The following is a 230,686-nucleotide window of genomic DNA, read 5'->3' as shown; positions in this document are numbered from 1 at the left end:
CGCGAGCGACGGCCGGTACGCACCCAGCACATCACGCGCCACCGCCTGGACGTCGTCCAGGGTCACGGACGCGATCTTCTCCAGCATGTCGTCGACCGACAGGTGGTGGCCGTAGCAGAGCTCGGCCTTGCCGATCCGGTTCATCAGCGAGCCGGTGTCCTCCATGCCGAGCACGGTGGAGCCGGAGATCTGCCCGATCGCCCGGTGCAGCTCCTCCTCGGTGATGCCGCTCTCGACCACCCGCGCGAGCTCCTCGCGGCAGATCTTCAGCACCTCCTCGACCCGCTTGGGCTGGCAGCCCGCGTAGATGCCGAACAGACCGCTGTCGGCGTACGAGGAGGAGTACGAGTAGACCGAGTACGCCAGGCCGCGCTTCTCCCGGATCTCCTGGAAGAGCCGCGAGCTCATTCCGCCGCCGAGGGCCGCGTTGAGCACGCCCATCGCCCAGCGGCGCTCGTCGTGCCGGGGCACGCCGGGCGTGCCGAGGACCAGGTGGGCCTGCTCGGTGGGGCGGTTGAGCACCTCGATGCTGCCGGCCGTACGGAGTGCCTTGACGCCCTTGCGGACCTCGGCCGGGTGCCCGGTGGACTTGGCGAGCACTGGCGCGAAGGCCTGCTCGACGAGCCGTACGACCTTCTTGTGGTCGAGGTTGCCGGCCGCCGCGACGACCAGCTGCTCGGGCTTGTAGCGGCGGTGGAAGAAGCCGGCGATCTGCTCCCGGGTCAGGGCCTTGACCGTCTCCTGGGTGCCCAGGATGGGCCGGCCGAGCGGCGAGGAGCCGTAGATGACCTTGGCGAAGAGGTCGTGGACCACGTCGCCCGGGTCGTCCTCGGCCATCGCCATCTCCTCGAGGATGACGCCGCGCTCGGCCTCCACGTCCTCGGGCCTGATCAGCGAGCCGGTGAGCATGTCGCAGACCACGTCGATGGCCAGCGGCAGGTCGGTGTCGAGCACCCGCGCGTAGTAGCAGGTGTTCTCCTTCGCGGTGAAGGCGTTCATCTCGCCGCCGACCGCGTCCAGGGCGGCCGAGATGTCCAGCGCGCTGCGCCGCTCGGTGCCCTTGAAGAGCAGGTGCTCCAGGTAGTGCGTGGCGCCGTTCAGCACCGGGGTCTCGTCCCGGGAGCCGACGCCGACCCAGATCCCGAAGGTCGCGGAGCGCACGGTCGGCAGGGTCTCGGTGACGACCCTCAGCCCGCCGGGCAGGACGGTGCGGCGCACCGTGCCGGCGCCGTCGACGCCCTTGAGCAGGGTGCGGGTGGTGCCGGGGCGCTGGTTCGCCGCCGAGGCCTGAGCCAAGGGGGTGGTCCTTTCAGAAAAGCAATGACAACAGGGTGCGGCCCGCACGCTCCGCGAGGGAGGGTGCGGGCCGCGACAGCCTAGCGGCGGATCGTCACTCGGACGCCGAGGAGGCCGCCTCGCCGCCCTCTTCGCCCTCGATGACCGGGATCAGCGAGAGCTTGCCGCGCGGGTCGATCTCGGCGATCTCGACCTGGACCTTGGCGCCGACGCCCAGCACGTCCTCGACGTTCTCCACGCGCTTGCCACCGGCGAGCTTGCGGATCTGCGAGATGTGCAGCAGGCCGTCCTTGCCCGGCATGAGCGAGACGAACGCGCCGAACGTCGTGGTCTTCACCACGGTGCCCAGGTAGCGCTCGCCGACCTCCGGCATGGTCGGGTTGGCGATCTGGTTGATCGTCGTACGGGCAGCCTCCGCCGAGGGACCGTCGACCGCACCGATGTAGATGGTGCCGTCGTCCTCGATGGTGATGTCCGCGCCGGTGTCCTCCTGGATCTGGTTGATCATCTTGCCCTTGGGGCCGATGACCTCACCGATCTTGTCCACCGGGATCTTGATGGTGATGATGCGCGGCGCGTTCGGCGACATCTCGTCGGGCGCGTCGATGGCCTCGTTCATCACATCGAGGATGTGCAGACGGGCGTCCTTGGCCTGCTTGAGGGCAGCCGCGAGGACGGAGGCCGGGATGCCGTTCAGCTTGGTGTCGAGCTGGAGGGCGGTGATGAAGTTGCGGGTACCGGCGACCTTGAAGTCCATGTCGCCGTACGCGTCCTCGGCGCCCAGGATGTCGGTCAGCGCGACGTAGTGGGTCTCACCGTCGATCTCCTGCGAGATCAGGCCCATGGCGATGCCGGCGACGGCGGCCTTCAGCGGCACACCGGCGTTCAGCAGCGACATGGTCGAGGCGCAGACCGAGCCCATCGAGGTGGAGCCGTTGGAGCCGAGCGCCTCGGAGACCTGGCGGATGGCGTACGGGAACTCCTCACGGGTCGGCAGCACGGGCAGGATCGCCCGCTCCGCCAGCGCCCCGTGGCCGATCTCGCGGCGCTTGGGCGAGCCCACGCGGCCGGTCTCGCCGACCGAGTACGGCGGGAAGTTGTAGTTGTGCATGTAGCGGCGACGCGTCTCCGGGGAGAGCGTGTCGAGCTGCTGCTCCATGCGGAGCATGTTGAGGGTGGTGACGCCCAGGATCTGGGTCTCGCCACGCTCGAACAGGGCCGAGCCGTGCACCCGCGGGATGGCCTCGACCTCGGCGGCCAGCGTACGGATGTCCGTGACGCCACGGCCGTCGATGCGGACCTTGTCCTTGATGACGCGCTCGCGGACGATCTTCTTGGTCAGCGCGTTGTACGCGGCGCTGATCTCCTTCTCGCGGCCCTCGAACTCCGGCAGGAGCTTCTCGGCGGCGATCGCCTTGACGCGGTCGATCTCGTTCTGGCGCTCCTGCTTGCCGGCGATGGTGAGCGCCTGGGCGAGCTCGTCCTTGACCGCGTTGGTCAGGGCGGCCAGCACGTCGTCCTGGTAGTCCAGGAAGACCGGGAACTCGCCGGTCGGCTTGGCAGCCTGGGCGGCCAGCTGGGACTGCGCGGCGCACAGCACCTTGATGAACGGCTTGGCGGCGTCGAGACCGGCGGCCACGACGTCCTCGGTCGGGGCGTCGGCACCGTCGGCGACCAGCTTGATGGTCTTGTCGGTGGCCTCGGCCTCGACCATCATGATCGCGACGTCGCCGTCCGGCAGGACGCGGCCGGCCACGACCATGTCGAAGACGGCGTCCTCGAGCTCGCTGTGGGTCGGGAAGGCGACCCACTGGCCCTTGATCAGCGCGACGCGGACGCCGCCGATCGGGCCGGAGAACGGCAGACCCGCCAGCTGGGTGGAGGCGGAGGCGGCGTTGATGGCCACCACGTCGTACAGGTGGTCCGGGTTGAGGGCCATGACGGTCACGACGACCTGGACCTCGTTGCGCAGGCCCTTCACGAAGGACGGGCGCAGCGGGCGGTCGATCAGGCGGCAGGTGAGGATCGCGTCCTCGGAGGGCCGGCCCTCACGACGGAAGAACGAGCCGGGGATCCGGCCCGCGGCGTACATCCGCTCCTCGACGTCCACGGTCAGCGGGAAGAAGTCGAAGTGCTCCTTCGGCTGCTTGGACGCGCTGGTGGCCGACAGCACCATGGTGTCGTCGTCCAGGTAGGCCACGGCGGAGCCGCCGGCCTGACGGGCCAGACGCCCGGTCTCGAAGCGGATGGTACGGGTGCCGAAGCTGCCGTTGTCGATGACGGCCTCGGCGTAGAACACGTTCTCTTCCACCTGGAAGATCTCCTCTTTCGTACGTCTCCCAAGGAGCGTCCCTGCGCTTGCCTGCCGGCAGCCCGGGCAATCTGGGCCGGTCTTCGATCGAAGCCTCCGGGCGTCCTCTCGTGGGACTCCCGGCGGCCACTACCGAGGACCGGCGCCTCTCGGCTGCCTGGTCGGCGGTCGCGTGTGGACGCTCCTCCGGATGCGGGCGGCTTCCGTTTGAAGCCTGCAGCCCGCTCGGTGATGTCGGTACTGCCTCGGTTCTGTCGGCGTTGTGCCGACGCCATGACCGGGCATGCCCTTCACCTTACAAATTCACACCCTACAGAGGTCGTCATTACCACGCGTGTGGAAATACTTCTGTGCGGGGGAACGCTTGTGGAACAGCTTTGCGGATAGCAGCGAGGGGCGGCTCCCCTGGGAGGGGAGCCGCCCCTGCACGGCGGTCTTAGCGGGCGCCACCGGCGGCACCGCGGCGGATGCCAAGGCGGTCGACGAGCGTACGGAAGCGCTCGATGTCCTTCTTGGCCAGGTACTGCAGCAGACGACGACGCTGACCGACCAGGATCAGCAGGCCACGACGGGAGTGGTGGTCGTGCTTGTGGAACTTGAGGTGCTCGGTCAGGTCCGAGATACGGCGGGAGAGCATGGCGACCTGGACCTCGGGAGAGCCGGTGTCGCCCTCCTTCTGGCCGAACTCGGCGATGATCTGCTTCTTGACAGCGGCGTCGAGAGCCACAGCAACTCCTTCAAGGATGTTCCGAGCGATCCTGGTCTACGGCACAGGATCTGAGAGGACTCGGTGTCGTACGTGGAGCGCCGCCGTCCGCGGCATCGGAGCCTGGGGCTCCGGGGCAGGACACGGCTGCGCTCAATGGCCAAGCGTACCAGTGCCCGCCGGTCGGCCCCTCGGTGCCCCTCCCGCCACGGTCCGTGGCGGGAGGGACGAGGGCCGGCGGCGGGCACCGGTCGGGCGGGTCAGGGTCAGACGGCGCCCCGGACCAGGCCGTAGATGTCGAGCACGGCCAGCGCCAGCGGAACGAGCGAGATCAGCATGATGCCGTCCACCAGGTCCAGGATGCGACCCCAGAACGGCGAGACGCCCAGGCGCGGCACGACCAGCGCGATGGCGGTCAGCACGGCGGCGCCGAACGCGATCGAGGCGGACAGCCAGATGGTGCGCAGGTCGGTCTGGGTGCTGCTGGTCGCCGTCACGATGAACAGCGGGGTGTGCAGCGACAGGCCCAGGATCAGCAGGCCGAGGCCCACCAGGCCGGCGATGGTGAGGCTGAAGACCTGCGCGGTGTAGCGGAAGAGCCGGGCCCGCAGCATGGTCGAGACGCCGAGGCCGAGGGCCAGCAGCTCGCCGTACATCTTGTCACTGAAGCCGAGCACGGTGCAGGCGCCGACGATGGTGGCGGAGCAGCCGCCGACCAGGCCGACGAGGACCTCGTGGCCGCGGCGGGCCTGGTGCGCGATCCGCTCGTACTGGACGGTCTCGGCGCGGTTGGTCTCCTCGCCGTAGTTGCGGCCGCGGGTGCGGGTCTGGCCGGGGGCGCTGAAGCCGACGGGCAGGCGGGCGAAGCGGGCCGAGAGCGCGGGCAGGAAGCCGATCGCGGCGACGGCGGCGACGCCGGTGACGGCGGCGATGTGGGTGGCCGGGGTGCCCTCGAGCAGCACGGCGGCGAAGGTCGCCAGGGTGCCGGCGGCGGCCAGGAAGGAGGAGGCGACGAAGACCGAGTCCTTCTCCGGCAGCAGGCCGACCAGCAGGACGGAGACCACCAGAACGGCCACACAGCCGACCAGGAACTGCAGACGGCCGGGGCCGTCGCCGGTGTGGGCCACCGCGATGATGCCGCTGCCGGCGATCAGGGTGTGCGGCAGGGCGCCGAGGCCGAGGGCCAGCGCCGCGTCGTGGTCCTCGTAGACGCGGGCGCGGACACCCGCGAAGGTGACCAGCACGACGGCGGTGACGCCGGAGAGGATGCCCGGCAGGCTGTGCATGTCGTGGCGCAGGTCGGAGAACCAGAGCGCGAAGCCGAGCAGCGCGAGCAGCACGCCGGCACCGATCAGGCCGAAGGCCCGCATCAGGTCGGGGCTCCAGAAGCGGCGGTCGGCCTCGACCGCGCTGGCGATGGCGTCCGCCACGTCGTCGTAGACGGCGGGCGGCAGCGACTCGGCGAACGGGCGCAGGCTCAGCAGGTCACCGTCCCGGACCTGCTGGGCCGCCAGCGGCAGTCCGCTGTCGAGCACGGTGCCGTCGCGGCGGACCAGGTGGAAGCCCGTCGGGGCACCGTCCACCTGGGTCTGCCCGGACAGTCGCAGCACCTCGGGGTAGACGTCCGCGAGCGGGACGTCCTCCGGAAGTGCGACGTCGATCCGGCTGTCCGGCGCCACGACGGTGACCCGGCAGAATCCGGTCGTTGCGTTTGCGCTCACCGGCGCTTCCCCCTCGTTGACTGTGTCTGTAAGTCAGCTAGGCGCCGACCCGGCCGGTCCGGAACTGACACGATCCGGCCAAGAGTTGGCGCGGCGTTACCCTACCGCCCGACAAGACGGTGCTGACTACTGGCCCCCTGCTCCGCCGGGAGACGTTCCGCAAGTCTGCACAACCCCTGCACGCTGCGGTGACAGTCCGCCAGGAGAGGTGCGGACCGCGGGAATTACCGACATCCGGTGAGCTGTCGGTGGAGGCGTACACCGGCTCGTCCCGAAAGCTCCTCAACCTGCCTGACCGGTTTGAACCCCTTCTTCCCGATCACCGAACCGCGGCCGTCACGGGCGAACGCCCCCGTGGTCGAACCGCCCGGGCCGACCAGTAGGATCGGCCCCTGCGCAAGGCGTACGGGGGCGGATTCGCGCAACCCCGAGGACGCCTGCGGTCGGCGGAGCGGGGGCGGCGTCATCACACGGGGCGCCCTCACCCGTACGTATCCAGTTGCGTGAGGGCTGATGCCGTTGTGAGTGTGGTAACCGTCAAGCGTCCGGCCCGGGCGTATCCGCCCGCAGTGCCGGACGAGCCGGTGGAGCTGGTGACTCCGCCCGAACTGCCCCGTACGGGCGGCGAGGACTGGATGATGTCCCTGCTGCCCCTGCTCGGCATGGGCGGCTCAGCGGCGTTCTTCTTCTCCCCTGGTGCTCAGGGGCCCATGAAGATGATGGGTGTCCTGATGGTCGCCTCCACCGCCGGTATGGCGGTGGCTCAGGTCATCAAGGCCCGTAAGGGCGGCAGTGCGGGCACCGCGGACGAGCGCCGCGACTACCTGAAGTACCTGCAGCAGATGCGCCGTCAGGTCCGGCGTACCGCCGAGCGCCAGCGCGGCGCGCAGCTGTTCCTGCACCCGGAGCCGGACCAGCTCTGGTCGATCGTGGCCGAGGGCCGTCGCCTCTGGGAGCGGAGGCCCAGCGACCCGGACTTCGCGCAGATCAGGCTGGGCCGGGGCCCACAGCAGTTGTCGACTCCATTGGTGGCGCCGCAGACCGCGCCGCTGGACGAGTTGGAACCGCTGGCCGCCGAGGCCATGAAGAACTTCCTCACCGCCCACGGCACCCTGCAGGACCTGCCGTTGGCCGTCTCGCTGCGCGCCTTCTACCACATCACGGTGTGCGGCGACCCGGACACCGTCTACGGCAACGTCCGGGCGATGATCGCCCAGTTGACGACCCTGCACTCGCCCGACGACCTGATGGTCGGCGTGGCCGCCGCGCCCGGCGCGGTGGACGAGTGGGAGTGGGCCAAGTGGCTCCCGCACACCCAGCACCGCAAGGAGAACGACGGCGCCGGTTCGCGCCGTCTGATCGCCGCGGGTCTGGGCGAGCTGGAGTACCTGCTGGAGAACGAGCTGGCGGGCCGCAAGGGCTTCGCCCGGGACACCGTCCCGTCGCCGGACCAGCCGCACATCATCGTGGTCATGGACGGCGCCTCGGTGCCGCACGACTCGGTGCTGGCAGGGGCCGAGGGCGTCGAGGGCGTCACCATCATCGAGGTCGTCCCGGGTGACCTGGACGAGCCCAGCGGCCACCTGGTCATCACCCTCGGCAAGGACGAGCTGCTGCTGGAGTCCGCCTCCGGTGCCTCGTACTCCGGCAAGCCGGACACGCTGTCCTCCTGGCAGTCCGAGGCGCTGGCCCGCCAGCTCGCCCCGTACCGGATCTCGGCCGGCGGCGACGACGGCGACCCCTCGCTGGTCAGCATGGACTTCACCGAGATGATGGACACCGGTGACCCGGGCGCCTTCGACCCGGCCCGCCACTGGCGGCCCCGGCCGATCCGCGAGAAGTTGCGGGTGCCGCTCGGTGTCGGCTCCAACGGCGAGTACGTCTGGCTGGACATCAAGGAGGCCTCGCTGGAGGGGATGGGGCCGCACGGCATGTGCGTCGGCGCCACCGGTTCCGGCAAGTCCGAGGTGCTGCGCACCCTGGTTCTGGCCCTCGCGGTCACCCACTCCTCGGAGATCCTCAACCTCGTCCTCGCCGACTTCAAGGGTGGTGCGACCTTCGCCGGTATGGCGGAGATGCCCCACACCGCGGCCGTGATCACCAACCTGGAAGGTGAGGCCACCCTCATCGACCGGATGCGTGACTCGATCGAGGGCGAGATGAACCGCCGTCAGGAGCTGCTGCGCTCGGCGGGCAACTACGCGAACATCAACGAGTACGAGCGGGCCCGCGCGGCCGGCGCCGCGCTCGACCCGCTGCCCTCGCTGCTGCTGATCATCGACGAGTTCTCCGAGCTCCTCACCGCCAAGCCGGACTTCATCGACCTGTTCATCCAGATCGGCCGAATCGGCCGTTCGCTCGGTATGCACATGCTGCTCGCCTCGCAGCGTCTCGAAGAGGGCAAGCTGCGCGGTCTGGACACCTTCCTCTCCTACCGCCTGGGTCTGCGCACCTTCTCGGCCGCCGAGTCGCGCGCCGCGATCGGTGTCCCGGACGCCTACCACCTGCCGCCCATCCCCGGTGTCGGCTACCTCAAGTTCGGCTCCGACGTGATGGAGCGGTTCCGGGCGGCGTACGTCTCCGGTGCCTACCGTCCGCCGGGCCAGCAGCGGGCGACCGGTGGCCGGGTGGTCACCGCTCAGCCGGTGCTGTTCACCGCGGCCGAGGTGCCGGTCATCGAGCCGGTGGTCGAGGAGATCATCGAGGAGGTCGAGGAGGTCGACGACTCCCTGCTCGACACCATGCTCGACGTCTTCGTCAGCCGGATGATCGGCCAGGGCCCGCCGGCCCACCAGGTCTGGCTGCCGCCGCTCGAGGCGGCGCCCAGCGTCGACCAGCTGGTTCCGCCGCTCCAGGTCACCCCGGAGCGCGGTCTGACCTCGCCGGAGTTCGGCGCGCTCGGCCGGCTCGTCGTGCCGGTCGGCATCGTGGACAAGCCGCGCGACCAGCGCCGCGACGTGCTGTACCAGGACTACTCGGGTGCGGCCGGTCACGGCCTGATCGTCGGTGGTCCCCGCTCCGGCAAGTCGACGCTGGTGCGCACCATGGTGGGTGGCTTCGCCGTCACCCACACGCCGGGCGAGGTCCAGTTCTACATGCTGGACTTCGGTGGTGGTGGCTTCCAGGGCCTGCAGGGCCTGCCGCACGTCGGCGGGGTCGCGGGGCGTCTGGACGTCGACAAGGTCCGCCGCATGATCAGCGAGGTGCACGGCGTCCTCAACCGCCGTGAGGAGCTGTTCCGCTCGACCGGCATCGACACCGTCGCCACGTACCGCACCAGGCGGGCCAACGGCCAGCTGCCGGACGAGCAGTTCGGCGACGTGTTCCTGATCATCGACGGCTGGCTCACCTTCAAGCAGGAGTTCGAGTCCCTCGAACCGGTCATCTCCGACATCGCCCAGCGCGGTCTCGGTTACGGCGTCCACGTCATCCTGACCGCCGCCCGCTACGCCGAGGTCCGCCCTGCGCTCAAGGACCTGCTGCAGAACCGCACCGAGCTGCGGCTCGGTGACTCGATGGAGTCCGAGATCGACCGCAAGGTCGCGCAGAACGTCCCGGCCGGCCAGCCCGGCCGTGGCATCACGGCGGACAAGCTGCACTTCCTGTGCGGCCTGCCGCGTCTCGACGGCTCCTCGGAGCTGGAGGACCTGGGCGACGGCACCGCCGACATGGTCCAGCAGATCGATGCCGCCTGGACGGGCCCGCGGGCCCCGCAGGTCCGCATGCTGCCGCAGGTGCTGGACGGGAACTCGCTGCCCAAGGGCTTCGAGCACCCCGAGCTCGGTATCGCCTTCGGTGTCGACGAGGTCGAGCTCGCGCCGGTCTTCCTCAACTTCGAGTCCGACCCGCTGTTCATCGTCTTCGGTGAGAGCGAGTCCGGTAAGTCGGCCGTTCTGCGGATGCTCATCAAGCAGATCACCGAGCGGTACACCCCGGACCAGGCCGGCATCGTGATCGGCGACTTCCGCCGCTCGCTGCTCGGTGTGGTGCCGCCGGAGTACCTGGTCGAGTACGCGGCGGCCGCGCCCGCCATGACGTCCATCGTGGAGATGCTGCGCGGGGCCTGCTCGCGCCGCCTGCCGGGACCGGACGTCACGCCGGAGCAGCTGCGCAACCGCAGCTGGTACAGCGGCAAGGACATGTTCGTCATCGTCGACGACTACGAGCTGGTCGCCACCCAGTCGGGCAACCCGCTGGCGCCGCTGGCCGAGTTCCTGCCGTTCGCCCGTGACATCGGCCTGCGCGTGATCATCGCCCGCAGCGCCGGTGGTGCAGGCCGCTCGCTGTTCGAGCCGGTCATGCAGCGGATGCGCGAGCTGGGCGGCCAGGGCCTGATGCTCTCGGGCGACAAGGGCGAGGGCGCGCTGCTCGGTACGGTCAAGCCGCAGCCGCTGCCGCCGGGCCGGGGTGTGCTCGTCACGCGCCGGATCGCGAGCGGTCAGATGGTCCAGACGGGCTGGCTGCCGACGCCGTAACGCCGAGTCACACCAGAAGGGGCCGGGTTCGATCGAACCCGGCCCCTTCTGCATCCCATGTGCTGAAACGTTATCCAGTTTCTTGTATGGCTTTGCTGCGGTTCTCGTTGCCGGGCGGACCCCGTCGGGCCTCTTGGAGGCCCACCTGAGCGAGGCGCGCCCCAAGCGGCCACATGCCTTTGATTTATCGGGCGCAATCTCTTGTTTACCTTGGATTCAAGTGCAATGTGGCAGAGGTAACAAGTCGGACATACTTGACAATTGCCGTTGGTGACCATCGGATCCTGCGTTTATGCATGGCAGAGCTACGGATTCCGAAGCAGATCGGCCGTTGACGCAATCAATACGCACGATGTTCCATGGCGGACCGGGAGCGACAGGACCAGGATCACGCAACAGCCAGCGGAGGCGATACCGCTCCCTCCCCCAGGACCGCACAGAGCCGATCGGAACGTTCATGACCGACACGCTTCGCCCGCCACTCGCCGCAACCCCCGATGCGGCGACCGACAGCCCCTCCGGCGCCCCGAAGAAGCTCAGCCGCTCCATCGGTGTCGTCGGCGGCACGCTGCTCACGCTGTCGTGCGTGACGCCCGCTTCCTCCCTCTTCGTGATCGTGCCGGACCTGTTCAACGCGCTCGGCACGTACACCGCGATGGCCATCGCGATCGGCTCGATCATCTGTATCGCCGTCGCCTTCTGCTACTCCGAGCTCGGCACGCTGATCCCCAGCGCCGGCGGCGAGTACGCGATGGTCGGCACCCTGGCGGGCCGCTTCGCCGGCTGGCTGGTGTTCATCCAGTCCCTGATCGTCGTGATGATCGTGCCCTCGCTGATCGCGATCGGGACCGCCGACTACCTGGCACCGATCGTGAACGTCGACCCCAAGATCGCCGGCGCAGCCGTGATGATCGCGGCCACCGTCGCCGGTCTGCTCGATCTGCGGGCGAACGCCTGGATCACCGGTATATTCCTGGTCCTCGAGGTCATCGCCTGCGCCATGGTCTCCTTCCTCGGCTTCGCGCACAGCGAGCGCGGCCTGGGCAGCCTGCTGCACGGCATCACCGCCGACGACAGCGGCGCGACCAGCGCGGTCGGCATGGGTGCCATCGTCATGGCGATGGGCACCGCGCTCTTCGTCACCCAGGGCTTCTCCACCGCGATCTACCTCTCGGAGGAGCTGGAGAACCCGCGCAAGAACGTCGCCCGCACCGTGCTCTGGACGCTGGCCCTGTCGGTCGTCGTCATCCTCGTCCCGGTCGTCGCGATCACCGTGGGCGCCCCGGATCTGACCAGCCTGACCGCCGGCGACATCTCCGCTCTGGTGTCCGGCTGGGCCGGCTCCGCCGTCGGCACCTTCATCAGCCTCTGCATCGCACTGGCGATCATCAACGCCGGCATCGTCATGGTCATCCAGAACTCCCGGGTGCTCTTCGCCTCCGGCCGTGACAAGGCCTGGCCCGCGTCGGTCAACAAGTCCTTCGGCACCCTCAACAAGTTCAGCGCCCCCTGGGTCTCCACCCTGGCGGTCGGCATCCCCGGCGCGGTGCTCTGCTTCGTCCCGCAGGACACGCTGATCGGCATCACCGGTGTGGCCGTCGCCGCCCTGTACCTGCTGGTCGCCGTCGCCGCGCTGCTCTCCCGTCGCAACCAGCACAAGCACGCCCCGGCGTGGCGTCAGCCGCTGTGGCCGGTCCTGCCGATCGTGCTGATCCTCGCGCTCGTCTGGGTGCTGTTCCACCTGGACCCGAGCGCCCTGGCCTGGACCGGCGGCATCACCGCCGTCGCCTCCCTCTACTGGGTCTTCTACCTCCGTCCCCGCCAGGACACCCGCTGGGTGATCACCGTGCCCGAGGACGAGCAGGTCTGACCCACCGACCCGCTGGTCCACTGGTCCACTGGTCCACTGATCCACGGCAAACGGCCCGGCTCCCCGTAAAAGGGGAGCCGGGCCGTTTCGCGTACTCTCAGCCGTCCTGGCGGCGGCGGAAGTCCCGGACCACGATGGCGCCACCGGCCAGCGCCGCGACCAGCAGGCCGCCCAGGCCGAGGGCGTAGGTGCCGGTACGGCGGTCGCGGTCTGCCTGGGTCTCCTCCAGGCCGAGCGGCTGGGCCACGAGGGGCGCCGAGGCCAGCTTCAGCGTGGCGTCGGGGTGCGGCGAGGCCTCCGCCTTGGCGGTGCTCTTCACGGCCTTCACCGGGTCGACCACGCCCCAGCCGATGAACTTGTTCGGCCCCCGCTCGGTCCGCTGAGCGGTCTGCTCGATCCGGGCCCGGATCTGCGCGGCAGTCCAGTTCTTGTACTTTCCCTTCAGCAGCGCGGCCACGCCCGCCACGTACGGGGCCGAGAAGCTGGTGCCGTTGTCCACGCACTGCCCGCCCTTGGGCACCGTGGAGAGCATCTCGACCCCCGGCGCGGCGACGGAGACGAAGTCGCCGTACTGGGAGAAGGAAGCGCGCTCGTTGTTCCGGTCCGAGGCACCCACCGCCAGCACGGTCTTGAACGCGGCGGGGAATGTCTCCCCCTCCCGCCCGTCGTTGCCGGACGAGGCCACCACCACGATGTCGTTGTCCTCGGCCTTCTTGATCACCGCCTCCAGCTCGGGCTTCTTGGCAAAGCCGCCGTCCGGGTCGGTGGCCCGGACGTCCTGGGAGATGTTGATGACACCGACCTTCTTGTCGATGGCGATCTGGATGGCCTCGATCAGCGAGTTGACGTCGCCGTTGCCCTGGCTGTCGTTCTGCCGGATCGCCAGGATCCTGGCGTCCGGCGCCAGACCGACGAATCCGGTCTTGGCGTACGGCCTGGCCGCGATGATGCCGGCCACCTTGGTGCCGTGACCCACGGTGTCGGTCTTGCTGTTTCCGTCCACCGGCTTGCCGGTCGACTTGTCGACCAACAGCGACTTGCCCTCGTCGACCTTGTTGGCCAACTGCGGGTTCTGGTCGTCCACTCCGGTGTCGATCACCGCGACGGTCACGCCGGCGCCGGTGGTCTTCCCGCCCTCCCACAGCTGGTCGAGCAGCACCCGCTGCAGCGCCCAGGGAGCACTCGGGATGTCCTGCGACGGGAAGGTGCACTCACCTGCGGCGGCTATCCCCAGCGGGGACCAGTGCACCTCCGACGAGGAGGGCGAGGGCGTGGGCGTGGCCGCGTACGCCGGCGTCGCCGCCAGGCCGCCGATCACCCCCAGCGCCACGGACGCGGCAACGGCCCTGCGGTACGTACCCAACGACACCTGTCTTCCCCTCTGATCCACGCGATGTCGTGCGCGTGCCTCCCACGCGCGAGGGCGGGCGCCCGACCGGACGCCCGCCCCACTACTCATGCTGTGCACCGCCGGAGGCGGCAGACGGCTCAGGCCCCCCAGACACCGGCGTTCTTGCGCTCGGTGTCCTGGTAGCTCTGAGCGGCGTTGTCCAGCGAGGTCGCAATCTGGGACAGGGCCTGCTGCAGGTCAGCGGCCTTGGTGTCCCACTCGCGCTGGCGGGCCTGGTAGCCCTCCTGCGCCGAACCCTGCCAGCTGCTGGCGATCCGGGTCACGCCCGCCTTGAGGTCGTCCAGCTGCTGCTGGATGCGCGAGGCGGTCTGCTTCACCTCGGAGCTGGCGTTCGTGATGGTAGAGAAATTAACGAGAATGCCGTCGGCCATGATGTCTCCTTGTCGATGAAATCGTTTCGGTCCCTAGAGCAGGACCGGCGAGTGGCGTCTGCGGTACGAACCCCGCAGGGCTCAGAACGAACCCCTCATCGACGACTGCTGCTCCTGCTCGGTCGCGCTGTACGCCTTGGTGGTGGCCTCGATCGCCTGCTTGATCTCGTCGAGCACCTTGTTCAGCGCCTGCGCGTCCTCGTTGAAGCGGGTCTGCAGCTGCTGGTAGGCGGTGGCCGCCTGACCCTGCCAACCGGCCTTGATCTCGTCGACGAGCGTGTTGAGCCTCTGAATCTCGCCGTGGATCTGCGCGTTCACGTCACCGATACGGTTAGCGAATGCCTGCATTTCCTCAGCGGTCGTCGTGAACTGACCAGCCATGATCCACCGTCCCCCATGAGACAGACTTCCGACGGATAGTCCTGGCACGGCCTACCCGTCGACACCACGGTGTGATGTCCTCCAGCACTTTAGCCTCCGACTGCAAGTCACCCAACACCGGGAGTCGGGTAGTTACCAGACCATGACACTGGGACCACACTTGCGACCTGAGGAAGCGTCAGGCGGTCTGGGCCTGAAGTGCCGTCTTGGTGTTGAGCACCGGACCGGCCGGCACCAGGTCGGCCCACCAGTGCGGCACCAGGGTCGGCTGGACCTTCTCGAAGCCCAGGCGTGACGCCGCCTCGTTCGCCTGCTCCTGCTGCTGTCCCTGCGGCGCCTGCGGGTCCGCCGAAGGCGTCGCCGCACCCTTGCCGTCGTTGTTGCTCGGCACCGAGTAGCGCAGCCCGGTCTCGGTGATGAGGAAGTTGGAGCCCGAGCTGTCCGCGCCACTGCCGTCGACCGAGCGGAACAGCAGCCCGTGGCCCGGCGAGACGTGAGCGGTGGCCGCGCCGCTGGTGACCGGCGCCGGGTAGTCGGTGCTGGCCCAGACCGAGCGCTTGATGCTCTGGCCCTCCATGCCCTCGAAGGTGCTGCAGAGCACCGTGCGGCCCTTGCCGGAGCCGTTGAAGTTCACCGGGTGGTCGGCCGGCTTCTCCTGCGGCATCTTCTTGGGGTCGTCCTTCAGCGTCTTGCTGTCGATCTGGCCCTGCAGCTTCGCGTAGTCACCCGGCGAGAGGTCGGCGAACTTCGGCGTACCGTCGTAGATCGTGCGGAGTTCCGGGTTGTATCGGATCAGTTCGGCCTGGAATGCGGAGATCTCGAAGAGCTTGTTCACGCCGACCACGTAGAAGCTGTTGTTCTGGAACTGCAGCAGCCGGCCGACCTTCCGCTCCTCCTTCGGGGTGAGCCCGACCTTCGAGGCGACCCCCTTGGGCAGGAAGTCCGGAATCTTCGGGAACAGGATCGCGTCCCCGGCGTCCAGCGTGTCCAGCCAGTCCTTGGTGACCTGCTGCGGCTTGGCATCGCTGCCGAACAGGGCGGCCCTGAGGTTCGTGCGGTCGTCGGCGCTGGTCCCCACGTTGCCGACCGCGTGCTTGCGGCCCTGCGGGTCGATCAGGTACTCGCTGCCCGGGTCGTCCTCCGACTCCTTCGGAGCCTGGACGTAGAGCGACTGACCGGTGCTCAGCACCAGGTCGGGGCTGGCCAGCTTCTTCGCCTCGGCGTCGGCGGCCACGAAGACGGCCTGGTTGATGGTCGCCTGGATCTCGCCCTTGCCGGGGCGGTCACAGACCGACCACTTCTTGGCCACACCCGCGTCGTCCGACTTGGGGAGCTTGTCGGGCGCGTACGGGATGCCGATGGTCGCCCCGTGGTTCGGGTAGGCGTCGAGCACGGAGTCGGCGACGGGCACCACCTTGGAACCGGCCGGCAGCACCAGCTTCGCCGAGGACATGTTCAGGACCTGGTGAAGCACCTTCTCGTGGGTCTCGGAGTCGATCAGCACCACGTAGCGGGTGGTCGAGTCCTTGCCCTGGATGATGTTCTTGCCGTCGTCCCAGCCCTTCGGGGCACTGGGCTTGATGACGCCCCACATGCCGAAGCCCGCCACGATGACGGCTGCCACCACGACGCTGGGCAGCACCGCACGCACCGGCTTGGGCGCGTCCTCGTCGTTGCCGCCGCCGCTGGGCTGCAGGAAGGCGCCTACTGTCCGCTTGCGTGCGAATGTGTAAGCGTTCAGCTCATCCCTGCGTGATGCCATGCTCGTCGTCTCCCCTGTTTTGACCGACATCTGTGCGTACGTCAGCACGATTCGTCCATGCGCGAGTCTGCCACCCGCCGGGCGGGAGCCACAGCCAACCCTCTACGATGCGGCAGCAGACGGTGAGTACGGTACGGGTACGGTTTGCCGACCAGCCAACCGGGCCGTGATATCTGATCAGAGAGGGTCACTCGGGGGATGCCAAGCCAGACCGCTCCAGAGCGACGAAGCACATCGCACGGCAGGGGAGCCGGCCACCGCAGCCGGCGGGCGCAGCCCGCTCAGGCCCGCCCCACCTCGCCGGTGGGGCTGAAGATCCACCCCCGGCCGGGTCTCCTCGGCACCCGGCTCCAGCTGCAGCAGGTCGTGCTGCTGGAGGTCGCGGTGGCGCTGGTGGCGGTCGGCTGGACGATCAACAAGGCGATGGCCGGCGCGTTCGCCGTGCCCGCCGTCGTCCTGGTGGTGATCGCACTGCTGCCGATGAACGGACGTAGCGTTCCGGAGGGCCTGCGGGTCCGTTCCGCGCTGAACGCCCGCCGCAAGCAGGCGCAGCTCAACGTGCCGCCGCCGGGCACCGATCCGGCGCTGGCGCCCGCGCTGGAGCTCGAGCCCGCCCTGCGCACCTACACCCACGCGACCGAGGCCGACCTCGGCGGCGGGCGGCCGATCCGCCGCGAGACCGGCATGGTCGGCGACGGTACGTTCCTCACCTCGGTGCTGCTGGTGCAGGCCAAGGACCAGCCACTGCGGCCCAACCGCACCGCACTGCCGCTGCCACTGGACGTGATCTGCTCGGCGCTCCAGGTGGACGACATCGCCCTGGAATCGGTCCAGTTGGTCCAGCACACCCAGCCCGCGCCGGCCCCGCACCTGCCCGACCAGTCGCTGGCCTCCCGGGCGTACCACCAGCTTCCCGGCGGGATCGCCACCCCGGGTCTGCGGCTCACCTGGGTCGCGCTCAAGCTCAACCCCGAGCAGAGCAGCACCGCCGTGCTGGCGCGCGGCGGCGGCGAGGAGGGCGCCCGCAAGGCGCTGCAGCGCGTCACCGACCAGGTGGCCGGCCGGCTGAACGCCGCAGGCTTCACGGCGACGACCCTGGACGAGCGCGAGCTGATCGCCGCACTGGCCATCTCGGTCTGCGCCAACCCGATCGCGGTGGCGGGCCGTCAGGGCACCGGCGGTGGCGGCGGCAACGGCCGCCGTACCCAGGAGAGCCGCAAGTTCTGGCGGATCGACGACCGCTGGCACAGCACGTTCTGGATCTCCAAGTGGCCCCAGCTCAGCCGTCCGGGCGGTGCGCCGGGCCGGATCGCCGCTCCCGACCTGGTCAACCTGGTCACCGGTACGCCGGCCCTCGCCAGCACCTTCAGCCTGACCGCGAGCCGCGGCACGGGCGGTGCGGTCGCGGTCAGCGGACACGTCCGGGTGACCGGCCGCAGCGAGAGCGAGGTCGCCCAGGTCGGGCGGCTGGTGGAGTCCCGTGCGCAGAGCGCCGGAGTGGGCCTGACCAGGCTCGACCTGGAGCAGGCACCCGGCCTGCTCGCCACGCTGCCCCTGGGAGGGACGTCCTGATGGCCTATCAGACCTACCCCGGACATGCGCCCCAGCCGGGCGCCGAGCAGTCCCGTGCCACGCTGCGGATCCGTCCCGGCTTCGGTCTGCGCGGCCCGCGCCGCGAGCGGCACGTGCTCTCCGCCGAGGACATCGGCGCGCTGTCCTTCCCGGTCGGCGACGACGGCGTGGTGATCGGCGTCGACCCGCAGCAACAGCCCGCCGTGCTGGGCCTGTTCCGCCCCAGCTCGTACGAGCTGGTGCTGGTCGGCGGTATGTGGACGGCCCAGGTGATCGCGCTGCGCGCGGCCGCCACCGGCGCCCGGATCGCCGTCGAGACCGGCCGTCCGCAGGCCTGGGCCTCGCTGGCGCAGGCGGCCGGCGGCGGCCAGCCCTGTGTGACGGTGCACCAGGTCGGACGGCTCGGCGCGCAGGGTGCCTCGGTGGCCTCGCCGGTGCTGGTCGTCCGCGACCTCGGTGCCCGTCCGCCGCGCAGCCGGCTCTCGGCCACCCCCTGGCAGACCACGCTCACCCTGCTTCCGTACCTGGGCCCGAACGCGTCCCGGGTGCTGAACGCGGCCGACCTGGTCGGCGTTCAGCGGGTCTCGCCGCAGGAGGCGGAGATCCTCGCCCGGATCCTGTCGCTCGGCGACCAGGACGTGGCCGCACTCCCGACGCTCGGCGACAACATCACGCTCTGGGCGACCAGGATGCGGCGGCAGTTCGTGATGACCAACCCCGGCGAGGCGGAGGCCCAGGTCCTGGGCGGCCCGCGCCGGATGGACTGAGCGGCTTTCCGCTCCGAGCACTGTGCGAGGAGGTCCGTGTCCCGGCGCTCCGGCGGAGCGCGGGCGCGGGCCTCTCGTCCGTGGTTGTGGCCGCGGGCGGGCGACAAGGTGAACACCAGGTGAGGTTCACTCCAAAGACGGTTGTCGTCACCCGGCCGAGGCCCGCCAACCCTGGCGTGAGATGAGGCACCGCCTTCAGGTGACCGCCAATCACGTCCTAGTCTTGTTGCCCGACGGCACCGCGAACAGCGGCGGCGAACACGAGGGAGCCCAAGTGAGCAGCGATCGGGACGGCGTCTACGTCGGCGACAACGCGGCGGAGGACGACGACGACTGGTCGGACGTTCCTGACTACTCCCCCCCGTCCTGGTACACGCAGAGCGAGACCCCGCAGGCTGCGCCGCCGGCCCCGGCCCCGGCTCCTGCGCCCGCGCCTGCCCCGGTACCGCCGCAGGTCCAGGCTGCGCCGCCCGTGCCGGTGCCCGCTCCGCCCGTGGCTCCCCAGCCCGTTGTCGAGCAGCCGCCGGCACCCGTGCCGCCGCAGCCTCCCGTCGAGCAGCCTGCTCCCCCGCAGCCCGTGGTGGCCCAGGCACCCGCGCCGGTCGCCGAGCCGGCTCCGGCTCCCGTAGAGGTCCAGGCGGCCCCCGCGCCCGTACCTGCCCCTGCCCCGGCTCCCGCGCCCGCCCCCGAGCAGCAGGCGCCCCCGCAGGCCTGGCCGCCCGCCGACCAGGCGCCGCCCCAGGTGCCCCAGCAGGCTCAGCCCGCACAGGCTCAGCCTCATCAGGCCCAGCCCCAGCAGGCCCAGCCCGCGCCGCCGCAGCAGCAGGTCCCGCCGCCACCCGGCCCGTGGCCCCAGCAGGCCCAGGCACCCGCCCAGGCCCCGGCTCCCGCACCTGCGCCCGCCCCGGCGGTGGACCCGCGCCAGGGCGGCTGGCCGCAGCCCCCCGCGTACCCTCAGCCACAGCAGCCCGGTTACCCGCAGCAGGCCGTCCCGCAGGCCCCGGCGGCGTTCCAGCAGCCCGGCGGTCAGCAGCAGATGTCGCACGGCGCCGCACTCGGCTACACCGCCGCCGTCGAGCTCTCCTCCGACCGTCTGCTGCGCGGCCAGCCGAAGCAGCAGCGCGAGTCGCGCCTCAAGTTCGGCGGCAAGGCGGCGCAGGCCGACCGGGCCCGCCGGCTGGAGGTCATCCGTACGCCGGTGATGAGCTGCTACCGGATCGCGGTGATCAGCCTCAAGGGCGGCGTCGGCAAGACCACGACCACCACCTCGCTCGGGGCCACCCTGGCCAGCGAGCGCCAGGACAAGGTCATCGCGATCGACGCCAACCCGGACGCCGGCACCCTGGGCCGCCGGGTGAAGCGCCAGACCGGCGCGACGATCCGCGACCTGGTGACGGCCATTCCGCACCTGCGCAGCTACATGGACGTCCGCCAGTTCACCTCGCAGGACCTGCACTCGGGCCTGGAGATCCTGGCGAACGACGTCGACCCGGCCGTCTCGACCACCTTCAACGACTCGGACTACCGCCAGGTCATCCAGGTGCTCGGCCAGCACTACCCGATCATCCTGACCGACTCCGGCACCGGCCTGCTCTACAGCGCCATGCGCGGCGTGCTCGACCTGGCCGACCAGCTGATCATCGTCTCCACGCCCAGCGTGGACGGCGCCAGCAGCGCCAGCACCACGCTGGACTGGCTCTCCGCCCACGGCTACGCCGACCTGGTGCAGCGCAGCATCACGGTGGTGTCGGGGGTCCGCGAGACCAGCAAGATGATCAAGGTCGAGGACATCGTCGCGCACTTCCAGACCCGCTGCCGCGGTGTCGTGGTCGTGCCCTTCGACGAGAGCCTAGCGGCCGGTGCCGAGGTCAACCTGGCGATGATGCGGCCCAAGGTCAGGGACGCGTACTTCGAGCTGGCCACCCTGGTCGGCGAGGACATCGCCCGCGCCCAGCACGCGGCGGGGGGCTGGGCCCAGCCGCAGCAGTACCCGCAGCAGGGCGGCTACCCCCAGCAGCAGCCGTACCCGCCGCAGGGCGGCTACCCGCCGCCGCAGCAGGGCGGTTACCCCGGGCAGCCCGCGCCGGGCGCCCCGTGGGCCCCGCAGCCCGGCCAGGCCCCGCCGCCCGGGTACGGGCAGCCGCCGCAGCAGGCGGCGCCCGGCGCGCAGCCGCTGCCCCAGGAGTGGTCGCAGCAGGGCCAGCAGCCCGGCTACGGCTACCCGCCGCCGCAGCAGGACGGCCAGCAGCCTCCGCCCCCGCCGGGGTACGGCTACCCGCCCCAGCAGTGACAACTGCACTACACCGCTGATGAGTTCGGCCCGTCGGGTGTTCGCACCCGACGGGCCGAGGCGTTTTCGTGGGGCGACACCGAGTTCGACCCGTACCCCGACATCGTCTGCCATGAGCTGCCGGAGTACTGGGCGTACGGCCTCTACTACGGCGACGTGCCGTACTGGGACGAGAACGCGGACCGCTCCCGGTGGCGGCCCCACCCCGGCGCCGCCTGCCGACTCCCCGGCCTGGACGCTGCCTCAGGAGCAGTGAACGCGGACGCCCCGGGCCCCGCCGTTCGGCGGGGCCCGGGGCGTCAGGGGTTCGTCAGACCGCGGCGTCGGTCAGCTCGCGGGCCCGCTTGACGTCGTCGGCCATCCGGTCGAGCAGCGCGTCGATCGAGTCGAACTTCTCCATCCCGCGCAGGTACGCGAGGAACTCGACCGCCACGTGCAGCCCGTACAGGTCCAGGCCGACCCGGTCGATCGCGTAGGCCTCCACGGTGCGGCTGGTGCCGTCGAAGGTCGGGTTGGTGCCCACCGAGATCGCGGCCGGCATCCGTTCGCCGCCCGCCGTCAGCCACCCCGCGTACACCCCGTCCGCCGGGACGGCGCTGTGCGGGACGGTGTCCACGTTGGCGGTCGGGAAGCCCAACTCCCGTCCGCGCTGGGCCCCTCGGACGACGATGCCCTCCACGCGGTGCGGACGGCCGAGCACCTCGGCGGCACCCGTCATGTCCCCCTCGGCCACCAGCCGCCGGGCCAGGGTGGACGAGAACGGGTCCCCGCCGCCCGCCGCGCCGCTCACCTGCAGGTCGACCACGTCGACCTCGAAGTCGGCCGCCCGGCCCAGCTCCGTGAGCAGCGCCACGTTCCCGGCCGCCTTGTGTCCGAAGCGGAAGTTCGGCCCCTCGATGACGACCTGGGCGTGCAGCGCGTCCACCAGCACCTGCTGGACGAAGAACTCCGGCGACTCCCGGGAGAACTCCAGGGTGAACGGCAGCACCAGCACGGCGTCCACGCCCAGCGCCTCGATCAGCTCCGCGCGGCGGGCGTGCGGGGCCAGCAGCGGCGGGTGGCTGCCCGGGCGGACGACCTCGCTGGGGTGCGGGTCGAAGGTCAGCACGACCGACTTGGCGCCCAGCTCACGGGCGCGCCGCACCGCCCGGTTGATGATCAGTTGGTGGCCGCGGTGCACACCGTCGAACGATCCGATGGTGACGACGCTGCGCCCCCAGTCCCCGGGGATCTCCTCCAGGCCACGCCAGCGCTGCACCCTGACCGCTCCTTGTTCCGTACGTCGCGCACTCCACGTGCGCTCAAACGCTCCAACCTGAACCCCTATAGCGTGCCATGCGCCCGTCCCTGCTTCGGCACCGGAAGGCCACCTGAGCGCGGCGGGGGCCGCAGTGCACCGCGTTCCGCCTCGGCCGCCGCGTACTGGGGGTCGCGGCCGGCCGCCACCAGGGCCCGCATCCGGGCCAGCAGCGGGCCCGGGCCGAGCGCCGGCTCGGCGGCGGGCCACTCGGCGAGCAGCCGGGCGAAGTCCGCGGACCGGCCGGCGCAGCGGACCAGGACGGCCTCCTCGCAACCCTCGACGACCCGGCGGAGCAACGCGCGGAGCCGGCCGGGCTCGAACTCCGTACAGCTCTCGGCCAGCCGTTCCAGCACGGCGGCCAGGACGGAGGCGTCGCACTCGGTGGCCAGCAGGGTGTCCAGCAGGCTCGGCGGTCTCCCCGGCGCCGCCAACAGCACCGCGAAGACCCGGCGGACCACGGCAGGCTGGCCGGTGACCACCTCGTCCAGCAGCGGGCCGGGGTCCGCCTCCCGGGCGAGCAGCCGGTCCAGGTACTCGGCGACCTGGGCCGCCCGCTCCGGGCGCTCGCGCAGCAGCTCGGCGGCGAGCTCCATGCCCCGGCGGGCCACGGCCGGGTCGGCTGCCCCGGCCAGCACCCGCAGCCCCTCGGCGACCGCACCGCCGGGCGCCGCCAGCCGCCGTCGGAACGCCGCCAGCACGAGGTCAAGATCGCCGTCCAGCGCCGGGGCGAGGACCTCGGCGGTGACGAACGGGTCGTCCTCCTCGTACGCGGCGAGCGCGGCGGGCAGGTGCTCGGTACGGGTCTGCGGATCGCGCACCAGCAGGGCCAGCGCCGCACCGTGCAGGGCCGGCTCGTCCTCCCGGGCCAGCAGGGTCACGGCGGTGAAGTGCAGCAGCTCCGACCCCGGCCCGGCGGCGTGCGGCGCGGTGCGCAGCGCGTGCACGGCGGCGGCGACGTGCCGCTCCGGCCTGGGGTCGTGGCTCCAGCGGTCGACGGCGCGGCAGAGTGCGGAGGGCTCGTCCTCGGCGAGCAGCGAGAGCAGCGCGTCGGCCCTCGGGTGCGCGGTGTCGACCAGACACTCCGTCAGATCGTCCAGGGCCAGGCGCCGGTGTGCGTGGAGCAGGTCGTGGGCGACGTCGGCGACCGTCGTTCCCGGGCGGGCGAGCAGGCGCCGGCTGTCCTCGAACCACCGGCAGACCAGCGGGATGACGGCCTGCGGGTCCGCGGCGAGCAGTTCCGCGGTGGCGGCCCGGAAGGGCTGCCCGGCGCCGTCCGTACGGACCAGGCGGCGGAGCAGGTCCAGCCGGGCGGCGGGCGCCAGCGGCAGGGCGGCCCAGAAGGCGGGGCCGAAGCCAGGAGGCTGCTCGCGCTCGGCCAGCCGCTCCAGCAGCACCCGGTGGACGGTGAGGTCCGGGCCGGTCACGAGGGCTCCGGCGAGCAGCCGGCCGGCCCACCAGGCGGGCTCGCTGCCCGGTGGGGCGGTCTCCAGGGCCCGCCACAGCCGGTGCAGCCACGGGTCCAGCGCCGTCGCGCCCCAGGTCCGGCCCAGCCGCTCCAGCGCGGCTGCCACCGGCCGTACCCGGTGCCTCGGCACCCCGTGCCCGGTCGTCCCGTCCACCGGCCCGTCGGCGGGCGCCCACGGCCCTGGCACCGCTGTTCCTTCGTCGGCCGGCGGCTGCGTCTCGCCGAGGAGCAGCCGCAGTGCCCCGTCGAGGTCCAGGTGCAGCCCCTGCAGCCACTCGCCGAACTCCTCGTACGCCGGCCGGTACCCGCCGCCCGCCGGGACGAGGAGCCGCTCGCCGAGCACCGCCCGGGCCCAGGCTCCCGGGAACAGCGTGTCGAACGCGGCCGCAGTGAGCCCGCCGTGCCCCGACCCGAGCATCTGCCGGGCCGCCTCGTGCAGCCGCCCGGCCGCCACCGCGGCCAACCTCCGCACCCGCCCCGCGTCGTTCGGCGGTACGGCCTCCGCCGTCGGCCGCGTCCCGCCCCGCCGGTGGGTCCCGGGCCGCCGTACCTGCGTCCCGTCCACCATCCGCTGCCCGATCCGCAGACAGCACAGGTCCAGGTACGCCGCGAACAGCTCGCTGCGCCGGGGCGCCGGCCCGTGCACCCCGGCCGTCCGCAGCTCCCCTGCCAGCCGCAGCGCGAGCGGGTGCCCGGCGTCCGAGGGGGCGAGCCAGGCGGCGGGCAGTCCGTACCGCCGGGCCGCCCGCTCGGCGGCCTCGTCCGGCAGCGGGCCGAGACCGTGCACCTGGGCTCCGTCCGGCCACGGGGCCGGCGACCACTCCTCCGACCGACAGGCCGTCAGCAGCCTGGCCCCGGTGCCGTGCAGCCACTCGGTACTCGCGCGCAGCCAGGCCGCGGAGACCGCCGCCGGGGCCTCCTCCATCGCGTCCAGCACCACCAGCAGGGGTCGCCCCGCCGCCGTGCAGAGCCTCGCCACGGCATCCGGTCCGGGGGCCTCGACGGCCAGCAGATCGGCGGCCCGCGCCAACTCCCGCCCCACGGCACCGGCCAGCGAGGTGTCCGTCACGGCGAGGTCCGCGCCGCGCAGCCACAGCGTGGGCAGCGGGTGGCGACCGCCCGCCCGGCGGACCGTCAGCGCCGCCAGCTCGGTGGTGCGGCCGCTGCCGGGCTCACCGACCAGGACGGTGACGGTCTCCTGCGGCTCCTCCCCGGTCAGCCCGTCCGGGCGGTCCACCCGGTCGGCGGCCAGATCCGCGATCCGGCCGGACCCGGCGCTCGCCGAGCCGAGCTGCACGGAGGCCAGTTGCAGCACTCCGCCCAGGTTGAGCGCCCGCCCGTACGCGGGCACCACGGCGGCGTTGCGCGCCAGTACGGCCGCCAGCGGTCCCCTCGGGACCAGCGGCGCGGCGCTCACCCCGGTCCCGTGGCCGCTGCGCAGCCCGGGGGCGAGCACCCCGATCACGGCTCCGGTCTCGGCGTCCAGCACCGGGGCGCCCGGGGTCGGCACGGCACCGAGCTGGGGCAGGTCGAGCAGGAGCGCCCCCTCGACCAAGTGGAACTCGTCGGCCCACGGGTACATCGCGGTGTCCACGGCCAGCACGCCGCCCTGGGCCGGCACCGGTTCACCCTGGTCCGGGCGCAGCTGCGGGACGGCGACCAGCCTGCTGCCGCCTGCGGGGGCGATCGCCAGCGGCGGGACGGGCAGTCCGCCCACGCCGTCCGTCCACAGCAGGGCGAGGGCGTGGCCGGGGAGCGGTTCGATGCAGTCCGGGCCGAGGACCCGGGTCTGGCCGCCGGGGGTGTGCAGCACCAGCCGGGACAGGCCGGCCACGGTCTCGTGCGCGGTGAGCACGGTGCCGTGCAGGTCGGCCACGAAGCCGAGACCGCGGACCCGTCCGTCCGGGTCGCAGATCCTCAGCAGCGCCTGAGCCGGGTCCGCCGCCACGTCGGCGGCCCCTGCCGCCTCGGATCGCTGACCATCGGCCATCCGCCCCGCCCTCCCAGCCGGGCCGGGCAGACCGCCCCTGCGGGGAGGCCCGTCGCGGCTGCCGTACACGCCGCGGGGAGCCTGCCCTCGGGCGCGGGCATGCCACCGCGCCCGCGCCGTTCACCACACCCCTTCACCTCGCGCGCTCGCCCACCCGAGTGAACCCAGCGGGCAGCCTTCGGGGGCGCGAGGAACCGCGCGAAACGGAAGGCTCCCACCTCAACCGGCCCCCTGGAGCAACCGGGCACCCCGAAATCCCCCTGCGCAACGGGGTGCCACCAACGCTCAGCGCAGCAGCAACGGCGACGGGACCTTCCGTTTCGCGCAGTTCCCCGCGCCCCTGAGAGCTCGCCCTTTCAGCCCCAGTCTGCGCAACGGGTGCCACCAACGCTCAGCGCAGCAGCTGGAAGCTCGCCCTTTCAGTCCCAGAGGCCGGCCTTCAGCCGACGAAGACGGCTACGGGCTTGGCGTGGCCGGCCTTCTCCTCGACCAGGGCGAGGAAGCGGCCGTCCGGGTCGAAGACGGCGATCGGGCCGTCGACACCCAGTCCGGGGGCTGCCAGCTTCATGCCGTTGGAGAGCAGCTTCGCCTGGTCCGCGTCGATGTCCCAGCGCGGGAACGCGGCCCCCGCAGCCTCCGCGATCGGCAGGACGTCGAGCTTCTCCTCCAGCTGCTCCAGGGTGTGCGCCGACTCGATCCCGTACGGGCCGACCTTGGTGCGCCGCAGTGCGGTGAGGTGCCCCCCGACGCCGAGGTCCGCCCCGAGGTCGCGGGCCAGCGCGCGGATGTAGGTGCCGGAGGAGCACTCGACGGTGACGTCCAGGTCGATCACCGGCGTGCCGTCCTCGGCGACCGCGGCCCGCTGCTCGTGCACGGTGAAGGAGTGGACGGTGGTCGGCCGGGCCGGGATGTCGAAGTCCTCGCCCTCCCGCACCCGGTGGTACGAACGCTTCCCGTCGATCTTGATGGCGCTGACCTTGGACGGCACCTGCATGATCTCGCCGGTGAGCTTGGCGATCCCGGTGTCGATCGCCTCCCGCGTCACGGCGGAGGTGTCGGCCGAGGAGGTGACCTCGCCCTCGCGGTCGTCGGTCACGGTGTCCTGCCCGAGCCGGATGGTCGCCTCGTAGGTCTTCGCGGTGAGCATCAGGTGCCCGAGCAGCCTGGTGGCCCGCTCGACGCCGATCACCAGCACCCCGGTCGCCATCGGGTCCAGCGTGCCCGCGTGCCCGACCTTCCGCGTCCCGGCCAGCCACCGCAGCTTGGCGACCACCCCGTGCGAGGTGAGGCCCTCGGGCTTGTCGACAATGACCAGGCCGTTGGGGGCCCCCGCGGCGGAGCCGCTGGTCGATCCTGCCTTGCGCTTCATCAGATCTTTCCGTCAGAGAGACGCGAGCGCCGCCCGGAAGCGGGCGATCGTCGCCGGTACGTCCTCGCGGGCGGAGAACCCCGCCGCGAACTGGTGCCCGCCGCCGCCGAGCTCGGCGCAGACGGCGGCCACGTCGACGGCGCCCTTGGCGCGGCAGGAGCCGCGCAGGGTGCCGTCCGGGTCCTGCTTCAGAACGAGCGCGACCTCCGCCTCGGCGGGTCGCCGCAGCACGTCGATCAGGCCCTCGATCTCCTCGACCGTCACGCCGAAGAGCACCAGGTCCTGGTACGGCACCCAGGTCCAGACGAGCCCCCGGCCGCCGGCCGCCTCGGGCTCGTACACGGCGCGGTCCAGCGCGGCGGCGAGCACCTTGAGGTAGCCGAAGGAGCAGGTCTCCCAGAGCTGCCGGGAGATCAGGTCCTGCCGGATGCCGGTGGCCAGCAGGCGGCCGGCCAGCTCATGGGTGGCCGGCGTGGTGCCCGCGTACTTGAAGGAACCGGTGTCGGTGGCCACCCCGGTGTACAGGCAGGTGGCGAGGTCCTGGTCGAGCGGTACGCGCAGCCGGCGCAGCAGCTCGTCCACCAGGACGGCGGTCGCGGGCGCGCCCGGGTCGATCAGCCGGTGCGTGCCGAAGCCCGGGTTGGAGGCGTGGTGGTCGACCACGACCAGCGTCGGGGCCGCGAAGGCCTTGTCGTGCAGCAGCCCCAGCCGGCTCTCGGCGGCCACGTCGAAGCAGATCACCAGCTCCGGGGTGTCGGGCACGGAAGAGGCCGGGACGATCAGCTCCTGCCCGGGCAGGAAGGAGAGCGACTCGGGGATCACCTGCGGGTCGTCACCGAAGGAGACCCGCACCTCGCGCCCGAGCGAGCGCAGCGCGATGCCGGCCGCGAGGGCGGAGCCGAGCGCGTCGCCGTCCGGGTTGATGTGGCAGATCAGGTCGATCGACGAGGCCTGCCCGATGGCGGCGATCACCCGCTGCCATTCGGATTCGAACCGCCCGGAGCCGCCCGGTGACCCACTGCGAGGCCCTGGAAGCACCGCGAGGGCACCCTCCACCGTGTCGGTGGAAGATGCCCCCTGGCCGGCCTGCGCCGGCTCGGCGGTCATGACTACTCGTCCTCGTCGTCGCGCTCGGCGGCCGGGACCTTGTACGGGTCCGCGTCCCCGGCGAAGGTCGCGCCGGCGGCTGCCGTACGGACGGCCGCGTCGGAGAGCCTCGCCTTGTCGAGCAGATCGTCGATGTTGCGCGCGTTGTCCGGCAGGGCGTCCGCAACGAAGGTCAGCGTCGGGGTGAAGCGCACCCCGATCTTGCCGACCTCGGAGCGGATCACGCCCTTGGCGCTCTCCAGCGCGGCGGCCGAGGCCTCGCGCTCGGCCTCGTCGCCGTAGACGGTGTAGAAGACGGTGGCCTCACGCAGATCACCGGTGACCCGGGTGTCGGTGATGGTCACGTAGCCCAGGCGCGGGTCCTTGATCCGGCGTTGCAGGGTCTCGGCCACGACCACCTGAATGCGGTCGGCGAGCTTGCGCGCCCTTGCGGTGTCGGTCACGTTGCCTCCTCGTGCGGTGAGCAGGGTACCCGGGTCATTGGCTCACCCGTGGGGCCCACGCCCCAACGTACCTGCCCGCGCCCAGCCTTGTGGGCGCTCTCGGTCCTCGTCGGTGTGACGGTGATGACGTTCCACCGCCGCCCCCGCTCTCAATCATCGTCGCCGTGGTAGCGCCTCCTCGCGGAGAGCAACTGCACCTCGGGGCGGCCGGCGACGAGCCGCTCACAGCTGTCCAGGATCTCGGTGACGTACCCGGCCTCGCCGGACACCACCGCCAGGCCGATCTCGGCCCTGCGGTGCAGATCCTGGTTCCCTACTTCCGCTGCGCACACGCTGTACTTGCGCTGCAGCTCGGCCACGATGGGCCGCACGATCGAGCGCTTCTCCTTCAGCGAGTGAACGTCGCCCAGGAGGAGGTCGAAGGTGAGTGTTCCTACGAACATGTGTGACAGGTCAAGCCGACCTGAAGGCCTCGGGAAATCCCCTGACCGGGGTGTACCGGGACCCTACACAGCGAGACCGGGGCCGGTCGACGGGAATTCCCCGCCGACCGGCCCCGGCAGCCGACGCTTACGCGCGCGGCTTCTCGCGCATCTCGTAGGTCTCGATGATGTCGTCGACCTTGATGTCGTTGAACGACCCCAGGGTCACACCGGCCTCGAAGCCCTCGCGGACCTCGGTCGCGTCGTCCTTGAAGCGGCGCAGACCCTCGATGGTGAGGCTCTCCGCCACGACCTTGCCGTCGCGCAGCAGGCGGGCCTTGGCGTTGCGGCGCAGCAGGCCCTCGCGGACCAGGACACCGGCGATGTTGCCGAACTTGGAGGAACGGAACACCTCGCGGATCTCCGCAGAGCCGAGGCGCACCTCCTCGTACTCCGGCTTGAGCATGCCCTTGAGGGCCGACTCGATCTCCTCGATCGCCTGGTAGATGACCGAGTAGTACCGGACGTCCACGCCTTCCTTCTCGGCCGCCGTACGGGCGCGGCCTTCGGCGCGCACGTTGAAGCCGATGATGATGGCGTCCGAGCCCATCGCCAGGTCCACGTCGGACTCGGTGATGGCACCCACACCGCGGTGCAGGACCCGGAGCTCGACCTCCTCGCCCACGTCCAGCTTGACGAGAGCGTCCTCGAGGGCCTCGACCGAACCGGAGACGTCACCCTTGATGATGAGGTTGAGCTGCTCGATGGAGCCCGCTGCGATGGCCTTGTCCAGGTCCTCGAGCGAGATCCGGACCCGACGCTGCGCGAACGCGGCGTTGCGGTCACGGGCCGAGCGCTTCTCGGCGATCTGACGGGCGGTGCGGTCCTCGTCGACGACGATGAAGCTGTCGCCGGCGCGGGGCACGGAGGTCAGACCGAGCAGCAGCACCGGGCGGGACGGGCCGGCCTCTTCGAGGTGGTTGCCGTTCTCGTCCAGCATGGCGCGGACGCGACCGTAGGCGTCGCCGACCACGATCGAGTCACCGACGCGGAGGGTACCGCGCTGGACCAGGACGGTCGCCATGGCGCCGCGGCCCTTGTCGAGGTGGGCCTCGATCGCAATACCCTGCGCGTCCTGCTCCGGGTTGGCCCGGAGGTCGAGCGAGGCATCGGCGGTGAGGACGACGGCCTCGAGCAGCTGGTCGATGTTCAGACCCTGGCGCGCGGAGATGTCGACGAACATGGTGTCGCCGCCGTACTCCTCGGCCACCAGACCGAACTCGGTCAGCTGACCGCGGACCTTGGTCGGGTCGGCGCCCTCGACGTCGATCTTGTTGACCGCGACCACGATCGGCACACCGGCGGCCTTGGCGTGGTTCAACGCCTCGACCGTCTGCGGCATGACACCGTCGTTGGCCGCGACCACCAGGATCGCGATGTCGGTGGACTTGGCACCACGGGCACGCATGGCGGAGAACGCCTCGTGACCCGGGGTGTCGAGGAAGGTGATCGGGCGGGGCTCGCCGTTCACCGTCGCCGCGACCTGGTAGGCACCGATGTGCTGGGTGATGCCACCCGCCTCACCGGCCACCACGTTGGTCTTGCGGATGGCGTCGAGCAGTCGGGTCTTACCGTGGTCGACGTGACCCATGACGGTGACGACCGGCGGGCGCGGGGCCAGCATCTCTTCGTCACCCTCGTTGGCACCGAAGTCGATGTCGAACGACTCCAGCAGCTCACGGTCCTCGTCGTCGCGGCTGACGATCTCCAGGACGAAGCCCATCTCGCCGGCCAGCAGCTCGAGGGTCGCGTCGGAGACCGACTGGGTCGCGGTGACCATCTCACCGAGGTTGAACATCACCGAGACGAGCGCGGCCGGGTTGGCGTTGATCTTCTCCGCGAAGTCCATCAGCGAGGCACCACGCGACAGGCGGACGGTCTGTCCGTTGCCGCGAGGCAGCATCACACCGCCCACGGACGGGGCCTGCATGGCCTCGTACTCCTGGCGACGCTGACGCTTCGACTTGCGGCCACGGGCCGGGCGACCGCCCGGGCCACGACCGAAGGCACCCTGCGTGCCACCACGGGCACCCGGGCCGCCGGGACGGCCGCCGAAGCCACCGGGACGCGGGCCGAAGCCACCGCCGCCACCGGGGGCACCGCCACCGGGACGGGGGCCGCCGAAGCCGCCACCGGCCGGACGCGAGCCCGGACCGGCCGGACGACCGGCGAAGCCCGGACGGGCGCCACCGGCACCCGGACCACCCGGACGGCCACCGGGGCCACCCGGACCACGGCCACCGGGGCCGGGACGGGCACCGGGGCCCGGAGCGGGACGCTGCGGCATCATGCCCGGGTTCGGGCGCGGCATGCCGGACGGGCTCGGGCCACCGGGACGGGGGCCGGCCGGACGGGGCATGCCGTCGGGACGCGGACGGTCACCACCGGGACGCGGAGCGCCACCGGGACCGGCTGCCGGACGCGGACGGTCGCCACCGGGACGCGGGGCGCCACGGTCGGCACCGGGAGCGCCGGCCGGACGCGGACGGTCGCCACCGGGACGCGGGGCGCCACGGTCGGCACCGGGAGCGCCGGCCGGACGCGGACGGTCACCACCCGGACGGGCGGCACCCGCACCGGGAGCACCGGCACCCGGACGCGCGGCACCGGGAGCAGCCGGACGGCGCTCGCCGGGGCGGCCCATGCCGGTCGCACTGCCGGAGGTGAAGGGGTTGTTGCCCGGACGCGGGCCGGCCGGACGCGGGCCCGGACGGGCGCCGGGGGCAGCCGCTGCCGGACGCGGGGCCGGGGAGGCCGGACGCGCCGCCGGAGCGGCGGCATCACCGGCGGGGGCCGGCGAGGAGAACTCGGCCGCCGGAGCAACCGGGGCGGCCGGGGCGGCCGGAGCCGGTGCAGCGGGACGCGCCGCCGGGCGCGGGCCCGGAGCAGCAGCGGCCGGCTTGGCGGCGGGGGCGGCCGGGGCGGCGGGAGCCGCGGCGGCCGGCATGGGACGGGGACCCGGGGTCGCGGCGGGGCGCGGACCCGGGGTGGGGGCACCCGGCTTGGGTGCGGCCGCACCGGCGGCAGCGCCACCGGCGGGCTGGGGCGCCGCGGGCTTCCGCGGGCCAGGCTTGGCAGAGGAACCACCCGTAGGGGCCACTCCCAAAGCGTCAGTCAACTTGCGCACGACCGGCGCCTCGATCGTCGAGGACGCCGAACGGACGAACTCACCCAGCTCGGTGAGCTTGGCCATGACGGCCTTGCTCTCCAAGCCAAGTTCCTTGGCGAGCTCGTATACCCGGACCTTAGCCACTTCACTCCTGCTCTATGAGTCCGGGGCAATCGTCCGCCGGACTGTCGCTACTTCATGGGCGTACTCATCGCGTACTCATCGAGTGCTCATCGCAATCTCGACCTACTTCCAACTCGCGAGGTACCTGACGTGTGCACACTGCGCGCGTCGCATCCGCGCGCTGTGCTTGTTGCGGTGGTTCTCCGCCGTACGTGACGGCACTGCTGCGAGCGCCGCTCCCCTCCAGACGCCCCTGAGAACTCAGGGCGCCGGGGTGCCGCCTGCCCGCTCCTCGACGTACTCACGCAGAGCGTCCGTGTCGAGCGCCCCCTGGAGCCGGAAGGCCCTGGGGAACGCCCGGCGGCGTACCGCGAGGTCGAGGCAGGCCGGATCGGGGTGCACATGTGCGCCCCGGCCCGACAGTGCGCCGCGCGGATCGGGGACACATACGCCCTCGACCGCCACGACACGCAACAGCTCGTGCTTGGCCGCTCGCTTGCGGCAGCCCACGCAGGTGCGTTCGGGGCGTGCTCGGACACGCGTCCGGCCAGACAACCTCAAGTCTACCCCTCCGGAGGGACATGGCGCCGCCCCGCCGATCTCGGCAGGACAGCTACAACGCCTGTTACTCGGCCGAGGATTCCCCGTCGGGAGCCTCGGTGTCCGGGCGGATGTCGATCCGCCACCCCGTCAGGCGGGCGGCCAGGCGGGCGTTCTGGCCTTCCTTGCCGATCGCCAGCGACAGCTGGTAGTCGGGAACGATCACCCGTGCGGAGCGCTGGTTGTAATCCACGATCTCCACCTTCGTCACCCTCGCGGGGGACAGCGCGGCGGCGACCATGTCCGCCGGGTCCTCCGACCAGTCGACGATGTCGATCTTCTCGCCGTGCAGCTCGCCCATGACGTTGCGCACACGGCTGCCCATCGGGCCGATGCAGGCGCCCTTGGCGTTCAGGCCCGACTTGCGGGACCAGACCGCGATCTTGGTGCGGTGACCGGCCTCGCGGGCGATCGCGGCGATCTCGACGCTGCCGTCGGCGATCTCCGGGACCTCCAGGGCGAAGAGCTTCTTCACCAGGTTGGGGTGCGTACGGGAGAGCGTGACGGACGCCCCGCGCACACCGCGGCGGACGGCCACCACGTAGCACTTCAGGCGGGTGCCGTGGCGGTAGTCCTCGCCGGGCACCTGCTCCTGCGGCGGGAGGATGGCCTCCAGCTTGCCGATGTCGACCAGGATGTTCTTCGGGTCGTTGCCCTGCTGGACGACACCGGTGACGATGTCGCCCTCCTTGCCGGCGTACTCACCGAAGGTCTGGTCGTCGGCGGCGTCACGCAGACGCTGCAGGATCACCTGCTTGGCGGTGCTGGCGGCGATCCGGCCGAAGCCGCTCGGGGTGTCGTCGAACTCCTTGGGCTCGACGCCCTCCTCCAGCTCGGCCGGGTCCTCCAGCGCCCACACCGTCACATGACCGGTCTTGCGGTTCAGCTCGACGCGCGCGCGGCGGCGGGAGCCCTCGGTGCGGTGGTAGGCGATGAGGAGGGCCGACTCGATCGACTCGACCAACAGGTCGAACGGGATGTTCTTCTCGGTAACCAGCCCACGCAGGGCGCTCATGTCGATGTCCACGGCTACGCCTCCTCTTCTCTCTTCACGTTCATGGTGCGGCGGATGGATGTGGTGGTCAGTGCTCTGCACCTTCATCGTCGTCCGCAATGTCGTCCACGACGTCGTCCGCGATGTCGTCGGCAACGTCGTCGGCAATGTCTTCGGCGTCGTCGAGGAGCTTGTCGTCCTTACGGCTGAACTCGACCTGCACACGCGCCCTCGCCACCTCGGCGTACGCCAGGCGGCGCTCCTTGGCCTTTCCGCGGCCCTTGACCGGCTGCACCTCGACCAGGGCGCCGTCCTCATCGGTCTCCAGGACCCGGGCGACGATCTCGCCGCCGTCCGCCAGATGGGCCTTGACCAGACGGCCCTCGGCCCGGCGCCAGTGGCGGGGCTCGGTGAGCGGGCGGTCCACGCCGGGCGAGCCGACCTCCAGGACGTACGGGGCGCTGCCCATCACGTCGGACTCGTCGAGCTCCTGGCCGACCCGGCGGCTGAACTCGGCGATCGCATCGAGATCCACTCCGCCGTCGGCGTCCACGTCGATCTGCACCTGGCGGCGGCTGCCGGCCTGGGTGACCTTGACGTCCTCGAGATCGAAACCGGCCTCCGCGGCCAGCGGCTCCAGCAACGCGCGCAGCCGGTCGGTGGGGGTGGTGCTCATCCGGGTGACTCCTCGGCCGCGTCTGCTGTTGTCGGTAGCTGCTAACTCAAGCGGAAGCCTAGCCGGTCAACCCCCGAACCGCCGATTCCGCCCGGCGCACGCGTCGGCCCGGCACACCCCGCCACCTGGCCCGCGCTCACCCCGCTGCGAGCAACGTCACAGTGTCCGTATAGCGTCCCCCAGGGCCCCGGAAGGTGTGGGTTCTGTAATGATGCACGGCAGCGGGGGCTGAACGGCTCCCCCATGATCTCTGCGGGAGCGCGTCGATGCTGTCCCCCACCCGGCGGACCTTCCTGGCCCTCGGTGCGCTCAGCGGCGCCCACCTGCTGTGCGGCTGCTCGGACGACGGCAAGGACGGCGACCACCACAAGCCCGATCCCGACCTTCCGCTGCGGGCTCGGGCTGTGGCCGCCACGGACGCGCTGCTGGCCGCCTACGACGCGGTGATCGCCGGACCCGGGGCCGCGAAGGCGGACACCCTGCAGCCGCTGCGCGCCGACGTGGTCAAGCACCGGGCGGCACTGGCCTCGGGGCAGGCCTCCCCGTCCGCCTCCGCCTCCGCCTCTGCTTCCGGAGCCACGAGCACGGCCGCCGTGTCCTCGGTGGCGGCACTCGCCGCCCTCGAACGGCAGACCGCCGGCGCCCGGCTCGCCGACCTGGACGCCGCCTCGCCCGCCCTCGCCAAGCTGCTGGCCGCGGTCTCGGCCTCGGACGCCCTGCACGCGGCGGCCCTCGGTGACACCGGCCCGATCGCCGCGCCGACGTCGGCCGCATCGCCGGGCACGTCCGCCTCCCCGTCGGCATCCGCCTCCCCCTCCGCCTCAGCGACCACCACCCCGCTGCCCACCGCGGCGGCCGCCGGCCTGCAGGCCGCGCTCGCCGCCGAGCACGCCGCCGTCTACGGGTACGGCGTCGTCGGCGCCCGGCTGCCCAGCGGGGCGAGACGCGGGGACGGCCACGCCTCGTACGCCGCTCACCAGGCCCAGCGGGACGCCTGGCAGCGACTGCTCAGCACCGGCGGCGCGACCCCCACGGCCGCCGCGGCCGGGTACCAGCTCCCGTTCGCGGTCACCAGCGCCGCCTCGGCGGGCGAGCTCGCCGCGCACATCGAGACCCAGCTCACCGCCGTGTACGCCAACCTGGTGGCGGCCTGCACCGGGCCGCTCCGGGCGACCGCCGCCGAGGCTCTGCGGGAGACGGCGCTGCGGGCGGCGCACTGGGGCTCCGACGTTCCCGCGCTGCCCGGCCTGCCGGACTCGGACGGCGCCACGCCGTCCGCCACCGCGAGCGCCTGACCAGCAGTTTCCCTCCCATGGCCGACAATGGGCGGGCAACACCACCCGGGGGAAGTACCGACCGAGAGGCCAGCATGTCGGCAGCATCAGGGCAGATCACCGTCCCCGAGCGCCTGGCGGAGACCGCGCGCGCCATGGAGGGCGAACGGGCCGAGGCGTGGCTGGCCACCCTGCCGGCCACCTTCGCCGAACACCTCACCCGCTGGGGTCTCACCCTTGAGCGGATCTTCGAGCCGGGCGGCCGGATCAGCCTGATCGGGTACGTCCGCCACAGCGACGACCTCACCCCCGCCGTCCTCAAGGCCGGGCTGATCACCCCCGAGACCGCCCAGGAGCACGCGGCACTGACCCACTGGGCCGGCCGCGGCGCCGTCCTGCTGCTGGACTCCGACCCCGCCGCGGGTGTGCTGCTGCTGGAACGGCTGTACGGCGACATCCCGTTGCGCTCGCTCGCGGAGGCCAAGGCCATGCTGGAGGCCACCAGCCTGCTCCAGCGCCTCTGGGTACCGCCGGCTGCCGGCCACCCGTTCACCTCGGTCGCCGACCACGTCGCCACGCTCTCGGCCGGCCTGCGCCGGCGCCGCGCGCTGCCCGGGGCCGCCGAGGCCCTGGCCCTGGTCGACGAGGCCCTGGAGACCGCCGAGGGGCTGCTCGCCGACCGGAGCGAACAGCTGTTGCTGCACGGCGACTTCCACCACGGGAACGTCCTCGCGGCCGACCGCGCGCCCTGGCTGGCGATCGACCCCAAACCGCTGGTCGGCGAACGCGCCTACGACCTGGCCTGGCTGGCCCAGGACCGGATGGACACCCTGGCCGGCTCACCGGGACCACGCGGCGCCGCCCGACGACGGCTGCACCAGCTCGCCGACGCCGTCGAGGTCGACCACGACCGGCTGCGCGGCTGGACGCTGTTCCGCACCGTCGAGGCCGGCCTGTGGAGCCTGGAGGCTGGCGACACCGATGCCGCCGAGCTCTACCTGGAGTTCGCCGACTGGCTCTGAGACCCTCCGGTCCGGCCTGGCAGCAACGGCAGTTGAGCACCCATCACGGCGTACGGCCGGATGGTGTTGGGGAACCGCACCGCCCGCGCCAGGTCGTGGTAACCGAGGGAGCGGTACAGCCGCCGGGCCGGGGTCTCCGCGTCGATCGCCGACAGGATGCTGCGCGGCCGGCCCGAACGCTCGCAGAGCGTCCGGATCAGTGAACTCCCCACACCCCGCCCCTGGAACTCGGGCAGTACGTGCAGCTCGGTGACCGCGAAGACGTCGTCCAGCCAGTCCCCGTACCCGCGCGCCTGCAGGTACGGCTCGATCACCGTGCTCCACCAGTGCTCACGCCGGTTGGGCATGCCGTACCCGAAGCCGACCAGCCGGCCACCGCTCAGCGCTCCCAGCGCAATCACCCCGGGCTGCAGCGCATGACGCCCGACGATCTGCAGCCGGACCGCCACCTCCTCGGGCGTCAGCCCGAAGGCGACCGCCTGGACGTCCAGCGCGTACGGGGCCCACGCCGCCAGGTCGATGGCCTCGATCGTCACCTCGGTCAGCTGCTCCATGACCCCGGACGTTACTACCCCGCCCCGCGCCCCGGGGCGGAGCCCGGCCCACTGCACGTACGGCGGCGGAAAAGCCGAGAGTTCGCCGTCACTTCACCCGGATCGACTGGTCGAACGCCTGTGTAGGATGCGGAACGCTACCCGGACCGGCCGGGGACACAGGGGCGGGAATGAGAAGGCGCACGCTACTGATCGGGGCGGGCGGCCTGCTCGGAGCCTGGGGTATCGCCGAACTGGTGTGGGTCCGCACCTCTTCCGCCGCCCGGAACACCTCGGTCTTCAACGTCCGGGACTACGGCGCCTCGGGGGACGGCTCCCAGGACGACACCGACGCCTTCAAACTGGCCTTCAAGGCGGCCCGGGACGCGGGCGGCGCCGTTCAGGTGCTCATCCCGCCGGGCCACTACCCGGTGTCGACCTCGCTGATCATGTCGGCCGGGATGACCGTCACGGCCTACGGCGCGCGGATCGTCCGGGGCACCGACTCCGGGGCGCTGCTGAAGAACTTCGACGGGAAGTCCAACGCCCCGGGGTACAGCGGCCCCGGCGGACTGGTCGTCCAGGGCGGGACCTGGGACATGGCGGGGGGTCAGTACACCGATCGCTGCGACGCCATGGCCTTCGGCCACGCCGAGGACATCCGGATCGAGGACTGCACGATCCTCGAAGTCCCGTCCGCGCACGCCGTGGAGCTCAACGGGGTGCGCAAGGTCCGCGTCGTGAACTGCGTCTTCGACGGCCTGGACACCACGCACGCGCCCCGCGCGGAGAAGGAGGCGGTACAGATCACCGCCGCCACCAGCAACGCCAACCTGCCGTTCGGGCCCCATGACGACACCCCCTGCGACGACATCGAGCTGACCGGCTGCACGCTGCGCGCCTCGGCCTCCGGCAGCGGTCCGTTCGGCTCGCTCTGCGGCGACCACGGCGGCAGGGAAGGCGTGCTGCACAGCCGCATCCGGGTGATCGGCAACCACGTCGAGGCGGCGGCGGGCAACGGTGTCCGGGTCGCGGACTGGCAGGACTCCACCATCCAGGACAACACCGTCGAGGGGGCGCAGCTGGCCGGCATCGAGATCCACTCGCTCGGCGGAAACGCGATGTCGGACATCCGGGTGGAGCACAACACCATCCGCCGGACCGGACGCGCGGGGATCGCCGCCGCCGGGACCGAGGAGACCCCGGTGACCGGACTGATCGTCACGGGGAACACCGTCGCGCCGCTCACCGGGCAGCCCGGCATCCAGCTCGAGTACGCCCCCCGGGCCGTGGTCTCGGGGAACACCACCAGGACGGGCCTCTCGCCCGGTGTCCAGGTGCAGCACTCCCAGGGCACCCGGCTCACCGCCAACAGCGAGGCGTGAGCGCCGGGCACGCCGCCCGCGCACCGGAGGTCAGAAGAGGACGCTCATGAAAGCGCCGACCTCACGGAAGCCCACCCGCTGGTACGCCGCCCGGGCGCGGACGTTGAAGTCGTTGACGTAGAGGGAGACGACCGGGGCGACCTCGCGCAGGGCGACCTCCATGACGGCGGCCATGCCCGACTCCGAGAGGCGGCGGCCCCGGTGCTCCGGTGCCACCCACACGCCCTGGATCTGGCACGCCCCGGCCGTGACGGCGCCGATCTCCGCTTTGAAGACCACCTCGCCGTCGTCCGAGAAACGGGCGAAGGAGCGTCCGGCTCCGACCAGTTCGGCGATCCGGGCCTGGTAGAGCAGGCCGCCGTCCCCCGCCAGCGGCGAGATGCCGACCTCCTCGGTGAACATCGCGACGCAGGCCGGCATCAGGGCCTCGATCTCGTTCTTGCGGACCCGGCGGACCAGCGGGTCGGGGGCCACCTCGGCGGAGGGCGCGGTGGTGGCCATCAGCGGCTGGTGGCCCCGTACGTCGCGGGCCGGGCCCCAGCTGCGTTCCAGCAGTGCCCAGAGCGCCGCCGTGGGCCCGGCGGGGCCGACGATCGAGGAGCAGCGGCGGCCCTGCCTGCGGGCGCGCTCGGCGAACGCCCGGACGGCCTCCGGGCCCGCGTTGACCAGGACGAGGTTGGCGCCGGCGTAGCAGAGCGACTCCAGCTGCCCGTCCTCGTCGAACCAGCCCCACATCTCGCCGCCGAGGCGCCACGGGTCCAGCCCGACGGCCTCGACCCTGGTGGCGACGAAGGCGTTGGCCACCGGGTCGCGGTGCAGCACCTCCAGGGTGTCCTCGAGATCCGGGGCGTCCAGGACCCGGGTGGTCGCCAGGGCGCGCGCGACCGCGAAGGGACCGGGGAGCATCACACCTCGATCGAGCACAGCCACCTCACCAATCGACTCTTGCCTGTCGGTCGCCTCCGGGCGCTCGACCCTACTCCCCACCCTCACCGGAGAAGACTGCGGGGCCGTCCGTGGACGGACGACCCCGCTTGAGCCAGTTCGTACTACTCGGCGGCGACCACGGTCGGCACACCGGACTCGACGCCCTCGGCCTGCATCTGCTCGGCCAGCTTGAGGGCCTCCTCGATCAGGGTCTCGACGATCTTCGACTCGGGGACGGTCTTGATGACCTCGCCCTTCACGAAGATCTGGCCCTTGCCGTTGCCGGAGGCGACACCGAGGTCGGCCTCGCGGGCCTCGCCCGGGCCGTTGACGACGCAGCCCATGACCGCGACGCGAAGCGGCACCTCCATGCCCTCCAGGCCGGCGGTGACCTCCTCCGCGAGCTTGTAGACGTCCACCTGGGCGCGGCCGCAGGACGGGCAGGAGACGATCTCCAGGCCGCGCTGGCGCAGGTTCAGCGACTCCAGGATCTGGTTGCCGACCTTGACCTCCTCGGCCGGCGGGGCCGACAGGGAGACCCGGATGGTGTCGCCGATGCCCTCGGCCAGCAGCGCACCGAAGGCGACGGCCGACTTGATGGTGCCCTGGAAGGCCGGGCCGGCCTCGGTGACACCGAGGTGCAGCGGGTAGTCGCAGGCGGCCGCGAGCTGGCGGTAGGCGTTGATCATCACGACCGGGTCGTTGTGCTTGACCGAGATCTTGATGTCGCGGAAGTCGTGCTCCTCGAAGAGCGAGCACTCCCAGAGCGCGGACTCGACCAGCGCCTCGGGGGTGGCCCGGCCGTACTTCTCCAGCAGCCGCTTGTCGAGCGAGCCCGCGTTGACGCCGATCCGGATCGGGACGCCGGCGTCCTTGGCCGCCTTGGCGATCTCGCCGACCTTGTCGTCGAACTGCTTGATGTTGCCCGGGTTGACGCGCACCGCCGCGCAGCCGGCCTCGATGGCCGCGAAGACGTACTTGGGCTGGAAGTGGATGTCGGCGATCACCGGGATGCCGGACTTCCTGGCGATGATCGGCAGCGCGTCGGCGTCGTCCTGCGAGGGGACGGCGACGCGGACGATCTGGCAGCCGGAGGCCGTCAGCTGAGCGATCTGCTGCAGCGTGGCGTTGATGTCGGAGGTGACCGTGGTGGTCATCGACTGCACCGAGATCGGGGCGTCACCGCCGACCGGGACGTTGCCGACCATGATCTGCCGGGAGACGCGACGCGTGGCGAGCGGCTTGAGCGGCAGGGACGGAATACCGAGCGAGATCGCGGTCATGTGCGCAGGGTTCCCCAGGTTGAGGTGTGAGAGCCGGCCGGTGGCTCTGGCCGGGCCGGGCGCGCCGACGTACGCACGCCCGGCGTCCAACGGTACGGCACGGGTACGGGCGCGGGCACATCAGCCGTACCCCATCAGGCGCATCCGGGGGGCGCGCCCGGCCGGTCCGTTGCCTCCGAGCGACCGGTCTCAGTTGAGCTTGATCGGGTTGACGACGTCGGCGACCATGACGAGCGCCGTGAAGCAGATGAAGATGCCCGCCACCACGTACGCGACCGGCATCAGCTTCGCCACGTCGAACGGGCCCGGGTCGGGGCGGCGGACGAGCGCCGCGGCCTTGCGGCGCAGCGACTCCCAGAGCGCACCGGCGATGTGCCCGCCGTCCAGCGGCAGCAGCGGCAGCATGTTGAAGAGGAAGAGCGAGAGGTTGATCCCGGCGAGCAGCTGGACCATGAAGGCGAGCTGCTGGGTGGCCGGGAGGTCCATCGCGAAGACGTCCCCGCCGAGGCGGGCGGCGCCGACCATGCCCATCGGGGAGTCCACCGGACGCGGGTCGTCGCCGACGATGGCGTGCCAGAGGCCGGGGATCTTGCCGGGCAGGGCGATCAGCGAGGAGATGCCGTGCTTGGCCATCTCGGTCATCTGGTGGGCGCTCTGGCCGAGGCTCAGGTGGACCACGCCGGTGGCGGGCGAGAAGCCGAGGAAGCCGGCGGTGACCGGATCGCCGTTCACGGGCCGGCCGTCCTGGTCCACCCGGTTGACGGTGTTGCTGGTGATGGTGGCGGTCAGCGTCTGCCGGGCACCGCCGCGCTCGACCACGATCGGCACCGTCTGCCCCGGGGACTTCCGGATGTCGGCCTGCAGCTGCTTGTAGGTGCTGATGCCGTCGCCGTTGAACGACACGATGGTGTCGCCCGGCTTGAGGCCCGCGAGCGCGGCCGGGGACTGCGGCGCGTCCTTCGGACAGGTGTCGGTCGGCTCGCCCACCTTCACCACGCACTGGCTGACGGTGGCCACCGTCGGCACCGACATCTGCAGGCCGATGCCCATGAACCAGCTCAGGTAGAGCGCGACCGAGAGGATCAGGTTCATGAACGGGCCCGCGAACATCACGATGACGCGCTTCCACGGCTTGCGGGTGTAGAAGAGCCGGTGCTCGTCGCCGGGCTGGAGCTCCTCGTAGGAGGCCTCCCTGGCGTCCTCGATCATCGAGCGCCAGGGCGAGCTGCTGCGCTTCGTTATCCGCCCGTCCGCGCCCGGCGGGAACATCCCGATCATCCGGATGTACCCGCCGAGCGGGATCGCCTTGATGCCGTACTCGGTCTCGCCCTTCTTGCGGGACCAGACGGTCCGGCCGAAGCCGACCATGTACTGCGGGACGCGGATGCCGAAGAGCTTGGCCGTGGAGAGGTGGCCCAGCTCGTGCCAGGCGATCGAGAACAGCAACCCGACCACGAACAGCAGGATGCCGAGCACCCACATCACGTTTGTCACTGCTCGTCCTCCGTCATGCCGCTCCGCTCGTGGGTCGTGCTCAGCCTGCTGCCAGCTCCTGCGCGCGCGCCCGGGCCCAGCCCTCCGCGTGGAGGACGTCCTCCACCGTCAGGGAAGTTCCCGCTGCGGGGGTGCCGTGCTCGGCCACCACCTTCGCCACAGTGTCCACGATTCCGGTGAAGGCGAGGCGGCCCTTCAGGAATGCCTCGACACATTCCTCGTTGGCGGCGTTGAACACGGCCGGGGCGGTCCCGCCGAGCGTACCCACCTCGCGTGCCAGCGCCACGGCCGGGAAGGCCTCGTCATCGAGCGGGAAGAACTCCCAGGTGGCGGCCTTGGTCCAGTCGCAGCCGGGGGCCGCGTCGGGGACGCGGTCGGGCCAGCCGAGCCCGAGTGCGATCGGCATCCGCATGTCCGGCGGGCTCGCCTGGGCCAGCGTCGAGCCGTCCGTGAATTCCACCATCGAGTGGACGACCGACTGGGGATGGACGACGACCTCGATCCGGTCGAAGGGCACGTCGTACAGCAGGTGGGCCTCGATCACCTCGAGGCCCTTGTTCACCAGGGTGGCGGAGTTGACGGTGACCACCGGGCCCATCGCCCAGGTCGGGTGGGCGAGCGCGTCCTCGGTGGTGACGCCGGCCAGCTGCTCACGGGTACGGCCCCGGAACGGGCCGCCGCTCGCGGTCACCACGAGCTTGCGGACCTCGGCGCGGGTACCGCCGGCGAGCGCCTGGAAGAGCGCGGCGTGCTCGGAGTCCACCGGCACGATCTGGCCGGGCTTCGCCACCGCCTTGACCAGCGGGCCGCCGACGATCAGCGACTCCTTGTTGGCCAGCACCAGCACCCGGCCCGCGCGCAGCGCCGCCAGGGTGGGGCGCAGGCCGATCGAGCCGGTGATGCCGTTGAGCACCGAGTGGCACTCCATCCCGGCGAGCTCGGTGGCCGCGTCGGGGCCCGCCAGGATCTCCGGCAGCGGGCGCCCCGCGGCCTTCGCGGCCAGCGCCTCGCGCAGCGCGGGGGCGGCGTCCGCGTTGGCGACGGCCACCGTGGGCACGCCCAGTTGGAACGCCTGCTCGGCGAGCAGGTCCACCCGTCCGCCGGCGGCGGAGAGGGCGACCACCTTGAAACGGTCCGGATTGCGCAGCACCACGTCGATGGCCTGGGTGCCGATCGAACCGGTCGAGCCGAGGATGACCAGTTCCCGTGGGCCGGAGGGGTTCTTCACGACGGGAGTGAAGCGCAGCTGCGGGTGGGCGAGCGAGTTCATGGGCTCCATTGTGGCTTGCCCACCCCTGTGCTCACTTCCAGGCCCAGACCTGGCCGCCCACCTTTCCGCTCGGGTCCTGCTGCCACTCGTAGACACCGGCGGCGCTCGCCAGCCCGGCAAAGGCGGAAGAGTCGGACTCGTAGATGATCGAGCCGCGCCAGCTGATCGTGCCGTCCGCGCCGAACGTTCCGACGCCGTGGCCGATCCAGCTCGCGTGGTCGCCGCTCGGGGTCGTCAGGATGCCCGCGCCCTGGCCGTAGAGGCGGCCGTCGGACCGCATCCGGCCGGTGTACGACCCCATGTCGCGGACCTGGACGCCCAGTATTTCGCCGGACGCCTGGTATGTGGTCTCCACCGAGGGCGGCAGGCCGTGCTCGCCGGGGATCACCCGGCGTACGACTATCTGGCCCTCTTCGTGTCCGAGCAGGTCGCCAAGCATGATGCTCTCCCTTCGACACCCCCTCATTCCGGAGTACGCCGGGGTCAGGGTGCTGTCAATTCACGACCACCGTTCACCGGTGGAGGCCGGCACCTCGGCGTCCCGGCTGGTGAGCGCCGCCCAGCAGCCCTGCCGGGCCGTCAGAATTCCTGGCAGTCGACCCTGTTGCGAACAGCAGGAACCCCCGCCTCCGACAAGCGGGGGCGGGGGTTCCGAGGGGCTGTGACTAGAGGTCAAGACCCGTCAGGACCAGGACGCGCTCGTAGGTGAAGTCGTCCATCGCGTACTTGACGCCCTCACGGCCCACGCCGGAGTCCTTGACGCCGCCGTACGGCATCTGGTCGGCGCGGTAGGAGGGCGCGTCGCCGATGACCACGCCGCCGACCTCCAGCACCTGGTGGGCCTTGAACGCGGTCTGCAGGTCGTGGGTGAAGACGCCGGCCTGCAGACCGAACTTGGAGTCGTTGACGGCGGCGAAGGCCTCGTCGGTGGAGTCCACCTTGTGCAGCGACAGGACCGGGCCGAAGGCCTCGGCACCCGCCAGGATCGCGTCGGCGGGCAACTCGGCGAGCACGGTCGGGGCGTACGCGGCGCCCTCTCGGGTGCCACCGGTGAGCACCTTGGCGCCCTTGGCGACGGCGTCCTCGACCCAGGCCTCGACGCGCTTGGCGGCGTTCTCGTCCACCAGCGGGCCGACGTCGGTCGCGTCGTCGGTCGGGTTGCCGGTCACCTGGGCCTCGACCTTGGCGACGACCTTCTCGACCAGCGCGTCGTAGACGGACGCGTCGGCGATCACGCGCTGCACCGAGATGCAGGACTGGCCGCCCTGGTAGTTGGCGAAGGTGGCGATACGGGTGGCCGCCCACTCCAGGTCGGCCTCGGAGGACCAGTCGGCGAGCACGACGGCGGCGGCGTTGCCGCCCAGCTCCAGGGTGACGTGCTTGCGCGGCACCGAGTCCATGATCTGGTAACCGACCTTGTCCGAGCCGGTGAAGGAGATCACCGGCAGGCGGTCGTCCTGGACCAGGGCCGGCATCTTCTCGTTCGGCACCGGGAGCACGCTCCAGGAGCCGGCCGGGAGGTCGGTCTCGGCCAGGATCTCGCCCAGGACCAGCGCGGAGAGCGGGGTGGACGGGGCCGGCTTGAGGATGATCGGGGCGCCGACGGCGATCGCCGGGGCGACCTTGTGGGCGACCAGGTTCAGCGGGAAGTTGAACGGGGCGATGCCGAGCACCACACCGCGCGGGAACTTCCGCACGACCGCGAAGCGGCCCACGCCGCCCGGGTCGGTGTCCAGACGCATGGTCTCGCCGTTGGTACGACGGGCCTCCTCGGCCGCCCAGCGGAAGACGGAGACGGCACGGCCGACCTCGCCACGGGCCCACTTGATCGGCTTGCCGTTCTCGGCGGTGATCAGCTGGGCGATCTCCTCGGTGCGCTCGGCGAGACGCTTGGAGACGTGGTCCAGGGCGCCGGCGCGGACGTGCGCGGGGGTCGCCGCGAAGACCGGGGCGGCGGCGACGGCGGCGTTCAGCGCCTCCTCGACCTGGGCGTCGGTGGGGACGCTGACCTTGCCGACCAGGCTGCCGTCGAACGGGTGGTGGACCTCGAAGGTCGCGTCGCCGCTCGCCCGGCGGCCGGCCAGCCAGAAGTCGTGGGTGGTGGTCACGGTCGTACCGGCCCTCTCCTCGTCGTGTGCACCCCACGGACGTGGAGCCTGCAACCACGGTAGGGGGACTCGCCCACGAACCGGATTGGACACCACGGAGCGGTTACCCGCCGGGGCACTACACGACGGCGGGGTGCCTGCCAGAGCGGGGTTCTTTTCAGGGGCGCGGGGAACTGCGCGAAACGGAAGGCGACGACCCGTGCCCTACCGCCTCGCGCAGTTCCCCGCGCCCCTGGTGGTGCGCCCCACGCGCAGGGTCCGCGCCCTGCTAGTCCTCGCCGGAGCGGAGGGCGAGCCAGAGCTCCATGCGGACGTCGGTGTCGTCCAGCGAGCGGCCGAGCAGTTCCTCGACGCGCCGCATCCGGTACCGCAGCGTGTGCCGGTGCACACCCAGATCCGCGGCAGCCGCGTCCCACTGACCGTGCCGCGAGAGCCAGGCCCGCAGCGAGGCGACCAGGTCACCCCGCGCGGTGCGGTCGTGCTCGCGCAGCGGCCGCAGCAGGCCCTCCGCAAAGGCCGTCACGGCCTCCTCCCCGAGCAGCGGCAGCAGCGAACCCGCGCCGACCTCCTCGTGGTCCACCGAGCGCCGGCCGCCCCGCAGCGCGACCGCCAGGGCCCGCTCGGCCTGGGCGTACGCGGTGCCCGCCTCCTCAAGCCCTGCGGGGGCCGAGACACCCAGCGCCAGCCCCTCGTGCTCCTCTACCGCGCCCAGGCAGGCCCGGTGAGCGGCACCGTTGTCCAGCGCCAGCACCATCAGCCGGGGCCCGTGCGCACCGTCCTCGCGGGAGACCAGCAGCCGCTCGCCGACCCGGCCGCCGGCCTGCTCGGCCCGGTCGCCCAGTTCGCTGAGCGCCTCCGCGCTGTCCACGCCCGGCCCCGCGCCGGCGACCAGCACTCTTATGGTCCCCTCGGGCAGGCCGCCGAAGAGCCCCGCGGCCACCTGACGGGCCGTCGCCACCTCACCCGCCAGCACCATGCCGAGCAGCGCCGCGCCCATCCGCTCCTCGGCCTGCCGCAGCTCGCGCGAGCGCTCCAGGGTGAGGGTCAGCAGGGCCACGGCGGCGTTCAGTACGTACCGCTCGGTGGGCGTGATCCGGTCCTCGGTGCCGACCGCGAGGAAGCCGCGGGCCCGCCGGTCGGCGCCCAGCGACTGGACCACCACGTAGTCCTCGTCCGCGGTGTCGATGCCCGGGGAGCGGCCCTGCAGGGCGGCGCTGGACGGGGCCGGTCTACGGCGGAGCCGGTCCACCTCGGCGGCCAGCCGGCCGGCCCGGCGGGCCGCCCAGTCGGGGGCCACCGCGGAGAGCGCACCGGAGCCGTCGTACAGGGCGGCCCAGCCACCGAGCCGGGCGGCCAGCCGGCGGACCACGGCGGTGGTGCCGTCCTTGCCGAGGGCCGCCCGGGTGAGCTCCTCCTGGGCCTCGAAGCTGGTGGTGACGGCCTCGTACTGCTCGGCGGCGAGGGCGGCCGAGACGGCCTTGCTGATCGCGATGAACGGCGTCGCCTCGGGGACCCGCAGCAGCGGCAGCCCGCGCTGGGCGGCGGCGTCGACCAGAGCCTGGGGGACCTCGGTGTGCGAGAGGCCCACGCCCAGCCCGAGCCCGACCACTCCTGCGTCGGCCAGCCGGTGCACGTACGCCTGCAGTTTCGCGGCGGCCTTGCCCAGCTTGATGCCGGTGGTGAGCAGCAGTTCCCCGCCCTCGAGGAACGGGGTGGGGTCGTCCAGCTCGCTGGTGTGCACCCAACGGACGGGCCGCTCCAGATGGTCCGCACCGGCGAGGACCGTCAGATGGAGCGAGGTGTTGCGGACGACGGAGGCGAGTGTGGGGGGCATGGCACCTTCGGTGGTTCCGACCCGGTCGCGCCATTGCGACCGGCGAGGAGGGGGATCTCCCCCCATTATGTACGCCCCGGACAAGCGAAGAGGCCGAATCCACCGCTGCGGAGTCAGGACCTGAGATCCACCAGCAACGGCGGGACCTGTTCGCCTGCGACCGTGCTCAGCGAGATGACCGCGTGCCCGGTGGGCAGCGCATGGGCGAGCTCGGACGGCGACCAGCGGTGGCGCTCGACGTCCCGTGTGGTGACGCTCTCGGTCTGCGCCGTCGTGCCGGAGAGGGCCTTGCGGCCGACCCGGGCCGCGCGCCTGAGCAGTCCGCCGGAGGTGTCGGGGGCATGGGTGATCGCGGTCTCCTGGACCAGATGGGTGCCCCAGGCCTCGGAGAAGAGCTTGCCGTCCCAGGGCGCGATGCCCGGGAAGGCCATCCGGCAGCCGACCGCACCGAACAGCGGGGCCCGCAGCGCCTCCGGCAGGTCGACGAGGGTGCGCAGCAGCAGTACGGCGCCCGCATTGGCGCCGCGCATCCGCTGCAGGCCACGCACCGTGTGCGCGTCGAGGGCGGCCGAGGCGTCGTCGACCACCAGCCCGGCGAACAGCGCGCGCTCCTCCCGGACGGCGGTGGCCTGGACGAACTGGCCGGTCACCAGCCGGGAGAGCATCCGGGCGGCCTCGGGGTGGCTGCGCTCGGGCAGCTTGACCCGGACCCGCAGCGGGTGGTCGAGGGCACGCATCGCGAAGGCGGGCTTGCCCGGCTCGGCGCCGGGGAAGCAGCCGGCGAAGGCCGGGCGGTCCAGCAGGGCGAGCCGGTCGGCGAGCAGCGCACCGGGGTCGTCGGCGCGGCCGTGCTGGCGTACGCGGTGCTGCAGATCGGGCTGGTACACCTCCAGCAGCTCGGCCTCGCGGAGGGTCTTGCCGAGGGCGACGAAGCTGTCCGGGTCTCCGCCGAGCAGGGCGCGCAGCTCGCGCACGCCCGGGTAGCGCCGGAACGCGGCGTGGAACGGGCCGACGATCTGCTGCAGCGCGGTGCGAGCGCTCTCGGTGCGGGCCGCGAGCTCGTCGGGGAGCAGCGCGTCGGCGAGCCGGGCGGCCGCCTCGTCCACGTCCTTGGCCGCGCCGAAGAGGTCGAGTCCGTACGCCGACTGCGGGTCGCCGGGCGCGATGACCACGTCGTACCACTCGTCGGGGCCGAGGTCGGCGTCGGCGGAGCCGATCACCACGGCGCAGGCGGTTCCGGCCAGGGCCTGGAGGCAGAGCGCCTCGGCGACCGGACGGGCGAGGTGGGCGGTCTTGCCGGTGCCGGCCGGGCCGACGGCGAGCAGCGAGGTGCCGAGCAGGGTGGGGTCGAGGGCGAAGCCCGCGGTCCGGTGGGCGGGCGGGTTCTTGATCACGTCCTGCGCCGTGCCGAGCCGGACCTGACGGGTCAGCAGGTCGTGCCTGGCGCTGCGGCCGGGGAGGTCGCGGGCCTCCGAGGGGTGCGCGCAGGCGGCGGCTCCGCGCTCGGCGATCTGTTCGGTGAAGGCGGGCAGCAGCTCCGGGTCGGCGAGGACGGTCTCCCAGGCGCGCTGGATGCGCACGTAGTCGACGTCGCCGACGTGCTCGGTGTCGAGGTGCCGGGCGGCGAGGTCCGCACCGCCGTACCGCAGCTGGTGCCACGGGTCGGCCGGCCCGGTGGGCTGCGCGGCGTCCTGGAGCTCGTCCGGCTGCTCGTGGGTGACGGTCCGGGCGAGCAGCGGGGCCACGTACCGGCGCCAGACCTCCGGCCAGCGGCCCATCCGGCCGAAGAGTTTGACCACGCCGGCCACCACGGCGGCGTTCACCAGCAGCAGGACGATCACGGCGGCGGTCTGGGACAGGCCGTTCAACAGTCCGAACAGGCCCGCCAGGGCGAAGACGAGGTTGACGCCGTAGATGTAGGCGAACCAGCCGACCAGCAGGTTGAGCGCGGCCCGCAGCAGCAGCGGGCCGGCCGGAACGCCGGCGTCCTTGGTACGGGCCGGGTCGGCCGGGCGGTAGCCGTAGCGGTAGACACCGGGGGCGGCCTCGGGGCGCGGCTCGCCCGCCCAGCCCGCCAGGTCGAAGGGACCGCTGCGCTGCGTGGGGACGGCGGACGCCTTGTACAGCTCGGCGGGCCGGTCCACCCCGATGGCCCGCTGCCCCTGTGTGCCGTCCAGTCCCATCGCGGCCCCGCTCCCTACACGCCCACCCGGCATTGCCCATACCCATGCCGCCGGTCCGGCGACACGCCCGCGCTCAATGTAGTGGAGTGAGGGCACCCGGTAGCCGATCTCCGCGCGCTGGCCGTGCAGGACAAGTCGAACGGCGCACTGCTACCGAGTGGCGCATGCCCGAGCGTCCGGCCCGGCCGTAGCCTGCGAGTTACCGCGCCTTGAGAATTTGGAGAACACCATGAGCGCTGCAACGCCGCTCCCGCAGGAGCGCCGCCTGGTCACCGCGATCCCCGGCCCGAAGTCGCAGGAGCTGCAGGCTCGCAAGCTGGGCGCGGTGGCGGCCGGTGTGGGCACCACGCTGCCCGTGTACGTCTCGCGCGCCGGCGGCGGCGTGCTGGAGGACGTGGACGGCAACTCGCTGATCGACTTCGGCTCCGGCATCGCCGTGACCAACGTCGGCAACAGCGCCGCCGCCGTGGTCGCCAAGGCCACCGAGCAGCTCGCCGCCTTCACCCACACCTGTTTCATGGTGACCCCGTACGAGGGTTACGTGGCCGTGGCGGAGCAGCTCAACGAGCTGACCCCGGGCGACCACGAGAAGCGCACCGCGCTCTTCAACTCGGGCGCCGAGGCCGTCGAGAACGCGGTCAAGATCGCCCGCGCGTACACCAAGCGCACCGCCGTCGTGGTCTTCGACCACGGCTACCACGGCCGCACCAACCTCACCATGGGCCTGACGGCGAAGAACATGCCGTACAAGCAGGGCTTCGGTCCGTTCGCCCCCGAGATCTACCGCGTGCCGGTCGCGTACCCGTACCGCTGGCTGACCGGTGCCGAGAACTGCGCCGCCGAGGCGGCCGCGCAGGCGATCGACATCATCAACAAGCAGATCGGTGCCGACAACGTCGCGGCGATCATCATCGAGCCGATCCAGGGCGAGGGCGGCTTCATCGAGCCGGCCAAGGGCTTCCTCCCGGCCATCGTCGAGTACGCCAAGGCGAACGGCATCGTCTTCGTCGCGGACGAGATCCAGACCGGCTTCTGCCGCACCGGCCAGTGGTTCGCGTGCGAGGACGAGAACATCGTCCCGGACCTGATCACGACCGCCAAGGGCATCGCCGGCGGTCTGCCGCTGGCCGCCGTGACCGGCCGCGCCGAGATCATGGACGCCGCGCACGCGGGCGGCCTGGGCGGCACCTACGGCGGTAACCCGGTGGCCTGCGCCGCCGCGCTGGGCTCGATCGAGACCATGAAGACCGAGGACCTCAACGGCAAGGCCCAGCACATCGGCGAGGTCATGCTCGGCCGTCTGCGTGCCATGGCCGAGAAGTTCGAGATCATCGGCGAGGTCCGTGGCCGCGGCGCGATGATCGCCGTCGAGCTGGTCAAGCCGGGCACCAAGGAGGCCAACCCCGAGGTCACCGCGGCCATCGCGAAGGCCTGCCACGCCGAGGGCCTGGTCGTGCTGACCGCCGGCACCTACGGCAACGTGCTGCGTTTCCTGCCGCCGCTGGTGATCCCGGAGCACCTCCTCGTCGAGGGCCTGGACATCATCGAGAACGCGTTCGCCGCCGTCTGACGCTCTCCCGCGCCCGACGTCTGCGCGCAAGGGGCCCGGTCCACTCTGGACCGGGCCCCTTGCATTCGTGTGCGTGCACGACCGGTTGTGCGCCATCTGGTGAAGATGCTGTGCGAAACCACCGAAGCCGCTCGGCCCCGCACCGCCTTTGACGTACTGTCATGACAGATGGACAGCGAGCCGCAACCCTTAGCGACACCACCCGTAACCCCCTCGGGAGTTACGGGACACGAAGACCGATCGACCGACCGTCCGGCCCACACCCCCCGGGGCGCACGGAACGGCGATCACCGCAGCCGCCCCGGAGCTCTCCCCCCTGCTCCGGGGCGGCTTTCGTATGCTGTCGTGCCCCTGACACTGCTGGCAGTCCTGGCCGCGATCTCCTGGCAGGTCGCCGTGGACGGCCCCCTCCTCCGTCTGGACGTGGCCGTACGGCACGGGGTGCACGACCTTCGCCACTGGCTGCACAGCACCCTGCTCAACCACCTCGGCAAGGCCCTCTCCGACCTGGGCGAATCGACTCTGGCCATCCCCGCCCTGCTCGGCGCCGCCGCCCTGGCCGCCTGGCGGCACCGCCGGACGGGCGGGCCACGCTGGTGGCTGCCGCTGCCGGTGGCCGCGCTGGCCGCGCTCGTCATCCCGCTGCTGGTCGTCCCGGCGAAGGCCGCGTTCGCCCGCCCCGGTCCGTACGGGGTACCGCTCGCGGCCGACCAGTGGGGGTGGTACCCGTCGGGGCACACGGCCACCTCGGCGATCGCGTACGGAACGACGGCGCTGCTGGTCGGGCGCACCCTGACCGGGCCCGCCCGGCGACGGCTCCATGCCGGCACCGCCCTGATCTGCGGCGGCGTCGGGTTCGGCCTGGTCTGGAGCGACTATCACTGGCTGCTGGACGTGCTGGCCAGCTGGTGCCTGGCCGGAGTGGTGCTGTGGGCGCTGGCCCGCGCGGTCACTCGGCGCTAGCGTCCTCGTTGCGCTGGACCAGGCCGCGCTCGCCGTTGTCGCGGTGCCACTCGACGACCAGCTCGTCCCGGGCGCCGAAGCGCACCAGATGACGGCCGACCACGTCCTCCAGGCCCGGCAGGTTCTCCGCCGCGCCCTCGACGGTGAGCAGCAGGGCGTCGGGCTCGGCGACCAGGGTCGCGGTGCCGTGACCGAAGGTCAGCTCGCCGCGGCCGGCCTCCTCGGACCAGGCGGCCTCGATCTTGCGCCCCATGTGGGCGGCGAGCTGCTTGCCGTAGCGGGCAGGGCGGTCGGTGGCGACACGGGCTTCGGAACGGGGCATGGGCACTCCAGAGACAAGGGGGCACTTAGGGTGCCCTCACTTCTCACACGCTAGCCTGGATACTGAGCTTTGCTCAACATGTTATTGGAGCTCTACCTCGAACGGCCCGATAACCTGGCCCCACCTTCCCTCAGCCAGGAGCCTGCCCATGACCACCCCGCCCGCCGACACCGCCGCGGAACTCGCCGACGCGCTGACCCGGGCGATGAGGCGGATCAGGCGGCAGACCATGCACCGGCTGGAGCCCTACGGCATCACCCCCAGCCAGGCCAGGGCGCTGCGCACCCTCGCCCACGGCTGCGACGGCGGCGCGGCGATGCGGCTCAGCGAACTCGCCGAGCGGCTGCACATCGCCCCGCGCTCCGCGACCACCGTGGTGGACGCCCTGGAGGAGGCCGGACTGGTCGAACGGACCCCGGACCCGGCGGACCGACGCGCCGTCAGGGTGGTCCTGACGGCGGCCGGCCACTCGGCGCTGGAGCGGATCGTGCAGGTCCGGCACGAGGTCGCCCAGGACTACTTCGGACCGGTCAGCCGGCCCGATCAGCACTCCATGCTGCAGGCTCTGCGGGTCGCCGAAGAAGCGTTCGAGCCCTCCCGGACAGCGGCTGCGCCGGGAGACGCAGTGCGGTGAGGCCGATCCCGACGATCACCAGCACCGCCGCACACCCCGCGAGCGGGCTGATCCCCTCGCCGAGCAGCAGCCAGGACGAGGACATCCCGAAGACCGGGACGAGCAGCGAGTACGGCGCGACCGCCGAGGCGTCGTAGGTCCTGAGCAGGAAGCTCCAGGCGACGAAGCCGAACAGCGTCGAGACCAGCCCCACGTACGCGATCGCACCGATCCCGCTCGCCGTGATGCCGCCCAGCGCCCGCAGGTCCGCCTCGGGTCCCTCGACCAGCAGCGAGAGCGCGAGCAGCGGCAGCGGCGGGACGGCGCTGACCCAGACCATCCAGCGCAGCGCGTCCGGCGGCGCGGCCCTGCGGGTCAGCACATTGGACAGACCCCAGAAGACCGCCGAGAGGATGACCAGGGCGAAGGCCCCGACCGGCCCGCCCAGCCCCCGGTCCACGGCGGCCAGGACGATCCCGCCGAAGGCGATCGCCAGCCCGGCGATCCGCTGCCCGGTCGGGCGCTCGCGGAGCATCGCGGCGGCGAACAGCGCGGTGAAGATCGCCTGACTCTGCAGCACCAGGGACGAGAGGCCCGGCGGCATCCCGGCGTGCATCCCCAGGAACAGCAGCCCGAACTTCACCACCCCGAGCGTGCAGCCGACCAGGAGGATCCAGCGCCAGGCCACCTTGGGCCGGCCGACGAAGAAGATCGCCGGCACCGCCACCACCGCGAAGCGCAGCGCGCAGAACAGCAGCGGCGGGAAGCTCTCCAGGCCCAGGTGGATGAGCACGAAGTTCAGGCCCCAGACGGCGGCGATCAGGACGGCCAAGGCGATGTGACGAGGGGTCATGGTGGCGCTGGTGGCGGGCATGGACCGAGCATGGCCGAGGCCGACCGTGTAGCACCAGCGATGAATTCTGAAGCCCACGGTTTAGCATTGCTGCATGATGGATCTGGGGCGCCTGCGGGCGCTGCACGCGGTCGCGGTGCACGGCTCGGTCGGCGGGGCGGCGGCCGCGCTGGGCTTCACGCCGTCGGCGGTCTCCCAGCAGATCTCGAAGCTGGAGCGGGAGACCCGCACGGTGCTGCTGGAGCGTCAGGGCCGAGGCGTGGTCCTCACCGACGCCGCCCGCGAACTGGCCGACACCGCGCAGCGCGTCCTGGCACTGGTCGAGCAGGCCGAGGTGACGCTGGAGGAGCAGCGCGGCCAGGCCGTCGGGCGGCTGCTGGTGGCGGCCTTCGCGACCGGAGCGCGCGGTCTGCTGCCCCGGGCGCTGGCCGATCTGCGGGAACGCTGCCCCGAGCTGGACGTACGGCTGCTGGAGACCGACCCGTACCTGGCCGCCGAACTGGTGGCGCGAGGGGAGGTGGACCTGGCACTGGTCCAGGACTGGCCGACGGTGCCGCTCCCCGTGCAGGACGGACTGTCGCGGATGGACCTCGGCTCGGACCCGGTGGACCTGCTGCTACGCGCCGAACACCCGTTGGCGGCGCTGGCGGTGGTGCCGGTGGCCCGGCTGTGCGGGCAGCGCTGGATCAGCGTGCCGCCCGGGAACATCTGCCACGACTGGCTGGTGCGGACCATGCGGGAGGCGGGCGAGGAGCCCGACGTGGTCTACCAGGTGGGCGAGTTCGAGACCCAGATCGCTCTGATCGAGGCCGGGCTCGGGATCGGCCTGGTCCCCCGGCTGGGGCGCGGTCCGCTGCCGCCCGGTGTGGTCGCCCGGCCCGTGGTGCCCGAGCCCGCCCGGCGGGTCTTCACCCTCTGGCGCACCCAGGCCTCACGGCGGCCGGCGATCACGGCGGCGCTGGAGGCGATGCGGGAGCGCTGGCGCGAGCGGTAGCGGCCCATGTCCTCAGTCCGCGAGACCGATCACCAGCCACATGAACCCGACGGCCACCAAGGTGCAGAGCAGCGTCGTGCGGGACGGGTGCGGGCTGTGCGCCTCCGGGAGGATGTCCGAGGTCGCCAGGTAGAGCAGGAAGCCGGCGAAAAAGCCCAGGTACAGCCCGAGCAGGTGCTCCGGGATGGTGAACAGCAGGGTGATCGCGGCACCGGTCACGGGCGCCAGCGCATCGGCGCCGAGCAGGGTCAGCGCACGGCGGCGGTTGTTCCCGTACATCCGGGTGATGGTGTACGTGTTGAAGCCGTCCGCGAAGTCGTGGGCGACCACGGCGATCGCCACCACCGTGCCGACGGTGCCGCCCGCCTGGAAGGCCGCGCCGATCGCGAAGCCGTCCATCAGGCTGTGCCCGACCAGTGCGCAGGCGGCGGCCAGGCCGACGCCCTCCCGCCCGCCGTGGGTGTGCGGGTGTCCGTGGGTGTGGGCGGCGTACTCGCCCTCGTGGCCGCGGTGGATGGCCACGGCCCGCTCCACGATGTGGATCGACAGAAAGCCCGCGGCGAACATCAGCAGGGCCTGCGGCACGCCGTGCAACTCGTCCGGCGCGGCGTGGAGAGCCTCGGGCAGCAGGTCGAAGGCCACCACGCCGAGCATCAGTCCGGCGGCGAAGCCGAGGACCAGGTGCCGCCGGTCTCCGGTGCGCTGGGCGACGAAGCCGCCGATCAGGGTCATCAGGAAGGCGCCTGCGGCGACGAGTATCGCGGTCATTCGAGGCCCTCCCGCGCCGTGAGCGAGGGCCCGGTGCTCATGGCGTCGCGGTGATGGGGCCGGACGGCTGCACGGATCGCTGCCCACGGGCGCAGTCGCCCGGCCCGGGCCCCGGGTCGTACCGGAGCCCTCCGTTCAGCCTGCCGCCGCCGTCCCGCCGCCGCTCACCGGACGGGCCGTCAGGGTGACGCCGCACCGGACCGGCCCGCGCCTCGGCGCCGTCGGCCAGTGGGCTCGGCTCAGCCGTCGGTGGCGGCGAGGTAGGCGAGGGCGAGCTGGGGCGAGCCCTGGTCCGCCCAGGAGTGGCCGATCGCGGTGACGTCCAGTTCCAGGCCGTCCGGCATGACGAGCAGCGGGCGGCCGTGTCCGCCGAGGCGCCAGGCGGCGCCGGCGACGGTCCGGTGGAGCACCGTGCCGAGGTAGAGCCCCGCGTCGTTGCCCAGCCAGTCGGAGACCTCCGGGTCCGCCCGCCAGAGCGGCAGCATCTGGTCGAGCGCGGTGAGTGACTTCACCCCGTCGTCGAGCAGCACGCCCGCCGATTCGGCCAGCTCACGGAGCAGGCCGCACTCGGAGAACAGCTCGGCCATCGCCGCCTCGTCGTTCCCCGGCAAGGGCGGCCCACCACCGGCACCGGACGAGTGCCGGGCCCGCCACCTGTCCATGAATCCGATTCCCATCGCACCAGCCTGCCGCAGGCCGGTCGGTACCGCCGCTCGGCCCTCCCCGACAGTCCGGTCGGTCGCCGCCGGGCGGGTCACCCGCTGCTCGGTCGCAGGCTGCCTAGTCGCCCGCAGCGAGCGGCAGGCCGAGGTGGGTCCGGGTCAGCTCCCGTACCCCGTCACCGTCGATCAGGTGGATCTGGTCGAAGCGGCCGCCGCCCGCCAGGTCGAGGGCGGTCTCGGAGAAGCGCCCGCTGGTCAGCCGCAGGCCACGGTCGGCACCCTCCTCTCGCACGGCCTCGGCCAGCGTCCTGAGCTCCTCCTCACGGACCGGTGACGGCCCCCGGGAGGCCCACACCACCCAGCGGCCGGGCAGCGCACTGCCGCGGGCACCCTCGGCGGTGGCGACCAGACCGGCCGGCCCGCGCAGCCGTACGCTCCACTCGGCCAGGCCGCCCCGGGTGAGCAGCTCGCGGACCAGGTGGGCGAACTCGTTCGGCGAGAGCTCGGCCGCCGACGGCACGGTGGGGCCTGCCGTGCCGCTGGGCTCGACGGCGGCCAGGGCATACGGGTCCGGGGTGACCACGGCGTCCAGCTCGCGCAGCCGTACCAGAGCCTCGTCCTGCTCGGCGTCCGCGTAGACGCCCTCGCCGGGGCCCTGGTGCGGCAGATCGTGCGAGGGGTCGGGCGGGAGCAGGCGGGTGCGGGCCAGTGCATCCCGGTCGGCGTCCACGCTGAGCAGGCAGAGCGGCACGCCGGAGGAGGTCTCCCGCAGCCAGCCGTTGAGGACCACCCCGGTCAGTATTTCCTCGGTGTCCACGGCGTCCGCCGCCTGCAGGGCGCGCAGGGCGAGGCGCGCAGCCAGCCGGAGGTAGTCCGACGCGCGGTCGGCCGGCGGGCGGGGCACCGGCTCGATCTCGCCGTCGGGCGCCAGCCGGTAGCCGGACAGCGAGGGCACCACGGCGAGCGGCGGCAGGTCCAGATCGAGGACGGCGGTACGCGTGAGCGGCCGGAAGACTGCGCGGCACGGCGCCGGGAGGTCCTGGGTGGACCCCTCCGCGGCTGCCAGGGCTCGCTCCAGCAGTGACTCCACCGCGGCAGGCTCGGCCAGCCGGTAGGCCCGGCGGCACTCCTCCAGCGTCTCGTTGTACTCGCGGACGGCCCGGGCCCTCGCCTGCTCGGCCTGCTCGTGCGCCCGGCGGGCGGCGGCCTCACCGGAGTCGGCCGCCTCGGCCCGCCGGGTGCGCCACTCCCGCAGCTCGCGCTGGTGGCGCAGCCGCGCCTGGGCGAGCTCGCGCTGGTAGCCGGAGTCCAGCAGTCGGCGGGAGGGAGCCTCGTCCGGGGCGGTCGCGGCCGGCTCGGGCGGGGCGTAGTCCTCCCAGCGGGGCTCGGCCTCGGTCGTCGGGACCTCACCGGCCGGGTACGGGCGCGGCTCGTAGCTGCGCAGCTGGCTCTCGAAGTCCATGGCGGAGACCGGCAGCGCCGCCCGGCGCAACAGGTCGGCGAGCCGCTCGTGCTCGGCGTGGACAGTCAGCGTCCGATGGTGCGTCAGCGCGGCCGCCCGGCCGTGCGCAGCCACGCCCTCGTCCTGCCGCGTGCCCTGCTCGGGGACCACTGCGGCCGGGTCCGTGCCCGGATCTGCGCCTGCGCCGAGGTCCTCGCCCGCGCCGGGGTCGGCTCCGAGGTCGCGGAAGACCGAGGCCAGGAAGCCGGGTTGGAGGAACGTCGCAGTCGCAGTACCGTCCGGCTGACCCTCGGGTGAGTACTGCATCGGCGGTCGTCCCCCCAAGCTTGTCCGTGTGCTGGTCGGCTTGCTCCTGCGGCAGGCCGAGGCCGCGCGGGAGCGACCCCCTGGACAGCATTGTCCACCGTACGGGCGTGTTGGTCAGCCAAGCTCCTCAGTTGGTACGGGTGTTGGTCAGGTGCAGTCCGATGTAGCCGACGTAGATCCGCCCGCTGCCGGAGCAGTCGTCGAGATAGTGCAACCGGGGGGCGGTGCGGCCGCCGCCGATGCGCAGGTGCGCGCCCATGAAAGCGCGCCGGGAGGAGTCCACGCACTCCGGCACCGGGAGCATCCGCTCCCGCTTCCACTTGGTGTGGCTCTCGACCGTACGGGACTCGCCGCGCACGGCCTTGCGGGGCGGGAAGCGGTGACAGCCGGGCGGGGTGTGCTCGCACCACTGCTTGAAGTCGCCGCCGGCCTCGCCGCGCACGGCGGCGGCCGCGTACTCCTGAAGGGCCGTCAGCCCCTCCCAGGTCAGCCGGGCCCAGCCCGTCCCGGAGCACTGGCCGTCCAGCGCGAGCGCCTCCTTCTGGTCCCCCGTGAACTCGAGCAGCGGGAACTCGCCGAAGCGGCCGACCAGTTCACTGAAGTTGGCGGGCGCGGTGTCCTCGTCCGCGCGGGCCTCGGCGGCCAGGCGCACCAAGTCCACGGCTTCCGGCCCGGCCGCGCTGCAGAGCCGGCCGGTGAGCACCCGGACCTGCGCGCTGACGTGCCGGAGCGCTGCGCACTGCTCGTCGTTCTCCGCCAGCAGGTGCCGCTCTCGACGACGGGAGCGGTAGAGGCTGTGCCGGATCCGCTGCAGCTCATCGGCCCTGGCCTGCTGCTCGGCGGCATCGGGCTGCTGGTCGTGGACCTGCCCTGGGCGCGCGGTGCGCTTGGCCTCCGGCGGCACCTGCAGGACCGGGACGGCGGCGAGCAGGGCCGGCAGCGGGAGTTCGGCGGCCGAGCGGCGGGGCTCCCGGGCGAGCAGGGCCGCGGCCCTGCGGACGTCCTCCTCGATCCGATGGCGGGGCATCACCGGATGCCGGGTGCCGTCGTAGCGCGAGGCCGGGTCGACCTCCGGCAGATATGTCCGCACCGCTCCGCCGTAGACCTTGTGGTACTCCAGCGCGACGTTGAAGACCGGCAGCGCCGCATGATCCAGGACGCACAGGACAGCCAGGCCTGTCAGGTGGCGCACCAGAGGCTGGACGGTGTCGGCGAGCCAGGAGTCGAACGGCGCCGCCGGGGGCACGCTCGCCACGATCGTCGGGAGGCGGCGCTCAGGGTCGCAGAGGTCGTCGATCAGGGCGTCCACCCCGGCGGGCGTGATGAGCCGGGGTGCCGGGCCGACGGCGGCAGGGCCGTCGGTGGCATCGAGCAGCGGGAGGAGGTTGCGGGCCAGCTCGGGCACCGGGACCCGGCCTGCGGTACGGACGCCCGGACCGGCAGCGAGGTGCTCGGCCTCCAGCCGGACCCAGGTCTGCGCGTCGGCCGGACCGCCGTCGGCGGCCGGGGACGCGACGGTGAGGGTGAGCTGGTGGGTGCCGTGCGGGGCCGGGGTGCGTAGGCGGCGGCGGGTGTAGTGGCCCTGGCTCGGGCCGCCCAGCAAGGGGCCGAAGTCCCGGTCGAGCAGGACCCGGTCGCCGAGGCGCAGGCGCTCGGCGGGGAGGGCAGCGCTACCGGCCTCGGGAGCCGTGCTGCCGGCCGGGGGCTCCTCGCAGCCCTCCTGCTTCAGCCAGGCCGCCAGTAGCTGGTCTGCCAGCGAGACCGTGTCCTGGTGCGGCCGAGGAGTGGTGACCGTCATCCGGTAGGGCGTCGACTGGCCGAACCGGCCCAGCGCGTCGGATGGTTGGCCTGTGGACGGGGTGTGCTCCGGAGTCATGCGAGGTACCTCCCGTGGTGCGGCGGTGGGGTCTGGGGTCCTCCATCGATGGGGTCTGGTCGACCGGCTCCGCCCGGCATGGTGCCGGTGGCGGTTCCTTGCTTGGGGAACGCAAGTGCCCGGAGCGGAAGTTCCAACTCCGGGCATGGTTAATTCGTTCGAGTGTCACTCAGGATTTGTGCAACCGATTCCGCAACTCCGCTGCGCAGCGGGCTCGTCCACGCAGAGGGGCCTTTCAGCGGCCGGCGGCTGGGCCAGCGATCAGCAGGACCGACATTCGATGATCGAAGACCCGTCCGATCACCCCCGCCTCACACCGGGACCTCCACGTAGGTCCGCCCGGCGGCCACGGCCTCCGCCGCGCCACCGGTAGCCTCCGCCAGCCAGGTGTGAAAGGCGGTCACCTCCGGCTCCGGCACCCCGACCTCGATCCGCACCCCGGCCGCCTCGTAGGTGAGGTCCCGCACCACGTACCCCGCCGCCCGCAGGTCGTTCTCCAGCCGCCCGGCCCTGGTGTGGTCGGCGGAGACCGCGAGCAGGGCGACCGGGCGGCGCTCCAGCAGCCCGATCGCGTCCACCGCCTCGGAGACCGCGCTCCCGTACGCCCGCACCAGACCGCCGGCGCCCAGCTTGATCCCGCCGAAGTAGCGGGTGACCACGGCGACGGTGTCGGTCAGCCCGCGTCGGCGCAGCACCTCCAGCATCGGCACACCCGCCGTGCCGCCGGGCTCACCGTCGTCGTTGGACCGTTCACGCGGCTGCTCGCCACCGACCACGAAGGCGGTGCAGTTGTGCCGGGCGTCCCAGTACTGCTTGCGGATGCCGGCGATGAAGGCCTGCGCCTCCTCCTCGTCGGCGACCCGGGCGAGGTGGCAGATGAACCGCGACTTCTTGATCTCGATCTCGTGGCTGCCGGAGCGCCGAATGGTCAGATACGGCTTCGGGCTCGGCTCCGACATGGGGCGGTAACTCTCCAAACGAACAGCAAGCTGGCGGGGTCGTGGTCGACCCCGCCAGCCTAACGATTGTCCGCCCGGTGAAGCCCGGCCCTCTGCTGAAGCCCGGCCCTCTGCGGTGCCTGGCCCCGTCGGGGTATTCGGGTCAGCGCCCGGCCAGCGCGTCCAGCTGCTTGCGGTCCAGGCCCGTGAGCTCGGTGACCTCGGCCAGGTCGACCGCTCCGCAGTCGAGGCCGCGGAGCACGTAGCCGCTGAGCGCCTTCGCCGTGGCGGGCTCGTCCATCACGTCGCCGCCGGCCTTGGCCACGTACGCGGCCAGGCGGGCGGAGGCGGCCTGCAGGCCCTCCCGGTAGAACGCGTACACGGCGGCGTACCGGGTCGGCAGGTGCGCCGGGTGCATGTCCCAGCCCTGGTAGTAGGCGCGGGCGAGCGAGCGGCGCACCAGGTCGTGGTGCAGCTTCCAGGCCGCGTGCACCTGCTCGGTGGAGCCGGTCGGGATGACGTTGGTGGAACCGTCCGAGAGCCGCACGCCGGTGCCGGCCGCAGCCACCTGCATCACGGCCTTCGCATGGTCGGCGACCGGGTGGTCCATGCTCTGGTACGCGGCGCTGACGCCGCAGGAGGCGCTGTAGTCGAAGGTGCCGTAGTGCAGACCGGTGGCCCGGCCCTCGGCGGCGTCGATCATCAGGGCCACCGTGGCCCGGCCGTCGGGGCCGAGGATGGCCTGGGTGGTCTCGATCTGGATCTCGAAGCCGATCCGCTTCGCCGGGAGCCCGGCCCGCTGCTCGAAGTCCTCCAGCAGGCGGACCAGCGCGGTGACCTGCTCGGCGTACGTCACCTTGGGGAGCGTGAGCACCAGGCCGTCGGGCAGACCGCCCTCGGCGAGCAGGGTCGAGAGGAAGAGTTCGAGGGTGCGGATGCCACGGTCGCGGACCGCCGCCTCCATGCACTTGATCCGGATGCCGATGTACGGCGGCGCGCTGCCGTCCGCGACGGCGGCCGAGACCAGACGGGCGGCGCGGACGGCGGCGGCGTCCTCCTCGGCGTCGGGGCGCGGGCCGTAGCCGTCCTCGAAGTCGATCCGCAGGTCCTCGATCGGCTCGCGCTCCAGCTTGGCGCGGACCCGGGCGTGCACGTCGGCGAGCAGGTCGTCGGCCGGCAGGCCGAGTGCGGCGGCCAGCTCGGCCGGGGTGCCGGCGTGGGTGTCGAAGGCCTCCCGGGCCTCGCGGCCCCAGGTCTGCACGGTGTCGGCGTCGAAGGCGTCGGCCGGGACGTAGACCGTGTGGACCGGCTGGCGGGTGCCCGAGTCGCCCGGGTAGCGGCGGGCCAGCTCGGCGTCGACCGGCGCGAGCAGCGCCTCCACGGCAGCCCGGGCGGCACTCGAGAACGATGCTCCGCCCTCGGACTTGCTACCGTCCACCTCGACCTGCGACATCCGGACTCCTCCACGCTGCAGCGATTCAACAGTTTGTTGATATGAAGGTGAAGGTAGTGGCGGGGGACGCAGGCCGTCAATGGCCGACCAGGTGGCGGACCTCGTGGCGGACCTCTTCACGGACCGCTTGGAGAACTTGGCACCGGACCCCGGCGGACCTCGTCAGTCGCGGCCGGAAGCGACGTAGCGGTCCTGCAGCCCCGGCCAGATCCGGTTCAGCTCGGCCGGGCCGACCGAACCGTCCGGGCGGGTACCCGTCAGGCCGTACTCCTTGGTGAGGTACTCGGCGAAACGCTGGGGCTCGGGCTGGTGTCCGTACTGGTCGATGTAGTCGATCAGTGCGTCGAAGCACTGGTCCGGGTCCAGCGGCTCGACGGCGAGGCGGCGGTCCTGGTCAGCGCCGCCCTCCTGGCGGTCCGCCCCGTGGAACGCGGCCGACTCGCGGTACGCGCCATTCGTAGTGTGCGCACCGTTGGCGGCCTCATCGCCGATCTCGTCGGTGTCGTCGAACGGCAGCGGCTCGGCCTCGACCCGGGCTGACTGCGCCTCAGAGCGCTGGCCCGTCGACTGCCGCGCGGCCACCGGCTGCCCGTTCGGGCCCGGCTGACGGCCGGCGGACCGGGGGGCGTCCACGGCCTGGGGTGCGAGCTGCTCCAGCCGGACCGGCCGGGGGCCGACCTGCGCAGGCGCGACCCGTACCGGGGCAACCGGCACCGGACCGGCCGCAGTCGGCCGCGAGACCCTCGGCGGCTTGAACCAGGGAGACATCTGCCCGGGCACCCGGGCCGTGTACGCCGCCTCCGCCTGCTGTGCGTGGCTGCGGACCGCGCGCTCGGTCCAGACGTTCAGCTCCGTCTGGGTCGGCGCCTGCGCCTCGTCCCCCTGACCGGGCTCCTGGGCGTCGCGCAGCCGGACGGCCGCCAGCTTCGCCAGGGTCGGAACCGCGACCGCCGCCGACACCGGGGCCGACACCACAGCAGCCGCGGACGTGGATGCGGAAGGCACCGGTTGTCCGTCCTGAGTGACCGCCAGTGGGCCGTCGATCCGGTCCAGGATGCTCGGGTCCAGCGGCACGCCGTACTTGGCCAGCTTCAGCGGCAGCAGAGCCTGGAACGGCGCCGAACGCCGCCAGCCCCGCCCGTACCGGAAGCGCAGCTGTGCGCGGTAGACCAGCCGGTTCTGCTCCAGACGGACCGTTTCGTCGTACGAGCGGAGCTCCCAGAGCTTCATCCGCCGCCAGAGGCGGAACGTCGGCACCGGCGAGAGCAACCAGCGCATCAGGCGCACCGACTCCATGTGCCGGTCGGCGGTGATCGCCGCGATCCGGCCCACCGCGTGCCGGGAGGCCTCGACCACGACGACGAAGAGCACCGGGATGACCGCGTGCATCGCCATTCCGAGCGCGTCACCCCAGGAGGCCGCCGCGTTGAAGGCGATGGTCGCGGCCGTCAGCAGCCAGGCGGTCTGGCGCAGCAGCGGGAAGGGTATCCGCAGCCAGGTCAGCACCAGGTCGAGCGAGAGCAGGACGACGATGCCCGCATCCACGCCGATCGGGAACGCGTACGAGAAGGCACCGAAGCCCTTCTCCATGGCAAGCTCGCGCACGGCGTTGTACGAGCCGGCGAAGCCGATGCCCGAGATCAGGCAGGCACCCGCGGCGACCACGCCGAGCAGCGCCCGGTGAGCGCGGGTGAGGGATGGACGTGACATTCGATGATCAACCCCTGGAACTCGGCTGCTGCCGTAAGCGACCGTTGATGCCGGATCCACCCTCATCGAGGCACAGGATCACCGCACCACCGACCGTCTCGGCCCACCGGATACTACTCGCACACGCGTTTCAGCATCGCCCCCGCCTGGGGTTATCTCGGCTATGCGGGAGTGCCGTTGAGATGCGCCAGCACTGCCAGGACACGGCGATTGGCGTCCTCGGCGGGGGCCAGTTCCAACTTGGTGAAGATATTGGCAATGTGTTTGGCCACCGCGCCGTCGCTGATGGTCAGTCTGGCACTGATGGCCGAGTTGGAGCACCCCTCGGCCATCAGCCCCAGCACCTCGCGCTCCCTGGGCGAGAGGCACTGAAGTGGTTGTGAACGGGCGCGGCTCTCCAGCAACTTGGCGATGACGTCCGGATCCATCGCCGTGCCTCCGGCCGCCACTCGGCGGACCGCGTCGATGAACTGCTCCGCGTTGAACACCCTGTCCTTCAGCAGATAGCCGACCCCGCCCGTCCCGTCCGCGAGAAGCTCCCGGGCGTAGAGCTGCTGAACGTGCTGGGACAGCACCAGCACCGGCAGCGCCGGAATCTGCCGCCGGGCCGCGAGCGCCGCCTGCAGGCCCTCGTCGGTCAGCGTGGGTGGCAACCGGACGTCCACGACCGCGACGTCCGGCCGGTGCTCAAGGAGGGCCTCCAACAGTTCGGGACCGGTCTCGACCGCCGCCGCGATCGTGAAGCCGTGTGCCTCCAGCAGGCGGATCAGGCCTTCTCGGAGGAGATAGAGGTCCTCGGCGAGGACAACACGCACGGCAACTCCATGGTGATGGTGGTCGGGCCGCCCGGCGGACTGCTGAGCGAGAGGGCTCCGTCGAAGGTACCCAACCTCCGTTCGATGCCGCGCAGCCCACTCCCCCGCTCGGGCGCCGCTCCGCCGTGCCCGTCGTCCGTCACCGTGATCCGCAACTGGCCGGCCCGGAACAGGATGTCCACCCAGACCTGCTGAGCCCTCGAGTGCTTGGCAGCGTTGGCGAGGAGCTCGCTGACGCAGAAGTACGCCGCGGCCTCCACCGGAGCCTCCGGACGCGCCGGCAGACTCACCGTCACCTCCGTGTTCTGCGCGCTGTCCAGCGCCAACGCCCTTACCGCGTCGCCGAGTCCTCGCTCCGCCAGGACCGGCGGATGGATGCCGCGGACCAGGTCACGCAGCTCCTGCAGCGCCGTGGCCGAGGACTGGCGGGCGTCGGCGAGCAACTGCCGGGCAGCCGGCGGGTCACTGTCCATCAGATGCTCGATGGTGCCGAGGGTCATGCCGATCGCGACCAGCCGCGCCTGGGCACCGTCGTGGAGATCCCGCTCGATGCGCCTGAGCTCGGCGGCCTGGCTGCCGACGGCATCCGCCCTGGTCGTGGTGAGGTGCTCCACCCGCTTGGTCAGCCGGGCCTTCTCCAGCTTCCCGGAGACCTGCGGGTCGAGCGCCCGGTGCATCCACTCCCCGTAGAGACGCATCGCGGGGGGAGCCACGGCCAGACCGAGTCCGATGATCACCAGGCCGACCACGAACTGGAGAATCTGGTCGAGGCCTTCGGTGGCCAGGTAGAACCCGCGGTTGGAGTAGACCTCCAGCAGTTGGACGGCTGCCGTCACCGCGCCGAACACGAGCAGAGCGAGGCTGGGGATTGCGAGGACCGCTGCCGCCGCGCCATTGCCCACAAGCCACCTGACGTCACGCCAGGTCTCGGGATCGCTGGCCACCTCACGTACGAACAGCACCGACTCGGCCACCCGGCGCTGCCGGTAGTACGAGTGCCCCGTCCACCAGTGCCCCCGCTCGTCCTGCGTGGGGACGGGGATGGTGCGGTGTCGCTGGGCTATGACCACCCCGTACCAGGCGTCCGCCCTCCGCTTCGACACCGCACTGTTGTACCGGCTCACCCAGAACAGACCTGCCGGCCACGCCGCCAGCCCCACCAGGGCGACCAGCGAGATCCTCAAGTCGTCGTTCGGGCCGTCGAGCAGGACGGCGAGAGACGCCACGGCCCAGAAGAAGAGAACGAAGGGGCCGGCCGTCGCCTGGACCGCGACCTGCAAGCACTGACGTTGGGCCAGCAGGCCCGCCGCCGCCCACTCTCGATACCGCCCCGCCCAACCACCGGCGGCCGGCACGCTCGGACTCACCATGTGCACCCCTCTGTTCACACCCCTACGATCCGGGCACCAGTCTGTCCGGACGCGTCGGTCCGCGCAGTAGCCCCTGGACCCGACTTTGGGGTGGACCTAGGACTACCTCCATTCGGAAAAACAAAAAGGCCGTGGCCCCAGCGAATCGCTGGGGCCACGGCCCTGAATGATTGTTCGGCGGCGTCCTACTCTCCCACAGGGTCCCCCCTGCAGTACCATCGGCGCTACGAGGCTTAGCTTCCGGGTTCGGAATGTAACCGGGCGTTTCCCTCACGCTATGACCACCGAAACACTATGAAACTTTTCGCCGCACCACACCGTGACCTGGTGTGGGGTCGTTGTTTCAGAACAACACAGTGGACGCGAGCAACTGAGGACAAGCCCTCGGCCTATTAGTACCGGTCAGCTCCACCCCTTACAGGGCTTCCACATCCGGCCTATCAACCCAGTCGTCTACTGGGAGCCTTACCCTCTCAAGGAGGTGGGAGTGCTCATCTCGAAGCAGGCTTCCCGCTTAGATGCTTTCAGCGGTTATCCCTCCCGAACGTAGCCAACCAGCCATGCCCTTGGCAGGACAACTGGCACACCAGAGGTTCGTCCGTCCCGGTCCTCTCGTACTAGGGACAGCCCTTCTCAACACTCCTACGCGCACAGCGGATAGGGACCGAACTGTCTCACGACGTTCTAAACCCAGCTCGCGTACCGCTTTAATGGGCGAACAGCCCAACCCTTGGGACCTACTCCAGCCCCAGGATGCGACGAGCCGACATCGAGGTGCCAAACCATCCCGTCGATATGGACTCTTGGGGAAGATCAGCCTGTTATCCCCGGGGTACCTTTTATCCGTTGAGCGACGGCGCTTCCACAAGCCACCGCCGGATCACTAGTCCCTGCTTTCGCACCTGCTCGACCCGTCGGTCTCACAGTCAAGCTCCCTTGTGCACTTACACTCAACACCTGATTGCCAACCAGGCTGAGGGAACCTTTGGGCGCCTCCGTTACTCTTTAGGAGGCAACCGCCCCAGTTAAACTACCCACCAGACACTGTCCCTGATCCGGATCACGGACCCAGGTTAGACATCCAGCACGACCAGAGTGGTATTTCAACGACGACTCCACCCAAACTGGCGTTTGGGTTTCAAAGTCTCCCACCTATCCTACACAAGCCGAACCGAACACCAATATCAAGCTATAGTAAAGGTCCCGGGGTCTTTCCGTCCTGCTGCGCGAAACGAGCATCTTTACTCGTAATGCAATTTCACCGGGCCTATGGTTGAGACAGTCGAGAAGTCGTTACGCCATTCGTGCAGGTCGGAACTTACCCGACAAGGAATTTCGCTACCTTAGGATGGTTATAGTTACCACCGCCGTTTACTGGCGCTTAAGTTCTCAGCTTCGCCCGACCGAAATCGGACTAACCGGTCCCCTTAACGTTCCAGCACCGGGCAGGCGTCAGTCCGTATACATCGCCTTACGGCTTCGCACGGACCTGTGTTTTTAGTAAACAGTCGCTTCTCGCTGGTCTCTGCGGCCGGCCCCAGCTCAGGAAGCAAGTTCCCTCACCAGATCCGGCCCCCCTTCTCCCGAAGTTACGGGGGCATTTTGCCGAGTTCCTTAACCATAGTTCACCCGAACGCCTCGGTATTCTCTACCTGACCACCTGAGTCGGTTTGGGGTACGGGCCGCCATGAAACTCGCTAGAGGCTTTTCTCGACAGCATAGGATCATCCACTTCACCACAATCGGCTCGGCATCAGGTCTCAGACTATGTGCAAGGCGGATTTGCCTACCTTGCGTCCTACACCCTTACCCCGGGACAACCACCGCCCGGGCTGGACTACCTTCCTGCGTCACCCCATCGCTCACCTACTGCAGACTTGGTCCGGCGGCTCCACCACGTCCCTTTGTCCGAAGACTCCGGGCCGGCTTCGCGGCCTTAGCATCACCTGGTTCAGCGTTGGCGCTTCAAAGCGGGTACGGGAATATCAACCCGTTGTCCATCGACTACGCCTGTCGGCCTCGCCTTAGGTCCCGACTTACCCTGGGCAGATCAGCTTGACCCAGGAACCCTTGGTCAATCGGCGCAAGAGTTTCCCACTCTTGTATCGCTACTCATGCCTGCATTCTCACTCGTGTACCGTCCACAACTGGTTTCCACCGCTGCTTCACCCGGCACACGACGCTCCCCTACCCATCACAGCCCCCGTTGGGGGTATTGCTGCAATGACACGACTTCGGTGGTGTGCTTGAGCCCCGCTACATTGTCGGCGCGGAATCACTTGACCAGTGAGCTATTACGCACTCTTTCAAGGGTGGCTGCTTCTAAGCCAACCTCCTGGTTGTCTCTGCGACTCCACATCCTTTCCCACTTAGCACACGCTTAGGGACCTTAGTCGGTGTTCTGGGCTGTTTCCCTCTCGACCATGGAGCTTATCCCCCACAGTCTCACTGCCACGCTCTCACTTACCGGCATTCGGAGTTTGGCTAAGGTCAGTAACCCGGTGAGGCCCATCGCCTATCCAGTGCTCTACCTCCGGCAAGAAACACGTGACGCTGCACCTAAATGCATTTCGGGGAGAACCAGCTATCACGGAGTTTGATTGGCCTTTCACCCCTAACCACAGGTCATCCCCCAGGTTTTCAACCCTGGTGGGTTCGGTCCTCCACACGGTCTTACCCGCGCTTCAACCTGCCCATGGCTAGATCACTCCGCTTCGGGTCTTGGGCATGCAACTCAGACGCCCTATTCGGACTCGCTTTCGCTACGGCTACCCCACACGGGTTAACCTCGCTACACACCGCAAACTCGCAGGCTCATTCTTCAAAAGGCACGCAGTCACGAGACACACAGTAAACTGCATGTCCGACGCTCCCACGGCTTGTAGGCACACGGTTTCAGGTACTATTTCACTCCGCTCCCGCGGTACTTTTCACCATTCCCTCACGGTACTATCCGCTATCGGTCACCAGGGAATATTTAGGCTTAGCGGGTGGTCCCGCCAGATTCACACGGGATTTCTCGGGCCCCGTGCTACTTGGGAAATGAGCAAGCAAGCCGCTGATGTTTCGTCTACGGGGGTCTTACCCTCTACGCCGGACCTTTCGCATGTCCTTCGACTACACCAACGGTTTCTGACTCGCCGACCGGCCGGCAGACCGATCAAGCTCACTCCCACGACCCCGAAACGGCAACCCCTGCCGGGTCTCACACCATCTCGGTTTAGCCTCATCCGGTTTCGCTCGCCACTACTCCCGGAATCACGGTTGTTTTCTCTTCCTGCGGGTACTGAGATGTTTCACTTCCCCGCGTTCCCTCCACATACCCTATGTGTTCAGGTATGGGTGACAGCCCATGACGACTGCCGGGTTTCCCCATTCGGAAACCCCCGGATCAAAGCCTGGTTGACGGCTCCCCGGGGACTATCGTGGCCTCCCACGTCCTTCATCGGTTCCTGGTGCCAAGGCATCCACCGTGCGCCCTTAAAAACTTGGCCACAGATGCTCGCGTCCACTGTGCAGTTCTCAAACAACGACCAGTCACCCACCTACGACGCTCACCAGGAGCGCTGTCAGTGGGACCGGCATCTCTGAAGCAACGACCATGACGGCCGTTCCCTCAGGACCCAACAACGTGCCCGACACACCCGACCCATGAACCGTCTTCCACGCACCGAAGTGCAGTACTGGCGGCCATCAACCGAGCGTGCCGAATAGTCAACGTTCCACCCATGAGCAACCAACTCGAGGCGTTCGCTCGAGTCTGGCTATGTGCTCCTTAGAAAGGAGGTGATCCAGCCGCACCTTCCGGTACGGCTACCTTGTTACGACTTCGTCCCAATCGCTGGTCCCACCTTCGACGGCTCCTCCCCTTACGGGTTAGGCCACCGGCTTCGGGTGTTACCGACTTTCGTGACGTGACGGGCGGTGTGTACAAGGCCCGGGAACGTATTCACCGCAGCATGCTGATCTGCGATTACTAGCAACTCCAACTTCATGGGGTCGAGTTGCAGACCCCAATCCGAACTGAGGCCGGCTTTTTGGGATTCGCTCCGCCTCGCGGCATCGCAGCCCTTTGTACCGACCATTGTAGCACGTGTGCAGCCCAAGACATAAGGGGCATGATGATTTGACGTCGTCCCCACCTTCCTCCGAGTTGACCCCGGCAGTCTCCTGTGAGTCCCCATCACCCCGAAAGGCATGCTGGCAACACAGAACAAGGGTTGCGCTCGTTGCGGGACTTAACCCAACATCTCACGACACGAGCTGACGACAACCATGCACCACCTGTATACCGACCACAAGGGGGGCTACATCTCTGCAGCTTTCCGGTATATGTCAAGCCTTGGTAAGGTTCTTCGCGTTGCGTCGAATTAAGCCACATGCTCCGCTGCTTGTGCGGGCCCCCGTCAATTCCTTTGAGTTTTAGCCTTGCGGCCGTACTCCCCAGGCGGGGAACTTAATGCGTTAGCTGCGGCACCGACGACGTGGAATGTCGCCAACACCTAGTTCCCAACGTTTACGGCGTGGACTACCAGGGTATCTAATCCTGTTCGCTCCCCACGCTTTCGCTCCTCAGCGTCAGTAATGGCCCAGAGATCCGCCTTCGCCACCGGTGTTCCTCCTGATATCTGCGCATTTCACCGCTACACCAGGAATTCCGATCTCCCCTACCACACTCCAGCCTGCCCGTATCGAATGCAGACCCGGGGTTAAGCCCCGGGCTTTCACATCCGACGCGACAGGCCGCCTACGAGCTCTTTACGCCCAATAATTCCGGACAACGCTCGCACCCTACGTATTACCGCGGCTGCTGGCACGTAGTTAGCCGGTGCTTCTTCTGCAGGTACCGTCACTTGCGCTTCTTCCCTGCTGAAAGAGGTTTACAACCCGAAGGCCGTCATCCCTCACGCGGCGTCGCTGCATCAGGCTTTCGCCCATTGTGCAATATTCCCCACTGCTGCCTCCCGTAGGAGTCTGGGCCGTGTCTCAGTCCCAGTGTGGCCGGTCGCCCTCTCAGGCCGGCTACCCGTCGTCGCCTTGGTGGGCCGTTACCCCACCAACAAGCTGATAGGCCGCGGGATCATCCTGCACCGCCGGAGCTTTCCACCCACCCCCATGCGGAGGCAGGTCATATCCGGTATTAGACCTCGTTTCCAAGGCTTGTCCCAGAGTGCAGGGCAGATTTCCCACGTGTTACTCACCCGTTCGCCACTAATCCACTCCGAAGAGCTTCATCGTTCGACTTGCATGTGTTAAGCACGCCGCCAGCGTTCGTCCTGAGCCAGGATCAAACTCTCCGTGAATGTTTACCCGTAATCGGGTGAGACACTCGCGTTGAGCGGCACGGCAACCACCGGAATAGGGTGATCCCGCGCACTGCGTCCTCGCTGTGTTTTTACTTCAAAAGGAATCTCCAACCCGGACCGAAGTCCAGGCCGGGGATGTCAACATATCTGGCGTTGACTTTTGGCACGCTGTTGAGTTCTCAAGGAACGGACACTTCCTTCAAAACACTCTCGTGTCTCTCCGGGCGCTTCGTTCTTTCGTGTTTCAAGCTTATCAGATCCGAACTCGCGCTCTTCCCTGACTCGCTTTCATCGGAACCGGCCTGACGGCCTGTCCGACGTTTCAAACCTTAGCCGATCCCCGCCCCGAAAAGCGAATCCAGCCGCAATCCATATAAACGCACACAGCAATTCCCGCCAGAGCGCGACAAGAAGCGACCCGGTTGGGAAGTGAAGTGGTGTTTCAAGGATTGGCCGCCCCGGGACCGTCCGCGCCGATGCGTGTCCGGTGCTCCCTGCCGAGCGACTAGGGAACACTACGCCCATGGAGCGGCCAACGCAAACCGAGCCGACCGGACCTGCGGGTCCGGTCGGCTCGGTCGGTCCAAGTACCGCTGACGGGTCAGCTGTTGGTCGGGAAGCCCAGGTTGATCCCGCCGTGCGACGGGTCCAGCCAACGCTGGGTCACGGCCTTGCCGCGGGTGAAGAACTGGACGCCGTCCGGTCCGTAGGCGTGGGCGTCACCGAACAGCGAGGCCTTCCAGCCGCCGAAGGAGTAGTAGGCGACCGGCACCGGGATCGGCACGTTGATGCCGACCATGCCGACCTCGACCTCGTGCTGGAAGCGCCGCGCGGCGCCACCGTCGTTGGTGAAGATCGCGGTGCCGTTGCCGTACGGGTTGGCGTTGATCAGGGCCAGGCCCTCCTCGTAGGAGGAGACGCGGACCACCGAGAGGACCGGGCCGAAGATCTCGTCGTTGTACACGGACATGCCGGGCTTGACGTGGTCGAAGAGGGTCGGCCCGAGCCAGAAGCCGTCAGCGGTGGGGGTGCCGGAGGCGTCCTCGGCCGCGATCACGTGCTTTCGGCCGTCGACCGCCAGGTCGGCGCCGTCCGCCAGGCCGGACTCGACGTACGAGGTGACCTTGTCGCGGTGCTGGCCGGTGACCAGCGGGCCCATCTCGGAGTCGCCGTTGCAGCCCGGGCCGACCTTCAGGGTGGCCATCCGGTGCTTGATCTTCTCGACCAGCTCGTCGCCGATCGGGTCGACCGCGACGAGCACCGAGACCGCCATGCAGCGCTCGCCGGCGGCGCCGAAGCCGGCGTTGATGGCGGCGTCCGCGCTGAGGTCCAGGTCGGCGTCGGGAAGGACGAGCATGTGGTTCTTGGCTCCGCCGAGAGCCTGCACCCGCTTGCCGTACCGCGTGCCGGTCTCGTAGACGTACCGGGCGATCGGCGTCGAACCGACGAAACTGACCGACTTGATGTCGGGGTGCTCCAGCAGGCGGTCGACGGCGACCTTGTCACCGTGCACGACGTTGAAGACGCCGTCGGGGAGGCCGGCCTCCTTCCACAGCTCCGCCATGAAGTTCGCGGCGGACGGGTCCTTCTCCGAGGGCTTGAGAACGACCGTGTTACCGGCGGCGATCGCGATCGGGAAGAACCACATCGGCACCATGGCCGGGAAGTTGAACGGCGAGATGATCGCGACCGGGCCGAGCGGCTGGCGGATCGAGTAGACGTCGATACCGGTGGAGGCCTGCTCGGTGAAGCCGCCCTTGATCAGCTGCGGGATGCCGCAGGCGTATTCGATGACCTCCTGGCCACGGGCCAGCTCGCCCAGCGCGTCCGAGTGCACCTTGCCGTGCTCGGAGACGATGATCGAGGCCAGCTCGTCCTTCCGGGCGTTGAAGAGCTCGCGGAAGGCGAAGAGCACCTGGGTGCGCTTGGCGATCGACGCGTGCCGCCACTCGGCGAAGGCCGATGAGGCTGCGGCGACGGCCTGGTCGACCTCGGCGATCTCCGCGAAGTCGACCTGCCCGGTCACCTGGCCGGTGGCCGGGTCGAAGATGTCGCCGCGGCGCGGCGCGGAGCCGGCGGTGGCGACGGCGGCGCCGTTGATCCAGTGGATGGTGTGCTTGCTCAAGATCGTCTGCCTCCGAAGTCCCGTACGGCACGCCTGCCGCCGGTCCCTTGTACGGCGCCACCCGACTTCGGCCGGGCGACGGGATCACGGGGCTACCGCGCTCTACTCCAGTCTGCGGACCGGCCGGGCCCACCTCAACGAACAGCATGACGGGGATCGGAGATTCAGCCTTACAGGTCGTCGGGTGCGGCATCTGGGTGATGGCAGCGGCGACGCCCGCCGCCCCCGCGATCACTCCGCCACGTACAGCCGCGCCGCCGCCTCGTGAAGCGCAAGCTCCAGCAGCACCGGGTCGGTCAGCCTCCCGGACCCGTCCGGCGGAGCGAGCCAGCGCACTCCCCGGCTGCGGCCGGCCGGATGCGGGACCACGACCCAGGTGCCGTCGCCCGCTCCCCGTACCCCGGTGCCGACCCATCGGGCGGCCGTGCCCACCGGGACGAGGAAGCCGCAGTGCTCGTCCCCGAAGTCCGCGAACACCGGGCCGGCACCGCCCGGTAGCCGGGCCAGGACGGAGTGCGTGAGCTGCCCGAGGTCGCCGGGCACGAGCAGCACGTCCCAGAGGCGACCGGCGGGGAGCAGCGAAACACCGAGCCCGGTGCGCTCCCATTCCCGGCGGCAGGCCTCCGGGTCGGGGGCGGCTGCGGCCAGCCAGTCCACCGCCCTGTCGCGTGGGGTGTTCTCCATGGCTGGTCCTCCGCTCGTGGCGCCGGCCCGTGGGACGCGGCCGTCACGAGGGAGAGGAGAACCGAGCAGATCTCTTACACGGTTCCGGGCAGGCCAGAGGGGCGCATCCGCTGGAAACCTCCGAGCGGAATGCGCCCCTCGACCACGGACCGGCGTCAGCTGTCGAAGCCCAGCCCGAGCCGGTCCATCGTCCGCAGCCACAGGTTGCGGTGTCCGCCGTTCCGGTCGGAGCGGTCCAGTGACCACTTGGTGAGCTCGATCCCGGCCCAGCGCACCGGCTCCGGCGGGAACGGCAGCGGCTTGCTGCGCACCATCTCCAGCGACGTGCGCTCCGTCGGCTCACCGGCCAGCAGGTCGAGCATGACCTCCGCGCCGTACCTGGTCGCCCCCACGCCGAGGCCGGTGAACCCGGCCGCGTACGCGACCCGCCCCCGGTAGGCGGTGTCGAAGAAGGCGGAGAACCGGGTGCAGGTGTCGATCGCCCCGCCCCACGCGTGGGTGAACCGGAGGCCCTCCAGCTGCGGGAAGGTCCGGAAGAAGTTCCGCGAGAGGGTGTGGAAGGTCTCCGGGCGCTGGTCGTGCTCGGCCCGCATCCTGCCGCCGTAGTGGTAGACGGCGTCGTAGCCGCCCCAGAGGATCCGGTTGTCGGCGGAGAGCCGGAAGTAGTGGAACTTGTTGGCGCTGTCGCCGAGGCCCTGGCGCCCGGCCCAGCCGATGGACGCCATCTGCTCGTCGTTCAGCGGCTCGGTCATCAGCGCGTAGTCGTACACCGGGACGAGGTACGGCCGGACGCGCTTGAGCAGCGAGGGGAAGACGTTCGTCCCGAGCGCGACCTGCCGCGCGAAGACCCTTCCGTACGGGGTGCGGACGGCCAGGCCGCTGCCGTGCTCGGCCAGCGAGAGGGCGCGCGTGCGCTCGAAGATCCGGACGCCCTGGGCGAGGCAGGCGGCCTTGAGGCCCCAGGCCAGCTTGGCCGGGTGCACCATTGCCACCCCGTCCTTGTCCCAGAGGCCGCCCAGGAACGTGGGCGAGTCGACCTGCTTGCGCAGCTGGTCGGCGTCCAGGACGGTCAGGTCGAAGCCGTACTCGGCGGCGGCCTCGGCGACCTCGTGCAGCTCGGCGAGCTGGTGCGGCTGGGTGGCGACGTCGATCTCGCCCGTACGCTCCCACTCGCAGTCGATGTCGTAGCGCTTGAGCGTGTCCTCCATGGCCTGGAGGTTGGCCTTCCCCTGCCGCTCCAGCTCGGCTAGTTCGCCGGGCCAGCGCTGGAGGCCGTTCCCGAATCCGTGGGTGAGGCTGGCGGCGCAGAACCCGCCGTTGCGCCCGGAGGCCGCCCAGCCCACCTCGTGCCCCTCGACCAGGACGACGTCCAGAGAGGGGTCACGCTCCTTGGCGATCAGAGCGGTCCAGAGACCCGAGTAGCCGCCGCCGACCACCAGCAGATCGCATCTGGTGTCACCGACCAGGGCGGACAGGGCCTGCGGCCGCCCCGGGTCCTCCAGCCAGAAGGAGGTGGGCCGGGCATCACTGAGCGCACGGGCGGAGTCCATGCTGTATCAGCTACTTTCTGATCATTGACGGTGATATGAGCCCCACAAGGAAAGAATGGGGCAAGAGACGCTGTCAGGCCCTCGCCTTTCGACGGTTTCCGATCCACTGGCCGCCCACGGTCAGCACCACCGCGGCGATGAACATCGCGGTGCCGATCACGTTGACCTGCACCGGGATGCCGCGCTGCGAGGCGCCCCAGACGAACATCGGGAAGGTGACGGTGGTCGGGCCCGAGTTGAACTGGGTGATGATGAAGTCGTCGAAGGAGAGCGCGAAACTGAGCAGCGCGCCTGCTGCGATGCCGGGGGCGGCGAGCGGCAGGGTGACCCGCAGGAAGGTCTGGGTCGGGGTGGCGTAGAGGTCCTGGGCCGCCTGCTCCAGCCGCGGGTCCATGCTCATCACGCGCGCCTTGACCGCCGTCACCACGAAGCTCAGGCAGAACATGATGTGCGCGATCAGGATGGTCAGGAAGCCGAACTGGATCCGCATGTTGAGGAAGAGCGTGCCCAGCGAGGCGGCCATGACCACCTCGGGCATGGCCATCGGCAGGAAGATCAGCGCGGTGGTCGCCGACCGGCCGCGGAAGCGGTAGCGCGCCAGCGCGAAGGCGACCATGGTGCCGAGCACCGTGGCTCCGAGGGTGGCGAGCAGCGCGATCTGCAGGCTGAGCGAGAGCGAGCCGCACATGTCGGCCACACCGCAGGGGTCGGTCCAGGCGTCGGTGGAGAACTGGGACCACTCGTAGTTGAACTTGCCCGTGGGCTTGTTGAACGAGAAGGCGAGGACCACCAGGTTGGGCAGGATCAGGTACGCGAGGGCGAGGATGCCGGCCAGCACCACCAGGTGCGCGCGCACCCACGTCAGGATTCGAGACATCAGACGAGTTCCTCCGTCCCGGCCTTGCGCATGTAGACCGTCACCATGCCCAGGATCAGGGCCATCAGAATGAAGCTCAGCGCCGCCGCGGTCGGGTAGGCGAGGACGTTGAGGAACTGCTTCTGGATCCCGTTGCCGACCATCTGCTCGCTCGGCGAGCCGAGCAGCTGAGCGTTGATGTAGTCGCCGGAGGCCGGGATGAAGGTGAGCAGCGTGCCCGCGACGACACCCGGCAGCGAGATCGGGAAGGTGACCTTGCGGAAGACGGTGAACGGCCGCGCGTACAGGTCGCCGGCCGCCTCGTGCAGCCTCGGGTCGATCCGCTCCAGCGAGGTGTAGAGCGGCAGGATCATGAACGGCAGGAAGTTGTACGTCAGACCGCAGACCACCGCGAGCGGCGTGGCCAGTACCCGCTGGCCGGAGGTCAGGCCGAGCGCGTCGGTGACGTTCAGGATGTGCAGGGTGTTGAGCGCGCCGACGACCGGGCCACCGTCCGAGAGGATGGTCTTCCAGGCCAGCGTGCGGATCAGGAAGCTGGTGAAGAACGGCGCGATCACCAGGATGAGGATGACGTTGCGCCAGCGCTTGCTCGCCTTGAAGGCGATCGTGTACGCGAGCGGGTAGCCGATGGCCAGGCAGAGCACGGTGGCGATGGCCGCGTAGGAGAACGAGCGGACGAAGTGCCACTTGTACTCGACCAGCGCGTCCCAGTAGGTGGCGAGGTGCCAGGTGAGCTTGAAGCCCTGCTCCAGCGAGCCGGTCTGCAGCGAGGTGGAGGCCTGGTAGACCATCGGCACCGCGAAGAAGATCACCAGCCAGGCGATGCCGGGGAGCAGCAGCCAGTAGGGGGTGAGCTTGCGGCGGCGTTTCGGCTCCTGGAGCGGCACCACCGCGGGTTCGGCGACGGCGGTCATGCGGCTTCCTCCCCGGTGCCGGCGTCGATCGCCTGGGCGGCGTCGAGGCCGAACGAGTGGGCCGGGTTCCAGTGCAGGACAACGGAGGCGCCGGGGGCTATCCGGGTGTCGCGGTCCATGTTCTGCTCGAAGACCGCGATCTCCTGGCCGGCTTCCGAGCGCACCACGTACTGGGTGGAGACGCCGATGAAGCTGGAGTCGATCACGGTGCCGGTGAGCCGGTTGCGGCCCTCGGCTATCTCTGCGCCCGCTGCCGCGAGGGTGATCTTCTCGGGCCGTACGCCCAGGTAGACCTTCTTGGCGTCGGTCGCGCAGCGAGACCTGGGCATCGCCAGGCGTACGCCGGAGGCGGAGACCAGCAGGTCGCCGTCGGAGGTGCCGGTGACCTCGGCGGGGATCAGGTTGGACTGGCCGAGGAAGTTGGCGACGAAGGTGGTGGCCGGGTTCTCGTAGAGGTCGGTGGGGGCGCCCAGCTGCTCGACCCGGCCCGCGTTCATCACCGCGATGGTGTCGGCCATGGTCATGGCCTCCTCCTGGTCGTGGGTGACGTGGACGAAGGTGATGCCGACCTCGGTCTGGATGCGCTTGAGCTCCAGCTGCATCTGGCGGCGCAGCTTGAGGTCGAGGGCGCCGAGCGGCTCGTCCAGCAGCAGCACCTGCGGGTGGTTGATCAGGGCGCGGGCCACGGCGACGCGCTGCTGCTGGCCGCCGGAGAGCTGGTGCGGCTTGCGCCGGGCGTACGGGCCGAGCTCGACGAGGTCGAGCATGTCCTCGACCTGCTTCTTGACGTCCTTCTTGCCCCGGCGGCGCAGGCCGAAGGCGACGTTCTCGTAGATGTCGAGGTGCGGGAAGAGCGCGTAGCTCTGGAAGACGGTGTTCACCGGCCGCTTGTACGGGGGCAGGGCGGTGACGTCCTGACCGCCGATCAGGACGGTGCCGCTGGTGGGCTCCTCCAGACCGGCGATCATGCGGAGCGTGGTGGTCTTACCGCAGCCGGAGGCACCGAGCAGGGCGAAGAACGAGCCTTGGGGCACGGTCAGGTCGAGCGGGTGTACGGCGGCCACTCCGCCGTAGGTCTTGCCGATACCGGTGAGGCGGACGTCTCCGCCGGACGCCGAGGCGTCGCGCTGCTGCTCAGTCATGGTGTCTCTCTGTCAGGTGCTCAGATGCCGTCGTGGGGGTCAGGCGCCGATCAGCTTGGAGAACTTGTCCTCGAACTCCGTCTCCTCGGCCTCGGTCAGGGACCGGAAGACGTGGACCTTGGCGGCCATCTCCGGAGAGGGAATGACCAGCGGGTTGGCCGCCACGTCCGGGGCCAGCTTGGCAAGCTCGTCCTTCACACCGACGACCGGGGAGACGTAGTTGATGCCCGCCGTCAGTTCGGCCGCGGCCTTCGGCTGGTAGTAGAAGTTGATCAGCAGCTCGGCGTTCTTCTTGTGCTGGGCCTTGGCCGGGATCAGCATGTTGTCGGTGGACGCGACGTAGCCCGCCTCGGGGATGACGAACTCGATGTCGGGGTTGTCCGCCTTGAGCTGGATCAGGTCGCCGCCCCAGGCCACGCAGGCCGCGATGTCGCCGGAGGAGAGCTCCTGGCCGTAGTCGTTGCCGGTGAACTTGCGGATCTGCTTGCTGTCGACGGCCTTCTGCAGCCGCGCGATGGCGGCGTTGTAGTCGTCGGCGGTGAACTTCGCCGGGTCCTTGCCCATGTCGAGCAGGGTCATCCCGATGGTGTCGCGCATCTCGGAGAGGAAGGTGACGCGACCCTTCAGCTCGGGGTCGTCGAGCAGCTGGCTGACGCTGGTGACGGCCTTCCCCTTGGTGGCCTTCTTGTTGTACGCGACGACGACCTGGATACCGGCCCACGGGTAGGAGTACTGGCGGCCCGGGTCCCAGTCGGGGGCGCGGAAGCGGCTCTCGAGGTTGGTGATGGCGTTGGTGACGTTGGCGGCGTCCAGCTTCTGTGCCCAGCCGAGCCGGATCAGCCGGCCGGCCATCCAGTCGGTGAGCACCATCAGGTCGCGGCCGGTGTCCTGGCCCGCCGCGAGCTGCGGCTTGACCTTGCCGAAGAACTCGACGTTGTCGTTGATGTCCTCGGTGTACTTGACCTTGATGCCGGTGGCGGCGGCGAACTCGTCGAGGGTGCCGTGCTTCTCCTTGTCCTTCTCGTCCACGTCGATGTAGAGCGGCCAGTTGGAGAAGTTCACCACCTTCTCCGAGTCGGAGAGGTCCTTGGCGGAGTTGGCCGGGGCGTCGTTGCTGCCGGTGGAAGAGCTCTTGGCCGGCGGGATGCCGCAGGCGGCGAGGCTGCCCGCACCGGCCGCGAGGGCCGTGGCCCGCAGCAGCATCCTGCGGGTCATGGCGGCCCGGCCGTTGGTCAGACTGCGTATCCAGGCCTTGCGGACCGGCTCTGACAGGCCGTCGGTGATCTCGTTGAGCTCCATGCGGGGACACCCTCCTGGGGGAAGAGGCTGGGGAGACGACGGGGGTTATCTGTCTCCGAAGATCGTGCGGTGCCAGTCCTTGCGGGCGACCGCCGTGGTGTCGAACATGACGTGCTTGACCTGCGTGTACTCGTCGAGCGAGTACTGCGACATGTCCTTGCCGTAGCCGGAGGACTTGTAGCCGCCGTGCGGCATCTCGCTGATGATCGGGATGTGGTCGTTGACCCAGACGCAGCCGGCCGCGATCTCGCGGGTCGCGCGCAGCGAGCGGTGGATGTCGCGGGTCCAGGCGGAGGCGGCGAGGCCGTACGGGGTGTCGTTGGCCAGCCGCAGGCCTTCGTCGTCGCTGTCGAAGGGCAGCGCGACCAGCACCGGGCCGAAGATCTCGCCCTGCACCACCTCGCTGTCCTGGGCGACGCCGGTGATCAGGGTGGGCCGGTAGTAGGCGCCGAGGCTGAGGTCGGTGCCGTCGTGGCCCTTGGCCGGGGCCTGGCCGCCGGTCACGATCGTGGCGCCGTAGCCGCGGGCGCGCTCGACGAATCCGGCCACCCGGTCCCGGTGGGTGTACGAGACCAGCGGGCCGAGGTCGGTCTGCGGGTTCATCGGGTCGCCGAGGCGGATCGCCGCGTACAGCTCGGCGACCCCGGCCACGAAGGCCTCGTACAGCGGGCGCTGGACGTAGGCGCGGGTGGCCGCGGTGCAGTCCTGCCCGCTGTTGATCAGGGAGGCGGCGACGGCACCGTGGACCGCGGCGTCCAGATCGGCGTCGTCGAAGACCACGAAGGGGGCCTTGCCTCCGAGTTCGAGGTGCGTGCGCTTGACCGTCGCGGTGGCGAGCTCGGCGACCCGCTTGCCGACGGGGGTGGAGCCGGTGAAGGACACCATCGCGACGTCGGGGTGCGAGACCAGGTGCTCGCCCGCGCTGCGGCCCGCGCCGGTGACGACGTTGACCACGCCGTCGGGGATGCCGGCCTCGGTACAGGCGCGGGCGAACATCAGCGAGGTGAGCGGGGTGAGCTCGGCGGGCTTGAGCACGATGGTGTTGCCGGCGGCGATGGCCGGGAGGATCTTCCACGCGGCCATCTGCAGCGGGTAGTTCCACGGGGAGATGGAACCGACCACGCCGATCGCCTCTCGGCGGACGTACGAGGTGTGGTCGCCGGACCACTCACCGGCCGCCTTGCCCTCCAGGTTGCGGGCGGCACCGGCGAAGAACGAGGTGTTGTCGACGGTGCCGGGCACGTCGAACTCGGTGGAGAGCTTGATCGGCTTGCCGGTCTGCGCGGTCTCGACCCGGGCGAACTCCTCGGCGTGGTCGGCGAGGATCCCGGCCAGTCTGAGCAGGGCCTCGGAACGGGCGCCGGGGGTGACACCCGACCACTCGGGCAGGGCGGCCTTTGCGGCGGCGACCGCGGAGTCGACGTCGGCCGTGGCGGCAAGCCTGACCTCCTGGACGACGCTGCCGTCCGCAGGGTTGACGACCTGGAAGGGCTCCGTTCCGGTGCCCTCGGTGAGGCGGCCCGCGATGTACTGCGCGCCTGAGCCGAAGGTGGTCAGGTCCATCAGATTCCTCCATGTGCCGGTGATTCCGCTGCCGAGGTGACTGATCGTCATGCTGCACGCGTCGGTCGGCGTATTGGCGCAACTGCGGCGGTCGTCCCGGGTCGGGTCACAGCCGTGGCAGGCGTCCGGCGGATCACCGGGATCGCGATCCTGACAGCCGCAGATTGACCCCACAAGGGATTCCGCTGTTGCTTTCTGGTTACGCGACGGATTCCGACGGTGATATCCGGTTCTCGCCACTGCTGACCCGCTGACGATGCCTGCTGGCCCGAGAGGGTGACAAGGGTCACTGCGACAGCCGGGGCGGCAGAAGCCTTACAGGGTGGAAGGCTTCGAGGAGGGCAACAGAGCGTCGCCACGATGCATGATTCACCTGACAGCCTGATCCCCCCAGGAGGCCCACCCGTGCTCCCCACCGTCGCCCGCGTGCTCGACCTGGACGTGATGCGGCGCGGCCTGCCCCAGGTGGTGGCCGGCGCCGACCACCTGGAACGCCCGGTGCGCTGGGTCCACGTTAGCGAGCTGCCGGACGTCGCCGGGGTCCTGCAGGGCGGCGAGCTGGTGCTGACCACCGGAATCGCCCTGCCGGAGGACCGCGAGGGGCTGGCCCGGTACGTCCGGGAGCTGGACGAGGTCGGCGTCGCCGGGCTGGTGATCGAGTTCGGGCGCCGCTACTTCGACACCCTGCCACGCGCGCTGGTGCACGCCGCCGAGCAGCGCGGACTGCCGCTGATCGTGCTCCGTCGCGAGCTGCGCTTCGTCGCCGTCACCGAGGCCGTGCACGCCCTGGTGGTCAACGCCCAGCTGGAGCTGCTGCGCACCTCGGAGGCGGTGCACCAGGTCTTCAACGAGCTGGCGGTCGAGGGCGCCGAGCCCGGCGAGGTGGTCCGCCAGGTGGCCCAGATGGCCGGAGCGCCGGTGGTGCTGGAGAACCTGGCGCACCAGGTCCTCGCCCACGACACCGCGGGCCGCCCGGAGTCGGAGCTGCTGGAGAGCTGGGAACGCCGCTCGCGAGGGGTGCGCCCGCCCGGCCGTACGGGGTACGACCCGCGCAGCGGCTGGCTGGTCACCACGGTCGGGGCTCGCGGCCAGGACTGGGGGCGGCTGGTGCTGGTGGACGAGCCCGGCCCACTGCCCACCGACACTCCGCACCGGTACGCGATGCTGCTGGAGCGCGGCGCCGCGACGCTGGCGCTCAACCGCCTGGTGGTCCGCGACCGCGAGAGCCTGGAGCGGCAGACCCACCGCACGCTGCTCTCCGGCATCCTGACCCACGCCCTGACGGTGTCGGAGGTCGCGCTGCGGGCTCAGGCCCTGGGCGTACCGCTGGAGAGCCGACGCCTGGTCGGCGTGATGCTGCGCCAGCGCCGAGGGCCCATCCCGGCCGCGCTGGAGGCCCAGGCCCGGCTGCGCGACTTCACCGAGCTGGCCGCCACCGCGATCCGGACCTGCCGGCTCTCCGCACTGGTCGGCGCGCTGGACGACGAGGGCGTCGGCCTGCTGATCGCGCTCGGCTCCCAGCAGGACGAGCACGCCGCGCTGGAGGCCTTCGCCGCCGCGCTGCGCAAGCTGGTCGCCGACAGTGCCCGTGACGCCGCATCACCCGCACCCGAGCCCGTGATCGCCGTCGGCTCCTCCGTCGGCTCGGTACGGGACGCCCGGCGCACCCTGCTGGAGGCCACCCAGGTCGCCGACGCCGCGCTGCACGACGCACCGGGCGGACGGGCGGCCGCGTACTACCGGCTGCCGGACGTCCGGCTGCGCGGTCTGCTGCACCTGCTCCGGGACGACGCCCGGCTGCAGACGTACGTCGAGCGCGAACTCGGCCCGCTGCTGGCGTACGACGCGGAGCACGGCAGCCAGCTGGTGCAGATGCTGCGGATCTACCTGGAGCAGGGCCGCAACAAGTCGGCAGCCGCCGACGCCGCGCACCTGTCCCGGCCGTCGTTCTACGACCGGCTGCACAAGGTGGAGCGGATCCTGGCGGTCGACCTGGACCAGGTGGAGTCCTGCCTGTCCCTGCACGTCGCGCTGCTCGCGCTGGACGCCGTGCGCCGCTGAGTCGGGCTAGACGCCGGCCACCTGTCCCCACACCTGGTGGAACTCCGGCCGCTCGGCGGCCGTGACGTCCCGCATGGTGTGGAGGCGGGTGCGGATCTCGTCGGTGGGAAAGATCAGGGGCTCGTCGGCGAGGGCGGCGGTCTCCGGGTCCTTGGCGAGGATCTCGCGGGCGGCCGGCACCGGGCAGATGTACTGGACGAAGGCGGCGAGTTCGGCGGCCACCTCGGGCTGGTAGTAGTGGTCGATCAGCAGCTCGGCGTTGCGCTTGTGCTCGGCCCGGTCCGGGACCAGAAGGCTCTCGGCCCAGAGCTCGGCCCCCTCCTCCGGCACCACGAACTCGATGTCGGGGTTCTGCGCCTTCAGCTGGATCGCGTCGCCGGAGTACGCCTGGCAGGCGATCGCCGCGCCGGAGGCCAGGTCGCTGGTGTAGTCGTTGCCGGTGAAGCGGCGGATGTGCTTGCCGTCGACCAGCTTCTGGACCTGGTCCATGGCCCGGTGTGCGTCGTCGGCCGTGAAGGCGGAGATGTCCGCGCCCTGAGCCAGCATCAGCAACCCCAGTGCCTCGTCCATCCCGGCGAAGAGCGTGACCCGCCCCTTGAGGTCCGGGGCCCACAGCTCGGCGGTGCTCCGGATCTCCCGGCCGAGCGCCTTCCTGTTGTACGCGATCCCGGTGATCCCGGACTGCCAGGGCACGCTGTGGGTGCGCTCGGGGTCGAAGGCGGGGTGGCTGAGCTGCGGGTCCAGGTGCTCGGTCACGTTGGGCAGGTTCGCCTTGTCGAGCTTCTGCACCCACCCGAGCGCCACGTAGCGCCCGGCCATCCAGTCGCTGACCACCATCAGGTCGCGTCCCGGGTCGCCGCCCTGGGCGAGCACCGGGCTGATCTTGCCGAAGAACTCGTCGTTGTCGTTGATGTCCTCGGTGTAGGTGACGTCGATGCCGGTGCGCTGGCGGAACTCCTCCAGGGTGGGCCGCTTGCCGGTCTTCTCGTCGACGTCGATGTACTGCGTCCAGTTGGAGAAGTTGAGCGCCCTGTCCCGTTCCGAACGGTCGGCGACGGAGCGCCGGTCGTCCGGCACGTAGGCGGCGGGTATGCCGCAGGCGGACAGGCCGAGCAGGCCCGCGGCGCTCAGGACGCTACGACGGGTGAAGGTCATGAATGTTCTCCGAACACAGGGCGGCCCCGGGCAGCACTGCCCGGGGCCGCGACGGCTGGTCGTCAGACGGTGTGCGCGTCCGTGAGCGTCAGTGCCTCGTCGAGGATCGCCAGACCGGTCTTGGCCTCCTCCTCGGTGACGGTGCACGGCGGCACCACGTGGAAGCGGTTCATGTTGACGAAGGGCCAGAGGCCGCGCTGCTTGCAGGCGGCGGCCAGCTCGGCCATCGGCGCGTTGGCGGCACCGGACGCGTTGTACGGCACCATCGGCTCGCGGGTCTCACGGTTCTTCACCAGGTCGAGCGCCCAGAAGACGCCGAGGCCGCGCACCTCGCCGATCGACGGGTGACGCTCCGCCAGCTCGCGCAGGCCGGGGCCGAGCACGTTCTCGCCGATGTGCTTGGCGTGCTCGACGATGCCCTCCTCGGCCATCGCGTTGATGGTCGCCACGGCGGAGGCGCAGGCCAGCGGGTGACCCGAGTAGGTCAGGCCGCCGGGGAACGGCCGCTCGGCGAAGGTTGCGGCGATCTCCGCGCTGATCGCCACGCCGCCCAGCGGCACATAGCCGGAGTTGACGCCCTTCGCGAAGGTCAGCAGGTCGGGGGTGACGCCCCAGTGGTCGGCGGCGAACCACTCACCGGTGCGGCCGAAGCCGGCCATGACCTCATCCAGGATGAAGACGATCCCGTAGCGGTCGCAGATCGCCCGGACGCCCGCCAGGTACCCGGCCGGCGGGATCAGGATGCCTGCGGTGCCGACCACGGTCTCCAGGATGATCGCTGCGACGGTGTGCGGGCCCTCGAAGGCGATCGTCTCCTCGAGGTGCGCCAGCGCGCGCTCGCACTCCTGCGCCTCGTTCTCCGAGTGGAACGGCGAGCGGTAGGCGTACGGGCCCCAGAAGTGGACGATGCCGGAGACGCCGGTCTCGTTGGCCCAGCGGCGCGGGTCGCCGGTCAGGGCGATCGCGTTGGCGGTGGCGCCGTGGTACGAGCGGTAGGTCGACATGACCTTCTGCCGGCCGGTGTGCAGCCGGGCCATCCGGATGGCGTTCTCGACGGCCTCGGCCCCGCCGTTGGTGAAGAAGATCTTGTCGAGGTCACCGGGGGTGCGCTCGGCGATCAGCCGGGCGGCCTCGCTGCGCGACTCCACCGCGAAGCCGGGCGCGAGAGTGCAGAGCTTCGCGGCCTGCTCCTGGATCGCGGCGACCACCTTCGGGTGCTGGTGCCCGATGTTGGTGTTCACCAGCTGCGAGGAGAAGTCGAGGTAGCGGTTGCCCTCGTAGTCCCAGAAGTACGAGCCCTCGGCACCGGCCACCGCGAGGGGGTCGATCAGTGCCTGGGCGGACCACGAGTGGAAGACGTGCGCGCGGTCGGCGGCCTTCACGGCCTGCCCGGCGGCTGAGTCAGCGGTGGGGATGCTCATGCGGCAAGCCTAGGGAACCGGCCGTCTGACATGCAGTTGCATCTTGTCACGTGGTCAACGCGTCGCCGTGACACCCTGACAAGATCGGTGAACAAGCAGGGGCGCGGGGAACTGCGCGATCAACCGTGCACGGACGTCGTGCCTCGGTCGCGCAGTTCCCCGCGCCCCTGGAGGAACCCGGTTGCGTACGGTCCTTAGATCGCGGTCATGACGTGCTTGACGCGGGTGTAGTCCTCGAAGCCGTACGAGGAGAGGTCCTTGCCGTAGCCGGACTTCTTGAAGCCACCGTGCGGCATCTCGGCGACCAGCGGGATGTGGGTGTTGATCCAGACGCAGCCGAAGTCCAGCCGGCGGGACATCCGCATGGCCCGGGCGTGGTCCTTCGTCCAGACGGAGGAGGCCAGGGCGAACTCCACCCCGTTGGCGTACTCGACGGCCTGCTCCTCGTCGGAGAACTTCTGCACGGTGATGACCGGGCCGAAGACCTCGTTCTGGATGATCTCGTCGTCCTGCTTCAGGCCGGACACGACGGTCGGGGCGTAGAAGTAGCCGACCTCGCCGACCTGGTGGCCACCGGCCTCGATCTTGGCGTGGGAGGGGAGGCGGTCGATGAAGCCGGCCACCTGCTTGAGCTGGTTGGCGTTGTTCAGCGGGCCGTAGAGCACGTCCTCGTCGTCGATGCCACCGGTCTTGGTGTCGGCCGCGGCCTTGGCGAGGGCCTCCACGAACGCGTCGTGGATCGACTCGTGCACCAGCACGCGGGTCGCCGCGGTGCAGTCCTGGCCGGCGTTGAAGAAGCCGGCGACCGAGATGCCCTCGACGGCCTCGGCGATGTCGGCGTCCTCGAAGACCACGACCGGGGCCTTGCCGCCCAGCTCGAGGTGCACGCGCTTGACGTCCTTGGAGGCGGACTCGGCGACCTGGATACCGGCGCGCACCGAACCGGTGATGGAGGCCATCGCGGGGGTGCGGTGCTCGACCATCAGGCGGCCGGTCTCGCGGTCACCGGTGACGACGTTGAAGATGCCGGCGGGCAGCTCCAGGTCCTTGAGGATGCCGCCGATGATCTCGGCGAGCAGGACGGTGGAGGCCGGGGTGGTGTCCGAGGGCTTGAGGACCACGGTGTTGCCCGCGGCGATGGCCGGGGCGAACTTCCAGACGGCCATCATCATCGGGTAGTTCCACGGCGCGACCTGGGCGCAGACGCCCACCGGCTCGCGGCGGATGATCGAGGTCATCCCGTCCATGTACTCACCGGCGGCCTTGCCCTCGAGCAGGCGGGCGGCGCCGGCGAAGAAGCGGAGCTGGTCGACCATCGGGCCGATCTCCTCCGAAAGGGTCAGGCCGCGCGGCTTGCCGGTGTTGCGACACTCGGCGTCCACGATCTCCTCGGCGCGCGCCTCGACCGCGTCCGCGATCTTCAGCAGCAGCTTCTGCCGGGTGCTCGGGGTGGCGTCCCGCCAGGCCGGGAACGCCACGGCGGCCGACGCCATCGCCGCGTCCACATCGGCCGGACCGGACAGCGGCGAGGTGGCGTACACCTGGCCGGTGGTCGGGTCGATCACGTCCAGCGTGCGGCCGTCCGCCGCATCGACGAACTCACCGTTGATGTAGTTGCGCAGCGTACGAAGCTCGCTCACGGGTCTCTCCTCGGTCTGGGCCTGCGACGTTGCAAGACCGGCGCCAGGGTACCGGGCGCCGAGTGGCCGGGCCCGGCGAGCCGCGGTCCACTGGTGGTTGTGCACGCCTGCGCGTGTACCTGACCAGGGTACCCCTGGTGCTGCGGTTATCGACAGGCCTCGACCGAGAATGCGACGTAATCCGTATGCAATTTTGGAAATGGCAACGAAATCAGCAGTGCACTGGCTTGCGCGGAGCAAGTGGATCAGGCACAGTGGCGTCGTGGCCAACCGCGACCGGAACGCGAGCGTTCCCCTCGATGCCGCCTCCAAGGCGATCATCGAGCAGCTCCAGGAGGACGGGCGCCGCCCGTACGCCGCCATCGGCAAGGCCGTAGGCCTTTCGGAGGCAGCCGTACGCCAGCGGGTTCAGAAGCTGCTCGACCAAGGCGTGATGCAGATCGTCGCCGTCACCGATCCCCTCACCGTCGGGTTCACCCGCCAGGCGATGGTGGGGATCAAGATCGAGGGCGATGTCGAACCCGTCGCCGACGCGCTGGCCGCCCTCGACGAGGTCGACTACGTGGTCTGCACCGCAGGCTCGTTCGACCTGCTGGCCGAGCTGGTCTGCGAGGACGACGAGCACCTGCTCGAAATGATCAACAAGCGCATCCGCGCGCTTCCCGGCGTGCGGAGCACCGAGAGCTTCGTTTACCTGAAGCTCCGGAAACAGACCTACACCTGGGGCACCCGATGACAGCCGACCCGGCGCAGAAGGACCTTTCCAAGACCGCCTACGACCACCTGTGGATGCACTTCACCCGCATGTCGTCGTACGAGAACTCCCCCGTGCCGACGATCGTCAAGGGCGAAGGCACCTACGTCTGGGACGACAAGGGCAAGAAGTACCTCGACGGCCTCGCCGGCCTGTTCGTGGTCCAGGCGGGCCACGGCCGCGAGGAGCTGGCCGAGGCCGCTGCCAAGCAGGCCAAGGAGCTCGCCTTCTTCCCGGTGTGGAGCTACGCCCACCCGAAGGCCGTCGAGCTGGCCGAGCGCCTGGCCCACTACGCGCCCGGCGACCTGAACAAGGTCTTCTTCTCCACCGGTGGCGGCGAGGCCGTCGAGACCGCGTGGAAGCTGGCCAAGCAGTACTTCAAGCTGACCGGCAAGCCGACCAAGTACAAGGTCATCTCGCGCGCCGTCGCCTACCACGGCACCCCGCAGGGCGCCCTCTCCATCACCGGCCTGCCGGGCCTGAAGGCCCCGTTCGAGCCGCTGGTGCCGGGCACCCACAAGGCGCCGAACACCAACATCTACCGCGCCCCCGCCTTCCTGGCCGGTCCCGACGGCACGGTCGACCCCGAGGCGTACGGCCGCTGGTGCGCCGACGAGATCGAGGTCGCGATCCTCAACGAGGGTGCCGACACCGTCGCCGCCGTCTTCGTCGAGCCGGTGCAGAACGCCGGTGGCTGCTTCCCGCCGCCGCCCGGGTACTTCCAGCGCCTGCGCGAGATCTGCGACCGCCACGACGTGCTGCTGGTCTCGGACGAGGTCATCTGCGCCTTCGGCCGCCTGGGCACCATGTTCGGCGCCGACAAGTTCGGCTACCAGCCCGACATGATCACCTGCGCCAAGGGCATGACCTCGGGCTACTCCCCGATCGGTGCCACGATCATCTCGGACCGCCTGGCGGAGCCGTTCTACAAGGGTGACAACACCTTCCTGCACGGCTACACCTTCGGTGGCCACCCGGTCTCCTCCGCGGTGGCGCTGGCCAACCTCGACATCTTCGAGCGCGAGGGCCTCAACCAGCACGTCCTCGACAACGAGGCCGCGTTCCTGGGCACCCTGAACAAGCTGCGCGACCTGCCGATCGTCGGCGACGTCCGCGGCAACGGGTTCTTCTACGGCATCGAGCTCGTGAAGGACAAGGTCACCAAGGAGTCGTTCAACGACGACGAGGTCGAGCGCGTGCTCTACGGCTTCCTGTCGAAGGCGCTCTTCGACAACGGCCTGTACTGCCGCGCCGACGACCGTGGCGACCCGGTCGTCCAGCTGGCCCCGCCGCTGATCTCGAACCAGTCGACCTTCGACGAGATCGAGCAGATCCTGCGGACCAGCCTCACCGACGCGTGGGCGAAGCTCTGACGTTCCGTCCCACCCTCCGCCGCAGGGCGGTCCCGGCCCCTCACAGGGGAGTTCCGGGACCGCCCTGCGGTGTTTTTCTGCTCCCAACACGCCGGATTCGCGGGATTTTGCCCCCGGATGGGCCAGTGTGCCGCAACCTCGATACGGCCCTGTCGTTCTAATCTGACGACTGTCATATCCCCGTACGCACCAGGATGGAACTCATGTCGGCCCCGCCTGACAACGACGTGCTGTGGGCCCGAGGGATCGTCAAGTCCCACCACGGCACTCCCGCCCTGCGCGGCGTCTCCCTCGGTGTACGGGACGGCGAGGTGCTCGCCATCACCGGCCCGCGCGGCTCCGGCAAGAGCACCCTGCTCGGCTGTCTCTCCGCACTGCTGCCGGTGGACGAGGGAGAGGTCTGGTTCAACAGCTCGCCCGTGCACACCCTGAGCCGGGCCGGACGCGAGCGGCTGCGCCGGGACCGCTTCGGCTTCGTCGGCTCCGAGCCGCACCTGGTACCGGAACTGACGGCCCGGGAGAACGTCGCCCTCCCCCTCCTGCTGGCCGGAGCCGGGCACAAGGCCGCCTACTCCGCCGCCGCCGAGTGGCTGGAGCGCCTCGACGTGTCCGAGTGCGCCACCCGCCGGCCCGCCGAACTGGTCCAGAGTCAGCGGCAGCGGATCGCGGTGGCCCGCGCGCTCGCGCCGCTGCCGCCCGTGGTCTTCGCCGACGACCCGACCGCTCCCCTTCACCGGGAGGCCCAGGACCAGGTGCTGCGGATACTGGCCAGCGCCGCCCGCTCGCACCAGCTCACCCTGGTGCTGGCGACCCACGACCCGGAACTCGCCCGCTACGCGGACCGCACGGTGTCCCTGGTCGACGGGAGGCTCGTCGGCCCGATCGCACCGGTTCTGCACGGCACCGCCGCTACGGCCGTCAACGCCGTCGCCGGCCGCTGAGAGGGAGATCGGTGCTCTATCTCCGTCTGGCCAGGGGCTACCGGGTCGCCGACCTCGGCCGCTGGCTGCTCACCGCGACCGCCGCCGCCGTGGTCGCCGGATTCCTGCTCCGCGCACTCGGACGGGCGCTCACCGAACCGGCCGGGGCCTCGCTGATCCGGCTGCTCTGGTGTCTGCCGCCGCTCGCCGCCGTCGCCTGGCTCTCCGCCGTCGCCGCCCGGGCGGTACCCGCGGCACACCCCGAGCGGATCACCGGACTCACCGCCGCCGGGGCCGGTCCGACCAGGATCAGGGCTCTGATCGCCGGGGAGATCGCGCTCGCCTGCATCGTCGGCAGTGCGCTGACCCTGCTGCTCTTCCTGGTGCTGCGCAACAACATCGCCGACGCCTCGCTCGCCCCCGAGCTCGGCATGGGAGTCCCGCTGCCGGCTGCCGCCCCCGTCACGCTGTTGACCCTGGTGCCGCTGGTGGCCGGGCTCTCGGCCGGCGCCGCCGTCCCGGTCTCCGAGGCGCTGCCCGGCCGTGCCGGCCAGCCCCCGCGCGCCGGATTCGGCCCCCTGCGGCTCGCCGTGCCCACCGGACTCGTCCTCGTCGGCATCGCCCTGGAGCTGTACGGGCTGCGCCCCGGTGCGGCCCAGGACGGCCGGCCCGTCGACCTGCCGGCCCGGCTCGGGGCCACCAGCACCGCAGCGCTGACCGGCTGGACCTTCGCCGCACTCGGGCTGGCATTCCTTACCGCACCACTGCTGGCCTGGACCGGCCGGCTGCTCGCCCTCGGGCGGCCCGCCCCGCTGCGGTTGCTGGCCGGACGCGGCCTGACGGCCGAGGCCGGACGGCTCGGCACACCGCTGGCCGTTCTGGCGCTGACCCTGGCGGCGGTGCTCACAGCCGTGCGCTACTGGGCCGACAAGCCGGGAACGGCCGAGGCACTGCCGGCCGTCGAGGGTGCGCTGATCATCGGCTGCGCGATCGCCGCCACGATCACCCGGGCGGCCGAGGTCCGCAGCTCCCGGCGGGGCGTCACCGCCGCGCTGCTACAGCTCGGAGCCGCACCGCGGCTGCTGTTCGGGGCCGCCCTGCTGCGGACCGGCGCGGCCGGCACCGTCCTGCTGGTGACCGGCGGCCTGACGGCCGCCCTGGGCGCGGGCGCGATGCGGTAACCCTTGCGGGAACCGCTTCAGGGGCGCGGGGAACTGCGCGATCAACCATGCACGTGCGTCGTGCCGAGGTCGCGCACGCAGTTGATCAAGCAGGGCCCCGCGCCCCTGATGGGTTGCCTGGCTGTGCGGTGCCTAGCCCGCTGCCGCGAGCTGGCCGCAGGCGCCGTCGATCTCCTGGCCGCGGGTGTCGCGGACGGTGGTCGGCACGCCGTGGGCCTGCAGGCGGCGGACGAACTCCCGCTCGTCCTCCGGGCGGGAGGCCGTCCACTTGGAGCCCGGGGTCGGGTTCAGCGGGATCAGATTGACGTGCACCCGGTGGTTCTTGATCAGGCGGCCGAGCAGGTCGGCGCGCCAGGCCTGGTCGTTGATGTCCTTGATCAGCGCGTACTCGATGGAGATCCGGCGGCCGGACTTCTCCGCGTAGTTCCACGCCGCGTCGAGGACCTCGGCGACCTTCCAGCGGGTGTTCACCGGGACGAGCTCGTCGCGCAGCTCGTCGTCGGGAGCGTGCAGGGAGAGCGCCAGGCGGACGCTCAGCTCCTCGTCGGCCAGACGGTTCATCGCCGGGACCAGGCCGACGGTGGAGACGGTGATGCCGCGCTGCGACATGCCGAAGCCGTCCGGGGCCGGGTCGGTGAGGCGGCGGATCGCGGCCAGCACCCGGTTGAAGTTGGCGAGCGGCTCGCCCATGCCCATGAAGACGACGTTGGACAGCCGCGCCTCGCCGCCGGGGATCTCCCCCGACCGCAGCGCGCGCATCCCCGCACCGATCTGCTCGACGATCTCGGCGGTGGAGAGGTTACGGGTGAGCCCCGCCTGGCCGGTGGCGCAGAACGGGCAGTTCATGCCGCAGCCCGCCTGCGAACTGATGCACATGGTGACCCGGTCCGGATAACGCATCAGCACGGACTCGACCAGCGTGCCGTCGAAGAGCTTCCAGAGCGTCTTGCGGGTCGTGTCGTCGTCGCACGAGACGTGCCGGACCACCGACATCAGCTCGGGCAGCAGCGCCTCGGTCAGCTTCTCGCGGCTGGCGGCCGGGATGTCCGTCCACTGGCTCGGGTCGTTCGACATCCGGCCGAAGTAGTGGTTCGACAGCTGCTTGGCGCGGAACGGCTGCTCGCCCAGCTCGGCGACGGCCTCCTTGCGCTCGGCGGGGCTGAGGTCGGCAAGGTGTCGCGGGGGCTTGGCGCCGCGCGGCGCGACAAAGGTCAGTTCTCCGGGTGCAGGCATGGTTGTTCCAGTGTCGCAGATGGCGGAAGCGTCCTGACGCGGAAGCCCCGGGCGTCGAACGCCCGGGGGCCTGCGGTGGAACGGGGCTGCTCAGCTGCCGACGAAGGCCGTCAGCAGCAGCCAGACCACGGGGGCGGTCGGCAGGAGCGAGTCCAGCCGGTCCATGATGCCGCCGTGGCCGGGCAGCAGCGTCCCCATGTCCTTGATGCCGAGATCGCGCTTGATCATCGACTCGGCGAGATCCCCGAGAGTCGCGGTGACGGCCGCGCAACCGCCCAGGATCAGGCCCTGCCACCAGGTGCCGTCATCGATGACGTACTCCATGAGGAGCGCACCCGCCAGCATCGACAGCCCGATGCCGCCGGCCAGGCCCTCGCGGGTCTTGCCAGGGCTGATCGTCGGGGCCAGCTTGTTCTTCCCGAACTTGTAGCCGACGGCGTACGCGCCGGTGTCACTGCAGATGGTGACGATCAGGAAGAGCAGGATCCGCCGCGGACCGTCGTCCGCCGCCAGCATCAGTGCCACGAAGGTGGCCAGGAACGGCACGTAGAACGCGGTGAAGATACCGGCCGTTATGTCACGCAGGTAGTTCTCCGGCGGCTCCCCCATCCGCCAGACCATCACCGCGAGCCCGGTCAGGGCCAGCGCCGCGGCGGCCCACTGCGGACCGGCCCAGTAGCCGGACGCGAGCATGGCCAGGCCGCCGGCGACCAGCGGGACCAGCGGAAACCTGATCTCCTTGCGCTCGGTCAGCCGGCTGCCGAGCTCCCAGACGCCGACCGACACGGCCGCCGCCACCACGACCAGGAACAGGACCTTCACCACGAACAGCGAGGCGACGATCACCGCTCCGAGGCCTACGCCGACCCCTATCGCGGCCTGCAGGTTGCGGCCGCCGCGTTGCTTGCGGGGCTGCTGGTCGGGCTGGGCCACGGGTGTCTCCTGCCCTGAGGCGGACGGCGTTGCGGGGTACTGCCCGTGCTGGTCGGGCGGGGTGTCCTGGGCAGCCGGCATGATCTGAGTCTGTGCCGTGGTGCCCCCTCGGTACACCGGTGGCTGCTGCGAGTGACCCGTTCGGTGCCGGCTCGTGCGGAGTCCGGGGTCACCCGCAGCAGCAGGCGCCGAGGTGTCGTGCTGGGTGCTGTTCTGCTGAGTGGTGCTGTGCTGAATGGTGCTGTGCTGCGTGGTGCTGTGCTGCGTGGTGCTGTGCTGCGTGGTGCTGTGCTGCGTGGTGCTGTGCTGAGCTCTGCCCCGGAGGCCAGGGGCGTCAGGGGCGTCGTTCATCAGACCTCGAGCAGCTCGGCTTCCTTGTGCTTCAGCAGCTCGTCGATCTGGGCCACGTACCGGGCCGTGGTGTCGTCGAGCTCCTTCTCGCCGCGGCGGCCGTCGTCCTCGCCGATCTCCTTGTCCTTCACCAGCTTGTCGATGGCGTCCTTGGCCTTACGACGGATCGAGCGGATCGAGACCTTGGCGTCCTCGCCCTTGCCGCGGGCCTGCTTGATGTACTCGCGGCGACGCTCCTCGGTCAGCTGAGGAAGCACCACTCGGATGACGGAGCCGTCGTTCGACGGGTTGACGCCCAGGTCCGAGTCGCGGATCGCGGTCTCGATGTTCTTCAGGGCGGTCTTGTCGAACGGGGTGACGAGCGCCATGCGCGGCTCCGGCACCGAGAACGAGGCGAGCTGGTTGATCGGCGTCAGGGCGCCGTAGTAGTCCGCGACGATCTTGGCGAACATCGCCGGGTGCGCGCGGCCGGTGCGGATGGCGGCGAAGTCGTCCTTGGCGACCGCGACGGCCTTCTCCATCTTCTCCTCGGCCTCGAGGAGAGTCTCTTCGATCACTGTGTGCTCCCTGTCCGGTTCATCTGCTGTAGTCCCGTACCGGTGCCCCGGACGGCTGATTGCTGCACGGCTGACTTCTGCCACGGCTCTGACTTCTGTCACGCCTTACTGCTGCCATGGCTGACTGCTGCTCAGGCCCGGGCGGAATCCTGGCTGATGAGTGTGCCGATCTTCTCACTCTTCACCGCGCGGGCGATATTGCCCTCGGCCAGCAGCTCGAAGACCAGGATCGGCAGGCCGTTGTCCTTGCACAGCGTGATCGCGGTCAGGTCGGCCACCTTGAGATCGCGCGAGATGACCTCGGTGTAGTCGAGCGAGTCGAACTTGACCGCCTCGGGGTTGGTCCGGGGGTCCGAGTCGTACACCCCGTCCACGCCGTTCTTGCCCATCAGCAGCACCTCGGCGTGGATCTCCAGGGCGCGCTGAACCGCGGTGGTGTCGGTGGAGAAGTACGGCATGCCCATACCTGCACCGAAGATGACCACGCGGCCCTTCTCCAGGTGCCGGACGGCACGCAGCGGCAGGTACGGCTCGGCGACCTGGCCCATGGTGATGGCGGTCTGGACCCGGGTCTCGATGCCTTCCTTGATCAGGAAGTCCTGCAGCGCCAGACAGTTCATGACCGTGCCGAGCATGCCCATGTAGTCGGAGCGGGCTCGGTCCATGCCGCGCACCTGGAGCTCGGCGCCGCGGAAGAAGTTGCCACCGCCGATGACCACCGCGACCTCGGTGCCCTCACGGACCACCGTGGCGATCTCACGGGCGATCTTGTGCACGACGTCCGGGTCGACGCCGAGGCCACCGCCACCGGCGAACGCCTCACCGGACAGCTTGAGCAGAACGCGACGGCGTGTGCCGTCCTGCGCGGTCTCCTGCGTCTCCTTCATGGACTTCTCCTTCTCCACCTACTGGTTCACAGGGCCGGCTCCCGGCCGAGTGTGCCGGGGACCCAGTCCTGCGCGTACACGCGAGGAGGCCACTGCCGCGGGAACCGGTACGGTGTCCTGCACGGCAATGGCCTCCTCGTCGTTCATGGTGCCGACGTGGCCCGCCCTTTGACAGAGTGGCGCTGGATGAGCCCGATCGGCGCGTTCCTGGCCGCCCTGGTGGGGGGCCTGGCGATTCCTACCTTAGGCGGGAAGCGCGGTGGAACGATGCTCAGGCGCCGACGCGGAAGCGGGCGAAGCGCTTGAGGGCGACGCCGTTCTCCTCGAGCACCTTGGCGACGGTCTTCTTGTTGTCCTTCGCGAAGGCCTGCTCCAGAACGGAGTTCTCCTTGACGAAGCCGGTGACGCGACCCTCGACGATCTTCGGCAGGGCAGCCTCGGGCTTGCCCTCCTCGCGAGCGGTGGCCTCGGCGACGCGGCGCTCGTTCTCGAGGTCCTCGGCCGGGATGTCCTCGCGGGACAGGTACTTCGGCGCGAAGGCGGCGATGTGCTGCGCGACGTCCTTGGCAACCTCAGCGTTGGCCTTGTCCAGCTCGACCAGAACACCGATGGTCGGCGGGAGGTCCGGGTCGGACTTGTGCATGTAGACGCCGACGAAGCCGTCGTTGTCGAACTGGGCGAAGCGACGGAAGACGATCTTCTCGCCCAGGGTCGCGTTGGCCTCGTCCACGAACTGCTGGACGGTCTGGCCGGCGGCGATCTCGGAGGCCAGCGCGGCCTCGAGGTCGGCCGGGGAGGTGGCGGCGACGTGGGCGGCGATCGCGTTGGCGACCTCGACGAACTTGCCACCCTTGGCGACGAAGTCGGTCTCGCAGTTCAGCTCGACCAGGACGCCGGACTTGCCGTCCTCGGCGATGAGCGAGGCAACGGCGCCGTTGGAGGCGTCACGGCCCTCGCGCTTGGCAACGCCCTTCTGGCCCTTGATGCGGAGCAGCTCGACGGCCTTCTGGACGTCGCCCTCGGCCTCGTCAAGCGCCTTCTTGCAGTCCATCATGCCGGCGCCGGTGAGCTCACGGAGCTTCTTGACGTCCGCGGCGGTGAAGTTCGCCATGGTGTGAATCTCTTCTCGCGTCTCGCGTGTCTGCGTGGGGTTGTGCCGCGGGCTGCTGGTTCAGCCCTGGCACGGGAGAGAGGGGCACCTACCGGTGTCGTACCGGCGGGTGCCCCTCGCCCTAGGTACGTCAGGCCTGCTCGGCCTCGGCGGCCGGCGCCTCGACAGCAGCCTCGGCCTCGGCGGCGGGAGCCTCGGCAGCAGCCTCGGCGGCCGGGGCCTCCTCGGCCTTCTTCTCGCCCTCGAGGATGTCCTTCTCCCAGTCGGCCAGCGGCTGGTCGGCACCCGGCTCGGCCTTGGCGTCGCCCTTGGCGACACCGGCGCGGGCCTTGAGGCCCTCGGCGACGGCGTCGGCGATCACGCGGGTCAGCAGCGTGACGGAGCGGATCGCGTCGTCGTTGCCCGGGATCTTGTAGTCGACCTCGTCGGGGTCGCAGTTGGTGTCGAGGATGGCGACGACCGGGATGTTGAGCTTCCGGGCCTCACCGACCGCGATGTGCTCCTTCTTGGTGTCCACGATCCAGACAGCGCTGGGCACGCGCTGCATGTCGCGGATACCGCCGAGGGTCTTCTCCAGCTTGTCGTGCTCGCGCTGGAGGACCAGGAGCTCCTTCTTGGTGAGGCCGGAACCGGCGACATCCGTGAAGTCGAGCTCGCCCAGCTCCTTGAGGCGCTGCAGACGCTTGTAGACGGTCGAGAAGTTGGTCAGCATGCCGCCGAGCCAGCGCTGGTTCACGTAGGGCATGCCCACGCGGGTGGCCTGCTCGGCGATGGCCTCCTGGGCCTGCTTCTTGGTGCCGACGAAGAGGACGCTGCCGCCGTGGGCAACGGTCTCCTTGACGAACTCGAAGGCGCGGTCGATGTAGTTCAGCGACTGCAGGAGGTCGATGATGTAGATGCCGTTGCGCTCCGTGAAGATGAAGCGCTTCATCTTCGGGTTCCAACGACGGGTCTGGTGACCGAAGTGGACGCCGCTCTCCAGCAGCTCCCGCATCGTGACGACGGCCATAGCCGTGCTCCTCAGGTATTGCGCCTGGCCGCTGCGTTTCGGCTGCTGCCAGGTCAGGCTCGGTTTTGTCCGTGCCGGTCGGGGTGACCGCCACGCCTGACGCCCCGAACGTGCCGAGCCACCTCGGCCTGGGCGGTCGGAACCGCGGCAGGCTCGGTGGACCGAGCGGCACTCGCACCGGGCGGGGGTGGTTCGGAGCCGTTTCCGGCCTCGGCCTTCCCACCGGTGGCGGGGCGTGCGAAGTCGACCCGGCAGACCGGGTCGCGTGTGAAGTGTACGGGAAGCGCCGAGCGCCGAGCGACTTCGGCTCGTCGGGGGCGCCTGCGGGTGCGCCCGGCGGGGCTGGGGCGGGGCTGGGGCGAGGCTTTGGCGGGGTGGGGGTCGGCCCGGGTTCACTCGTGTGAGGGAGGCGGGTTTTCCACAGGCCGGGGTTGTCCACAGAAATCATGGGGGGCCTGGCCGCGTCGGCGGCGTACCGGGACCCTGCTCGGCATGCCGACTCAGCTGACTCTGCTGTCCAATCCCTCGCTCTGCTCGCGCGCGGGGATGCCGCCGCCTGCGCCCGACCAACGACGTAAGGCCTTGCTGCTCGCGCTGCTGCTGGCCGTGGTGTTGCTGATCGGCCTGCCTCAGCCGTTCGCTCATGCAGCACGGGGTGCCGGCGGTGGAGCTGTTGGGCTTGGGGCCGGGGCCGGGCGGGCCTGGCCGGCGGGCGGGCGATCGGGGCTTCTGGATCGGTTCGACGCACCGGCCGTCCGCTGGGCTGCCGGGCATCGCGGAGTGGACCTTGCAGCCTCGGAGGGCATGGCCGTACGGGCCGCCGCGCCGGGGGTGGTGTCCTTCTCGGGCATGGTCGCCGGCCGTCCCGTGGTGACGGTGACTCACCCGGGCTCGGGGAACCCGCCGCTGCGGACGACCTATCTCCCGGTGTCGGGGAAGCTCCCTACCGGTACCTCGGTGGCAGCCGGGGAGCAGATCGGCGAGGTCACCACCGGATCCGGGCACTGCACGACCGGCTGTCTGCACTGGGGGCTGCTGCGTGGGCAGCGGTATCTCGACCCGCTGGCACTGCTGGGTGTCGGACAGGCCCGGCTACTGCCGCTGAACGGCAACGGTCAGGCGGTGGCCCGGACCTCGCCGGGCCGAGGGCCGGGCCCTTGGCCGAGCCGGGCGGGCGGTCAGGCGGGCGGTCAGGCCGGGCCGTCGGCTCCGAGCCCGTGCAGGGCGAGTGCGACGGCTGCGTCCGCCACGACCCTGGCCTCGTCGGCCGTGCCGTGCTCGGTCTGGCGGACGGCCGCCTCCACGACGCCCTGCAGCAGTGCGGCCGCCAACCGGGGCCGCTCGTGCCCGAGTTCCCGCAACGCCTGCACCACGATGGTGACGAGCGCAGTGTGCGCGGAGCGAATCCGCTCCCGCGCCGGCTGGTCGAGCTCCAGTACCGAGACGGCCGCGACGGCACGGTGCCGAGGATCACCGGCCAGCACGAGCTGGCCTCGTACGTAGGCCTCCACCTGTGCCTGTGGGCTGTCGCAGGCAGCCATGCCAGCCTCGATCTCCGCCGCCCAGAGCGGAAAGTCCACGGCGCACAGCTCTTCGACCACAGCGGCACGTGAGCGGAAGTACTCGTACACCGAGGAGCGCGCGAGGCCGGTCCTTGCCGCGAGGGCGGGGAACGTCAGGGCCTCTATACCGCCCTCGGTGAGCAGGCCGCGGGCAGCATCCAGGAGCGCTGCGCGCTGCAGCTGACGATGCTCGGCCACCGTGGCCGCTCTGATCTTCGGCACCCTCCTACTGTACGGAGCGCGCCGGAGTCCCGGCCGGAGTCCTCAGCGAATGTCGGAGAGCTTGGCCCGGAGTTGAAGGACCGACTTGGTGTGGATCTGGCTGACCCTGCTCTCGGTGACACCGAGAACCTGCCCGATCTCGGCGAGCGTGAGGCCCTCGTAGTAGTAGAGGGTCACCACGGTCTTCTCCCGCTCTGGCAGAGTGTTGACGGCCGTGGCCAGCAGCCGACGCAGTTCCCGGTCCTCGGCGATCTCGACCGGGTTGTCGGCGCCGGTGTCCTCCAGAGTGTCCATCAGGCTCAACCGGTCGCCGCTCTCCCCCACCGGGTGCAGCAGTTCGTCGAGTGCCACCACGTTGGCGAGCGAGAGCTGGCTGAAGATGGCGTGCAGATCCTCGATCGCGATGCCCATCTCCGCCGCCACCTCGGGCTCGTGCGGCGTGCGGCGCAGCCGGGCCTCCAGGGTGGCGTACGTGCGCTCGACCGCCTTGGCCTTCTGCCGGACCGATCGTGGGATCCAGTCGAGGGCGCGGAGCTCGTCGATGATCGCGCCGCGGATCCGGCTGATGGCGTAGGTCTCGAACTTGATGGCGCGGTCGATGTCGAACTTCTCGATCGCATCGATCAGGCCGAAGATCCCGGATGAGACGAAATCTGCCTGTTCCACGTTGGCGGGGAGCCCTACTCCCACCCGTCCGGCCACGTATTTGACCAGTGGCGAGTAGTGCAGGATCAGTTGATCGCGCAATCGGGCGTCCCCGGTCTCCTTGTAGGAGCGCCAGAGGGATTCCAGGGCGGATCGCTCAGCGGACACAGGAGTGTCGGCGGCGGGCACCCGGCCGTCAGCGGCGGGTGTCGCCGCGGCCGCCTCCCGCCGCGCCGCAGGCGGGCGGGCGCCGACCGGGGCCGGACCGTCCTCCTTGCCGCCGAGGGCTGCAGACCGGCCGCCCTGCCGTGCCAGTCCCCTCACCCCTGGCGCCTTCGGCTGGAGATCGGCGGCGGGCCGCGCCTCGGCCCCTGGCCCTCCCGAGGACCGGACGCCACCGGTCACTCTGTGTCCGGGAATGTGTGTGGGCATACGTTGGTCTGCGCCGTTCTGCCGAGTCATGTGCTGATAGGGAAGCCACTGCGAGCGTAGCGTGACCGACTCGCTGCAGTGCGCTACCGCCACTCGGGCGTCCCTCGATCCGGTGGCGTACCCGGCGCGTCGAGCCGGGCACGCCACCCGCGGCGGGTGTCAGGCTCCCCGTACCAGCCGCCAATGCGCCCCGCACCTCTCGACGAAGCCGAGCGAGCCCAACTCGTAGAGCCGCTGGAGGACTTCGTCCGGCGGCAGCCCGGACCGTCGCACCAGGCGTTCGATGGGTGCCCCGTCGGCGGTCGCCGGCACCGCCTCAAGCACCCGGGCGATCGCCGGCTCCAGCAAGTCCCTGGGCAGCACGGGACCTGAGCGGCGTGGCGCCAGGTCGTCCCCGATGGCACCGATCAGCTCCCCGATCTCTGCGGCGTCGGTGACCAGCGTCGCCCCGCCGCTGCGGATCAGGGCGTGCACACCTGCGGAGAGCTCCGACGTCACCGGGCCCGCCACCCCCATCGTGTGCCGGTTGAGATCCCGGGCGCGGCGTGCGGTGCTGAGCGCCCCGCTGCGCAGCGCCGCCTCGACCACGACCGTGCCCCGGGTGAGCGCTGCGATGACACGGTTGCGGAGCACGAAGCGGAAGCGGTTGGGGTGCTCCCCCGGCGGCAACTCGCTGAGCAGCAGGCCCTGCTCGGCGATGCGGGAGATCAGCTCGGAGTTGCCCTGCGGGTAGGCCACGTCCACCCCGCACGCGAGTACGCCGAGAGTGGTGCCGCCGACCGCGAGCGCGCCCCGGTGAGCGGCCGCGTCGATCCCGTACGCCGCCCCGGAGACGACCACCCACCCCCGTTCGGCCAGCTGCGCGGCGAGTTCGCCGGCGACGTGTGCGCCATAGGCGGTACAGGCGCGGGCGCCCACCACGGCGACCGAGCGCAGCGCCAGCAGACGCAGCGAGCCGGTGCCTCGGACCCATAGTCCGATCGGCCGACCGTCACCGAGGTCGTCGAGCTGAGACGGCCACTCGGTATCGCCCGGAATGATGAACCGGCCACCACGGCTACGTACCCGTTCCAGGTCGACGTCGGGGTTGGCGTCGGGAAGCCTGGCCCGGTAGCCGGCGAGCCTGGCGTCGTCCAGGTCGAGGTAGCCGGGCACCGTGCGCTCGCGGATGGCCTCGATCAGGGTGGCGGCGCTCACCCGGGTGAGCCATCGCCCGATCACCGCGTCGCCGGGCTCGACCAGGCGGGTGAGGGCCGCCCGGGCGCGCCGTTCGGGCTCGGCGGATGTGGGCTCTGCGGTGTCGGCAGCGTGGCTGTCGGGTGCGGCGGTCTGGGAGCGGTTCACCTGTTCCTCTTCCTCCATGGGCGACGGCAGATCGGCTGCAGGGCAGGGGTCAGGACTCGCCACCGAGGTCGGCGTCCGGGTCTTCGTACGGGTGACTCATCAGGTCCGCCGTGGGAAGGCCGCGCTGACGCCCGTGCGCAGGACCAGCGCTGTCCGGACGTCGAGCCTGGTGGGGTGGGCGCGGTCGGCGAGGTCGGCGACCGTCCATGCGACCCTGAGCACCCGGTCGAGCCCTCTCGCGGTGAGCAGGCCGCGCTCCAGCTCGCGCTCGGCGTCGGTCAGCGCTCCGGGCGCCAGCCGCCAACGGGTACGCAGGGAGTGACCCGGGACCTCCGCGTTGGTCCGCCACGGGGTGTCGGCCAGCCGGGCTGCCGCCCGCTCGCGGGCCGCGCGCACCCTGGCGGCCACCGTCTCGGTGCTCTCGGTCGAGCTGTCGCGCTCCATCAGTTCGGCCCGGGTCACCGGTGCCACCTGGACCCGCAGGTCGACGCGGTCCAGCAGCGGGCCCGACAGCCTCGCCTGGTAGCGGTTCACCATCGCGGGTGTGCACTCGCAGCCCTCCCCTCTCACGGAGTGGCGGCCGCACGGGCACGGATTCGCCGCGAGACAGAGTTGGAAGCGGGCCGGAAGCCGAAGGGAGCCTGCCGAGCGCGCGATCGTCACCTCGCCCGACTCGAGGGGCTGACGCAGCGCGTCGAGGACGCGGACGGGAAACTCCGGGGCCTCGTCCAGGAACAGCACACCTCGGTGGGCCAGCGACACCACGCCGGGCCTGGGCAGGCCGCTGCCACCGCCGACGATCGCGGGCATGGTGGTCGAGTGGTGCGGCGCGTAGTAGGGCGGGCTGTCGATCAGCGGTCGGTCGGTGGGTAGCAGCCCGGCGACCGAGTGGACGGCCGTGACCTCCAGCGCCTCGGCCTGGGTCAGCGGCGGCAGCAGTGCGGGGAGCCGCTCGGCCAGCATGGTCTTGCCGGCGCCCGGTGGACCCTTCAGATAGAGGTGGTGTCCGCCCGCGGCCGCGATCTCCAGGGCGCGCCGGGCCTCGTACTGACCCGCGACGTCCGCCAGGTCGAGCTGGGCGGCCTTCTCCCCCGAGAGCCCCCGGACTGCTGCCCCGGGCAGCATCAGCCCCGCCATCGAGGGATCTCGGCGCCCGGCCATCGGCTCGGGCGCCTCGTCCGGCACTGGCGCCCCGGTGAGTACCGCGATCAGCTGGCGCAGGCTGCGGATGCCGAGCACGGAGACCCCGGGGACGAGGGCGGCCTCGGCAGCGGTCTGTTCGGCGACGACGATCTGCCGGTATCCCGCGTCCGCGGCCGCGAGGACGGACGGCAGCACCCCGCGTACCGGCCGGACCCGGCCGTCCAGGCCCAGCTCGCCGATGATCAGCAGCTCCGCGATGGACGCCGGCTCGAGCCGCTCTGCCGCGGCCAGCACCGCACAGGCGACCGCCAGGTCGAAACCGCTGCCGCTCTTGGGCACCGAGGCCGGGCTGAGACCGACGGTCAGCTTCCGCTGCGGCCAGCTCTCCCCGCTGTTCACCACGGCCGCGCGAACGCGGTCGCGGGCTTCGGAGAGCGCCTTGTCGGGGAGGCCGACCAGGGCGAAGGCCGCCACACCGGGTTCGAGGTCGGCCTGGACCTCGACCACCACACCGTCCACGCCGATCAGGGCGACGGAACACGTTCGGGCGAAGGCCATCTCAGACCGCCCCTCGGAGATGTTCCACCTGAGCGGCGCCCTTGATGCGGTTGACCACCGCGACCAGGTCGATCCGTACGCCACCGGGTGGCGTCGGCGGTGGCGGCAAGGTCTTCGGCACGCCCTCGCGGGTTGGGGCGGCTTCGTTGTCCTCACCGCACGGCCCGGACTCGGCCGCCTGGGCGAGCCTCGCGAAGTGGACTGGCCATCGCTCGCCCAGCCAGCGCTCGGCAAGATGCCGTAGCCGCGCGGCCTTGGTCCGGTCGATGCCCTCACTGGGCTGCTGGAACCCGCGTTCGGAGCGGGTCTTCACCTCACAGACGGCGAGCGTGTCGCCGTCCAGTGCGACGATGTCGAGCTCTCCCTCCGCGCAACGCCAGTTGCGCTCCAGGATCCTCAGCCCGCCCGCGGCAAGCCACCGGGCAGCCACCTCTTCGCCGTAGCGGCCCAGGCCGTTGTTGGAACTCTGCACGGCAATCACCTCCGTGCCGGGAGGCTGCCGCATGGGCCCATATCGGGCCAGAGAGTTCTGAATTCCTGTGGATAACCAGGGGGTGTGGATAACTTTCCTCACCCACAGGGGTGAGAATCGGGCCCGGCTCTGGACATTGCGCCGAGCGTCGGACCACTGTCAGGTGCCGAAGGGCGCCGTCAGCTACCGAAGGACGCGTCGTCGGACGGCAGCTCCAGATCGCTCTTCGCGAGCTCTTCGATATTGACGTCCTTGAAGGTCAGAACCCGCACCTTGCGGACGAACCGGGCCGGCCGGTACATGTCCCAGACCCAGGCATCCGCCATCGACACCTCGAAGAAGACCTCCCCCTGGACCGAGTGCACCTGCAACTCGTAGTCATTCGTGAGATAGAAGCGTCGTTCGGTCTCGATCACGTACTTGAACAGGCCGACGACGTCCCGGTACTCCCGATAGAGCTTGAGCTCCATCTCGGTCTCGTACTTCTCGAGGTCTTCGGCACTCATTCAGGCGTCCCCTCAACTCGTCACGTCCAACCCATTGTGGACCACAGCGCCCGCCCGGAGAGCCTTACCGCCGGGACTGGCGGGCCGTCCGCCAGCAAGCGCTCCACCAACTCCGCCAGGCCGATCGGGTACACCGTCTCCTCGGTGGCCCGCAGTTCCGCCACCGTCCACCAGCGAGCGGTAAGCAGCTGAGCGTGTTCCTCGCCGGCACACCCCGAGACGTCCGGCTCGGTCTCGCGGGTGCGGGCCTGAAGAAACCACTGGTCCTGCTCGTACCGCTGCCCCCGAAAGGAGAAGGACACCGTGTCGTATGCCACCACCGGGCCCAGCTCGACCTCTGCCAGCCCGGTCTCCTCGGCCAGCTCCCGCAGCGCGGCGTCGCGCGCCTCCTCGCCGGGTTCGAGCCCGCCGCCGGGGGTGATCCACCAGGTCACCCCCGGTACCGCCGGGTCCACACCCCGGAAGAGGAGCAACCGGTCCTCCGAGTCCAGGAGGAGGACACGAGCCGCCCGCCGCCGCTCGACCGCCATGCCCGTCACCTCCGCGTGGCCCGTCCGGTCCAGCCGTCCGGCCTGCTCAGCCGCTCCGCCGCCTGGCCCGCCGGCCGAGCGAGACCACACCGCCGGCCGCCGACGCCAGCACGATCAGCGCTGCGCCGCCCACCATGACGTACGCCGCGGGCTCAAGGAGGCCTGGTCGGGACGCCACCGCCCCGCCGAGCCTGTCGAAGGCCACCGTACGCTCGCTCGCACTCATCCGGTCGAACGGCCAGACCGTGCCTTCGACTCGCCCCGTCACGTCCGAGGCCGCGATGGTGCCACTCGCGACGTCGAGGTGGGACCGGGAGTCCAGCGAGTTGTCCCGGAAGTCACCGAGCAGGAACAACCGCCCGGCCGGCACTGTCGTGGTGAAGCCCGCTCCCGACGTCATCTGCTGCGGCAGGTACGGCTCGTCTATCGGCGTGCCGTTCACCAGCAGGCGATGCTGGGCGTCGCAGCAGGCCACGGTGTCCCCGCCGACCGCGACGACCCGCTTGACCATCACCGCACCGCCCCAGAGCGGCTCGCGGAAGACCACGATGTCGCCGCGGCCGACGGAGCCGCCGTCCACCTTGCGCGCCAGCACGGTGTCCCCCGACTCCAGCGTCGGGGACATCGAGGCGGTCGGGATCAGGAACGGCCGGTAGCCGGTCGCGATCACCCCGAACCCACCGACGAGCATCACGAAGCCGAGCGCGATCGCCACGCCCTGCACGATCGACGCCATGCTTCGGCGGGCCTTCGCCGCACTCGGCGCAGGAGCCGTCCGCTCCACTACACCGCTCATCGGCACCGTCCCTTCCTGGTCGACCCGCGCTCCGCACGGGTACGCCGCGGCAGGATCGGAAAGGCCGACGGGCCGTGGCACGTGCGAGCAGATTACTCGCCGGTACCACGGCCCGCGCAAGACCCGACAGCAGACCAGGGCGCTGTCAGCGGCGATACCGCCGGAGCCACCACACCGCCGGCACCGCGGCCGCCGCCCCGGCAGCCGGCGCGAACGGCAGCACGGCCGAGGCCAGGCCCTTCTGGTCGAAGGTGCTGGGCACGGGCAGAGTCGCCCAGTTGCTGATCGGCCACGCGACGACGAAGGCCCGGCCGATCACGTTGTCGACCGGCACCGTGCCGCCACCCGGCTGGTCTTGGTGGAAGCGGGAGTCCAGCGAGTCGTTTCGGTGGTCGCCCATCACCCAGATCCGACCGTCCGGCACCTTCACCGGGCCGAAGGGCTTGTCCCCGCAGGGAACGGCGCCGGGGAAGATGTACGGCTCGTTCAGCGCGACGCCGTTCACCTTGACCGGCCCGCTGCCCTGGCACTCGACGGTGTCGCCGCCGACCGCGATGACGCGCTTGATCAGGTCTTTCTCATTGGCCGACGGCATCAGCCCGATGAAGCTGAGGACGTTCTGCAGGCCCCGGACGAAGGAGTTGTTGCTCTGCTGGGTCGGCTCGTCGTTCAGCCAGCCTCCGGGGTCGTGGAAGACCACGACCTCGCCGCGCTCAGGCTCCGCGCCGAACCACGGCGTGAGCTTGTCCACCAGCACCCGGTCGCCGATCTGCAGAGTGTTCTGCATCGACCCCGACGGAATGGAGAACGCCTGGACGAAGAAGGTCTTGATCACCAGAGCCAGGATCAGCGCAATGCCGATCAGGATCGGCAGTTCCTTCCAGAACGAACGCTGCTTCGGCGCCCTGCTGGAACTTCCTCCCGTTCCCTCCGACGCCTCGTCCGCGGACTGGTCCGTCGAGCCGTCCATGCCGTCAGAACCGCCCAGTCGACCGGGCCCGCCATCAGAACCGCCGGCCGCCTGGGCAGCCGTCCCGTCGTCGACAGGCTCCAACGGCTGTGCGGACTCGGTGGACCGGATCATGCGGCTGCCGACGCCCTCGGGCTCAGGACCTCCTGAGCGGGCGCCGATCACCAGATCCCCCACAACATCTCCTCCCTGCTGTGCGGACGCCTGCGCGTCCGCGCTCACCAGTGCCGCACAGCGGGCACCACGCTCTGTGACCGACCGTCAACCCGCCTCAGGCCTGCCCGTCACGGGCACTCCTGACACCAGCACAGCCTCCGGAGGCAAGCGGACCGTACACCGAGCACTCCAGCACTTCTCTATCACTCCCGGGCGTCACGCCCGTGCTCCCACACTGCACACCAGGCGATCAACCGGCGGGCGGTTCGCGCCGAGCCATCGACCGCCTCGACCGCACAATGCGCGGAATGACGCCCAACACACCCATAACGAGTGGAGGTTCCGTGGGATCCGGGTTCGACCCGATCGATTCAGGCACACCTTCGACGGCGCGCGCTCGTACGCCGCCCGCTCCGGTGGCCGCCGCCTGGGCAGGCGGCGACAGGACGGGCAGCGAGGAGAGGGAGGAAGGGACGTCGAGTTGACTCACCCGCTGCATCGGCCACGCGATCACGAACGCGCGCCCGACCACGTTCTCCATGGGAATGGTGCCTCCGCCCGGATTCCCCATGTGGTAGCGGGAGTCCGCGGAGACCTCGCGGTGGTCCCCCATCACCCAGAGGCGCCCGGCGGGCACCGTGACCTTGAAGGGCTGCTTCGAAGGCGCGTTGCCCGGCGCGAGATAGGGCTCGTCCAGGGCGGTGCCGTTGACATGCAGCCGCCCCTGGGCGTCGCAGCACTCGACCGTGTCCCCGGGAACGCCGATCACCCGCTTGATCAGATCCTGCTCGTTCTCCGAGGGCAGCAGCCCGACGTACGAGAAGACCTGCTTCACCCCGTGCAGCACCGGCCCGTCCGAGGAGGGCTTGTGGTCCGCTTCCAACCATCCCCCGGGGTCCTTGAAGACCACCACCTCACCGCGGGCCGGCTCGCTCCCGAACCACGGGGTGAGCTTGTCGACCAGGACCCGGTCGCCGATCTCGATGGTCTGTTCCATCGAGCCGGAAGGGATGACGAAGACCTGCACCATGAACGTCTTCAACAGCAGAGCGATCAGGAGCGCGACCACGGCGATCAGCGGCAGTTCACGAACCAGGGAGCGCCGCCGACGACGCGCGGCACGTCGTGCCGTCCTCCGCCGCTCGGCGCGTCCCCTGGCGACGGTAGGTGTCGACAGGGCGGGATCCGCGCCGATGGGCTCGGCCGACCGACCCCTACCTCTGGTCCCCATGACCACCAGTCCCCCCTAGCGCGGCGAAGCCTGCGGGGCGGTCCAACGACGTCCACCGTCCGAACGGGAAGACCACCCAGTCCGCACGACCGATCACCTTGGACTCGGGCACGAAGCCGCCGCCCGGCTGCCCGAGGTGATCCCGCGAGTCCCGGGAGTCGCTCCGGTGGTCCCCCATCACCCACAGCTTCCCGGCCGGCACCACGACATCGAAGGGCACCTGGGAGGGAGCGTCACCCGGGGAGAGGTAGTCCGACTCCTCCAGCGGCACGCCGTTGACCTTGATCCGCCCGTCCGAGCCGCAGCAGGTCACCCGGTCGCCGCCGATCCCGATCACGCGCTTCACATAGACCGTGTCACCGCTCGAGGCCAGTCCGAGGCCGGCCACGAAACGCTGCGCGCCGGAGGACTCGGAGGCATACGGGAGGAAGGAGCCCGTCCCGTCGAAGACCACCACGTCCCCGCGCTCGGCGTGTCCGCCGAAGTCGTACGCGAGCTGGTTCACCACCAGCCGGTCCCCCGGGCGCAGGGTGTTCTCCATCGAGGCGGACGGTACGGCGAAAGGTCTGGCGACGAAGGCGTTCACCAGCAGCAGCGCCAGGAGGCACACGCCCGCGACCAGAAGGAGGTCCCGTGAGAACCAGCCCGAACGTTCCTGCGCAGGCACGGCAGGCGCGGCAGGCACAGCAGGCGCGGCAGAGGCTTCGGGAGCGGCAGAGGCCGCAGACACGACCGCGGACCGCGACGGCGAGTCCGCACCCGAAGGTGCAGGACTCTCGTCGCGGTCCGCGAGTGGCTCGTGCGTGCTCATTGGGGCTGAGCTTATCCCGAAGGCGCCCAGCCCGGTCCGAGCGTACTGAACCCCCGACAGCGCCGGGGGTCAGTGGATCAGCGGTCGCGCTTCTCCTTGATCTTCGCGGCCTTGCCACGAAGGTCACGCAGGTAGTACAGCTTGGCGCGGCGGACCGCACCGCGGGTGACGACCTCGATCTTCTCGACGACCGGGGTGTGCACCGGGAAGGTGCGCTCCACGCCGACGTTGAAGCTGACCTTGCGGACGGTGAAGGTCTCACCGATGCCGGCGCCGTGGCGACGGATGACGACGCCCTGGAAGACCTGGACACGGGAGCGGTTGCCCTCGATGACCCGGACGTGAACCTTCAGGGTGTCACCGGCGCGGAAGGCCGGAACGTCGGTGCGCAGCGAAGCCGCGTCGACAGCAGCGAGCTTGTTGCTCATGATGCTCTCCATCGCAGGCGCCACGGGCCGCCCACGGAAGTTCGTCACAATGGGGTGTGCTGCGGGCCGCTTCGGTTGGCGGTGATCCCCCCGTGGCGGGGGCACCGGTCCACTGACTTCTACGGGAGGAGCCCAGCGGCAGACAACAGTCGCCTATTCTTCCACAGCATCGGCCGGACGCCGAAATCGGCCGAGCTCCTCGTCCCACATCAGGCCGAGGATGCTGAGGGCCTCTCGGTCCTTCTTGTCGAAGGCTCCGATCTGCCAGCGTTCGACCAGATCGGGGCGGTTCGCCAGAGTGCGGGCGAAGGCCTGCTCGCGCCGCCAGCGGGCGATCTTGCCGTGATGGCCGCTGAGCAGCACCTCCGGCACCTCCCGCCCACGCCACTCGGCCGGCTTGGTGTAGACGGGGCCCTCCAGCAGATCGGCCATGGCCCCGGGGGCGAAGGAGTCGTCTCGGTGGGACTCGGCGTTGCCGAGCACGCCCGGGAGCAGTCGCGCGATCGCCTCGACCATCACCAGCACGGCGACCTCACCGCCGGCCAGGACGTAGTCGCCGATGGAAGCCTCGACCACGGGCATCCGGGTTGCCGCCTCCTCGATCACCCGCCGGTCGATGCCCTCGTACCGCGCGGGGGCGAAGGCCAGCCAGGGCTGCTCGGCCAGTTCCTGCGCGAGTTCCTGGGTGAAAGGGCGGCCGCTCGGGGTGGGGACGACCAGCGTCGGCACCGAGCCCTCCGGCCCCTGGGCGAGCACGGCGTCCAGCGCGGCCCCCCACGGCTCCGGCTTCATCACCATGCCGGGGCCGCCACCGTACGGGGTGTCGTCGACCGTACGGTGCACATCGGTCGTCCAGCTGCGCAGGTCGTGCAGGTGGACGTCGAGCTGGCCGCGAGCCCGGGCCTTGCCCACCAGGGAGACGTTCAGCGGCTCCAGGTACTCGGGGAAGATCGTGACGACGTCGATCCGCATCTCACTCACGCGTCGGCCTCGCCGTCCGAAGCCCGCTCGCCCGTAGCCGCACCGCCGGAAGCCTCGCCACCCGAAGTCGCACCGTCCGAAGTCGCACCGTCCGAAGACTCGTCGTCCGAGGACTCGTCGGCCGAGGACTCGTCGTCGTCGCTGCGCACCACCACAGCCTGCTCGGGGTCGATCAGCCCGGGCGGCGGGTCGATGACGGCGCGCTGGTTCTCCAGGTCGATGGTCGGCACGATCCGCTCGACGAAGGGCACCAGCACCTCAGTACCGTCGGCCCGCCTGACGTTCAGCAGGTCCTGGTACGGCAGGTGGACGACCTCGGCCAGCTCGCCGACCGGAGTGCCGTCGAGCAGCACCACGTCCAGGCCGATCAGCTGGTGGTCGTAGTACTCGTCCGGATCGTCCGGCCGCTCCTCCGGGTCGACCTCGGCGATCAGGATCGTCCCGCGCAGGGCCTCGGCCCCGTTACGGTCCTTGACCCCGGCGAAGCGCAGCAGCAGTCGGCCGCTGTGCACCTTGCCCGACTCGACGGTCAACGGTCCGGCCGAGGCCGGGTCGGTGAACAGCACCGCCCCCGGGCCGAGCCGGAGCTCCGGCTCGTCGGTGCGGACCTCGACGCTGACGTCCCCCTTGATGCCGTGGGCGCGGCCGATTTTGCCGACGACGAGCTGCACGGTGATCGCTCTCCTGAAGTCTGGTGCTGTACCGGAACGAGAAAAAGGCCGGTCGGGACGACAAACGTCCCGACCGGCCCCAAGCCTGACGACTGTGCGTCAGCGAATGCTGTCCACATCGACCAGGTCGACCCGGACGTTGCGACCGCCGAGCGCGCCGACCACGGTGCGCAGAGCGCGCGCGGTCCGGCCGCCCCGGCCGATCACCTTGCCGAGGTCATCGGGGTGCACCCGCACCTCGATGGTGTTACCCCGTCGCAGGTTGCGCGAGCGCACCTGCACCTCGTCGGGGTGCTCGACGATGCCCTTCACCAGGTGGTCGAGGGCTTCCTCGATCATGATCAGGCCTCGGTGGAAGCGGCCTCGGCGTCAGCCTCGGCCTTGTCCGACTTCTTGGCCTTCGGGGTGATGGCAACACCGGTGGTGCTGTCCTCGAAGCCGGCGACGGCCTTGGCGAAGAGGTGGCTGAAGTCGGTGACCTTCGGCTCGGCGACCTTCAGCGGCTCCGGAGCCGGCAGGCCCTTGAACTTCTGCCAGTCACCGGTCAGCTTGAGGATGGCGAGGACCGGCTCGGTCGGCTGGGCGCCGACGGACAGCCAGTACTGGGCGCGGTCGGTGTCGACCTCGATCTTCGAGGGGTTGTAGGTCGGCTGGTAGATGCCGATCTCCTCGATGGCGCGACCGTCACGCTTGGTGCGCGAGTCGGCAACGACGATGCGGTAGTGCGGGGAGCGAATCTTGCCGAGACGCTTGAGCTTGATCTTGACTGCCACGGGAGTGGATTCTCCTGGTGTTGACGTGGGTGAGCGGCCGCTGCCACCGCGTGGGGTTGCGGGGTCGGCCGTTCAAGGGACACGCCAGCCGTAGGAGAGAGGGGTCCTGCTCGGCTGCCGAGTACTCAGCTGTCCATTCTGCCACACCTCGGCAGGACGCCCGGACCGAGGCCGCCGGGAGCGCACCGGGGATGCGCCGGGGATGCACCGGGCGGCATGGTGCCGGTCGGCCCGACCGAGGGCCCCCGCCCTCGGTTGAGCCGAGCTACAGCTGAGCCGGACAACCGCCTGGCGACGAACCAGGCAATCCGGCCGATCAGACGATCAGGCGATCCAGCAGGTCAGGCGGACCACCGGGTGTGGTGGACCCGCCAGGTCAGGCAATCCAGCAGGTCAGGCAATCCTGAACGGCTGCTGGCAGGCGCCGCAGACGATCGACGCCTGAGCGAGCACCGAAGGCACCACCCGGACGTTGCGACCGCAGCCGCACACTGCCTTGACCCGGACACCGCCCCCGGAGGAACCGTGCCGGGCGGCCGGCCCGCGGAAGGCACGGTGCGCGCCCTCGCCGGCGACGGCCAGCTGGTGCGCACCGAGTGCGCGGTCCAGCCTCTCGATGGTGATGGCGTACCGCTCCTGCGTCTCCGTGAGCATGGTCACCTGGGAGAAGCCGCTACTTGCATGCGGCTCGACCGGGTGGGCCAGCCCGATCTCGGAGGCGAGCAGCAGGAAGCGCCTGTTGTGGTAGCGCCCGGCCCGCGAGGTGTCCCGGATGTCTCGCGCGGCGGCCAGGCCGTGGGCGGCCTCGTGCAGCAGCCGCTCGAAACCGAGCCGCGTGCCACAGGCCGAGGAGGACTCACCGATCAGTGCCTCGGGCGAGGCAAGGTCGGGGAGATCCTGGTGATGGGCCTGGATGTCGCTCCAGGCGGCGGCCAGTTCGGCCGCGAGGACGAGGGGCTGTGTCGTGCTCACGCTATGCCAACGATGGAGTGAGAGCCGATGTTCCGCGAGTTCCCGTTTGCCGGGAATTCCCAGCGAACTCTCAGGAATGCACTACCGTGCGCGAATTGCGCTGTTCGGATCTGACGCAAGACCAACCCCCTGCAACTCTGGACCCAGCGGATCTCGCCGGGGCTCTCGGCTATGTCCCCGGGACTCGGTGCCGCCCCAAGGCGAACGGCCCGCGACCGCGTCAGAAATTGACAGGGCCACGGGCCGTATACCGTACCGCTAGTTCAGCAGGACCGGCAGTTGACTGGTCAGTAGTCTCACCAGACAGTCGGCAACCAGTAGAACAATCGGCCTAAAAACGCTCAGTAGAGCGACTCGGGCGGCCGATCTCAGTACGTCCGATCTCGGCAGGTCCGATCTCGGGGCGGATCCCGGGTCGGATCTCGGGTCCGATCTCAGTACGCCCGGGCGACGATTGCGATATTGCCTTCCTGATCATCCGTCAGCGGCACCGAACCGTCCGCCGCGACGATGCAGCGGACCGACACGCCCTGCTCGGCCAGCTTGGCCTCGCCCTCCGCGCCGAGGTCGGCCCAGGAGATCCGGCCCCATCCGGTCGCGGCGGCCTCGACTGCCTCGTCGATGTTCTTGACGTCGACCGTGCGGGCCTCGCGGCGCTCGCGGGACTGGCGGAGCAGCAGTGCCTGGTCCTCCTCCAGGATCCCGGGCAGCAGCGCGGCCAGTCCGTCGATCGCCACCGGCTCCTTGCCACCGGGGATCCGGCGGGCCAGCATCGCGGTGCCGTTCTCCAGGTCGCGCGGACCGACCTCGATGCGCAGCGGTACGCCCTTGAGCTCCCAGTCGACCGCGCGGCGGCCGAACGGGGTGTCGGTGCGGTCGTCCACCACGACCCTGACACCGGCGGCCTCCAGCTGCGCGCCGATCTCGCGGACCTTGGCGATCACCGCGTCATCACCCTTGATGGCGAGAACCACGGCCTGCACGGCGGCCAGCCGCGGCGGGACCCGCAGACCGTTGTCGTCACCGTGCGACATGATCAGGCCGCCGACCATACGGGTCGAGACACCCCAGGAGGTCTGCCAGACGTACTCGCGCTCGGCGCCCTGCAGCTGGTAGGTGGTGTTGAACGCCTTGGCGAAGTTCTGGCCCAGCTCGTGGCTGGTGCCCATCTGCAGCGCCTTGCCGTCGCCCATCATCGCCTCGAGCGTGAGGGTGTTGATGGCGCCGGCGAAGCGCTCCTTGGCGGTCTTGCGGCCGAGCACCACGTCGATGCCCAGGATGTTGGTCATGAAGTCGCCGTAGACGTCCGTGTGGATCATCGAGGCGTAGTCACGAGCGTCCTCGTACGTGGCGTGGGCGGTGTGGCCCTCCTGCCAGAGGAACTCGGTGGTGCGCAGGAAGACGCGCGGGCGCAGCTCCCAGCGGACCACGTTGGCCCACTGGTTGATCAGCAGGGGCAGGTCGCGGTGGCTCTGCACCCACTTGGAGAAGTACTCGTTGATGATCGTCTCGGAGGTCGGCCGGACCACGACCGGCTCCTCGAGCTCCTTGCCGCCGCCGTGCGTGACCACCGCGAGCTCGGGGGCGAAGCCCTCCACGTGCTCGGCTTCCTTGGTCAGGTACGACTGCGGGATGAACATCGGGAAGTACGCGTTCTGGGCGCCGGTCCGCTTGATCCGGGCGTCCATCTCCTGCTGCATCCGCTCCCACAGGCCGTAGCCGTACGGTCGGATGACCATGGTGCCGCGCACCGGACCGTTGTCGGCCAGCTCGGCCTTGTTGATGAGGTCCTGGTACCAGCGCGGGAAGTCGTCCGCCTGGGGAGTGAGCACGGGTGCCTTAGCCATGGGGCAGATGGTACGGGGAGTCGAGCCCGGACTGTGAATCCGTTTCGCGGCGCGGGCACGAGGCGCGGGCACGGGGGCGCACGCCCGCCGCGCGCGGATACCACCGTGCACCCCTCTGGACGCCGGGGCTCAGCCGCTGTTCGCTGGAAGCGGGGCGGGACTTCGGGGGGAGGCACAGGCAGCGATCCAGAGAACCGGATGGGAGGCCGCGATGGCTTCAGCGCAGGTGACCGGCACGACCGCGCAGCGACCACGCGCCCACGGCGGCGCGGGTGCGCGCGGCCGGGCGCGCGACTGGGCGGAGATCCAGGAACGGATGCTCGTACCGCTCTACGAGGCCGTGTACGAGCGCCTGGAGGTCGGCCCGGCGACGAGTCTGCTCGGCCTCGGCTGCCGGTCGGGGCTGGCCCTGCTGCTCGCCGCGGAGCGCGGCGCGGAGGTGGCCGGACTCGAGCCGGAGACCGAGCTCCGGGAGCTGGCGCAGGGGCGGCGGCTGCGCGTCGGAGGTGACGGCCACCGGGAGCGGTCGGCCGCCGCCGTCCCTCGCACGGCCCATTCGCTGGTCACGGTTTTCGAGCAGCTGCAGTGCACCGCCGATCCGGCCCGGCTGGTCGCGGACGCGGCCCGGATGACCCTGCAGGGCGGGCACGTGGTGCTGGCCACCTGGGGCCCGCCGGAGCGCTGCGACAGTGCCTCCGTACTGGATGTGGCGCGCCGCCGCGCGGCCCGGACGCCCAGGTACGACCCCTTCGCACTGAGCGCGCCGGGTGCGCTGGAGGCGCTGCTGACCGGCGCCGGCCTGCGACCGGCGGGCAGCGGACGGGTGAACTGCCCGTTCGCCTACGCCGATCTGGAGAGCGCGGTGCGCGGGATGCTCTCCACCGGGCTGTACGAGGCGGCGATCGAGGACTCCGGGCCCGCTCTGGTGGCCAAGGAGTTGGAGGAGGCACTGCACCCGTACGTCCGGCCGGACGCCTCGGTGCGGATGGTCAACCTGTTCCGCTACGTGGTGGCCGAGCAGCCGCGCTGATCCCGCCGAGCGACGGACATGGCGGGGGGCGCAGATCGGATGACTGCGCCCCCTGCCCGCCCGTCACGCCGGGTCGTGCCCCCGTCGAGGGATCCCCGCCGCTCGGCGTCACGGCGGCGCCGGTCATGCCGCACGGCTAAGAGCATCTGCCCACCTACAGGCGGAGCCTCTACCTCCCGGTTGGCGGCCACTCCTCGGCGGTGAGGGCGAAGCGCTCGTGGTCCCGCCAGGCCCCGTCCAGGAAGAGCATCCGCGGGGTGAACCCCTCGTGCCGGAAGCCGAGGCGCCTGGCCAGGGCGATCGAGCGCTCGTTGTCCGGCTGCACGTTGATCTCAAGCCGGTGCAGGCCCAGACCGCCCTTCTCCTGCGGCGCGAAGCAGCGCTCCACCACCAGCCGCATGCCCTCCGTCATCCGCCCGGTCCCGGCGAAGGGCAGGTACGAGTCGTAGCCGAGCGCACCGTTGCAGAACCGGCCCATCACGATGTTGGCCACATTGCACTTGCCGACCAGGCCGCCGGTCGCCGCGTCAACGATCAGGAAGGTGCGCAGCCCCGGCCCCTGACGGTCCAGCAGGTCCTGCAGACCGTCCGGCTCGACGGGGTTCCACCGGCCGATGTGCTCGGCGGACCGCCGCACCGCCTCGGCGTACGGGACCGCGTCTGAGGGCCTCGGTGCCCTGATCGTCACTCGCATCCGTCCATCATCGGCCATCTCCGGGGACGCAGTCGATCAGCTACGGAAAGGGGCGCGTGGGGGCACCTCCCGGCCGAAGGCTGGGGGAGAACTGCGCGAGATCGGAAGGCAACGACCTGTGCCCTACCGCTTCGCGCAGTTCCCCGCGCCCCCGTGGTCAACCGGTCCCGATCGGTTGCCCGCCGGGCAACCTCAGAGCAGGTCCTTGAACTCCTTGGGGAGCTCGAAGTCGGCCGGGCCCTTGCCCGCGCCGATGCCGAAGGCGCCGCCCTGGGCCGGCGGCTGCGCCGCGGCCGGGCCGAGCGCCTTGCGGGCCGCCGCCGCCTGCTCCTCCTGAGCCCGCTTCAGCGGGTTGCCGCTCTTCCGCTTGCCCTTGGCGGCCGGGGCCTTCTTGGCGGACTTCTTGCCGCCACCGCCCATGCCCGGGATCCCCGGCATGCCGGGAATGCCCTTGCCGGAGGCCATCGCGGACATCATCTTGCGGGCCTCGAAGAACCGCTCGACCAGGTTGTTGACCTCGCCGACGCCCACGCCGGAACCCTTGGCGATACGCAGGCGGCGCGAGCCGTTGATGATCTTCGGGTCGGTCCGCTCGGCCGGGGTCATCGACTTGATGATGGCGCCGACACGGTCGACGTCCCTGTCGTCGATGCTGTTGATCTGCTCGCGGATCTGGCCCATGCCGGGCAGCATCCCCAGCAGCTTGGAGATCGAGCCCATCTTGCGGACCTGCTCCAGCTGCGCCAGGAAGTCGTCGAGCGTGAAGTCCTTGCCGCCGCCCTGGAGCTTGGCGGCCATCTTCTCGGCCTCGGCCTGCGAGAAGGTCTGCTCGGCCTTCTCGATCAGGCTGAGCATGTCGCCCATGCCGAGGATGCGCGAGGCCATCCGGTCGGGGTGGAAGGCGTCGAAGTCGTCGACCTTCTCGCCGTTCGAGGCGAACATGATCTGGCGGCCGGTGACGTGCGCGACCGACAGCGCCGCACCACCGCGGGCGTCGCCGTCCAGCTTGGACAGCACCACGCCGGTGAAGTCGACACCGTCGAGGAAGGCCTGCGCGGTGGTGACCGCGTCCTGGCCGACCATGGCGTCGACGACGAAGAGGACCTCGTCCGGGTTGATCTCGGCCCGGATGTCGGCGGCCTGCTGCATCATCTCGGCGTCGATGCCGAGGCGGCCGGCGGTGTCGACGATGACGATGTCGTACTGCTTCTGCTTGGCGTACTCGATCGAGTCGCGCGCGACCTTGACCGGGTCGCCGGAGCCGTTGCCCCGCTCGGGGGCGTAGATCGCGACGCCCGCCCGCTCGGCGACCACCTCGAGCTGGTTGACGGCGTTGGGGCGCTGGAGGTCGCACGCGACCAGCAGCGGGGTGTGCTTCTGCGCCTTCAGCCAGTGGCCGAGCTTGCCCGCGAGGGTGGTCTTACCGGCACCCTGGAGACCCGCGAGCATGATCACCGTCGGGCCGGTCTTGGCAAACCGCACCCGGCGGGTCTCGCCACCGAGGATGTTGATGAGCTCCTCGTTGACGATCTTGATGATCTGCTGCGCCGGGTTCAGCGCGCCGGAGACCTCGGCGGTCAGCGCCCGGTCCTTGACCTGCTTGATGAAGGCCCGCACCACCGGCAGCGCGACATCCGCTTCGAGCAGGGCGATCCGGATCTCGCGAGTGGTGGCGTCGATGTCCGCCTCACTGAGGCGGCCCTTGCCCCGGAGGTTCTTGAACGTCGCTGCGAGGCGATCGGAAAGAGTGTCGAACACGTCGTCGCGGGTCCCTTGCGGCATCGGTATGAGTACGGTCGTCGCCCCCAGGGTATCCGGCCGCCCCAGGTACGGTCTCCACCCGGGCTCACCCAAGTGCCGTCTGCACCGCCGTCGCCACGTCCCGGGCGTGCTCGGCACCGAGCGGCCGCCCGGCCGCGTCGGTGACGTAGAAGGCGTCGACCGCGTCCGCGCCGAGCGTGCTGACGTGCGCGGTACGGACCCGGACACCCGCCGCGTCCAGTGCGCGGCCGATCCGGTGGAGCAGACCGGGGGCGTCGTGGGCACGCACTTCCAGGATGGTGGCGCTGGAGGACGCGCCCTGGGCCACCGTGACCACCGGCGGCGGTGTGGCGATGCCCCGGCGGCGCGGCGCGGCGGCATCCCGCTCCGCGAGCTTGCGCGCCACGTCCAGCGAACCGTCCAGGGCGCGGCGCAGGTCGGCCCGGAGTCTGGCCGCCTCGGGCAGCTCGCCGTACTCGGCGGCGACCGTCCAGGAGAGCAGCAGTACGGGCCCGGCCCCGACCGGGTCGAGTTCCCGCAGGCTCGCCATCCGGACCGTCAGCCGGTGCAGGGCGAGCACCCCGGCCACGGTGCCGAGCAGACCCGGCTGGTCCGGGACGGCCAGGGTGAGTTCGACGCCCATCGGCTCGGTGCTGAACGCGTCCTGGTGCGACTGGGCCAGCAGGGAGAGCGCCGGGCCCCCGGTACGGGCGGCCTCCACCGCCAGCCGCTCCTCCTCCGCGGTCGGGTCGGCGTCCGCCGGGAAGGAGCTTCCGCCCGCGAGCTGCGCGGCCACCCGGGCGGCCAGCCCGTCCACCAGCGAGGCCCGCCAGCTGCTCCAGGCCGCGGGGCCGGTCGCGGTGGCGTCGGCCTCGGTGAGGGCGTGCAGCAGCTCCAGGTGGGGCAGGGTGCCGACCACCTTGGTGATCAGATCGACGGTCGCCGGGTCGTCCGGGTCACGGCGGGTCGCGGTGTCGACGAGGGTCAGGTGGTGGCGTACCAGCAGGGCCAGGGTCTCGGTGTCGGTCTTGTCGAAGCCCATCCGGACGGCCACGTCCCGGACGATCACCTCGCCCGCCTCCGAGTGGTCCCCGGGCCAGCCCTTTCCGAGGTCGTGCAGCAGCGCGGCGACCAGCAGCAGGTCGGGCCGGGCCACCCGGCGGGTCATGGCCGCCGCCTTGACCGCCGTCTCGACCAGGTGCCGGTCGACCGTCCAGGTGTGCACGGCGTTGCGCTGCGGGCGGCAGCGGACCCGCTCCCAGTCGGGCAGCAGGCGGGTGATCAGGCCCTCGGCCTCCAGCGCCTCCCAGACCGGGATGCAGGCCTCCCCCGCGCCCAGCAGGGTGATCAGCTGTTCGCGCGCCTCGTCCGGCCACGGCACCGGCAGCGCCTTGGTCTCGGCGGCCAGCCGACGCACGGTGGCGTACGAGACGGTGAGGCCCGCCTGCGCCGCCGCGGCGGCGGCCCGCAGCGGCAGCACCGGGTCCTGCGCGGGGCGGGCGCCCTGGGCGAGGACGGCCTCGCCGTCCTGCTCGACCACGCCCTCGGCGAGCGGCCGGCGCTCCACGGCACCGCGCGCCACCGCCCCCGCGCCGCGCCCGACACCGCTGAACGGGAAAGCGAGGCGCGAGACCCGCCGGCCGCGGTTGCTCCGGGAGGCGAGGACGCGTTCGACGGCCCGCCAGGTCACGTCACCGGCGTAGCTGATGGTGCGGGCGGCCTCGTACACCTGGCGCAGCAGGGTGTCGGCGTCCAGCACTCCGAGGTGGGCGGCGACCTGGTCCTGGTCGTGCAGGCCGAGCCGTTCGGTGGCCCGGCCGGTGGTGAGGTGCAGCGCGTCGCGGACGTCGCTGAGGCGCGCGGCGGCGGCGTCCAGGCCGTCCCGGGGGGCGTCGGCGAGCCAGGTCGCGGCGATCGCGTTGAGCGCGACCACGTCGCGCAGCCCGCCCCTGGCCTCCTTCAGGTCCGGCTCCAGCAGGAAGGACAACTCGCCGTGCCGCTCGGCGCGTTCGAGGCAGAGCTGGTGGAGCTCCGGCAGCCGCTTGGTCGCGGTGGCCCGCCAGTCGGCGAGTACCGCGGAGCGGAGCGAGGCGGTCAGCGCCGGGTCCCCGGCGATGTGGCGGGCGTCGAGCAGGCCGAGCTGGGCCTTGAGGTCCTCGGCGGCCACCGCCCGGGCCTCGGAGAGGGTGCGTACGGAGTGGTCCAGGGCGACACCGCCGTCCCAGACGGGGTACCAGATCCGTTCGGGCAGCTCACCGTCGATCGGGCCCTCGTGCAGCAGCACCACGTCGAGGTCACTGCGCGGTGAGAGCTCGCCGCGTCCGAAGCCGCCGACCGCGACCAGGGCCGTCCCGGGCGGTGCGCCGGCCGTGGTGAACAGCTCGGTGAGCCAGCCGTCCGCCAGCCTGGCCAGGGCCGCTCGGCGCTGGGCACCGCCTCGGCCGGGTTCGGCGAGCAGCCGGGCTCTGGCAGCGGAGTAGTCGGAGGGGTTGGCGGTGGTTGTCACTTCTGATTCCCCGTCCGTCGTACGAGTCCTACGAGTGCTCCGGATACGCGTCCGGCGGACCTGCGACCGGAAGCCGGTCGCAGGTCCGCCATTGGACGGTTGTGCTGAATGCTAGAGCGCGTCGGGCCCGCGCTCGCCGGTCCTCACCCGGACGGCGGTCTCGACCGGGACGCTCCAGACCTTGCCGTCGCCGATCTTGCCGGTCCGGGCGGCCTTCACCAGGACGTCGATGAGGTCATCGGCGTCGTCGTCCTCGACCAGTATTTCGATCCGGACCTTCGGCACCAGGTCGACGGTGTACTCCGCGCCCCGGTAGACCTCGGTGTGGCCGCGCTGACGGCCGTAGCCGCTGGCCTCGGTGACGGTCAGGCCGTGGACGCCGAAGGCCTGCAGAGCGGTCTTCACGTCGTCCAGGCGGTGCGGCTTGATGACCGCGGTGATGAGCTTCATCAGGCGTCGACCTCAGTCTTCTTGGCGGGCACGGTGACAGGAGCGGAGGGGGACGCTGCGCGGGCCAGGCTGGCGCCCACCGCGCTGAAGTCGTACGCCGACTCGGCGTGCTCGGCCTGGTCGATGCCGGCCACCTCGACGTCCTCGGAGACCCGGAAGCCGATGGTCTTGTTGATCGCCTGGCCGAGCAGCCAGGAGAGCACGAAGGAGTAGACGGCGACCACGCCGACACCCATCGCCTGCTTGCCGAGCTGGTCGAAGCCGCCGCCGTAGAAGAGGCCCTGGGCGGTCTGGCCCACGTGGCCGGTGGCGAAGAAGCCGATCAGCAGGGAGCCGATCGCACCGCCGACCGCGTGCACGCCGACCACGTCGAGCGAGTCGTCGAAGCCGAAGCGGTACTTGAGGCTGATCGCCGCGGCGCAGGCGGCACCGGCGATGATGCCGATGGCGATCGCGCCGAGCAGGCTGACGGAGCCACAGGCCGGGGTGATGGCGACCAGACCGGCCACCGCACCCGAGGCCGCGCCCAGCGTGGTGAACGCGCCGTGCCGGATCTTCTCGTAGGCGAGCCAGCCGAGGACGGCTGCGGCCGTGGCGACCTGGGTGTTCATGAAGGCCATGCCCGCGACACCGTTGGCGGCCAGCGCGGAGCCGGCGTTGAAGCCGAACCAGCCGAACCAGAGCAGACCGGAGCCGAGCATCACCAGCGGGAGGCTGTGCGGGCGCATCGGGTCCTTCTTGAAGCCGACCCGCTTGCCGAGCACCAGGGCCAGGGCGAGGCCCGCCACACCGGCGTTGATGTGCACCGCGGTACCGCCGGCGAAGTCGATGACGCCGTTGCGGTCACCGAGCCAGCCGCCGTTGCCGCCGTCGAAGAAGAACACCCAGTGCGCGACCGGGAAGTAGACGATGGTCACCCAGAGCGCCACGAAGAGGCCCCAGGCCGCGAACTTGGCGCGGTCCGCGATGGCACCGCTGATCAGGGCCGGGGTGATGATCGCGAACATCAGCTGGAAGGCGGAGAACGCGGTCACCGGGATGGTGCCGGTGATGTCGTTCAGCCCGATGCCGCGCATCCCCAGGAAGTCCAGGTTGCCGATCAGGCCGGCGCCGGCGTCGGGGCCGAAAGCGAGGGTGTAGCCGTAGAGGACCCAGAGCACGCTGACGATCGCGAGCGAAATGAAGCTCATGACCAGCATGTTGAGAGTGCTCTTGACCCTGACCATGCCTCCGTAGAAGAAGGCCAGACCCGGGGTCATCAACATGACCAGGGCCGCACAGATGAACACAAAGGCGGTATCGCCCGCGCTGAAGCCGTCCGGCATCGGCGTCTCCTCGTGAATGAAAGCCGCTCCACCCGCAGGATCCCTGTCCCGTGCCACCTGGGGTGTCGGCGATGTAGAGGAGAGTGCCGAAGGCTGATTTCGGCCGATGCGGCTCGATGTTTCGCCGCCGTGACAGGGTTGACGGAGTCGTTACGACGACGTGAACTCCGGCCGCGCCATGACAGGGATGGGTTACCGTACGGCCGCACAGTACGAGGAGTGCGCGGACGATCACCGACCGTGGAGCCCCACCGGGTTGCGGGGCCGGGGGAGCCCGAAGGATGCAAGCCTTGGCGGGGCTCCACGGTCGGAGCAGGGGTCGGCGATGGCCGAAATTCAGCGCGGAATCACCCCGTAGGGGCGAACTCCGGAATGTCCTGCACCACTCGTTCGGCGAGCCGGCTGACCTCGGCCACGTCCTTGAAGCTGCGCGAGGCCGCCGCCGAGGTCTTCCGCACCCGGGTGTTCAGCCGCTCCGAGCGCACCTTGGTGGCGATGTCCACGGCCTGCTCGGCCATCACCGCGGCCTGCTCCGGCTCGTTCTGCAGCAGGTGGACGCTGGCCATGCCGATCAGGTTGAAGGCGTAGGAGCGGACATGGTCCGAGTCCTGCCGGAACAGGTCGACCGCGCGTTCCATCACCGGCGCCGCCATCGAGGCGTACAGCGGGCTGCGGCTGGAGTGGTACGCGAGATCGCGGTACGAGTGCGCGTTCTCGGCATTGAGCTCGGCCTCGGAGAAGAACTTCAGCCAGTCCGGGTCGTTGTCGCCGGGACGGCAGTCGCTGAAGGTGTCCTCGGCCAGCCTGGCCGCCCGGGCGCAGCGGTTGACCTCGCCGATGGTGGAGTACGCGCGCGCCTCCATCGCGTACAGCAGGGCCTGCTGGCGCGGGGTGGCGGTGTCCCGGGCGCCGTACTGGGCGAGGTGGATCAGCTCCAGGGCGTCCTCGCCGCGGTTGAGGTGGATCATCTGGCGGCTCATGTCGGTGAGGATCAGCGCGCCGAACGGCCGGTCCCCCGCTTCCTTGGCGGCGTGCAGCGCGAGCACGTAGTACTTCTGCGCGCTGGGGTGCATGCCGACGTCGTACGACATCCAGCCCGCCAGGTGGGCGAGTTCGGCGGTGAGCCGGAAGAGCCGCTTGGTGGTGTGCTCGGGGTAGGTCTCCTGGAGCAGGTCGGTGACCTCGTGCAGCTGGCCGACGACGGCCTTGCGGCGCAGGCCGCCGCCGTTCTGCGCGTCCCACTGACGGAACATCACCGTGGTCTGCTCCAGCAGTTGGAGCTCGGGCTCGGAGAGCCGGCCGGTGAAGGGCTCCCCGCCGTTGGCGGCGGTGAGGATCGGGGTGGGCGTGCCGTTCGGGCCGGGGCTGAGCCAGCGCTGCATCGGCTCGATCAGCGCGGCACCGGCCGTCAGGGCGAGTGAAGTGCCCAGGAAGCCACGGCGGTTGAGCATCAGGTCGCTGCGCGAGTACTCGCTGATCAGCTGGACGGTCTGCGGGGCGCTCCAGGGCAGGTCCACCCCGCCGCCGACGGTGCTCACCGGGACGATCGTGCGCAGACCCAGATCCTCGATCGAGACCACGGAACCGAATCTCTCGGAGAACAGCTCCGACATGATCTTCGGGATCGGCTCGCGCGGCTGTTCGCCGTCCAGCCAGCGGCGCACCCGCGAGGTGTCGGTGCTGACATGGTGGGCGCCGATCTGGCGGGCCCGACGGTTCACCTGGCGGGCCAGCTCGCCCTTGGACCAGCCGCTGCGGCCGAACCAGGACGTCAGCTTCTCATTGGGTTGCTTCTCTGCCATGGGAACGTCCCCATCCCGCCCGGCCCCGCCCACGAGGCCCCGCTTGTAATGACTCGATACCGCTCGTCATGCCCGAAGGCACAGGGCTCCTACCGAACGTGCCCTGTGGTGAATGCCCATTGTGCTTCCGTCCAATTGCGGACGGTGTGCTGCGCTCCGTGTGCCGAACGTAACGCCCTTTCCGCCATCCGGGGGAGCATCACCGGGGAAACGCCACCTTTCGCCACCCCTACGAGTGAACTCATCGGCCTTCACCCGCGCTTCACTGGTAGTCGGCCCAGCTCGGACGAGGCACCGGGCCGTCGGCCCGGACCTCACTGCCCAACGCCCAATTCGCTTCGAAGGCACGGGCCTTGCCGGCCCCGAAGGAGACGGAGGCACCCAGTGCAGCACCGACGATCCGGCATCCGAGGCGCCGGTGCAAGGCGACTCCTGGCCCGCGCCACCCGAATCGGAGTGCGCCACCCACTGCGCGCCGCCAACGCACACCGTGCTCCTCGTCGGACAATCGACGCACTGTCACAGTCCCGTAACCACCGGCAATCCGAACCTGTTGGGGGAGGCATGGACAACCTCTTCGGCGATCTCCGCTTCGGTGCGCGACGCCGTACCCGCGGCACCGCGTTCCAGGCGGCCGCTGAGTACACCGGCCGCTGGGGCTGGTCGGTGGCCGCCGGCTCCGGCCGCACCCCTGCGGACGGGCTGTGCGACTGCGCGGCGGTGCACTGCGCCGCCCCCGGTCTGCACACCGAGGTCGGACCGGAGTCCGGCGTCGGCACCTCTGCTCCCCAGCTGCGTGAGCACTGGGCCGCGGATGCTCCGGTACTGCTGCCGACCGGCCGCGCCTTCGACGTGCTGGACGTCCCGGCGCAGCCCGGCCTGCAGGCACTGGTCCGGCTGGAGCGGATGGGCACCCAGGTCGGCCCGGTGATGGCCCTGCCGACCGGACGGCTGCTCTTCTTCGTGGCGGCCGGAACGGCGCAGCGGCTGCCCGAGCTGCTCTACCGGATGGGCTGGGACGACGCCGCGCTCGACCTGGCCTGCCACGGCGAGGGCAGCTATGTGGCGGCTCCGCCCACGGTGCTCGGCGGTCTGGGGCCGGTCCGCTGGTTGCGGCGCCCCTGCCGGGAGAGCGCGGGCTGCCCGCCGGAGGCCCGGCTGCTGCTGGGCACCCTGGCGTACGCCTGCCACCGCAGCCGCGAGCGCAGCGCGGAGCTGGCGTCCTGACCGGGCTGCCCAACAAGTAGGGGCAACCACAGAAGGGGCGCGGGGAAATGCGCGCGCAACCGTGCACCTACGTCGTGCCCTGGTCGCGCAGTTCCCCGCGCCCCTCTTGGGTTGCCCGTGTCTGTCGGGTTGCCCTTTGGGTTGCCCCGGTCAGTCGCCGATCAGCGCGTCCACGAACGCGCCCGGCTCGAACGGCGCCAGGTCGTCCGCGCCCTCGCCGAGCCCGATCAGCTTGACCGGAACCCCCAGCTCGCGCTGCACGGCGACCACGATGCCGCCCTTGGCAGTGCCGTCCAGCTTGGTCAGCACGATGCCGGTGATGTCGACCACCTCGGCGAAGACCCGCGCCTGAACCAGGCCGTTCTGGCCGGTGGTGGCGTCCAGCACGAGCAGCACCTCGTCGACCGGTCCGTGCTTCTCGACGACCCGCTTGACCTTGCCGAGCTCGTCCATCAGACCGGTCTTGGTGTGCAGCCGGCCCGCGGTGTCGATCAGTACGGTGTCGACGCCCTCGGCGATGCCCTCCTTGACCGCGTCGAACGCGACCGAGGCCGGGTCGCCGGCCTCGGGCCCGCGGACGGTGTGCGCACCGACCCGCTCGCCCCAGGTCTGCAGCTGGTCGGCGGCGGCGGCCCGGAAGGTGTCGGCCGCGCCGAGCACCACCCGGCGGCCGTCGGCGACCAGGACCCGGGCCAGCTTGCCGGTGGTCGTGGTCTTGCCCACGCCGTTCACGCCGACCACCAGGACGACCGCGGGGCCCTCCTCGTGCTTGGTGGCGTGCAGCGTACGGTCCGCGTCCGCGCCGATCAGGGCGATCAGTTCCTCGCGCAGCAGGCCGCGCAGCTCCTCCGGGGTGCGGGTGCCGAGCACCTTCACCCGGGTGCGCAGGTTCTCGACCAGCTCCTGGGTGGGCGCCACGCCGACGTCGGCGGTGAGCAGGATCTCCTCGATCTCCTCCCAGGTGTCCTCGTCGAGCCGCTCGCGCGAGAGCAGCGTGAGCAGCCCCTTGCCGAGCGAGTTCTGCGAGCGGGAGAGCCGGGAGCGCAGGCGGACCAGCCGGCCTGCGGTGGGCTCGGGTACCTCGAGGGCCGGGGCCTCCTCCGCGACGGTGGGAAGCTCCACCTCCTCGATGGTCTGGACGGGCTCCTCGGTCGGCTCGGCGGCTTCCTCGCCGACCTGGGGCTCGCGCGGGGTCGGCGGCGCGATGACGGCGCCGGGCGACTTCGGGGGCAGTGTCTTACGTCGTCTGCCGGTGACGACGAGGCTCGCGATCGCGCCGATGGCGACCACGGCGATGACTACGGCAAGGATCACGTATTCCATAACCCGTCCAGTATCCGTGACCCGGCCGCCATCCGGGGTCAGCCGGGCTGGACCGCTTTTCGCTGCTGCCTCGGCAACAGGTTGTCCTCGCGCAGCCGCTGGCTGATCACCTGGGAGATGCCGTCGCCCTTCATGGTGACGCCGTACAGCGCGTCGGCCGACTCCATGGTCAGCTTCTGGTGGGTGATCACGATCAGCTGGGAGCTCTCCCGCAGCTCCTCCATGATGCCGATCAGCCGGCGCAGGTTGGTCTCGTCCAGCGCCGCCTCGACCTCGTCCATCACATAGAACGGGCTCGGCCGGGCCTTGAAGATCGAGACCAGCAGCGCCACCGCCGTGAGCGAGCGCTCGCCGCCGGACAGCAGCGAGAGCCGCTTGACCTTCTTGCCCGGCGGCCTGGCCTCCACCTCGACCCCGGTGGTCAGCATGTTCTCCGGGTCGGTCAGGACCAGCCGCCCCTCCCCGCCCGGGAAGAGCCGCGAGAACACTCCCTCGAACTGCGCCGCCGTGTCGTGGTACGCCGAGGTGAACAGCTGCTCGACCCGGGTGTCCACATCGCGAACGATCTCCATCAGGTCGCGCCGGCTCTTCTTGAGGTCGTCGAGCTGCTCCCCCAGGAACTGGTGCCGCTCCTCCAGCGCCGCGAACTCCTCCAGCGCCAGCGGGTTCACCTTGCCGAGCTGCTGGTACGCCTTCTCGGCAGCCCGCAGCCGCTTCTCCTGCTCGGCCCGGACGTAGGGCGTGGCCTCACCCGGCTCCTGTCCTTCCTCGGGCACCCCGGGCGGGACGAGCTGGTCGGGTCCGTACGAGGCGAGCAGTTCCTCGCCCTCGATGCCGAACTCCTCCAGCGCCTTGGCCTCCAGCTGCTCGATCCGCAGCCGCTTCTCCGCCCGCAGCACCTCGTCGCGATGGCCCGCGTCGACCAGCCTGTCCAGCTCGGCCTTGAGTTCGCGGCCGTGCTCGCGGCCGGCCCGCAGCTCGGTCTCGCGTTCGGCGCGGGTCTGCTCGGCCTCGGTGCGCTCGGCGTCCGCGCGGGCGAGCGAGATCTCCAGGCAGGACAGCAGCTGCCGGGCCCCGCCGGCGACCGCGGTCGCCACCTCGGCGTCGTGCCGGGCTCGCTCCCGGCGCTCCGCCGCCCGGGCCCGGGCCTCGCGCTCGGCCCGCGCGGCGCGGTCGAGCTGGTCCGCCCGCCCGGCCAGGCCGCGGACCCGCTCCTCGTGCGTACGCACCGAGAGCCTGGCCTCCATCTCGGCCTGCCTGGCCTGGGCCGAGGCGGCGGCCAGCTGGTCACGCCGCTCACCGTCCGGCTCGTCCTCGCCCGACTCGGCCAGCTCCTCTGCCACGGCCAGCCGCTCCGCCAACTCCTCTGCCGCCTGGAGGGCTTGGGCCAGCCCGTCCTCCGCCTTGGCGGCCGCCGCCGTGAGCCGCTCGGCCTCGCCCGCCGCCGCCCTGGCCTGGCCCCCGAGGCGGCCGAGCGCACCGGCGGTCTGCGCGCGCTCCTTCTCGGCCTGCCGCCGGCGCACCGCCAGCTGCTCGACCCCGGCGGCCAGCTCGCGCCGGCGTGCCGTCACCGACTCCAGCTCCTGCGCCAACTGTTCGCAGCGCCCGTCCAGTTGCTCGATCCCGGCGGCCGCCTCGGCCACCGCCGCCTGGGTCTCCAGCAGGCTCGGCGCCCCCGCCGAGCCGCCCTGTGCGAACCCGCTGCCGAGCAGGTCGCCCTCGGCCGTCACGGCCACCAACTCAGGCCGCTGGGCAAGCAGTTGCTGCGCCTCGTCGAGTCCGGCGACCACCACGGTCCGGGCCAGCAGCGCGCCCACGGCCGGCATCAGCTCGGCCGGCCCGTCCACCAGAGCGGCCGCCCAGAGCAGCCCGTCCCCCCGGTCGGCGGGCGGAGCGGCCGCGCCCGCGATCAGCAAGGCCGCGCGCCCGGCGTCCTCCTTACGGAGCATCCGCAGGGCCTGCGCGGCGGTGTCCACACCGTCCACGGCGACGGCGTCCGCAGCCGCGCCCAATGCCGCGGCCAACGCCACCTCGTGCCCCGGCGTGACTCGCAGCAGCTGCGCCGCCGGGCCGAGCAGCCCGGCGAGGCGGTCGCCCGCCGCGAGCAGCGCGCCGCTGCCGTCCTTACGACGCAGCCCGAGCGCCAGTGCCTCATGACGGGCGGTCAGCCCGGCCCGCTCCCGCTCGGCCGCGCCCAGCGTGTCGCGAACGGCGGCCAGCGAACGCTCCGCCTCGGCGAGCGCCGCACGGGCCTGCTCGTGGGCCGCGTCCACCTCCTCGTCACCGGCTTCCAGGCCGTCCACCTGGTCCTGGAGCTGCTGGTACTCCTGCTGTGCGGCCTCGGCCCGCAGCAGCGCCTCGTCCCGGGCCTCGGCCAGCCGCCCGATCTCGGCCTGGGCGCTCGACGTCCTGGACCTGGCCGCGGCGGCCTGCCCCTGCAGCCGGGCCAGGCCCTCGCGCCGGTCCGCGATGGCCCGGGCCGCCGCCTTGAGCCGCCCCTCTTCCTGGGTCAGCTCCCGCTCCAGCTCGGCCCGCTGCTCGACGGCCTCGGCCAGCGCGTACTGCGCCTCCTCCAGTGCCTCGGCCAGCGCGGCCTCCTCCTCGCGGACCCGCTCCGCCTCCCGCTCCAGCTCCTCGGGGTCGCGCCCGCGGCGCTCGTCCCCCTGCAGACCACCGAGCGCGTGCCGCACCCTCGCCTCGGCGAGGCCGATCGTGCCCCTGGTCCGCTCGACAAGGGCCGACAGCTGGTACCAGGTCTGCCGTACCGCCTCCAGCCGTGGCCCGAGCTGCTGCACCTGGGCCTCCAGTACGGCCTCGCGCTGCTGGGCCTTGGCCAGCTCCTGCTCGACGGTGGAGCGGCGCAGCCGTAGCGCGAGCTCGTCGGCGACCTCGGCCTCGACGGCCCGGCGCAGGGTGAGCAGGTCGTCGGCGAGCAGCCGCAGCCGGGCGTCGCGCAGGTCGGCCTGGATGCCGGCGGCCCGGCGGGCGATCTTGGCCTGGCGGCCGAGCGGGCCGAGCTGGCGGCGGAGTTCGGCCACCAGGTCCTGGACGCGGTTGAGGTTGGCCTGCATCGCGTCCAGCTTCCGCAGCGCCTTCTCCTTGCGCTTGCGGTGCTTGAGGACGCCCGCAGCCTCCTCGATGAAGGCACGCCGCCCCATCGGGTCGGCCTGCAGCACCGAGTCGAGCTGCCCCTGGCCGACGATCACGTGCATCTCGCGGCCGATGCCGGAGTCGGAGAGCAGCTCCTGGATGTCGAGCAGCCGGCAGGTGTCCCCGTTGAGGGCGTACTCGCTGCCGCCGTTGCGGAACATCGTCCGGGTGATGGTCACCTCGGCGTAGTCGATGGGCAGCGCGCCGTCGGAGTTGTCGATGGTGAGGCTGACCTCGGCCCGGCCGAGCGGCGCGCGGCCGCTCGTCCCGGCGAAGATGACGTCCTCCATCTTGCCGCCGCGCAGCGACTTGGCACCCTGCTCCCCCATCACCCAGGAGAGCGCGTCGACGACGTTGGACTTGCCGGAGCCGTTCGGCCCGACCACGCAGGTGATGCCCGGCTCGAAGCGCAGGGTGGTGGCGGAGGCGAAGGACTTGAACCCGCGCAGCGTCAGACTCTTCAGATGCACGCGCCCGTCCTCCTGGCCTCGGCGTCTCCCGTCGGCCGACTCTAACCGGCCACGCGTACAAGGAGCCGTCAGGCGGCGGTTTGACCACGCCGGAGGAAGGGCAGCCTCAACTGCAAAGGGTCTCGGACACGACGAAGGGACGCCACGCTGGGCGTCCCTCGGAAGCTGCGACCCTACGGAAAGCTTCAGTGCGCAGCAGCGTCGATCTACGAGGATCGGGTCCGGATCAGGTGAGTGCGGGCTCCCGCTGATCCATCTCGATGCTGCTGAGCAGCGAGTGCTCGTCAGCGACAGCGGTGAGAGCGTCGTTCTCGGCCTGCATCCGGCTGAGCTCGGACTCCAGGTCCTGGACGCGCTGCTGAAGCCGTCGCATCTCGGAAAGCATTCGCGGGTCGGGGCCGCCGACGTACCCGAGAAGCGCCTTTGCCATGATGAATGGTCCTCCACGCTGAGTGACCGAACCGGTGCGGTATGGGTCTAGGGGGAAGGGGTGTACGCACCCGTCGACGGGCCGGAAGTGCCGACTGGGCACTACGGGACAGCCGTTGTGAGCTGGGCCCACGACGACATGACCCTGCCGGGAGAACGCAGATTGGTGCGCGGGCTTTCAGCGTCTCACCAAAGACGGTACGGGTCAACACGATCACCGCACGCTACCGCGCGCCTGTCACCTGCATGGCGGGATGGACACACCATGGGCCGGGCGGGCCGTCGAGTCAGATGGATCACTGCTCGCTGCGGAGTCAACCACGAGTCTGCCCAGAAGGCAACCGTACGACACCGGCAGTTGCCCGAGGCCTGTCAGGCCCAGCCGATCAGCGGATCGCGAAGCTCTCGTAGCCGTCGCCGGTGGCGCTCCAGATCTCGGTGACACCGGTGACGACGCCGGGAGTGCCCGGGCCGCGCAGCAGGGCGAGCAGCTGTTCGCAGTCGGCGTGCAGGCCCTCGGCGACCACCTGGACCCGGCCGTCGCCGAGGTTGCTCGTATAGCCGGTCAGACCTATCTCCAGCGCGCGGGCCCGCGTCCACCAGCGGAAACCCACCTCCTGGACGCGGCCGCGGACCCAGGCGGTGACGCGTACGGGTTGGGTGCTGTCGTGACCGTGCATGGGTCGACGATAGTGGGCGCTCCTCGACGCTTTCCCTACTGGCCCGGTGCGATTGCCGTACAGTCCTTGCGCAACAGCACCAGGCGGGCTCGGGCTCGGAGGGGGCGCGGTAGCGATGGGTCGACACGCGGCGAGGCAGCGGGCGGGCTCTGTACGGCGCCGGACGGGCGGTGCGCTGGCCCTGTGCTGCACGGCGCTGGCCGCCGGAGCGGGCGGGGTGGTGCTGAAGGCGCTCCCCTTATCGCCGACGTCCTCGCAGCCCACGGTGATCGCGGACGGACCGCTCCCCCAGCTCTCACCGGCCACCGCGGCCGACACCACCTCGGCCCCGCAGCCCGTACGCCGCGAGACCTCCTCCCCGGCGGCTTCGCCCACGCCGGTACGCACCGCGCCCTCGCCGGTGGCGGCCGACCGGGGCGAGACCCGCAGCCCGCTGGCGACGGCCACGCCGTCGGCCGTCGCCTCCACCGTCGCGACGGTACGGCCCGCCGTCCGCAAGGCGACGCAGGCGGCGGCCGTGCTGGCCCTCGTCAATCAGGAGCGCGCGAAAGCCGGCTGCGCGCCCCTCGCCGCGGACCCGCGCCTGGACACACTGGCCACCGCGTTCAGCGACGACATGGCGGCGCGTGACTTCTTCAGCCACACCGACCCCGACGGCCGCACCCCCTGGGACCGCGCCAAGACCGCATCCATCGGCTACCTGGGCGGCGAGAACATCGCCCGCGGCCAGCGCACCCCCGAGGAGGTCATGGCCGCCTGGATGAACAGCCCCGGCCACCGGGCCAACATCCTCAACTGCCACTACACCAAGCTCGGCGTCGGCGTGCACGAGGGCACGGGCGGGCCGTGGTGGACGCAGGACTTCGGCTTCTGAGGACGTCCGCCGGGCAGGTGAGGCAGCCGGCCGACCACAGAGGCGATCATGATCGATCGGCCGCCTCCTGGGCAGAGCTTCCAAGGCGTCTACGACCCGTTCAATCGGCGGTCGGGCCCTGGCGGTCCCATCCCGGGGCGTTGATCTGCAGGGAGAGCTCGCGGGTGGCGGCCTCCTGACCGCAGGTGCGGCAGGTCCAGGCGGCGTCGAGCGGATGCGGCTCATGGCCGGTGGGGGCGTGGTTCACGGTGACCGGGTGGTCGGGGAGCAGCCAGCGGTCCCCCCAGGCGAGCAACGCCTGGGTGACGGGCGCCAGATCCCGGCCGGCCTCGGTGAGGTGGTACTCGTAGCGCAGCGGACGCTCGCTGTACGGCCGGCGCTCGACCACGCCCGCCTCTTCCAGTGCGCGCAGCCGCGCGGTGAGGCGATCACGAGGCGCGCCGGTGTTCTGGACGATCCGCTCGAAGCGGTGGTTGCCGTAGAAGAGCTCCCGCACCGCGAGCAGGGCCCATTTCTCGCCGAGGATCTGCAGCGCGGCGGCGATCGAGCATGGGCGGCCGGGGATGCCGACGGTGGCGTGCGAGGTCACGGCACCAGCCTGCCATAGAGGGTTGCGAAATCAAACTGACCCGCACTACCGTGCTGCGGCATGAAGACAGTTGGAAATCCAAACTCACTGACCGAGCAGGCCGACCCCCCTCGCCTCCCCCGCGCGGTCCTCCTGGTGGTGGCCGCCGCGGTCTTCGTCTCCAACCTCGACCTGTTCATCGTGAACGTCGCGCTGCCCGCCATGGGTGAGCACTACGCGGGCAGCAGCCTCGCCTCGCTCTCCTGGGTGCTCAACGGCTACGCGATCGTCTTCGCCGCGCTGCTGGTGGCCGCCGGACGGCTGGCCGACCGGGTGGGCCACCGGGGCGGATTCCTGACCGGGCTCGCGGTATTCACCCTCGCGTCCGTGCTCTGCGCACTCGCCCCGGGCGTCGGCTGGCTGGTCGCCGCTCGCGTGCTCCAGGCAACGGGCGCGGCCCTGCTGATGCCCACCTCGCTGGCACTGCTGCTGGACGCCACCGCGCCCGCCCGACGCCCCGGCGCCGTCCGGGCCTGGGCCTCGATCGGCGGGATCGCCGCCGGGCTCGGGCCGGTGCTCGGCGGGCTGCTGGTCGAGGCGGACTGGCGGTGGGTCTTCCTGGCCAACGTCCCGGTCGGCGTCGCCGCCTTCGCCGCCGGGCTCCGTGTCCTGCCGCGCCCGCGCACCGTGGAGGCCGGCCCGCTGCCGGACCTGCTCGGCGCCGCACTGCTCACCGCGGCGGTCGCGGCCCTGGCCGTCGGGCTGGTCAAGGCCGACGCCTGGGGCTGGGGATCGGGCCGGGTGGCCGGAAGCCTACTGGCCTCGGCCGTGCTGACCGGCTGCTTCCTGTACCGCTCCGCCCGCCACCCCGCGCCGATCGTCGAGCTGCCGCTGCTACGGGTGCCTACCTTCGCCGCCGCCAACGCCGCCGCACTGCTCTTCACCGTGGCGTTCGCCGGGATGCTGCTGACCTCGGTGCTCTGGTGCCAGCAGATCTGGGGCTACTCGGCGCTGCGCACCGGTCTCGCGATCGCACCCGGCCCCCTGCTGGTGCCGCCGATCACGATGGCGAGCGGTCGGCTCGTCCAGCGGCTCGGCGCCGGCCGCACCGCCGCCCTCGGCACCCTCTGCTTCGCCGCCGGGATCGGGTGCTGGGCCGCCACCATCGGCACCACGCCCGCGTACGCCGCCGAACTCCTGCCCGGGATGCTGCTCACCGGCGCGGGCGTCGGCCTCACGCTGCCCACCCTGATCGGCGCGGCGGCCGCCGCTCTGCCGCCCACCCGTTTCGCCACCGGCTCGGCCGTGACCACCATGAGCCGCCAGATCGGGGCGGTGATCGGGGTGGCCGTGGTGGTCAGCGTCCTCGGGACCCCGCGGACGGCCGGCGCAGCGCTCGACGCCTTCCGGCACGGCTGGGCGGTGGTGATCGCCGCGACCCTGCTGGCCACCGGGGCGGGGTTGGTGCTGGCTCGCGCGCAGCGCGGCGGCGGCCTGCGCTGAGGGCAACCCACTGCTTAGAGGCTCCGCCAGTAGGCACAGCGCCAGCCAGAACAGGGGCGCGGGGAACTGCGCGAGACGGAAGAGCCTTCCGAATTCGCGCAGTTCCCCGCGCCCCTGGTGGTCGGCCCGACTCGTACAGGTCGGTCAGAAGCCGCCGAAGTCTCCGCCGCCGCCACCGAAGTCGCCGCCACCGCCACCGTCGAATCCGCCGAAGTCGGAGGAGTTGAAGTCCCCTCCGGAGACGTCGCCGCCCTCGTAGCCGTTGTCGTAACTCCCCGAGTCGGCCGCGTAGGCCGAGCCGGGCGAGGCGATGACCGAGCCGAGCATGGTGCCCACCAGCAGGCCGGGCAGCAGGCTCGAACCGAAGTAGCCGCCGGCCCACGGGCTGTACGCCGGCCCCGCGTTCCAGTAAGGCTGCTGACCGTGCTCGGTCTGGACGGTGCGGATGTCCGGCTCCTGGCCGCTCGCCAGCCGGACGGCGTCCGCCGCGCAGACCGGGACGGTGCGCTGGGCGCCGCCCGCCGGGGCCCAGTCGGCGTCCTGGGTGGACGGACCGTGGCGCGGGTCGAAGAAGCACGGCGGGCGCCGGTCCGGCAGTGGCTGCTTCTCGCGGCGGGCCGCCAGGGTGGCCAGTGCGAACCGGCCGTCGGCCAGCGCCTCGGTGACCGCCGTGACGTCCGCGGGCTGCTTCGCCGCCTCGATGGTCTGCTTGGCCCGCTCGTAGGAGTCCAACGCGTGGGTGTAGTCGGCCCGCTGGGCGTCGTCCGCATCGGCAGCGCCGGGGCTGAAGTCGAGCCGGTCCAACTCCTCGCCGAAGGCGGTGATGTCCTCGTCGACCACCGTACGCAGCTGCGCGAGCTCGACGCGGCGCTGCTCCTCCTTGCGCTTCTTCGCCCGGCGGAACAGCAGGAACACACCGCCGCCCGCCAGCGCCAGCAGGGCGAGCGGGACGATGATCGCGGCTGCGCCGACCCCGCCCCCGCTCCCGCCGTCGGAGGACACGCCGTGGCCCTTGACCTGCCCGGCCGCCTGGCCGACGAAGTCGTTGACCGTCCCGTTGATGTCGCCCGGGTGCGAGCGCGCGGCCGCGCCCGCGAGGTTGGACGCGGCGGAGACCGGGAGGGCGGCCCGGTCCGAGAAGGCCCTGAACTCCTCACCGCGCCAGATCGCGTAGACGCCGACCACGCCGACCCTGGTCCGGATGTCCCGCGCGACGGTGGCGGCCGGGTACTGCTCGCTGCTCGGGACCACCGCAACGAAGATCGGCTTGTCGGCCTTCTTGATCTTGTCGGCCAGGTCGGCCGCCTGGGCCTGCGAGAACCGGCCGGTCATCGCCGGGTCGACGTACACCTGCCCCTGCTTCAGGGCCGCCGAGGCCTCGTCGACACCACCCGCGGCCGAGGCGGCGGGCGCCAGCAGGAGCAGCAGTCCCAGCAGCGCCGCCAGCAGGGCAGCGAGCGCGGTCGCCGGGGAGCGGCGAAGAACAGTTCTCATGGGACAGACGCTACCTGGCCCGCTCCCCGAACGGACCATCCCCCGGGCGGGACGGTCCCCGCCGATCGGAATCCCCTCACCTCCTCCCGACGGGTGACTCTCCCCCGTACCGCCGAGGCATAGGCTTGCCGGACCTGTACCGCAAGATCCGATCGGAGCACTTGGTGATCATCGGCCTCGTCACCGCCGTCGCGGCGTCCGCCTGCTACGGCACCGGCTCGGTTCTGCAGGCCGTCGGCTCCCGCCGCTCGGCCCGCGAGGAGGCGGCGGCCCGGGGCAGTGCGGCAGGTGTCACCGAGCACGGCGGCCCGAGCCTCTCGTCCACCGCCAAGGCGGCTGTGACCTGGGAGTTCATCCTCGGTACGGTGCTCGATCTGATCGGCTTCGGGCTGGGCGCGCTGGCCGCGCGACTGCTGCCGCTCTTCCTCTCCCAGACCATCATCAGCGCCAACCTGGTGATCACCGCCGTGCTCAGCATCAAGCTGCTCGGCATCCGTCTCAAGCGGCCGGAGTGGGCCTCGATCGCCGTGCTGTGCGCGGCGCTGATCATGCTCGCCGTGGCCGCGGGGCCCGAGGGCGGGCACCATGTCGCGATGGCGGTGCACTGGTGGCTGCTGGGCATCTCGGTCGTGCTGATCGCTGGCGGCAGCCTGATCGTCCGACGGCTGGGTGCGAGCGGGGCGATCGTGGCCGGTCTGCTCTCCGGTCTCGGCTTCGGCGCGCTGGGCGTCGGCGTCCGGATCCTTAACGGGCTCGACCCCTTCTCGCTCGGGCAGTTGCTCGGCGACCCGGCGCTCTACGCGATCCTGGTCGGCGGCCTCGGTGGGATGTACCTGCACACCGTCGCCCTGCAGATCGGCTCGGTGAACGGCGCGACGGCCGCGCTGGTGGTCGGCGAGACGGTCGTGCCGGGTGCGGTGGGCGTGCTGTGGCTCGGCGACTCCTCGCGGCCCGGGCTGGGCTGGCTGGCGGCGATCGGCTTCGTGCTCGCGGTGGTCAGCGCGGTCGGTGTGGCCTACTTCGGCTCCGAGGAGATCGAGGAGCACGGCGCCCAGCCCAAGGTCCCCGAACCGGCCCACCGGTAGCCCCATCCGGGCGCTCGCCCAGCCATGCACGAGCCAAGCGGCCGGCCGACTCTCGGGTATCAGGCCGGCCATGCACTACCCCAGGGGCGCGTGGGGGCACCTCCCGGCCGAAGGCTGGGGGAGAACTGCGCGAAACGGAAGAGTGCGGCGCCGACTCTCCCGGACTCGCGCAGTTCCCCGCGCCTCTAAAAAGGCTGGCCGACTGCCTGCGGAGGGCTAGCGGATGCGGGGCGCGCGCTGGCAGCGGGGGCAGAAGTAGCTGGAGCGGTTCATCCAGGCGACCCGGCGGATCGGGGTGCCGCAGCGGCGGCAGGGTTCGCCCTCGCGGCCGTAGGCGTCCAGGTCGCGGGAGAAGTAGCCGCTCTCGCCGTTCACGTTGACGTAGAGGCTGTCGAAGCTGGTGCCGCCGACGGCGAGCGCGGCGCTCATCACCTCGCGGGCGTGCTGCAGCAGCAGCGCGGCCTGCGGACGGGTCAGCGTCGCGGTGGGCCGCTCGTGGTGGAGCTTGGCACGCCAGAGCGATTCGTCGGCGTAGATGTTGCCGACGCCGCTGATCAGGGTCTGGTCGAGGAGCGCCCGCTTGACGGTGGTCCGCTTGGCCCGCAGCGAGGATATGAAGGCCGCGTCGTCGAAGCGCGGGTCCAGCGGGTCGCGGGCGATGTGCGCGATGGAGACCGGGGTGGCCTCGGGGTCCTCGGGCTCGGCCTCCTCGACGGCCAGGCCGCCGAAGGTCCGCTGGTCGACGAAGCGGAGCTCACCCGCGCCGTCGGTGAAACGGAGCCGGACCCGCAGATGGGTCTCGTCGGGCACCGAAGGGTCCTGGACGAGCAGCTGCCCGCTCATCCCGAGGTGGCCGACCATCGAGAAGCCGGAGTCGAGCGGGACCCAGAGGTACTTGCCGCGCCGCTGGGCCTCGCCGAGGGTCCTGCCGGTCAGCCGGGCGGCGAAGTCCGCCGCGCCTCCGGGCTGGCGGCGAACCGCGCGGGGGTGCAGCACCTGCACCTCGGCGACGGTCCGGCCGGCGACCCAGCGGGCCAGGCCGCGCCGGACCACCTCTACCTCGGGAAGCTCCGGCACGTCGGGCCTCAGCCGGCCGAGCCGGGCAGGTTGTCGGCGTACTTGGCCTTGATCGCCCGCCAGGCGCTCTCCGCGGCCTTCTGCTCGGCTTCCTTCTTCGAGCGGCCACTGCCGTGCCCGAAGTCCTCGCCGGCCACCCGGGCCGCGGCGTTGAAGGTCTTCTCGTGGTCGGGGCCGGACTCGGCGACCACGTACTCCGGCACTCCGATGCCCACCGAGGCGGTGAGCTCCTGGAGGCTGGTCTTCCAGTCCAGACCGGCGCCCAGCTGCGAGGACTCCTCGATCAGCGGGTCGAACAGGCGGTGGACGAACTCGGTGGCGGCGTCCAGCCCCTGGTCCAGGTAGATGGCGCCGATCACGGCCTCGACGGTGTCGGCGAGGATCGACGACTTGTCGCGGCCACCGGTCCCCTCCTCACCCTTGCCGAGCCGGATGAAGGTGCCGAGCTCAAGGCCTCGGCCGACCTCGGCGAGCGCGCGGGAGTTCACCACCGCGGCGCGCAGCTTGGCGAGCGTGCCCTCGGCGACATCCGGGTGGATGCGGTAGAGGGTGTCGGTCACCACCAGACCCAGCACCGAGTCGCCGAGGAACTCCAGGCGCTCATTGGTGGGCAGCCCGCCGTTCTCGTAGGCGTAGCTGCGGTGGGTCAGAGCACGCACCAGAAGGGCGCGCTCGAGTACGTACCCGAGGCGCCCTTCCAGGACGTCGTATTCGGTCGAAGCCGGCCCGCCGGCCTTGGCCCCGTTGGCTGGAGCCGACTTGCGGGAAGAGTTGCTCTCCGACATCGATCCGTACACCCTGCCGATCAGACCGAGAGGACCTGGCGACGGTTGTACGTGCCGCAGCTCGGGCACGCGATGTGACCCAGCTTCGGCTCGTGGCAGCGGTCGCACGCCACGAGGGCCGGAACGACGGCCTTCCAGTTGGAACGGCGGTGGCGCGTGTTGCTGCGCGACATCTTCCGCTTCGGAACAGCCACGGCTACTTCTCCTGGTTCTCGGCGAGACCCTCACGGGTACCGCTGTTCTTGATTCCGTCACCCTCGTCGCCGGGGGCGGCGGAGAGTCCCTGCAGAGCCGCCCACCTGGGGTCAGCGGCGTCGTGGTGGTGCGTCGGGTCGTCGCTCAGGCGCGCTCCGCACTCGGAGCACAGGCCCAGGCAGTCTTCCTGGCACACCGGCTGCAGCGGAAGTGCGAGCACCACCGCGTCACGCAGCACCGGCTGGAGGTCGAAGAAATCGCCCTCCAGGCGGTAAGTCTCTTCCTCGGAGTCCTCGTCGAGGTCCTCGGCCCCGGCCGTCCGGCCGCGGTGACGCTCGTCGGACTCCGGGTAGTAGTACAGCTCCTGGAAGTCCACCTCGAGGTCGTCCTCGACGGGCTCCAGGCAGCGTACGCACTCGCCCTCGACGTGGACCTCGGCGGTGCCCGTCACGAGCACGCCCTCGACCACGGACTCCAGGCGGAGCTCCAGCTCGATCTCGCTCTTCTCCGGCACGCCGATCACGTCGATGATCCCGAGGTCCGCGGGGGCCTCCAGGGTCCTGGACACCTTTCGCATCGAACCGGGGCGACGGCCGAGCTCATGCGTGTCGAACACGAGCGGGTCGCGGTGGTCGAGGCGGTTCAAGGTGTCCTGACTTCCTGATGGCGGCACGCATCCCTGCGTGGCGCGAAATGGTTCGTACGATGTGCGGCACCGCGCCGTTGGCTGTCGAGCGGGCAGCCGGACAGCCCCAGCGCTGAACAGGCCGGAGTGGTCAGACTACCGGAGAGTCCAGCCAGGCCCAACTTCAGCCGCCCTCAGCGCCCGCCGAGCTCCCGCAGGCGGGTCATGTCGATCATGCTGGTGTCGAAGAAGCTTGTCTCGTCCAGACCGGCCTGCTGCGGCACGTGCGGCTGCTGCGGCTGCTGCGGGTAGCCGTAGGCGTCGTACTGCTGCTCCTGGTAGGGCTGCTGCTGGGCGTACTGCTGCGGGACCCCGTACGGGTCGTGCAGCGGGGCCTCCTGGCCCTGGTACGCCTGCTGGTAGCCGTACTGGTTGCCGTACGGGTCGGTCTGCGGCTGCCCGGCCGGGTCGTAGCCGCCCGCGTACACCTCGGCGTACTGCTCGGGCTGCTGTCCCTGGTACTGGGCGGCGGCCGCGTAGGGGTCCTCGCCCGGGGCCTGCCAGCCGGCCGCGACCGGGGTCTGCTCGGGCCAGCTCTGCTGCTGCGGCACCTCGGCCCGGTACCAGGGCTGCTCCTCGCCCTCGTCGGCGAAACCGGCGGCGACGGCCTCGGCGCGGTCCTTGAGCTGCTGAGCCTCGTCGGCCGCGGCCAGGTAGGCACCCAGGTCGTCGATCGGGGCCTTGCCCAGGAGCTTGTCGCGGCCCTTGCCGACGGCCTCAAGGGTCTTGCTGAGCACCGTCTCCAGGGTGGCGAGCTTCACATCGACGTACTCGTCGACCTCGGGGCTCGGGGTGCTGCGCGGCTGGAACTCCTCGCCGTCGGCGAGGCCGTCCTGGTCCTGCTCGAAGACGCTCGCGTCGCCGCGCAGCTTGTGCCGGCCGCGGCCGACCGCTCCGAGGGTCTTGGTGAGCACGACCTCGAAGTTGGCCAGCTTGCTGTCGACGTAGTCGTCGGCCTCGGCGCGCTTGGTCTGCACCTCGGTGCGGGCCTCGGCGAGGATCCGGTCGGCCTCCGCCTGGGCGCGGCGGACGACCTCGGTGTCAGAGATCAGGGAACCGCGCTCGCTGTGCGCGCCCTGGATGATCTGCTCGGCCTGGGCCTGGGCGTCGGCGACCACCTGCTCGTGATCGGCCATCACCGACTGGGCCTGGGCGAGTTCAGCGGGCAGGGCGTCGCGGAGATCCTGGAGGAGGCCGACCAGCTCGGCCCGGTTCACCACGCAGGACGCCGACATGGGCATCGAGCGGGCGTTCTCCACCGCCGCGACGATCGCGTCGAGTCTGTTCTGCACGTCCACGGGCGCTTCAGTCTTTCCGTGTGCCGCCGAGGTGCGGCGGAGGCAGTCCCGGCGGCGCGGCATCGCCGTCGGGCAGGACTACAGACTGTACGGCCACTGCGGCCACAGCTCACAACGCCCGAGGCCGTCCGGCCATCCGAGAGGGGTACAGGATGTGACAGTTCGACAGGAAGTGTCCGTTTACGCCCCGCGCTCGGCGATCCGCTCCACCAGCCGCTGGTTCACCAGCTCGGGCAGCAGGTGGGAGACATCTCCGCCGTACGAGGCGACCTCCTTGACCAGACTGGAGGAGAGGAAACTGTACGTCGGCGAGGTCGGCACGAAAAGCGTCTCGACACCGGTGAGTCCGTGGTTCATCTGGGCCATCTGGAGCTCGTAGTCGAAGTCGCTGACCGCGCGCAGGCCCTTGATGATCGCCGGGATGCCGCGGTCCCGGCAGAAGTCCACCAGCAGGCCGGCGTGCGACTCGACCTCGATGTTGCCGTACTGGGCGGTGGTCTCCTCGATGAGCCGGATGCGCTCCTCGATGGTGAACATGCCCTGCTTGTTCTTGTTGATCAGCACCGCGACATGGACGACGTCGTACAGCTTCGACGCACGCCCGATGATGTCGAGGTGGCCGTTGGTGATGGGGTCGAAGGACCCCGGACAGACGGCGCGGCGCATGGCGTGGACTCCCTTGTGGGGTGTGCGGTGCTACGGCGGTGCTACGAGTGTTGATCAACCTCGGTGGCGGCGCGACCGTACCAGAGGGTGCCCTCGCCGTACCGGCGTGAGCGCAGCACTTCGAAGCCCTCGGGCCAGCCGAACTCGCCGCCTCGAGTGCTGCGTTCCACGGTGACGAGTGCGTCGTCCGTGATCCAGCCCCCGGCCAGGAGTGTGATCAGCATCTCCCGCACCTCGTCGTCCGTCACGGCGTACGGCGGGTCGAGAAACACCAGGTCGTACGGGGTTTCGGGGGCTCGCCCGGCGATCACCCGCTCGGCCCGCTCGGCCCGGACCTCGACGCCCGGCAGGTTCACCGTGCGGACGTTCTCGCGGATGGTGCGGGCCGCACTCGCGTCCGACTCGACCAGCAGGACGTGTGCGGCGCCCCGGGAGAGCGCCTCGAGGCCCACGGCGCCGGAGCCGCCGAAGAGGTCGAGCATCCGGGCCCCGTGGATCGTCCCGCGGAGGGCTTCCAGCGTGGAGAACATCGCCTCCCGCGCCTTGTCGGAGGTCGGGCGGGTGGTCCGGCCTGGCGGCACGGCCAGGCGGCGGCCGCCGGCCGCCCCGGCGATCACGCGGGTCATGCGGGGGTTTCCTTTCGTGGGGCGCCCACCAAGCTATCCCTGCAGTAAGGGCGAACCAAACAGGGGCTCGGGGAACTGCGCGAGGCGGAAGGTGACCGGCCGGAGCCTTCCGCTGCGCGCAGTTCCCCGCGCCCCTGTGGTTACCCGAGTGCGCATGCCCCCCGAGCCCTGCGGGAGCTGCCCCTGCGATTTCGGCGAGCCAGGCAGGGGCGCGGGGAACTGCGCGACCAACCCTCTACGGAGGTGCATGGTCGGCAGCGCAGTTCCCCGCGCCCCTTTCAGTGGTTATCCCTTACTCGGTGGGGCTTGCCCCCAGGAGGGCCGGGGAGGCGTAGCGGGACCAGGAGAGGCAGCCGTCGGGCGGGCAGTACTCCGGGCGGCGCGGGTCGTGGCCCAGCTCGCGGAGCTTGGTGCGGACGGAGTCGGGCGTACGGCCGAAGCGGGCGGCGATCCGGGCGACGGTCTCGTTCTCGTGGAAGCGCCGGACCAGCTCCTCCTCGTGCTGCGGCACCCAGGGGGCGCCGTGTCCGGGGTAGAGCTCGCGCAGCACGTCGCGGTCGGGAATGGGCTCGGAGACGTCGGCGACGATCGCCAGCGCCCGCAGCGCGCGGTTGAGCGCGATCCGCAGCGAGGCGACGTCCTCCACCGGCAGCCGCAGCTTGCCGGACGCGAGCGGGCTGGCGGCCGCACCCTCGCGCCAGCCGGTCAGGGTGAGGGTGATTTCGCGGTCGTCCTCGCTGGCGAGCTCGATCCGGAAGATCTTGTCGCCGAGCGGGAGCTCGTTGAGATGACGAAATGCCATGGCAGGACCCCCAAGTGTCGCGCCAGGAACGCACCTTGGGGGTGCGCCCTGAACACCTTCATTCTCTCGTGGGGCACTGACAATTAACGGATCGTCAGCCCTTCTCCAAGTACTCCGCGCGGTCCTCGTCGAGCAGGCTGTCGAGGGCGGTCTTGAGCTCCGGGTGCCGGGCGAGGTCCGGGTCCTCGGCGACCAGCTGGGCGGCCTCCTCGCGGGCGGTCGCGATCACCTCCTCGTCGTCCAGGACGGAGAGCACCTTGAGCGAGGACTTCACGCCCGACTGCGCCTGGCCGAGCACGTCGCCCTCGCGGCGCTGTTCGAGGTCGATCCGGGAGAGCTCGAAGCCGTCCAATGTCCCGGCGACGGCGTCCAGCCGGGCGCGGGCCGAGCTGCCGGCCGGCATGTCGCTGACCAGCAGGCAGAGTCCGGGCGCGCTGCCCCGGCCGACCCGGCCGCGCAGCTGGTGCAACTGGGAGACGCCGAAGCGGTCCGCGTCCATGATGACCATCACGGTGGAGTTGGGGACGTTGACGCCGACCTCGATCACGGTGGTGGCGACCAGCACGTCCACCTCCCCCGCCGCGAAGCGCTTCATCACGTCGTCCTTGGCGTCGGGCGTGAGCCGCCCGTGCAGGATCTCCACCCGAAGCCCGGCCAGCGGGCCCTTGGTGAGCATCTCGGCGGTCTCCACGACGGCCAGCGGGGGCCGTCTGTCGTCACTCGACGCGCCCAGGTCCTCGGGGTCGTCGGGCATCGCCTTGCGCTTCTTCTTCCCTTCCTCCGGTTCGTCGCCGATCCGGGGGCAGACCACGTACGCCTGGTGGCCCTTGCCGACCTCCTCGCGGACCCGTTCCCAGGCGCGGGCAAGGAAGTTGGGCTTCTCCACGGCGGGCACCACATGGCTGGAGATCGGCGAGCGGCCCGCCGGGAGCTGGTCGAGGACCGAGGTCTCCAGGTCACCGAAGACGGTCATCGCGACGGTCCGCGGGATCGGCGTCGCGGTCATCACCAGGAGGTGCGGCGGCTGCTCGCCCTTGGCCCGGAGCGCGTCGCGCTGCTCGACGCCGAAGCGGTGCTGCTCGTCCACCACCACCAGTCCGAGGTCCTGGAACTGCACCTTGTCCTCGATCAGGGCATGGGTGCCGATGGCGATGCCCGCGTCGCCGCAGGCCATGTCGAGCAGCGCCTGGCGCCGGACCGGGACGCCCATCGAACCGGTGAGCAGCACGACCTTCGTCCCGATGTCCGAGCCGCCGAGCATGCCGCCCTCGGCCAAGTCCCCCATCATCTCGACGATCGAGCGGTGGTGCTGCTGGGCCAGCACCTCGGTGGGCGCGAGCAGGACGGCCTGCCCGCCCGCGTCGACGACCGTTAGCATCGCCCGCAGGGCGACCAGCGTCTTTCCGCTGCCGACCTCGCCCTGGAGGAGTCGGTGCATCGGGTGGGCGGTCGCCAGGTCGGCGAAGATCTCGGCGGAGACGGACCGTTGCCCCTCCGTCAGGGTGAACGGCAGCCGGGCGTCGAAGGCTTCGAGCAGACCGCCGGGGCGGGACGGGCGGGGAACCGCGGGCAGGGCGGAGTCGGCGGCGCGGCGCTGTGCGAGGGCGACCTGGAGGACGAAGGCCTCGTCCCAGCGCAGCCGGCTCTGGGCCAGTTCGCGGTCGGCCTGGCTGCGCGGGCGGTGGATCAGTTCGAGGGCCTCGGGCAGCGGGATCAGCCGGTGCTTCTCGCGCAGCTCCTCGGGGAGCGGCTCGCCGACGTCGCCGAGGTGCTTGGTGAGCGCCGTCTCGATGCAGATCGACAGCTTCCAGCTGGGCATCTGGGCGCTGGCCGGGTAGACCGGGATGAGCCGGCCCGCGAACTGCTGGGCGGCCCCCGAATCGGCCTCCTCGTCCAGCAGTTGGTAGTCCGGCGAGGCCAGCTGGCGGGTGCGGTTGAAGAGACCGACCTTGCCCGCGAAGAGCCCCTGGGCGCCCGGCCGGAGGTCCTTCTGCCGCCAGCCCTGGTTGAAGAAGACCAGGCTGAGCCGGCCCCGGCCGTCGGTGACCACGACCTCCAGACGGTCGCCCTTGCGCGCCTTGAAGGGGATCAGCGTGACCTTCTCGATCCGCGCGAGCACCGTGACGTGCTCGTCGACCTCGAGGTCGTCGAGGCTGGTGAGCTGGCCGCGTTCGACGTACCGGCGGGGGTAGTGGTGCAGCAGGTCGCCGACCGTACGCAGCTTGAGGCTGTCGGCCAGCACCTTCGCGGTGCGGTCGCCGACGAGCTTGGTCAGTGGTTCATCGAGAGCGCCCATCGGAACCTATTGGACACCACCCGGGTGACAAATCACTCGACCCCGATGAGCAGCGGTGCCGCTTCCTGGCCGCCCTGGAAGACCACCGTGTCGACCTCCGGGCGCTGCTTGCGGGCGTGCGCGACCAACTGCTCGGCCAGCCGGGCGGGTACGCCCTCGCCCAGGACCAGGGTGACCAGCTCGCCGCCGGCCGCGAGCATCCGGGACAGGACGACGGCACCGGTCTCGGCGAGGTCGGCGCCGATCACGGCCACGTCGCCGTCGATCAGGCCGAGGACGTCCCCGGCCTGGCAGACCCCGGCCATGGTCCAGGACTCCCCCTCGGCGACGGCGAGTTCGGCGTAGCGGGTGGCCCCGGCGGCGGAGGTCATGGCGACCACGTCCTCGTCGAAGCGGCGCGAGCCCTCGTGCACGGCCAGCGCCGCGAGGCCCTGGATGGGCGAACGGGTGGGCAGTACGGCGATGCGTACGCCCTCCTCGCGGAGCTGGTCGGCGGCGGCGCCCGCGGCGGCCCGCAGTTCGGGGTCGTTGAGCAGCAGGATCACCTCGTGGGCGGCGCAGCGCCGGACGGCCTCGGCGAGTTCGGCGCTGGCCGGGGGCCGGTCCGGGTCGGCGAGCAGAACGGCGGCGCCGGCCTGCTCGCAGAGTTCGGCGAGCCCGGTGCCGGAGACGACGCTGAGCACGGCCCTGCCCTCCCGTGCCTCCTGCGCGGGCTCCCCGGCGCGGGCGGCCGCCTCGGCGAAGTGGGTGATCCGGATCTGGTAGGGCCGCCCGGCCTCGACCCCGGCCTCGACGGCGGCTCCGGCGTCGTCCACATGGACGTGGACGTTCCACAGGCCGTCGCCGCCGCCGACCACCAGGGAGTCGCCGAGGAGGGCGAGCTTGCCCCTCAGCTTCGGCAGGGCGTCGTCGGGGGCGTCCAGCAGGTAGATCACCTCGAAGGCCGGGTGGCCGGGGCCCGGCGGCCGCTCGTGGCCCTCGCAGCTCTGGAAGGCGCCGAGGTCCGGCAGGCCGAGTTCCTGGCGCAGGGCGACCGGACCCATCGGGGACTGCCCGGAGACCGCGTCCGCGAGCGCGCCGAGGATGGCGACCAGACCTCGCCCGCCGGCGTCCACCACCCCGGCCTCGGCCAGCACGTCGAGCTGCTCGGGGGTGTGCTGCAGTGCCCGCAGGGCGGCCCGGTACGCGGTGTCGGCAGCCTCGGCGAGGCCTCCCGTGCCCTGGGCGGCGGCCTTGGCGGCCTCGGCGGCGACGGTCAGCAGAGTCCCCTCGACGGGCTCGGCGACGGCCTGGTAGGCGGATTCCGCGGCCCTCAGCAGCGCCTTGCGGAAGGTGGCGGGCTCACCTCCCTGGGCGAGTACCTCGGCCATGCCGCGGAGCAGCTGGGCCAGGATCACGCCCGAGTTGCCCCGGGCGCCGATCAGCGCTCCCCTGGCCATCGCGGTCATCGCGGCGGCAAGGTCGGTTCCCGGGTCCTCGGTGAAGCAGCGCTCGAGGGCGACGGCCGCGGACTCCACGGTCAGGTAGAGGTTGGTGCCGGTGTCGCCGTCCGGTACGGGGTACACGTTGAGCGCGTCGATCTCCTCGCGGGCCTGGCCGAGGGCGGTCAGGGCCAGCCTGCACCAGGTGCGGACGGTCGGAGCGTCGAACGTGTCCAGCACCAGGTCTCCTCCGGATGAACGCCACAGGAACGCAACTGAACGCGGTGGCAAGGGGCGATGCTGGCAGGTTATCGGGGCGGGATGGGGATCGCCGCTGGCAGGAGGCCTGCTCGAAGTGATCAATGGCCCGGGCATGGTAGTTTCGTTGAACGGGAGTCGGCGTTGTATGCTCTCCCGGTTGCTTGGAACAGTCCAGGCTCACCCCTTGATCCGGTCCGGCCCACGCGAGTGGTTCGTTGGTTCAGCCGGGGTTTTCGAACGTAAATGATCTGAAGTCTTGGAGTGACTCCTGTGGCTGCCAACTGCGACGTCTGCGGCAAGGGGCCGGGCTTCGGCAACAGCATCTCCCACTCGCACCGCCGTACCCCCCGTCGTTGGAACCCCAACATTCAGACGGTACGCGCTGTGATCGGGCGGACGCCGAAGCGGCTCAACGTCTGCACCTCGTGCATCAAGGCCGGTAAGGTCTCGCGCTGACGCGCAGACCGGTACGCCGGTCCTCCAGTTAGCCGATTCACCCTCGGGTGGATCGGCTTTCTGTCTTTCCACCGTCGTGGGGCGGGGCTGTGAGCGGGCGAGTCACAGCCCCGCCCCACGACGGTTTTCGGCTTTTCAGCGCCAGCGCCAGGCGTGGTCCACCGGGCCGATGCCCGCGCCGAGCGCGAAGCCGGCCTGGATGGCGCCGGTGATGTACTCCTTCGCCGCGGCCACCGCGTCCGGCATCTCGCGCCCCTTGGCGAGCTCGGCGGCGATCGAGCTGGCCAGGGTGCAGCCGGTGCCGTGGGTGTGCCGGTTGTCGTACCGGGGCGCGCGGTACCAGTGCTCCTCGCCGTCCGCGCCGTACAGCAGGTCGGCGGCCTCGCCCTCCAGGTGGCCGCCCTTGATCAGCACCCAGCGCGGGCCGAGGGCCAGCAGCGCCTCGGCGGCGCCGCGCATCTCGCGCTCCTCGGTGACGGTGATGCCGGTGAGCTGGGTCACCTCGTGCAGATTGGGCGTGGCCAGGGTCGCGACGGGGAGCAGGCGCTCCCGTACGGTGGCGACGGCCTCGGCGGCGAGCAGCGCATCGCCGTGCTTGGAGACGCCGACCGGGTCCACCACCACCGGCGCGTCGACGCCCGCGAGCAGGTCGGAGACCGTCTCGACCAGCTCGATCGAGGCGAGCATGCCGGTCTTGACGGCCTGGACGCCGATGTCGTCGACCACGCTGCGGAACTGGGCGCGGACGGCCTCGGCCGGCAGCTCCCAGTAGCCCTGGACGCCGAGCGAGTTCTGTGCGGTGACGGCGGTGATCACGCTCATGCCGTGCACGCCGAGGGCGAGCATGGCCTTGAGGTCGGCCTGGATGCCGGCGCCGCCGCCGGAGTCGCTGCCGGCGATGGTGAGCACGCGGGGTGGGGCTGTCGAAACCATGGGGCCAAAACTACCGGGCGCGGCTCACAGCACGGCTTCCGATTCCACCCAGCGGTCCTGCGGGACGGTCTTCAGCCGGGTGACGGCGTCCGCGACGGGCACCAGCAGGATCTCGGTGCCGCGCAGCGCGGTGAAGTGGCCGAAGGCGCCCTTGTGGACGGCCTCCACGGCGTGCCAGCCGAAGCGGGTGGCGAGCACCCGGTCCCGGGCCGTGGGGGTGCCGCCGCGCTGGGTGTGGCCGAGGATGACCGGACGGGCCTCGGTGCCGAGCAGGTTCTCGAGCTCGTGGGCGAGCCGGTTGCCGATGCCGCCGAAGATCTGGTGGCCGTACTGGTCGACCGTGCCGTGGTCGAAGCGAAGGGTGCCCGGGGCCGGGGTGGCGCCCTCGGCGACGGCGATGATGGCGAACTTCTTGCCGCGCCGGAAGCGCTCCTCGATCATCCGGGCGACCGCCTCGATGTCGAAGGGCTTCTCCGGGATCAGGATCCCGTGCGCGCCGCCGGCCATCCCGGCGGTCAGGGTGATCCAGCCGGTGTGGCGGCCCATCAGCTCGACCACCATCACCCGCTGGTGGGACTCGGCGGTGGTCTTCAGCCGGTCGATCGCCTCGGTGGCGACGTGGACGGCGGTGTCGAAGCCGAAGGTGACGTCGGTCGCCTCGATGTCGTTGTCGATGGTCTTCGGGACGCCGACCACGGGCAGGCCGGCGTCGCTGAACATCTTGGCGGCGGCGAGCGTGCCCTCGCCGCCGATCGCGATCAGGGCGTCGATGCCGATGTTCTCGGCCAGCGTCGGGGCATGGTCCACCGCCCAGTTGATCCGCTCGCGCTGGACCCGGGTCGAGCCGAGGATGGTGCCGCCGAGGGTGAGCAGACCGGTGACGTCGTCGTGCGAGACCGGGCGGGAGCGGCCTTCGATCAGGCCGAGGAAGCCGTCCTCGATGCCGATGATCTCGTCGCCGTGGACGTCGGTGCCGCGGTGCACGACCGAGCGGATCACCGCGTTGAGGCCCGGGCAGTCTCCGCCGCTCGTCAGGACGCCGATACGCATGGTGGCTGTGCTCTCCCGCTCCGTGGGCGGGCGACCGCCCCCGAGTAGATGGATCCGTACCAGCCGGACAGACCGGACAAACCGGCCCGGACCGACAGCGCAAGACTACGCGCCGTCACCCTCGCAAGCCCCATTCCCGCGCCCCTGCAAGGTCACTCGGACGCGAAGTGGTCCCAGCCTCCGACCCGGTCCCAGGGGGCTCCGTCCACGGTGACCTGACCGCCTCGCGCCGCGCTCGCGGTACGCACGACCTCGCCGACCACGCGCCAGCGGGCGGGGAGCTGGACGGTGCTGGGGAAGGTCGCCGCGATCGCGTGGTCCTCCCCGCCGGACAGGACCCAGACGAGCGGGTCGACGCCGACGGCCTGGCCGATGTCGGCCATCTGCGCGGGGACGTCGAAGTCGGCCGCGCGCAGGTCGATGTCGACCCCGCTGGCCTTGGCGACGTGGCCGAGGTCGGCCACCAGGCCGTCGCTCACGTCGACCATCGAGGTGGCGCCCAGGTCGGCTCCCGCGGGGCCCGCGTGGTACGGCGGCTCGGGACGGCGGTGCGCCTCGACGAAGGCGCGCGGCGAGCGGAACCCCCGGGACAGCACGGTGAGTCCGGCGGCCGACCAGCCGAGCCAGCCGGTCACCGCGACCACGTCGCCGACCTGCGCGCCGGAGCGCACCACCGGGGCACGCCCCTGCAGATCGCCGAGCGCCGTGATCGCCAGTGTGATGGTGTCGCCGCGCACCACGTCGCCGCCGACCACGGTGGCCCCGGCGACCTGGCACTCGTCGCGCAGCCCGTCCATCAGTTCGGTGGCCCAGGTGGTGGGCAGGTCGGCCGGGGCGACCAGGCCGAGCAGTATGGCGGTCGGCACGGCGCCCATGGCTGCGACGTCGGCGAGGTTCTGGGCGGCGGACTTGCGGCCGACGTCGTAGGCGGTGGACCAGTCCCGGCGGAAGTGCCGGCCCTCGATCAGCACGTCGGTGGTGGCCACCACCCGGCCGTCGGGGGCCTTGACCACGGCGGCGTCGTCACCGGGGCCGAGTTCGACGGCCGGGGTGAGTGGCAGCCTGGCGGTCAGCTCCCTGATGAGTCCGAACTCGCCGAGCTCGCCCACGGTCCCCTGCATGTGCCGTCCTCTCCATCAAGTCCATCAGGTGAAATCACGGGCGTGCCTGCGCGCCCCCGCGCGCAGCGTACGCCTTCGGGCCCTGCAGAGGTCTCCCCTCCCGGCCCTGCCGCGCGGTAGCGTGGTGATCAGACTGCCGGTCAGCCCACCCCCACCACTCCCCCATGGGCCGTCCCGGCGGCGATCTCCGAACCCAGCCGCCTGGAGGTCCCCGTGGTACAGGCATACATCCTGATCCAGACCGAGGTGGGCAAGGCCACGGCAGTGGCCCAGTCCATCGCGAAGATCGAAGGCGTCCTGCAGGCCGAGGACGTCACCGGGCCGTACGACGTGATCGTGCGCGCGGAGGCCGAGACCGTGGACGATCTCGGCCGCCTGGTCGTGGCTCAGGTCCAGCAGGTCGAGGGCATCACCCGGACTCTGACCTGTCCGGTGGTGCACCTGTAAGGCCCGTTACCATCGGCGGGTGTCCGCATTCCGCAAGCTGAGTTCCCTGCCCGCCCCGGTGCGGTGGGCCGCGCCGCCGGTCGCCCTGCTGGGCGGCGTGGCGCTGCTGCTCGGCGCCTGGAGTGTTCCCGGGGATGTCGCCCCGCCGCAGCCGAAGGCGGCCGAGGCAGGCTACTGCGAGGCGCTCGACAAGGCGCTGCCCGACGCCGTCCTGGGACACCGCCGCACGGACCCGTCACCGGCCTCGCCGTACACCGCGGCCTGGGGCAGCTCGCCCCGTACCGTGCTGCGCTGCGGCATCGCCCGGCCCGGCTACCTGGACGACGACCCGTTCTCGCGGGCGCCCGAGGTCAACGACGTTCAGTGGGGCATGAGTTCGGACGGCGCGGGTGGGTACCGCTTCGTCACCACGCTGCGTAAGGCGTACGTCGAGGTGACGGTGCCCAAGGGCGCGTACCCCAACTACGCGGACCCGCTCAGCGAGCTCACCGACGCCATCAAGGCCACCATCCCTACGGGACTGTAGGCAACCGGGCAACCACCGGGGGCGCGGGGAACTGCGCGATCAGCCCTCTACGGAGGTGCACGGTCGGCAGCGCAGTTCTCCCCCAGCCTTCGGCCGGGAGGTGCCCCCACGCGCCCCTGGTGGTTCGCCCTCAGCGGTCGGTCGGCCTCAGCGGAGGCCGGTGGAGCGGCGGAGGGCGGCCTGGAGCAGACGGTCGATCAGCTCGGTGTACGGCAGGCCGGTGGCCTCCCACATCTTCGGGTAGGCGGAGATGGGGGTGAAGCCGGGCATGGTGTTGATCTCGTTGACGACCCAGCGGCCGTCGGTGAGCAGGAAGAAGTCGACCCGGGCCAGGCCCTCGCAGCCGAGTGCCTCGAAGGCGGCCACGGCCTGGCGGCGGATCTCCGCGGTCTCACCGTCCGTCAGCTCGGCCGGGATCCGGACCTCGGAGGAGTCGATGTACTTGGCCTCGAAGTCGTAGAACTCGTAGCCGCCGCCGACCAGGATCTCGGCCGGCACGCTGGCGCGCGGACCGTCCTCGAAGTCCAGCACGGCGCACTCGATCTCGCGCCCCTCGAGACCGGCCTCGACGATCACCTTGGGGTCGTGCCGACGCGCCTCGTCGATCGCGCCGTCCAGGTCGGCGACATCCTTGACCTTGCTGATGCCGATGCTGGAACCGGCCCGGCACGGCTTGACGAACACCGGCAGGCCGAGCCCGGCGATCCGCTCGCGGGCCGCGGCGCGACCGGCCTCGGTCTCCCACTCGCGCGGCTTGATCACGGTGTACGAGCCGACGCCGATGCCGTGCGACTCGAGGATCCGCTTGGTGAACTCCTTGTCCATGCCGACCGCACTGGCCAGCACGCCGGAGCCGACGTACGGGACGCCGGAGAGCTCCAGCAGGCCCTGAATCGTGCCGTCCTCGCCCCAGGGGCCGTGCAGCAGCGGCAGGACGACGTCGACCTCGCCGAGCACCTTGGGCGCGGCGCCGGGCTCGTTCCAGACGACCTCGCGGTTGCCGGGGCTGCCGGGGAGGGCGACCTGGCCCTCGGTGGACTCGGCGATCTGCGCCACGTCCGGCAGCTTGCCGTCGGTGATGCCCATCCGGGCGGGCTCGTCGCTGACCAGCGCCCAGCGGCCCTCGTGGGTGATGCCGATCGGCAGCACGTCGTACTTGCTGCGGTCGATGGCCTTGAGCACGCTGCCGGCCGTGGAGACCGAGATGGCGTGCTCGGAGCTGCGACCGCCGAAGACGATCGCGACGCGCGGCTTGGCGGCGCCCGAAGCGCCCGGGTTCGGGGAGGTCTGTTCGATGCTCATATCGCGTTCGAGACTACCGTGCGGGTGTTTCGAGGGAAGTCACCCGTGCTCCGACTTCTCACCTGCGCTCCGACTTCGCGGACCGCGCCATCAGACCGGCCAGGACCTCCTGGGTGGGCCGGCCGTTGTGCACCACGTCCACCACGGCCTCGACGATCGGCATCTCGACGCCGTTGCGCCGGGCCAGATCCAGCACCGACTCGCAGGACTTGACGCCCTCGGCGGTCTGCTTGGTGGCGGCGATGGTCTCCGCCAGCGACATGCCGCGCCCGAGGTTGGTGCCGAAGGTGTGGTTGCGGGAGAGCGGCGAGGAGCAGGTCGCGACCAGGTCGCCCATCCCGGCGAGCCCGGCGAAGGTGTACGGGTCGGCGCCGAGGGCGAGGCCGAGCCGGGTGGTCTCGGCGAGCCCGCGGGTGATCAGGGTGGCCTTGGTGTTGTCGCCGAGGCCCATGCCGTCGGCCATGCCGACCGCCAGGCCGATCACGTTCTTGACCGCGCCGCCGAGTTCGCAGCCGACCACGTCGGTGTTGGTGTACGGGCGGAAGTACGGGGTGTGGCAGGCCTTCTGGAGCCGCTTGGCGACCAGCTCGTCCGTGCAGGCGACCACGCTGGCGGCGGGCTGGCGGTTGGCGATCTCGGGGGCCAGGTTGGGCCCGCTGACCACGGCCACGCGCTCCGGGCCGACTCCGGCGACCTCCTGGATGACCTCGCTCATCCGCTTGGCGGTCCCGAGTTCGATGCCCTTCATCAGGCTCACCAGCACCGTCTCGGGGCCGATCAGCGGCGCCCAGGCGGCGAGGTTCTCCCGCAGCGTCTGGGAGGGCACGGCCAGCACGGCGAAGTCCGCGCCCGCCAGGGCGGTGGCGGCGTCGGTGGTGGCGGTGACGCTGTCGGGCAGCGTCACGTGCGGCATGTAGTCGGGGTTGACGTGGGTCTCGGCGATCGCGTCCACCAGCTCCTTGCGGCGGCCCCAGAGGGTCACCTCGCAGCCGGCGTCGGCGAGGATCATCGCAAAGGCGGTGCCCCAGGAACCTGTCCCGAAGACGGCGCAGCGGGTCACTTGGAGGTCTCCTCGGAGGTGGTGCCTGCGTTCTTACCGGCCGCTCGCTCGCCCTTGGCGGCGGCTGCCTCGGCGCGCTGCCGTGCGGCCTTGCGCATGTCGTAGCGCTCGGCCGGCGGCTGCTCGCCGCGGATCTCCGCGAGCACCGCGGTGATCGCGGTCATGATGTCCTCGGTGGCGTCCCTGAGGACCTGGGCGGTCAGTTCCTGGCCCTGGTACTTGCTGAGGTCCACCGGCGGGCCCGCCGCCACGGTCACCTTGTGCCGGGGGAAGAGGTTGAACTTGCCCTTCCCGCCGCGCCCGTACGGCGGAATGATCTCGTGCGCACCCCAGTGGGCGACCGGGATCACCGGCGCGCCGGTCATCAGCGCGACCCGGGCGGCCCCGCTCTTGCCGGTCATCGGCCACAGGTCCGGGTCCCGGGTGAGCGTGCCCTCCGGGTAGAACTGCACGCACTCGCCCTTGTTGACCGCCTCGATCGCGGCCCGGAAGGCGTGCGCGGCGTCGGTCGACTCGCGGAACACCGGGATCTGGCCGGTCTTGCGCAGCATGAAGCCGATGAACGGCACCGAGAACAGCTGGGACTTGCCGAGTATCCGCGGCGGCCGTCCGCTGTTGTACTGCCAGTGCGCGTAGACCACCGGGTCGATGAGCGAGTTGTGGTTGACCACCGCCAGGAAGCCGCCCTCCTTGGGCAGGTGCTCCCAGCCGCGCCAGTCGGGCTTCACCAGGGCCGTGGTCACCGGCTTCACGAGTACGGCCGCGAAGCGGTACCAGATCCCGTAGTCGGCGTTGCCGAACCTGGCGTACGAGCGGCGGGCCACCCCAGCTCCTCTTTCATCAGGTGCGGCACCGCTTGGTACCGCAGGTCAGTCGTCGCCTCCCGGTCTCCCCGGGCCGCCTTGCCCGGCTCGTCCGGGCGCGGAACAGTCTCGCCCGTGGCCTCGCCGGCTGTCGAGGCGCCTTCCCCGACGGCCGAGCGCAAGTGACCAATCGCACGCCGAGCCGCACGGCGCGACCTGGCGAGGGGTCCGGCGTCGGCGCCACAATGGCGCCGATGACCCAGGACACCGTACGCCTCGCCGAGCCCGTCGCGCCTGCTCCCCACTCCGGCTGGTCGCTGGTGTTGCCGGTGAAGCCGCTGGCACTGGCGAAGAGCCGGCTCGGCGCCTTCGCCGGGGACCGGCGGGCCGAGCTCGCGTTGGCCTTCGCCCTGGACACGGTGGCCGCCGCGCTGGCCTGTCCCCCGGTGGCCCGGGTCCTCGTGGTGACCCAGGACGCCGTGGCGGGCGCGCAGTTGGCCCGGCTGGGGGCGGTGGTGGTCGACGGCGAACCGGGCGGCGGCCTCAATCCGGCGCTCGCGCACGGCGCGGCGTACGCGCAGCGGCTCGCCCCGGCCGCGCCGCTGGCGGTGCTCTCCGCGGACCTGCCCGCGCTGCGGCCGGACGAACTGGCCCGGGTGCTCGCGGCGGTACCGGCGTCCGGCCGGGCCTTCCTGGCCGACGCCCCGGGCCTCGGCACGACCCTGCTGGCCTGCTCCCCCGGCGCCGTCCTCCGGCCCGACTTCGGCGGCGGCTCCCGGGACCGGCACGCGGCCGGCGGCGCGTACGAGATCGCGCTGGCCGACGTCCCGTCGGTGCGCCGCGACGTGGACACCGGCGCGGACCTGGCCGAGGCGCTGGCCCTCGGCGTGGGCGGGCACACCGCGGCCGTGGCGGCCGTCCTCGTCTGAGCCGGCTCGATATGCTGCTCGCATGCAGGCCACCGCGTTCACCTTCGACCCCGCCACCCACGAGGGCTCCGTGCTGCTCGACGACGGCACGCCCGTCCCGTTCGACGCGGCCGCCTTCGACGCCGGCGGTCTGCGGCTGCTCCGCCCCGGCCAGCGGGTACGGATCCGCACCGAGGGCAGCGGCGAGGCCCGCAGGGTGGTCTTCGTGACCCTGCAGACCTTCCCCGACCCCGCGGCGGGCTAAGACGCTCCGCCGGTGGGCGGGCAATCGATCAGGATTGGGCTTCCCAGGGGCGCGGGGAACTGCGCGAAGCGGAAGGCTGCGGGCCGTTGCCTTCCGATTTCGCGCAGTTCCCCGCGCCCCTGGGTAGTGCAACTGGATCCGGTGCTTGTTTACTCGGGGACGACACGGACCGCGTGGGAGCGCCCCGCCATGCTGAAGCTGAGGATCAACTGGCCGTCGCGCTCCAGGAATGCCTCCACCCGCTCCACCGCGCCCGGCCCGAAGAAGTACCGGTACGCCTCGTACTGGGTCCAGCCGAGCGGCAGCACCCGCAGGGCCTCCCACAGGGCGGCCAGGGCATCCGGGAGCTGACTGAACGTCGCCGGTGCCGTGATGTCCTCGATGGACACCGTGACGGACCGGCCGGCCTTCGCACTGGTCACTCCTGGAACTCCCGCTCCTCGTCGAATTCGGCCCAGACCCCCTGGGCCGTGTCGCTGTACTGGTGCCCGTACCGGTCCGCCGCGGCGAGGACTGCGAGGATCGCCAGCTGTGCCTCGTCGGTGAGTCCGCCGGGCAGCGCCGCCTCCACCCGGTAGCCTCCCTCGGGCCGTCGGCGGATGCGTGCCCGCGTCCCCGTGGCCGTGGCCAGCCGGTTCGCGACGTCAAACACCCTGGTGGTTCGCACGCAACGCCTCTCCCCGCGAGCGGCCAATCACGGAACGTGAATCTAAGTAATTAGATTCCACCTGATGCATTAGATTGTCAACGCTGCGTCACCCGCCCTGCCGTACGGGAGAACCAGATCGGGAGAGCCAGATGTCATCGGATGAGCACCCGTACCTGCGGATCGCCGACGAGCTGCGCCGCCGCATCGCCGAGGGTGAGTGGCAGATCGGCGACCGGCTGCCCTCGCGGGCTCAGCTCGCGGAGTTCTACGGGGTCGGCCCCAACGTGCTGCAGCGGGCCCAGGAGCGGCTGATCACCGAGGGTCTGCTGGAGGGCCGCGCCGGTTCCGGCACCTACGTCCGCGTCCCCGCCGAGCGGCGCCGCATGCTCCGCTCGCGCCACCTCGGACTGCACGGCGCGGCGCCTTTCCGCCCCGACATAGGCGAGTCCGGCCCGAGCGGCACCTGGGAGTCCCAGAGCTACGCCCGTACGCCGGCGTCGGCGGAGATCGCCACCCGCCTGGGCATCGAGCCGGGCGAGTCGACGGTGCGGACCTGCTACGAGTTCCTGATCGACGGTCAGCCCGTCCAGCTCGCGGAGAGTTGGGAGCCGATGGCCGTCACGGACGGCTCCCCGGTGCTGCTGCCCGAACTCGGGCCGCTGGCGGGCAAGGGCGTGGTCGAGCGGATGGCGGCGATCGGCGTCACGGTGGACTTCGCCGTGGAGAGCCCCCGCCCGGCCCGGGCCACCCAGCAGCAGGCACACCTGCTCGGCATCTCGGCCGGGGATCTGGTGACGCTGGTCGAGCGGACCTATTTCGACCTGGACGGCCGCGCGGTCGAGACGGCCGACATCGTGATTCCGGATTCGCGCTGGGAGATCAGTTACGAACTCCCGGTCGAACGCCCGTAGCCCGAGCGCAGAAGAGCCGTGGCGGCTCGCACCGGGGCTTTCCTGGAGTCCCGAGGTGCGAGCCGCCACGGCTCACGGCTTTTGACCAGCCGTCGGCTGAAGAACCGCCAGAACTTACTTGGCGGTGGACTTGCGCGTGGTGGTCTTGCGCGTGGTGGTCTTCTTCGCCGGAGCGGTCTTCTTGGCCGCCGTCGCCTTCTTGGCGGCGGTGGTCTTCTTGGCCGCCGGGGCGGCGGCAGTGGTCTTCTTGACCGCGGTCGCCTTCTTGGCGGCGGTGGTCTTGGTGGCGGCGGCCTTGGTGGTGGTCGCCTTCTTGACCGCCGTCGCCTTCTTGGCGGCGGTGGTCTTCTTGGCAGCGGTTGCGGTGGTCTTCTTCGCAGCAGCCTTCTTGGCCGGGGCGGCGGCCGCGGCCGTGGCGGCGCGCTTGGTGGCGGCGCGCTTGACGGCGGCGGTGGTGCCGGCCTTGCCCGGGGTGAGGGAGCCCTTGGGGGCCTTCTTCACCGAGGGGCCCTCCTTCGGCAGCTTCTTGCTGCCGCTGACCAGGTCCTTGAAGCCCTGGCCGGGGCGGAAGCGAGGAACCGAGGTCTTCTTGACCTTGACCTTCTCGCCGGTCTGCGGGTTGCGGGCGAAGCGCGCAGAGCGCTCCACCTTCTCGAAGGTGCCGAAGCCGGTGACCGACACCCGGTCACCTGCCACAACGGCACGCACCATGGTGTCGAGCACTGCGTCGACGGCCTCTGCGGCAGCCTTGCGACCGCCCAGCTGCTCGGCCACCGCTTCGACAAGCTGAGCCTTGTTCACGTCTTCCCCTTCGGAAACGGGCGCCGGATGATTCCATCCGTTCATTTCGCACGTTAGGTATGTATCTGCGGACTTTCAATTACCAAACGCGCGAATCACCCTAGTGTCGCAATGGATTTGCGCGTCTGCGACCTCAGTGGACGGGCGGACGCCCCTCGTCGAGGTCTCGCACAAAGCGAGCCAACCGCCGTGCCGCCTCGGGGAGATCACGCTTGGCGGTCTCCGTGACGATCAGCAGTTGACGGGTGAGAGCGGTCTTTGCCTCCGCTGACACGTTCAGCGCATGAACGCGTGCATGAGCTTGCTTCAACCGCTCGGCCACAAGCGCGTAGAGCGCTGCGACTTCCGAGTCGTCCGGCTCCTCAGCAGGTGAGGTGGCATCGTCCGGCCGATCGTCAATTCGACTCTCGGCGGCCCCGGCCGTCCCCTCCGACGACTCGGGTTCGCCGCCCGCGTACGGAGGTTCAAGGTGCCGGTGCATGCAACGATTGTGCCATCTGTGCAGAGTTGCGCTGCACAGAGGTTTATCCCGCGCAGAGGCCGGCTCCTAACTCGGGCCCGGAACAGCGGATGGCCCGCCCCCCCGAGGGGAGCGGGCCATCCGGCGGACCGTCAGAAAGAGAGCTCTCAGGCGATCGGCAGCGTACGAGGCTTGAAGGCCGGGCGAGTCGCCTCGAAGGCGGCGATGTCGGGCTCGTTCTGGAGCGTGATGCTGATGTCGTCCAGGCCGTTCAGCAGACGCCAGCGGACGTTGTCGTCCAACTCGAAGGAGGCCGTGACACCCTCGGCGCGGACCTCGCGGGCCTCCAGGTCGACGGTGATCTCGGCGGTCGGGTCGGCCTCGGTCAACGCCCAGAGCCGCTCGACGGTCTCCTGCGGCAGGAGCACCGTCAGCAGGCCGTTCTTCAGCGAGTTGCCGCGGAAGATGTCGGCGAAGCGGGAGGAGATGACCGCCTGGAAGCCGTAGTTCTGCAGCGCCCAGACGGCGTGCTCACGGGAGGAGCCGGTGCCGAACTCGGGGCCGGCGACCAGGACGGTGGCGCCCTGGCGCTCGGGCTGGTTGAGGACGAAGGTCTCGTCCTTGCGCCAGGCCTCGAAGAGCCCGTCCTCGAAGCCGGTACGGGTGACCTTCTTCAGCCAGTGGGCCGGGATGATCTGGTCGGTGTCGACGTTGCTGCGGCGCAGCGGGACGGCCCGGCCGGTGTGCGTGGTGAACTTCTCCATGGCTGCTCAGACCTCCACAGCGACGTCGGACGACAGATCGGCGGGAGCCGCCAGGCGGCCCAGCACGGCGGTCGCGGCGGCGACCTGGGGCGAGACCAGGTGGGTGCGTCCGCCCTTGCCCTGCCGGCCCTCGAAGTTGCGGTTGGAGGTGGAGGCGCAGCGCTCGCCCGGGGCCAGCTGGTCCGGGTTCATGCCCAGGCACATCGAGCAGCCCGCGTGGCGCCACTCGGCACCGGCGGCGGTGAAGACCTTGTCCAGGCCCTCCTCGATCGCCTGCAGGGCGACCCGGACGGAGCCGGGCACGACCAGCATCCGTACCCCGTCGGCGACCTTGCGGCCCTCGACGATGGCGGCGGCGGCGCGCAGGTCCTCGATCCGGCCGTTGGTGCAGGAGCCGACGAAGACGGCGTCGACCTTGACCTCGCGCAGCGGCGTACCGGCCTCCAGGCCCATGTACTTGAGCGCGTTCTCGGCGGCGGTCCGCTCCGACGGGTCGTCGAACGAGGCCGGGTCCGGCACGTTGGCGCCCAGCGGGGCGCCCTGGCCCGGGTTGGTGCCCCAGGTGACGAACGGGGTCAGCTCGGTCGCGTCGATGAAGATCTCGTGGTCGAAGACCGCGTCCTCGTCGGTGGCCAGGGTCTTCCAGTACTCGACCGCGGCGTCCCAGTCCTCGCCCTTGGGGGCGTGCGGACGGCCCTCGAGGTAGTCGAAGGTGGTCTGGTCCGGGGCGATCATGCCGGCCCGGGCGCCCGCCTCGATGGACATGTTGCAGATGGTCATCCGGGCCTCCATGGAGAGGCTGCGGATGGCCGAGCCGCGGTACTCCAGGACATAGCCCTGGCCGCCGCCGGTGCCGATCTTCGTGATGACGGCCAGGATCAGGTCCTTGGCGGTGACACCGTCGGGCAGCTCGCCCTCGACGGTGATCGCCATGGTCCTGAAGGGGGCCAGCGGCAGCGTCTGGGTGGCCAGCACGTGCTCGACCTGGCTGGTGCCGATGCCGAACGCCAGCGCGCCGAAGGCGCCGTGGGTGGAGGTGTGAGAGTCGCCACAGACCACGGTGGTGCCGGGCTGGGTCAGGCCCAGCTGCGGGCCGACCACGTGGACGACGCCCTGCTCGACGTCGCCCAGCGAGTGAATGCGGACGCCGAACTCGGCCGCGTTCTTGCGCAGCGTCTCCAGCTGGACCCGGGAGACCGGGTCGGCGATGGGCTTGTCGATGTCGAGGGTGGGGGTGTTGTGGTCCTCGGTCGCGATCGTGAGATCGGTCCGGCGGACCTGGCGCCCGGCCAGCCGGAGACCGTCGAAGGCCTGGGGGCTGGTCACCTCGTGCAGCAGGTGCAGATCGATGTAGAGCAGGTCGGGCTCGCCCTCGGCGCGCCGGACGACGTGGTCGTCCCAGACCTTCTCTGCGAGTGTCCGTCCCATCGCTTTCCCTCCAGCCGGCCGCTCTGCCGGCCTTCTCGTGTACGTCGAGGTCGCTTCTCGTGCCGCCCTGGTGAGGCTCGCGCTCAGCGACCTGCACGCCGGATCGTGTCCAGGATGCGGACACTCTGTTGAGGCCGGATCCTGGGTGTCTCCCGGGCTGCTGTATCCAGAGTGGCGCTTTTCTCGGAAGATTGAACTTGCGTCTCGCGGACTGAGACTGCAGTATCAGGGCATGGACAACTCTAGCGGCGTCGGCGTTCTCGACAAGGCCGCTCTGGTGCTGAGCGCACTGGAGTCGGGCCCCGCCACGTTGGCGGGGCTGGTCGCCGCCACCGGCTTGGCGCGGCCCACCGCCCACCGACTCGCCGTCGCACTCGAACATCACCGCCTGGTCACCAGGGACATGCAGGGCCGGTTCATCCTCGGCCCCCGACTTGCCGAACTCTCCGCCGCGGCGGGCGAGGACCGGCTGCTCGCCACCGCGGGCCCGGTCCTGACCCACCTGCGGGACGTCACCGGGGAGAGCGCCCAGCTCTACCGCCGCCAAGGCGAGATGCGTATCTGCGTCGCCGCCGCCGAGCGGCTCTCCGGCCTGCGGGACACCGTCCCGGTCGGCAGCACCCTGCCGATGAAGGCCGGCTCCGCCGCCCAGGTCCTGCTGGCCTGGGAGGAGCCCGAGCGCCTCCACCGCGGCCTTCAGGGCGCCCGGTTCACCGCGACCGCGCTGAGCGGCGTCCGGCGGCGCGGCTGGGCCCAGTCGATCGGCGAGCGGGAGCCGGGCGTGGCGTCCGTCTCCGCGCCCGTACGGGGCCCCTCCAACCGCGTGGTGGCCGCCGTCTCGGTCTCCGGCCCGATCGAGCGTCTGACCCGCCACCCGGGCCGCCTGCACGCCCAGGCCATCATCGAGGCCGCCAACCGCCTGACCGAGGCCCTGCGCCGCGGCTGATCCGAACCGAAAAAGGGCCCGCTCCGGAAAATCCGGAGCGGGCCCTTTCCCATATCTCCGGGCACACAAAAAAGCCCCGGATATCCGGGGCTTCGAACGCTTTTGGAATGTCACAGCTGGCTGGGGTACCAGGACTCGAACCTAGACTAAATGAACCAGAATCACTCGTGCTGCCAATTACACCATACCCCAACAAAGCAGCTGGCCGACGAGGATTCCACCCCACCGGCCTTACCGCCTTGGTACCCCCGACCGGATTCGAACCGGCGCTACTGCCGTGAGAGGGCAGCGTGCTAGGCCGCTACACAACGGGGGCATGTACTTCAGGTGCTGCGTACCCCCGACCGGATTCGAACCGGCGCTACTGCCGTGAGAGGGCAGCGTGCTAGGCCGCTACACAACGGGGGCTTGTTCCTATGCAATTGTCTTGCGTACCCCCGACCGGATTCGAACCGGCGCTACTGCCGTGAGAGGGCAGCGTGCTAGGCCGCTACACAACGGGGGCTTGTACTTCAGTTACTGCGCTGGGGTACCAGGACTCGAACCTAGACTAAATGAACCAGAATCACTCGTGCTGCCAATTACACCATACCCCACCAGAGTTCAACCCCCTGCGGGGTCTTGCTCGGTGCTGCGCCTGCTGGTTGATCGTGACGAGGTTTCTGGTCCCTCGCCGTTCCCTCCCGGGCGGCGCAGAAAGAACATTACCCGACGCCCGGCCCCGCTCCAAAATCGATAACCGCAGGCAGGCTCCCGGGCGGCTGCGACGCTGGTCAGCAGCCGCCCGGGGCCCCGGGCGATCAGGAGGCCGGGACGAGCTCCAGAGCGGCCGTCAGGCGGCGCAGCGTCTCGGCGCGGCCGAGCAGCTCCATCGACTCGAACAGCGGCGGGGAGACCCGGCGGCCGGTGACGGCCACCCGCAGCGGGGTGAAGGCGAACTTGGGCTTGATGCCCAGCCCGTCCACCAGGGCCTCGCGCAGCGCGGCCTGGATCGGCTCGGGAGTGAAGTCCGCCAGCTCCTCCAGCGCCTTGATGCTGGCCTCCAGCACCGGACGGGCGTCTGCCGTGAGCACCTTGGCCGCGTCCTCGGGGTCGACCGTGAAGTCGGCCGGGGCGACGAAGAGGAAGCCCGCCATGTTGACGATCTCGCTCAGCACGACCATCCGCTCCTGGGTGAGCGGCGCCACCTTGGCGAGCAGGTCGAGCTGCTCGGCCGTCGGCTCCGCCGGCAGCAGGCCGGGGGCCTGCAGGTACGGCACCAGGCGGCGGACGAAGTCGTCCGGGGCGAGCTCACGCAGGTGGTGGGCGTTGATCGCCTCGCACTTCTTCAGGTCGAAGCGCGCCGGGTTGGCGTTCACCTTGGAGATGTCGAAGTTGGCGACCAGCTCGTCCATCGAGAAGAGATCGCGGTCCTCGGCGAGCGACCAGCCCAGCAGCGAGAGGTAGTTGAGCAGGCCCTCGGGCAGGAAGCCGCGCTCGCGGTAGAGGTTGAGCGAGGCCTGCGGGTCGCGCTTGGAGAGCTTCTTGTTGCCCTCGCCCATCACGTACGGCAGGTGGCCGAAGCGCGGGGTGGTGCCGTTGCCGACACCGATCCGGGCCAGCGCGGCGTACAGGGCGATCTGACGCGGCGTGGACGAGAGCAGGTCCTCGCCGCGCAGCACGTGGGTGATGCCCATCAGGGCGTCGTCCACGGGGTTGACCAGGGTGTACAGCGGCGCGCCGTTGGCCCGGACGATGCCGTAGTCCGGCACGTTCTCCGGCTCGAAGCTGAGCTTCCCGCGGACCAGGTCGTCGAAGACGATGGTCTGCTCGGGCATCCGGAAGCGCAGGATCGGCTGCCGGCCGTCCAGCCGGTACACCTCGATCTGGTCCGCCGTCAGCTCGCGGCAGTGCCCGTCGTAGCCGGAGGGCTTGCCTGCGGCGCGGGCAGCCTCGCGGCGGGCGTCCAGCTCCTCGGTGTTGCAGTAGCAGTGGTACGCGAACCCGCCCTCGTGCAACTTCCGGGCGACGTCCGCGTAGATGTCCATCCGCTGCGACTGGCGGTACGGCTCGTGCGGACCGCCGACCTCCGGGCCCTCGTCCCAGTCGAAGCCGAGCCAGCGCATGGCGTCCAGCAGCTGGTTGTACGAGTCCTCGGAGTCGCGGGCCGCGTCGGTGTCCTCGATCCGGAAGACCAGCGTGCCGCCGTGGTGGCGGGCGAAGGCCCAGTTGAAGAGGGCGGTGCGGACCAGGCCGACATGCGGGTTCCCGGTCGGGGAGGGACAGAAGCGAACCCGCACGGACGGGTCAGTGTTAGCCACGCTTGATCACCCTGTTGGTGAGAGTGCCGATGCCTTCGATGGAGACGGCGACCTCGTCGCCGACGTTGAGGGGGCCGACACCCGCGGGGGTGCCGGTGAGGATGACGTCGCCCGGGAGCAGGGTCATCGCTTCGGAGATGTGCACGATCAGCTCCGCGATCGAACGGACCATCAGGGAGGTCCGGCCGGTCTGCTTGAGCTCGCCGTTGACGGTGCAGGTGATCGCCAGATCGCTCGGGTCGAGCTCCGTCTCGACCCACGGGCCGAGGGGGCAGGAGGTGTCGAAGCCCTTGGCACGGGCCCACTGGCCCTCACGCTGCTGCACGTCGCGGGCGGTCACGTCGTTGGCGCAGGTGTAGCCGAAGATGATCTCCTCCACCCGCTCCAGCGGGACCTCGCGGCCCATCCGGCCGATCACCACGGCCAGCTCCGCCTCGTGCTGGACGTCCGAGGAGAAGGGCGGGTAGGCGATGGCCTCGGTCGGGCCGATGACCGCGGTGGAGGGCTTGAAGAAGGTCAGCGGGACGTCGGGGACCTCGTTGCCGAGCTCGGCTGCGTGCGCCGCGTAGTTCCGGCCAACTGCGACGATCTTGTTCGGCAGGATCGGGGCCAGCAGCCGGATGTCCTGCAGCCGGTAGCTCTCGCCGGTCAGCTGCATCGAGACGATCGGGTGCCCGGCCAGGGCGTGGACGACCAGAGACTCGGGCTGGGAGGGGTCGCCCTCGACCACGCCGAAGGAGACGCTGCCTGCGGCAGGACTCCCTTCCCGGACGGAGAACCTGGCAATGCGCACGGTTGGGAGCCTCTCGGTCAGTCGGGCTCCGGCCTTGCCGGGCCCTGCTCGAACGCTCCCAATCTATCGCGTGGGCCGTCCCCGGCCCGCCCGATAAAACCAGAGCCGCAGGGGCGCCGGTGCCGAAAGCGACGAGCGACGTGGGCCCCTCCTGCCCGATGCCGGGCAAGGAGGGAGACCGACGAAGGTAGGGAGTGCCGGAGCGAGGAGCGTCGGCGCCGGGTCAGAGCCCCCGGAGGCGGCCAAAAAACAGCAGCGCCGGACCGCGCTTGCGGTCCGGCGCTGCTGCGAAGGTCCGGGTCAGTCCTGCGGCGTGCGCGGGGCCGGGGCGACCATCAGGATCGTGCGCCGCGGGTTGGCGGTGCTGCCGGGCAGCTCGGTGGCGTACTCGACCGGCTTCTGCGGTGCGCTCGCGCCCGGCAGCTGGCTGAAGTCCTCGATGGAGGCCAGGGTCGTGCGACGCGGGTTCGCCGTGGGTCGGGCGGTGAGCGTCGACTGGGTGGCCTTCTTCGCCGGCTGGGACATTGCGTCACACCTTGAGGTTGGGCCGACTCGCAGGAGTCGGCAGCACTGTTTCTGGGCATGGTGATGGAGCCCTGCCCGGTAAGCCAGGGTAAGGATCTCTTTCCACAGCGGCCGTGACCAAGGCTATACATTCCGCTGTGATTTTGCTCACAAATTGACGATCAATTGCGGCATGCCGGACATTTCCGCCCGTCAGATCTTCCCGACAATTGCCGTATCTCGGACATTCGGGAAGGTCTGCGACTCTTGTTGATCTGTGGTCCACTTGGCATGTATCCGGCAGGTGTCCGAAAAGGGCCGTATTCCGGCGGGGTTACCGCACAGTCCGTGAGGCGCCGCGAGCTCTGGGTAGCTCAGGACACCTACTGGTAACGCCCCTTGTTGGACTTCTCAGGCTGTGCTGGAATGCGACGGAAAAACTCGACACCGTCCCCTCCGCGTCAGTGGAGAGGGGCGCCCGGTCCAGAGGTTGCGACGCCAGTGCAGGGACGTTTCAAGAGGGGCAGCGGCGCCGCGGGTGACCCGGAGTCGCGTGAGCCCGTGGCAGGCCCCCACCAGGCAGCGCCGATCACGGGCCCCGGCGAACACGCAGTCGGCGGCAGCGCCGAGCCCGACCAGAGAAGTGCCGAAGGCGCTGAGCAGGCCGAGAAGCGCAGCGGCCGCTCACGCCTGCGCGGAACGCTGAACCGCCGCCGGGCCACCGGTCTGAGCCGGTTCGCGATGCGCAACTGGCGCATCCGTACCCGCCTGATCGCGCTGCTGCTGCTCCCCGTGGTCGTCGCCCTGGTCCTCGGTGGCCTGCGCGTGGAGTCCTCGCTGCAGAACTCCAAGCAGCTGGCCCAGATGACCGACCTCGCGGATCTGGCCAAGAAGGCCACGGCCCTGGCCAACGCCCTGCAGACCGAGCGCGACATCAGCGCCGGTCCGCTGACCGCGGGCGGCGCCAAGCAGGACGACGAGGTGGTCAACTCCCGCAAGGTCACCGACGACCTGAGCAAGGCCTTCGCGGCCAGCGCCGACAACTTCGACGAGCTCGACCTGGCCGGTGGCAAGGCCCTGCTGCTGCAGGTCCGCAAGGACCTCAACCAGCTCTCCGAGGCCCGCAGCAACGCCTACACCAACGTCAACAACATCCAGGCCACGATCACGAACTACGACGTGATCATCAAGGACCTGCTGGGCATCACCCAGGACATCGCGATCGCCTCGAACAGCACCGAGCTGGTCAAGGTCACCCGCGCCCTGCACCAGTTCTCGCTGGCCAAGGAGAACACCTCGATGCAGCGCGCGCTGATCAGCGCCGCTCTGGCCCGTCCCGACGGCCCCGACCTCAGCGCCTCCGACGAGACCTTCGGCATCCGGCTGCAGACCTCCGAGGACAACGCGCTCACCAACTTCACCGCCATCTACGGCGACAACGAGGCCAAGGCGCTCCGCTCCAACCTCAGCTTCAACCAGGTGATCGCGGACGCGGACCGCTACACCAAGGCCGTCCTCAACCCGAACGGCATCAAGCAGGCCGAGAACCGCAGCTACAAGGACTGGTACGACAGCGCCACCTCGAAGATCACTGCCGAGCAGAAGATCGAGAACAGCCTGCTCGAAGTCCTCGACGGCAAGGCCGGCCAGCTGCAGTCCGACGCCGACACCCAGGCCCTGGTCAACGGCGCGCTGATCGCCCTCGTCCTCATCGTCGCCATCGCCGGCGCCGCCCTGGTGGCCCGCTCGATGGTGCGCTCGCTGACCCGTCTGCAGACCGCCGCCGAGGACGTCGCCGAGCGGCGGCTGCCCGAGCTGGTCAAGACGCTCTCCGAGAGCGACCCGCACGAGGTCGACGTCACCGTCGCGCCGGTCGGTGTCGACTCGGCGGACGAGATCGGCCATGTGGCCCACGCCTTCGACATGGTGCACCGCGAGGCCGTCCGCCTCGCCGCCGAGCAGGCGCTGCTGCGAGGCAACATCAACTCGATGTTCACCAACCTCTCGCGCCGCAGCCAGGGCCTCATCCAGCGCCAGCTGTCGCTGATCTCCGAGCTGGAGAGCCGCGAGGCGGACCCGGACCAGCTGGCCAGCCTCTTCAAGCTGGACCACCTCGCGACCCGTATGCGCCGTAACGGCGAAAACCTCCTCGTCCTCGCGGGCGAGGACCCGGGCCGCCGTTGGACCCGTCCCGTCCCGCTGGTCGACGTGCTCCGTGCCGCCGCCTCTGAGGTGGAGCAGTACGAACGCATCGAGCTGGCCGCCGTGCCGTCGGCCGAGGTCGCCGGCCGCGTCGTCAACGACCTCGTCCACCTGCTCGCCGAGCTGCTCGAGAACGCCACCTCGTTCTCCAGCCCGCAGACCCGCGTCCGGGTCACCGGCCACGCGCTGCCGGACGGCCGCGTGCTGGTCGAGATCCACGACACCGGCATCGGGCTCTCCCCCGACGACCTCGCGGACATCAACGAGCGCCTGGCCAACCCGCCGGTCGTGGACGTCTCCGTCTCCCGCCGCATGGGCCTCTTCGTGGTCGGCCGCCTGTCCCTGCGACACGGCATCCGGATCCAGCTCCGCCCGAGCGACTCGGGCGGCACCACCGCGCTCGTCATGCTCCCGGTCGACGTCACCAACTCGGCCGACCGCCGCAGCAACGCCCGTCCCGGCTCCGCGCCGGGCAAGCCGCAGCGCGGGGTCGGTCCGACGCCGCGCCAGCAGGGCCGCCCGAGTGCGGCCGACGCACTGGCGGGCCGCAGCGCGGCCGCGCTCGGCCAGGGTGGGGCGGGTGCGCCGACCGGCCGTCCGCAGCTCCCGCAGAGTCCTCAGGGCGGTGCCCCGCAGGGCGGCCGTCCCGGCGCCCCGGCTCCGGCCGGTGCCCCGACCGGCTCGCTGCCGACCCGCGAGGTCGGCCAGGCGCTCCGTGAGACCCCGCCCGGCCAGCCCCCGCGGCGTACGCCCGGCGCCTCCGGCGCTCCGGGTGGTCCGGGTGCCCCGCTCGGCCCCGGTGGCGGTCTGCCGCGCCGCGGTCAGCAGGAGCAGGGGCTGCCGGCCGGCGGTCGTCGCCCGGCGCAGGAGCGTCCGCGTCCCGGTGGCGAGCTGCCCGAGGGCGGCGGCGACCGGTTCGCCGAGCGCCCGCAGCACGGCTGGGCCGGCCAGCCCACCGGCGGTCAGCCGGGCCAGGGCCAGCAGGGCCAGGGTCAGCCGGGCCGGCGTCCGCAGGACGGGCCGCCGCAGCGTCAGCAGTACGCCCAGGGTCGTCCGCAGGCGCCCGAGGCCCCGCAGCAGGCCCCGGCTCCGCTCGAGGCCGCTCCGGTCGAGAGCACCGTGCAGTTCGCCCGGCCCCGCTTCGAGGCCAGCGAGATCGACCCGCGTGACCCGCTGGGCCTCGGCCTGGTGGAGCCCGTGCTTCCGAGCGTGCCCAACCCGGCGGCCCAGCCGCCGCAGCAGGCATACCCGCAGCAGCAGGCGACCCAGCAGCGTCCGGCCGAGCGTCAGCAGCCGATGGCTCTGCCGACCGGCCCGGGCGGCGAGGACGCCCAGTGGTACCGCAACGACGCCCAGCAGGGTCAGCAGGCCCCGCAGGGCCGGCCGGGTGAGGGCGATGCCCGTACCCGTCCGTACCAGCCGCAGCGCCCCGGCACCACGGCGCCCGGGGCCGACAGTCGGCAGGCATCTCAGCAGCGCCCGCAGCAGGAGCGCCAGCGTCCGAACGGACCGGCCGACGCCCCGTGGCGCCCGTCGGCCAACGACGAGCGCTGGCGGCGGGCCGAGCAGGTTCGCGAGCCCTCGACCAGCGGAGTGACGATGTCCGGTCTTCCCCGGCGTACGCCTCAGGCCAACCTGGTCTCCGGTACCGCCGAGGCGGCGCCGCTGACCGGTCCTCAGGTCTCCCGGGCTCCCGAGGAGGTGCGCGGCCGGCTGACCAACCTGCGCCGCGGTATCCAGCAGGGACGTCAGGCGGGCGTGGACGCTTCGCAGACCGGCCGGCAGGGGCAGCCGCAGCAGCGTTTCGACGGCTTCGGCGGCGCGCGTGGCAACGGGGGTAACGGGGTCAACGGGGGCAACGGCGAGTTCGGCCCAGATCACCAGGAGCGTTGAGTTGAGTCAGATGAGCCAGGCCGCACAGAACCTGAACTGGCTGATCACCAATTTCGTGGACAACACCCCCGGGGTGTCCCACACAGTGGTGGTCTCCGCCGACGGTCTCCTGCTCGCGATGTCCGAAGGCTTCCCCCGGGACCGCGCCGACCAGCTCGCCGCAGTCGCCTCCGGCCTCACCTCGCTGACCTCGGGCGCGTCCCGGATCTTCGAGGGCGGCGACGTCAACCAGACCGTCGTCGAAATGGAGCGCGGCTTCCTCTTCCTCATGGCGGTCAGCGACGGCTCCTCCCTCGCCGTCCTCGCCGCCCCCGACTCCGACATCGGCCTCGTCGGCTACGAAATGGCACTCCTCGTCGACCGCGCCGGCGCCGTCCTCACCCCCGCTCTTCGCGCAGAACTTCAGGGCAGCCTGCTGCACTGACCAAACGACCCCCCGATGCGCCGGGCTGACCGACCAGGTCCGGCGCCCCGTCTCCAGCCGCCCTCCGGGGCGGCTGACACCGCCTCAGCTGGCACTCACCCAGCTGGAACCTGCTGCGGACGGCTGCAGCACAAGGAGGACTCATGACCCCGCCCCCGACACCCGCCGGCTACGGCAGCGGGTACGGCAGTGGCTATGGCGGCCAGCAGGCCGGTGGTGGCTACGGCGGCCAGCAGTCCGACGGCTACGAGCAGCAGCCGCTGGTTCGCCCGTACGCGATGACCGGTGGCCGCACCCGGCCGCGCTACCAGCTGGCGATCGAGGCGCTGATCTCGACCACCGGTTCGGCGGAGCGCACCGGCGGCCTGCTGCCGGAGCACGCGCGGATCGTGAACCTCTGCCGCGACGTCAAGTCCGTGGCGGAGATCTCCGCACTGGCCGGTGTACCGCTCGGGGTCGCCCGCATTCTCGTCGCCGACCTGGCCGAGGCCGGTCTCGTCGCCATCCACCAGCCCGCCGCCGGAGGCGAATCCGGCAACCAGCCCGACGTCACGCTGCTCGAAAGGGTCCTCAGTGGACTTCGCAAGCTCTAACGCGGCGCCCAGCCGCGCCACCACCTCCGCGAAGATCGTCGTCGCAGGCGGCTTCGGCGTCGGCAAGACCACCCTCGTCGGTGCCGTCTCCGAGATCAACCCGCTGCGGACCGAAGCCGTCATGACCTCTGCCTCGGCAGGCATCGACGACCTCACCCACACCGCGGGCAAGACGACGACCACCGTCGCCATGGACTTCGGCCGAATCACCCTCGACGAAGACCTGATCCTCTACCTCTTCGGCACCCCCGGCCAGGACCGCTTCTGGTTCATGTGGGACGACCTCGTCCGCGGCGCCATCGGCGCCGTCGTCCTGGTCGACACCCGCCGCCTCGCCGACTGCTTCCCGGCACTCGACTACTTCGAGAACAGCGGACTGCCGTTCGTCGTCGCCCTCAACGGCTTCGACGGCCACCAGCCCCACACCGCCGACGAGGTCCGCGAAGCCCTCCAGCTCGGCCCCGACACCCCGGTCATCGCGCTCGACGCCCGCCGTCGGGACAGCGCCAAGAGCGCCCTCATCACCCTCGTCGAACACGCGCTGCTGGCCCGCCTGCGCTAAGGGCGAACCCGAGGGGGCGCGGGGAACTGCGCGATCAGCGCACGACGTAGTGCACGGTTGATCGCGCAGTTCTCCGCGCCCCCGTTGGGTTGCCCGCTTGCGTCAGCTGCTCGGGTCGAGGCCCGCGCGGAGCAGCCCGTAGGTGTAGGCGTCCTCAAGTGCCAGCCAGGAGGCGGCGATCACGTTGTCCGCGACGCCGACGGTGGACCAGGTGGCGGTGGAGTCGGTGCTCTCGATCAGCACGCGGGTCTTGGAGCCGGTGCCGTGCTGGCCCTCCAGGATGCGGACCTTGTAGTCCACCAGCTCCATCTTGGCCAGCTGCGGGTAGATGTGTTCCAGCGCGGCACGCAGAGCCCTGTCGAGCGCGTCGACCGGGCCGTTGCCCTCGCCGGTGGCGATCCTGCGCTCACCCTTGGCCCAGAGCTTGACGGTCGCCTCGTTCCCCGCCAGACCGTCCGGCTGCTGCTCGCTGATGGTGCGCCAGGACTCCAGGGTGAAGAAGCGCTCGCGGGTGCCCCGCACCTCGTCGCGGAGCAGCAGCTCGAAGGAGGCGTCGGCGGCCTCGTAGGTGAAGCCCAGGTTCTCCTGCTCCTTGACCTTGGCGACCACCCGGCCGACCAGGTCGCGGTCGGCGGAGAGGTCGTAGCCGAGCTCCTTGCCCTTGAGCTCGATGGAGGCCCGGCCGGCCATGTCGGAGACCAGCATCCGCATGGTGTTGCCGACCAGCTCCGGGGCGATGTGCTGGTACAGGTCCGGGTCGACCTTGATGGCCGAGGCGTGCAGGCCCGCCTTGTGGGCGAAGGCGGAGAAGCCGACGTACGGCTGGTGGGTGGACGGCGCGAGGTTGACCACCTCGGCGATCGCGTGCGAGATCCGGGTCATCTCGGCGAGCCTGCCCTCCGGGAGGACCTGCTTGCCGTACTTGAGCTCCAGGGCCCCGACCACCGGGAATAGGTTGGCGTTGCCGACCCGCTCGCCGTAGCCGTTGGCGGTGCACTGGACGTGGGTGGCACCGGCGTCCACGGCGGCCAGGGTGTTGGCGACGGCGCAGCCGGTGTCGTCCTGGGCGTGGATGCCGAGCCGGGCGCCGGTCTGCCGGAGCACGTCGGCGACGATGTCGCGGACGCCGGCCGGGAGCATGCCGCCGTTGGTGTCGCAGAGCACGACCACGTCGGCACCGGCCTGGTGGGCGGTACGGACCACCGAGAGGGCGTACTCGCGGTTGGCCTTGTACCCGTCGAAGAAGTGCTCGCAGTCGATGAAGACCCGGCGGCCCTGGGAGCGCAGGTACTCGACGCTGTCCCGGACCATCTCCAGGTTCTCGTCCAGGGTGGTGCGCAGGGCCAGTTCGACGTGGCGGTCGTGCGACTTGGCCACCAGGGTGACGACGGGTGCGCCCGAGTTGACCAGGGCGGCGAGCTGGGCGTCCTCGGCGGCCTTGCCGCCGGCCCGGCGGGTGGCTCCGAAGGCGACCAGCTGGGCGGTCTGGAGGTCGAGTTCGGCGGCCGCGCGGGCGAAGAACTCGGTGTCACGCGGGTTGGCGCCAGGCCAGCCGCCCTCGATGAAGCCGACGCCGAACTCGTCCAGGTGCCGGGCGATGGTCAGCTTGTCGGCGACGGTGAGGTTGATGCCCTCGCGCTGCGCGCCGTCGCGCAGGGTGGTGTCGAAGACGTGGAAGCTGTCGTCGGGGTGACTCATGGCCCTGGGTTCTCCGTTCGGGGAGTTACTGCTGCTGCCGGGTCGAATCCGGCTCCACTGTCCAGCATCCCGCGCGCTCCCGATGTCCCCGGGCCCCTTGTGGGGGCTCCGGCCGGTCCGGGGAAAACAAAAGACCCCTCGCGGATGCGAGAGGTCTGCGCGCGGGTCTGGACACTGTGGTCACTCCGCATTCGGGTCGTGCGGAGTGGTCACTGCGGACCGGCGCGCCTGCTGCCAATAATGAGCGCGAGCGAGGACACACTCGGAGTCTGGCACACCATCCGGAATCCGGCCCGCACGTTCCGCATCGCGAGACGCGGGGCCTGCTGCGGCGAAGGGCCGACCACCGTCAGGGGCGCGGGGAACTGCGCGAGTCGGAAGGTGACCGCCCGAGCCTTCCGTTTCGCGCAGTTCCCCGCGCCCCTTGTGGTTGGCCGCACTGGCCGGGGTTGGCCGTACTGGCCGGGGTTGGCCCGTCAGACGATGGTGTGGAGCCAGCCGTGGGTGTCCGGGGACTGGCCGCCCTGGACGGCGAGGAGGGTCTTGCGGAGCTCCATGGTGATCGGGCCCGGGTTGCCGTCGGCGACGGTCCAGTCCGCGCGGGCGGACTTGACCGAGCCGACGGGGGTGATGACGGCGGCGGTGCCGCAGGCGAAGACCTCGGTGAGGGTGCCGTCGACGTTGCCCTGCTTCCACTCGTCGGTGGAGATACGGCGCTCCTCGACGGCGTAGCCGAGGTCCGCGGCCATCGTCAGCAGCGAGTCACGGGTGATGCCGGGGAGCAGCGCGCCGGAGAGCTCGGGCGTGACGATGCGGGCGTCCTTGCCCTCGCCGAAGACGAAGTACAGGTTCATGCCCCCCATCTCCTCGATCCACCGGTGCTCGGCGGCGTCGAGCCAGACGACCTGGTCGCAGCCCTTCTCCGCGGCCTGGGCCTGGGCGACCAGCGAGGCGGCGTAGTTGCCGGCGCACTTGGCGGTGCCGGTGCCACCGGGAGCCGCGCGGACGTACTCCTCGGAGAGCCAGACCGAGACCGGCTTGACCCCGCCGGGGAAGTAGGCGCCGGCCGGGGAGGCAATGATCATGAAGAGGTACTCGTTGGCCGGGCGGACACCCAGGCCGACCTCGGTGGCGAACATGAACGGCCGCAGGTAGAGGCTCTGCTCGGGCTCGCTGGGGACCCACGCCTGGTCCTGCTGGACGAGCAGCTCGACGGCCTCGACGAAGGCCTCGGTGGGCAGCTCGGGCATGGCGAGGCGGCGGGCGGAGGCCTGGAAGCGCTCGGCGTTGGCGGTGGGCCGGAAGGTCGCGATGGAGCCGTCGGCCTGGCGGTAGGCCTTGAGGCCCTCGAAGATCGCCTGGCCGTAGTGCAGCGTCATGTTGGCCGGGTCGATCTCGAGCGGCGCGTACGGCGTCAGCTGGGCGTCGTGCCAGCCGCGGCCCTCCGTGTAGCGGATGGTGACCATGTGGTCGGTGAAGACCCGGCCGAAACCGGGATTGGCCAGCCGGGCCTCGCGCTCCGCATCGGACAGCGGGTGAGCGGAGGGCTTGAGGTCGAACGTGATGGGCGCCTGGGTGGGCGTACTCATGACTGTCTGTCCTTCACCGTGGGGTTGGTCCGGGCCTCGCCCACCGGTGATCGAACACACGAAGGCACGGCCCACTGTTGATAGTCGCATCTAGAGGGCCGTGCCGAACAGCTGGCGTCGCAGCTGTGAAGGTGTTGCCGGCCCGTCAGCCGGATACTCGGGCGGCGAGCGCGTCGCCGACCTGCGAGGTGGAACGGGTGCCGGAGCGCTCGGCGAGGTCGGCGGCCACGGCGGCCTCGACCTTGGCCGCCTCGGCGGTGAAGCCGAGGTGCTCCAGCAGCATGGCGACGGACAGCACGGTGGCCGTCGGGTCGGCCTTGCCCTGGCCGGCGATGTCGGGGGCCGAGCCGTGGACCGGCTCGAACATCGACGGGAAGTCGCCGCTGGGGTTGATGTTGCCGGAGGCCGCCAGGCCGATGCCGCCGGTGACGGCCGCGGCGAGGTCGGTCAGGATGTCGCCGAAGAGGTTGTCGGTGACGATCACGTCGAAGCGCTCGGGCTGGGTGACGAAGAAGATCGTCGCGGCGTCGACGTGCAGGTAGTCGGTGGTGACCTCGGGGAACTCCCGGCCGACCTGCTCGAAGATCCGGGTCCACAGGTGGCCGGCGTGGACCAGCACGTTGTTCTTGTGGACCAGCGTCAGCTTCTTGCGCGGACGGGCGGCCGCACGGCGGTACGCGTCGCGGACGACCCGCTCGATGCCGAAGGCGGTGTTGAGGCTGACCTCGGTGGCCACCTCCTGCGGCGTCCCGGTGCGCAGGGTGCCGCCGTTGCCGACGTACGGGCCCTCGGTGCCCTCGCGGACGACCACGAAGTCGATCTTCGGGTCGCCGGCCAGCGGGGACTTCACGCCGGGGAAGAGCTTGCCCGGGCGGAGGTTGATGTGGTGGTCGAAGGCGAAGCGCAGCTTGAGCAGCAGCCCGCGCTCCAGCACACCGGACGGGACGCTCGGGTCGCCGATGGCGCCGAGCAGGATCGCGTCCTGGTTCTTCAGCTCCTCCAGCACACTGTCCGGCAGGGTCTCGCCGGTGCGGTGGTAGAGCCGGGCACCGAGGTCGTACTCGGTGGTCTCGACCTTGACGTCGGCGGGGAGGGCGGCGGCGAGCACCTTGAGGCCCTCGGCCACGACTTCCTGGCCGATGCCGTCACCGGGGATCACTGCGAGACGAAGGCTTCGAGACATGCGGTCGACAGTACTCCGCGTCCCAGAGGCTGACACCTCCATGTCCACTATTCGGACGAACGCGACCGGACCGACGTTCGAGCGAAGCAGGACCATTCGGTAATATCCGACGGGAATTCATGCTTTCTTCACGGGGGATCAAGAAATGGGCAATCCGATCGGCAGACGCCGCGCGCTCTGGCTGACCGGTGGACTACTGGCGGCACCCGCGGCGGGCTACGGCCTCTGGGAGGCCCTCCGCAGCGACGCTTCGCCGTCCGAGCCGGCCCAGGACGCGGTGACGGGGACCGGGCTGGCCCGGGGTACCGGCAGCCTCGGCTTCGTCCATGTGATCGCCCACCCCGACGACAACCTGTACTTCATGAATCCCGACCTCGACCAGTCGGTCGCCTCCGGCGCCGCCTGCGTCACGGTCTGCCTCACCGGCGGCGAGTCCGACGGCCGCAACGTGCTGCACGCCGAGCCGGGCCACGACCGCGTCCGGCCCGACCGCCCCGCCTACACCCGGGCCCGGATCAACGGCCTGGCCGCCGCGTACGCGCTGATGGCCACCGGGGACGAGAACAGCCCGTGGGACGTCCAGCTGGTCAGCTACCTCGACGGCCTGCAGGTCGAGCAGCACACCCTGCGGGCGGCGCCGCAGGTGCAGCTGATCTTCCCGGCGCTGGTCGAGGCCCGGGCGGTGAGCGTGCACCGGCCCGAGAGCCTGCGCGGGCTCTGGCTCGGCGAGACCGGGCGGCTCGCCACCCTGCCGCCCGCGCACAGCGGCCTGCCGGCCGGCGGCGGCTACACCCGCGACCAGCTGATCGGGACGCTGACCGGGATCCTGGACCACGTACGCCCGACGGTGGTCCGCACGCTCGACCCCAACCCGGAGCACTCCCAGCAGCCACCCAAGGGCCACCCCGGCCCGCTCTATCTTGACCACCAGGACCACACCTACTCGGCGTACTTCACCCAGGCGGCCCTCGCCCGGCACTGGGGCGGCGGCAAGGCCCGCGCCGGCTCCGTCGAGAGCTACCTCGGCTACGTGAACGCCGGGCTGCCGCACAACCTGGACCGGGCCGCCGTGGACCGCAAGGTGCGACTGCTGGACGCGTACGGCTGGACGGACAACCGCAACTGCGGCGACCCGGCCGGCTGCGGGGACCGCAAGGTCGGCGGCGGCGCGCTGCGCAACGGCTGGGCGCAGAGCACCCGCCACCGCGCCCCCGGCAGCGGCGACTGGCTGCAGCCGATGGCGGACGGGCGGCTGGCGGCCTTCACCCTGCTGAACGGCTCGGTCGCCTACTGGGTCGAGTCCGGCTCCGGCTGGAGCGGGCCGCACCGGATCGAGGGCGGCGGCCTGGAGGGCCAGCTGCAGGTGCTGCGCCAGGCCGACGGGCGGCTGCGGCTGCTCACGGTCCGTACCGATCCGGCCTTCGAGGAGGCCAGGCACCGGCGCGAGATCGTCACGTGCGTCCAGGTCTCCGCCAGTGACCGGGCCTTCGGCGCCTGGCAGAGCCTGGGCACACCGGACGGCGACGACCCGGTGAAGTCGATGGAGGCCGGGTACCCGCTGGGCCTCGCCCTGCCGGACGGCACCGTGCAGGTCATCGCCCGCACCTGGTCGGGCTCGGTCGGCATACGCACCCTGGACGGTCCCTGGACGGCCCTGACGCTCCCCGCCGAGGCCGGCCAGACCGTCCAGGACGGCCTCGGCGCCGTGGTCGACGCCGACGGCCGCACCCACGTCCTCGCGGCGGGGAAGACCGTCGTGCACTGGGCCTCGGACACCCCTGGAGGCCCGCTCAGACCGGACCGGCCGACCGGCCTGCCGGTGCCCTCCGGCCCGGTCACCGCGCTGCTCGCCGCCGACGGCACGCTTCGGCTCCACTACCGCGAGCCCAAGTCCGCGAAGGTCCTCACCGCCGAGCGCCGGCCCGGCTCGGAGGCCTGGAGGATCACCGGCGAGTCCACACCCCCCGGCGGCTTCGGCCGGGTGGCCGCCACCCCGGGCGCCCTGGCGGTCCGGGACGCCAAGGGCAGGGTCGCCCTCGGACACGGCGGCGACTGGCACCACGGCGGGCCCCTGCTGGCCCACACGCCGACGGTCGGCACCGACGGGCACGGCCGCGCGGTCGCCGCCGCCCTGGGCTGCGACGGCCTGCTGTACGTCGCCCGGCAGGCGGCCAAGGACGGCCCGTTCGGAGCGTGGGCCCAGGTGGCCTGACATCCTGGTGCCCGATCCACCGCAGTGCCCCGATCCACTGCTGTGCCCGATCCACCGACATACCCGCAAGGCAGGAGCCCCGCGCAGTGAGCCAGACCCAGTGAGCCGGACCATCGAAGCCGGCCGGACCGTCGCGACCGGCCCACGCAGGCTCCGCCGTCGCGAGTACGGGGCCGCCGGGCTGGCCGCGGCGCTGTCGACGGGGGCGTACTGCCTGGCGATGGCGGTCCACGGGACGTACCCGTTCGGCTCGCGCTCGCGGGCCGTGAACGACCTCGGCAACCAGTTCGTGCCGTTCCACGCCCACCTCTGGGACCTGATGCACGGCGACAGCACGGGCGACCTGCTGTTCAACTGGAACAGCGGGTACGGCTCCCCCTTCCTCGGGGACTTCGTCACCTACCTGATGAACCCGTTCTCCTGGCTGGTCGGCCTCTTCCCGCGCGACGCCGTGAACTTCCCCGTCTTCCTGGTCACGCTGCTCAGCATCGGGCTCGGCTCCGCCGTGATGACGGTCTTCCTGGGCCGGCTGCACCGGGGCTCACCCTGGCTGCGGGCGCTGCTGGCGGTCGGCTACGGGCTCTGCGCCTGGGTGCTCAACGACGGCTCGCCGGACCCGATGTGGATGTGGGGCCTGGTCTCGCTGCCGCTGGTCAGCCTGGCCTGCGACTGGTGTCTCCGCGAGCGGCGGTGGGTGCTGGGCACCCTCTTCGTGGCGGTGGCCTGGGCCGGAAACTTCTACACCGGCGCGATGGCCACCATCGGCGCCGGCCTGGTGCTGCTGGTGCGGGTGGCGCTGACGCGGCGCCCGCTCCGGGCCCGGCTGCGGGTGCTGGGCCGGGCGGCAGGCATGGTGGTGGTCGGTGTCCTGCTGACCGCCCCCGTGATGTTCGTCAGCCTCAAGGCCAGCAAGGCCTCCCAGCCCGCCCCCCTGGCCCGCTACGACGGCCCGCCCGGCCTGACCGACTACCTGGCGCAGCTGCTGCCCGGCGGCCGCTCGGACCACTCGGTGCCGAACGTCTTCGTCGGCATCCTCGGCCTGGTCCTGGTCGCCTCCCTGCCGTTCAACCGCAAGGTGCGCGCCCGCGAACGGACCCTCTGGTACGTGCTGCTGGTGCTGGTCGGGGCGAGCTTCGTCTGGGAGCCAACCATCCTGCTCTGGCACGGCCTGGCGATCCCCAACGGCAGCTCGTACCGGGCCTCGTTCGTGCTGAGCGGGCTGCTGGTGATGGCCGCCTGGGTCTCGCTCTCGCGCCGCCCCGACCTGTTCGCACTGCTCGGCGGGGCCGGTCTGGTGGCGCTGATCGTGCTGCTCGGGCACGGGCAGAGCTCGGTGCACACCGCCACCTGGGTCCTGGTCACGGCGGGCGGCGCCCTGATGCTCGGCGCGCTGTGGGCACTGGACCGATGGCACGCCGACCGGCGGGCCCAGCGGCTCACCGGCGCGGTCCTGGCGCTGGGCGTACTGGCCGGGGCCACCTACTCGACGTACTCCGTCACCGCGATCCGGGACCGGCTCACCTTCTACCAGCCGAAGACCACGATCAGCTCGCAGTCCCTGGCCGCGTACGACGCGATCCGGCGGGCGGACGACTGGCCGAGGACCCGGACGGACCCGGGCCCGCACGAGTTCGCCAACAACGATCCGCTGCTGCTCGGCGGGGAGGGCGGCTCGTACTACAGCAGCTACCTGCCCGCCGTCACCGCCCAGCTGCTGCACGACCTGGGCGCCGGCTGGTACATCCAGGGCCGCCACACGCTCAGCCCGGCCGACCCGGTCGGACGGGCGCTGCTCGGCGTCACCACCTACCTGGACAGCAGCTCGGCGCCCGAAGGCTTCACCGCCAAGCAGGCCCAGGCCGCCCCGCTGGTCACCGTGCACCCGGGGATCAAGCCGGACACCTCGTCCGTCTGGGCCCGCCAGCAGTCGCTGCTCGGCGCCAAGGTGTACGACATCCCGGAGCTGACCCCGACGGCCGGGCCCAGGCCGACCCTGCACGGCACCAGCGGCTGGTCGATCCCGGCGACGCCCAAGGGCGGCACCTGGACCACCTTCGGCGGGGTCTGCACGCCGGGCAGCACAGCGTTCTTCTACGGGCCGTGGTTCAACGGCACGGTGATGGGCCTGGGCACCAAGTACACGAGCTACGGCAAGCAGCCGATGACGGCGATGCCGATCCGGCTGCTCGGCACGGTGCCCGCCGACGGCAGGGTCCAGGTGCAGCTGCAGGCCGGGGCGGCCGCCCAGGTGCCCGCGCAGCCGGTCGGCTGCCTGGACCAGGGCGCGCTGACCACCGCGCTGGGGCAGCTCAAGGGCGCCACCTCGGTCAGCGCAGGCGGGCACGGCTTCACCGCCGAGCTGCCGGCCGGCTCGACCGGCACCGCCCTGCTCGCCGTCCCTGCCGTCCAGGGCTGGCAGTGCTCGGTGGACGGCGGCGCCCGGAGCGAGGCGCAGTCCGTCCTGGGCATGATCGGGGTGCCGCTCGGCAGCGGCGCCTCCCGGGTCTCCTGCACCTACCGCACCCCCGGGCTGACGGCCGGGCTCGCGGTGAGCGCGGGGGCGCTGGCCGTCCTGGGCGGTGTCGCGCTGGTCACGTCGCTGCGGCGGCGGAGCGTGCCGAAGGGCAGCGCCGCACCGGTACCATCGTGATGATTATCGGGAGTTACGTGGTAGAGCGACCAGCCGCCGTCTGCGTCCAGTGCCGGAGGTGAGCTGGTGCGTCTGTCCATCGTGGTGCCGTGCTTCAACGAAGAGGCCGTGATCGAACTCTTCGACGAGGAGATCCGGCGCAGTCTCGACGACCTGCCCATCGACTACGAGCTCTGCTACGTCGACGACGGCAGTTCCGACGACACCCTGGAGCACCTGCGCAAGCTGGCCGCCCAGCACCCCGGCACCACCCGCTACGTCTCCTTCAGCCGCAACTTCGGCAAGGAGGCCGGCATGCTGGCCGGCCTGCGCGAGGCCACCGGCGACGCCGTCGTCCTGATGGACGCCGACCTGCAGCACCCGCCGGAGCTGATCGAGCGGATGCTGGAGCTCTACGACCGCGGCCACGACCAGGTCATCGCCCGCCGCACCCGCGAGGGCGACAAGGCCGTCCGCAGCGCCGTCAGCCGGCTCTACTACCGCGCGGTCAACAAGTGGGTGGACGTCGAACTCAAGGACGGCGTTGGCGACTTCCGGCTGCTCTCGCGGCAGGCCGTGGACGCGCTGCTCTCGCTGCCGGAGTACAACCGCTTCTCCAAGGGCCTGTTCTCCTGGATCGGCTTCGACACCGTCACCTTCGACTACGAGAACGTGGCCCGTGGCGCCGGCGAGACCAAGTGGCGGTTCGGCGCACTGCTGAACTACGGCATGGACGGGCTGATCTCCTTCAACAACCGCCCGCTGCGGATCGCCATCTACCTGGGCCTGGCCCTGGTCGGGGTGGCCGCGCTGTACGCGGCCTGGATCACCGGCGTGGCGATCGTCGACGGCATCGACTCCCCCGGGTACGTCACCCTCATCGTGGCCATCGTGGGCCTGGGCGGCCTCCAGATGGTGATGCTCGGTCTGATCGGCGAGTACATCGGCCGGATCTACTACGAGACCAAGCGGCGGCCGCACTTCCTGGTGAAGGAGACCAACGCGCCGCGTGCTACCTTCCGGGCCGAGGGCTACCGGCAGGCGGAGGATGAGCGGTGAAGCCGCAGATATGGCAGATCGTCAGGTTCGGCCTGGTGGGCGTGGTCAACACGGCGACCTTCTACGTGCTGTACCTGGCACTGCACCCGTTCCTGCCGTACTTCGCCGCGTTCACGGTCGCGTTCCTGCTGAGCATGGTCGGGTCGTTCTTCATGAACACCTACTTCACCTACCGGACCAAGCCGACCTGGCGTAAGTTCCTGCTCTTCCCGCTGCCCAACATCACCAACTACCTGGTGCAGAGCGGCGGCGTGGTCGCGCTCGTGCAGTGGCTCAAGGTGAACGACCGGATCGCGCCGCTGCTGGCTGCAGCGGTCGCGATCCCGATCACGTTCGTGCTGTCGAAGCTCGTGCTGACCGGCCGCCCCTCAGCGGAGGGTGAGGACCTGCGCCCGGCGCCCGTCCGGGTTGAGATGGTGGACCAGTAGCAGGCGGGTGGTGTCGCCCTGCTTGCGGCGCACCTCCAGGACGGCGCCCGGCTGCTCCGGGGCGAGGATCGCGGCCGGGCCTGCGGCGCCGTTGCGGATGTCCAGCGCCGGGTTCAGCACGTCGATGGCCAGTGTGGGCCGCTCGCCCTGCAGGCCGATCGAGGAGAGGGCGTCCTTGGCACTGGGCGTTCCGCCGAGGTCGAAGCTCGTCCAGAGGCCGTAGCGGATCTTCGCGGTGCTCTGCTTGAGCCCGGGCAGCGCGGCCAGCCGGACCGGGAGGACGACGGTGTCGCCGTCCAGCAGCCCGGTGTCGGTGTCGCCCCAGCGGGCGTTGAGCGGCTGGACGTCCAGCTCCTGGCCGGTCCTGGCGTCCAGGGTCCGGGCCACCAGGACGTCGCTGCCGCGCAGCCGGTCGGCCGTCACGATCACATCGGTCTTGTTGTCCCCGTCGGTGTCCAGCGAGGCCCGGACGGCGAAGCTGCCCACCGGGGTGGCCACCGGGGCCCAGAAGGTCGCGGCGAGGTAGAGGATGCCCTTGTCCAGCGGCTCACCGGTGACGGCCGGGGCGTCGGTCGCGGCGCCGGCCGCCTTGAGGTTGGCGGCACGGTCGCCGGCGCGGGTGACGCACAGGTCGGGGGCCTTGTCGCCGTCCCGGGCGCCCACGGGGCAGTCGGGCCAGCGCGCGCCCTCGCCGCCGAGGGCGAAGGCGCTGACCAGCGCGCCGTCCGCGGCCGGTGCGCCGGTGCCGGTGAGGCTGACCAGGGTGCTGCTCGCCGAGGCACGGGCCTGGGCGCCCGCCGCCAGCTCGGAGGCCGGGCGCGGGGCGGCGAAGAGCGGCACCCGCAGGGCCGGGGCGTCGGTGCCGACCGGCGTCAGCAGCAGCCGCCCGGAGAGCTCGCCCCGGTAGCTGCGGGCCCGGCCGGCCTGGGTGAGGTCGATGGTCGGATCGGGCGCCCGGTCGAGCTGCCCGGGAACGTTCAGGGTGACCTTGACCCGGGCCGTCCCGCCCGCCGGCACGGTCACCTGATCCGGCGACAGCTCGAAGCTCGCACCCCGGAGTTCGGTGGCCGGCAGGTAGCCGGTGGTGTACTCGACCGGCTCGGCCGAGAAGTTCCGGATCTCGACCTCGCGGCTGAGCACCGTCGACCGGGTCACCTGGACCGGGCCGAAGGAGACGCCCACCGCGCCGTCGACCGCGCCCGCCCCCGCCGCGTACGCCACGGCGGGCGTACGGACGGCGATGTCCACCCTGGCACGCCCGGCACCCGTACGCTCCGGTCCGTAGACCGGGCCTGAGTGGTCGTCACCGCGCCAGGTGTCACCGGAGGTGTTCATCAGCGCGGCCTTGACCTCGGCCACCGACCAGCCCGGGTGGGCGGCCCTGACCAGGGCGGCCAGACCGGCGACGTGCGGGGTGGCCATCGAGGTGCCGTCCTCGCGCATGCCACCGCCGCCACTGCCCGCCTTGGCCGACCAGATGGTCTCGCCCGGGGCCGCGACGTCCGGCTTGACGATGCCGGGCAGGCCGAGGCCGCGCGAGGTGAAGACGGCCAGCGTGTCGCTGCGCTGCGGCTGGTCCTGGGCGACCGCGCCGTGCAGCGGGTTGCCCGGGGCAGCCAGCTGGACGCGTACGGCACCCTCGGCCGCCGCCTTGGTGAGCCGCTCACCGTCGGCGCGGGCCAGGATGGCGGCCGGGATGCGGTCGTTGCCCGCGATCTCGCCCAGGTGGTCGCCGTCGGCGGCGAACAGGGTGCCGACCGCGCCGACGTCGGCGGCGTGATCGGCACGGGCGGCGGAGCCGCAGGCCCGGTCGGAGTCCTTGGTCCGCCAGGCGAGGACGGCGACCTTGCCCTTGAGCCGCAGGCCGTCGGCGGCGCTGAAGGCGGTGCAGCCGTCCGACTGGTCGGCGGGCAGCGCGAGCTCGCCGCTGACGTCCTTGGTGGACCAGCCCTGGTACTTGGCGCTCCAGTGGGCCGGGACGAGCCCGGCGAGGGGCTCGGGGGCGAGCACCCGGATGCCGTCGGCGTCGCCGTGCGCGTCCACCGAGGCGGCGACGGCGATGGCGCGCGGAGCCGTCCCGGGGCTGCCGCCGATGCCGTAGACGTCGCCCTCGTTGCCGGCCGCCGCGACCACCACGGTGCCCAGCTCGGCCAGATGGTCGGCGGCGATGGCGTCGGCGTCGTCGGGGTTGCCGAAGCGGCTGCCGAGGGAGAGGTTCACCACGTCGAGACGGTCCGTCAGATCACCGTTGCCGTCGGGGTCCGCGGCCACGTCCAGGGCCTGGGCGAGCTGGTCGGTGGACCCGTCGCAGCCGAAGACCCGGATGGCGTACAGCTTGGCACCGGGGGCGGCGCCCGGGCCTACCTTGAAGCCCGCCGGGTCCAGGCCCGGCCGGTACGGGCCGGTGTAGGGCTTGCCGGCCGAGGTGACGCCGAGGCCGGCCGCGGTGCCCGCGACATGGGTGCCGTGGCCGTTCAGCGCGCAGTCGATCGGGTTGGCATCCGGGTGCGGCACGGGCTGGTAGTGCTCGGCGGAGGGGTCGGGGTTGTAGTCGTCGCCCACCAGGTCCCGGCCGCCGATCACCTTGGCGTTCGGGAAGAGGGCGGCGGGGGCCGGCTTGGCGCCGTCGACGGAGGTGAAGGCCTGCTCGGTGCCCGGGCCGCCGAAATCGGCGTGGGTGTAGTCGATGCCCGAGTCGATGATGCCGATCCTGATGCCCTCGCCGGTGTTTCCGGGGGTGCCGGACCAGACCGCGGGGGCGCCGGTGAGCGGGACGGAGTAGGAGTTGTCCCGCTCCTTGCGGGTGATCACGTGCACCGCCCGGACACCGGGCAGGGTACGCAGCGCGGCCAGCTGCCCGGTCCGGGCGGTCACGGCGAGGCCGGTGAGCAGGGTCCGGGTGCGATAGAGCTCCTGCGCCCCCGGCACGGCGTTGCGGACCGCGCCCGCCAGCTGGTCGAGCGCCCGGCCCGCCCGGCGGTGCTGCTCGGCCCCGGCCTCGGCGGCCGCCCTGTGGACGGCCTCCGGGGAGCGTTGGGCGCGCCGCGCGTCGGCGGCGGCCCGGCGCCAGACGGGAGCGGCGGCCTCGGTGTCCAGTTCGAGCAGGACGCTCCGTGGAGCGTCCGCCCGCCCCTCGGCCTCACCGGGCTCGGCGGAGGCGCCGGTGGGCGGTAGGGCGGCGAGCGCGGCGGAGCCGGCGATCACGGCGAGGGTAATACCGATCCGGGTAGCAGCATGGATGCGCACACGGCCCAAATTAAGATCATCGCGCCGGACGACGCGAGCAGAGTCCCCCTTTAGGGGGCGGTATGCACCCCTGTGGGTGACTGCTCGTCAGGCGTTCGGCGCAGGGGCCCCGACTCAGGCGTCGTGGCCGGTCACGCCGCCGTTGTCGCGGCGGTCCAGGGCGCGCTGGAGCGCGGCGGCGGCGTGCGGGTTGGGCTCGGTGCGCCGGCGGCGGCGGGGGGCCTGGGCGGCGGAGGCGGGGGTGGCGTGACGGTCTGCGGTGGGGGGCATACCGGACTCCTTGGATTCATTGCACACACGGGTGCTGAGGGTGGGGAGGTCAAGAGGTGTCGCGCGAAGCGCGCCGCAAAAAGGGTGGCGGCGGGTGACGGGTGGGCACGCCGGCAGGGGTCGCCTGCCATGCTGCGTACGGCACACACGGGCCACGCGCCCCCCGCTGGGAGGGGTGGCTCACCGTATGGCTCTTTCAAGGTACGACGCCCGGCGGGCGCTGTCTGCACGAATAGTTGGATTTCCTAGTATCTGAGACGAGAGTCACCCGGTACGCGTAGAGCCCGGGCCGCCGAAGCGGTCCGGGCTCTACGGGACTGGTCTGACTGCAGGTCAGCCGAGGTTCACCGAGCGGGCGAACTTGGCGCCGATCGCGGCGGCGATCTCGGCCAGGACCTCCTGGGAGACCTCGGTGTCCACGGTGATCGAGGCCAGCGCGCCCTCGCCGTCACGGGCGACCTGCATGCCCGCGATGTTGATGCCCGCGTCGCCCAGGATGCGGCCGAGGGTGCCGACCACGCCGGGGCGGTCCTCGTACTTGAAGAAGGCCATGTGGTCGGTGAGGGCCACGTCCACGTCGAAGGCGTCCACGCCGACGATCTTCTGGGTCTGCTTCGGGCCGGAGAGCGTGCCGGAGATGGCGATCTCGCCGCCGTCGGCCAGCGTGCCGCGCACGGTGATCACGTTGCGGTGCTCGGGGCTCTCGCTGCTGGTCGTCAGGCGGACCTCGACGCCGCGCTCCTGCGCGAACAGCGGGGCGTTGACGTACGACACCGTCTCGGCCACGACGTCCTCGAACACGCCCTTGAGGGCGGAGAGCTCGAGCACCTTCACGTCGTGCTGGGTGATCTCGCCGCGGACCTCGACGTCCAGGCGGACGGCGACCTCGCCGGCCAGCGCGGTGAAGATCCGGCCGAGCTTCTCGGCCAGCGGGAGACCGGGACGCACGTCCTCGGCGATGACGCCGCCCTGGACGTTCACGGCGTCCGGTACGAGCTCACCGGCCAGCGCGAGGCGGACGGACTTGGCGACGGCGATGCCGGCCTTCTCCTGGGCCTCGTCGGTGGAGGCGCCCAGGTGCGGGGTGGCGACCACGTTGTCGAAGCCGAACAGCGGGGAGTCGGTGCACGGCTCCTTGGCGTACACGTCCAGGCCCGCGCCGGCCACCCGGCCGTCACGCAGGGCACTGGCGAGCGCGGCCTCGTCCACGATGCCGCCGCGGGCGGCGTTGACGATGCGCACGGTCGGCTTGACCTTGTGCAGCGCCTCGTCGCCGATCAGGCCGATCGTCTCGGGGGTCTTCGGGAGGTGGACGGTGATGAAGTCCGAGACCTCGAGCAGCTCCTCCAGGGAGACCAGCTTGACGCCCATCTGGGCGGCGCGGGCGGCCTGGATGTAGGGGTCGTACGCGACGATCTTCATGCCGAAGGCGGACATCCGCTGGGCGACCAGCACGCCGATCCGGCCGAGGCCGACGACGCCGAGGACCTTCTCGGAGAGCTCGACGCCGGTGTACTTGTTGCGCTTCCACTCGCCCTGCTTGAGCGCCGCGTTGGCGGGCGCGATGTGCCGGGCGCTGGCGATCAGCAGACCGCAGGCGAGCTCGGCGGCGGTGACGATGTTGGAGGTCGGCGCGTTGACGACCATCACGCCGGCCTTGGTGGCGGCGGAGACGTCGACGTTGTCGAGGCCGACGCCGGCGCGGGCGACGACCTTGAGCTTCTTGGCGGCGGCCAGCGCCTCCGCGTCCACCTTGGTGGCGCTGCGGATCAGGATGGCGTCCACGTCCGCGATGGCGGTCAGCAGCTCCGTGCGGTCCGCCCCGTTGCAGTGGCGGATCTCGAAGTCGGGGCCCAGCGCGTCTACGGTGGCGGGCGACAGCTCTTCGGCGATGAGTACTACGGATTTGCTCACGACAGTGTGTCCTTAACTGTCCGGTTCTCCCCGGTCCATGGGCACGGTAGGTGGCGTGACCAGCGGGGGAAGGTGGCATGCCGCGTAGCTAGACGCACGACGCTGTGGGCCTGACGCGCACTCGGAAGTGTATCGACGGGCAGCGGGCCGGGCTGCTCCCGTCCGGCGAAATCACTCGGACGGGATCAGCCTAGCCGGATAAATCGAAGAGAACTGGAGTGTGAGTGGAGCAGGCCCGGGCACGGACCTGCTCCACCAAGGCAGTTACGCCTCCTCGTCGACCCAGCTCATCAGCTTGCGGAGCTTCTTGCCGGTGGTCTCCAGCAGGTGCTCCGAGTCGGCGGTCTTGTACTCGTTGTACTTCGGCAGGCCCGCCTTGTACTCGGCGATCCAGGTGTTGGCGAAGGTGCCGTCCTGGATCTCGGCGAGGACCTTCTTCATCTCGGCCTTGGTGTCGGCGGTGATGATGCGCGGGCCGGTGACGTAGTCGCCCCACTCGGCGGTCTCCGAGATGGACCAGCGCATCTTCTCCAGGCCGCCCTCGTACATCAGGTCGACGATGAGCTTCAGCTCGTGCAGGCACTCGAAGTAGGCGATCTCCGGCTGGTAGCCGGCCTCGACCAGGGTCTCGAAACCGGCCTTGACCAGGGCGGCGGTGCCACCGCAGAGGACGGCCTGCTCACCGAACAGGTCGGTCTCGGTCTCCTCGGTGAAGGTGGTCTTGATGACGCCGGCCTTGGTCGCGCCGATGCCCTTGGCGTACGAGAGCGCCAGGTCGAAGGCCTTGCCGGTGGCGTCCTGCTCGACGGCGACGATCGCGGGGACACCGCGACCCTCCTCGTACTGGCGGCGGACCAGGTGGCCCGGGCCCTTCGGGGCGACCATGCAGACGTCGACGTCGGCCGGCGGGGTGATGAAGCCGAAGCGGATGTTCAGGCCGTGGCCGAAGAACAGGGCGTCGCCCGCCTTCAGGTTCGGGGCGATGGACTCCGTGTAGACGTCGGCCTGGATCGGGTCCGGCACCAGGATCATGATGACGTCGGCCTCGGCCGCGGCCGTGGACGGGTCGGTCACGCGCAGGCCGGCCTCCTCCGCCTTGGCACGGGACTTGGAGCCCTCCAGGAGACCGACGCGGACGTCCACGCCCGAGTCGCGCAGCGACAGCGCGTGGGCGTGGCCCTGGCTGCCGTAGCCGATGACCGCGACCTTGCGGCCCTGGATGATGGACAGGTCGGCGTCGTCTTCGTAGAACAGCTCGGCCACGGGGGCACATCTCCTTGCGTGGTGGTGTTGCCGGTGCGTACCTACGGTACGTGGACCCGGCTGGGTGTGGGGCGTTGCTTCAGGGGGTGAGACAGCTGTGTCGGGGCGCAGTGCCTACGCGCTGCGGTCGAGGGCCCGCAGCGACCGGTCGGTGATCGAACGGGCGCCGCGCCCGATCGCCACCAGGCCGGACTGGACGAGCTCCTTGATGCCGTACGGCTCCAGCATCCGGAGCATCGCCTCCAGCTTGTCGGAGCTGCCGGTGGCCTCGATGGTCACGGCGTCCGGCGACACGTCAACTGTCTTGGCGCGGAACAGCGACACGATCTCGACGATCTGCGAGCGGGTCTCGGCGTCGGCGCGGACCTTGACCAGGACCAGCTCCCGCTGGATCGCAGCGGACTGGTCGAGCTCGACGATCTTTATCACGTTGACCAGCTTGTTCAGCTGCTTGGTGACCTGCTCGAGCGGGAGGTCCTCGACGTTGACGACGATCGTCATCCGGGAGATGTCCGGGTGCTCGGTCGGGCCGACGGCGAGGGAGTCGATGTTGAAACCCCGACGGGAGAACAGGGCGGCGATGCGGGCGAGCACGCCGGGCTTGTTCTCGACCAGGACGGAGAGGGTGTGCTTGGACATGGTGGTCATGACTCTCTATCGGATGGTCGGGGCTCTTAGTCGAGGTCGTCGCCGAAGTCCGGGCGCACGTCCCGGGCGGCGAGGATCTCGTCGTTGCTGGTGCCGGCCGCGACCATCGGCCAGACCATGGCGTCCTGGTGAACGATGAAGTCGATGACCACCGGGCGGTCGTTGATCGCCATCGCCTGCTCGATCACCGCGTCCAGGTCCTCCGGACGCTCGCAGCGCAGACCGACGCAGCCCATCGCCTCCGACAGCAGCACGAAGTCCGGGATCCGGGTGCCCTGGGCCGGCGGCTCCTTGCCGTCGTGCTCGGGGCCCGCGTGCAGCACGGTGTTGGAGTAGCGCTGGTTGTAGAAGAGGGTCTGCCACTGGCGGACCATGCCCAGCGAGCCGTTGTTGATGACGGCGACCTTGATCGGGATGTTGTTCAGCGCGCAGGTGACCAGCTCCTGGTTGGTCATCTGGAAGCAGCCGTCACCGTCGATCGCCCAGACCACGGCCTCCGGCTTGCCCGCCTTGGCGCCCATCGCCGCCGGGACGGCGTAGCCCATGGTGCCCGCGCCGCCGGAGTTCAGCCAGGTGGCGGGCTTCTCGTAGTTGATGAACTGCGAGGCCCACATCTGGTGCTGGCCGACGCCCGCCGCGTAGATCGCGTCCGAGCCGACGATCTGGCCGATCCGCTCGATCACCTGCTGCGGGGAGAGCTCGCCCTCGGGGGCGGGCTCGTAGCCGAGCGGGTAGGTCTTCTTCCACTCGTTGAGCTTGACCCACCAGTCGCCGTAGTCGGCCTTGTGACCGGCGTCGAACTCGGCCTGGACGGCGACGATCAGGTCGGCGATCACCTCGCGGGCGTCACCGACGATCGGCACGTCCGCCGGACGGTTCTTGCCGATCTCCGCCGGGTCGATGTCGGCGTGGACGACCTTGGCGTACGGGGCGAAGCTGTCCAGCTTGCCGGTGACGCGGTCGTCGAAGCGCGCGCCGAGGGTGAAGAGCAGGTCGGCCTTCTGCAGCGCGGTGACGGCCGGGACGGAGCCGTGCATGCCCGGCATGCCCAGGTGCTGCGGGTGGCTGTCCGGGAAGACGCCGAGCGCCATCAGGGTGGTGACGACCGGGGCGCCGGTCAGCTCGGCGAGGATCCGCAGCTCGGCCGAGGCGTGGGCCTTGAGCACACCGCCGCCGACGTACAGCACCGGCTTCTTCGCGCTGACCAGCATCTTCGCGGCCTCGCGGATCTGCTTGGCGTGCGGCTTGGTGACCGGGCGGTAGCCGGGCAGCGAGGTCTCCACCGGCCAGCGGAAGGTGGTGGTGGCCTGCAGCGCGTCCTTGGCGATGTCGACCAGGACCGGGCCCGGGCGGCCGGTGGCGGCGATGTGGAAGGCCTCGGCGATCACGCGGGGGATCTCGGCCGGGTCGGTGACCAGGAAGTTGTGCTTGGTGATCGGCATCGTGATGCCGCAGATGTCCGCCTCCTGGAAGGCGTCGGTGCCGATCGCCTTGGAGGCGACCTGGCCGGTGATCGCGACCATCGGGACGGAGTCCATGTAGGCGTCGGCGATCGGCGTCACCAGGTTGGTCGCGCCCGGGCCCGAGGTGGCCATACAGACACCGACCCGGCCGGTGGCCTGGGCGTAACCGGTGGCGGCGTGGCCCGCGCCCTGCTCGTGGCGGACCAGGATGTGGCGCACCTTCTGCGAGTCCATCAGCGGGTCGTACGCGGGAAGGATGGCCCCGCCCGGGATGCCGAAGACGGTGTCCGCGCCTACGGCCTCCAGCGAGCGGATGAGCGACTGCGCGCCGGTCATCGTCTCGACGATGGTCTGGGGACCCGGAGCGTGGGCGGCCGGGTTGTCCCCGCGGCGGGGGGTAGCGGCGTGCTCAGTCATCTGCCTGTCTCTTCTCGGGTTCTGCCGGCCCTGGCGGTGAGGGTTCCCGGGCCGGTATCCGGCTCTGCCTCAATCGTCCGCCCAAAACTGACAAATGGGAGGGGCCGGACGGTCAAGGCCAGTGGTCTTGCGGTTTTTAAGCAGTTCCAGTGCAACAAAAAACCCCTCGTGCCCAGGGCATGCGAGGGGTGGCGCGTCGGTCTGCTTCAGCCGACGCGCCCGCCAAGTACGAGAATTCGGGTGCGCATGGCACCGACCTTCCTCCCCGGCGGTATCGAGTGTCAAGCGGGTGGGACGGAGGTCTCACCATGCGGACCGGTGAACGGACCGGTCACCGCACGCCGTTCGGGCAGGTCGGAGGCCCCGTGATGGTGTACGACCCGCCCCGGACCGGGCTCCGGACGGCCACCCGAACGGGTGTCTGCCGACAGGTACGCGCGGCGCGCCGAGAGCGTCCCCATCGGCCTCGGCAGCGGGTACACCCGGCGGGCCAGGGCGCGGCGCAGCCGGTGCTCGTCCAGCGGCTGGGCGAAGGCCAGCCCCTGGCCCTGGCGGCACCCCAGCTCCTGCAGGGTGGCCACCTGCCGGGGCTGGTCGACGCCCTCCGCCACGGTCACCAGGCCCAGGTCCCGGCCGAGCCGCAGCGCGTGCCCGGCCAGCGCCCTGGTCAGGGCGGAGTCGGCGACGTCCTGGACCAGGCTGCGGTCCAGTTTCAGAGCGTCGAACGGGAGCCTGGCGAGTGCCCCGAGCGAGCCGCTGCCGGCGCCGAAGCCCGCGACGGCGGTGGACACCCCGTGCCGCCGCAGCGCGGCCAGCCGGCGGCCGAGCTCGTCCGCGGCGGCGTCCGGACCGGTCCGGGCCAGCTCGATCACCAGGTGCTCGGCGGGCAGCCCGGTCTCCCGGAGGATGGTCACGATGGTCTCGTACATGCCGGGCGCGCAGAGCCGCTCGGCGGTCAGCCGGACCGAGACGGGGACGGGGACGGACCGGGGCCTGGCCAGCGCGTTGCGGCGGGCGGCGGCCGTGGTGACCGCCTCCTGGAGCATCCAGCGGGCGAAGCGTGTCGCCGCGTCGCCCTGCTCGGCGGTACGCAGGAACTCGGCCGGGGTGAGCAGCAGCCCCTGGGCGGAGCGCCAGCGGGCCTGCGCCTCGACGGAGGTCACCGCACCGGTGGTGAGGTCGACCACCGGCTGGTGGAGCAGGGTGAAGCTGCCCTCCCGGACGGCGAGGCGCAGCCGCTCCTCCAGCTCGGTACGGCGGTCCAGCTCGGCCCGCATGGCCGGGGTGTAGAGCACCACCCGGCCCTTGCCCTGGGACTTGGCCCGGTACATCGCGAGGTCGGCGTTGCGCATCAGCTCGTCGGTCGCGGCCTTCGGGTCGGCGTCCGGTGCGTGGTCGCGCGGGCCGAAGGCGATGCCGATGCTGGCCGCGACGCCCAGCTCGGCGCCGCCGATCCAGTACGGCTGGGAGAGCGCGGAGCGCAGCCGCTCGGCGAGTTCGTGGACCTGGGAGCGGCCGAGCCGCCCGCAGACCAGCGCGGCGAACTCGTCCCCGCCGAACCGGGCGACGGTGTCCCCGGACCGTACGGCGCCCTGGAGCCGGCGGGCGGCCTGGACCAGGAGCTCGTCCCCCACCTGGTGACCGGCGGTGTCGTTGACGGCCTTGAAGCCGTCCAGGTCGAGGAAGAGCACGGCCACCGTGGCGTCGTCGCCGCCGGGGTGCGGGCGGGCGCCGTCGGTGCCGCCGAGCGCGGCCCGCACCCGCTGGGTGAACAGCGCGCGGTTCGGCAGGTCGGTGAGCGGGTCGTGGAAGGCGTTGTGCTGCAGCTGGGCCTGCAGTATGACGCGCTCGGTGACGTCGCGGCTGTTGAGGATCAGGCCGTCCCGGTAGCGGTTGACGGTGGACTCCACGTGCAGCCACTCGCCGCCGCCGGAGCGGACCCGGCACTCGACCCGGGCCGAGGGCTCGCTGCCGCCGTCGGCGCCCCGACGGCCGTGGTTCTTCGCCAGCAGGCGCCGGACCTCCATCAGCACCCGGTCCACGTCGTCGGGGTGGACGAGGTTGAGCAGGTTGCCGCCGACCAGTTCCTCGGGATCCCGGCCGTAGACGCCCAGGGCGGCCGGGCTGACGTACGAGAGGACGCCGTTGGCGCCCGCGATCATGATGACGTCGCTGGAACCCTGCACCAGGGAGCGGAAGTGCGCCTCCTTGTGGGCCAGCTCCTGGGCGAGCGAGAGGTTGTCCAGCAGCATCACGCCCTGGCGCAGGATCAGCGCCAGGCCCACGGTGCACGCCGCCGCGATCACCACCCGGTCCAGCGGGCGGCCGCCCAGGGCGTTGTAGAGGATGCCGGCGGTGCAGACGGCCGCCGCGGCGTAGGGGGTGAGGGCGCTGAAGGTCGAGGCGACCCGGCGGCGCGGGGCACCGCCGGCCGAGGGGTGCTCGCGGCTCGGGCGGCGGCGCCGTCGCGGCGACCAGGGGGCCCAGGCGAGCAGCACGCTGCCGGCGAACCAGCCCGCGTCCAGCAGCTCGCCCGAGTGGTAGCTGCTGCGCAGCTCGGGCGAGGTGAAGAGGGCGTCGCAGACCACCGTGACGGCGAGCCCGACCATGGCGGTGTGGACGGCCGCGCGGTTGCCGTCCCGGCTGCGGAAGCGCAGCCCGACGACCAGGCTGACCAGCAGGATGTCCAGCACCGGGTAGGCCAGTCCGAGGGCCAGCCGCAGCGGGTCGTCGCCCTCCCCGGCGGCCACCCGGCCCAGCGCCAGGCTCCAGCTGAGGGTGAAGAGCGAGCCGGCCACCAGCCAGCCGTCCAGCAGCAGGCAGAGCCAGCCGGCCGCGGTGCGGGGGCGCTGGGCGAGCACCATCAGGCCGGTGATGGCGAGCGGGGCGAAGAGCAGGAAGGCGTACTCGGCCGGCGAGTCCTCGGGCAGCGGGGTGCGGAGCACCACCTCGTACCAGCCCCAGGTGCCGTTGCCGAAGGCCACCATGGACGAGGAGAGGCCGAACAGCAGCCAGGCGGGTCGGGTCGGGCCGCCGACCGTGCAGCCGTACAGCAGGCAGGAGAGCGCGGCGGCGAGGGCGGCCCCCGCCAGGCCGAAGTCACCCATGAAGAGGGCGAGGCCGGGTGAGCCCCAGCCGAGTGCGGCGCCCAGCGCGAAGCCGAGGCAGAGGAGCGCGACGAGTGCGCCGGGGAGCCTGCCGCTGCGGGCGAAGCCGCCTGCCCAGGTCCCGGGCGGGGGCGGGGCTGCCAGCACCGCATCGGTGGAGTTCACTCGACATCTCCCCCTCCAGCCCGGGGCCTGTTCGCGACCCGGGCCTCGGCTGTGCCGCCGCGCGAAGTGACCTGACGTCACGTCATTGCAGCATCCCCGTTGGCTGGTTCCGGCACCCACGGGGCCGGCGAACGGAGTGGATCCGTCGCGCCGTACCGGTGTTCCCACCCGGGACACTACACCACTTTGGTCACTCAATGACACGCACACTCAACTTAGAGTAATGGTGCGACCGTAGGGATTTGCACCCGCTTCTGCCGGATCGGCCCGGTTGGGCGGAGCGCACGCGGGGGAGCGCGCGGGCGTAGAGCCTCCGGCAATCGGGGGGTGGGTGACGATGGGCCCCTCCTGGCCGAAGGCGGGCAAGGAGGGAGGGTCCAGAGCCGAGTCCGGCAAGGCGGAGGTGGGGGCACCTCCCGGCCGAAGGCTGGGGGCGGAGTAGCAGCGGAGCTGCGGCGACCGACGACAACGCAGTCCAGGCGAGAGCTATCGGCCCGCGACGCCGCCCCCCGACTGCCGGCGGCTCTTGGAGCAGAGCGCCGTACGGAGGAGCCGGGCCCGTCAGGCTCCGGTCGGCGCCAACTCCCCCTCCGGGAACAGCCGCAGGCGATGCGCCAGGGCCGCCGCCTCGCCCCGGCCGCCGACCTCCAGCTTGGCGAGGATGTTCGACACGTGCACGCTTGCGGTCTTGGGCGAGATGTACAGCTCCTCGGCGATCTGACGGTTGGTCCGGCCGAGCGCGAGCAGCCGGAGCACGTCCCGCTCACGAGGGGTCAGCCCGAGGGTCTCGGCCGGTTCGGGCGCCGCCGGCCGCTCGGCCGGGCGGGCGTCCAGAACGAGACCGACCCGCTCCGCCAACCGGGCGATCTCGCGCTGCAGATGCCGGTCCGCGCGGGCCGCCGCCAGCTCGCGGGCCTCCCGCAGCAGCCCGGCCGCCGCCTCCCGCTGCCCGGCGGAGGCGGCTGCCCCGGCGCCCCGGTACAGGGCCAGCACCAGTGGGTACCCCAGGCCGCTCGCCCGCAGTGCCTCGACCGCGGCCGACCAGTGCGCCGGGGTGTCTGCGCCCTGTGCCCGGGCCAACTCCCCCTCCAGCATCCGCGCCCAGCCGATGTGCAGCGGGACCTTCGGATCGAGCCCGGCCGCGGCCTCCTCGATCCGGCGCAGCACCACGGGCCGGCCGAGGTCGGCGGCCGGCAGGCCTCGGGTGTCGGCCTCGATCGCGGCGCCCTCCGCCAGCACCGGCAGCAGCCACCCCGAACCGCCGTCCGCCAACTGCCCGGACGAGGCCGCGTGCCGCTCCACCCGGGCGTCCAGCGCGGCGAGCAGCTCGGCCCGGGCGTCCAGCGGCCGGCCGTCGCGGTCGGCGATCCGCATCGCCAGCCAGACCCGGGGCAGTTCGTGCTGGGGCTGCTGCGCGATCCGCCCGGCCTCCCTGGCCCGGCCGAGGAAGGCCGCGGCCGCCGTCACATCGCCCTGGTCCAGCGCGAGTTCGGCCCGGAGCCGGTCGAGGAACTCGTGGAACGCGCCCTCCCCCGGGCCGCCGACCCAGTCGGCCAGCACCTCGGCCGCCTCGGTGGGGCGGCCCAGGGCGATCAGTGCCTCCGCGAGGTTGCCGGTCAGGATCGCACCGGTGTTGGCGAGCAGCCCGGTGCTGCCCGCCGCCTCCAGCCCCCGCCGGGCCAGCGTCTCGGCCTCCGCCGCCCGCCCGAGGCCCAGCAGCAGACTGGCCAGGTTGTTGAGACCCCGGCAGTACACGTCCGCCGCGCCCAGCGGTCCGCACTTCTCGACCGCGTCCGCCAGCAGGGCGACCCCGGCCTCCGGGTCCCCGAAGTGGGCGTACAGCGAGCCGAGGGTCATCCTGGCGTGCTGCTCCACCCCGGCGGCGCCGACCTCGCGGGCGATCTCGACGGCCCGTTCGGCCCGGGCGACGTCGGCGGCGGTCGGGTGGCCGAGCATCGCGTGGGCGGCGGCCAGCGCGAACACCTCGGCCTGCACCGCCGAGGGGCCCAGCCCGGCCACCAGCCGCAGCGCGTGCGCGATCTCCTCGTCACCGCCCGAGCGGTGGAGGTGGCCGAGCATCCGCGAGCGGTGCATCCGGAACCAGGCCGCGCGCTCCGGGTTCTCCTGCTCGTCCACCTGCTTCAGCGCGCGCTTGGCCAGGCTCAGACCGCGCTCGCGGTCCCCGCTGCGGCGGGCTGCGACCACCGCCTCGGCCAGCACGTCGACCAGGCACAGCTGGTAGCAGGAGTCGTCGTGGGTGCCGGGGTCGCAGCTGCACGGCGGGTAGGTCTCGGCCCAGTCGTACGGGCGCAGGGTGTCCTGCTGCACCTCCGGGGGCACCCCGTCCCACAGCTCGAGCGCGCGCTCCAGCATCCGCAGCTGCTCGGCGAAGGCGTTGCGGCGGCGGGCCTCTCTGGCGGCGTCGAGGGCGGTCGGCAGGGCCCGTGCGGGGTCGTGCGCGTGGTACCAGTAGTTGGCCAGCCGGGCCGGGCGGGTGTCGGCGCAGACGAGTGCGGAGTTCTCCTCCAGCACCGTGGCGTACCGCCGGTTGATCCGGTACCGCTCCCCGGGCAGCAGGTCGTCGGAGACCGCCTCGCGGACCAGGGCGTGGCGGAAGCGGTACCCCTCGCCGTCGGTGTCCGGCCGCAGCACGTTGGACCCGACGGCGTTGCGCAGCGCCTCGATCAGGGGCTCCTCGCCCTCGTCCAGCACGGCGGCCAGCAGGGCGTGCTCGACGTAGGAGCCGCCCTCGGCGGCGATTCTGAGGACCCGTTGGGTCTCGTCGGGCAGCGTCTCGACGCGCACCAGCAGGATGTCGCGGAGCGAGTCGGTCATCCCGGCCACACAGCCGTCCTGGTGCGCGGTGGCGAGCTCCTCGACGAAGAACGGGTTGCCCTCGGAGCGGCGGTGGATGCGGTCGACCAGCTCGCGGTCGGGCGTCGCGGTGCCCAGGATGCCGGCCAGCTGCTCGGCGACCTCGCCGCGGCCGAACCGGGCCAGCTCAAGGCGCTGGACGGTACGCAGCCGGTCCAGCTCGGCCAGGAAGGGTCTGAGCGGGTGCCGGCGGTGCAGGTCGTCGGAGCGGTAGGTGGCGACGATCATGACGCGTGAGCGGTGCAGCGTCCGGATCAGATAGGCGAGCAGCTCGCGGGTGGAGCGGTCGGACCAGTGCAGGTCCTCGACGGCCAGGACCAGCGTCCGCTCGGCGCTGAGGCGCTCGAAGAGCCGGGCGGTGTGCTCGAACAGGCGGGCCCGGCTGAACTCGTCGTTGGGCTCGGCGTCGGTCGCGCCGAAGTCCGGCAGCAGCCGGGCGAGATGGCCCTCCATCCCCTCGGCGGCCCGCTCCAGTTCGGCGCCGAGCCGGCGGTGCAGACGGCGCAGAGCGGTGGCCAGCGGCGCGTACGGGAGGCCCTCGGCCCCGACCTCCAGGCAGCCGCCGAGCGTGGTGACGACGGTCGGCGCGCAGGCCGAGTCGAGGAACTCCTCGATCAGGCGGGTCTTCCCGACGCCCGCCTCTCCCCCGATCAGGACGGCCTGCGGCCGGCCCTCCCCGGCCCGCCGGAGGGCCGCGGTGAGTGCGGTGGTCTCGGTGCCGCGACCGACGAAGACAGGACTGACCGATATCTGCTCCATACCGGCGAGCATGCCATAGCTCCCGGACAGCAGAGGAAGGGTTATCTCGGGGTTCGGACGCCCGGAAGGGGAGGCGCCGTCGGCGTCCTCCCCTTCCGTTCCCGGCTTCGCACCCGGGATGTGCCGCTCTGTCAGCATTCGCTCAGACGCGCCGGGCGCGCGGTGTTGAGGCGCACTCCCTTGGCAAGCCGCCGGAGCAGGCCGGGCCGGCTGTCGGCGCCCCGGCGAGCCTCGCGGACCAGGCGGTCGTTCAGGGCCGCCCGCTGGAGTTCGGCATTGCGCTGCTGGATGAGCTCGTACTCGATCATCTGTGGTCCCCTCGTAGTCCCGATACGTAGAGACTCCTCTCCCAGGGGGGTGCACCACATCGGCAGCATGCCGCATCTTCGGGGGCGTCAGGGCCTTAGAAACACCGGTGCCCGCCCCTGAGGAGGGACGGGCACCGGGTGGCGGTACTAAGGAGCCTTAGGCCTGGACGCCGAGCTTCTCCAGGATCAGATCCTTGACGCGGGCGGCGTCGGCCTGGCCGCGGGTGGCCTTCATGACCGCGCCGACCAGGGCGCCGACAGCGGCCACCTTGCCGTCGCGGATCTTGTCGGCGATGGCGGCGTTCTCGGCGATGGCCTGGTCGACGGCCGCGCCGAGCGCGGAGTCGTCCGAGACGACGGCCAGGCCGCGCTTGGCGACGACCTCGTCCGGCTCGCCCTCGCCGGCCAGCACGGCCTCGATGACCTGGCGGGCCAGCTTGTCGTTGAGCTTGCCCTCGGCGACCAGTGCGGTGACCCGGGCGACCTGCGCCGGGGTGATCGGCTGCTCGGCCAGGTCGGTGCCGGTCTCGTTGGCGCGGCGCGCCAGCTCGCCCATCCACCACTTACGGGCCTGGTCGGCGGGGGCGCCGGCCGCGATGGTCTCCAGGATCGGCTCGACCGCACCGGCGTTCAGCACCGACTGCATGTCCAGGTCGGACAGGCCCCACTCGGCCTGCAGCCGGGCCCGGCGGACCCGCGGCAGCTCGGGCAGCGCGGCCCGGAGCTCCTCGACCCACTCGCGCGAGGGCGCGATCGGGACGAGGTCCGGCTCGGGGAAGTAGCGGTAGTCCTCGGCGTTGTCCTTGATCCGGCCCGAGGTGGTGCTGCCGTCGTCCTCGTGGAAGTGCCGGGTCTCCTGGACGATCGTCCCGCCGTCCGTGAGCACGGTGGCGTGCCGCTGGATCTCGAAGCGGCACGCACGCTCGACGGAGCGCAGCGAGTTGACGTTCTTGGTCTCCGAGCGGGTACCGAACTTCTCGGTGCCGTTCGGGCGCAGCGACAGGTTCACGTCGCAGCGCATCTGGCCCTTGTCCATCCGGGCCTCGGACACGCCCAGCGACTTGATCAGCTCGCGCAGCTCGGCGACGTACGCCTTCGCCACCTCGGGGGCCCGCTCGCCGGCGCCCTCGATCGGCTTGGTGACGATCTCGATCAGCGGGATGCCCGCGCGGTTGTAGTCCAGCAGCGAGTGCGTGGCGCCGTGGATACGGCCGGTCGCACCGCCGACGTGGCTGGACTTGCCGGTGTCCTCCTCCATGTGGGCGCGCTCGATCTCCACGCGGAAGGTCGAGCCGTCCTCCAGCTGCACGTCGAGGTAGCCGTTGAAGGCGATCGGCTCGTCGTACTGCGAGGTCTGGAAGTTCTTCGGCATGTCCGGGTAGAAGTAGTTCTTCCGGGCGAACCGGCACCACTCGGCGATCTCGCAGTTCAGCGCGAGGCCGATCTTGATCGCCGACTCCACGGCGATCCCGTTGACCACCGGCAGCGAGCCGGGCAGACCCAGGCAGGTCGGGCAGGTCTGGGAGTTGGGCTCGGCGCCCAGCTCGGTCGAACACCCGCAGAACATCTTGGTCTTGGTACCCAGCTCGACGTGGACCTCAAGGCCCATCACCGGGTCGTACGAGGCAAGAGCATCCTCGTACGAGACCAGACTGATGACGCTCACAGCGTCCCCTTCACTAAAAAGACTTGGAGGTACGGGCCCGTCAGCCCAGCAGAACGTCGTCGTCGCCGAGCTGCTTGAGCTCGCGGACCAGCAGCGCGGTGCCGGTGACCAGTGCCAGGGCGCCGACCAGGGCGTTGACCAGCTTCAGGGTGTCCTGCTCGCCGCGGGCCTTCTTGACGTCCTTGACGATCGTGACCGCGCCGAAGGCGCTGGTGCCGATGGACAGCCACAGGCCGGCCTTGGAGTGCTTGAAACCCTTGGCCTTCTCGATCTTGCTCACAGTGCCGGTGCCTCCTCGAGCAGGGGGTGCCCCCACTTGTCGTTGAGTGCGGCCTCGACGGCGCCGCCCACGCGGTACAGGCGGTCGTCCGCCATCGCGGGAGCGATGATCTGCAGGCCGACCGGGAGATTGTCCTCCGGGGCGAGCCCGCAGGGCAGCGACATGGCCGCATTGCCCGCGAGGTTCGACGGAATCGTGCACAGGTCCGCCAGGTACATCGCCATCGGGTCGTCGGCGCGCTCGCCGATCGGGAAAGCGGTGGTCGGCGTGGTCGGCGAGACCAGCACGTCCACACCGGCGAAGGCGGCGTCGAAGTCGCGCGAGATGAGCGTGCGGACCTTCTGGGCCGAACCGTAGTAGGCGTCGTAGTAGCCCGAGGAGAGCGCGTACGTGCCCAGGATGATGCGGCGCTTCACCTCGGGGCCGAAACCGGCCTCACGGGTGAGCGCGGTGACGTCCTCGGCCGAGCGGCTGCCGTCGTCGCCGACCCGCAGGCCGTACCGCATGGCGTCGAAGCGGGCCAGGTTGGAGGAGGCCTCGCTCGGCGCGATCAGGTAGTAGGCCGGGAGCGCCAGGGTGAAGGACGGGCAGGAGACCTCGACGACCTCCGCGCCCAGCTCGCGCAGCAGCTCGACGCTCTCGTTGAAGCGCTGCATCACGCCGGCCTGGTAGCCCTCGCCCGCGAACTCCTTGACCACGCCGATCCGCATGCCGCGCACATCGCGCCGCTTGGCGGCCTCGACCACGGCCGGGACGGGCGCGTCGATCGAGGTGGAGTCCAGCGGGTCGTACCCGGCGATCGCCTCGTGCAGCAGCGCCGCGTCGAGGACGGTGCGGGCACAGGGGCCGCCCTGGTCCAGGGAGGAGGAGAAGGCGACGAGCCCGTAGCGCGAGACCGAGCCGTAGGTCGGCTTCACGCCGACCGTGCCGGTGACGGCACCGGGCTGGCGGATCGAACCGCCGGTGTCGGTGCCGATGGCCAGCGGGGCCTCGTACGCGGCCAGGGCAGCGGCCGAGCCGCCGCCGGAGCCGCCGGGGATCTTCGTGAGGTCCCAGGGGTTGCCGGTCGGGCCGTAGGCGCTGTTCTCGGTGGAGGACCCCATGGCGAACTCGTCCATGTTGGTCTTGCCGAGGATGACCACGCCGGCGTCCTTCAGACGGCTGGTCAGCGTGGCGTCGTACGGCGGGATCCAGCCCTCGAGGATCTTGGAGCCGCAGGTGGTCGGCACGCCCTTGGTGGTGAAGACGTCCTTGAGCGCGAGCGGGACGCCGGCCAGCGGGCCGAGCTCCTCGCCCTTGGCGCGCTTCTCGTCCACGGCGCGGGCGGCGCTCAGCGCGCCCTCGGTGTCGACGTGCAGGAAGGCGTTGACCTTCTTGTCGACGGCCTCGATGCGGTCCAGGTGCGCCTGGGCCACCTCGACGGCGCTGACGTCGCCCTTGGCGATCGCGGCGGCCGTGTCGGCGGCGGTGAAGTGAATGAGGTCGGCCATGGGTGTTAGTCCTCCCCCAGGATCTGCGGCACGCGGAAACGCTGCTCCTCGGCGGCGGGGGCGCCGGAGAGCGCCTGCTCGGGAGTGAGCGACGGCCGCACCTCGTCCGCGCGCATGACGTTGGTCAGCGGCAACGGGTGGGAGGTCGGCGGGACGTCCTGTCCGGCGACCTCGGAAACGCGGGCGACCGCGCCGATGATCACGTCGAGCTGCTCGGCGAAGTGGTCGAGCTCTTCGGCCTGCAACTCAAGACGCGACAGCCGAGCGAGGTGGGCGACCTCCTCGCGCGTGATGCCAGGCATGCAGCGATCCTCAAGGGTGAGTTCTGGTGAAGTCGGGCATACCCGTCCTCATGGTCTATGGCCCCCATCCTATGGGGCCCGGCACCAGGGCTCCGCCAGCATTTGCGGCAGCCGGGCACCCGGCACAGGGGCGCGAGGAACTGCGCTGCCAACCGTGCACCTCCGTAGAGGGTCGGCAGCGCAGTTCCTCGCGCCCCTGGATGGTGCAGGTTACTGGGGAGTAGTGGGTGCCGGCAGCTCCGCCTGGACGGCCGGGGGGAGGGCGGGGCGCGGGGTTAACCACTCCACCGTCGGGGCGCCCGTCCGGTGCACCATCAGCCAGGCGGTCGCCTGGTCCGCGGGCAGCGCTGCCGAGACCAGCCAGCCCTGGACGGCGTCCACGCCCATGCTGTGGAGCCGCTCCCACGTCTCGTCGTCCTCGACGCCCTCGGCCACCACGGTCAGGCCGAGCGAGTGCGCCAGCTCCACCGAGCAGCGGACCACCGCGGCGTCGTGGTCGTCCGCGACCATCCGCGAGACGAAGGAGCGGTCGATCTTCAGTTCACCGACCGGCAGGCTGCGCAGCCGTACCAGCGAGGAGTGCCCGGTCCCGAAGTCGTCGAGCGACATGCCGACGCCGTAGCGCCGCAGTTCGGCCAGCGTGTCGGCGGCGAGGCGCGAGTCGTCCAGCAGCAGCCGCTCGGTGATCTCCAGCTGCAGGGCGTGGGCGGGCACCCGGTGCCGGGTGAGGTGGCCGGCGACCCGGCCGGCGAAGCCCGGGTTGAGCACGTCGCGCGGCGAGACGTTGACGGCGACCTGGACCTGCAGGCCCTGCTGACGCCAGGCCGCCAGCTGCCCGACGGCCGCCTCCAGGACGTAGTCGGTCAGCCGGGGCATCAGGCCGCTGGACTCGGCCAGTCCGATGAACTCGTCCGGCGAGACGCGGCCCTGCCCGGGGCGCTCCCAGCGCAGCAGCGCCTCCAGGCCGACCACCCGGCCGTCGAAGGCGACCTTCGGCTGGTAGTGCAGCTGCACCTCGCTGGTCTCCAGCGCCCGGCGCAGATCGCCGAGCAGGCCGATCCGGTACGGGGTGTCGAGGTCGCGGGTCTCGTCGTACTGCTCGACGCCGCTGCGGCGGCGCTGGGCGTGGCCCATCGCGACGTCGGCGCGGCGCAGCAGCGCCTCGGCGTCCTGGGCGTGCGCCGGGTAGACGCAGACGCCCGCGCTGGCCTCCAGGACGAGCAGCAGCCCGTCCAGGCGGATCGGCGCGGCGAGTTCGGCGATCAGGGCCTTGGCGACGCGCTCAAGGGTGTCCGGGCGGCCGACGCCCGGCAGCAGGACGGCGAACTCGTCGCCGCCCATCCGGGCGACCACCGGCCGGCCGCGGTGCTGGACCGTCGGCGGCAGGCTGGAGAAGACGTCGTCCGGGTCGTCCCTGGCCGGGTTGTGGGTGCCTGAGCGCAGCGCCCGGTGAAGCCGCCGGGCGATGTGCACCAGCAGTCTGTCCCCGGCCGTGTGGCCGAGCGCGTCGTTGAGTGACCGGAACCGGTCGAGGTCCAGCAGGATCAGCCCGACGTTGTAGCCGTCCTCGCCGTCGTGCTCGGCGATCGCCTCCTGGGCGGCCAGCAGCAGGGCATGACGGTTCGGCAGGTCGGTGAGCGGGTCCGTGAGCTGGTCCCTCGCCCGGTCCCTGGCGATCCGCCAGGCCGCCACCAGGACGGCCAGCGGCACCGCGAAGAGCGGCAGCAGCTCGGGCTCGTACCGGTAGACCAGGACGGCGAGCGGGATGAGCGGCGCCGCGCCGGCCAGCAGCACGCCGAGCAGCAGCACCGCACCTGCCACCCCCTGCGGCGGGCGTGTGGGCGCGCCGCCGGTCGTACGATCCATAAGCCCTGTCCTCCGTCGGGCCCGCCCCGTCAGGCCGCCTTTCGGTGCGGCACCCACCGCGATGGTGCCGGTGGGCGCCAGTGACGGGGCGTCCCCTACGGAACCGGGACACAAGACCGGCGCCGTTCACCCCTGCTGACACTCTGTTGAGCTCAAGGGTATGCCGGTGTCGGCCGGGAGGGCGGACTTTCGGACATCCCTGAGCGCGTCACCGGAAACGGATACCGCACAGTGACAGAATGCCCTCTTTCCTGCGGCGCATCCTGGTGATGCGGCATCAGGAAGGTAACGGCGTCAGGCCTCTGCCACCTGGTCGAGGCCGAGGTGGGTACGCGCTGCCTCGGCGCCCTGGTCGAGCAGGACGGCGAAGCCGGCGTCGTCCAGGACGGCGAGGCCGAGCTGGACGGCCTTGTCGTACTTGGAGCCGGGGTTGTCGCCGACCACGACGAAGTCGGTCTTCTTGGAGACCGAGCCGGTCACCTTGGCTCCGCGCGAGGTCAGGGCCTCCTTGGCACCGTCCCGGGTGTGCCCGGTGAGGGTGCCGGTGACCACCACGGTCAGGCCCTCCAGGGGCCGCGGGCCCTCCTCCTCGCCGCCCTCCTCGGCGAAGCGGACCCCGGCCTCCCGCCACTTGCGGAGGATCTCCCGGTGCCACTCCTCCTCGTACCACTCCTTGATGGAGCGGGCGATGATCGGACCGACGCCCTCGGAGGCGGCCAGCTCCTCCTCGGTGGCCGCGAAGATCCGGTCGAGGTCGCGGAACTCCCTGGCCAGCGCCTGGGCGGCGACCGGGCCGACGTGACGGATCGACAGGCCGTTGATGTACCGCCAGAGCGGGCGGTCCCGGGCCTTGTCCAGGTTCTCCAGCAGGAGCGTGGCCGTCTTCTTCGGCTCGCCCTTGAGATTGGCGAAGAAGGTGACGGCCTTCTCCTTGCCGGTCTTGTCGTCCAGCTTGGGCATACCCGTCTTCTGATCGCGGACCAGAACCTTGATCGGGAGCAGCTGCTCCATGGTCAGGCCGAAGATGTCCCCCTCGTTCTTGACGGGCGGCTCGGCGGGCTCCAGCGGCTGGGTGAGCGCGGTGGCGGCCACGTACCCGAGGCCCTCGATGTCCAGCGACTCGCGGCCGCCGAGGTAGGCGATGCGCTCGCGTACCTGAGCCGGGCAGTACTGGGCGTTGGGGCAGCGCAGGTCGATGTCCCCCTCGGACATCGGACGCAGCTCGGTGCCGCACTCGTGGCACTCCCTTGGCATCACGAACTCACGCTCGCTGCCGTCCCGCAGGTCCTCGACGGGCCCGAGGATCTCCGGGATGACGTCGCCCGCCTTGCGGAGCACCACGGTGTCGCCGAGCAGCACGCCCTTGGCCTTGACCACCTGCTGGTTGTGCAGCGTCGCGTACTGGACCATCGAGCCGGCCACCTTCACCGGCTCCGCGAGCACGGCGAACGGCGTGGCCCGGCCGGTGCGGCCGATGCCGACCTGGATGCTCGCCAGCTTGCCGGTGACCTCCTCCGGCGGGTACTTCCAGGCGATCGCCCAGCGCGGGGACTTGGAGGTGGCACCGAGCCGGCCCTGCAGGGCGATCTCGTCCACCTTGACCACCACGCCGTCGATCTCGTGCTCGACGGAGTGCCGCTGCTCGCCGTACTGCTTGATGAACTGCCGCACCTCGTCCAGCGTGGCGACGACCCGGTTGTGCTTGGCCGTGGGCAGGCCCCAGCCCTCCAGCAGCTGGTAGGCGTGCGACTGGCAGTCGATGTCGAAGCCGACCCGGGCGCCGATGCCGTGGACCACCATGTGCAGCGGGCGGGAGGCGGTGACCGTCGGGTCCTTCTGCCGCAACGATCCTGCGGCGGCGTTGCGCGGGTTGGCGAAGAGCTTGACCATCGCCTTGGGCCGCTTGCCCTCCTGGGCGCGCTCCTCGTTCTCGGCCCTGCGGCGCTCGTTCTCGGCGGCGAAGGAGGCGTTGAGCTCGGCGAAGGCCTCCACCGGCAGGTACACCTCGCCGCGGATCTCGACCAGCTCGGGGATGTTGTCGCCCTTGAGCTGGTGCGGGATCTCCTTGATGGTGCGGATGTTGGTGGTGATGTCCTCGCCGATCCGGCCGGTGCCGCGGGTTGCGGCCTGGACCAGGCGGCCGTGCTCGTAGGTGAGGTTGACGGCCAGCCCGTCCACCTTGAGCTCGCAGAGGTAGTGGTACTCCAGGCCGTCGAGCTCCCTGGCGACGCGGTCGGCCCAGGCGGAGAGCTCCTCGTCGTCCATGGCGTTGTCGAGGCTGAGCAGCCGCTCCCGGTGCTCGACCTTGGCGAAGCCCTCGGCGGCGGCACCACCGACCTTCTGCGTGGGCGAGTCGGGGGTGACCAGGGCCGGATGCCCGGCCTCGATGCCCTCCAGCTCGCGCATCAGGCGGTCGAACTCGGCGTCGCTGACGATCGGCGCGTCCTGCTCGTAGTACCGGGCGCGATGCTCCTCGATCTCCGCCGCCAGCTCGGCATGCCGCCTGCGGACCTCAGCCGGAACGTCTTCCCAGCCCTCGACAGCCACCGCGTCCTCCACGTCCTACTCCGGGTTGTCCACCAGACTCCGCGCCGCCTGCACGCTGAGTGACATCGCCTTGCGCGCGTACGCGGGGCTCGCCCCGGCCAGACCGCAGGTCGGCGTCACCAGCACGCGGCGGCCCAGCAGCTCCGGTCCGAGCCCGAGCCTGCGCCACAACGTCCTGACACCCTGGACACTACCGGCCGGGTCCGACACTGAGCCCGATTTGCTTCCTGGCTTGTCCGTGGAGGGCACCACACCGGCGAGGATCACCGTGCCGCCCTCGACCGCCTCGCCGAGGTCGTCGTCGGCACTCTCCGTCAGCAGCGAGAAGTCGAGCGAGACCCCGGCCACCCCGGCCCGGCGCAGCAACGGGATCGGCACCTCGGGTGCGCAGCAGTGCACCACGACCGGCGCATCGAGGCTCAGCACGACGCCGCGCAGCACCTCCTCGGCGACCTGGCGGTCCACCGCGCGCAGCCGCTGGAAGCCGCTGGCGGTCTTCACCGCGCCGCTGAGCACGGCCGGCAGCGAGGGCTCGTCGAGCTGGACCACCAGCTGCGCGCCCGGGATGCGCTTGCGGACGTCGGCCAGGTGCCGGCGCAGGCCCTCGGTGAGTGAGCCGGCGATGTCCCGGCAGGCGCCCGGGTCGGAGAGCGCCTTCTCGCCGTACTTGAGCTCGATCGACGCCGCCAGTGTCCACGGCCCGACGGCCTGGACCTTGAGCGCGCCCTGGTACCCCTGGGTGAACTCCTCGAGTGCGTCCAGGTCCGCGCCGAGCCAGGAGTGCGCCCGCCGGGTGTCCCGGCCCGCCCGGTCGGCGAACCGCCAGCCGCTCGGCCAGACCTCGACGAACAGCTCGGTCAGCAGCCCGGCCCCGCGCCCGATCATGTCGGCGCCGGGCCCGCGCGCGGGCAGCTCGGGCAGGTGCGGCAGCTGTTCGAACGACCCGACGACGGTCTTCGCGGCTTCACGGGCGTCGGTGCCGGGCAGCGAACCGACGCCGGTCGCGGCCCCGACCAGCTCGGGGAAGGGGTGCTCAGTGCTCACAGGGTCGAGACTAGTGCCCCGGGCGGACGGTGATCTCCGTGATCTCCGCGTCACGCGGCAGGTCGAGGGCGGTGAGCAGGGCGGTGGCCACGGACTCCGGGGCGATCCAGCGGCCCGGGTCGTACTCCTTGCCCTCCTGCTGGTGCACCTTCACCTGCATCGCGGTGGCGGTCCGGCCCGGGTAGACCGTGGTGACCCGGATGCCGTGGCCGTGCTCCTCCTGGCGCAGCGAGTCGGCGAGTGCGCGCAGGCCGAACTTGCTCGCCGCGTACGCACCCCAGGTGGCGTGCGCGTTCAGGCCTGCGCCGGAGTTGACGAAGATCACGTGGCCGCGGGCGAGACGCAGCGAGGGCAGCAGGAGGCGGGTGAGCTCGGCCGGGGCGACCAGGTTGACGTTCAGCTGCTCCTGCCAGGCCTTCACCGGGAGCTCGCCGATCTCGCCGAGCTGGACCACTCCGGCGATGTGCAGCACGGAGTCGAGCTCCACCGGGAGCTGCTGGTGGCCGAAGGCCCAGGACAGCTTCGCCGGGTCGGCGAGATCGCCGACCAGCGTGCGGGCGGAGGGGAAGCGCTCGCGCAGCTCGGCGCCGCGTCTGGCGTCCCTGGCCAGCAGCCAGAGGTCCTCGCCGCGCTCGGCCAGCCGCTCGGCGACGACGGCGCCGATGCCGGAACCGGCTCCGGTGACCAGGTGGGCGCCCATCAGTTCTCCTTGAGGTGGTCGAGGGCCTCGGCCGGGGTGGCGGCGAAGGTGATCAGCTCGGCGAGGGGCCGGGGCAGGAAGCCCTCGGCGTCCATCCGCTGCAGCTGGGTGCGCAGGCCGCTGTAGAAGCCCTCGGTGTCGAGGACCACGACCGGCTTGTCGTGCAGGGCGTGCTTCTTGAGCTCCAGCACCTCGGTCACCTCGTCCAGCGTCCCGAGGCCGCCGACCAGCACCACCACGGCGTCCGCGCGGGCCAGCAACTGGCCCTTGCGCTCGGCGAGATCACGCGTCATCACCAGCTCGTCGGCGCCCTCGTACGACTTGTGCGCGAGCAGGTCGACCGAGATCCCGACCAGCCGGCCGCCGGCCTCCTTGACGCCGTCGGCGAGCAGGCCCATCAGACCGGCGTGCGAGCCACCCCAGACCAGGGTGTGGCCGCCCTCGCCGAGCAGGCGGGCGAACTCGGCGGCGGGGGTGGTGTAGCGCTCGTCGAGCGAGTACGCGGAGCAGAAGACGGTGATATTCATGATGGCCTCAGGTCTACCACGGACGGCTGCGCACACTCACCGCCATTTCAGGTGAGGCAACGGGGTAACCCAGGGGCGCGGGGAACTGCGCGACCAGCCATGCACGTCCGTAGCACCCTGGTCGCGCAGTTCCCCGCGCCCCCGAAGGCTCGTCCTAAGCGGTCACTGTGCGGCGCTCGGTGGTGGCGATCGTGGCCGAGCCGACCACGCGGGTGCCGTCGTAGAGCACCACGGCCTGGCCGGGTGCGATGCCCCGGGCCAGGGACGCCAGCCGGACCCGCAGCTCGCCGTCGACCACCTCCGCCGTCACGGGGACCTCGTCGCCGTGGGCGCGCAGCTGCGCGGTGTACTCGGCCTCACCGGTGGGCGGCTCGTCGCCGCACCAGCGCGGCTTGATCGCGGTCAGCGCCAGCACGTCCAGGCCCTCGGCCGGGCCGACGGTGACGGTGTTGTTCACCGGCGAGATGTCGAGCACGTAGCGCGGCTTGCCGTCGGCGGCCGGGCGGCCGATCCGCAGACCCTTGCGCTGGCCGATGGTGAAGCCGTACGCGCCCTCGTGCTCGCCCAGCTTTGTGCCGTCGGTGTCGACGATGTCGCCGGTGGCGGTGCCGAGGTGCTTGGCCAGGAAGCCCTGGGTGTCGCCGTCCGCGATGAAGCAGATGTCGTGGCTGTCGGGCTTCTTGGCGACGGCCAGGCCGCGCTGCTCGGCCTCCTCGCGGATCACGTCCTTGGTGGTGTCGCCGAGCGGGAAGAGCGAGTGGGCGAGCTGGTCGGCATCGAGTACACCGAGGACGTACGACTGGTCCTTGGCCATGTCGACGGCGCGGTGCAGCTGCCGCTCGCCGGTGGGGAGGTCGACGATCCGGGCGTAGTGGCCGGTGCAGACGGCATCGAAGCCGAGGGCCACGGCCTTGTCGAGGAGAGCGGCGAACTTGATCTTCTCGTTGCAGCGCAGGCACGGGTTGGGGGTGCGGCCGGCCGCGTACTCGGCGACGAAGTCGTCGATCACGTCCTCGCGGAAGCGCTCGGCCAGGTCCCAGATGTAGAAGGGGATGCCGATCACGTCGGCGGCTCGGCGGGCGTCGCGGGAGTCCTCGATGGTGCAGCAGCCGCGGGCGCCCGTCCGGAACGACTGCGGGTTCGAGGACAGCGCCAGGTGCACGCCGGTCACCTCGTGGCCGGCTTCGGCGGCGCGGGCGGCGGCGACGGCGGAGTCCACCCCGCCGGACATCGCGGCCAGCACACGCAGACGGCCGTTCCTTGCAGCGGTCGGGGCACCAGGGAAATCACTCATGATGCGGCCAAGCGTACGCAATCCCTCAGCCACCCGTGGCCGACGTTCGAGCACACGCCCAGCCACGCACCACCCAAGGGGCGCGAGGAACTGCGCGAAAGCGGAAGGCAGCCCGGCCGAACTTGTGCACCCCCTCAGCCACGCACCACCCAAGGGGCGCGGGGAACTGCGCGAAAGCGGAAGGCTCGGCGCCGCACCCTTCCGCCTCGCGCAGTTCCCCGCGCCCCTGGTGGTTGGCCGGTTGCCCTCAGCGAGAAGGCCTCAGCGGCAAGCGTTCAGCGGCGGGCGGCCGCAGCCAGCCCCGCGTTGCGCGCGCGCTGGACCGCCGGCTCGATGGCCGCCGCCAGGGCGGCGATGTCGTCGCGGGTCGAGGTGTGCCCCAGGGAGAAGCGGAGCGAGGCGCGGGCCAGCAGCGGGTCGGCGCCCATCGCCAGCAGGACGTGGCTGGGCTGCGGGACCCCGGCCGAGCACGCGGAGCCGGTCGAGCACTCGATGCCCTGGGCGTCCAGCAGCATCAGCAGCGCATCCCCCTCGCACCCGGGGAACGAGAAGTGCGCGTTGGCGGGCAGCCGCCCCCCGGCCGTCGGGTCGCCGTTGAGCACCGCGTCCGGCACAGCCTTGAGCACGTCCGCGATCAGCTCGTCCCGCAGCGCCGCCACCGCAGCCGCGTGCTCGATCCGCCGCTCCACCGCGATGGCCGCCGCGGCCGCGAACCCGGCAGCCGCGGGCACGTCCAGCGTGCCGGAGCGTACGTCGCGCTCCTGGCCGCCGCCGTGCAGCAGCGGTACGGGCGTCGCGTTGCGGGCCAGCAGCAGTGCCCCGACCCCGTACGGGCCGCCGACCTTGTGGCCGGTGACGGTCAGTGCGTCCAGGCCAGATTCGGCGAAGGAGACCGGGACCTGGCCCAGCGCCTGCACCGCGTCGGCGTGCATCGGAATTCCGAACTCCCGGGCCACCGCCGCGAGTTCGATGATCGGCTGAATCGTCCCGACCTCGTTGTTGGCCCACATCACGGTGACCAGCGCGACCGACGAAGGGTCACGCTCGATGGCCGCCCGCAGCGCGTCGGGGTGGACCCGGCCGTAGGAGTCGACCGGCAGGTACTCGACCAGCGCGCCCTCGTGCTCGGAGAGCCACTGCACCGCGTCCAGCACCGCGTGGTGCTCGACCGGGCTGCACAGCACCCGCCGCCGGGCGGGATCGGCGTCACGCCGGGCCCAGTACAGGCCCTTGACGGCCAGGTTGTCCGACTCGGTACCGCCCCCGGTGAGGACGATCTCGCTCGGCCGGGCACCCAGCGACTGCGCCAGCGACTCCCGCGACTCCTCCACCACCCGTCGGGCACGGCGGCCGGCCGCGTGCAGCGAGGAGGCGTTGCCGACCACCCCGAGGTGCGCACTCATGGCGGTGATCGCCTCGGGCAGCATCGGGGTGGTGGCCGCATGGTCGAGATATGGCATAGCGGCTCCAAGTGTAGGGGCCGCCAGGGTCACGATTTGGCCATTGCAGCCCGTGCAACGCGCCGTTAGCCTCCTGGCTCACTACCGGGTGTGGTGGGAGGGGTGGACGGGATGTCGCAGACGGTCGACCGGGCGCTGACGATTCTGGCCTCCCTCGGCGAGGGGCCCGCCTCCCTTGAGCAGGCCGCCGCCCGGATCGGTGTGCACAAGTCCACCGCCCTCCGGCTGCTGCGGACCCTTCAGGAACACGGCCTCGTGCACCGCCAGTCCGACCACCGCTACCGGCTCGGCGGTCGACTCTTCTCGCTGGCCCAGCAGGCATTGGAGGGCATCGACGTCCGGCAGGTCGCCGCGCCGTACCTGGCCTCGCTGAACGAGCGGTACGGGCACACCGTGCAGCTGGCCGTGCTGGAGGACGGCGAGGTGCTCTACCTGGACAAGGTGGAGAACCGCTACCCGGACCGCCCCGGCTCCTGGCCCGACCCGGCCGGCCGGATCGGCAAGCGCGTCCCGGCGGTGGCGACCGCCGTCGGCAAGGTCCTACTGGCCGACCTGCCGGAGGATCAGCTGGCCGCTTTCCTCTCCGATCAGGACTTCCCCGCCCGCACCCGGCACAGCATCCGCACCGCCGAGGAGTTCCGCGCCGAGCTGGCGGCGGTCCAGCGCCAGGGCTGGGCGGTGGACGAGGCCGAGTACCAGGAGACCGTCAACTGCATCGCCGCACCGATCGTGGGCACCGACGGCAAGGCCATCGCGGCCTGCTCGATCTCCGCACCGGCGCAGCTCGCGCCGGTCGCCGAGCTGAGCCGGCTGCTGCCCGAGCTGCTCTGCACCGTCGAGGCGATCTCGCTGGCGTACGGCGGCTCCCCTACTCCTCGCTGGTGCGAGAACCGTTGCGGTGCCAAGCACGAGGTGCGCGCCAGCCGTACTTGAGCGCCAGCACCCGCAGCACGAAGGCGGTCAGCGCGGAGGCGGTGGCGGTGGCGGTGGTGAGGTGCCCGGCCGCGATCAGGACGACGACCATCGATGAGCCGACCAGCGCGGGCACGGCGTAGATCTCGCGGTCCCAGCGCAGCAGGGACGGCATCTCCTGAGCCAGCACGTCGCGGATCACGCCGCCGCCCGCCGCGGTGAGCATGCCGAGCGCCACCGCAGCCACCGAACCGAGACCGTAGTCGTGCGCCTTCACCGTGCCGGTCACACAGAACAGGCCGAGACCCATCGCGTCCAGGGTCTGCACGCTGCGGTTGATCCGCTCCACCTCGGGGTGCAGGAAGAACACCACCGTGGCCGCCACCAGCGGCGTCACGAAGTACCCGAGGTTGGTGAACGCGACCACCGGCGTGGCCCCGATCACCAGGTCACGCATCACCCCGCCGCCCAGCGCCGTCGCCTCGGCAAGCACGGCGATGCCGAAGATGTCCATGTTCTTGCGGACGGCCAGCAGGCCCCCGGAGAGGGCAAAGACGAAGATGCCGATCAGATCCAGGGCCTGCTGTACGTGGGGCGGGAAGAGCTGCGAAGTCACCCGCACAGTCTCCACGGGAAATGTCATATGACCGAATTACGTAGGATGTAACACACCATCAGCAGAACGACCGGTGCGAACGACCGGCAACGTAAGGCCGACGAGGACTTCCACCTAGCAGTCGCCCGTGAAGCGGCCCGACACCGATGGGGATCGCCGTGTGGACGGCCGTGCCGCCCCCGGCGAGGCCGGGGGCGGCACGGTGCAACGCGGACGACCACCACGCCGAGCACGGAGCGCCCATCACCGCCGCCCAGCTCAAGACCCGCATGGGCGTCGCCCTGCCGCTGGCCAGCGCCGCGCTCGCTCAGCTCTGACCTGAGCCCGCGCTCCGCCGGCCGAATCACCCCTCGCTAAACCCACGCCCACCGACGGGCCTGGTTCGTCATGCCCCGAGCAGCATCAACACACCTTCCAGCCTGGCTGGTTGCTGCTCGGGACCACCCACCCCACAGAAGGGACCCCGGATCATGGCCGCAGAGCTGGACCTTCGCCACGTGGTTAGCCCTGCCGTGCGGGACCTGATCCGCCTGGTCAACGTGCCCGACTTCGACCGCGCACAGCAGCAGATCGACCGCCTCGACGGCTGCACCGAGCCCGTACGCCTCATCGGCTAGAGCGCCACGATCGACGCGGCAACCGGTGCGGTTCTGCGCTCCTACTGCACCGTTGCCGAACCCACGGACAGCCTGCTTATGGCCTGCGGCAACCGCCGCGCCTCGCGCTGCACGACCTGCTCACGCGTCTACGCCGCCGACACGTTCCAGTTGATTCGAGCGGGTCTGTCCGGCGGCAAGGACGTGCCGGACACCGTCCGCACCCATCCCCGCTTGTTCGCCTCCCTTACCGCCCCCTCTTTCGGCCCGGCGCACAACCGCCCCACCGACGCGGGCGGAATCGTCCGGCCGTGCCGCTGCGGGAAGCTCCACGAACCCGCGGAGGCCCTGCTCTGCACCCCCTGAACCCGAAGACCAACGACTACGCGGGCGCGGTCCTGTTCAATGCCCACGCCTCCACGCTGTGGGCGCGCTTCACCATCTACCTGCGCCGCGAGATCGCCGCCCGGCTCGGCATGACACAGAATGCGGCCCGCACTGTGCTGCGCGTCTCCTTCGCCAAGGTCGCCGAGTACCAGAAACGCGGCGTGGTCCACTTCCACGCCGTCATCCGCCTCGACGGCCCGGACGGCAGCACCCAGCCCCGCCGCCCTGCGCCATCGTGACACTGCTCGGCGACGCCATCCGGGGCTGCCGCCGCCCGCGTCCGCGTCACCCTCGTCTCCGACGCGGTCGGGGAACGCGAACTGGCCTGGGGCGAACAGGTCGACGTCCGCGAGATCGCCGCTTTCAGCGCCGACGCCGAACTCACCGATCGGGCCGTCGCCGCCTAGATGGCCAAGTACGCCACCAAGTCGGCCGGCGCCTCCGGCGCCCTGGACCGCGCACTGTTCTGCCGCCCCTGCCAGGGACGCGGGATGGCCCCGTCCGCACAGACCGGCGTACCTATGGAGTGCCGGGCCTGCTCGGGGACCGGCCAGTCCCAAGCTCACCGCCAAGGACGTCCGCACCTGACTCGACCAACTCCGCACCACCTGCCAATGCTGCGCACGTGGCCTCGACACCGCCCGCGACGAGCCGCACTGCTGCACCGTCGGGAAGTGCTGCTCCAAGCGGCTGTCCCCGCTGACGCTGGCCTACGTCCGCTCCGTGCTCAAGTCCGCCCTGGAGCACGCCGTCCGCGAGGAAGAGATCCCGCGCGACGTCGCCCGCAACGTCCGCATGGGCACACCCCGCCCCCGCCGCTTCGAACCCCTCACCACCCAGGAAGCCCGCGAGTTCCTCACCGCCACCAGCGGCCACCGGCTGCACGCGCTGTTCGAACTCGCCCTGCGCACCGGGCTGCGCAAGGGCGAACTCCTCGGCCTGCGCTGGGAAGACCTCGACCTAGCCGGCGGAACCGCCAGCATCCGCCGCACCCTCCAGCGCACCAACACCAGCGGCCTGACCCCTGCCGACCAAGACCCAGAGCTCCGAGCGGAGGATCGCCCTGCCCACCCCGTGCCTCCGATCGCTGCAGACCCACCGTGACCGGCAACGCCAAGAACGCCAAGCGGCGGGCGCGAGCTGGAAGGACAGCGGCTACGTCTTCACCCGGCCCGACGGGGAGCCCCGATCGACGGAGCCACGGTCACCCGGCACTTCAACACCCTGCTCCGCCGGAACAGGCTCCGCCGCATCCGCTTCCACGACCTCCGCCACTCGGCGGCCACCCTGCTCCTCGAACAGGGCGTCGAACTCGTCGTCATCAAGGAACTCCTCGGACACGCCCACATAGGCGTCACCGCCACCGTCTATGCCCACGTCCGAGTCCGCCTCCAGCGCCAAGCGATCGACGTCCTCAGCAACGCTCTCCGCTACCCCGCAGACGACAGGGCCGAGCCCGAGGGCGGCGACGATCCGCCACTTTGCGCAGCACCCGTCCACTGACGTTGCCGTCAAACCGCCAGCCGCCCCGCCGGAGAACACTCCGACGGGGCGACTGGCGCATTTAGCAGATCCCCTGCGACGCTATTGAGAACGAGCCGGGGGGGGTTTCGCTATTTAGAGATCTTGAAGAACTTGAACACCGCAATCCGTTGATTCTCAACACTCGCCACTTCAGAGATATCTGCGGGCGCGAAGATATCTACGATATCATCTTCTGAAATCGGCGCGCCAGACTTCAAGCGATGGGCAAACCTTCCAAGGTTCATCTGTTGCAACATGCCGGACGGAAAGACATCAGGCCTGGCTCCCTGGCAGCAGATGAGAAACCCGCCACCCTCCAGACTGAGACGCGCTTCAATCAGGCAGTTAAACCAATTGGATGCCTGGAACTCCTGCCAAACAGAGTTGGCCACTGACATACGAAGCGTGGTCGGCACCTGATCGGAGAGCTCAAGGCTCACCTCCACGGACGTACCGTCAGGCCCTCCGGCCAACAGATTTACCAGCTCACCCATTGCTACCCCTTGAAGTTCGGATTCGGGACCCAGCTTCCGTCCCTGAGACGGCATCCGACAATACAGCTGGTGTCAATCTCATGCGGAACGGCTATCTCACGCTCATGCGAAAGCGGATTATCCGGGATCTCCTTGTTTACATTCCTGCCTGTGACGCCCCGAATGGTGTACACATTCCCGCCCCGAGTGATCGCGTGCGCCTCTGATGTCGTTGTCGACACGAATCCGGATGCAGGAGTGTAAACACCGGACACACCTGCCACATGCTCCGGGAGATCCATGTTATCGCCCAGCGCCTTGAACCCTTCTTGGAAAATCACCGAAGGGTCACGAGTGTCACTCCGAAACAGGTCACAACCAAGGTTGTGCACAAGGACTGGCGTCGTACCGGCGAGTACATAGTACGTGTGGCACGGCGACCTGCTCTACCTGCTTTTTCGCAGGTCAGCGGCGTTTTGACGGTCCGTCGGTGTCCGTGGTTGTGCGCTGGCGTGCGTGGTTGTTGCCGTCACTACTGCCGTCAAAGGTGTAGACCACTTGATCTCAACCCCGCCCGCGCGCCGCCCTCGGTAAGGTGCTGGCGCTCGGGGGTCTCACTTCCACTCTCCGGGCTCGGCACGGAGGGTGGCGCGGGTGGTGCGCTCGTAGGTTGTGTGGCCGGTCTGGGCGCAGTGTGCGGCGATCCAGCGGGTCAGTTCCTCCGGGGTGTGCGTCTGGCCGGAGGCGGCTCCGCAGTCCTGCTCTTCTCCGGTGACGCAGACGGCCTCGAAGGTCGGCAGTGCCATCGGGTCTACGACGGTGGTGACGGTGTATTCGCGGAACCGGTAGCGGGTGGTCGTGCCCATCAGCGCGCTCCCTGCTCGTCAGAGCCGTCGGCCTCGGCGGTGCCCGGCGGGACGGGGATGCGCTGCCCGCGCGAGTCCGCGACCCTGAGCGCGTCCGACAGGGCCTCGGTCAGCCGGCACGCCAGCCACCGGTACTCGACGTCCGTCAGCGCCCGCGCTCCGGGAGTCAGGACGCCCCGGGCGTGGTCAAGCAGTTCCTCGCCCATGGTGAGCTGGACCTCTTCGATGCCGTCAGCGAGCGTCGCGAGGTAGCCCTCGCCGTCGGTGCTCAGGTAGCAGGGAAGCCCGTCCGGGTTGGCCCACGGCAGCAGACGCAGTTTCTCTGCTGCGGGCTCCACCGTGCTCGCGTCGAGCGGGCGTGTCGCCTCCTCGGCCATGCTGCTGTCCCTTCCTGGGTTCGGCTCTGTCGATTCAGGGTCTCGTTGGCCTGAACATTTCGGAGTAGCCAGCCTGTCTGCCCTGCTGTCTGCCAAGCTGGCCAGGTGGTAAGGGAATCGGTCGGGGAGCTGGTGCGGCGGCTGCGTCAGGCGCGGGGGTGGAGTCAGCAGCGGCTCGCTGACGCGCTGGCCCAGGCCGCTCCCGGGCGTGTCCCGCCGACGCGCAATGACGTGTCCCGCTGGGAGATCGGCACGCGGTCCCCGCGCGAGTGGCTGCCCTTCCTCGCCCGGGTGCTGGAGGTCCCCCGGGAGATGCTGGAGGCCGCCAAGGCCGTCCGCCCTCCCGAGCCCGCGCCTCGGGTGCTTACCGGCGCGGACTTCCTGCCCGAGGGCGACCCCCTGGCCCCGCTGAGTACGCGTACCGGCCGGCGGATCGGCGCCGGGCAGGTCGCCGACCTGGCCCAGCGGGTGCACGGCCTGCGGCTGGCCGACGACGTGGTGTACGGGAAGGACTTGATCGCCCCCGCCCTGCGGGAGCTGCGGGCGGCGGTCACGATCTACCGCGAGGGCACCCACACCGAGCAGGTGGGCCGCGAACTGCTACGGACGATTGGCGAATTGGCGCAGATTGCCGGTTGGGTCGCCTCCGATGCGGGCGAGCATGCCGAGGCGGAGCGGATCTACCAGCTCGGGATCAGTGCCGCCCGTGCCGCCGGGGACGGGGTGCTGTCGGGGAACGTGGCGGGCTCGCTGGCCTACCAGTGGAGCAACACCGGACGCCCCCACGACGCCGTCAACCTCGCCACCGCCGCCGTCCAGGAGGCCGGTCCTGATGCTCCGGCCAAGGCCCGCGCGCTGTACTTGGACCGGGTGGCCTGGGCGCATACCCGCGCCGGCCAGGACCGCCCGGCGATGGCTGCCCTCGGGGAAGCCAGCGAGGCCCTGGCTCAGGACTCGGCCGGTACCGAGTCACCTTCGTACCTGTATTGGATGGACGCCGGGGAACTGCAGGTTATGGAGGCACGCGTCTACACCGAGCTGCACCGGCCGCTTCGCGCCGTTCCGCTGCTGACGGACGTCCTGGGTCGTTACGACGCCAGTCACGCGAGGGAGTTGGCGCTGTACCTGTCCTGGCTGGCCGTGGCCTACGCCGATGCGAACGAGCCTGAGGCGGCGGCGGGGACGGCTGGCCGAATGCTCGCCCTGGGGCAGAGCGGCAGCGAACGCACCACGGAGCGCACACGGATCGTGCTGGACCGGCTGCGGGCGTTCCGCGACGTCCATGAGGTCGCCGAGCTGCTGGCGTCCTGACCAGCGCGACCGCACGGGGTCCACCCGAACTGCTGCGGTCAGCGTCTCGGCGCACAGCGCGGCTCGTGCGTGGACGGGTCGGCGGGTCGGCGGGTCGGCGGGTCGGCGGGTCGGCGGGTCGGCGGGTCGGCGGGAACCTACGCTCCGTGCCGAAGGCGACGTCGGCCACCGCCCTCAGCGAGCCCGGCGATAGAAGTGGGTCGGACCCCTGGCCGACCCGGTTGCCCGCGATCCGGCCGTAGGACGGTCGCAGGCGACAACTTGCTCCGCGAACGCGGAAGGAGTCCTTACTCCACAACTTGCTCCGACCCTGGGCGGTGCTGGGGTAAGCAGCGCTTACCCCACAACTTGCTCCCATCGGGCACCAGTCGTGCCCCGCTCACGACCCGGCGGACCGCTGACCGCCGACACCCGTGCAGACCTCGGGGCTGATCCGACTCTGGGTCGGTCGGCGACGTCGGGCTACCTCCAGCGGGCGGGGCCCGCCTTGAACCTCGTAGAGAAAATCTGGACGCACGACTCCAGCCCCTGGCCGTCCAGCGGCCGGCGGGTCAGCGGTCTCGCTCGGCGTCCCCTGCTTCAAGGGCTTCGACGCGGGCACGCAGGACGGTGAGCTGATCAAGCGTCTCGGCCAGTGCCAGCTCCAGTGCCTCGACGCGCGCCGCCGTCCCGCCGACGGACGTGTTCCCCGCTTCCTCGTCACCTGAGTCACCGTCGGTGTAGGCGTCGGGGTGGGCGACGAAGGCTCCCTTGCCGGGGCGGGAGATCGCGTAGCCGTCCTGCTTCAGCAGGGCCATGGCCTTCTGCACGGACAGGCTGGAGGCCCCGTACTCCGCCATCAACACGGCCTGCGTCGGCAGCGCGTCCCCGGGGTTCAGCTCCCCGGAGCAGATCCGCCCCCGCAGGGCCTCGGCGATGACCTCGAACGTCAGCAACACCGTGCCGCCCGCCGGTCTGCGCCCCCGCCGCCCCACCGTCACCGCAGGTCACCCAGCTTTCTCTGCGCCTCTACCACTGAAATCCGGCCCGTCCAAAACGGAAGACCGGGGCCACAGTACTCGCGTCCCCACCGGCCACCGAAATAGATGAGGAGGGATGCACTTGAATGCGCGCTTGAAGCGATGCTACCTTCACGCACCGCTGGTGAACACCACCGCTGACCAGGCCAGACGTCCCCGGCCCACCATCCGCGCCCGCCGTCACGCGCACCGTGCCCACGTGCGCCGATCACCCGGGTCGCCCCTCAATCGCCTCTCCTCTTCTCCCGACTCCTGCCGGAGGTCTGTCCCCATGCCCGCGCAGCTCCAACTCCCCACCCCCGCAACCACCTCCACTCCCGCCAGCACGGCGTTCGCCGCACCGGCGCTCACCAGCAGCACCGACACGTCCGCGAACAGGAACTCGGCCCTGGAACGCCGGGCGCGGCTGACCGCCAGGCTGGCCAAGTTCGCCGCCGCCGGATACCTCGCACCCCTGGCCCGGCAGATCGGCTCACTGGGCGGCTGCGCCCGCCCGATCCGCCTGACCGGCCACCGCACCCGCCTGGACACCGCCACCGGCCAGATCCTCGACCATCTCGACACCCGCCACCTGCCCGTCGGCGAACTTCTGGTGCGCTGCGGCAACCGCCGCGCCACCCGCTGCCCCGCCTGCTCCACCCTCTACCGCTACGACACCTACCAGCTCATCGCCGCCGGACTACGCGGCGGCAAGACTGTCCCCACCACCGTCGCCACCCACCCCCGCGTCTTCGCCACCCTCACCGCCCCCGGCTTCGGCCCCGTCCACAACCAGCCCGGTGCCGCCCCCTGCACCTGCGGCACCCGGCACGACGACGGCGACCCGCTCCTCGGCACGCCGCTGAACCCGGAGCGGTACGACTACACCGGCGCGGTGCTGTGGAACGCCCACGCCCCTGCCCTGTGGGCCCGCTTCACCACCCGCCTGCGCCGCGAGATCGCCAAGGCCGCCGGACTGACCCAACGCACCCTGCGCCACCACGCCACGCTCTCCTACGCCAAGGTCGCCGAATACCAAAAGCGCGGCCAGATCCACTTCCACACCGTCATCCGCATCGACGGACCCACCGGCCCCGCCAGCACTCCGCCTGCCTGGGCCACCACCGAACTCCTCGACCACTCCGTCCGCGCCGCCGCCAACCGCACTCGCGTCCAGCACCAACACCCCTCCCGGGCCGGGGAGGCCGACCCGGCACAGTCGGCGGGGCCCACGGCGTTCCGGTTCGGACGGCAGATCGACGTCCGCGCCGTCCGCAGTACCGACTTCACCGGCGACGCGCCCGTCACCGACCGGCACGTCGCCGCCTACATCGCCAAGTACGCCACCAAGGGCGCCGAAACCACCACCGGCACCCTCGACCGCCGACTCCGCTTCCTGGCCGAACTCGCCCAGCACGACCTCACCGACCACGCCCGCCGCATGATCCACACCGCCTGGCACCTCGGCACCCAGCCTCAGCACGCCCACCTCCGCCTGCGCCAATGGGCCCACATGCTCGGCTTCCGAGGCCACTTCTCCACCCGCACCCGCCGCTACTCCACCACCCTCACCCACCTCCGAGCCGAACGCACCGCCTGGCGCACCCGCCAAGACGACACCACCGCTGCCCCGCCGCCGCTCGACCCGGCCCTAATCGGCCGAAACGCCGAGCAGGGACCGGTGCGTGAGGGGCAGCCGGTCACTGACCGGCACGGTGACCGCGATGACCACAGTGACCTGACCGCCGGTCACTCCGACCCCGGCCCCGGTCACCGCACCGGTCACCACGACAGGCACGGGCGATCCGGCGACGCGGACACGACCCAGGTGATCTCGCACTGGCAGTACGCCGGAACCGGCCTCCTACCCGAACTCGCCCACCTCGCCGACCTACTGGCCGCCACACCCAGCCCTCGACCCCAGCACGCGAGCCGTCCCCGGCAGGCCCGGCGCTCCAGCGACCGAGCCGGTCACTCCACCGGTCCGCTGACCACCGCCATCCAGGCGGTGGCGGTCGCGTGAACGCCGACACCGAACTCCTCACCGTCCCCGAGGCCATGGCCCGCCTGAAGATCAGCCGCTCCACCGTCTACGACCTCATCCGCACCCGGCAGCTCGCCTCCATCACCATCGGCCGCGCCCGCCGCATCCCCGCCCACGCCCTGACCGCCCTCATCCACCACCACCTCGAACAGGCAGCCTGATGACCACCCCCGACACCAACCCCACCCCCAGCACCGGCTCGCGCAGGATCCGCGCCAACGGCGACGGCACCGTCTACCAGCGCAAGGACGGCCGCTGGGAAGCCGCCGGATACGTCCTCGCCACCGGCGACACCCGCAAGCGCATCCACGTCTACGGCACGACCCGCAAGGAGGCCCTGGCCAAGCTGACCGAGAAGATCGCCGCCAGCAACCGCGGCATACCCGCCCCCACCGCCCAGGGCACCGTTGGTGCGTTCCTCACCTACTGGCTGGAGACCGTCGCCGTCCACCGGCTCCGCGAGAACACCCACACCCGCTACACCGCCGTCGTCCGCCTGTACGTCATCCCCGGCCTGGGCAAGAAGAAGCTCGCCAAGCTCACCGCCAAGGACGTCCGCACCTGGCTCGACCAACTCCGCACCACCTGCCAGTGCTGCGCGCGTGGCCTCGACACCACCCGCGAACAGCCCCAGTGCTGCGCGGCTGGCACCTGCTGCGGCAAGCGCCTGTCCGCTCTGACCCTCGCCTACATCCACTCCGTGCTCAAGTCCGCACTGGAGCACGCCGTCCGCGAAGAGGAGATCCCCCGCAACGTCGCCCGCAACGTCCGCATGGGCACACCCCGACCCCGCCGCTTCGAACCCCTCACCGCCGACGAGGCACGTCAGTTCCTGTCCGCTACCCACGGCCACCGGCTTCAAGTGCTCTTCGAACTCGCCCTACACACCGGGCTCCGCAAGGGCGAACTCCTCGGCCTGCGCTGGGAAGACCTCGACCTGAACGGCGGAACCGCCAGCATCCGCCGCACCCTCCAACGCACCAACACCGGCGGCCTGATCACCCTCCCAACGAAGACCCACAGCTCCGAGCGGCGCATCGCCCTGCCGACCCCCTGCGTGCGCTCACTCGCACGGCACCGCGACCAGCAGCGCCAGGAACGCGAGACGGCGGGCACGGGCTGGCGGGACAGCGGCTACGTCTTCACCCGGCCCGACGGCTCCCCGATCGAAGGAACCACACTCACCCGGCACTTCAACACCCTGCTCCGCCGGACCAAGCTCCGCCGCATCCGCTTCCACGACCTCCGACACTCGGCGGCCACCCTCCTCCTGGAGCAGGGCGTCGAACTCGTCGTGATCAAAGAACTCCTCGGCCACGCCCACATCGGCGTCACGGCCACGGTCTACGCCCACGTCCGACTCCGCCTCCAACGAGACGCCATCGACCTCCTCGGCAACGCCCTCCGCAACCCTGCCACCGGACCCGACTACGGCGACGAACCACCCGTTCGTGCAGCACCCGTCCGCTGACGTTGCCGTCAACTACTGCCGTCAAAGACGTCAGCGGCCCCACCGGGAAGAATCCGGTGGGGCCGCTGCAATTCCGCTCAGCGCCATCGAGGCAGTATCGCAAGCGTTCTACTCGTATACGACTGCCGCACGAAAGATTGCTGCAATCAACGCCCAGTCGGGCACCTCAGGAACTGGCTCACCGATGACATTCTTGAAGAATCCATCCATCGACTTGGTCCAACGCGCGGAGGCATCCACAAAGTCCGAAGTGGACGGATTTTGCAGCTCCAATTTTCCATCACGCAGAAGGATTGCCAGCCCTTGCAGGTATTTGGCAAGATCCTCTCGCGTGTTAATTTCATTCAATGCTGGGTCTGGCCAGTTCACGGCCACTCCACTGGGTCGAAGTGCTGAATCAAGATTGATGCTCCGTCATTTTTAGTCGTGAACTTCCATGCCTCCCCCGCGATTTCTTCGGGCGTCGCCATCCGGAACGGCATCTGAATCCCAGCCTTCTGAAATGCAACGAGACGCCGATTGTCCAGCGAGAAGAGGTTTCCATTCTTGTACTGAAGGCGCACCGTGGGAAGATCTTCTGGCTTGATATATCCGGATCGCAGACCGGCCGCCGTCTGCTCAATTGTCTCCCCACTGCCGAAGCGTGGGCTGACAGTATCCTGCGAAAACCTCACCAGGCTCGGGTCGATTGTCCCGTTGCAATTATGCACCAAGATCGGCGTAGCCCCGGCCAGTACATAGTACGTGTGCTACGCGGCCCCTCTCTACCTGCTTTTTCGCAGGTCAACGGCGGTTTGACGGTCCGTCGGTGTCCGTGGATGTGCGCTGAAGTCCGTGGTTGTTGCCGTCGCCGCTGCCGTCAGAGGTGTAGACCAATCGCCCTCGCCGCCGACTGCGCGCGTGATCCTACTGCCACGCTCCGGGCTCGGCGCGGACGATGGTGCGGGTGGTCTGCTCGTACGACTGGTGACCGGTCTGCGCGCAGTGGCCCGCGATCCAGCGCGTCAGCTCCTCGGGGGCGTGCAGCTCGCCGGACGCGGCGGCGCAGTTCCGTTCTTCGCCGGTGACGCAGACCGCCTCGAAGATCGGCAGCGCCATGGGGTCGGCCACGGCGGTCACGTGGTACTCGCGGAACCGGTAGCGGGTGGTCTTGCCCATCAGCCTTCCTCAGCCTCCCGCTCGGGGGCGGGGAGACGCTGCCCACGCGAGTCGGCGACCCTGAGCGCGTCCGCCAGGGCCTCGGTCAGCCGGCAGGCGAGCCAGCGGTACTCGATGGCCGACTGCGCCTTGGCTCCGGGGGTCAGGATGCCCCGGGCGTACTCCAGCAGCTCCTGACCCATGCCGAGCTGCACGGTCTCGATGCCGTCGGCGAGCGTCGAGATGTAGCCCTTGCCGTCGGTGCTCAGGTAACAGGGGCGCCCGTCCTCGGTGGTCCAGGGCAGCAGGCGGGGGCCCGCCATGCCCGACGCCGCTTCGTGCAACTCCCTGCGACGCAGACGGTCCGCGTCGGTCCTCGGCATGCTCACAGTGACTCCCGGCCTTGGTCGCTGGTGGGACCCGGCGACCGTAACCGCCTGACTGTCAGTCACTCCACGGATGCAGCAGAGCAGATCGCAACCCTGGGTCGGCGAACTGCCACGCTGCGTGGCGCCTATCCGACGACGCCCAGGTAGGCGGCCATCTCGCGCATCTCGGCCGTCAGGGTGCGCTTGCGCTTCTTCAGGATCTCTTGCATGGTCTCGGCAGCCATGCGCTGGTGCCTCAGCCACTCCGGGGAGGCTCGCCGAACCCCGGTCAGCTCGTCCATCGCTGCTGACAGGTCCCCCGTCCGTGCGTGGGCGCGCGCCACGTCCAGCCGGTGACGGTTCCAGTTGTCGTCGCTGGGCCGCCCGGCGCTCTTCCACGCCTTCGGCGACATCGCGTCCTCGCCGGCCTTGCGAACGACGGTGCGCGCGTCTCCCAGGACCATTGCGTCCTCCACGCCCTTCATGCCGACGGTCAGGGGGCCGAAGGTGGTCCAGTGCCGGAAGAACGATCCGGTGTGCTCCCGGCCGACGGCGGATGCCGCCGTGTTCGCCACCCTGTGGTAGTGCCGCGCCTCCTGGGGGCGGTTGTTGCGACCGGCGGCGGCAGCCGCGCGCAGGGCGAGCCACCCCCACGCCGCGCATTCATCAGGCGTCGCCCTTGACAACCTCGGCTCGATCACATCGGCTGTCCGGGAGGCGAGTTGTTCTGCCTCGTCCAACCGCCCCTGCCGCAGCAGCAGCCAGCACATCCCGATCACACCGGATGCTCCGGTGAGCTGGTCGCCGACGGCGCGCGCATCCGTGATCGCCCCGGCCAGCGCGGTATAGGCGAGATCGTACTGACGTACCTGTGTCAGGTACCGCCCGGCCAACTGCAACGTCTCGGCGCGGGCCAGCAGGGCTTGACGGTGCTCCTCGCCGCCGTCGAAGTAGGCGACCGCGCTGTTGGCGTCCCTCAGCAGCCCCGGCAGTTGGGACGCGACGCTCTTGTAGCTGTCCGAGTGGTACAGCAGCGCGCCGTCCTGGACCGCTCGGCGGAAGCGGCGCAGGCTGGGCTCATCCTCGGCGATCTCGCTGTCCGGGTCAGCAAGCCCCACCGGAGGCGTGAGGGCGGCGCGGAGCTGGATGAGGTTGAGCCGGTTCGGTTCCTCCGCCCGGCCCACCGGTTCTGGGGCGTCTGGTGCCAGCAGGGTCGCCGTGGTCACGCCCAGGGCGCGGGCAAGCGCGTGCAGCGTCTCCATGCGGACCGTTCCGCCCTGCTCGACCTTGCGCACCGTGGCCGGCGAAACGCCTGCGGTGTGAGCCAGTTCCTCCTGGCTCAGCCCGGTCCGGCGCCGGTACTTCCGTACGTTGTCCGCGAGTTCCATCGTCATCTGCACCACCTCCAGCGCCACGGTACGCCGGGCGGGCGAACTGACCGGGGCTAACCGGCAGATACCCACCCCAGGCAGTGACCCACCGCCGCGCGGAGTGTCGGGCACGCGGTTACTGGAGCGGCGCGGCGCCGCTGCCTGCGGCAGGTTGCGGGCCTGAGCGGGACGGGTCCCTCGTCGGTCGGGCAGCTTCGCCGGACCAGGGTTCTCCGGGGGCCGCCAAGGCTCACACCGTGACGCTTGCGCTCGGCCTTGGCGGTCCCCGGGGGTTCCTGGTACGCCTCGGGGGACCGGCCGGCGAGGGGCACGACCCGCGACCCGCCACCATTCACCACGACGGTGCCGCACCTGTGCTCGACCCCCGGTCCCTCGGAGGGAGGGCAAGGGTTGAGGCAGAGCTCTGCGGGCTGCACTGCTCTCGCTGGTGTTGCGCGCCCGGACGGGCGGGGGTGCCGCTGAGCGGGGCGGAGACAGGAGCGGGCGGCGGCCCCGCCGGGTCGGAGCGCGCGCGGCCCGCGACAGCGGGCCGCCCTTGATCCAGTAAAGAAACTCTGAACAGCTCGGCCCGTCGGCCTCGCTCATCCTTGCTTTGCCTTACCCGCGTCGCTCAAGTTCCTTGGTCAGACGGCTGACTTCGGCTTCCAGTTGCTTGCGCGTCTTCTGGAGCTGCGTGACCTGCTTCCGCAGGCGGACAAGCTCTGCAGCGTCGTGTTCCGCTGTCCGGGGTTCCTTGACACGTTCGAGCGGCACGTCAGCGGTCTGCTCCGAGGGCCTGACGACTGCGGTCTTGCGGACGTAGCTGCCGCGGCCGAGGACGGAGTAGATCAGGTCCTCGCCCTTGAGGAGACGCAGGGCGTTCTGGACAGTTGAACTGGCGACTCCGAAGCGCTCTTGGAGAGCTCGCGCGGCCGGCAGTTGGCTGCCTGGCTTCAACTCACCGTCAAGGATCTCCCTGCGCAGGATGTCGGCGACCTGGATATAGGGCGGCCGGGAGTCCTCCTCCGTCGGATCGTCGAGCGCGAAGTCGTCGGCCAGCGTTTCGCCCTCGCGCTCGGCGGCGCGCCGCAGCGACTCGACGCGGGCTCGGGCGAGCATTGAGCGCCGCAGGTTGTTGCGCCCGCCGCCGGTGAGGGCGACTGTGAGGGAACCTCGGGGGGTGCGGTGGACGAGGCGCTCGAATGCCAGATGGCGCAGGGCTCGTTCGACGGTTTCGCTGTCGGTGACGAACATCAGTTGGAGCTTGATGGGATCGGGGAGCTTGTCCTCGAACTTCAGGCGGCCTTCTACGATCGCTTCGCGGATGGCCCAGATCGCTTGGAGGACGGGCGGCTCAGCGCTCCCGGGGTCGGCGGGGGTGTCATGAGTGCTGCGCTTGGCCTGCTCCCGCTCTGCCTTGGCCTGGTCGGCGATCTGCTGGATCTCCTCCAGGATGGCCTTCTCCCGGTACTCCTTCTCGTGACTCCGAACGTAGCTGCCGCGCCCTTGGACCGAGTAGACGAGCCCTTCGTCCTTGAGTACGCGCAGGGCGTTCTGGACGGTGGAGCTGGCGATCCCGTACCGCTCCTGAAGCGTGCGCGTGGACGGGAGCTTCTCCCCGGGACGGATCCGCTCTTCGAGGATCTCGGCACGCAGCACATCGGCGGCCTGGAGGTACGGCGGCCTGGGGTCCTCTTCGAGCGGCAACGTCATACACCGAGGGTAGCGGCGGTCCCGCACAGATGACACGCCCGTGCGCTCGCCCGTAGCGGGCGTAGCGCCCCATCCCTACCAGGTGTATCGCATCGCCAAACTGCTCGACTGTACGACCGTTGCGGGTGTGCGATCGTCGCGCTATGGTTCTGGCGGGTCGAACAAGTGACCCCCGAACAAGGGAACTGCCATGGCTATGACCAGGATTCGTGTCGGGCTACTGCCCTCTGCCGTCTGCATGACGGGCACCGACGCAACCCCGAAGATCAAGGACCCGCAGACCGGAGAGATCGCCACCGACCGCGAGACGGGCGAGCACCTCTTTACGGTCACGGTGATGCTCATGGAGGAGGGGCGTGCGGAGGTCATGAAGCTCACCGTCCCCCAGTCCGGCCTTCCCGACGGGCTCAAGCCGGGCGTCATGGTGCGCCCGGTGGACCTGTTCGCCACGCCGTGGGCGCGGATCTTCAACGGCCAGCTCTCGGAGGGCATCGCCTACCGGGCGGGCCGCTTGGAGGCAGTCAAGTGACCTGTGTTGTAAGGGCATTGGCTTGCCGACTTCCCGTTTCAACCGGTACCGGCAGCCGGTTCGCCCTCGGGTTCATCTACGACGTGGAAGGCGTGAAGTGAAGGACGTGAACGAGATCGCCCCGGTCCTGATCGGGGCGGTCCTCGCCCTGGCGACCCTGTGGGCCGTGGTCGGCTTGGTCCGGTACCTGCGGGTCGATCGTGAGACGCGGGCGAGCATCCGGCAGGGGATGCGCATCCGGTTCGGGTGGGAGCGGCTGGCCAAGATGGCGGGCCTGTCGGTGACCGACAAGACCCCGACGTTCCTGGCCGAGCTGGTCAGCCGTGAGGGCGAAGTGCCCAAGCCCCGGGTCCTGGTCCCGCGTATCAAGGTGAAGCCGGACCGGTTCGGGGTGATGGTGCGGGCCAAGTGCCTGCCGAAGGTCGGACTGGAGGAGTTCCAGCGCTCGGCGCGCTTCCTCGCTGACGCCTGGCGCTGCACGCGGGTGTCCGTGCTGCCGGACGGTCCCGGGCGGGTGGTGATCCGGGCTGTGCGCCTGGACCCGCTCATCACGCCGACCGAGCACGTCCCCACGGGAACGGTGCCGGGGAGCCTGGACACGTGGGGGCTCGGGCTGGACGAGTACGCCGACGACGTCAGCCTTCCCCTGGCGAACGTTCCCGGCGTGACCGTCGCCGGCCTGCCCGGCTTCGGGAAGACGTCGCTGATCAACAAGCTCATCTGCGACCTGGCCCCCTCCGACGCGGTTCAGTTCGCCGTGGCGGACGGCAAGGTCTCCACCGCTCACGAAGGGGACTACGCCGATCTGACGCCCCGCCTGTTCGCCTTCGCGGGTGACGACCTGGCGGAAGCCAACGCGCTGTTCAAGCGCATGGTGAAGCTGCGGCGGGGCCGTTCCTCGTCCATCCGCGCCGTCCTGGGTGTAAAGAACATGTGGCACGTCGGTCCGTCCCGCATCTGGCCGCTGACGATCCTGATCATCGACGAAGCGCACACGTACTTCCGCGAGTACAAGGGCAACGACGCCGAGACGAAGAAGCTGGCGGCCGTGTCGGCGGAGAACGCCCGACTGGTCGAGGACCTGGTGAAGAAGGGCCGCAGCGTCGGCATCATGGTCATCCTGGCCACCCAGAAGGCGACCGGCGACGCGATCCCGACGTTCATCCGGGACGTGTGCCCGCTGGGGCTGTCCTTCGCGCAGAAGACGGCGGAAGCCTCCGTGGCCGCGCTCGGGGATGACATTCGCAACTGGCCGGACGCGAACCCGGTCAATCTCCAGGACCCGGCCTACGTCGGGGTGGCCTCCATGGGAGTGCAGGGCCGCCCG

The 230,686-nt window shown here is 71.0% G+C and carries 191 protein-coding genes, 5 tRNA genes, 3 rRNA genes and 4 pseudogenes (2 of these 203 cut by a window edge); 50 read left to right on the top strand and 153 right to left on the bottom strand.

The features are described 5' to 3' along the window. The 4 genes from FB465_RS24360 to eccD all read right to left on the bottom strand — a co-directional run. On the bottom strand, positions 1–1,296 hold the 5' portion of the coding sequence (locus tag FB465_RS24360) for a M16 family metallopeptidase (RefSeq protein ID WP_145793850.1). It extends 57 nt beyond the left edge of the window; only the first 1,296 of its 1,353 coding nucleotides appear in the window; its start codon is at positions 1,294–1,296; its stop codon lies beyond the left edge, outside the window. 94 nt (positions 1,297–1,390) lie between these two features. Then, complete coding sequence (locus FB465_RS24355; protein ID WP_145793848.1) at positions 1,391–3,607, bottom strand: polyribonucleotide nucleotidyltransferase; 2,217 nt, start codon at positions 3,605–3,607, stop codon at positions 1,391–1,393. Between the two features lie 436 nt (positions 3,608–4,043). Further along, positions 4,044–4,334, bottom strand: coding sequence for a 30S ribosomal protein S15 (rpsO, locus tag FB465_RS24350; protein ID WP_145793847.1), 291 nt, complete (start codon positions 4,332–4,334; stop codon positions 4,044–4,046). A gap of 245 nt (positions 4,335–4,579) precedes the next feature. Continuing rightward, positions 4,580–6,034, bottom strand: coding sequence for a type VII secretion integral membrane protein EccD (eccD, locus tag FB465_RS24345; protein WP_145793845.1), 1,455 nt, complete (start codon positions 6,032–6,034; stop codon positions 4,580–4,582). A 521-nt stretch (positions 6,035–6,555) separates the two neighbouring features. Here eccD and eccCa point away from each other — a divergent pair. Together eccCa and FB465_RS24335 are read left to right on the top strand one after the other, a co-directional pair. Then, positions 6,556–10,509 carry a type VII secretion protein EccCa gene (gene eccCa, locus FB465_RS24340; protein WP_145793843.1) on the top strand — a complete coding sequence of 1,318 codons (3,954 nt, stop codon included), beginning with the start codon at positions 6,556–6,558 and terminating at the stop codon, positions 10,507–10,509. Positions 10,510–10,966: 457 nt separating this feature from the next. After that, the gene (locus FB465_RS24335; RefSeq protein WP_145793841.1) at positions 10,967–12,379 is read left to right on the top strand and encodes an APC family permease; all 1,413 of its coding nucleotides are present in this window, start codon (positions 10,967–10,969) and stop codon (positions 12,377–12,379) included. Between the two features lie 97 nt (positions 12,380–12,476). Here FB465_RS24335 and mycP read toward each other — a convergent pair whose 3' ends face one another. From mycP to eccB, 4 genes are all read right to left on the bottom strand, one after another. Beyond that, positions 12,477–13,748, bottom strand: coding sequence for a type VII secretion-associated serine protease mycosin (gene mycP, locus FB465_RS24330; protein ID WP_246192812.1), 1,272 nt, complete (start codon positions 13,746–13,748; stop codon positions 12,477–12,479). Between the two features lie 119 nt (positions 13,749–13,867). Next, entirely contained in the window at positions 13,868–14,161 is a 294-nt protein-coding gene (locus FB465_RS24325) for a WXG100 family type VII secretion target (protein ID WP_145793837.1), read from the bottom strand. Positions 14,162–14,242: 81 nt separating this feature from the next. Next, on the bottom strand, positions 14,243–14,542 hold the full coding sequence (locus tag FB465_RS24320) for a WXG100 family type VII secretion target (protein ID WP_145793835.1): 300 nt from the start codon (positions 14,540–14,542) through the stop codon (positions 14,243–14,245). Positions 14,543–14,720: 178 nt separating this feature from the next. After that, on the bottom strand, positions 14,721–16,304 hold the full coding sequence (gene eccB, locus FB465_RS24315; protein ID WP_170290680.1) for a type VII secretion protein EccB: 1,584 nt from the start codon (positions 16,302–16,304) through the stop codon (positions 14,721–14,723). A gap of 303 nt (positions 16,305–16,607) precedes the next feature. Between eccB and eccE the strand changes: the two genes are divergently transcribed. From eccE to FB465_RS24300, 3 genes are all read left to right on the top strand, one after another. Further along, complete coding sequence (gene eccE / locus FB465_RS24310) at positions 16,608–17,876, top strand: type VII secretion protein EccE (RefSeq protein ID WP_246192811.1); 1,269 nt, start codon at positions 16,608–16,610, stop codon at positions 17,874–17,876. Then, a complete protein-coding gene (locus FB465_RS24305) occupies positions 17,876–18,643 on the top strand; it encodes a hypothetical protein (protein WP_145793829.1) in 768 nt (255 codons plus the stop codon). Before eccE ends, FB465_RS24305 begins: the two co-directional genes overlap by 1 nt. Before the next feature lie 274 nt (positions 18,644–18,917). Further along, positions 18,918–20,933: a MinD/ParA family ATP-binding protein gene (locus FB465_RS24300; protein WP_281292354.1), complete on the top strand. Its 2,016-nt coding sequence runs from the start codon at positions 18,918–18,920 to the stop codon at positions 20,931–20,933. A gap of 310 nt (positions 20,934–21,243) precedes the next feature. On the opposite strand, the gene FB465_RS24295 is transcribed toward FB465_RS24300, so the two are convergent. The 10 genes from FB465_RS24295 to rimP form a co-directional block, all read right to left on the bottom strand. Continuing rightward, entirely contained in the window at positions 21,244–22,191 is a 948-nt protein-coding gene (locus FB465_RS24295; protein ID WP_145793825.1) for a bifunctional riboflavin kinase/FAD synthetase, read from the bottom strand. A gap of 65 nt (positions 22,192–22,256) precedes the next feature. Then, positions 22,257–25,688 carry a serine protease gene (locus FB465_RS24290; RefSeq protein ID WP_145793823.1) on the bottom strand — a complete coding sequence of 1,144 codons (3,432 nt, stop codon included), beginning with the start codon at positions 25,686–25,688 and terminating at the stop codon, positions 22,257–22,259. A gap of 439 nt (positions 25,689–26,127) precedes the next feature. After that, complete coding sequence (gene truB / locus FB465_RS24285; protein WP_145793822.1) at positions 26,128–27,057, bottom strand: tRNA pseudouridine(55) synthase TruB; 930 nt, start codon at positions 27,055–27,057, stop codon at positions 26,128–26,130. A 12-nt stretch (positions 27,058–27,069) separates the two neighbouring features. Next, entirely contained in the window at positions 27,070–28,164 is a 1,095-nt protein-coding gene (locus FB465_RS24280; protein WP_145793820.1) for a DHH family phosphoesterase, read from the bottom strand. A 2-nt stretch (positions 28,165–28,166) separates the two neighbouring features. Continuing rightward, positions 28,167–28,607, bottom strand: a complete 441-nt coding sequence (rbfA, locus tag FB465_RS24275) for a 30S ribosome-binding factor RbfA (protein ID WP_145793818.1) — start codon at positions 28,605–28,607, stop codon at positions 28,167–28,169. Between the two features lie 149 nt (positions 28,608–28,756). Continuing rightward, entirely contained in the window at positions 28,757–29,050 is a 294-nt protein-coding gene (locus FB465_RS24270) for a DUF503 domain-containing protein (protein ID WP_145793816.1), read from the bottom strand. A gap of 127 nt (positions 29,051–29,177) precedes the next feature. Continuing rightward, positions 29,178–32,342, bottom strand: coding sequence for a translation initiation factor IF-2 (infB, locus tag FB465_RS24265; RefSeq protein ID WP_145793814.1), 3,165 nt, complete (start codon positions 32,340–32,342; stop codon positions 29,178–29,180). Between the two features lie 240 nt (positions 32,343–32,582). Beyond that, the gene (locus tag FB465_RS24260; protein WP_145797559.1) at positions 32,583–32,876 is read right to left on the bottom strand and encodes a YlxR family protein; all 294 of its coding nucleotides are present in this window, start codon (positions 32,874–32,876) and stop codon (positions 32,583–32,585) included. A 70-nt stretch (positions 32,877–32,946) separates the two neighbouring features. After that, complete coding sequence (nusA, locus tag FB465_RS24255; RefSeq protein ID WP_145793812.1) at positions 32,947–33,948, bottom strand: transcription termination factor NusA; 1,002 nt, start codon at positions 33,946–33,948, stop codon at positions 32,947–32,949. 55 nt (positions 33,949–34,003) lie between these two features. Then, entirely contained in the window at positions 34,004–34,591 is a 588-nt protein-coding gene (gene rimP / locus FB465_RS24250) for a ribosome maturation factor RimP (protein WP_145793810.1), read from the bottom strand. A 266-nt stretch (positions 34,592–34,857) separates the two neighbouring features. Here rimP and FB465_RS37570 point away from each other — a divergent pair, with 266 nt between their 5' ends. Beyond that, positions 34,858–35,886, top strand: coding sequence for a ferritin-like domain-containing protein (locus FB465_RS37570; protein ID WP_145793808.1), 1,029 nt, complete (start codon positions 34,858–34,860; stop codon positions 35,884–35,886). Between the two features lie 74 nt (positions 35,887–35,960). After that, complete coding sequence (locus tag FB465_RS24240; RefSeq protein WP_145793806.1) at positions 35,961–36,887, top strand: aminoglycoside phosphotransferase family protein; 927 nt, start codon at positions 35,961–35,963, stop codon at positions 36,885–36,887. Here FB465_RS24240 and FB465_RS24235 read toward each other — a convergent pair. After that, positions 36,860–37,441: a GNAT family N-acetyltransferase gene (locus FB465_RS24235; protein WP_145793804.1), complete on the bottom strand. Its 582-nt coding sequence runs from the start codon at positions 37,439–37,441 to the stop codon at positions 36,860–36,862. The two genes, FB465_RS24240 and FB465_RS24235, sit on opposite strands and share 28 nt — an antisense overlap. 170 nt (positions 37,442–37,611) lie before the next feature. Between FB465_RS24235 and FB465_RS24230 the strand changes: the two genes are divergently transcribed. Further along, complete coding sequence (locus FB465_RS24230) at positions 37,612–38,805, top strand: right-handed parallel beta-helix repeat-containing protein (protein ID WP_145793802.1); 1,194 nt, start codon at positions 37,612–37,614, stop codon at positions 38,803–38,805. 30 nt (positions 38,806–38,835) lie between these two features. Here the strand turns inward: FB465_RS24230 and FB465_RS24225 are convergent, their stop codons facing one another. The 8 genes from FB465_RS24225 to FB465_RS24190 form a co-directional block, all read right to left on the bottom strand. Beyond that, complete coding sequence (locus FB465_RS24225) at positions 38,836–39,711, bottom strand: GNAT family N-acetyltransferase (protein ID WP_145793801.1); 876 nt, start codon at positions 39,709–39,711, stop codon at positions 38,836–38,838. A 143-nt stretch (positions 39,712–39,854) separates the two neighbouring features. After that, a complete protein-coding gene (gene ispG / locus FB465_RS24220; RefSeq protein WP_145793799.1) occupies positions 39,855–41,015 on the bottom strand; it encodes a flavodoxin-dependent (E)-4-hydroxy-3-methylbut-2-enyl-diphosphate synthase in 1,161 nt (386 codons plus the stop codon). A 189-nt stretch (positions 41,016–41,204) separates the two neighbouring features. Further along, positions 41,205–42,497, bottom strand: coding sequence for a M50 family metallopeptidase (locus tag FB465_RS24215; protein ID WP_211786001.1), 1,293 nt, complete (start codon positions 42,495–42,497; stop codon positions 41,205–41,207). Between the two features lie 52 nt (positions 42,498–42,549). Further along, the gene (dxr, locus tag FB465_RS24210) at positions 42,550–43,779 is read right to left on the bottom strand and encodes a 1-deoxy-D-xylulose-5-phosphate reductoisomerase (RefSeq protein WP_145793795.1); all 1,230 of its coding nucleotides are present in this window, start codon (positions 43,777–43,779) and stop codon (positions 42,550–42,552) included. 31 nt (positions 43,780–43,810) lie between these two features. Further along, the gene (locus FB465_RS24205) at positions 43,811–44,218 is read right to left on the bottom strand and encodes a hypothetical protein (RefSeq protein WP_145793793.1); all 408 of its coding nucleotides are present in this window, start codon (positions 44,216–44,218) and stop codon (positions 43,811–43,813) included. Positions 44,219–44,444: 226 nt separating this feature from the next. Then, entirely contained in the window at positions 44,445–45,887 is a 1,443-nt protein-coding gene (locus FB465_RS24200) for an aldehyde dehydrogenase family protein (protein WP_145793791.1), read from the bottom strand. A 268-nt stretch (positions 45,888–46,155) separates the two neighbouring features. Continuing rightward, entirely contained in the window at positions 46,156–47,721 is a 1,566-nt protein-coding gene (locus FB465_RS24195) for a PucR family transcriptional regulator (protein ID WP_145793790.1), read from the bottom strand. A gap of 113 nt (positions 47,722–47,834) precedes the next feature. Then, a complete protein-coding gene (locus FB465_RS24190; protein WP_246192810.1) occupies positions 47,835–49,904 on the bottom strand; it encodes a type IV secretory system conjugative DNA transfer family protein in 2,070 nt (689 codons plus the stop codon). Between the two features lie 229 nt (positions 49,905–50,133). On the opposite strand from FB465_RS24190, the gene gabT reads away from it, so the two are divergent. Next, positions 50,134–51,474 carry a 4-aminobutyrate--2-oxoglutarate transaminase gene (gene gabT / locus FB465_RS24185; RefSeq protein ID WP_145793788.1) on the top strand — a complete coding sequence of 447 codons (1,341 nt, stop codon included), beginning with the start codon at positions 50,134–50,136 and terminating at the stop codon, positions 51,472–51,474. A 345-nt stretch (positions 51,475–51,819) separates the two neighbouring features. Then, positions 51,820–52,437: a phosphatase PAP2 family protein gene (locus FB465_RS24180; protein WP_170290679.1), complete on the top strand. Its 618-nt coding sequence runs from the start codon at positions 51,820–51,822 to the stop codon at positions 52,435–52,437. On the opposite strand, the gene FB465_RS24175 is transcribed toward FB465_RS24180, so the two are convergent. After that, positions 52,424–52,759 carry a DUF2218 domain-containing protein gene (locus FB465_RS24175; protein ID WP_145793785.1) on the bottom strand — a complete coding sequence of 112 codons (336 nt, stop codon included), beginning with the start codon at positions 52,757–52,759 and terminating at the stop codon, positions 52,424–52,426. The two genes, FB465_RS24180 and FB465_RS24175, sit on opposite strands and share 14 nt — an antisense overlap. Positions 52,760–52,907: 148 nt before the next feature. On the opposite strand from FB465_RS24175, the gene FB465_RS24170 reads away from it, so the two are divergent. Then, a complete protein-coding gene (locus tag FB465_RS24170) occupies positions 52,908–53,393 on the top strand; it encodes a MarR family winged helix-turn-helix transcriptional regulator (RefSeq protein WP_211785849.1) in 486 nt (161 codons plus the stop codon). Here FB465_RS24170 and FB465_RS24165 read toward each other — a convergent pair. Beyond that, positions 53,290–54,225, bottom strand: a complete 936-nt coding sequence (locus FB465_RS24165; protein ID WP_145797556.1) for an EamA family transporter — start codon at positions 54,223–54,225, stop codon at positions 53,290–53,292. The two genes, FB465_RS24170 and FB465_RS24165, sit on opposite strands and share 104 nt — an antisense overlap. 94 nt (positions 54,226–54,319) lie before the next feature. Between FB465_RS24165 and FB465_RS24160 the strand changes: the two genes are divergently transcribed. Further along, entirely contained in the window at positions 54,320–55,219 is a 900-nt protein-coding gene (locus tag FB465_RS24160) for a LysR family transcriptional regulator (protein ID WP_145793783.1), read from the top strand. A 12-nt stretch (positions 55,220–55,231) separates the two neighbouring features. Here FB465_RS24160 and FB465_RS24155 read toward each other — a convergent pair whose 3' ends face one another. The 20 genes from FB465_RS24155 to FB465_RS24060 form a co-directional block, all read right to left on the bottom strand. Beyond that, positions 55,232–55,987: a ZIP family metal transporter gene (locus tag FB465_RS24155; protein ID WP_145793781.1), complete on the bottom strand. Its 756-nt coding sequence runs from the start codon at positions 55,985–55,987 to the stop codon at positions 55,232–55,234. 239 nt (positions 55,988–56,226) lie between these two features. After that, entirely contained in the window at positions 56,227–56,664 is a 438-nt protein-coding gene (locus FB465_RS24150; protein WP_145793780.1) for a DUF6278 family protein, read from the bottom strand. 103 nt (positions 56,665–56,767) lie between these two features. Beyond that, the gene (locus tag FB465_RS24145) at positions 56,768–58,417 is read right to left on the bottom strand and encodes a restriction endonuclease (protein WP_145793778.1); all 1,650 of its coding nucleotides are present in this window, start codon (positions 58,415–58,417) and stop codon (positions 56,768–56,770) included. 127 nt (positions 58,418–58,544) lie between these two features. Next, positions 58,545–60,293 (bottom strand): hypothetical protein, encoded by a 1,749-nt coding sequence (locus tag FB465_RS24140; RefSeq protein ID WP_145793776.1) that lies wholly within the window; start codon positions 60,291–60,293, stop codon positions 58,545–58,547. Positions 60,294–60,604: 311 nt separating this feature from the next. After that, on the bottom strand, positions 60,605–61,252 hold the full coding sequence (locus FB465_RS24135; protein ID WP_145793775.1) for a YigZ family protein: 648 nt from the start codon (positions 61,250–61,252) through the stop codon (positions 60,605–60,607). 142 nt (positions 61,253–61,394) lie between these two features. After that, positions 61,395–62,684 carry a DUF6986 family protein gene (locus FB465_RS24130; protein WP_145793773.1) on the bottom strand — a complete coding sequence of 430 codons (1,290 nt, stop codon included), beginning with the start codon at positions 62,682–62,684 and terminating at the stop codon, positions 61,395–61,397. Between the two features lie 162 nt (positions 62,685–62,846). Then, positions 62,847–64,394, bottom strand: a complete 1,548-nt coding sequence (locus tag FB465_RS24125) for a DUF2637 domain-containing protein (protein WP_145793771.1) — start codon at positions 64,392–64,394, stop codon at positions 62,847–62,849. Positions 64,395–64,555: 161 nt separating this feature from the next. After that, the gene (locus FB465_RS24120; protein WP_145793769.1) at positions 64,556–65,209 is read right to left on the bottom strand and encodes a response regulator transcription factor; all 654 of its coding nucleotides are present in this window, start codon (positions 65,207–65,209) and stop codon (positions 64,556–64,558) included. Beyond that, positions 65,161–66,579: a sensor histidine kinase gene (locus FB465_RS24115; RefSeq protein ID WP_145793767.1), complete on the bottom strand. Its 1,419-nt coding sequence runs from the start codon at positions 66,577–66,579 to the stop codon at positions 65,161–65,163. The genes FB465_RS24120 and FB465_RS24115 overlap by 49 nt, the downstream gene beginning before the upstream one ends. Before the next feature lie 172 nt (positions 66,580–66,751). Next, positions 66,752–66,868, bottom strand: a 5S ribosomal RNA gene (gene rrf, locus FB465_RS24110). 83 nt (positions 66,869–66,951) lie between these two features. After that, a 23S ribosomal RNA gene (locus tag FB465_RS24105) occupies positions 66,952–70,073 on the bottom strand. A 285-nt stretch (positions 70,074–70,358) separates the two neighbouring features. Further along, a 16S ribosomal RNA gene (locus FB465_RS24100) occupies positions 70,359–71,882 on the bottom strand. The 16S, 23S and 5S rRNA genes sit together here, the layout of an rRNA operon. A 604-nt stretch (positions 71,883–72,486) precedes the next feature. After that, a complete protein-coding gene (locus FB465_RS24095) occupies positions 72,487–74,010 on the bottom strand; it encodes a CoA-acylating methylmalonate-semialdehyde dehydrogenase (RefSeq protein ID WP_425461210.1) in 1,524 nt (507 codons plus the stop codon). A 231-nt stretch (positions 74,011–74,241) separates the two neighbouring features. After that, positions 74,242–74,694 (bottom strand): hypothetical protein, encoded by a 453-nt coding sequence (locus FB465_RS24090; protein WP_145793764.1) that lies wholly within the window; start codon positions 74,692–74,694, stop codon positions 74,242–74,244. A gap of 155 nt (positions 74,695–74,849) precedes the next feature. Then, on the bottom strand, positions 74,850–76,244 hold the full coding sequence (locus tag FB465_RS24085) for an NAD(P)/FAD-dependent oxidoreductase (RefSeq protein WP_145793761.1): 1,395 nt from the start codon (positions 76,242–76,244) through the stop codon (positions 74,850–74,852). A gap of 73 nt (positions 76,245–76,317) precedes the next feature. Next, positions 76,318–77,121 (bottom strand): ABC transporter permease, encoded by an 804-nt coding sequence (locus tag FB465_RS24080; protein WP_211785848.1) that lies wholly within the window; start codon positions 77,119–77,121, stop codon positions 76,318–76,320. Continuing rightward, positions 77,121–78,035 carry an ABC transporter permease gene (locus FB465_RS24075; protein WP_145793758.1) on the bottom strand — a complete coding sequence of 305 codons (915 nt, stop codon included), beginning with the start codon at positions 78,033–78,035 and terminating at the stop codon, positions 77,121–77,123. The genes FB465_RS24080 and FB465_RS24075 overlap by 1 nt, the downstream gene beginning before the upstream one ends. Beyond that, a complete protein-coding gene (locus FB465_RS24070; RefSeq protein WP_145793756.1) occupies positions 78,032–79,177 on the bottom strand; it encodes an ABC transporter ATP-binding protein in 1,146 nt (381 codons plus the stop codon). Before FB465_RS24070 ends, FB465_RS24075 begins: the two co-directional genes overlap by 4 nt. Positions 79,178–79,216: 39 nt before the next feature. After that, complete coding sequence (locus tag FB465_RS24065; RefSeq protein ID WP_145793753.1) at positions 79,217–80,476, bottom strand: polyamine ABC transporter substrate-binding protein; 1,260 nt, start codon at positions 80,474–80,476, stop codon at positions 79,217–79,219. A gap of 45 nt (positions 80,477–80,521) precedes the next feature. Beyond that, positions 80,522–82,039: a gamma-aminobutyraldehyde dehydrogenase gene (locus tag FB465_RS24060; RefSeq protein ID WP_145793751.1), complete on the bottom strand. Its 1,518-nt coding sequence runs from the start codon at positions 82,037–82,039 to the stop codon at positions 80,522–80,524. Between the two features lie 405 nt (positions 82,040–82,444). On the opposite strand from FB465_RS24060, the gene FB465_RS24055 reads away from it, so the two are divergent. Beyond that, entirely contained in the window at positions 82,445–84,100 is a 1,656-nt protein-coding gene (locus FB465_RS24055) for a PucR family transcriptional regulator (RefSeq protein ID WP_145793748.1), read from the top strand. A 6-nt stretch (positions 84,101–84,106) separates the two neighbouring features. Here the strand turns inward: FB465_RS24055 and FB465_RS24050 are convergent, their stop codons facing one another. The 3 genes from FB465_RS24050 to FB465_RS24040 form a co-directional block, all read right to left on the bottom strand. Further along, positions 84,107–85,255, bottom strand: a complete 1,149-nt coding sequence (locus FB465_RS24050) for a polyamine ABC transporter substrate-binding protein (RefSeq protein ID WP_145793745.1) — start codon at positions 85,253–85,255, stop codon at positions 84,107–84,109. A gap of 62 nt (positions 85,256–85,317) precedes the next feature. Continuing rightward, positions 85,318–86,676: an aspartate aminotransferase family protein gene (locus tag FB465_RS24045; protein WP_145793743.1), complete on the bottom strand. Its 1,359-nt coding sequence runs from the start codon at positions 86,674–86,676 to the stop codon at positions 85,318–85,320. A gap of 194 nt (positions 86,677–86,870) precedes the next feature. Beyond that, the gene (locus FB465_RS24040; protein ID WP_145793740.1) at positions 86,871–88,316 is read right to left on the bottom strand and encodes a gamma-aminobutyraldehyde dehydrogenase; all 1,446 of its coding nucleotides are present in this window, start codon (positions 88,314–88,316) and stop codon (positions 86,871–86,873) included. A gap of 262 nt (positions 88,317–88,578) precedes the next feature. Between FB465_RS24040 and FB465_RS24035 the strand changes: the two genes are divergently transcribed. From FB465_RS24035 to FB465_RS24020, 4 genes are all read left to right on the top strand, one after another. Further along, positions 88,579–89,052, top strand: coding sequence for an Lrp/AsnC family transcriptional regulator (locus FB465_RS24035; protein ID WP_145793738.1), 474 nt, complete (start codon positions 88,579–88,581; stop codon positions 89,050–89,052). Beyond that, positions 89,049–90,443 carry an aspartate aminotransferase family protein gene (locus FB465_RS24030; protein WP_145793735.1) on the top strand — a complete coding sequence of 465 codons (1,395 nt, stop codon included), beginning with the start codon at positions 89,049–89,051 and terminating at the stop codon, positions 90,441–90,443. The genes FB465_RS24035 and FB465_RS24030 overlap by 4 nt, the downstream gene beginning before the upstream one ends. 203 nt (positions 90,444–90,646) lie before the next feature. Further along, complete coding sequence (locus FB465_RS24025) at positions 90,647–91,384, top strand: ABC transporter ATP-binding protein (protein ID WP_145793733.1); 738 nt, start codon at positions 90,647–90,649, stop codon at positions 91,382–91,384. An 11-nt stretch (positions 91,385–91,395) separates the two neighbouring features. After that, positions 91,396–92,544, top strand: a complete 1,149-nt coding sequence (locus tag FB465_RS24020) for a hypothetical protein (RefSeq protein ID WP_145793730.1) — start codon at positions 91,396–91,398, stop codon at positions 92,542–92,544. Positions 92,545–92,676: 132 nt separating this feature from the next. Here FB465_RS24020 and rlmN read toward each other — a convergent pair whose 3' ends face one another. Continuing rightward, the gene (gene rlmN / locus FB465_RS24015; protein WP_145793728.1) at positions 92,677–93,777 is read right to left on the bottom strand and encodes a dual-specificity RNA methyltransferase RlmN; all 1,101 of its coding nucleotides are present in this window, start codon (positions 93,775–93,777) and stop codon (positions 92,677–92,679) included. A 90-nt stretch (positions 93,778–93,867) separates the two neighbouring features. Beyond that, a complete protein-coding gene (locus FB465_RS24010) occupies positions 93,868–94,791 on the bottom strand; it encodes a phosphatidate cytidylyltransferase (protein WP_145793725.1) in 924 nt (307 codons plus the stop codon). On the opposite strand from FB465_RS24010, the pseudogene FB465_RS37740 reads away from it, so the two are divergent. Then, positions 94,756–94,977: pseudogene (locus FB465_RS37740) on the top strand (hypothetical protein); the annotation flags it as partial. The gene FB465_RS24010 and the pseudogene FB465_RS37740 overlap by 36 nt on opposite strands. An 83-nt stretch (positions 94,978–95,060) precedes the next feature. Here the strand turns inward: FB465_RS37740 and frr are convergent. From frr to rpsB, 4 genes are all read right to left on the bottom strand, one after another. Continuing rightward, on the bottom strand, positions 95,061–95,618 hold the full coding sequence (frr, locus tag FB465_RS24000; RefSeq protein WP_145793722.1) for a ribosome recycling factor: 558 nt from the start codon (positions 95,616–95,618) through the stop codon (positions 95,061–95,063). A 131-nt stretch (positions 95,619–95,749) separates the two neighbouring features. Continuing rightward, positions 95,750–96,505 (bottom strand): UMP kinase, encoded by a 756-nt coding sequence (gene pyrH, locus FB465_RS23995; RefSeq protein WP_145793720.1) that lies wholly within the window; start codon positions 96,503–96,505, stop codon positions 95,750–95,752. A 271-nt stretch (positions 96,506–96,776) separates the two neighbouring features. Next, positions 96,777–97,616, bottom strand: a complete 840-nt coding sequence (gene tsf / locus FB465_RS23990; RefSeq protein ID WP_145793718.1) for a translation elongation factor Ts — start codon at positions 97,614–97,616, stop codon at positions 96,777–96,779. A 130-nt stretch (positions 97,617–97,746) separates the two neighbouring features. Next, positions 97,747–98,625 (bottom strand): 30S ribosomal protein S2, encoded by an 879-nt coding sequence (rpsB, locus tag FB465_RS23985; RefSeq protein ID WP_145793716.1) that lies wholly within the window; start codon positions 98,623–98,625, stop codon positions 97,747–97,749. A 492-nt stretch (positions 98,626–99,117) separates the two neighbouring features. Here rpsB and FB465_RS37560 point away from each other — a divergent pair. Further along, positions 99,118–99,675, top strand: a pseudogene (locus FB465_RS37560) (M23 family metallopeptidase); the annotation flags it as partial. 140 nt (positions 99,676–99,815) lie between these two features. On the opposite strand, the gene FB465_RS23975 reads toward FB465_RS37560, so the two are convergent. The 18 genes from FB465_RS23975 to proS form a co-directional block, all read right to left on the bottom strand. Then, positions 99,816–100,385 carry a TetR/AcrR family transcriptional regulator gene (locus FB465_RS23975; RefSeq protein ID WP_145797553.1) on the bottom strand — a complete coding sequence of 190 codons (570 nt, stop codon included), beginning with the start codon at positions 100,383–100,385 and terminating at the stop codon, positions 99,816–99,818. A gap of 66 nt (positions 100,386–100,451) precedes the next feature. After that, complete coding sequence (gene whiG / locus FB465_RS23970) at positions 100,452–101,243, bottom strand: RNA polymerase sigma factor WhiG (protein ID WP_145797552.1); 792 nt, start codon at positions 101,241–101,243, stop codon at positions 100,452–100,454. Between the two features lie 402 nt (positions 101,244–101,645). Then, the gene (gene dprA, locus FB465_RS23965) at positions 101,646–102,830 is read right to left on the bottom strand and encodes a DNA-processing protein DprA (protein ID WP_246192809.1); all 1,185 of its coding nucleotides are present in this window, start codon (positions 102,828–102,830) and stop codon (positions 101,646–101,648) included. A 99-nt stretch (positions 102,831–102,929) separates the two neighbouring features. Continuing rightward, on the bottom strand, positions 102,930–104,531 hold the full coding sequence (locus tag FB465_RS23960) for a YifB family Mg chelatase-like AAA ATPase (protein ID WP_145793711.1): 1,602 nt from the start codon (positions 104,529–104,531) through the stop codon (positions 102,930–102,932). 1 nt (position 104,532) lies between these two features. Further along, a complete protein-coding gene (locus tag FB465_RS23955; RefSeq protein WP_425461209.1) occupies positions 104,533–105,003 on the bottom strand; it encodes a YraN family protein in 471 nt (156 codons plus the stop codon). A 179-nt stretch (positions 105,004–105,182) separates the two neighbouring features. Next, positions 105,183–105,509 (bottom strand): DUF2469 domain-containing protein, encoded by a 327-nt coding sequence (locus FB465_RS23950; protein ID WP_145793704.1) that lies wholly within the window; start codon positions 105,507–105,509, stop codon positions 105,183–105,185. Between the two features lie 20 nt (positions 105,510–105,529). Continuing rightward, positions 105,530–106,039: an NUDIX hydrolase gene (locus tag FB465_RS23945; protein ID WP_145793701.1), complete on the bottom strand. Its 510-nt coding sequence runs from the start codon at positions 106,037–106,039 to the stop codon at positions 105,530–105,532. A gap of 46 nt (positions 106,040–106,085) precedes the next feature. Continuing rightward, positions 106,086–106,835: a signal peptidase I gene (gene lepB, locus FB465_RS23940; protein ID WP_246192808.1), complete on the bottom strand. Its 750-nt coding sequence runs from the start codon at positions 106,833–106,835 to the stop codon at positions 106,086–106,088. A gap of 145 nt (positions 106,836–106,980) precedes the next feature. After that, positions 106,981–107,982, bottom strand: a complete 1,002-nt coding sequence (gene lepB, locus FB465_RS23935) for a signal peptidase I (protein ID WP_246192807.1) — start codon at positions 107,980–107,982, stop codon at positions 106,981–106,983. Between the two features lie 229 nt (positions 107,983–108,211). Then, complete coding sequence (gene lepB / locus FB465_RS23930) at positions 108,212–109,030, bottom strand: signal peptidase I (RefSeq protein WP_425461208.1); 819 nt, start codon at positions 109,028–109,030, stop codon at positions 108,212–108,214. Between the two features lie 145 nt (positions 109,031–109,175). Then, the gene (gene lepB / locus FB465_RS23925) at positions 109,176–110,003 is read right to left on the bottom strand and encodes a signal peptidase I (RefSeq protein WP_145793696.1); all 828 of its coding nucleotides are present in this window, start codon (positions 110,001–110,003) and stop codon (positions 109,176–109,178) included. A gap of 77 nt (positions 110,004–110,080) precedes the next feature. Further along, positions 110,081–110,431 carry a 50S ribosomal protein L19 gene (rplS, locus tag FB465_RS23920; protein WP_145793693.1) on the bottom strand — a complete coding sequence of 117 codons (351 nt, stop codon included), beginning with the start codon at positions 110,429–110,431 and terminating at the stop codon, positions 110,081–110,083. A gap of 153 nt (positions 110,432–110,584) precedes the next feature. Beyond that, complete coding sequence (gene trmD / locus FB465_RS23915; protein WP_145797549.1) at positions 110,585–111,403, bottom strand: tRNA (guanosine(37)-N1)-methyltransferase TrmD; 819 nt, start codon at positions 111,401–111,403, stop codon at positions 110,585–110,587. Positions 111,404–111,408: 5 nt separating this feature from the next. Next, entirely contained in the window at positions 111,409–112,083 is a 675-nt protein-coding gene (gene rimM, locus FB465_RS23910; RefSeq protein ID WP_145793690.1) for a ribosome maturation factor RimM, read from the bottom strand. 99 nt (positions 112,084–112,182) lie between these two features. After that, complete coding sequence (locus FB465_RS23905) at positions 112,183–112,422, bottom strand: RNA-binding protein (protein ID WP_030275689.1); 240 nt, start codon at positions 112,420–112,422, stop codon at positions 112,183–112,185. A 2-nt stretch (positions 112,423–112,424) separates the two neighbouring features. Beyond that, positions 112,425–112,856 (bottom strand): 30S ribosomal protein S16, encoded by a 432-nt coding sequence (gene rpsP / locus FB465_RS23900; RefSeq protein ID WP_145793688.1) that lies wholly within the window; start codon positions 112,854–112,856, stop codon positions 112,425–112,427. Between the two features lie 393 nt (positions 112,857–113,249). Further along, positions 113,250–113,828, bottom strand: a complete 579-nt coding sequence (locus tag FB465_RS23895; RefSeq protein WP_145793685.1) for a hypothetical protein — start codon at positions 113,826–113,828, stop codon at positions 113,250–113,252. A 434-nt stretch (positions 113,829–114,262) separates the two neighbouring features. Further along, the gene (proS, locus tag FB465_RS23890; RefSeq protein WP_145793681.1) at positions 114,263–115,675 is read right to left on the bottom strand and encodes a proline--tRNA ligase; all 1,413 of its coding nucleotides are present in this window, start codon (positions 115,673–115,675) and stop codon (positions 114,263–114,265) included. Between the two features lie 211 nt (positions 115,676–115,886). On the opposite strand from proS, the gene FB465_RS23885 reads away from it, so the two are divergent. Continuing rightward, on the top strand, positions 115,887–116,705 hold the full coding sequence (locus FB465_RS23885; RefSeq protein WP_145793679.1) for a class I SAM-dependent methyltransferase: 819 nt from the start codon (positions 115,887–115,889) through the stop codon (positions 116,703–116,705). Between the two features lie 169 nt (positions 116,706–116,874). On the opposite strand, the gene FB465_RS23880 is transcribed toward FB465_RS23885, so the two are convergent. The 6 genes from FB465_RS23880 to nsdA all read right to left on the bottom strand — a co-directional run bounded on the left by FB465_RS23880 (position 116,875) and on the right by nsdA (position 125,243). After that, positions 116,875–117,399, bottom strand: a complete 525-nt coding sequence (locus FB465_RS23880; RefSeq protein ID WP_211785847.1) for a GNAT family N-acetyltransferase — start codon at positions 117,397–117,399, stop codon at positions 116,875–116,877. A gap of 192 nt (positions 117,400–117,591) precedes the next feature. Then, positions 117,592–119,157 carry a signal recognition particle protein gene (gene ffh, locus FB465_RS23875; RefSeq protein ID WP_145793675.1) on the bottom strand — a complete coding sequence of 522 codons (1,566 nt, stop codon included), beginning with the start codon at positions 119,155–119,157 and terminating at the stop codon, positions 117,592–117,594. 88 nt (positions 119,158–119,245) lie between these two features. Further along, positions 119,246–121,666: a [protein-PII] uridylyltransferase gene (locus FB465_RS23870; RefSeq protein ID WP_145793673.1), complete on the bottom strand. Its 2,421-nt coding sequence runs from the start codon at positions 121,664–121,666 to the stop codon at positions 119,246–119,248. A gap of 111 nt (positions 121,667–121,777) precedes the next feature. Beyond that, positions 121,778–122,116 (bottom strand): P-II family nitrogen regulator, encoded by a 339-nt coding sequence (locus FB465_RS23865; protein WP_145793671.1) that lies wholly within the window; start codon positions 122,114–122,116, stop codon positions 121,778–121,780. Beyond that, entirely contained in the window at positions 122,116–123,441 is a 1,326-nt protein-coding gene (locus FB465_RS23860; RefSeq protein WP_145793669.1) for an ammonium transporter, read from the bottom strand. The genes FB465_RS23865 and FB465_RS23860 overlap by 1 nt, the downstream gene beginning before the upstream one ends. Before the next feature lie 347 nt (positions 123,442–123,788). Beyond that, a complete protein-coding gene (gene nsdA, locus FB465_RS23855; RefSeq protein WP_145793666.1) occupies positions 123,789–125,243 on the bottom strand; it encodes a transcriptional repressor NsdA in 1,455 nt (484 codons plus the stop codon). 564 nt (positions 125,244–125,807) lie between these two features. On the opposite strand from nsdA, the gene FB465_RS23850 reads away from it, so the two are divergent. Then, the gene (locus FB465_RS23850) at positions 125,808–126,470 is read left to right on the top strand and encodes a bifunctional DNA primase/polymerase (RefSeq protein WP_145793663.1); all 663 of its coding nucleotides are present in this window, start codon (positions 125,808–125,810) and stop codon (positions 126,468–126,470) included. 150 nt (positions 126,471–126,620) lie between these two features. Here FB465_RS23850 and ftsY read toward each other — a convergent pair whose 3' ends face one another. From ftsY to FB465_RS23830, 4 genes are all read right to left on the bottom strand, one after another. Next, positions 126,621–127,793 carry a signal recognition particle-docking protein FtsY gene (gene ftsY, locus FB465_RS23845; RefSeq protein ID WP_145793660.1) on the bottom strand — a complete coding sequence of 391 codons (1,173 nt, stop codon included), beginning with the start codon at positions 127,791–127,793 and terminating at the stop codon, positions 126,621–126,623. A gap of 38 nt (positions 127,794–127,831) precedes the next feature. Continuing rightward, positions 127,832–131,413, bottom strand: coding sequence for a chromosome segregation protein SMC (smc, locus tag FB465_RS23840; protein WP_145793658.1), 3,582 nt, complete (start codon positions 131,411–131,413; stop codon positions 127,832–127,834). A 226-nt stretch (positions 131,414–131,639) separates the two neighbouring features. Continuing rightward, entirely contained in the window at positions 131,640–131,843 is a 204-nt protein-coding gene (locus FB465_RS23835) for a hypothetical protein (RefSeq protein ID WP_145793655.1), read from the bottom strand. Between the two features lie 385 nt (positions 131,844–132,228). After that, the gene (locus FB465_RS23830) at positions 132,229–132,522 is read right to left on the bottom strand and encodes an acylphosphatase (RefSeq protein WP_145793653.1); all 294 of its coding nucleotides are present in this window, start codon (positions 132,520–132,522) and stop codon (positions 132,229–132,231) included. A 115-nt stretch (positions 132,523–132,637) separates the two neighbouring features. Between FB465_RS23830 and FB465_RS23825 the strand changes: the two genes are divergently transcribed. Next, the gene (locus FB465_RS23825) at positions 132,638–133,396 is read left to right on the top strand and encodes a CAP domain-containing protein (RefSeq protein ID WP_145793650.1); all 759 of its coding nucleotides are present in this window, start codon (positions 132,638–132,640) and stop codon (positions 133,394–133,396) included. Positions 133,397–133,496: 100 nt separating this feature from the next. Here FB465_RS23825 and FB465_RS23820 read toward each other — a convergent pair whose 3' ends face one another. Then, positions 133,497–133,985: a winged helix-turn-helix transcriptional regulator gene (locus tag FB465_RS23820; protein ID WP_246192806.1), complete on the bottom strand. Its 489-nt coding sequence runs from the start codon at positions 133,983–133,985 to the stop codon at positions 133,497–133,499. Between the two features lie 60 nt (positions 133,986–134,045). Between FB465_RS23820 and FB465_RS23815 the strand changes: the two genes are divergently transcribed. Beyond that, positions 134,046–135,467 carry an MFS transporter gene (locus tag FB465_RS23815; protein WP_145793647.1) on the top strand — a complete coding sequence of 474 codons (1,422 nt, stop codon included), beginning with the start codon at positions 134,046–134,048 and terminating at the stop codon, positions 135,465–135,467. Positions 135,468–135,611: 144 nt separating this feature from the next. On the opposite strand, the gene FB465_RS23810 is transcribed toward FB465_RS23815, so the two are convergent. Next, positions 135,612–136,961 carry a hypothetical protein gene (locus FB465_RS23810; protein WP_145793644.1) on the bottom strand — a complete coding sequence of 450 codons (1,350 nt, stop codon included), beginning with the start codon at positions 136,959–136,961 and terminating at the stop codon, positions 135,612–135,614. 164 nt (positions 136,962–137,125) lie between these two features. On the opposite strand from FB465_RS23810, the gene FB465_RS23805 reads away from it, so the two are divergent. Further along, the gene (locus FB465_RS23805; protein WP_145793642.1) at positions 137,126–138,046 is read left to right on the top strand and encodes a DMT family protein; all 921 of its coding nucleotides are present in this window, start codon (positions 137,126–137,128) and stop codon (positions 138,044–138,046) included. Positions 138,047–138,262: 216 nt separating this feature from the next. Here the strand turns inward: FB465_RS23805 and mutM are convergent, their stop codons facing one another. The 10 genes from mutM to FB465_RS23755 all read right to left on the bottom strand — a co-directional run bounded on the left by mutM (position 138,263) and on the right by FB465_RS23755 (position 148,137). After that, positions 138,263–139,123, bottom strand: coding sequence for a bifunctional DNA-formamidopyrimidine glycosylase/DNA-(apurinic or apyrimidinic site) lyase (gene mutM / locus FB465_RS23800; RefSeq protein ID WP_145793639.1), 861 nt, complete (start codon positions 139,121–139,123; stop codon positions 138,263–138,265). Between the two features lie 8 nt (positions 139,124–139,131). Then, positions 139,132–139,908: a ribonuclease III gene (gene rnc, locus FB465_RS23795; RefSeq protein ID WP_145793638.1), complete on the bottom strand. Its 777-nt coding sequence runs from the start codon at positions 139,906–139,908 to the stop codon at positions 139,132–139,134. A 20-nt stretch (positions 139,909–139,928) separates the two neighbouring features. Next, positions 139,929–140,102 (bottom strand): 50S ribosomal protein L32, encoded by a 174-nt coding sequence (gene rpmF / locus FB465_RS23790; RefSeq protein ID WP_030056747.1) that lies wholly within the window; start codon positions 140,100–140,102, stop codon positions 139,929–139,931. Positions 140,103–140,104: 2 nt separating this feature from the next. Then, positions 140,105–140,749, bottom strand: a complete 645-nt coding sequence (locus FB465_RS23785; protein ID WP_145793635.1) for a YceD family protein — start codon at positions 140,747–140,749, stop codon at positions 140,105–140,107. Between the two features lie 173 nt (positions 140,750–140,922). Further along, positions 140,923–142,086 carry a F0F1 ATP synthase subunit B family protein gene (locus tag FB465_RS23780; protein WP_145793633.1) on the bottom strand — a complete coding sequence of 388 codons (1,164 nt, stop codon included), beginning with the start codon at positions 142,084–142,086 and terminating at the stop codon, positions 140,923–140,925. Positions 142,087–142,266: 180 nt separating this feature from the next. Continuing rightward, a complete protein-coding gene (gene coaD / locus FB465_RS23775) occupies positions 142,267–142,752 on the bottom strand; it encodes a pantetheine-phosphate adenylyltransferase (protein WP_145793630.1) in 486 nt (161 codons plus the stop codon). 41 nt (positions 142,753–142,793) lie between these two features. Next, positions 142,794–143,378: a 16S rRNA (guanine(966)-N(2))-methyltransferase RsmD gene (gene rsmD / locus FB465_RS23770; protein WP_145793627.1), complete on the bottom strand. Its 585-nt coding sequence runs from the start codon at positions 143,376–143,378 to the stop codon at positions 142,794–142,796. Positions 143,379–143,670: 292 nt separating this feature from the next. After that, complete coding sequence (locus FB465_RS23765) at positions 143,671–144,180, bottom strand: hypothetical protein (protein WP_145793625.1); 510 nt, start codon at positions 144,178–144,180, stop codon at positions 143,671–143,673. A 94-nt stretch (positions 144,181–144,274) separates the two neighbouring features. Continuing rightward, positions 144,275–146,476, bottom strand: coding sequence for an ATP-dependent DNA helicase RecG (gene recG / locus FB465_RS23760; protein ID WP_145793622.1), 2,202 nt, complete (start codon positions 146,474–146,476; stop codon positions 144,275–144,277). Positions 146,477–146,508: 32 nt separating this feature from the next. After that, the gene (locus FB465_RS23755; RefSeq protein ID WP_246192805.1) at positions 146,509–148,137 is read right to left on the bottom strand and encodes a DAK2 domain-containing protein; all 1,629 of its coding nucleotides are present in this window, start codon (positions 148,135–148,137) and stop codon (positions 146,509–146,511) included. Positions 148,138–148,428: 291 nt separating this feature from the next. Between FB465_RS23755 and rpmB the strand changes: the two genes are divergently transcribed. Beyond that, entirely contained in the window at positions 148,429–148,614 is a 186-nt protein-coding gene (gene rpmB, locus FB465_RS23750; protein ID WP_014138233.1) for a 50S ribosomal protein L28, read from the top strand. A gap of 135 nt (positions 148,615–148,749) precedes the next feature. On the opposite strand, the gene thiD is transcribed toward rpmB, so the two are convergent. From thiD to FB465_RS23735, 3 genes are all read right to left on the bottom strand, one after another. Then, positions 148,750–149,547, bottom strand: a complete 798-nt coding sequence (gene thiD / locus FB465_RS23745; protein ID WP_145793617.1) for a bifunctional hydroxymethylpyrimidine kinase/phosphomethylpyrimidine kinase — start codon at positions 149,545–149,547, stop codon at positions 148,750–148,752. A gap of 24 nt (positions 149,548–149,571) precedes the next feature. Further along, complete coding sequence (locus FB465_RS23740) at positions 149,572–150,597, bottom strand: 6-phosphofructokinase (RefSeq protein ID WP_145793615.1); 1,026 nt, start codon at positions 150,595–150,597, stop codon at positions 149,572–149,574. A gap of 152 nt (positions 150,598–150,749) precedes the next feature. Further along, positions 150,750–151,718 carry a thiamine-phosphate kinase gene (locus FB465_RS23735; protein ID WP_145793613.1) on the bottom strand — a complete coding sequence of 323 codons (969 nt, stop codon included), beginning with the start codon at positions 151,716–151,718 and terminating at the stop codon, positions 150,750–150,752. 213 nt (positions 151,719–151,931) lie between these two features. Between FB465_RS23735 and FB465_RS23730 the strand changes: the two genes are divergently transcribed. Together FB465_RS23730 and FB465_RS23725 are read left to right on the top strand one after the other, a co-directional pair. Then, the gene (locus FB465_RS23730; RefSeq protein WP_145793610.1) at positions 151,932–152,165 is read left to right on the top strand and encodes an Lrp/AsnC family transcriptional regulator; all 234 of its coding nucleotides are present in this window, start codon (positions 151,932–151,934) and stop codon (positions 152,163–152,165) included. A gap of 19 nt (positions 152,166–152,184) precedes the next feature. Next, entirely contained in the window at positions 152,185–152,691 is a 507-nt protein-coding gene (locus FB465_RS23725) for a DUF3515 domain-containing protein (protein WP_145793607.1), read from the top strand. A 147-nt stretch (positions 152,692–152,838) separates the two neighbouring features. Here FB465_RS23725 and FB465_RS23720 read toward each other — a convergent pair whose 3' ends face one another. Genes FB465_RS23720 through FB465_RS23710 form a run of 3 tightly spaced genes read right to left on the bottom strand, consistent with a single transcriptional unit; the run spans position 152,839 to position 155,877 of the window. After that, the gene (locus FB465_RS23720) at positions 152,839–153,993 is read right to left on the bottom strand and encodes a D-alanine--D-alanine ligase family protein (RefSeq protein WP_145793605.1); all 1,155 of its coding nucleotides are present in this window, start codon (positions 153,991–153,993) and stop codon (positions 152,839–152,841) included. A gap of 58 nt (positions 153,994–154,051) precedes the next feature. Next, positions 154,052–155,053 carry an NAD(P)H-dependent glycerol-3-phosphate dehydrogenase gene (locus tag FB465_RS23715; protein ID WP_145793604.1) on the bottom strand — a complete coding sequence of 334 codons (1,002 nt, stop codon included), beginning with the start codon at positions 155,051–155,053 and terminating at the stop codon, positions 154,052–154,054. Further along, on the bottom strand, positions 155,050–155,877 hold the full coding sequence (locus FB465_RS23710; RefSeq protein WP_145793601.1) for a lysophospholipid acyltransferase family protein: 828 nt from the start codon (positions 155,875–155,877) through the stop codon (positions 155,050–155,052). The genes FB465_RS23715 and FB465_RS23710 overlap by 4 nt, the downstream gene beginning before the upstream one ends. A gap of 233 nt (positions 155,878–156,110) precedes the next feature. Between FB465_RS23710 and cofC the strand changes: the two genes are divergently transcribed. Both cofC and FB465_RS35965 read left to right on the top strand, forming a co-directional pair. Continuing rightward, on the top strand, positions 156,111–156,785 hold the full coding sequence (gene cofC, locus FB465_RS23705) for a 2-phospho-L-lactate guanylyltransferase (RefSeq protein ID WP_170290677.1): 675 nt from the start codon (positions 156,111–156,113) through the stop codon (positions 156,783–156,785). A 22-nt stretch (positions 156,786–156,807) separates the two neighbouring features. Further along, a complete protein-coding gene (locus tag FB465_RS35965; protein WP_170290676.1) occupies positions 156,808–157,029 on the top strand; it encodes a hypothetical protein in 222 nt (73 codons plus the stop codon). A gap of 149 nt (positions 157,030–157,178) precedes the next feature. Here FB465_RS35965 and FB465_RS23700 read toward each other — a convergent pair whose 3' ends face one another. Further along, positions 157,179–157,451 (bottom strand): hypothetical protein, encoded by a 273-nt coding sequence (locus FB465_RS23700; RefSeq protein ID WP_145793599.1) that lies wholly within the window; start codon positions 157,449–157,451, stop codon positions 157,179–157,181. Next, positions 157,448–157,696: a hypothetical protein gene (locus FB465_RS23695; RefSeq protein WP_145793597.1), complete on the bottom strand. Its 249-nt coding sequence runs from the start codon at positions 157,694–157,696 to the stop codon at positions 157,448–157,450. Before FB465_RS23695 ends, FB465_RS23700 begins: the two co-directional genes overlap by 4 nt. 131 nt (positions 157,697–157,827) lie before the next feature. Between FB465_RS23695 and FB465_RS23690 the strand changes: the two genes are divergently transcribed. Further along, positions 157,828–158,589, top strand: a complete 762-nt coding sequence (locus FB465_RS23690; RefSeq protein ID WP_145793595.1) for a GntR family transcriptional regulator — start codon at positions 157,828–157,830, stop codon at positions 158,587–158,589. Positions 158,590–158,703: 114 nt separating this feature from the next. On the opposite strand, the gene FB465_RS23685 is transcribed toward FB465_RS23690, so the two are convergent. The 4 genes from FB465_RS23685 to leuC all read right to left on the bottom strand — a co-directional run bounded on the left by FB465_RS23685 (position 158,704) and on the right by leuC (position 162,042). Then, the gene (locus FB465_RS23685; RefSeq protein ID WP_145793593.1) at positions 158,704–159,390 is read right to left on the bottom strand and encodes an HU family DNA-binding protein; all 687 of its coding nucleotides are present in this window, start codon (positions 159,388–159,390) and stop codon (positions 158,704–158,706) included. A gap of 133 nt (positions 159,391–159,523) precedes the next feature. Then, positions 159,524–159,871: an SCO5555 family protein gene (locus FB465_RS37980; RefSeq protein WP_425461207.1), complete on the bottom strand. Its 348-nt coding sequence runs from the start codon at positions 159,869–159,871 to the stop codon at positions 159,524–159,526. Between the two features lie 146 nt (positions 159,872–160,017). Further along, the gene (gene leuD / locus FB465_RS23675) at positions 160,018–160,614 is read right to left on the bottom strand and encodes a 3-isopropylmalate dehydratase small subunit (RefSeq protein WP_145793591.1); all 597 of its coding nucleotides are present in this window, start codon (positions 160,612–160,614) and stop codon (positions 160,018–160,020) included. A 6-nt stretch (positions 160,615–160,620) separates the two neighbouring features. Beyond that, a complete protein-coding gene (gene leuC, locus FB465_RS23670; RefSeq protein ID WP_145793588.1) occupies positions 160,621–162,042 on the bottom strand; it encodes a 3-isopropylmalate dehydratase large subunit in 1,422 nt (473 codons plus the stop codon). 232 nt (positions 162,043–162,274) lie between these two features. Here leuC and ndgR point away from each other — a divergent pair, with 232 nt between their 5' ends. After that, positions 162,275–162,988, top strand: coding sequence for an IclR family transcriptional regulator NdgR (gene ndgR / locus FB465_RS23665; RefSeq protein WP_145793587.1), 714 nt, complete (start codon positions 162,275–162,277; stop codon positions 162,986–162,988). Positions 162,989–163,105: 117 nt separating this feature from the next. On the opposite strand, the gene FB465_RS23660 is transcribed toward ndgR, so the two are convergent. The 8 genes from FB465_RS23660 to FB465_RS23625 all read right to left on the bottom strand — a co-directional run bounded on the left by FB465_RS23660 (position 163,106) and on the right by FB465_RS23625 (position 166,606). Next, positions 163,106–163,180 (bottom strand) — tRNA-Gln (locus tag FB465_RS23660). Between the two features lie 48 nt (positions 163,181–163,228). After that, positions 163,229–163,304 (bottom strand) — tRNA-Glu (locus tag FB465_RS23655). A gap of 19 nt (positions 163,305–163,323) precedes the next feature. Beyond that, positions 163,324–163,396, bottom strand: a tRNA-Glu gene (locus FB465_RS23650). Positions 163,397–163,420: 24 nt separating this feature from the next. Beyond that, positions 163,421–163,493: transfer RNA gene (locus tag FB465_RS23645), tRNA-Glu, on the bottom strand. A gap of 19 nt (positions 163,494–163,512) precedes the next feature. Further along, positions 163,513–163,584 (bottom strand) — tRNA-Gln (locus FB465_RS23640). Positions 163,585–163,788: 204 nt separating this feature from the next. Beyond that, on the bottom strand, positions 163,789–165,288 hold the full coding sequence (gene gltX / locus FB465_RS23635) for a glutamate--tRNA ligase (RefSeq protein WP_145793585.1): 1,500 nt from the start codon (positions 165,286–165,288) through the stop codon (positions 163,789–163,791). Beyond that, entirely contained in the window at positions 165,281–166,081 is an 801-nt protein-coding gene (locus tag FB465_RS23630) for a fumarylacetoacetate hydrolase family protein (RefSeq protein WP_145793582.1), read from the bottom strand. The genes gltX and FB465_RS23630 overlap by 8 nt, the downstream gene beginning before the upstream one ends. A gap of 300 nt (positions 166,082–166,381) precedes the next feature. After that, positions 166,382–166,606: a hypothetical protein gene (locus FB465_RS23625; RefSeq protein WP_145793579.1), complete on the bottom strand. Its 225-nt coding sequence runs from the start codon at positions 166,604–166,606 to the stop codon at positions 166,382–166,384. A gap of 540 nt (positions 166,607–167,146) precedes the next feature. On the opposite strand from FB465_RS23625, the gene FB465_RS23620 reads away from it, so the two are divergent. From FB465_RS23620 to FB465_RS23605, 4 genes are all read left to right on the top strand, one after another. After that, positions 167,147–170,680 carry a sensor histidine kinase gene (locus tag FB465_RS23620; protein ID WP_246192804.1) on the top strand — a complete coding sequence of 1,178 codons (3,534 nt, stop codon included), beginning with the start codon at positions 167,147–167,149 and terminating at the stop codon, positions 170,678–170,680. Positions 170,681–170,690: 10 nt separating this feature from the next. Further along, positions 170,691–171,104, top strand: a complete 414-nt coding sequence (locus tag FB465_RS23615; RefSeq protein WP_057232378.1) for a roadblock/LC7 domain-containing protein — start codon at positions 170,691–170,693, stop codon at positions 171,102–171,104. A 143-nt stretch (positions 171,105–171,247) separates the two neighbouring features. Continuing rightward, on the top strand, positions 171,248–171,697 hold the full coding sequence (locus FB465_RS23610; protein ID WP_145793574.1) for a DUF742 domain-containing protein: 450 nt from the start codon (positions 171,248–171,250) through the stop codon (positions 171,695–171,697). Continuing rightward, positions 171,678–172,259, top strand: coding sequence for a GTP-binding protein (locus tag FB465_RS23605; protein ID WP_145793572.1), 582 nt, complete (start codon positions 171,678–171,680; stop codon positions 172,257–172,259). The genes FB465_RS23610 and FB465_RS23605 overlap by 20 nt, the downstream gene beginning before the upstream one ends. Positions 172,260–172,361: 102 nt before the next feature. Here FB465_RS23605 and cimA read toward each other — a convergent pair whose 3' ends face one another. The 3 genes from cimA to FB465_RS23590 all read right to left on the bottom strand — a co-directional run bounded on the left by cimA (position 172,362) and on the right by FB465_RS23590 (position 176,729). Continuing rightward, positions 172,362–173,957 (bottom strand): citramalate synthase, encoded by a 1,596-nt coding sequence (gene cimA / locus FB465_RS23600; protein ID WP_145793570.1) that lies wholly within the window; start codon positions 173,955–173,957, stop codon positions 172,362–172,364. Positions 173,958–174,433: 476 nt separating this feature from the next. Further along, positions 174,434–175,546 carry a branched-chain amino acid aminotransferase gene (locus FB465_RS23595; protein ID WP_145793567.1) on the bottom strand — a complete coding sequence of 371 codons (1,113 nt, stop codon included), beginning with the start codon at positions 175,544–175,546 and terminating at the stop codon, positions 174,434–174,436. A 145-nt stretch (positions 175,547–175,691) separates the two neighbouring features. Continuing rightward, positions 175,692–176,729, bottom strand: a complete 1,038-nt coding sequence (locus FB465_RS23590; protein ID WP_145793566.1) for a 3-isopropylmalate dehydrogenase — start codon at positions 176,727–176,729, stop codon at positions 175,692–175,694. A 145-nt stretch (positions 176,730–176,874) separates the two neighbouring features. On the opposite strand from FB465_RS23590, the gene FB465_RS23585 reads away from it, so the two are divergent. From FB465_RS23585 to FB465_RS23570, 4 genes are all read left to right on the top strand, one after another. After that, positions 176,875–178,941: a PIG-L family deacetylase gene (locus FB465_RS23585; protein ID WP_145793564.1), complete on the top strand. Its 2,067-nt coding sequence runs from the start codon at positions 176,875–176,877 to the stop codon at positions 178,939–178,941. 100 nt (positions 178,942–179,041) lie between these two features. Then, positions 179,042–181,591, top strand: a complete 2,550-nt coding sequence (locus FB465_RS23580; protein WP_145793562.1) for a YfhO family protein — start codon at positions 179,042–179,044, stop codon at positions 181,589–181,591. 66 nt (positions 181,592–181,657) lie between these two features. After that, a complete protein-coding gene (locus FB465_RS23575) occupies positions 181,658–182,629 on the top strand; it encodes a glycosyltransferase family 2 protein (protein ID WP_145793559.1) in 972 nt (323 codons plus the stop codon). Next, positions 182,626–183,057 carry a GtrA family protein gene (locus FB465_RS23570; RefSeq protein ID WP_145793556.1) on the top strand — a complete coding sequence of 144 codons (432 nt, stop codon included), beginning with the start codon at positions 182,626–182,628 and terminating at the stop codon, positions 183,055–183,057. The genes FB465_RS23575 and FB465_RS23570 overlap by 4 nt, the downstream gene beginning before the upstream one ends. On the opposite strand, the gene FB465_RS23565 is transcribed toward FB465_RS23570, so the two are convergent. The 20 genes and pseudogenes from FB465_RS23565 to FB465_RS23480 all read right to left on the bottom strand — a co-directional run bounded on the left by FB465_RS23565 (position 182,998) and on the right by FB465_RS23480 (position 212,667). Then, complete coding sequence (locus tag FB465_RS23565; protein ID WP_145793554.1) at positions 182,998–186,261, bottom strand: S8 family peptidase; 3,264 nt, start codon at positions 186,259–186,261, stop codon at positions 182,998–183,000. The two genes, FB465_RS23570 and FB465_RS23565, sit on opposite strands and share 60 nt — an antisense overlap. Before the next feature lie 156 nt (positions 186,262–186,417). Beyond that, a complete protein-coding gene (locus FB465_RS35960; RefSeq protein WP_170290675.1) occupies positions 186,418–186,573 on the bottom strand; it encodes a hypothetical protein in 156 nt (51 codons plus the stop codon). A gap of 333 nt (positions 186,574–186,906) precedes the next feature. Continuing rightward, a complete protein-coding gene (serA, locus tag FB465_RS23560; protein WP_145793553.1) occupies positions 186,907–188,487 on the bottom strand; it encodes a phosphoglycerate dehydrogenase in 1,581 nt (526 codons plus the stop codon). A 264-nt stretch (positions 188,488–188,751) separates the two neighbouring features. Further along, positions 188,752–189,750 (bottom strand): ketol-acid reductoisomerase, encoded by a 999-nt coding sequence (gene ilvC / locus FB465_RS23555; protein ID WP_145793551.1) that lies wholly within the window; start codon positions 189,748–189,750, stop codon positions 188,752–188,754. Positions 189,751–189,864: 114 nt separating this feature from the next. Beyond that, on the bottom strand, positions 189,865–190,389 hold the full coding sequence (gene ilvN, locus FB465_RS23550; protein WP_145797546.1) for an acetolactate synthase small subunit: 525 nt from the start codon (positions 190,387–190,389) through the stop codon (positions 189,865–189,867). A 35-nt stretch (positions 190,390–190,424) separates the two neighbouring features. Continuing rightward, entirely contained in the window at positions 190,425–192,278 is a 1,854-nt protein-coding gene (locus FB465_RS23545) for an acetolactate synthase large subunit (protein ID WP_145793549.1), read from the bottom strand. A 281-nt stretch (positions 192,279–192,559) separates the two neighbouring features. After that, the gene (locus tag FB465_RS23540; RefSeq protein ID WP_246192803.1) at positions 192,560–195,550 is read right to left on the bottom strand and encodes a putative bifunctional diguanylate cyclase/phosphodiesterase; all 2,991 of its coding nucleotides are present in this window, start codon (positions 195,548–195,550) and stop codon (positions 192,560–192,562) included. A gap of 561 nt (positions 195,551–196,111) precedes the next feature. Next, a complete protein-coding gene (locus FB465_RS23535; protein ID WP_246192802.1) occupies positions 196,112–199,183 on the bottom strand; it encodes a helix-turn-helix transcriptional regulator in 3,072 nt (1,023 codons plus the stop codon). A gap of 131 nt (positions 199,184–199,314) precedes the next feature. After that, on the bottom strand, positions 199,315–199,491 hold the full coding sequence (locus FB465_RS35955; RefSeq protein WP_170290674.1) for a hypothetical protein: 177 nt from the start codon (positions 199,489–199,491) through the stop codon (positions 199,315–199,317). Positions 199,492–199,648: 157 nt separating this feature from the next. Beyond that, positions 199,649–201,157 (bottom strand): Asp-tRNA(Asn)/Glu-tRNA(Gln) amidotransferase subunit GatB, encoded by a 1,509-nt coding sequence (gatB, locus tag FB465_RS23530; RefSeq protein WP_145793545.1) that lies wholly within the window; start codon positions 201,155–201,157, stop codon positions 199,649–199,651. Between the two features lie 40 nt (positions 201,158–201,197). Then, positions 201,198–201,437 carry a hypothetical protein gene (locus FB465_RS23525; protein WP_211785845.1) on the bottom strand — a complete coding sequence of 80 codons (240 nt, stop codon included), beginning with the start codon at positions 201,435–201,437 and terminating at the stop codon, positions 201,198–201,200. Next, positions 201,434–202,927 carry an Asp-tRNA(Asn)/Glu-tRNA(Gln) amidotransferase subunit GatA gene (gene gatA / locus FB465_RS23520; RefSeq protein WP_145793539.1) on the bottom strand — a complete coding sequence of 498 codons (1,494 nt, stop codon included), beginning with the start codon at positions 202,925–202,927 and terminating at the stop codon, positions 201,434–201,436. The genes FB465_RS23525 and gatA overlap by 4 nt, the downstream gene beginning before the upstream one ends. A 5-nt stretch (positions 202,928–202,932) precedes the next feature. Continuing rightward, the gene (gene gatC, locus FB465_RS23515; protein ID WP_035797834.1) at positions 202,933–203,229 is read right to left on the bottom strand and encodes an Asp-tRNA(Asn)/Glu-tRNA(Gln) amidotransferase subunit GatC; all 297 of its coding nucleotides are present in this window, start codon (positions 203,227–203,229) and stop codon (positions 202,933–202,935) included. 210 nt (positions 203,230–203,439) lie between these two features. Next, positions 203,440–205,032, bottom strand: a pseudogene (locus tag FB465_RS23510) (putative bifunctional diguanylate cyclase/phosphodiesterase); the annotation flags it as partial. A 357-nt stretch (positions 205,033–205,389) separates the two neighbouring features. Then, a complete protein-coding gene (gene ligA, locus FB465_RS23505) occupies positions 205,390–207,654 on the bottom strand; it encodes an NAD-dependent DNA ligase LigA (RefSeq protein ID WP_246192801.1) in 2,265 nt (754 codons plus the stop codon). A gap of 3 nt (positions 207,655–207,657) precedes the next feature. After that, positions 207,658–208,686 (bottom strand): methionine synthase, encoded by a 1,029-nt coding sequence (locus FB465_RS23500; RefSeq protein WP_211785844.1) that lies wholly within the window; start codon positions 208,684–208,686, stop codon positions 207,658–207,660. 10 nt (positions 208,687–208,696) lie between these two features. Continuing rightward, on the bottom strand, positions 208,697–209,386 hold the full coding sequence (locus FB465_RS23495) for an SDR family oxidoreductase (protein WP_145793535.1): 690 nt from the start codon (positions 209,384–209,386) through the stop codon (positions 208,697–208,699). After that, positions 209,386–209,913, bottom strand: coding sequence for an LOG family protein (locus FB465_RS23490; protein ID WP_145793533.1), 528 nt, complete (start codon positions 209,911–209,913; stop codon positions 209,386–209,388). The genes FB465_RS23495 and FB465_RS23490 overlap by 1 nt, the downstream gene beginning before the upstream one ends. 154 nt (positions 209,914–210,067) lie before the next feature. After that, positions 210,068–211,207, bottom strand: a complete 1,140-nt coding sequence (gene mnmA / locus FB465_RS23485) for a tRNA 2-thiouridine(34) synthase MnmA (RefSeq protein WP_145793530.1) — start codon at positions 211,205–211,207, stop codon at positions 210,068–210,070. 275 nt (positions 211,208–211,482) lie between these two features. Then, complete coding sequence (locus FB465_RS23480; protein WP_145793528.1) at positions 211,483–212,667, bottom strand: cysteine desulfurase family protein; 1,185 nt, start codon at positions 212,665–212,667, stop codon at positions 211,483–211,485. Positions 212,668–212,778: 111 nt separating this feature from the next. Between FB465_RS23480 and FB465_RS23475 the strand changes: the two genes are divergently transcribed. Further along, positions 212,779–213,600, top strand: coding sequence for an IclR family transcriptional regulator (locus tag FB465_RS23475; protein ID WP_145793526.1), 822 nt, complete (start codon positions 212,779–212,781; stop codon positions 213,598–213,600). Here the strand turns inward: FB465_RS23475 and FB465_RS23470 are convergent. Further along, positions 213,536–214,195 carry a trimeric intracellular cation channel family protein gene (locus tag FB465_RS23470; protein WP_145793524.1) on the bottom strand — a complete coding sequence of 220 codons (660 nt, stop codon included), beginning with the start codon at positions 214,193–214,195 and terminating at the stop codon, positions 213,536–213,538. The two genes, FB465_RS23475 and FB465_RS23470, sit on opposite strands and share 65 nt — an antisense overlap. A 146-nt stretch (positions 214,196–214,341) precedes the next feature. On the opposite strand from FB465_RS23470, the gene FB465_RS23465 reads away from it, so the two are divergent. The 4 genes and pseudogenes from FB465_RS23465 to FB465_RS37085 all read left to right on the top strand — a co-directional run. Then, positions 214,342–214,512: a hypothetical protein gene (locus FB465_RS23465; protein ID WP_425461206.1), complete on the top strand. Its 171-nt coding sequence runs from the start codon at positions 214,342–214,344 to the stop codon at positions 214,510–214,512. A gap of 309 nt (positions 214,513–214,821) precedes the next feature. Beyond that, entirely contained in the window at positions 214,822–215,157 is a 336-nt protein-coding gene (locus FB465_RS37735) for a replication initiator (protein ID WP_342791888.1), read from the top strand. Next, positions 215,103–215,417: a replication initiator gene (locus FB465_RS37090; RefSeq protein WP_246192800.1), complete on the top strand. Its 315-nt coding sequence runs from the start codon at positions 215,103–215,105 to the stop codon at positions 215,415–215,417. Before FB465_RS37735 ends, FB465_RS37090 begins: the two co-directional genes overlap by 55 nt. Positions 215,418–215,736: 319 nt before the next feature. After that, positions 215,737–216,681, top strand: a pseudogene (locus FB465_RS37085) (tyrosine-type recombinase/integrase); the annotation flags it as partial. Between the two features lie 110 nt (positions 216,682–216,791). Here the strand turns inward: FB465_RS37085 and FB465_RS23445 are convergent. From FB465_RS23445 to FB465_RS23430, 4 genes are all read right to left on the bottom strand, one after another. Then, positions 216,792–217,196 carry a hypothetical protein gene (locus FB465_RS23445; protein WP_145793519.1) on the bottom strand — a complete coding sequence of 135 codons (405 nt, stop codon included), beginning with the start codon at positions 217,194–217,196 and terminating at the stop codon, positions 216,792–216,794. 2 nt (positions 217,197–217,198) lie between these two features. Then, positions 217,199–217,567, bottom strand: coding sequence for a scabin-related ADP-ribosyltransferase (locus FB465_RS37975; protein ID WP_145793517.1), 369 nt, complete (start codon positions 217,565–217,567; stop codon positions 217,199–217,201). Positions 217,568–217,789: 222 nt separating this feature from the next. Continuing rightward, complete coding sequence (locus FB465_RS23435) at positions 217,790–218,041, bottom strand: DUF7848 domain-containing protein (protein ID WP_145793515.1); 252 nt, start codon at positions 218,039–218,041, stop codon at positions 217,790–217,792. Beyond that, positions 218,041–218,418 (bottom strand): hypothetical protein, encoded by a 378-nt coding sequence (locus tag FB465_RS23430; RefSeq protein ID WP_246192799.1) that lies wholly within the window; start codon positions 218,416–218,418, stop codon positions 218,041–218,043. Before FB465_RS23430 ends, FB465_RS23435 begins: the two co-directional genes overlap by 1 nt. 105 nt (positions 218,419–218,523) lie before the next feature. Between FB465_RS23430 and FB465_RS23425 the strand changes: the two genes are divergently transcribed. Further along, positions 218,524–219,729, top strand: coding sequence for a helix-turn-helix domain-containing protein (locus FB465_RS23425; RefSeq protein WP_145793513.1), 1,206 nt, complete (start codon positions 218,524–218,526; stop codon positions 219,727–219,729). A gap of 551 nt (positions 219,730–220,280) precedes the next feature. On the opposite strand, the gene FB465_RS23415 is transcribed toward FB465_RS23425, so the two are convergent. Next, positions 220,281–220,667, bottom strand: coding sequence for a winged helix-turn-helix domain-containing protein (locus tag FB465_RS23415; protein WP_246192798.1), 387 nt, complete (start codon positions 220,665–220,667; stop codon positions 220,281–220,283). Positions 220,668–221,019: 352 nt separating this feature from the next. Here FB465_RS23415 and FB465_RS23410 point away from each other — a divergent pair, with 352 nt between their 5' ends. The 3 genes from FB465_RS23410 to FB465_RS23400 are packed head-to-tail and all read left to right on the top strand — an operon-like array spanning position 221,020 to position 224,242. Then, positions 221,020–222,750 carry a replication initiator gene (locus FB465_RS23410; RefSeq protein WP_145793508.1) on the top strand — a complete coding sequence of 577 codons (1,731 nt, stop codon included), beginning with the start codon at positions 221,020–221,022 and terminating at the stop codon, positions 222,748–222,750. After that, entirely contained in the window at positions 222,747–222,932 is a 186-nt protein-coding gene (locus tag FB465_RS23405) for a helix-turn-helix domain-containing protein (protein WP_145793505.1), read from the top strand. Before FB465_RS23410 ends, FB465_RS23405 begins: the two co-directional genes overlap by 4 nt. Next, positions 222,932–224,242 carry a tyrosine-type recombinase/integrase gene (locus FB465_RS23400; RefSeq protein WP_145793502.1) on the top strand — a complete coding sequence of 437 codons (1,311 nt, stop codon included), beginning with the start codon at positions 222,932–222,934 and terminating at the stop codon, positions 224,240–224,242. The genes FB465_RS23405 and FB465_RS23400 overlap by 1 nt, the downstream gene beginning before the upstream one ends. Positions 224,243–224,350: 108 nt before the next feature. On the opposite strand, the gene FB465_RS23395 is transcribed toward FB465_RS23400, so the two are convergent. The 6 genes from FB465_RS23395 to FB465_RS35950 form a co-directional block, all read right to left on the bottom strand. Beyond that, complete coding sequence (locus FB465_RS23395) at positions 224,351–224,611, bottom strand: DUF7660 family protein (RefSeq protein ID WP_145793500.1); 261 nt, start codon at positions 224,609–224,611, stop codon at positions 224,351–224,353. Next, complete coding sequence (locus tag FB465_RS23390; protein WP_145793498.1) at positions 224,608–224,916, bottom strand: hypothetical protein; 309 nt, start codon at positions 224,914–224,916, stop codon at positions 224,608–224,610. The genes FB465_RS23395 and FB465_RS23390 overlap by 4 nt, the downstream gene beginning before the upstream one ends. A 232-nt stretch (positions 224,917–225,148) precedes the next feature. After that, positions 225,149–225,400, bottom strand: a complete 252-nt coding sequence (locus FB465_RS23385; protein ID WP_145793497.1) for a DUF7848 domain-containing protein — start codon at positions 225,398–225,400, stop codon at positions 225,149–225,151. Beyond that, positions 225,400–225,762: a hypothetical protein gene (locus tag FB465_RS23380; protein WP_246192797.1), complete on the bottom strand. Its 363-nt coding sequence runs from the start codon at positions 225,760–225,762 to the stop codon at positions 225,400–225,402. Before FB465_RS23380 ends, FB465_RS23385 begins: the two co-directional genes overlap by 1 nt. 131 nt (positions 225,763–225,893) lie before the next feature. Further along, positions 225,894–227,141, bottom strand: a complete 1,248-nt coding sequence (locus tag FB465_RS23375) for a helix-turn-helix domain-containing protein (RefSeq protein ID WP_145793495.1) — start codon at positions 227,139–227,141, stop codon at positions 225,894–225,896. A 594-nt stretch (positions 227,142–227,735) separates the two neighbouring features. Next, positions 227,736–228,830, bottom strand: coding sequence for a GntR family transcriptional regulator (locus FB465_RS35950; protein WP_170290672.1), 1,095 nt, complete (start codon positions 228,828–228,830; stop codon positions 227,736–227,738). Between the two features lie 196 nt (positions 228,831–229,026). Here FB465_RS35950 and FB465_RS23360 point away from each other — a divergent pair, with 196 nt between their 5' ends. Beyond that, complete coding sequence (locus FB465_RS23360) at positions 229,027–229,359, top strand: SCO3933 family regulatory protein (protein ID WP_380750361.1); 333 nt, start codon at positions 229,027–229,029, stop codon at positions 229,357–229,359. Positions 229,360–229,456: 97 nt separating this feature from the next. Continuing rightward, a protein-coding gene (locus FB465_RS23355; RefSeq protein ID WP_246192796.1) for a P-loop NTPase family protein crosses the window boundary here: on the top strand, positions 229,457–230,686 show its 5' portion. The gene runs 180 nt beyond the window's last position; 1,230 of the gene's 1,410 nt are visible here — the first part of the coding sequence; the start codon lies at positions 229,457–229,459; its stop codon lies beyond the right edge, outside the window.

Origin of the sequence: Kitasatospora atroaurantiaca (genome assembly GCF_007828955.1) — a bacterium.
In the GTDB taxonomy this organism is placed as follows: Bacteria; Actinomycetota; Actinomycetes; order Streptomycetales; family Streptomycetaceae; genus Kitasatospora; species Kitasatospora atroaurantiaca.
This window is presented reverse-complemented; position numbering and strand designations above follow the sequence as displayed.

What these genes read in the sequence shown, in the direction of transcription:
- FB465_RS24335 (WP_145793841.1), top strand. Translation starts at nt 10,967, where the DNA reads ATGACCGACACGCTTCGCCCGCCACTCGCCGCAACCCCCGATGCGGCG.
- FB465_RS24325 (WP_145793837.1), bottom strand. Translation starts at nt 14,161, where the DNA reads ATGGCCGACGGCATTCTCGTTAATTTCTCTACCATCACGAACGCCAGC.
- FB465_RS24320 (WP_145793835.1), bottom strand. Translation starts at nt 14,542, where the DNA reads ATGGCTGGTCAGTTCACGACGACCGCTGAGGAAATGCAGGCATTCGCT.
- eccB (WP_170290680.1), bottom strand. Translation starts at nt 16,304, where the DNA reads ATGGCATCACGCAGGGATGAGCTGAACGCTTACACATTCGCACGCAAG.
- FB465_RS24305 (WP_145793829.1), top strand. Translation starts at nt 17,876, where the DNA reads ATGGCCTATCAGACCTACCCCGGACATGCGCCCCAGCCGGGCGCCGAG.
- FB465_RS24290 (WP_145793823.1), bottom strand. Translation starts at nt 25,688, where the DNA reads ATGGCCGATGGTCAGCGATCCGAGGCGGCAGGGGCCGCCGACGTGGCG.
- truB (WP_145793822.1), bottom strand. Translation starts at nt 27,057, where the DNA reads ATGAAGCGCAAGGCAGGATCGACCAGCGGCTCCGCCGCGGGGGCCCCC.
- FB465_RS24280 (WP_145793820.1), bottom strand. Translation starts at nt 28,164, where the DNA reads ATGACCGCCGAGCCGGCGCAGGCCGGCCAGGGGGCATCTTCCACCGAC.
- FB465_RS24270 (WP_145793816.1), bottom strand. Translation starts at nt 29,050, where the DNA reads ATGTTCGTAGGAACACTCACCTTCGACCTCCTCCTGGGCGACGTTCAC.
- rimP (WP_145793810.1), bottom strand. Translation starts at nt 34,591, where the DNA reads ATGAGCACCACCCCCACCGACCGGCTGCGCGCGTTGCTGGAGCCGCTG.
- FB465_RS37570 (WP_145793808.1), top strand. Translation starts at nt 34,858, where the DNA reads ATGCTGTCCCCCACCCGGCGGACCTTCCTGGCCCTCGGTGCGCTCAGC.
- FB465_RS24240 (WP_145793806.1), top strand. Translation starts at nt 35,961, where the DNA reads ATGTCGGCAGCATCAGGGCAGATCACCGTCCCCGAGCGCCTGGCGGAG.
- FB465_RS24235 (WP_145793804.1), bottom strand. Translation starts at nt 37,441, where the DNA reads ATGGAGCAGCTGACCGAGGTGACGATCGAGGCCATCGACCTGGCGGCG.
- FB465_RS24230 (WP_145793802.1), top strand. Translation starts at nt 37,612, where the DNA reads ATGAGAAGGCGCACGCTACTGATCGGGGCGGGCGGCCTGCTCGGAGCC.
- FB465_RS24225 (WP_145793801.1), bottom strand. Translation starts at nt 39,711, where the DNA reads ATGCTCCCCGGTCCCTTCGCGGTCGCGCGCGCCCTGGCGACCACCCGG.
- ispG (WP_145793799.1), bottom strand. Translation starts at nt 41,015, where the DNA reads ATGACCGCGATCTCGCTCGGTATTCCGTCCCTGCCGCTCAAGCCGCTC.
- FB465_RS24215 (WP_211786001.1), bottom strand. Translation starts at nt 42,497, where the DNA reads ATGTGGGTGCTCGGCATCCTGCTGTTCGTGGTCGGGTTGCTGTTCTCG.
- dxr (WP_145793795.1), bottom strand. Translation starts at nt 43,779, where the DNA reads ATGAACTCGCTCGCCCACCCGCAGCTGCGCTTCACTCCCGTCGTGAAG.
- FB465_RS24205 (WP_145793793.1), bottom strand. Translation starts at nt 44,218, where the DNA reads ATGCTTGGCGACCTGCTCGGACACGAAGAGGGCCAGATAGTCGTACGC.
- FB465_RS24195 (WP_145793790.1), bottom strand. Translation starts at nt 47,721, where the DNA reads ATGCCCCCCACACTCGCCTCCGTCGTCCGCAACACCTCGCTCCATCTG.
- FB465_RS24190 (WP_246192810.1), bottom strand. Translation starts at nt 49,904, where the DNA reads ATGGGACTGGACGGCACACAGGGGCAGCGGGCCATCGGGGTGGACCGG.
- gabT (WP_145793788.1), top strand. Translation starts at nt 50,134, where the DNA reads ATGAGCGCTGCAACGCCGCTCCCGCAGGAGCGCCGCCTGGTCACCGCG.
- FB465_RS24175 (WP_145793785.1), bottom strand. Translation starts at nt 52,759, where the DNA reads ATGCCCCGTTCCGAAGCCCGTGTCGCCACCGACCGCCCTGCCCGCTAC.
- FB465_RS24170 (WP_211785849.1), top strand. Translation starts at nt 52,908, where the DNA reads ATGACCACCCCGCCCGCCGACACCGCCGCGGAACTCGCCGACGCGCTG.
- FB465_RS24165 (WP_145797556.1), bottom strand. Translation starts at nt 54,225, where the DNA reads ATGACCCCTCGTCACATCGCCTTGGCCGTCCTGATCGCCGCCGTCTGG.
- FB465_RS24160 (WP_145793783.1), top strand. Translation starts at nt 54,320, where the DNA reads ATGATGGATCTGGGGCGCCTGCGGGCGCTGCACGCGGTCGCGGTGCAC.
- FB465_RS24155 (WP_145793781.1), bottom strand. Translation starts at nt 55,987, where the DNA reads ATGACCGCGATACTCGTCGCCGCAGGCGCCTTCCTGATGACCCTGATC.
- FB465_RS24150 (WP_145793780.1), bottom strand. Translation starts at nt 56,664, where the DNA reads ATGGGAATCGGATTCATGGACAGGTGGCGGGCCCGGCACTCGTCCGGT.
- FB465_RS24145 (WP_145793778.1), bottom strand. Translation starts at nt 58,417, where the DNA reads ATGCAGTACTCACCCGAGGGTCAGCCGGACGGTACTGCGACTGCGACG.
- FB465_RS24140 (WP_145793776.1), bottom strand. Translation starts at nt 60,293, where the DNA reads ATGACTCCGGAGCACACCCCGTCCACAGGCCAACCATCCGACGCGCTG.
- FB465_RS24135 (WP_145793775.1), bottom strand. Translation starts at nt 61,252, where the DNA reads ATGTCGGAGCCGAGCCCGAAGCCGTATCTGACCATTCGGCGCTCCGGC.
- FB465_RS24130 (WP_145793773.1), bottom strand. Translation starts at nt 62,684, where the DNA reads ATGTCGCAGGTCGAGGTGGACGGTAGCAAGTCCGAGGGCGGAGCATCG.
- FB465_RS24125 (WP_145793771.1), bottom strand. Translation starts at nt 64,394, where the DNA reads ATGTCACGTCCATCCCTCACCCGCGCTCACCGGGCGCTGCTCGGCGTG.
- FB465_RS24115 (WP_145793767.1), bottom strand. Translation starts at nt 66,579, where the DNA reads ATGGTGAGTCCGAGCGTGCCGGCCGCCGGTGGTTGGGCGGGGCGGTAT.
- FB465_RS24090 (WP_145793764.1), bottom strand. Translation starts at nt 74,694, where the DNA reads ATGGAGAACACCCCACGCGACAGGGCGGTGGACTGGCTGGCCGCAGCC.
- FB465_RS24085 (WP_145793761.1), bottom strand. Translation starts at nt 76,244, where the DNA reads ATGGACTCCGCCCGTGCGCTCAGTGATGCCCGGCCCACCTCCTTCTGG.
- FB465_RS24080 (WP_211785848.1), bottom strand. Translation starts at nt 77,121, where the DNA reads ATGTCTCGAATCCTGACGTGGGTGCGCGCGCACCTGGTGGTGCTGGCC.
- FB465_RS24075 (WP_145793758.1), bottom strand. Translation starts at nt 78,035, where the DNA reads ATGACCGCCGTCGCCGAACCCGCGGTGGTGCCGCTCCAGGAGCCGAAA.
- FB465_RS24070 (WP_145793756.1), bottom strand. Translation starts at nt 79,177, where the DNA reads ATGACTGAGCAGCAGCGCGACGCCTCGGCGTCCGGCGGAGACGTCCGC.
- FB465_RS24065 (WP_145793753.1), bottom strand. Translation starts at nt 80,476, where the DNA reads ATGGAGCTCAACGAGATCACCGACGGCCTGTCAGAGCCGGTCCGCAAG.
- FB465_RS24060 (WP_145793751.1), bottom strand. Translation starts at nt 82,039, where the DNA reads ATGGACCTGACCACCTTCGGCTCAGGCGCGCAGTACATCGCGGGCCGC.
- FB465_RS24050 (WP_145793745.1), bottom strand. Translation starts at nt 85,255, where the DNA reads ATGACCTTCACCCGTCGTAGCGTCCTGAGCGCCGCGGGCCTGCTCGGC.
- FB465_RS24045 (WP_145793743.1), bottom strand. Translation starts at nt 86,676, where the DNA reads ATGAGCATCCCCACCGCTGACTCAGCCGCCGGGCAGGCCGTGAAGGCC.
- FB465_RS24030 (WP_145793735.1), top strand. Translation starts at nt 89,049, where the DNA reads ATGACAGCCGACCCGGCGCAGAAGGACCTTTCCAAGACCGCCTACGAC.
- FB465_RS24025 (WP_145793733.1), top strand. Translation starts at nt 90,647, where the DNA reads ATGTCGGCCCCGCCTGACAACGACGTGCTGTGGGCCCGAGGGATCGTC.
- rlmN (WP_145793728.1), bottom strand. Translation starts at nt 93,777, where the DNA reads ATGCCTGCACCCGGAGAACTGACCTTTGTCGCGCCGCGCGGCGCCAAG.
- FB465_RS24010 (WP_145793725.1), bottom strand. Translation starts at nt 94,791, where the DNA reads ATGCCGGCTGCCCAGGACACCCCGCCCGACCAGCACGGGCAGTACCCC.
- pyrH (WP_145793720.1), bottom strand. Translation starts at nt 96,505, where the DNA reads ATGAAGGAGACGCAGGAGACCGCGCAGGACGGCACACGCCGTCGCGTT.
- tsf (WP_145793718.1), bottom strand. Translation starts at nt 97,616, where the DNA reads ATGGCGAACTTCACCGCCGCGGACGTCAAGAAGCTCCGTGAGCTCACC.
- rpsB (WP_145793716.1), bottom strand. Translation starts at nt 98,625, where the DNA reads ATGGCCGTCGTCACGATGCGGGAGCTGCTGGAGAGCGGCGTCCACTTC.
- FB465_RS23960 (WP_145793711.1), bottom strand. Translation starts at nt 104,531, where the DNA reads ATGGCCTTCGCCCGAACGTGTTCCGTCGCCCTGATCGGCGTGGACGGT.
- FB465_RS23950 (WP_145793704.1), bottom strand. Translation starts at nt 105,509, where the DNA reads ATGAGTGCCGAAGACCTCGAGAAGTACGAGACCGAGATGGAGCTCAAG.
- FB465_RS23945 (WP_145793701.1), bottom strand. Translation starts at nt 106,039, where the DNA reads ATGGCGGTCGAGCGGCGGCGGGCGGCTCGTGTCCTCCTCCTGGACTCG.
- lepB (WP_246192808.1), bottom strand. Translation starts at nt 106,835, where the DNA reads ATGAGCGGTGTAGTGGAGCGGACGGCTCCTGCGCCGAGTGCGGCGAAG.
- lepB (WP_145793696.1), bottom strand. Translation starts at nt 110,003, where the DNA reads ATGAGCACGCACGAGCCACTCGCGGACCGCGACGAGAGTCCTGCACCT.
- rplS (WP_145793693.1), bottom strand. Translation starts at nt 110,431, where the DNA reads ATGAGCAACAAGCTCGCTGCTGTCGACGCGGCTTCGCTGCGCACCGAC.
- trmD (WP_145797549.1), bottom strand. Translation starts at nt 111,403, where the DNA reads ATGCGGATCGACGTCGTCACGATCTTCCCCGAGTACCTGGAGCCGCTG.
- FB465_RS23905 (WP_030275689.1), bottom strand. Translation starts at nt 112,422, where the DNA reads ATGATCGAGGAAGCCCTCGACCACCTGGTGAAGGGCATCGTCGAGCAC.
- proS (WP_145793681.1), bottom strand. Translation starts at nt 115,675, where the DNA reads ATGGCTAAGGCACCCGTGCTCACTCCCCAGGCGGACGACTTCCCGCGC.
- FB465_RS23885 (WP_145793679.1), top strand. Translation starts at nt 115,887, where the DNA reads ATGGCTTCAGCGCAGGTGACCGGCACGACCGCGCAGCGACCACGCGCC.
- FB465_RS23880 (WP_211785847.1), bottom strand. Translation starts at nt 117,399, where the DNA reads ATGCGAGTGACGATCAGGGCACCGAGGCCCTCAGACGCGGTCCCGTAC.
- FB465_RS23865 (WP_145793671.1), bottom strand. Translation starts at nt 122,116, where the DNA reads ATGAAGCTCATCACCGCGGTCATCAAGCCGCACCGCCTGGACGACGTG.
- FB465_RS23860 (WP_145793669.1), bottom strand. Translation starts at nt 123,441, where the DNA reads ATGCCGGACGGCTTCAGCGCGGGCGATACCGCCTTTGTGTTCATCTGT.
- nsdA (WP_145793666.1), bottom strand. Translation starts at nt 125,243, where the DNA reads ATGGCAGAGAAGCAACCCAATGAGAAGCTGACGTCCTGGTTCGGCCGC.
- FB465_RS23850 (WP_145793663.1), top strand. Translation starts at nt 125,808, where the DNA reads ATGGACAACCTCTTCGGCGATCTCCGCTTCGGTGCGCGACGCCGTACC.
- ftsY (WP_145793660.1), bottom strand. Translation starts at nt 127,793, where the DNA reads ATGGAATACGTGATCCTTGCCGTAGTCATCGCCGTGGTCGCCATCGGC.
- FB465_RS23835 (WP_145793655.1), bottom strand. Translation starts at nt 131,843, where the DNA reads ATGGCAAAGGCGCTTCTCGGGTACGTCGGCGGCCCCGACCCGCGAATG.
- FB465_RS23830 (WP_145793653.1), bottom strand. Translation starts at nt 132,522, where the DNA reads ATGCACGGTCACGACAGCACCCAACCCGTACGCGTCACCGCCTGGGTC.
- FB465_RS23825 (WP_145793650.1), top strand. Translation starts at nt 132,638, where the DNA reads ATGGGTCGACACGCGGCGAGGCAGCGGGCGGGCTCTGTACGGCGCCGG.
- FB465_RS23815 (WP_145793647.1), top strand. Translation starts at nt 134,046, where the DNA reads ATGAAGACAGTTGGAAATCCAAACTCACTGACCGAGCAGGCCGACCCC.
- FB465_RS23810 (WP_145793644.1), bottom strand. Translation starts at nt 136,961, where the DNA reads ATGAGAACTGTTCTTCGCCGCTCCCCGGCGACCGCGCTCGCTGCCCTG.
- rnc (WP_145793638.1), bottom strand. Translation starts at nt 139,908, where the DNA reads ATGTCGGAGAGCAACTCTTCCCGCAAGTCGGCTCCAGCCAACGGGGCC.
- coaD (WP_145793630.1), bottom strand. Translation starts at nt 142,752, where the DNA reads ATGCGCCGCGCCGTCTGTCCGGGGTCCTTCGACCCCATCACCAACGGC.
- rsmD (WP_145793627.1), bottom strand. Translation starts at nt 143,378, where the DNA reads ATGACCCGCGTGATCGCCGGGGCGGCCGGCGGCCGCCGCCTGGCCGTG.
- FB465_RS23765 (WP_145793625.1), bottom strand. Translation starts at nt 144,180, where the DNA reads ATGGCATTTCGTCATCTCAACGAGCTCCCGCTCGGCGACAAGATCTTC.
- recG (WP_145793622.1), bottom strand. Translation starts at nt 146,476, where the DNA reads ATGGGCGCTCTCGATGAACCACTGACCAAGCTCGTCGGCGACCGCACC.
- thiD (WP_145793617.1), bottom strand. Translation starts at nt 149,547, where the DNA reads ATGGTTTCGACAGCCCCACCCCGCGTGCTCACCATCGCCGGCAGCGAC.
- FB465_RS23740 (WP_145793615.1), bottom strand. Translation starts at nt 150,597, where the DNA reads ATGCGTATCGGCGTCCTGACGAGCGGCGGAGACTGCCCGGGCCTCAAC.
- FB465_RS23735 (WP_145793613.1), bottom strand. Translation starts at nt 151,718, where the DNA reads ATGCAGGGGACCGTGGGCGAGCTCGGCGAGTTCGGACTCATCAGGGAG.
- FB465_RS23720 (WP_145793605.1), bottom strand. Translation starts at nt 153,993, where the DNA reads ATGAGCATCGAACAGACCTCCCCGAACCCGGGCGCTTCGGGCGCCGCC.
- cofC (WP_170290677.1), top strand. Translation starts at nt 156,111, where the DNA reads ATGACCCAGGACACCGTACGCCTCGCCGAGCCCGTCGCGCCTGCTCCC.
- FB465_RS35965 (WP_170290676.1), top strand. Translation starts at nt 156,808, where the DNA reads ATGCAGGCCACCGCGTTCACCTTCGACCCCGCCACCCACGAGGGCTCC.
- FB465_RS23690 (WP_145793595.1), top strand. Translation starts at nt 157,828, where the DNA reads ATGTCATCGGATGAGCACCCGTACCTGCGGATCGCCGACGAGCTGCGC.
- FB465_RS37980 (WP_425461207.1), bottom strand. Translation starts at nt 159,871, where the DNA reads ATGCACCGGCACCTTGAACCTCCGTACGCGGGCGGCGAACCCGAGTCG.
- leuD (WP_145793591.1), bottom strand. Translation starts at nt 160,614, where the DNA reads ATGGAGAAGTTCACCACGCACACCGGCCGGGCCGTCCCGCTGCGCCGC.
- leuC (WP_145793588.1), bottom strand. Translation starts at nt 162,042, where the DNA reads ATGGGACGGACACTCGCAGAGAAGGTCTGGGACGACCACGTCGTCCGG.
- ndgR (WP_145793587.1), top strand. Translation starts at nt 162,275, where the DNA reads ATGGACAACTCTAGCGGCGTCGGCGTTCTCGACAAGGCCGCTCTGGTG.
- FB465_RS23625 (WP_145793579.1), bottom strand. Translation starts at nt 166,606, where the DNA reads ATGTCCCAGCCGGCGAAGAAGGCCACCCAGTCGACGCTCACCGCCCGA.
- FB465_RS23615 (WP_057232378.1), top strand. Translation starts at nt 170,691, where the DNA reads ATGAGCCAGGCCGCACAGAACCTGAACTGGCTGATCACCAATTTCGTG.
- FB465_RS23610 (WP_145793574.1), top strand. Translation starts at nt 171,248, where the DNA reads ATGACCCCGCCCCCGACACCCGCCGGCTACGGCAGCGGGTACGGCAGT.
- cimA (WP_145793570.1), bottom strand. Translation starts at nt 173,957, where the DNA reads ATGAGTCACCCCGACGACAGCTTCCACGTCTTCGACACCACCCTGCGC.
- FB465_RS23595 (WP_145793567.1), bottom strand. Translation starts at nt 175,546, where the DNA reads ATGAGTACGCCCACCCAGGCGCCCATCACGTTCGACCTCAAGCCCTCC.
- FB465_RS23590 (WP_145793566.1), bottom strand. Translation starts at nt 176,729, where the DNA reads ATGTCTCGAAGCCTTCGTCTCGCAGTGATCCCCGGTGACGGCATCGGC.
- FB465_RS23585 (WP_145793564.1), top strand. Translation starts at nt 176,875, where the DNA reads ATGGGCAATCCGATCGGCAGACGCCGCGCGCTCTGGCTGACCGGTGGA.
- FB465_RS35960 (WP_170290675.1), bottom strand. Translation starts at nt 186,573, where the DNA reads ATGCCCCCCACCGCAGACCGTCACGCCACCCCCGCCTCCGCCGCCCAG.
- ilvN (WP_145797546.1), bottom strand. Translation starts at nt 190,389, where the DNA reads ATGTCCAAGCACACCCTCTCCGTCCTGGTCGAGAACAAGCCCGGCGTG.
- FB465_RS23545 (WP_145793549.1), bottom strand. Translation starts at nt 192,278, where the DNA reads ATGACTGAGCACGCCGCTACCCCCCGCCGCGGGGACAACCCGGCCGCC.
- FB465_RS23535 (WP_246192802.1), bottom strand. Translation starts at nt 199,183, where the DNA reads ATGGAGCAGATATCGGTCAGTCCTGTCTTCGTCGGTCGCGGCACCGAG.
- FB465_RS35955 (WP_170290674.1), bottom strand. Translation starts at nt 199,491, where the DNA reads ATGATCGAGTACGAGCTCATCCAGCAGCGCAATGCCGAACTCCAGCGG.
- gatA (WP_145793539.1), bottom strand. Translation starts at nt 202,927, where the DNA reads ATGGCCGACCTCATTCACTTCACCGCCGCCGACACGGCCGCCGCGATC.
- gatC (WP_035797834.1), bottom strand. Translation starts at nt 203,229, where the DNA reads ATGCCTGGCATCACGCGCGAGGAGGTCGCCCACCTCGCTCGGCTGTCG.
- FB465_RS23495 (WP_145793535.1), bottom strand. Translation starts at nt 209,386, where the DNA reads ATGGGCGCCCACCTGGTCACCGGAGCCGGTTCCGGCATCGGCGCCGTC.
- FB465_RS23490 (WP_145793533.1), bottom strand. Translation starts at nt 209,913, where the DNA reads ATGAATATCACCGTCTTCTGCTCCGCGTACTCGCTCGACGAGCGCTAC.
- mnmA (WP_145793530.1), bottom strand. Translation starts at nt 211,207, where the DNA reads ATGAGTGATTTCCCTGGTGCCCCGACCGCTGCAAGGAACGGCCGTCTG.
- FB465_RS23480 (WP_145793528.1), bottom strand. Translation starts at nt 212,667, where the DNA reads ATGCCATATCTCGACCATGCGGCCACCACCCCGATGCTGCCCGAGGCG.
- FB465_RS23475 (WP_145793526.1), top strand. Translation starts at nt 212,779, where the DNA reads ATGTCGCAGACGGTCGACCGGGCGCTGACGATTCTGGCCTCCCTCGGC.
- FB465_RS23465 (WP_425461206.1), top strand. Translation starts at nt 214,342, where the DNA reads ATGGGGATCGCCGTGTGGACGGCCGTGCCGCCCCCGGCGAGGCCGGGG.
- FB465_RS23445 (WP_145793519.1), bottom strand. Translation starts at nt 217,196, where the DNA reads ATGGGTGAGCTGGTAAATCTGTTGGCCGGAGGGCCTGACGGTACGTCC.
- FB465_RS23435 (WP_145793515.1), bottom strand. Translation starts at nt 218,041, where the DNA reads ATGGGCACGACCACCCGCTACCGGTTCCGCGAATACACCGTCACCACC.
- FB465_RS23430 (WP_246192799.1), bottom strand. Translation starts at nt 218,418, where the DNA reads ATGGCCGAGGAGGCGACACGCCCGCTCGACGCGAGCACGGTGGAGCCC.
- FB465_RS23410 (WP_145793508.1), top strand. Translation starts at nt 221,020, where the DNA reads ATGCCCGCGCAGCTCCAACTCCCCACCCCCGCAACCACCTCCACTCCC.
- FB465_RS23400 (WP_145793502.1), top strand. Translation starts at nt 222,932, where the DNA reads ATGACCACCCCCGACACCAACCCCACCCCCAGCACCGGCTCGCGCAGG.
- FB465_RS23385 (WP_145793497.1), bottom strand. Translation starts at nt 225,400, where the DNA reads ATGGGCAAGACCACCCGCTACCGGTTCCGCGAGTACCACGTGACCGCC.
- FB465_RS23380 (WP_246192797.1), bottom strand. Translation starts at nt 225,762, where the DNA reads ATGCCGAGGACCGACGCGGACCGTCTGCGTCGCAGGGAGTTGCACGAA.
- FB465_RS23375 (WP_145793495.1), bottom strand. Translation starts at nt 227,141, where the DNA reads ATGACGATGGAACTCGCGGACAACGTACGGAAGTACCGGCGCCGGACC.
- FB465_RS35950 (WP_170290672.1), bottom strand. Translation starts at nt 228,830, where the DNA reads ATGACGTTGCCGCTCGAAGAGGACCCCAGGCCGCCGTACCTCCAGGCC.
- FB465_RS23360 (WP_380750361.1), top strand. Translation starts at nt 229,027, where the DNA reads ATGACCAGGATTCGTGTCGGGCTACTGCCCTCTGCCGTCTGCATGACG.